The sequence below is a fragment of the Pseudomonas sp. 58 R 3 genome, from assembly GCF_900006605.1.
Classification (GTDB): domain Bacteria; phylum Pseudomonadota; class Gammaproteobacteria; order Pseudomonadales; family Pseudomonadaceae; genus Aquipseudomonas; species Aquipseudomonas salomonii.
The window spans coordinates 1-230,686 of the sequence record NZ_CVTT01000081.1 but is presented as its reverse complement, the minus strand read 5'-3'; the positions used below and the strand labels follow the sequence as shown (position 1 = coordinate 230,686).

The 230,686-nt window shown below is 60.5% G+C and carries 200 protein-coding genes, 8 tRNA genes and 2 pseudogenes; 102 read left to right on the top strand and 108 right to left on the bottom strand.

The genetic code is table 11. The annotated features are described in order from the left end of the window. Positions 1-352 precede the first annotated feature (352 nt). The 4 genes from rhtA to BFP92_RS26300 all read left to right on the top strand — a co-directional run bounded on the left by rhtA (position 353) and on the right by BFP92_RS26300 (position 3,155). Positions 353-1,240 carry a threonine/homoserine exporter RhtA gene (rhtA, locus tag BFP92_RS26315; RefSeq protein ID WP_065931753.1) on the top strand — a complete coding sequence of 296 codons (888 nt, stop codon included), beginning with the start codon at positions 353-355 and terminating at the stop codon, positions 1,238-1,240. 164 nt (positions 1,241-1,404) lie between these two features. Further along, on the top strand, positions 1,405-1,686 hold the full coding sequence (locus tag BFP92_RS26310; RefSeq protein WP_056859698.1) for a hypothetical protein: 282 nt from the start codon (positions 1,405-1,407) through the stop codon (positions 1,684-1,686). Between the two features lie 99 nt (positions 1,687-1,785). Further along, a complete protein-coding gene (locus tag BFP92_RS26305; protein ID WP_065931752.1) occupies positions 1,786-2,517 on the top strand; it encodes an SDR family oxidoreductase in 732 nt (243 codons plus the stop codon). Positions 2,518-2,564: 47 nt separating this feature from the next. Next, entirely contained in the window at positions 2,565-3,155 is a 591-nt protein-coding gene (locus tag BFP92_RS26300; protein ID WP_065931751.1) for a 2-hydroxychromene-2-carboxylate isomerase, read from the top strand. A 208-nt stretch (positions 3,156-3,363) separates the two neighbouring features. On the opposite strand, the gene BFP92_RS26295 is transcribed toward BFP92_RS26300, so the two are convergent. The 3 genes from BFP92_RS26295 to BFP92_RS26285 form a co-directional block, all read right to left on the bottom strand. Continuing rightward, the gene (locus tag BFP92_RS26295) at positions 3,364-5,172 is read right to left on the bottom strand and encodes an aminopeptidase P family protein (protein ID WP_065931750.1); all 1,809 of its coding nucleotides are present in this window, start codon (positions 5,170-5,172) and stop codon (positions 3,364-3,366) included. Between the two features lie 49 nt (positions 5,173-5,221). Further along, positions 5,222-6,382, bottom strand: a complete 1,161-nt coding sequence (locus BFP92_RS26290) for a cysteine desulfurase family protein (protein ID WP_065931749.1) — start codon at positions 6,380-6,382, stop codon at positions 5,222-5,224. Between the two features lie 234 nt (positions 6,383-6,616). After that, positions 6,617-6,886 (bottom strand): hypothetical protein, encoded by a 270-nt coding sequence (locus BFP92_RS26285; protein ID WP_056859693.1) that lies wholly within the window; start codon positions 6,884-6,886, stop codon positions 6,617-6,619. A gap of 400 nt (positions 6,887-7,286) precedes the next feature. On the opposite strand from BFP92_RS26285, the gene msuE reads away from it, so the two are divergent. From msuE to BFP92_RS26265, 4 genes are all read left to right on the top strand, one after another. After that, on the top strand, positions 7,287-7,850 hold the full coding sequence (msuE, locus tag BFP92_RS26280) for an FMN reductase (RefSeq protein ID WP_065931748.1): 564 nt from the start codon (positions 7,287-7,289) through the stop codon (positions 7,848-7,850). A gap of 9 nt (positions 7,851-7,859) precedes the next feature. Further along, positions 7,860-9,002: an FMNH2-dependent alkanesulfonate monooxygenase gene (gene ssuD, locus BFP92_RS26275; protein WP_056859691.1), complete on the top strand. Its 1,143-nt coding sequence runs from the start codon at positions 7,860-7,862 to the stop codon at positions 9,000-9,002. Between the two features lie 164 nt (positions 9,003-9,166). Beyond that, on the top strand, positions 9,167-10,354 hold the full coding sequence (locus BFP92_RS26270) for an acyl-CoA dehydrogenase family protein (RefSeq protein WP_056859690.1): 1,188 nt from the start codon (positions 9,167-9,169) through the stop codon (positions 10,352-10,354). An 11-nt stretch (positions 10,355-10,365) separates the two neighbouring features. Continuing rightward, a complete protein-coding gene (locus BFP92_RS26265; RefSeq protein ID WP_058426928.1) occupies positions 10,366-11,469 on the top strand; it encodes a sigma-54 interaction domain-containing protein in 1,104 nt (367 codons plus the stop codon). Here BFP92_RS26265 and BFP92_RS26260 read toward each other — a convergent pair. Beyond that, positions 11,458-11,823 carry an antibiotic biosynthesis monooxygenase gene (locus BFP92_RS26260; protein ID WP_056859702.1) on the bottom strand — a complete coding sequence of 122 codons (366 nt, stop codon included), beginning with the start codon at positions 11,821-11,823 and terminating at the stop codon, positions 11,458-11,460. The two genes, BFP92_RS26265 and BFP92_RS26260, sit on opposite strands and share 12 nt — an antisense overlap. A 99-nt stretch (positions 11,824-11,922) precedes the next feature. On the opposite strand from BFP92_RS26260, the gene soxR reads away from it, so the two are divergent. The 5 genes from soxR (at position 11,923) to BFP92_RS26235 (ending at position 16,668) form a co-directional block, all read left to right on the top strand. Next, positions 11,923-12,372, top strand: a complete 450-nt coding sequence (gene soxR / locus BFP92_RS26255) for a redox-sensitive transcriptional activator SoxR (RefSeq protein ID WP_065931747.1) — start codon at positions 11,923-11,925, stop codon at positions 12,370-12,372. Positions 12,373-12,496: 124 nt separating this feature from the next. Then, positions 12,497-12,955: a VOC family protein gene (locus BFP92_RS26250; RefSeq protein ID WP_065931746.1), complete on the top strand. Its 459-nt coding sequence runs from the start codon at positions 12,497-12,499 to the stop codon at positions 12,953-12,955. A 443-nt stretch (positions 12,956-13,398) separates the two neighbouring features. Then, complete coding sequence (locus tag BFP92_RS26245) at positions 13,399-14,274, top strand: alpha/beta fold hydrolase (protein WP_065931745.1); 876 nt, start codon at positions 13,399-13,401, stop codon at positions 14,272-14,274. 96 nt (positions 14,275-14,370) lie between these two features. Further along, the gene (locus BFP92_RS26240; RefSeq protein ID WP_065931744.1) at positions 14,371-15,675 is read left to right on the top strand and encodes a dicarboxylate/amino acid:cation symporter; all 1,305 of its coding nucleotides are present in this window, start codon (positions 14,371-14,373) and stop codon (positions 15,673-15,675) included. Positions 15,676-15,753: 78 nt separating this feature from the next. Further along, positions 15,754-16,668 (top strand): LysR substrate-binding domain-containing protein, encoded by a 915-nt coding sequence (locus tag BFP92_RS26235; protein ID WP_167365900.1) that lies wholly within the window; start codon positions 15,754-15,756, stop codon positions 16,666-16,668. On the opposite strand, the gene BFP92_RS26230 is transcribed toward BFP92_RS26235, so the two are convergent. From BFP92_RS26230 to leuC, 6 genes are all read right to left on the bottom strand, one after another. Next, a complete protein-coding gene (locus BFP92_RS26230) occupies positions 16,649-17,881 on the bottom strand; it encodes an MFS transporter (RefSeq protein ID WP_065931743.1) in 1,233 nt (410 codons plus the stop codon). The genes BFP92_RS26235 and BFP92_RS26230 overlap by 20 nt on opposite strands. After that, a complete protein-coding gene (locus tag BFP92_RS26225) occupies positions 17,878-18,615 on the bottom strand; it encodes a 2OG-Fe dioxygenase family protein (RefSeq protein WP_065931742.1) in 738 nt (245 codons plus the stop codon). Before BFP92_RS26225 ends, BFP92_RS26230 begins: the two co-directional genes overlap by 4 nt. Positions 18,616-18,619: 4 nt before the next feature. Continuing rightward, positions 18,620-19,981, bottom strand: a complete 1,362-nt coding sequence (locus BFP92_RS26220; protein ID WP_065931741.1) for an ATP-grasp domain-containing protein — start codon at positions 19,979-19,981, stop codon at positions 18,620-18,622. Positions 19,982-20,010: 29 nt separating this feature from the next. Next, positions 20,011-21,165 (bottom strand): KamA family radical SAM protein, encoded by a 1,155-nt coding sequence (locus tag BFP92_RS26215; RefSeq protein WP_065931740.1) that lies wholly within the window; start codon positions 21,163-21,165, stop codon positions 20,011-20,013. Between the two features lie 444 nt (positions 21,166-21,609). Continuing rightward, positions 21,610-22,224, bottom strand: a complete 615-nt coding sequence (gene leuD, locus BFP92_RS26210; protein ID WP_065931739.1) for a 3-isopropylmalate dehydratase small subunit — start codon at positions 22,222-22,224, stop codon at positions 21,610-21,612. Then, the gene (gene leuC, locus BFP92_RS26205) at positions 22,221-23,639 is read right to left on the bottom strand and encodes a 3-isopropylmalate dehydratase large subunit (RefSeq protein ID WP_065931738.1); all 1,419 of its coding nucleotides are present in this window, start codon (positions 23,637-23,639) and stop codon (positions 22,221-22,223) included. Before leuC ends, leuD begins: the two co-directional genes overlap by 4 nt. Positions 23,640-23,907: 268 nt before the next feature. Here leuC and BFP92_RS26200 point away from each other — a divergent pair, with 268 nt between their 5' ends. Genes BFP92_RS26200 through BFP92_RS26165 form a run of 8 tightly spaced genes read left to right on the top strand, consistent with a single transcriptional unit; the run spans position 23,908 to position 30,016 of the window. Continuing rightward, complete coding sequence (locus BFP92_RS26200) at positions 23,908-25,107, top strand: PepSY-associated TM helix domain-containing protein (protein WP_065931737.1); 1,200 nt, start codon at positions 23,908-23,910, stop codon at positions 25,105-25,107. Beyond that, complete coding sequence (locus BFP92_RS26195) at positions 25,107-25,646, top strand: thiamine pyrophosphate-binding protein (RefSeq protein ID WP_065931736.1); 540 nt, start codon at positions 25,107-25,109, stop codon at positions 25,644-25,646. The genes BFP92_RS26200 and BFP92_RS26195 overlap by 1 nt, the downstream gene beginning before the upstream one ends. Next, the gene (locus tag BFP92_RS26190) at positions 25,643-25,966 is read left to right on the top strand and encodes a hypothetical protein (protein ID WP_065931735.1); all 324 of its coding nucleotides are present in this window, start codon (positions 25,643-25,645) and stop codon (positions 25,964-25,966) included. The genes BFP92_RS26195 and BFP92_RS26190 overlap by 4 nt, the downstream gene beginning before the upstream one ends. Beyond that, positions 25,963-26,523, top strand: a complete 561-nt coding sequence (locus BFP92_RS26185; RefSeq protein ID WP_065931734.1) for a DUF6162 family protein — start codon at positions 25,963-25,965, stop codon at positions 26,521-26,523. The genes BFP92_RS26190 and BFP92_RS26185 overlap by 4 nt, the downstream gene beginning before the upstream one ends. A gap of 19 nt (positions 26,524-26,542) precedes the next feature. Continuing rightward, positions 26,543-27,463, top strand: a complete 921-nt coding sequence (locus BFP92_RS26180) for a metal ABC transporter substrate-binding protein (protein ID WP_065931733.1) — start codon at positions 26,543-26,545, stop codon at positions 27,461-27,463. After that, entirely contained in the window at positions 27,460-28,203 is a 744-nt protein-coding gene (locus BFP92_RS26175; protein ID WP_065931732.1) for a metal ABC transporter ATP-binding protein, read from the top strand. Before BFP92_RS26180 ends, BFP92_RS26175 begins: the two co-directional genes overlap by 4 nt. After that, positions 28,203-29,102 carry a metal ABC transporter permease gene (locus BFP92_RS26170; protein WP_056859671.1) on the top strand — a complete coding sequence of 300 codons (900 nt, stop codon included), beginning with the start codon at positions 28,203-28,205 and terminating at the stop codon, positions 29,100-29,102. Before BFP92_RS26175 ends, BFP92_RS26170 begins: the two co-directional genes overlap by 1 nt. Then, a complete protein-coding gene (locus tag BFP92_RS26165) occupies positions 29,102-30,016 on the top strand; it encodes a metal ABC transporter substrate-binding protein (protein ID WP_065931731.1) in 915 nt (304 codons plus the stop codon). Before BFP92_RS26170 ends, BFP92_RS26165 begins: the two co-directional genes overlap by 1 nt. Positions 30,017-30,080: 64 nt before the next feature. Here BFP92_RS26165 and BFP92_RS26160 read toward each other — a convergent pair whose 3' ends face one another. Then, positions 30,081-30,794: a UTRA domain-containing protein gene (locus tag BFP92_RS26160; RefSeq protein WP_065931730.1), complete on the bottom strand. Its 714-nt coding sequence runs from the start codon at positions 30,792-30,794 to the stop codon at positions 30,081-30,083. A gap of 351 nt (positions 30,795-31,145) precedes the next feature. Between BFP92_RS26160 and BFP92_RS26155 the strand changes: the two genes are divergently transcribed. The 6 genes from BFP92_RS26155 to BFP92_RS26130 all read left to right on the top strand — a co-directional run bounded on the left by BFP92_RS26155 (position 31,146) and on the right by BFP92_RS26130 (position 36,506). Then, complete coding sequence (locus tag BFP92_RS26155) at positions 31,146-32,213, top strand: ABC transporter substrate-binding protein (protein ID WP_056859668.1); 1,068 nt, start codon at positions 31,146-31,148, stop codon at positions 32,211-32,213. A 187-nt stretch (positions 32,214-32,400) separates the two neighbouring features. Then, positions 32,401-33,207 (top strand): alkaline phosphatase family protein, encoded by an 807-nt coding sequence (locus BFP92_RS26150; RefSeq protein ID WP_065931729.1) that lies wholly within the window; start codon positions 32,401-32,403, stop codon positions 33,205-33,207. Continuing rightward, the gene (locus tag BFP92_RS26145) at positions 33,204-34,049 is read left to right on the top strand and encodes an ABC transporter permease (protein WP_058420134.1); all 846 of its coding nucleotides are present in this window, start codon (positions 33,204-33,206) and stop codon (positions 34,047-34,049) included. Before BFP92_RS26150 ends, BFP92_RS26145 begins: the two co-directional genes overlap by 4 nt. After that, positions 34,036-34,836: an ABC transporter permease gene (locus BFP92_RS26140; protein WP_056859665.1), complete on the top strand. Its 801-nt coding sequence runs from the start codon at positions 34,036-34,038 to the stop codon at positions 34,834-34,836. The genes BFP92_RS26145 and BFP92_RS26140 overlap by 14 nt, the downstream gene beginning before the upstream one ends. Continuing rightward, on the top strand, positions 34,833-35,822 hold the full coding sequence (locus tag BFP92_RS26135; RefSeq protein WP_056859664.1) for an ABC transporter ATP-binding protein: 990 nt from the start codon (positions 34,833-34,835) through the stop codon (positions 35,820-35,822). The genes BFP92_RS26140 and BFP92_RS26135 overlap by 4 nt, the downstream gene beginning before the upstream one ends. A gap of 30 nt (positions 35,823-35,852) precedes the next feature. Beyond that, complete coding sequence (locus tag BFP92_RS26130; protein WP_065931728.1) at positions 35,853-36,506, top strand: HAD family hydrolase; 654 nt, start codon at positions 35,853-35,855, stop codon at positions 36,504-36,506. 137 nt (positions 36,507-36,643) lie between these two features. On the opposite strand, the gene BFP92_RS26125 is transcribed toward BFP92_RS26130, so the two are convergent. Next, positions 36,644-37,606: a zinc-binding dehydrogenase gene (locus BFP92_RS26125; protein ID WP_065931727.1), complete on the bottom strand. Its 963-nt coding sequence runs from the start codon at positions 37,604-37,606 to the stop codon at positions 36,644-36,646. A gap of 105 nt (positions 37,607-37,711) precedes the next feature. On the opposite strand from BFP92_RS26125, the gene BFP92_RS26120 reads away from it, so the two are divergent. Then, entirely contained in the window at positions 37,712-39,826 is a 2,115-nt protein-coding gene (locus BFP92_RS26120; protein WP_065931726.1) for a carboxy terminal-processing peptidase, read from the top strand. Between the two features lie 119 nt (positions 39,827-39,945). Beyond that, complete coding sequence (locus BFP92_RS26115; protein WP_065931725.1) at positions 39,946-41,709, top strand: bifunctional diguanylate cyclase/phosphodiesterase; 1,764 nt, start codon at positions 39,946-39,948, stop codon at positions 41,707-41,709. Here the strand turns inward: BFP92_RS26115 and BFP92_RS26110 are convergent. The 4 genes from BFP92_RS26110 to BFP92_RS26095 form a co-directional block, all read right to left on the bottom strand. Continuing rightward, complete coding sequence (locus tag BFP92_RS26110; protein ID WP_005786715.1) at positions 41,706-42,077, bottom strand: hypothetical protein; 372 nt, start codon at positions 42,075-42,077, stop codon at positions 41,706-41,708. The genes BFP92_RS26115 and BFP92_RS26110 overlap by 4 nt on opposite strands. Continuing rightward, positions 42,074-42,412 (bottom strand): helix-turn-helix domain-containing protein, encoded by a 339-nt coding sequence (locus BFP92_RS26105; RefSeq protein WP_065931760.1) that lies wholly within the window; start codon positions 42,410-42,412, stop codon positions 42,074-42,076. The genes BFP92_RS26110 and BFP92_RS26105 overlap by 4 nt, the downstream gene beginning before the upstream one ends. 96 nt (positions 42,413-42,508) lie before the next feature. Next, a complete protein-coding gene (locus BFP92_RS26100) occupies positions 42,509-42,964 on the bottom strand; it encodes a YkvA family protein (RefSeq protein ID WP_065931724.1) in 456 nt (151 codons plus the stop codon). 312 nt (positions 42,965-43,276) lie between these two features. Further along, the gene (locus BFP92_RS26095) at positions 43,277-44,017 is read right to left on the bottom strand and encodes a BamJ family beta-barrel-assembly machinery protein (RefSeq protein ID WP_064451669.1); all 741 of its coding nucleotides are present in this window, start codon (positions 44,015-44,017) and stop codon (positions 43,277-43,279) included. A gap of 258 nt (positions 44,018-44,275) precedes the next feature. On the opposite strand from BFP92_RS26095, the gene BFP92_RS26090 reads away from it, so the two are divergent. The 4 genes and pseudogenes from BFP92_RS26090 to BFP92_RS26080 all read left to right on the top strand — a co-directional run bounded on the left by BFP92_RS26090 (position 44,276) and on the right by BFP92_RS26080 (position 49,392). Further along, positions 44,276-46,087 (top strand): di-heme-cytochrome C peroxidase, encoded by a 1,812-nt coding sequence (locus tag BFP92_RS26090; RefSeq protein ID WP_065931723.1) that lies wholly within the window; start codon positions 44,276-44,278, stop codon positions 46,085-46,087. After that, positions 46,084-47,247: a catalase family protein gene (locus BFP92_RS26085; protein WP_065931722.1), complete on the top strand. Its 1,164-nt coding sequence runs from the start codon at positions 46,084-46,086 to the stop codon at positions 47,245-47,247. Before BFP92_RS26090 ends, BFP92_RS26085 begins: the two co-directional genes overlap by 4 nt. A 383-nt stretch (positions 47,248-47,630) precedes the next feature. Then, positions 47,631-47,786 (top strand): annotated as a pseudogene (locus BFP92_RS32370) (winged helix-turn-helix domain-containing protein); the annotation flags it as partial. A gap of 274 nt (positions 47,787-48,060) precedes the next feature. Beyond that, the gene (locus BFP92_RS26080) at positions 48,061-49,392 is read left to right on the top strand and encodes a M10 family metallopeptidase C-terminal domain-containing protein (RefSeq protein WP_065931721.1); all 1,332 of its coding nucleotides are present in this window, start codon (positions 48,061-48,063) and stop codon (positions 49,390-49,392) included. 151 nt (positions 49,393-49,543) lie between these two features. Here the strand turns inward: BFP92_RS26080 and BFP92_RS26075 are convergent. Further along, positions 49,544-49,620, bottom strand: a tRNA-Asp gene (locus BFP92_RS26075). A gap of 19 nt (positions 49,621-49,639) precedes the next feature. Next, positions 49,640-49,715: transfer RNA gene (locus BFP92_RS26070), tRNA-Val, on the bottom strand. A 200-nt stretch (positions 49,716-49,915) separates the two neighbouring features. On the opposite strand from BFP92_RS26070, the gene BFP92_RS26065 reads away from it, so the two are divergent. The 3 genes from BFP92_RS26065 to BFP92_RS26055 all read left to right on the top strand — a co-directional run bounded on the left by BFP92_RS26065 (position 49,916) and on the right by BFP92_RS26055 (position 53,936). Then, complete coding sequence (locus BFP92_RS26065) at positions 49,916-50,434, top strand: sigma-70 family RNA polymerase sigma factor (RefSeq protein ID WP_065931720.1); 519 nt, start codon at positions 49,916-49,918, stop codon at positions 50,432-50,434. A 7-nt stretch (positions 50,435-50,441) separates the two neighbouring features. Further along, positions 50,442-51,425: a FecR family protein gene (locus BFP92_RS26060; RefSeq protein ID WP_065931719.1), complete on the top strand. Its 984-nt coding sequence runs from the start codon at positions 50,442-50,444 to the stop codon at positions 51,423-51,425. Positions 51,426-51,503: 78 nt separating this feature from the next. Next, entirely contained in the window at positions 51,504-53,936 is a 2,433-nt protein-coding gene (locus BFP92_RS26055; protein WP_065931718.1) for a TonB-dependent siderophore receptor, read from the top strand. Between the two features lie 142 nt (positions 53,937-54,078). Here BFP92_RS26055 and BFP92_RS26050 read toward each other — a convergent pair. Further along, positions 54,079-54,155, bottom strand: a tRNA-Asp gene (locus tag BFP92_RS26050). A 19-nt stretch (positions 54,156-54,174) separates the two neighbouring features. Next, positions 54,175-54,250 (bottom strand) — tRNA-Val (locus tag BFP92_RS26045). 159 nt (positions 54,251-54,409) lie between these two features. Here BFP92_RS26045 and rdgC point away from each other — a divergent pair. The 3 genes from rdgC (at position 54,410) to sugE (ending at position 56,890) form a co-directional block, all read left to right on the top strand. Then, complete coding sequence (gene rdgC, locus BFP92_RS26040; RefSeq protein ID WP_065931717.1) at positions 54,410-55,330, top strand: recombination-associated protein RdgC; 921 nt, start codon at positions 54,410-54,412, stop codon at positions 55,328-55,330. 173 nt (positions 55,331-55,503) lie between these two features. Beyond that, the gene (locus tag BFP92_RS26035) at positions 55,504-56,469 is read left to right on the top strand and encodes a bile acid:sodium symporter family protein (RefSeq protein ID WP_065931716.1); all 966 of its coding nucleotides are present in this window, start codon (positions 55,504-55,506) and stop codon (positions 56,467-56,469) included. A 106-nt stretch (positions 56,470-56,575) separates the two neighbouring features. Continuing rightward, a complete protein-coding gene (gene sugE / locus BFP92_RS26030) occupies positions 56,576-56,890 on the top strand; it encodes a quaternary ammonium compound efflux SMR transporter SugE (protein WP_016970241.1) in 315 nt (104 codons plus the stop codon). A gap of 107 nt (positions 56,891-56,997) precedes the next feature. Here the strand turns inward: sugE and BFP92_RS26025 are convergent, their stop codons facing one another. From BFP92_RS26025 to BFP92_RS26015, 3 genes are all read right to left on the bottom strand, one after another. Then, complete coding sequence (locus tag BFP92_RS26025; protein WP_065931715.1) at positions 56,998-58,872, bottom strand: MFS transporter; 1,875 nt, start codon at positions 58,870-58,872, stop codon at positions 56,998-57,000. Between the two features lie 65 nt (positions 58,873-58,937). After that, positions 58,938-60,101 (bottom strand): TDT family transporter, encoded by a 1,164-nt coding sequence (locus tag BFP92_RS26020; protein WP_065931759.1) that lies wholly within the window; start codon positions 60,099-60,101, stop codon positions 58,938-58,940. Between the two features lie 109 nt (positions 60,102-60,210). Next, the gene (locus tag BFP92_RS26015; RefSeq protein ID WP_065931714.1) at positions 60,211-61,401 is read right to left on the bottom strand and encodes an MFS transporter; all 1,191 of its coding nucleotides are present in this window, start codon (positions 61,399-61,401) and stop codon (positions 60,211-60,213) included. A 91-nt stretch (positions 61,402-61,492) separates the two neighbouring features. On the opposite strand from BFP92_RS26015, the gene BFP92_RS26010 reads away from it, so the two are divergent. Continuing rightward, positions 61,493-62,032: a TetR/AcrR family transcriptional regulator gene (locus BFP92_RS26010; protein ID WP_065931713.1), complete on the top strand. Its 540-nt coding sequence runs from the start codon at positions 61,493-61,495 to the stop codon at positions 62,030-62,032. Positions 62,033-62,164: 132 nt separating this feature from the next. On the opposite strand, the gene BFP92_RS26005 is transcribed toward BFP92_RS26010, so the two are convergent. From BFP92_RS26005 to BFP92_RS25990, 4 genes are all read right to left on the bottom strand, one after another. Then, positions 62,165-62,944, bottom strand: coding sequence for an ABC transporter permease (locus tag BFP92_RS26005; RefSeq protein WP_058420148.1), 780 nt, complete (start codon positions 62,942-62,944; stop codon positions 62,165-62,167). After that, positions 62,941-63,873 (bottom strand): ABC transporter ATP-binding protein, encoded by a 933-nt coding sequence (locus BFP92_RS26000; protein ID WP_056859647.1) that lies wholly within the window; start codon positions 63,871-63,873, stop codon positions 62,941-62,943. The genes BFP92_RS26005 and BFP92_RS26000 overlap by 4 nt, the downstream gene beginning before the upstream one ends. A 134-nt stretch (positions 63,874-64,007) precedes the next feature. Continuing rightward, positions 64,008-64,625: a glutathione S-transferase family protein gene (locus BFP92_RS25995; RefSeq protein WP_065931712.1), complete on the bottom strand. Its 618-nt coding sequence runs from the start codon at positions 64,623-64,625 to the stop codon at positions 64,008-64,010. A 56-nt stretch (positions 64,626-64,681) separates the two neighbouring features. After that, on the bottom strand, positions 64,682-65,353 hold the full coding sequence (locus BFP92_RS25990) for a transglutaminase-like domain-containing protein (RefSeq protein ID WP_065931711.1): 672 nt from the start codon (positions 65,351-65,353) through the stop codon (positions 64,682-64,684). 178 nt (positions 65,354-65,531) lie between these two features. Here BFP92_RS25990 and BFP92_RS25985 point away from each other — a divergent pair, with 178 nt between their 5' ends. Beyond that, on the top strand, positions 65,532-67,979 hold the full coding sequence (locus BFP92_RS25985; protein ID WP_065931710.1) for an acyl-CoA dehydrogenase: 2,448 nt from the start codon (positions 65,532-65,534) through the stop codon (positions 67,977-67,979). Positions 67,980-68,054: 75 nt separating this feature from the next. Next, positions 68,055-68,462, top strand: coding sequence for a PA2817 family protein (locus tag BFP92_RS25980; protein WP_065931709.1), 408 nt, complete (start codon positions 68,055-68,057; stop codon positions 68,460-68,462). A 57-nt stretch (positions 68,463-68,519) separates the two neighbouring features. Here the strand turns inward: BFP92_RS25980 and BFP92_RS25975 are convergent, their stop codons facing one another. Next, entirely contained in the window at positions 68,520-69,452 is a 933-nt protein-coding gene (locus tag BFP92_RS25975) for a LysR family transcriptional regulator (protein ID WP_065931708.1), read from the bottom strand. 89 nt (positions 69,453-69,541) lie between these two features. Between BFP92_RS25975 and BFP92_RS25970 the strand changes: the two genes are divergently transcribed. Continuing rightward, the gene (locus tag BFP92_RS25970) at positions 69,542-70,168 is read left to right on the top strand and encodes an alanyl-tRNA editing protein (RefSeq protein ID WP_065931758.1); all 627 of its coding nucleotides are present in this window, start codon (positions 69,542-69,544) and stop codon (positions 70,166-70,168) included. Here the strand turns inward: BFP92_RS25970 and BFP92_RS25965 are convergent. Both BFP92_RS25965 and BFP92_RS25960 read right to left on the bottom strand, forming a co-directional pair. Further along, positions 70,165-71,739, bottom strand: coding sequence for an alkaline phosphatase D family protein (locus tag BFP92_RS25965; RefSeq protein WP_065931707.1), 1,575 nt, complete (start codon positions 71,737-71,739; stop codon positions 70,165-70,167). The two genes, BFP92_RS25970 and BFP92_RS25965, sit on opposite strands and share 4 nt — an antisense overlap. Further along, positions 71,736-72,290: a GNAT family N-acetyltransferase gene (locus BFP92_RS25960; protein ID WP_065931757.1), complete on the bottom strand. Its 555-nt coding sequence runs from the start codon at positions 72,288-72,290 to the stop codon at positions 71,736-71,738. Before BFP92_RS25960 ends, BFP92_RS25965 begins: the two co-directional genes overlap by 4 nt. A 190-nt stretch (positions 72,291-72,480) precedes the next feature. Between BFP92_RS25960 and BFP92_RS25955 the strand changes: the two genes are divergently transcribed. The 6 genes from BFP92_RS25955 to BFP92_RS25930 all read left to right on the top strand — a co-directional run bounded on the left by BFP92_RS25955 (position 72,481) and on the right by BFP92_RS25930 (position 79,796). After that, a complete protein-coding gene (locus tag BFP92_RS25955; RefSeq protein WP_056859640.1) occupies positions 72,481-72,888 on the top strand; it encodes an ExbD/TolR family protein in 408 nt (135 codons plus the stop codon). Between the two features lie 2 nt (positions 72,889-72,890). After that, positions 72,891-73,619 (top strand): energy transducer TonB family protein, encoded by a 729-nt coding sequence (locus tag BFP92_RS25950; protein ID WP_065931706.1) that lies wholly within the window; start codon positions 72,891-72,893, stop codon positions 73,617-73,619. 23 nt (positions 73,620-73,642) lie between these two features. Next, positions 73,643-75,928, top strand: a complete 2,286-nt coding sequence (locus BFP92_RS25945) for a TonB-dependent receptor (protein WP_065931705.1) — start codon at positions 73,643-73,645, stop codon at positions 75,926-75,928. Between the two features lie 25 nt (positions 75,929-75,953). Further along, on the top strand, positions 75,954-76,601 hold the full coding sequence (locus BFP92_RS25940) for a MotA/TolQ/ExbB proton channel family protein (protein WP_065931704.1): 648 nt from the start codon (positions 75,954-75,956) through the stop codon (positions 76,599-76,601). 55 nt (positions 76,602-76,656) lie between these two features. Beyond that, positions 76,657-77,874: a phospholipase D-like domain-containing protein gene (locus BFP92_RS25935; protein ID WP_065931703.1), complete on the top strand. Its 1,218-nt coding sequence runs from the start codon at positions 76,657-76,659 to the stop codon at positions 77,872-77,874. A 182-nt stretch (positions 77,875-78,056) separates the two neighbouring features. Further along, entirely contained in the window at positions 78,057-79,796 is a 1,740-nt protein-coding gene (locus BFP92_RS25930) for a dipeptidase (RefSeq protein WP_065931702.1), read from the top strand. 72 nt (positions 79,797-79,868) lie between these two features. Here the strand turns inward: BFP92_RS25930 and BFP92_RS25925 are convergent, their stop codons facing one another. From BFP92_RS25925 to BFP92_RS25915, 3 genes are all read right to left on the bottom strand, one after another. Beyond that, on the bottom strand, positions 79,869-80,417 hold the full coding sequence (locus tag BFP92_RS25925) for a hypothetical protein (RefSeq protein WP_065931701.1): 549 nt from the start codon (positions 80,415-80,417) through the stop codon (positions 79,869-79,871). A 20-nt stretch (positions 80,418-80,437) separates the two neighbouring features. Next, positions 80,438-80,692: a hypothetical protein gene (locus BFP92_RS25920; RefSeq protein WP_065931700.1), complete on the bottom strand. Its 255-nt coding sequence runs from the start codon at positions 80,690-80,692 to the stop codon at positions 80,438-80,440. A 126-nt stretch (positions 80,693-80,818) separates the two neighbouring features. After that, positions 80,819-82,480 carry an NAD(P)H dependent flavin oxidoreductase family protein gene (locus BFP92_RS25915; RefSeq protein WP_065931699.1) on the bottom strand — a complete coding sequence of 554 codons (1,662 nt, stop codon included), beginning with the start codon at positions 82,478-82,480 and terminating at the stop codon, positions 80,819-80,821. Between the two features lie 77 nt (positions 82,481-82,557). Between BFP92_RS25915 and BFP92_RS25910 the strand changes: the two genes are divergently transcribed. Further along, positions 82,558-84,039 (top strand): MocR-like pyridoxine biosynthesis transcription factor PdxR, encoded by a 1,482-nt coding sequence (locus BFP92_RS25910; RefSeq protein ID WP_065931698.1) that lies wholly within the window; start codon positions 82,558-82,560, stop codon positions 84,037-84,039. 69 nt (positions 84,040-84,108) lie between these two features. Here BFP92_RS25910 and BFP92_RS25905 read toward each other — a convergent pair whose 3' ends face one another. Continuing rightward, positions 84,109-84,333: a hypothetical protein gene (locus tag BFP92_RS25905; protein ID WP_065931697.1), complete on the bottom strand. Its 225-nt coding sequence runs from the start codon at positions 84,331-84,333 to the stop codon at positions 84,109-84,111. 215 nt (positions 84,334-84,548) lie between these two features. Further along, positions 84,549-85,760, bottom strand: coding sequence for a sodium/glutamate symporter (gene gltS, locus BFP92_RS25900; RefSeq protein ID WP_065931696.1), 1,212 nt, complete (start codon positions 85,758-85,760; stop codon positions 84,549-84,551). A 126-nt stretch (positions 85,761-85,886) separates the two neighbouring features. Between gltS and BFP92_RS32365 the strand changes: the two genes are divergently transcribed. Then, a complete protein-coding gene (locus BFP92_RS32365) occupies positions 85,887-86,246 on the top strand; it encodes a hypothetical protein (protein WP_139114124.1) in 360 nt (119 codons plus the stop codon). A 19-nt stretch (positions 86,247-86,265) separates the two neighbouring features. On the opposite strand, the gene BFP92_RS25890 is transcribed toward BFP92_RS32365, so the two are convergent. From BFP92_RS25890 to BFP92_RS25875, 4 genes are all read right to left on the bottom strand, one after another. Then, a tRNA-Gly gene (locus BFP92_RS25890) sits at positions 86,266-86,341 on the bottom strand. A gap of 4 nt (positions 86,342-86,345) precedes the next feature. Further along, positions 86,346-86,421: transfer RNA gene (locus tag BFP92_RS25885), tRNA-Glu, on the bottom strand. Positions 86,422-86,526: 105 nt separating this feature from the next. Further along, a tRNA-Gly gene (locus BFP92_RS25880) sits at positions 86,527-86,602 on the bottom strand. Positions 86,603-86,605: 3 nt separating this feature from the next. After that, positions 86,606-86,681: transfer RNA gene (locus BFP92_RS25875), tRNA-Glu, on the bottom strand. Positions 86,682-87,052: 371 nt separating this feature from the next. On the opposite strand from BFP92_RS25875, the gene BFP92_RS25870 reads away from it, so the two are divergent. The 3 genes from BFP92_RS25870 (at position 87,053) to BFP92_RS31535 (ending at position 88,614) form a co-directional block, all read left to right on the top strand. Beyond that, on the top strand, positions 87,053-87,823 hold the full coding sequence (locus BFP92_RS25870; RefSeq protein WP_065931694.1) for a hypothetical protein: 771 nt from the start codon (positions 87,053-87,055) through the stop codon (positions 87,821-87,823). 183 nt (positions 87,824-88,006) lie between these two features. Continuing rightward, a complete protein-coding gene (locus tag BFP92_RS30790) occupies positions 88,007-88,300 on the top strand; it encodes a transposase (RefSeq protein WP_064452164.1) in 294 nt (97 codons plus the stop codon). 56 nt (positions 88,301-88,356) lie between these two features. Further along, on the top strand, positions 88,357-88,614 hold the full coding sequence (locus tag BFP92_RS31535) for a hypothetical protein (RefSeq protein WP_139114123.1): 258 nt from the start codon (positions 88,357-88,359) through the stop codon (positions 88,612-88,614). A gap of 237 nt (positions 88,615-88,851) precedes the next feature. Here BFP92_RS31535 and BFP92_RS25860 read toward each other — a convergent pair whose 3' ends face one another. The 5 genes from BFP92_RS25860 to BFP92_RS25840 form a co-directional block, all read right to left on the bottom strand. Next, positions 88,852-89,826 carry a 2-hydroxyacid dehydrogenase gene (locus BFP92_RS25860; protein WP_065931692.1) on the bottom strand — a complete coding sequence of 325 codons (975 nt, stop codon included), beginning with the start codon at positions 89,824-89,826 and terminating at the stop codon, positions 88,852-88,854. Then, positions 89,823-91,115 carry an MFS transporter gene (locus tag BFP92_RS25855; RefSeq protein ID WP_065931691.1) on the bottom strand — a complete coding sequence of 431 codons (1,293 nt, stop codon included), beginning with the start codon at positions 91,113-91,115 and terminating at the stop codon, positions 89,823-89,825. Before BFP92_RS25855 ends, BFP92_RS25860 begins: the two co-directional genes overlap by 4 nt. Positions 91,116-91,160: 45 nt before the next feature. After that, positions 91,161-92,102 carry a sugar kinase gene (locus BFP92_RS25850; protein ID WP_065931690.1) on the bottom strand — a complete coding sequence of 314 codons (942 nt, stop codon included), beginning with the start codon at positions 92,100-92,102 and terminating at the stop codon, positions 91,161-91,163. Next, positions 92,095-92,877, bottom strand: a complete 783-nt coding sequence (locus BFP92_RS25845; protein WP_065931689.1) for a sugar phosphate isomerase/epimerase family protein — start codon at positions 92,875-92,877, stop codon at positions 92,095-92,097. The genes BFP92_RS25850 and BFP92_RS25845 overlap by 8 nt, the downstream gene beginning before the upstream one ends. Before the next feature lie 85 nt (positions 92,878-92,962). Further along, the gene (locus BFP92_RS25840; protein WP_065931688.1) at positions 92,963-94,021 is read right to left on the bottom strand and encodes a LacI family DNA-binding transcriptional regulator; all 1,059 of its coding nucleotides are present in this window, start codon (positions 94,019-94,021) and stop codon (positions 92,963-92,965) included. A gap of 248 nt (positions 94,022-94,269) precedes the next feature. On the opposite strand from BFP92_RS25840, the gene BFP92_RS25835 reads away from it, so the two are divergent. From BFP92_RS25835 to BFP92_RS25825, 3 genes are all read left to right on the top strand, one after another. Continuing rightward, entirely contained in the window at positions 94,270-96,234 is a 1,965-nt protein-coding gene (locus tag BFP92_RS25835; RefSeq protein WP_065931687.1) for a hypothetical protein, read from the top strand. A 142-nt stretch (positions 96,235-96,376) separates the two neighbouring features. Further along, positions 96,377-98,425, top strand: a complete 2,049-nt coding sequence (locus BFP92_RS25830; RefSeq protein WP_065931686.1) for a hypothetical protein — start codon at positions 96,377-96,379, stop codon at positions 98,423-98,425. A 240-nt stretch (positions 98,426-98,665) separates the two neighbouring features. After that, the gene (locus BFP92_RS25825; protein WP_065931685.1) at positions 98,666-100,921 is read left to right on the top strand and encodes an autotransporter outer membrane beta-barrel domain-containing protein; all 2,256 of its coding nucleotides are present in this window, start codon (positions 98,666-98,668) and stop codon (positions 100,919-100,921) included. A gap of 118 nt (positions 100,922-101,039) precedes the next feature. On the opposite strand, the gene BFP92_RS25820 is transcribed toward BFP92_RS25825, so the two are convergent. From BFP92_RS25820 to BFP92_RS25810, 3 genes are all read right to left on the bottom strand, one after another. Next, positions 101,040-101,681, bottom strand: a complete 642-nt coding sequence (locus BFP92_RS25820; protein ID WP_065931684.1) for a DUF1345 domain-containing protein — start codon at positions 101,679-101,681, stop codon at positions 101,040-101,042. A 189-nt stretch (positions 101,682-101,870) separates the two neighbouring features. After that, on the bottom strand, positions 101,871-104,969 hold the full coding sequence (locus tag BFP92_RS25815; RefSeq protein ID WP_065931683.1) for an efflux RND transporter permease subunit: 3,099 nt from the start codon (positions 104,967-104,969) through the stop codon (positions 101,871-101,873). A gap of 6 nt (positions 104,970-104,975) precedes the next feature. Further along, positions 104,976-106,130, bottom strand: coding sequence for an efflux RND transporter periplasmic adaptor subunit (locus BFP92_RS25810; protein WP_065931756.1), 1,155 nt, complete (start codon positions 106,128-106,130; stop codon positions 104,976-104,978). A gap of 171 nt (positions 106,131-106,301) precedes the next feature. Between BFP92_RS25810 and BFP92_RS25805 the strand changes: the two genes are divergently transcribed. Next, complete coding sequence (locus BFP92_RS25805; RefSeq protein WP_017135033.1) at positions 106,302-107,003, top strand: response regulator; 702 nt, start codon at positions 106,302-106,304, stop codon at positions 107,001-107,003. Between the two features lie 3 nt (positions 107,004-107,006). Next, positions 107,007-108,308 carry an ATP-binding protein gene (locus BFP92_RS25800; RefSeq protein WP_065931682.1) on the top strand — a complete coding sequence of 434 codons (1,302 nt, stop codon included), beginning with the start codon at positions 107,007-107,009 and terminating at the stop codon, positions 108,306-108,308. Here BFP92_RS25800 and BFP92_RS25795 read toward each other — a convergent pair whose 3' ends face one another. The 3 genes from BFP92_RS25795 to BFP92_RS25785 form a co-directional block, all read right to left on the bottom strand. Further along, positions 108,309-108,983 (bottom strand): anti-sigma factor, encoded by a 675-nt coding sequence (locus BFP92_RS25795; RefSeq protein ID WP_065931681.1) that lies wholly within the window; start codon positions 108,981-108,983, stop codon positions 108,309-108,311. Beyond that, positions 108,980-109,507 (bottom strand): sigma-70 family RNA polymerase sigma factor, encoded by a 528-nt coding sequence (locus BFP92_RS25790; protein WP_065931680.1) that lies wholly within the window; start codon positions 109,505-109,507, stop codon positions 108,980-108,982. Before BFP92_RS25790 ends, BFP92_RS25795 begins: the two co-directional genes overlap by 4 nt. Before the next feature lie 61 nt (positions 109,508-109,568). After that, positions 109,569-110,090, bottom strand: coding sequence for a DUF3455 domain-containing protein (locus BFP92_RS25785; RefSeq protein WP_065931679.1), 522 nt, complete (start codon positions 110,088-110,090; stop codon positions 109,569-109,571). A 135-nt stretch (positions 110,091-110,225) separates the two neighbouring features. Between BFP92_RS25785 and BFP92_RS25780 the strand changes: the two genes are divergently transcribed. After that, a complete protein-coding gene (locus BFP92_RS25780) occupies positions 110,226-111,005 on the top strand; it encodes a class I SAM-dependent methyltransferase (protein WP_065931678.1) in 780 nt (259 codons plus the stop codon). Between the two features lie 82 nt (positions 111,006-111,087). After that, complete coding sequence (locus BFP92_RS25775; protein ID WP_065931677.1) at positions 111,088-111,873, top strand: sulfite exporter TauE/SafE family protein; 786 nt, start codon at positions 111,088-111,090, stop codon at positions 111,871-111,873. A gap of 127 nt (positions 111,874-112,000) precedes the next feature. Here the strand turns inward: BFP92_RS25775 and BFP92_RS25770 are convergent, their stop codons facing one another. Beyond that, positions 112,001-113,239, bottom strand: coding sequence for an acyl-CoA dehydrogenase family protein (locus BFP92_RS25770; RefSeq protein WP_065931676.1), 1,239 nt, complete (start codon positions 113,237-113,239; stop codon positions 112,001-112,003). 266 nt (positions 113,240-113,505) lie between these two features. Here BFP92_RS25770 and sfnG point away from each other — a divergent pair, with 266 nt between their 5' ends. Beyond that, positions 113,506-114,591 (top strand): dimethylsulfone monooxygenase SfnG, encoded by a 1,086-nt coding sequence (sfnG, locus tag BFP92_RS25765; protein WP_065931675.1) that lies wholly within the window; start codon positions 113,506-113,508, stop codon positions 114,589-114,591. Here the strand turns inward: sfnG and BFP92_RS25760 are convergent. Continuing rightward, positions 114,575-115,675 carry a GNAT family N-acetyltransferase/peptidase C39 family protein gene (locus BFP92_RS25760; RefSeq protein ID WP_065931674.1) on the bottom strand — a complete coding sequence of 367 codons (1,101 nt, stop codon included), beginning with the start codon at positions 115,673-115,675 and terminating at the stop codon, positions 114,575-114,577. The genes sfnG and BFP92_RS25760 overlap by 17 nt on opposite strands. A 94-nt stretch (positions 115,676-115,769) precedes the next feature. Here BFP92_RS25760 and BFP92_RS25755 point away from each other — a divergent pair, with 94 nt between their 5' ends. Continuing rightward, positions 115,770-117,356: a RimK family protein gene (locus BFP92_RS25755; protein WP_065931673.1), complete on the top strand. Its 1,587-nt coding sequence runs from the start codon at positions 115,770-115,772 to the stop codon at positions 117,354-117,356. Positions 117,357-117,444: 88 nt separating this feature from the next. On the opposite strand, the gene map is transcribed toward BFP92_RS25755, so the two are convergent. After that, the gene (gene map / locus BFP92_RS25750; protein WP_065931672.1) at positions 117,445-118,206 is read right to left on the bottom strand and encodes a type I methionyl aminopeptidase; all 762 of its coding nucleotides are present in this window, start codon (positions 118,204-118,206) and stop codon (positions 117,445-117,447) included. Then, complete coding sequence (locus BFP92_RS25745; RefSeq protein WP_017135045.1) at positions 118,206-118,406, bottom strand: ParD-like family protein; 201 nt, start codon at positions 118,404-118,406, stop codon at positions 118,206-118,208. The genes map and BFP92_RS25745 overlap by 1 nt, the downstream gene beginning before the upstream one ends. 275 nt (positions 118,407-118,681) lie before the next feature. Between BFP92_RS25745 and ilvA the strand changes: the two genes are divergently transcribed. Beyond that, positions 118,682-119,704 (top strand): threonine ammonia-lyase, biosynthetic, encoded by a 1,023-nt coding sequence (ilvA, locus tag BFP92_RS25740; protein WP_083221807.1) that lies wholly within the window; start codon positions 118,682-118,684, stop codon positions 119,702-119,704. A 224-nt stretch (positions 119,705-119,928) separates the two neighbouring features. Then, complete coding sequence (locus tag BFP92_RS25735; protein ID WP_065931671.1) at positions 119,929-120,195, top strand: DUF1652 domain-containing protein; 267 nt, start codon at positions 119,929-119,931, stop codon at positions 120,193-120,195. Between the two features lie 87 nt (positions 120,196-120,282). Here the strand turns inward: BFP92_RS25735 and BFP92_RS25730 are convergent, their stop codons facing one another. The 12 genes from BFP92_RS25730 to BFP92_RS25675 all read right to left on the bottom strand — a co-directional run bounded on the left by BFP92_RS25730 (position 120,283) and on the right by BFP92_RS25675 (position 137,886). Further along, positions 120,283-120,543 (bottom strand): DUF2790 domain-containing protein, encoded by a 261-nt coding sequence (locus tag BFP92_RS25730; RefSeq protein WP_065931670.1) that lies wholly within the window; start codon positions 120,541-120,543, stop codon positions 120,283-120,285. Positions 120,544-120,643: 100 nt separating this feature from the next. After that, positions 120,644-121,582, bottom strand: coding sequence for a carbohydrate kinase family protein (locus tag BFP92_RS25725; protein ID WP_065931669.1), 939 nt, complete (start codon positions 121,580-121,582; stop codon positions 120,644-120,646). 12 nt (positions 121,583-121,594) lie between these two features. Continuing rightward, positions 121,595-123,076: a xylulokinase gene (xylB, locus tag BFP92_RS25720; protein WP_065931668.1), complete on the bottom strand. Its 1,482-nt coding sequence runs from the start codon at positions 123,074-123,076 to the stop codon at positions 121,595-121,597. Between the two features lie 148 nt (positions 123,077-123,224). Then, positions 123,225-124,706 carry a mannitol dehydrogenase family protein gene (locus BFP92_RS25715; RefSeq protein ID WP_065931755.1) on the bottom strand — a complete coding sequence of 494 codons (1,482 nt, stop codon included), beginning with the start codon at positions 124,704-124,706 and terminating at the stop codon, positions 123,225-123,227. Positions 124,707-124,722: 16 nt separating this feature from the next. Continuing rightward, positions 124,723-125,826, bottom strand: coding sequence for an ABC transporter ATP-binding protein (ugpC, locus tag BFP92_RS25710; RefSeq protein ID WP_065931667.1), 1,104 nt, complete (start codon positions 125,824-125,826; stop codon positions 124,723-124,725). 22 nt (positions 125,827-125,848) lie between these two features. Beyond that, a complete protein-coding gene (locus BFP92_RS25705; RefSeq protein WP_056859282.1) occupies positions 125,849-126,679 on the bottom strand; it encodes a carbohydrate ABC transporter permease in 831 nt (276 codons plus the stop codon). Between the two features lie 10 nt (positions 126,680-126,689). Then, positions 126,690-127,580 carry a carbohydrate ABC transporter permease gene (locus tag BFP92_RS25700; protein ID WP_056859283.1) on the bottom strand — a complete coding sequence of 297 codons (891 nt, stop codon included), beginning with the start codon at positions 127,578-127,580 and terminating at the stop codon, positions 126,690-126,692. 162 nt (positions 127,581-127,742) lie between these two features. Beyond that, positions 127,743-129,065: an ABC transporter substrate-binding protein gene (locus BFP92_RS25695; RefSeq protein ID WP_065931666.1), complete on the bottom strand. Its 1,323-nt coding sequence runs from the start codon at positions 129,063-129,065 to the stop codon at positions 127,743-127,745. Positions 129,066-129,324: 259 nt separating this feature from the next. Next, positions 129,325-132,885 (bottom strand): hypothetical protein, encoded by a 3,561-nt coding sequence (locus tag BFP92_RS25690; RefSeq protein WP_065931665.1) that lies wholly within the window; start codon positions 132,883-132,885, stop codon positions 129,325-129,327. Next, entirely contained in the window at positions 132,885-135,275 is a 2,391-nt protein-coding gene (locus BFP92_RS25685) for a hypothetical protein (RefSeq protein ID WP_139114122.1), read from the bottom strand. Before BFP92_RS25685 ends, BFP92_RS25690 begins: the two co-directional genes overlap by 1 nt. Positions 135,276-135,595: 320 nt before the next feature. After that, complete coding sequence (locus BFP92_RS25680) at positions 135,596-136,525, bottom strand: AraC family transcriptional regulator (protein WP_065931663.1); 930 nt, start codon at positions 136,523-136,525, stop codon at positions 135,596-135,598. 71 nt (positions 136,526-136,596) lie between these two features. Further along, positions 136,597-137,886 carry a glycosyltransferase gene (locus BFP92_RS25675; RefSeq protein WP_065931662.1) on the bottom strand — a complete coding sequence of 430 codons (1,290 nt, stop codon included), beginning with the start codon at positions 137,884-137,886 and terminating at the stop codon, positions 136,597-136,599. A gap of 158 nt (positions 137,887-138,044) precedes the next feature. On the opposite strand from BFP92_RS25675, the gene tpx reads away from it, so the two are divergent. The 7 genes from tpx (at position 138,045) to BFP92_RS25640 (ending at position 150,912) form a co-directional block, all read left to right on the top strand. Then, on the top strand, positions 138,045-138,545 hold the full coding sequence (gene tpx / locus BFP92_RS25670; protein WP_065931661.1) for a thiol peroxidase: 501 nt from the start codon (positions 138,045-138,047) through the stop codon (positions 138,543-138,545). 230 nt (positions 138,546-138,775) lie between these two features. Beyond that, complete coding sequence (locus tag BFP92_RS25665; protein WP_065931660.1) at positions 138,776-140,080, top strand: MdtA/MuxA family multidrug efflux RND transporter periplasmic adaptor subunit; 1,305 nt, start codon at positions 138,776-138,778, stop codon at positions 140,078-140,080. Then, on the top strand, positions 140,077-143,178 hold the full coding sequence (locus BFP92_RS25660) for an MdtB/MuxB family multidrug efflux RND transporter permease subunit (protein WP_065931659.1): 3,102 nt from the start codon (positions 140,077-140,079) through the stop codon (positions 143,176-143,178). The genes BFP92_RS25665 and BFP92_RS25660 overlap by 4 nt, the downstream gene beginning before the upstream one ends. Next, positions 143,175-146,282: an efflux RND transporter permease subunit gene (locus tag BFP92_RS25655; protein WP_065931658.1), complete on the top strand. Its 3,108-nt coding sequence runs from the start codon at positions 143,175-143,177 to the stop codon at positions 146,280-146,282. The genes BFP92_RS25660 and BFP92_RS25655 overlap by 4 nt, the downstream gene beginning before the upstream one ends. After that, positions 146,279-147,754: an efflux transporter outer membrane subunit gene (locus BFP92_RS25650; protein WP_065931657.1), complete on the top strand. Its 1,476-nt coding sequence runs from the start codon at positions 146,279-146,281 to the stop codon at positions 147,752-147,754. The genes BFP92_RS25655 and BFP92_RS25650 overlap by 4 nt, the downstream gene beginning before the upstream one ends. A gap of 260 nt (positions 147,755-148,014) precedes the next feature. Beyond that, positions 148,015-150,111 (top strand): putative bifunctional diguanylate cyclase/phosphodiesterase, encoded by a 2,097-nt coding sequence (locus BFP92_RS25645; protein WP_065931656.1) that lies wholly within the window; start codon positions 148,015-148,017, stop codon positions 150,109-150,111. A gap of 54 nt (positions 150,112-150,165) precedes the next feature. After that, positions 150,166-150,912: an SDR family oxidoreductase gene (locus BFP92_RS25640; protein WP_065931655.1), complete on the top strand. Its 747-nt coding sequence runs from the start codon at positions 150,166-150,168 to the stop codon at positions 150,910-150,912. Positions 150,913-150,982: 70 nt separating this feature from the next. Here the strand turns inward: BFP92_RS25640 and mapR are convergent, their stop codons facing one another. The 3 genes from mapR to BFP92_RS25625 all read right to left on the bottom strand — a co-directional run bounded on the left by mapR (position 150,983) and on the right by BFP92_RS25625 (position 154,284). Continuing rightward, the gene (mapR, locus tag BFP92_RS25635) at positions 150,983-152,392 is read right to left on the bottom strand and encodes a GntR family transcriptional regulator MpaR (protein WP_065931654.1); all 1,410 of its coding nucleotides are present in this window, start codon (positions 152,390-152,392) and stop codon (positions 150,983-150,985) included. A gap of 58 nt (positions 152,393-152,450) precedes the next feature. Continuing rightward, on the bottom strand, positions 152,451-153,860 hold the full coding sequence (gene ccoG / locus BFP92_RS25630; RefSeq protein ID WP_065931653.1) for a cytochrome c oxidase accessory protein CcoG: 1,410 nt from the start codon (positions 153,858-153,860) through the stop codon (positions 152,451-152,453). Between the two features lie 184 nt (positions 153,861-154,044). Then, positions 154,045-154,284 carry a DUF3203 family protein gene (locus BFP92_RS25625; RefSeq protein WP_065931652.1) on the bottom strand — a complete coding sequence of 80 codons (240 nt, stop codon included), beginning with the start codon at positions 154,282-154,284 and terminating at the stop codon, positions 154,045-154,047. Positions 154,285-154,404: 120 nt separating this feature from the next. Between BFP92_RS25625 and BFP92_RS25620 the strand changes: the two genes are divergently transcribed. Beyond that, positions 154,405-154,902: an MgtC/SapB family protein gene (locus tag BFP92_RS25620; protein ID WP_065931651.1), complete on the top strand. Its 498-nt coding sequence runs from the start codon at positions 154,405-154,407 to the stop codon at positions 154,900-154,902. 8 nt (positions 154,903-154,910) lie between these two features. On the opposite strand, the gene BFP92_RS25615 is transcribed toward BFP92_RS25620, so the two are convergent. Beyond that, positions 154,911-155,459 carry a hypothetical protein gene (locus tag BFP92_RS25615; RefSeq protein WP_065931650.1) on the bottom strand — a complete coding sequence of 183 codons (549 nt, stop codon included), beginning with the start codon at positions 155,457-155,459 and terminating at the stop codon, positions 154,911-154,913. A gap of 178 nt (positions 155,460-155,637) precedes the next feature. After that, on the bottom strand, positions 155,638-155,805 hold the full coding sequence (locus BFP92_RS31855; protein WP_017139127.1) for a hypothetical protein: 168 nt from the start codon (positions 155,803-155,805) through the stop codon (positions 155,638-155,640). Between the two features lie 203 nt (positions 155,806-156,008). Between BFP92_RS31855 and BFP92_RS25610 the strand changes: the two genes are divergently transcribed. From BFP92_RS25610 to BFP92_RS25595, 4 genes are all read left to right on the top strand, one after another. Continuing rightward, positions 156,009-157,997, top strand: a complete 1,989-nt coding sequence (locus tag BFP92_RS25610) for an alpha-1,4-glucan--maltose-1-phosphate maltosyltransferase (RefSeq protein ID WP_065931649.1) — start codon at positions 156,009-156,011, stop codon at positions 157,995-157,997. Between the two features lie 153 nt (positions 157,998-158,150). Then, on the top strand, positions 158,151-161,498 hold the full coding sequence (gene treS / locus BFP92_RS25605; protein ID WP_065931648.1) for a maltose alpha-D-glucosyltransferase: 3,348 nt from the start codon (positions 158,151-158,153) through the stop codon (positions 161,496-161,498). Next, complete coding sequence (gene glgB, locus BFP92_RS25600; protein WP_065931647.1) at positions 161,495-163,732, top strand: 1,4-alpha-glucan branching protein GlgB; 2,238 nt, start codon at positions 161,495-161,497, stop codon at positions 163,730-163,732. Before treS ends, glgB begins: the two co-directional genes overlap by 4 nt. A 51-nt stretch (positions 163,733-163,783) precedes the next feature. Beyond that, a complete protein-coding gene (locus BFP92_RS25595) occupies positions 163,784-164,950 on the top strand; it encodes a GGDEF domain-containing protein (RefSeq protein ID WP_065931646.1) in 1,167 nt (388 codons plus the stop codon). 4 nt (positions 164,951-164,954) lie between these two features. Here the strand turns inward: BFP92_RS25595 and BFP92_RS25590 are convergent, their stop codons facing one another. From BFP92_RS25590 to BFP92_RS25580, 3 genes are all read right to left on the bottom strand, one after another. Further along, positions 164,955-167,141, bottom strand: coding sequence for a GAF domain-containing protein (locus BFP92_RS25590; RefSeq protein ID WP_065931645.1), 2,187 nt, complete (start codon positions 167,139-167,141; stop codon positions 164,955-164,957). A gap of 162 nt (positions 167,142-167,303) precedes the next feature. Next, positions 167,304-168,155, bottom strand: a complete 852-nt coding sequence (locus tag BFP92_RS25585; RefSeq protein WP_065931644.1) for a CAP domain-containing protein — start codon at positions 168,153-168,155, stop codon at positions 167,304-167,306. 81 nt (positions 168,156-168,236) lie between these two features. After that, on the bottom strand, positions 168,237-169,451 hold the full coding sequence (locus tag BFP92_RS25580) for an MFS transporter (protein ID WP_065931643.1): 1,215 nt from the start codon (positions 169,449-169,451) through the stop codon (positions 168,237-168,239). Positions 169,452-169,564: 113 nt separating this feature from the next. Here BFP92_RS25580 and BFP92_RS25575 point away from each other — a divergent pair, with 113 nt between their 5' ends. Beyond that, positions 169,565-170,470, top strand: coding sequence for a LysR family transcriptional regulator (locus BFP92_RS25575; protein WP_065931642.1), 906 nt, complete (start codon positions 169,565-169,567; stop codon positions 170,468-170,470). A gap of 20 nt (positions 170,471-170,490) precedes the next feature. Next, a complete protein-coding gene (locus BFP92_RS25570; protein ID WP_065931641.1) occupies positions 170,491-171,162 on the top strand; it encodes a GNAT family N-acetyltransferase in 672 nt (223 codons plus the stop codon). Between the two features lie 58 nt (positions 171,163-171,220). Here the strand turns inward: BFP92_RS25570 and BFP92_RS25565 are convergent, their stop codons facing one another. Both BFP92_RS25565 and BFP92_RS25560 read right to left on the bottom strand, forming a co-directional pair. Further along, positions 171,221-172,438 (bottom strand): MFS transporter, encoded by a 1,218-nt coding sequence (locus BFP92_RS25565; RefSeq protein WP_065931640.1) that lies wholly within the window; start codon positions 172,436-172,438, stop codon positions 171,221-171,223. A 164-nt stretch (positions 172,439-172,602) separates the two neighbouring features. Then, positions 172,603-173,208, bottom strand: coding sequence for a TetR/AcrR family transcriptional regulator (locus tag BFP92_RS25560; protein ID WP_065931639.1), 606 nt, complete (start codon positions 173,206-173,208; stop codon positions 172,603-172,605). 84 nt (positions 173,209-173,292) lie between these two features. On the opposite strand from BFP92_RS25560, the gene BFP92_RS25555 reads away from it, so the two are divergent. After that, the gene (locus tag BFP92_RS25555; RefSeq protein ID WP_065931638.1) at positions 173,293-173,892 is read left to right on the top strand and encodes an NAD(P)H-dependent oxidoreductase; all 600 of its coding nucleotides are present in this window, start codon (positions 173,293-173,295) and stop codon (positions 173,890-173,892) included. Here the strand turns inward: BFP92_RS25555 and BFP92_RS25550 are convergent, their stop codons facing one another. Then, positions 173,893-174,282 (bottom strand): hypothetical protein, encoded by a 390-nt coding sequence (locus BFP92_RS25550; RefSeq protein ID WP_065931637.1) that lies wholly within the window; start codon positions 174,280-174,282, stop codon positions 173,893-173,895. A 31-nt stretch (positions 174,283-174,313) separates the two neighbouring features. Next, on the bottom strand, positions 174,314-175,570 hold the full coding sequence (aroA, locus tag BFP92_RS25545) for a 3-phosphoshikimate 1-carboxyvinyltransferase (protein WP_065931636.1): 1,257 nt from the start codon (positions 175,568-175,570) through the stop codon (positions 174,314-174,316). A 341-nt stretch (positions 175,571-175,911) separates the two neighbouring features. Here aroA and BFP92_RS25540 point away from each other — a divergent pair, with 341 nt between their 5' ends. Further along, positions 175,912-176,541: a lytic polysaccharide monooxygenase auxiliary activity family 9 protein gene (locus BFP92_RS25540; protein ID WP_065931635.1), complete on the top strand. Its 630-nt coding sequence runs from the start codon at positions 175,912-175,914 to the stop codon at positions 176,539-176,541. A 6-nt stretch (positions 176,542-176,547) separates the two neighbouring features. Here BFP92_RS25540 and BFP92_RS25535 read toward each other — a convergent pair whose 3' ends face one another. Together BFP92_RS25535 and BFP92_RS25530 are read right to left on the bottom strand one after the other, a co-directional pair. After that, positions 176,548-177,102, bottom strand: a complete 555-nt coding sequence (locus BFP92_RS25535) for a UPF0149 family protein (RefSeq protein ID WP_056860397.1) — start codon at positions 177,100-177,102, stop codon at positions 176,548-176,550. 41 nt (positions 177,103-177,143) lie between these two features. Continuing rightward, a complete protein-coding gene (locus tag BFP92_RS25530; protein ID WP_065931634.1) occupies positions 177,144-178,433 on the bottom strand; it encodes a chloride channel protein in 1,290 nt (429 codons plus the stop codon). Between the two features lie 192 nt (positions 178,434-178,625). Here BFP92_RS25530 and BFP92_RS25525 point away from each other — a divergent pair, with 192 nt between their 5' ends. Next, positions 178,626-179,438 (top strand): crotonase/enoyl-CoA hydratase family protein, encoded by an 813-nt coding sequence (locus BFP92_RS25525; RefSeq protein WP_065931633.1) that lies wholly within the window; start codon positions 178,626-178,628, stop codon positions 179,436-179,438. Positions 179,439-179,443: 5 nt separating this feature from the next. Continuing rightward, a complete protein-coding gene (gene nudC / locus BFP92_RS25520; RefSeq protein ID WP_065931632.1) occupies positions 179,444-180,277 on the top strand; it encodes an NAD(+) diphosphatase in 834 nt (277 codons plus the stop codon). On the opposite strand, the gene BFP92_RS25515 is transcribed toward nudC, so the two are convergent. From BFP92_RS25515 to BFP92_RS25495, 5 genes are all read right to left on the bottom strand, one after another. Further along, positions 180,245-181,024, bottom strand: coding sequence for a TSUP family transporter (locus tag BFP92_RS25515; protein ID WP_017139107.1), 780 nt, complete (start codon positions 181,022-181,024; stop codon positions 180,245-180,247). The genes nudC and BFP92_RS25515 overlap by 33 nt on opposite strands. Positions 181,025-181,282: 258 nt before the next feature. Then, positions 181,283-182,002, bottom strand: coding sequence for a phosphatidylcholine synthase (pcsA, locus tag BFP92_RS25510; protein WP_065931631.1), 720 nt, complete (start codon positions 182,000-182,002; stop codon positions 181,283-181,285). 149 nt (positions 182,003-182,151) lie between these two features. Continuing rightward, complete coding sequence (locus BFP92_RS25505) at positions 182,152-183,066, bottom strand: class I SAM-dependent methyltransferase (RefSeq protein WP_065931630.1); 915 nt, start codon at positions 183,064-183,066, stop codon at positions 182,152-182,154. A gap of 152 nt (positions 183,067-183,218) precedes the next feature. Then, positions 183,219-183,707, bottom strand: a complete 489-nt coding sequence (locus BFP92_RS25500; protein WP_065931754.1) for a DUF1289 domain-containing protein — start codon at positions 183,705-183,707, stop codon at positions 183,219-183,221. Positions 183,708-183,859: 152 nt separating this feature from the next. Continuing rightward, positions 183,860-185,110: a ribonucleotide-diphosphate reductase subunit beta gene (locus BFP92_RS25495; protein WP_005788524.1), complete on the bottom strand. Its 1,251-nt coding sequence runs from the start codon at positions 185,108-185,110 to the stop codon at positions 183,860-183,862. A 248-nt stretch (positions 185,111-185,358) separates the two neighbouring features. On the opposite strand from BFP92_RS25495, the gene BFP92_RS25490 reads away from it, so the two are divergent. Both BFP92_RS25490 and BFP92_RS25485 read left to right on the top strand, forming a co-directional pair. Beyond that, complete coding sequence (locus BFP92_RS25490) at positions 185,359-185,826, top strand: GNAT family N-acetyltransferase (protein WP_065911723.1); 468 nt, start codon at positions 185,359-185,361, stop codon at positions 185,824-185,826. A 139-nt stretch (positions 185,827-185,965) separates the two neighbouring features. Next, entirely contained in the window at positions 185,966-186,592 is a 627-nt protein-coding gene (locus BFP92_RS25485; protein WP_065911721.1) for a helix-turn-helix transcriptional regulator, read from the top strand. Here the strand turns inward: BFP92_RS25485 and BFP92_RS25480 are convergent. Both BFP92_RS25480 and BFP92_RS25475 read right to left on the bottom strand, forming a co-directional pair. Further along, on the bottom strand, positions 186,580-186,960 hold the full coding sequence (locus BFP92_RS25480) for a RidA family protein (RefSeq protein WP_065911719.1): 381 nt from the start codon (positions 186,958-186,960) through the stop codon (positions 186,580-186,582). The two genes, BFP92_RS25485 and BFP92_RS25480, sit on opposite strands and share 13 nt — an antisense overlap. After that, positions 186,957-187,922, bottom strand: a complete 966-nt coding sequence (locus tag BFP92_RS25475; protein WP_065911717.1) for a threo-3-hydroxy-L-aspartate ammonia-lyase — start codon at positions 187,920-187,922, stop codon at positions 186,957-186,959. The genes BFP92_RS25480 and BFP92_RS25475 overlap by 4 nt, the downstream gene beginning before the upstream one ends. Before the next feature lie 173 nt (positions 187,923-188,095). On the opposite strand from BFP92_RS25475, the gene BFP92_RS25470 reads away from it, so the two are divergent. Together BFP92_RS25470 and BFP92_RS25465 are read left to right on the top strand one after the other, a co-directional pair. Then, positions 188,096-188,614, top strand: coding sequence for a sigma-70 family RNA polymerase sigma factor (locus BFP92_RS25470; RefSeq protein ID WP_065911716.1), 519 nt, complete (start codon positions 188,096-188,098; stop codon positions 188,612-188,614). Then, positions 188,611-189,531, top strand: a complete 921-nt coding sequence (locus BFP92_RS25465; protein WP_065911714.1) for a FecR domain-containing protein — start codon at positions 188,611-188,613, stop codon at positions 189,529-189,531. Before BFP92_RS25470 ends, BFP92_RS25465 begins: the two co-directional genes overlap by 4 nt. Here BFP92_RS25465 and BFP92_RS30780 read toward each other — a convergent pair. Next, positions 189,528-189,822: pseudogene (locus BFP92_RS30780) on the bottom strand (ABC transporter ATP-binding protein); the annotation flags it as partial. The gene BFP92_RS25465 and the pseudogene BFP92_RS30780 sit on opposite strands and share 4 nt — an antisense overlap. Positions 189,823-189,973: 151 nt before the next feature. On the opposite strand from BFP92_RS30780, the gene BFP92_RS25455 reads away from it, so the two are divergent. After that, on the top strand, positions 189,974-190,189 hold the full coding sequence (locus BFP92_RS25455; RefSeq protein ID WP_003173733.1) for a TOBE domain-containing protein: 216 nt from the start codon (positions 189,974-189,976) through the stop codon (positions 190,187-190,189). 102 nt (positions 190,190-190,291) lie between these two features. Here BFP92_RS25455 and BFP92_RS25450 read toward each other — a convergent pair whose 3' ends face one another. After that, on the bottom strand, positions 190,292-191,437 hold the full coding sequence (locus BFP92_RS25450) for a MalY/PatB family protein (protein WP_065911710.1): 1,146 nt from the start codon (positions 191,435-191,437) through the stop codon (positions 190,292-190,294). Between the two features lie 429 nt (positions 191,438-191,866). Between BFP92_RS25450 and BFP92_RS25445 the strand changes: the two genes are divergently transcribed. Beyond that, on the top strand, positions 191,867-196,093 hold the full coding sequence (locus tag BFP92_RS25445) for a hypothetical protein (protein WP_239694234.1): 4,227 nt from the start codon (positions 191,867-191,869) through the stop codon (positions 196,091-196,093). Between the two features lie 60 nt (positions 196,094-196,153). On the opposite strand, the gene BFP92_RS25440 is transcribed toward BFP92_RS25445, so the two are convergent. From BFP92_RS25440 to BFP92_RS25430, 3 genes are read right to left on the bottom strand one after another with little or no spacing between them, the layout of a single operon-like run. Beyond that, the gene (locus BFP92_RS25440) at positions 196,154-196,744 is read right to left on the bottom strand and encodes an FMN-dependent NADH-azoreductase (protein WP_065911709.1); all 591 of its coding nucleotides are present in this window, start codon (positions 196,742-196,744) and stop codon (positions 196,154-196,156) included. Next, positions 196,741-197,184 carry a GNAT family N-acetyltransferase gene (locus tag BFP92_RS25435; RefSeq protein ID WP_065911707.1) on the bottom strand — a complete coding sequence of 148 codons (444 nt, stop codon included), beginning with the start codon at positions 197,182-197,184 and terminating at the stop codon, positions 196,741-196,743. The genes BFP92_RS25440 and BFP92_RS25435 overlap by 4 nt, the downstream gene beginning before the upstream one ends. Next, complete coding sequence (locus BFP92_RS25430; RefSeq protein WP_065911705.1) at positions 197,174-197,650, bottom strand: carboxymuconolactone decarboxylase family protein; 477 nt, start codon at positions 197,648-197,650, stop codon at positions 197,174-197,176. The genes BFP92_RS25435 and BFP92_RS25430 overlap by 11 nt, the downstream gene beginning before the upstream one ends. 133 nt (positions 197,651-197,783) lie before the next feature. Between BFP92_RS25430 and BFP92_RS25425 the strand changes: the two genes are divergently transcribed. Then, positions 197,784-199,151: a MocR-like pyridoxine biosynthesis transcription factor PdxR gene (locus tag BFP92_RS25425; RefSeq protein WP_065911725.1), complete on the top strand. Its 1,368-nt coding sequence runs from the start codon at positions 197,784-197,786 to the stop codon at positions 199,149-199,151. Between the two features lie 187 nt (positions 199,152-199,338). On the opposite strand, the gene BFP92_RS25420 is transcribed toward BFP92_RS25425, so the two are convergent. The 5 genes from BFP92_RS25420 to BFP92_RS25400 all read right to left on the bottom strand — a co-directional run bounded on the left by BFP92_RS25420 (position 199,339) and on the right by BFP92_RS25400 (position 204,279). Beyond that, complete coding sequence (locus BFP92_RS25420; protein WP_065911703.1) at positions 199,339-200,649, bottom strand: MFS transporter; 1,311 nt, start codon at positions 200,647-200,649, stop codon at positions 199,339-199,341. Between the two features lie 294 nt (positions 200,650-200,943). Continuing rightward, positions 200,944-201,573, bottom strand: a complete 630-nt coding sequence (locus tag BFP92_RS25415) for an N-carbamoylsarcosine amidohydrolase (RefSeq protein ID WP_065911701.1) — start codon at positions 201,571-201,573, stop codon at positions 200,944-200,946. Between the two features lie 11 nt (positions 201,574-201,584). After that, positions 201,585-202,337 (bottom strand): maleate cis-trans isomerase family protein, encoded by a 753-nt coding sequence (locus tag BFP92_RS25410; RefSeq protein ID WP_058419668.1) that lies wholly within the window; start codon positions 202,335-202,337, stop codon positions 201,585-201,587. 11 nt (positions 202,338-202,348) lie between these two features. Beyond that, a complete protein-coding gene (locus BFP92_RS25405; protein ID WP_065911700.1) occupies positions 202,349-203,149 on the bottom strand; it encodes an alpha/beta fold hydrolase in 801 nt (266 codons plus the stop codon). Next, positions 203,146-204,279, bottom strand: a complete 1,134-nt coding sequence (locus tag BFP92_RS25400) for an FAD-dependent monooxygenase (RefSeq protein ID WP_065911699.1) — start codon at positions 204,277-204,279, stop codon at positions 203,146-203,148. Before BFP92_RS25400 ends, BFP92_RS25405 begins: the two co-directional genes overlap by 4 nt. A gap of 306 nt (positions 204,280-204,585) precedes the next feature. Between BFP92_RS25400 and BFP92_RS25395 the strand changes: the two genes are divergently transcribed. From BFP92_RS25395 to BFP92_RS25380, 4 genes are all read left to right on the top strand, one after another. Further along, positions 204,586-205,638 (top strand): 2,5-dihydroxypyridine 5,6-dioxygenase, encoded by a 1,053-nt coding sequence (locus BFP92_RS25395; protein ID WP_065911698.1) that lies wholly within the window; start codon positions 204,586-204,588, stop codon positions 205,636-205,638. A 190-nt stretch (positions 205,639-205,828) separates the two neighbouring features. Beyond that, positions 205,829-206,263: a MarR family winged helix-turn-helix transcriptional regulator gene (locus BFP92_RS25390; protein ID WP_083221688.1), complete on the top strand. Its 435-nt coding sequence runs from the start codon at positions 205,829-205,831 to the stop codon at positions 206,261-206,263. 143 nt (positions 206,264-206,406) lie between these two features. Continuing rightward, positions 206,407-206,898 carry a (2Fe-2S)-binding protein gene (locus BFP92_RS25385; protein ID WP_065911696.1) on the top strand — a complete coding sequence of 164 codons (492 nt, stop codon included), beginning with the start codon at positions 206,407-206,409 and terminating at the stop codon, positions 206,896-206,898. Then, positions 206,895-210,413 carry a molybdopterin cofactor-binding domain-containing protein gene (locus BFP92_RS25380; RefSeq protein ID WP_065911694.1) on the top strand — a complete coding sequence of 1,173 codons (3,519 nt, stop codon included), beginning with the start codon at positions 206,895-206,897 and terminating at the stop codon, positions 210,411-210,413. The genes BFP92_RS25385 and BFP92_RS25380 overlap by 4 nt, the downstream gene beginning before the upstream one ends. Before the next feature lie 120 nt (positions 210,414-210,533). Here the strand turns inward: BFP92_RS25380 and BFP92_RS25375 are convergent, their stop codons facing one another. Next, a complete protein-coding gene (locus BFP92_RS25375; protein ID WP_065911692.1) occupies positions 210,534-211,181 on the bottom strand; it encodes a TetR/AcrR family transcriptional regulator in 648 nt (215 codons plus the stop codon). Positions 211,182-211,340: 159 nt separating this feature from the next. On the opposite strand from BFP92_RS25375, the gene ggt reads away from it, so the two are divergent. Further along, entirely contained in the window at positions 211,341-213,065 is a 1,725-nt protein-coding gene (ggt, locus tag BFP92_RS25370) for a gamma-glutamyltransferase (RefSeq protein WP_065911690.1), read from the top strand. Here ggt and BFP92_RS25365 read toward each other — a convergent pair. From BFP92_RS25365 to BFP92_RS25355, 3 genes are all read right to left on the bottom strand, one after another. After that, on the bottom strand, positions 213,059-213,613 hold the full coding sequence (locus tag BFP92_RS25365; RefSeq protein WP_065911688.1) for an AAA family ATPase: 555 nt from the start codon (positions 213,611-213,613) through the stop codon (positions 213,059-213,061). The two genes, ggt and BFP92_RS25365, sit on opposite strands and share 7 nt — an antisense overlap. Further along, positions 213,610-214,173: a nicotinamide riboside transporter PnuC gene (gene pnuC, locus BFP92_RS25360; protein WP_056859884.1), complete on the bottom strand. Its 564-nt coding sequence runs from the start codon at positions 214,171-214,173 to the stop codon at positions 213,610-213,612. Before pnuC ends, BFP92_RS25365 begins: the two co-directional genes overlap by 4 nt. A gap of 175 nt (positions 214,174-214,348) precedes the next feature. Continuing rightward, on the bottom strand, positions 214,349-215,983 hold the full coding sequence (locus tag BFP92_RS25355; RefSeq protein WP_065911686.1) for a methyl-accepting chemotaxis protein: 1,635 nt from the start codon (positions 215,981-215,983) through the stop codon (positions 214,349-214,351). Positions 215,984-216,207: 224 nt separating this feature from the next. Here BFP92_RS25355 and BFP92_RS25350 point away from each other — a divergent pair, with 224 nt between their 5' ends. Continuing rightward, positions 216,208-217,038 carry an undecaprenyl-diphosphate phosphatase gene (locus tag BFP92_RS25350; RefSeq protein ID WP_058419678.1) on the top strand — a complete coding sequence of 277 codons (831 nt, stop codon included), beginning with the start codon at positions 216,208-216,210 and terminating at the stop codon, positions 217,036-217,038. Beyond that, positions 217,035-217,418 carry a DUF1294 domain-containing protein gene (locus tag BFP92_RS25345; RefSeq protein WP_065911685.1) on the top strand — a complete coding sequence of 128 codons (384 nt, stop codon included), beginning with the start codon at positions 217,035-217,037 and terminating at the stop codon, positions 217,416-217,418. The genes BFP92_RS25350 and BFP92_RS25345 overlap by 4 nt, the downstream gene beginning before the upstream one ends. Here BFP92_RS25345 and BFP92_RS25340 read toward each other — a convergent pair. From BFP92_RS25340 to BFP92_RS25330, 3 genes are all read right to left on the bottom strand, one after another. Beyond that, positions 217,407-217,763, bottom strand: a complete 357-nt coding sequence (locus BFP92_RS25340; protein ID WP_065911681.1) for an MmcQ/YjbR family DNA-binding protein — start codon at positions 217,761-217,763, stop codon at positions 217,407-217,409. The two genes, BFP92_RS25345 and BFP92_RS25340, sit on opposite strands and share 12 nt — an antisense overlap. Beyond that, positions 217,760-218,668: a LysR substrate-binding domain-containing protein gene (locus BFP92_RS25335; RefSeq protein WP_065911679.1), complete on the bottom strand. Its 909-nt coding sequence runs from the start codon at positions 218,666-218,668 to the stop codon at positions 217,760-217,762. Before BFP92_RS25335 ends, BFP92_RS25340 begins: the two co-directional genes overlap by 4 nt. Before the next feature lie 112 nt (positions 218,669-218,780). Then, complete coding sequence (locus tag BFP92_RS25330) at positions 218,781-220,160, bottom strand: NAD-dependent succinate-semialdehyde dehydrogenase (RefSeq protein ID WP_065911677.1); 1,380 nt, start codon at positions 220,158-220,160, stop codon at positions 218,781-218,783. Between the two features lie 157 nt (positions 220,161-220,317). Here BFP92_RS25330 and BFP92_RS25325 point away from each other — a divergent pair, with 157 nt between their 5' ends. The 3 genes from BFP92_RS25325 (at position 220,318) to BFP92_RS25315 (ending at position 223,264) form a co-directional block, all read left to right on the top strand. Then, on the top strand, positions 220,318-221,244 hold the full coding sequence (locus BFP92_RS25325; RefSeq protein WP_065911676.1) for an AraC family transcriptional regulator: 927 nt from the start codon (positions 220,318-220,320) through the stop codon (positions 221,242-221,244). A 129-nt stretch (positions 221,245-221,373) separates the two neighbouring features. Beyond that, positions 221,374-221,985, top strand: a complete 612-nt coding sequence (locus tag BFP92_RS25320; protein ID WP_065911675.1) for an FMN-dependent NADH-azoreductase — start codon at positions 221,374-221,376, stop codon at positions 221,983-221,985. Between the two features lie 241 nt (positions 221,986-222,226). After that, positions 222,227-223,264 (top strand): alpha/beta hydrolase family protein, encoded by a 1,038-nt coding sequence (locus BFP92_RS25315; RefSeq protein ID WP_065911674.1) that lies wholly within the window; start codon positions 222,227-222,229, stop codon positions 223,262-223,264. Here BFP92_RS25315 and BFP92_RS25310 read toward each other — a convergent pair. The 3 genes from BFP92_RS25310 to BFP92_RS25300 all read right to left on the bottom strand — a co-directional run bounded on the left by BFP92_RS25310 (position 223,258) and on the right by BFP92_RS25300 (position 227,689). Further along, entirely contained in the window at positions 223,258-224,433 is a 1,176-nt protein-coding gene (locus BFP92_RS25310; protein WP_065911673.1) for an MFS transporter, read from the bottom strand. The two genes, BFP92_RS25315 and BFP92_RS25310, sit on opposite strands and share 7 nt — an antisense overlap. Before the next feature lie 288 nt (positions 224,434-224,721). Further along, entirely contained in the window at positions 224,722-226,308 is a 1,587-nt protein-coding gene (locus tag BFP92_RS25305; RefSeq protein WP_074854431.1) for an ABC-F family ATPase, read from the bottom strand. 142 nt (positions 226,309-226,450) lie between these two features. Next, positions 226,451-227,689, bottom strand: a complete 1,239-nt coding sequence (locus BFP92_RS25300) for an MFS transporter (RefSeq protein ID WP_065911671.1) — start codon at positions 227,687-227,689, stop codon at positions 226,451-226,453. A 154-nt stretch (positions 227,690-227,843) separates the two neighbouring features. Between BFP92_RS25300 and BFP92_RS25295 the strand changes: the two genes are divergently transcribed. Then, positions 227,844-228,656, top strand: coding sequence for a class I SAM-dependent methyltransferase (locus tag BFP92_RS25295; RefSeq protein ID WP_065911669.1), 813 nt, complete (start codon positions 227,844-227,846; stop codon positions 228,654-228,656). A 138-nt stretch (positions 228,657-228,794) separates the two neighbouring features. Here BFP92_RS25295 and BFP92_RS25290 read toward each other — a convergent pair whose 3' ends face one another. Then, a complete protein-coding gene (locus BFP92_RS25290) occupies positions 228,795-229,181 on the bottom strand; it encodes a TIGR03067 domain-containing protein (RefSeq protein ID WP_065911668.1) in 387 nt (128 codons plus the stop codon). A gap of 364 nt (positions 229,182-229,545) precedes the next feature. On the opposite strand from BFP92_RS25290, the gene lpxO reads away from it, so the two are divergent. Beyond that, positions 229,546-230,445: a lipid A hydroxylase LpxO gene (gene lpxO, locus BFP92_RS25285; RefSeq protein WP_065911666.1), complete on the top strand. Its 900-nt coding sequence runs from the start codon at positions 229,546-229,548 to the stop codon at positions 230,443-230,445. Positions 230,446-230,686 lie beyond the last annotated feature (241 nt).

The following is a 230,686-nucleotide window of genomic DNA, read 5'->3' as shown; positions in this document are numbered from 1 at the left end:
TCTCTCGTTAGCGGGAGGCGAATTCTACAGCGTTACACGCTGCTGTCAACACCTCTTTTTCAACTCCCTTTTGGCTCCGATGAACTGAAGCAACCTGCTGCCGAAAACCTCATAACTCTTTGTTTACCAAGGAGTTTTCAGTTTCGACTGCGCTGGAAGTGGGGCGAATTATAGACAGATATAAAACACCGTCAACACTTAATTTAGGTTTTCTATCAAACAGCCCAAAATGCCCATCTCCTTCTATATAAAGAGCACAGCAAGCCGAACTGAGCAATATATTGCTCAAAGCCAGACAGTTAAGCATCATAGGCGCTCTGCTTCTTTACCATGACTTCGGACACCCGCCCCAATGACCACACCACCTCGCAGCCTGGCCTCGGCATTGTTCCCGGTCGGCCTGCTGTTGATCGCCATGGCCTCCATCCAGTCCGGCGCCTCGCTGGCCAAGAGCATGTTCCCCATCGTCGGCGCCCAGGGCACTACTACTCTGCGGCTGATTTTCGCCAGTGTGATCATGCTGCTGCTTTTACGCCCATGGCGCGCCAAACTCACGGCCAAGTCCCTGCGCACGGTCATCGTCTACGGCATGGCGTTGGGCGGCATGAACTTTCTCTTCTATATGTCTTTGCGCACAGTGCCCCTGGGCATCGCAGTAGCGCTGGAATTCACCGGCCCGCTCGCCGTGGCTATCTATGCCTCGCGCCGGGCGGTTGACTTTGTATGGATCGGCCTCGCGATCGCGGGCCTGCTGTTATTGATCCCCACCGGCGAAACCAGCAGTGGTATCGACTTGATTGGCGCCACTTATGCACTGGGTGCCGGCGTTTGCTGGGCGCTCTATATCCTGTTTGGCCAAAAAGCCGGCAACGACAACGGCGTGCAAACTGCCGCCCTGGGCGTGATGATCGCCGCTTTGTTCGTGGCGCCGATCGGCATCGTCCATGCCGGCGCCGCCCTGCTGACGCCCTCGCTGATTCCCGTTGCCATAGGTGTGGCCATCCTCTCCACCGCCTTGCCTTATACCCTGGAAATGGTCGCGCTCACTCGCCTGCCCGCTCGCACCTTCGGCACCTTGATGAGCATTGAGCCGGCATTCGGTGCGCTCTCCGGCCTGTTCTTCCTGCAGGAGCACTTGTCCCTCGCGCAATGGCTGGCAATCACCTGCATTATCTTCGCCTCCGTCGGAGCCACACTGACGATGCGCAATGAATCCAAACCATTGGTGCCCGCTGATTGACGCTCATCGCAGGTAGCTCTGGTATTTGCCGCTCATTTAGGCCATGTTTAGGCCGTAAACGAATGTCTTTCATGGAGAATTTCGACAGGGACTGCTGAACGCTACAATCGAGAGCGAGTGAAGCCTGCATCGAGCCCTTTTGCGACGCGGCTATAAGGATAGTAATGAAACGAATTTTGATACTGTTACTGGTCGTGGGTATTGCTGGCTGTGCTGCGACCACCAAGACAGAAGTAAAACGGGGCAAAAAAGGCATGCACATCAATTGTTCCGGCCTGTCCTCCTCCTGGGACCAGTGCTACACCAGCGCAGCCAACTCCTGCGGCGCCAAGGGCTACCGGGTTGTCGCCAAATCCGGTGACAACTCCGAAGAGCCAGGGGACTATCCTTTCGGTATCAACCCTGCCGGCTATACCAGCCGCAGCATGATCGTCATCTGTAAATGACCGCCCGAGCAGTCCTCTTCCGGCTGCTCCCTCCTCTTTACATGCCCTACGCCCTGCTGCGGCTACACTCCTGCTCGACATTCGAGCAACGGAGTTCCCATGACACCCAACAAGAAAATCGTATTGGTGGTTGGTGCCGGTGATGCAACCGGTGGCGCCATTGCCCGGCGCTTTGCCCGCGAAGGCTATGTAGCCTGCGTCACCCGTCGCAGTGCCGATAAGCTGCAGCCCCTGGTCGACAGCATCCAGGCCGCCGGCGGCGAAGCCCACGGTTTTGCCTGTGATGCGCGTAAAGAAGACGACGTGATCGCGCTGGTTGAACAGATAGAAACCCAACTGGGGCCCATCGAAGCTTTCGTTTTCAATATCGGCGCCAACGTGCCGTGCAGCATCCTCGAAGAAACCGCGCGCAAATATTTCAAAATTTGGGAGATGGCCTGCTTCTCCGGATTCCTGAACGCCCGCGAAGTCGCCAAGCGCATGGTCACGCGCGAACGCGGCACTATCCTGTTCACCGGTGCCACTGCCGGGCTGCGTGGCGGTGCAGGGTTTGCTGCGTTCGCCGGCGCCAAACACGGCATCCGTGCGCTCGCGCAAAGCATGGCGCGGGAGTTGGGCCCGCGGAACATCCATGTGGCCCACGTGGTGGTCGATGGCGCCATCGACACCGACTTTATTCGCGACAATTTCCCGCACAAATATGCGCAAAAAGACCAGGACGGTATCCTCAACCCAGAACACATCGCCGACAACTATTGGTACCTGCATACCCAACCACGCGACGCCTGGACCTTCGAACTGGACCTGCGCCCCTGGAATGAACCCTGGTAAACGCACCGCCCCTGATCAAGAACAACAATAACTAGCGAGAATCGACCATGAGTAAAACCCTGGAATTTTTTTTCGACCTCGGCAGCCCCGCCACTTACCTGGCCTTTACGCAATTGCCTGCGCTATGTGCCGAGACCGGCGCGCAACTGGTGTATCAGCCCATGCTACTGGGTGGCGTGTTCAAAGCTACCGGCAACGCCTCCCCCATCACTGTGCCCGCCAAAGGGCGTTACATGTTTAATGACCTGGCGCGATACGCCAAGCGCTACAACGTGGCGCTCAAGTTCAACCCGCACTTCCCGATCAATACCCTGGTGCTGATGCGTGCCGTCATGGGTATCCAGATGCGCCAGCCCGAGCGCTTCCAGGCCTTCGTCGATTGCCTGTTTCGCGCCCTTTGGGTCGAAGGTCGCCACCTGGGCGACCCCGCCGTCGTGGCCGCTGTGTTGAGTGAGGCGGGTTTCGACCCAGAGGAAGTCCTGAACCTGGCCAACGATGAAAAGGTCAAGGCCGCCCTCAAGGACAAAACCGAACAGGCTGTTCAGCGCGGGGTATTTGGTGCACCCAGTATGTTTGTAGGCAATGACCTGTTCTTCGGTCAGGACCGTCTGGAGTTTGTGCGCGAAGCGCTCCGCTAAAACTGGATCGCCAAGCGCCCTTGAGCGCCGCTTACGAGCAAATCGTAAGCGGCGCTTACCGTTGCCGGTCGAAACGGTGTGGGTCCATGTCACGTTGCGTATCGGCGAATTACGCGGTGTCGACACCCAATCGACGCCAGTCAGCCAGGGGCAAGGCGTTCGACAACTGTCTCGCCGACGCCCTGGCCAAGGCCTGAGCTGCGACCGATCAGATCGCGGCGGTACGCACCTGCAGCCATTCCAGGGCTGCTCCGCTAAGCAGCGGGCTCAGGCGTTCACGCACCTCGGCGTGGTAAGCGTTAAACCACTCGCGTTCATCCGCCGTCAGCAACGACGGCTCCAGGCAACGGGTGTCGATCGGGCAAAGGGTCAAGGTTTCAAACTTGAGGAACTCACCAAACTCGGTCTTGCCCGCTTCGCGGTTCAACACCAGGTTCTCGATGCGTACGCCCCAGCGACCCGGACGATAAGTGCCCGGCTCAATCGAAGTAATCATCCCCGGCTGCATTGCCGTCTGCGGTGCCGCGACGGCCTGGTAGGCGATTACCTGCGGGCCTTCATGCACATTCAGGAAATAGCCTACGCCATGACCTGTACCGTGGCCGTAGTCCACGCCTTCGGCCCAGATCGGCGCACGGGCGATGGCATCCAGCAATGGCGAGAGAATGCCCTTGGGGAAGTGCGCACGCGACAAGGCAATCACGCCCTTGAGCACGCGCGTGCAGTCGCGCTTCTGCTCATCACTCGGCGTGCCGATCGGCACCATCCGCGTAATGTCCGTGGTGCCGCCCAGGTACTGGCCGCCGGAGTCGATCAGCAACAGGCCATCGCCTTCGATCAACGCATGCTCTTCTTCGGTGGCGTGGTAATGGGGCATCGCACCGTTGGCGTTGAACGCCGCGATGGTGTTGAAGCTCAGCGACACATAATCGGGGCGACGGGTACGCGCGGCGGTCAAGTGCTCGTCGATCGTCAGTTCGGTGATGCGCTCACGGCCCAACGCGCTGTCCAGCCAGGCGAAGAATTCGCACAGCGCTGCGCCGTCCTGCTCCATGGCTTGTCGGATATGTTCGGCGTCCGCCAGGCTTTTGCGCGACTTGGCCAGCGTGGTCGGGTTCAAGCCCTCGACCAGCTTGACACCGGCATCGAGGTTTTCCAGCAAACCGGTGGTCACGCGTGCCGGATCAACTTGCAGGCTGACACCCGCCGGAACTGCACGCAGCGCATCTGCCACTTCGCTGTAGTCGCGCAGGGTCACGCCGTCCCGCTCCAGTACCGCGCGCAGCTCGGCATCGACCTTGCTCAGCGCCACAAACAACGTGGCCTGCTGTTGATTGATCAAGGCAAAGGACACAAACACCGGGTTGAACGACACATCACCGCCGCGCAGGTTGAACAGCCAGGCGATGTCATCCAGGGTCGCGATGAAGTGCCAATCGGCGCCCTTCTCTTTCAAGCTGGCACGCAGGGCCGCGAGTTTGTCGCCACGGCTGACGGTCGCCTGCGGCGGCAGGTGTGGGTAGATCGGCTGGTTCGGCAAGGCCGGACGGTCTTGCCAGACTTCATTCAACAGGTCGATATCGGTACGCAGGCGAGCGCCGCGCTCGGCCAGCTTGGCGCCCAAGGTACGTGCCGAGGCCACGGCCATTACTGCGCCGTCCACTGCGACCACGCCACCCTCCGGGGTTTGCTCGGCCAGCCATTCCAGCGGGCCGGGTTGGCCAGGTTGCAGCTTCACCAATTCGATGCCGCTGCCCTTGAGTTCCTTGGTGGCCTGCTCCCAGTAACGGCTGTCGGCCCACACACCGGCAAAATCCGCGGTGACAATCAACGTGCCTACCGAGCCATAAAAACCCGACAGCCATTGCCGCCCCTGCCAGTAACCCGGCAAGTACTCGGACAAATGCGGGTCGGCCGACGGCACCAGCAGGGCATGGATCCCCTCGCGGCGCATCAGTTCGCGGGTATGCGCCAGGCGCTCGGGAACCGTTCCATGGGTCAAAGGCTGCGTACTCATCATGTCTCCTGCTAAGCACTCATAATTGTTATGTGTTGTGACTGAAAAATCAGACCGCCCAGAACGCCGGCGCACTGGCCAACGCGGCTTTGATCAACTGCACGGCGGCATCGATATCCTGCTCGGTGGTAAACCGGCCCAGGCTCAAGCGAATGGTCCTGCCGGCGCTGCGTGCGTCATGGCCCAAAGCCAGAAGCACGTGGGACGGCGCATTACTCGCCGAATTGCACGCCGAGGTGGCCGAAAACGCGATACCTGCGCTCAGGGCCTGGGAATTAAATTCACCCTCGGAGAACGTGAGGCTCAGTGTATGGGGAATGCGCTGGGTGGCGCTGCCATTGAGGCGCACGCCGGCAATCGTTTCCAGCTGATCGAGCAGGCGCTGACGCAACGCGACGATAGCGGCTTTTTCTTCAGCAAAGGACTGCGCCGCCAGGGCGAATGCAGTGCCCATGCCGGCAATCTGATGAGTCGCCAGGGTACCGGAGCGCAACCCGCCTTCGTGGCCGCCGCCGTGAATCTGCGCCAGCACCTTCTGCTGCGCACGCGGGCCGACATACAGCGCGCCAATGCCTTTGGGGCCGTACAGCTTGTGCGCCGAAAACGACATCAGGTCCACCGGCCATTCAGCCAGGTTGATCGCGACCTTGCCCGCGCCCTGCGCCGCATCCACATGCAGCAGCGCGCCGTGCTCACGTACGCGTGCACCAATGGCAGGAATGTCATTGAGGGTGCCCAACTCGTTGTTCACCAGCATCAGCGACACCAGGAAGGTGTCGTCGCGCAGGGCTTCACTGACTGCCTCGGGGCTGATCAAGCCTTCAGCGTCCGGCACCAGGTAAGTGACGGCCACGCCGGCTTCCTGCAACTGCCGCGCCGTGTCCAGCGTAGCCTTGTGTTCGATCTGGCTGGTGATGATATGCCCACCTGCCACACCTCGCGCCTGGGCCACGCCTTTGATGGCCAGGTTGTTGGATTCTGTGGCACCGGAGGTCCAGACGATTTGCTCAGGCTGGGCACCGACCAGCTCGGCCACTTGGCGCCGCGCCTGCTCGACCGTGTGCCGGGCCGCCTGGCCGAACGCATGGGAACTGGACGCAGGGTTGCCGAAGTTGGCATTGAAGCCCAGACACTCGACCATCACTTGAATGACCCGCTCATCCACCGGCGTGGTGGCGGCGTAGTCGAAATACAACGGACGTTTATTCATGACGTTAAGACTCGCAGAGCGTATTCCCCAGGACAGCGCCCAGGGAGGGCATCGACCGGAACAGAGGTCGTCAGGTTTAACCCGTCGGATGCCATAAAAGAAGGACCACTTTATGTAAATGTGCGTAGGAACGCTCCTGAAATTCAGCTTAACAGGCTGAAGTATCCCAATGGCAAACAAAAAGCCCGAGTTTCCTTAAGGGAATCCTCGGGCTTTTTGCCGCCTGGCGCCGGCTCAACTGGGGCGACCGTGCATCACCACGCTGCGCTCGGCGTTCATTTCGCCCTGGTGGTCGAAACCGAACGGCTTGTGTGGCTGACCGGTCAACGCGGCGCGCTGCTGTTGATATTCATCAAACGACAGGCCGCGACGGCTCAAGGCTTCAAGGGCCAACTGCCTGGTTTCTTCGGCGGTGTAAGGACGCGATTCAGGCGATGGATGGGTCGCACATCCGGCAAGGACAGCGCTGACAACTATTAAGGAAACAGCCAGGAAGTGGTTCATGGTTAAGGCCCTGCGAAGGAGGTTTTTAGTCAATGAACACAGGCTACTCCCGCCCTTGCGCAGTGAAAAATCATCCGCCGTGATAGTCGCTATCAACCGTTCCGGCATGCTTGATAGGGGGCCGCTCATATTCATTTACGATCTATAAATATGGAAATACGTTCGTTTACGGAATAAACGTAACCTTCTATAAATGGCTCTGCGCGCAATCAACACTGTTCGCCACGCAACTGTTGCCCAGGCAACAGCCATTCAACAAAACCGCTGACAGGCAACAGCTTCTTTTTTCAGCAGGACGCCTGCAGCCCTCGTCAATCAAGGCTCGCAGCCATTGGTACAGCTCTTGCTCAACACGTTCCATCTCACCTGCTACCCACCCCTGTTGAAAAAGGAACTGTCCATGTCCCGTCCTCTGAATGTCGTTGCCCTCTCCGGCGGAACCTGGCGCCCGTCGCGCACCTTGGTGCTGACCCAAGCCGTGCTGGCCGAACTGGCGACGTTGCTGCCGATCCAGACCACCCTGATCGAGTTGGGTGACATTGCCCGGCCCTTGGGCGGCGCACTCTCACGTGATGAACTGCCGGCCGAGGTCGAAGCGCAACTGTTGGCCATCGAACAGGCCGACCTGCTGATCGTCGCCGCGCCGGTGTATCGCGGCTCTTATCCTGGCCTGCTCAAGCACCTGTTTGACCTGGTTGGCCTCAACGCCTTGATCGACACTCCGGTATTGCTCGCGGCCACCGGCGGCAGCGAGCGCCATGCGCTGGTGCTCGATCACCAATTGCGCCCGCTGTTCAGCTTCTTCCAGGCCTTGACCCTGCCGATCGGCGTGTACGCCACCGAAGCTGACTTCACCGACTACCAAATAACCAGCGAGTTATTAAAAGCCCGCATTCAACTGGCCGCAGAACGCGCAGCGCCGTTGTTTGCCGCGCACTCCCCTTCTCTGCTGAAAATCGCTTAAGGATTTGTCATGGATGTTTTCTGGTTTCTGCCCACACATGGCGACGGCCATTTCCTCGGCACCACCCAAGGTGCGCGCCCGGTCACCCTCAATTATCTGAAGCAGGTGGCGCAAGCGGCTGACAGCCTCGGTTATTTCGGCGTGCTGATTCCTACCGGGCGCTCGTGTGAAGATTCCTGGGTAATCGCCTCAGCACTGGTGCCACTGACCGAACGCCTGCGTTACCTGGTAGCGATTCGCCCGGGGATTATTTCGCCCACGGTGTCGGCGCGCATGGCCGCGACTCTGGACCGCCTGTCCAACGGCCGATTGCTGATCAACGTGGTCACCGGTGGCGACCCCGACGAAAACCGTGGCGACGGCAGTTTCCTCGACCACAGTGAGCGCTACGAAGTCTCCGACGAATTCCTGCAGATCTGGCGCCGAGTGTTGCAGGGCGAGTCGGTGGACTTTGAAGGCAAGCACCTGCGTGTGCAGAACGCCAAAGCGCTTTACCCACCGGTGCAGAAGCCGTATCCGCCGCTGTACTTCGGCGGTTCGTCGGAGGCTGCCCACGACCTGGCCGCCGAGCAGGTCGACGTGTACCTGACCTGGGGCGAGCCGCCCGCCGCCGTTGCGCAAAAACTTGCCGACGTGCGTGAACGCGCAGCGCGCCATGGGCGCACCGTCAAGTTCGGCATTCGCCTGCATGTCATCGTGCGCGAAACCGAAGAAGACGCCTGGAAAGCCGCCGACAAACTGATCGAGCACATCAGCGATGAAACCATCGCTGCCGCGCAAAAATCCTTCTCGCGCTTTGATTCCGAAGGCCAGCGGCGCATGGCGGCGTTGCACGACGGGCGCCGCGACAACCTGCAAATCGCCCCCAACCTGTGGGCCGGTGTCGGCCTGGTACGCGGCGGTGCCGGCACCGCGTTGGTGGGCAACCCGCAGCAAGTGGCCGAGCGCATCAAGGAATACGCCGACCTCGGCATCGAGAGCTTCATCTTCTCCGGCTACCCGCACCTGGAAGAAGCCTATCGCTTTGCCGAGCTGGTGTTCCCGCTGTTGCCGGAACCTTACGCCAGCCTCGCCGGGCGCGGCATCACCAACCTCACGGGGCCGTTTGGCGAAATGATTGCCAATGATGTGCTGCCGAACACTAAAGCCTGAGCGCACTGAAACCCACTTCGTGTGGGCACTGCTTTCCTGTGGGAGCCGGGCTTGCCCGCGATGCAAACGACACGGTGTTTCAGTTGCACCACAGTGATGCTATCGCCGGCAAGCCAGCTCCCCCGTTTGAACGTGATTGCCAGACCGACATTGAGGAACCCCGTGTGACAGCCAAACCCCACAGCGTCCTGCCTTCACCTTTGCAGACCGCCAAACTGCTGGCCGCCGAGTTCGCCCTCACCGCCGTTGAACGCGATGAGCGCGGCGGCACGCCCAAGGCCGAACGGGACGCGCTGCGCCAAAGCGGCCTGCTGGCTCTGAGTATCCCCACGCAATACGGCGGCCTCGGCGCGCGGTGGAGTGAAACCCTGGGCATCGTGCGCGAGTTCGCCAAGGTCGACAGCTCCATCGCCCATGTCTTCGGCTTTCACCACCTGATGCTCGCCACCGTGCGCCTGTTTGCGCGCCCGGACCAATGGCAGCCGTGGTTCGAACAGACCGCGCGCAAAAACTGGTTCTGGGGCAATGCCCTCAACCCGCTGGACACGCGCACGCTGGTCAAGGATTTCGGCGGCTGGCGCGAATTTTCCGGCAAGAAAAGCTTCTGCTCCGGCGCCAGCGATTCGGAAATGCTCATCGCCTCGGCCGTGGACGAAAGCGCCGGCGGCAAGCTGCTGATCGCTGCGATTCCCAGCGGGCGCAGCGGCATTACCTTGCACAACGACTGGAACAACATCGGCCAGCGCCAGACCGACAGCGGCAGCGCCAGCTTTGAACGGGTGCGTGTCGAAGAGTCGGAATTGCTGCTGGATCCCGGCCCGTTGAGTACGCCCTTCGCCTGCCTGCGCCCGCTGATCGCGCAGTTAACGTTCACGTATATGTTTCTCGGGATTGCCGAAGGCGCCTTTGAAGAAGCGCGCAATTACACCCTCACCGAAACCCGTGCGTGGCACAAATCTTCGGCTGGCGATGTGCGCCAAGACCCTTACGTGCTGCACCACTACGGCGAATTCTGGGTGGCCCTGCAAGGCGTGCGCCTGCTGGTCGAACGCGCTGGCGAATTGCTCGACCAGGCCTGGGCCAAAGGTGCCAGCTTGAGCGAACAGCAACGGGGCGAACTGGCCATTGCCATCGCCACCGCCAAAGTCGCCGCCACGCGCCAGGGCCTGGACCTGTGCAGCCGCCTGTTTGAAGTCACCGGCGCGCGCTCGACCCATGCCTCGCTGCGCCTGGACCGCCATTGGCGCAACTTGCGCACGCAAACCCTGCACGACCCGGTGGATTACAAACTCCACGAACTGGGGGACTGGGCGTTGAACCAGTCCCTGCCGATCCCGACGTTCTACTCCTGAGAGAGGTGCCCATGCAGCTATTAACCCTACCGCCCTCGCCCGCCCTCGCGACCTCGATTCGCGCCACGGCCCAGGTCTTCGAAGACCCCAAATCCCAGGCGTTGCTCGACCATATCCAGCAAGTGGCGCCCAGCGAAGCCAGTGTGCTGATCATCGGCGAGACCGGCACCGGCAAAGAGCTGGTGGCGCGCCATATTCATAACCTCAGTGCGCGGCGCAACCGGCCCTTTGTGGCGGTGAACTGCGGCGCGTTTTCCGAATCCCTGGTGGAAGCCGAGTTGTTCGGGCACGAAAAAGGTGCGTTTACCGGCGCCCTCAGCGCCAAGGCCGGCTGGTTCGAAGAGGCCGACGGCGGCACCTTGTTCCTCGATGAGATCGGCGATTTGCCGATGGCGATCCAGGTCAAGTTGCTACGTGTTCTACAGGAACGTGAAGTGGTGCGCCTGGGTTCGCGCAAGAGCATTCCGATTGATGTGCGTGTACTGGCCGCCACCAATGTGCAACTGGAAAAAGCCATCAACGCGGGGCATTTTCGCGAAGACCTCTACTACCGCCTGGATGTGGTCAGCCTGGAACTCAGCCCACTGCGCGAGCGCCCCGGCGATATCCTGCCGCTGACCCGGCATTTTATCGAAGCCTACAGCCAGCGCCTGGGCTACGGCCCGATCACCATCAGCCGCGAGGCCGAGCACAAGCTCAAAAGCTATAGCTGGCCGGGCAATATCCGCGAGCTGGAAAACGTGATTCACCACACGTTGCTGATCTGCCGTAATGGCGTGATCGAACGTGATGATCTGCGCCTGTCGAACATGCGCATCGAGCGCCAGGACGACAGCCAGCACGGCACCGACAACAGCGCCGACGCCTTGCTGGCCCGCGCCTTTCAAAAGCTCTTCGAAGAACAGGCCGGCGCCCTGCATGAAAAGGTCGAAGACGCGCTGTTGCGCGCCGCCTACCGTTTCAGCCATTACAACCAGGTGCACACCGCCAACCTGCTGGGCCTGAGCCGCAACGTCACGCGCACGCGCTTGATCAAAATCGGCGAGTTGGCGGTGAACAAACGCCGCCCCGGCGAAAACGTGCAGGGCGAACGCATGCTGCACTTATCCATTTAGGCGGCAGTGCAACGCGTTGTCATGGCTGCGCTCGAAACTGCGCAGCACCTGGAATGAACCGAAGGTCACCGCCGTGGCCTGGTGGGCGCGAATCAGCGTCCAGAAGTCTTCTTCGCCGTGCTCAAAACACTTGAACGCCGCCTCGCCGTCCTCACGCGAGCGCCATTGCAGGTAATTGAGCACCCGCCGCCCGTCGTCGCTGACTTGCACACTGGCATTGATAAAGCCGCCATGGCCCTGGGCCAGGCGTTCGCTCTGGGTGGACAAGGCCGCCACCAGGGCAAATTGCTGCTGAGGTTCGATCTGAAACTCGATCAACTGAGTGAAGCTGCGATTTTTCTCTGATACCTGCATGAACACTCCCCTCTCTCTGTAGGCAGAATCTTGCGATTCGATGCCACGCAGGGTAAAACCTCTAGTTAAGTCAAGGTCAAGCGCTTATCCGGAGTTTTTATGCTTACCAAGGAACTCACCGTCGGCCAACTCGCCGCTCGCAGTGGCGTAGCGGTTACGGCGCTGCACTTTTATGAGTCCAAGGGGTTGATCAAGAGCAACCGCAACGCCGGCAACCAGCGGCGCTACCCACGGGATGTGTTGCGGCGCGTGGTGGTGATCAAGATCGCACAACGCCTGGGGATTCCACTGGCGACGATTGGCGAAGCGTTACAGACCTTGCCGAACGGGCGCACGCCCACTGCACAGGACTGGGAACGCTTGTCGGCACTGTGGCGTGAGGATCTGGATCAGCGCATCAACAAGCTGATGCTGCTGCGCGACAAACTCAGTGGTTGTATTGGTTGCGGGTGTTTATCGCTGGAGGCGTGTCCGTTGCGTAATCAGGATGATCAGTTAGGTGAGCATGGCCCAGGCGCCCAGTTACTGGAGCCCACCGCATCCTCCTGAATTGGCCATGCGATCAATGTGGGAGCTGGCTTGCCAACACCTCGTCGGTTACCTGCAGGCTACGGCGGGCGTGGCCTATAGTGAAAATACCGGACCTCCACAACCAGCACCTAAGGAGAACGATATGAGCGTTAAGCCAATCCCCGAGGGTTATCACAGCGTCACGCCGTATATGGGCATCGATAACGCCGCCGAGGCCATCGAGTTCTACAAGAAAGCCTTTGGCGCTACCCAGGTCATGCGCCTGGACATGCCCGATGGCAAGGTCGGCCACGCCGAGCTGCGCATCGGTGACTCGGCGATCATGCTCGGCTCGCCCTGTGCCGACATGGCCCTGCGCAATCCGGATGAGCACACCAGCGTCGGTTTGCACCTGTATGTGAACGATGTGGATGCGCAGTACAAACAGGCCATTGTGGCGGGCGCTACTTCGGTGTCCGAGCCCAAAGACCAGTTTTACGGCGACCGCTCGGCGAGCGTGAAGGACCCCTTCGGTCACCTGTGGTTTTTGGCTACGCGCAAAGAGGATCTGACTGAAGCGCAGATCCGCGAGCGGGCCATGGAAATGTTCAAGCAAGGCTGAAGTTTCAATAACCCTGCACATCCAATGTGGGACCGAATTGCTTCAGGTAGAGAGGCTTTTGACTTGCACTTGATCTGGCTTTTGATTCAACCACTCAGGTCGGCTTTCAGGCCGCCGTGCTCTGCTTTTGATCTTGATCTGCTTTTGATCTGAGGCGCCCCGTCAACCACGATGGCCGAACGCAGGCGAGGCACCGAGTGGTGGGGCGAAGACCTTTTGGTTACTTTTGGCTGGGCCGGCATTCCGGGCGTTTGCCAAAAGTGACCCGCCGTAAGGGCGGAACCCTAAGTAGCCGTTACCGCAGCAACGGATATGCACACCGAAAAACCGCCACAGCAACCCACCCCGCAACACACTTCATGAACAACCCCTCCACGCTTTCCCCCTTGCCCCAAACCCCGCGTGATTCCACGATGCAAGCACTTACAAAGAGGAGTCATTCCATGTTCGCCGGATTCCAAAAAGACCAGTGCCACGTCAACGGCGTGGACATCAGCTACCGCAAAGGCGGTACAGGTCCCGGTCTGCTCCTGTTGCACGGGCACCCGCAAACCCATGTCATCTGGCACAAAGTCGCCGAACAGTTGGCCGAACACTTCACCGTGATTGCCGCCGACCTGCGCGGTTATGGCGACAGCAGCAAGCCACCGGCCAACGACCAGCACACCCATTATTCCAAACGCGAAATGGCCCGCGACGCCGTCGAGCTGATGCAAGCCCTGGGCTTCGACAATTTCTCGGTACTGGCCCACGACCGTGGCGCCCGCGTCGCCCATCGCCTGGCCCTGGACCACCCCGCCGCCGTGCAGCGCATGGTGCTGCTGGACATCGCGCCCACCTTGTCGATGTACGCCCAGACCGACGAAGCCTTCGCCCGCGCCTACTGGCACTGGTTCTTCCTGATCCGCCCGGCGCCGTTGCCCGAAGCGCTGATCGAGAGCAACCCCGAGTTGTACCTGCGCAGCGTCATGGGCAGCCGCAGTGCCGGGCTCAAACCGTTCACCGATGAAGCCTTCGCCGAATACCTGCGCTGCCTGCAACTGCCCGGCACCGCTCGCGGCATCTGCGAGGACTACCGCGCTGCCGCCGGCATCGATCTTGAGCACGACCAGGCTGACATCGACGCCGGCAATCATCTGAACCAGCCGTTGCTGGTGCTGTGGGGCGCCGAAGGTACGGTCGGGCGCTGCTTCGAGCCGCTCAAGGAATGGCAGAAAGTCGCCACAGACGTGCGTGGCAAAGCCCTTCCGGCCGGGCACTACATTGCCGAAGAGGCGCCTGAGTTGTTGCTGGGCGAAGTCCTGGCCTTCCTGCGCTGAATGCACTGACACCCTGATCTGAAACACCCGCCTCGCAGGCTGCCAATGGCCTGCGACGGGGTCGCTTTGCCCAAAAAACATCCCGAGATAATAACAATGACAATCCGAAAACTGCTGGGAACCCTGTATGTCCAGGTGCTCATCGCCATCGCGCTGGGTGTGTTGATCGGCCATGTCCGGCCGCAAATCGGTATCGACCTCAAGCCCCTGGGCGACGGGTTTATCAAGCTGATCAAGATGATCATCGGCCCGATCATCTTCTGCACCGTGGTCTCCGGCATCACCAGCATGCACGATGTGAAACAGGTGGGCCGCGTCGGCGGCAAGGCGCTGCTGTACTTCGAGATCGTCTCCACCATCGCCCTGCTGATCGGCCTCGTCGCCGCGCACCTGCTGCAACCGGGCGTGGGTTTCAACATTGATGTGAAGAGCCTCGACAGCTCGGCCATCGCCGGTTTTGTCGGCCAGGCCGAACACGGCGAAGGCATCACCGGGTTCCTGCTGCACGTGATCCCCACCACGTTTTTTGATGCCTTCTCCAAAGGTGAAATCCTGCCGGTACTGTTTGTCTCGGTGCTGTTCGGCGTCGGCCTGGTGATGGTCGGGGAAAAAGGCCGGCCATTGGTGGGCGTGGTCAACCAGGCCAGCGAAGTGTTCTTTCGCATCGTCGGCATCATCAGCCGCGTGGCGCCCATTGGCGCGTTTGGGGCGATTGCCTTCACCATCGGCAAATACGGCGTGGGCTCGTTGCTGCCGTTGCTCAAGCTGGTGGGTACGTTCTACCTCACCGCGTTTTTCTTTGTCGCCGTGGTGCTGGGCAGCATCGCGCGCTACGCCGACTTCAGCATTTTCAAGTTGATGGGCTATATCAAGTCGGAGCTGTTGATTGTGCTGGGCACCAGCTCGTCGGAGTCGGCGCTGCCGCAACTGATCCAGAAACTCGAAAGCCTTGGCGCGTCCAAAGGCGTGGTGGGCATCGTGGTGCCGACCGGCTACACCTTCAACCTCGACGGCACCAACATCTACATGACCCTGGCGGTGTTGTTCCTGGCGCAAGCCACCAATATTCACCTGCCGCTGGAGCAACAATTGACCTTGCTGGCGGTGGCCATGCTCACCTCCAAGGGCGCCGGTGCGGTGGTTGGTGCAGGTTTTGTGGCGCTGGCCGCGAGCCTGGCGGTGGTGCCCACCGTACCGGTGGCGGCGATGGTGCTGATCCTGGGTGTCGACCGCTTCATGGCCGAATGCCGCTCGCTGACCAATATCATCGGCAATGCCGTCGCGGCATTGGTGGTAGCCGCCTGGGAGGGTGAGCTGGACCGCGAAAAAATGGCCCCTATCGCCCTCAAGCATGGCCGCCATGCGCGGGCTGCCGCGCAGGCGAAGGTCGCCGCCGAGTAAGCAGTAACGGATCGGCAGGCCGGAAGGCATGCCGATCCGGTGCTATTCTGGCGGCTCATGCCGCCACGTCTGTTTCTGATGACTCATAAGAAAGATACCGTGCCCCTACCCGAAGACCTGCGGGTGTTCCTCACCGTGATCCGCAAGGCCGGCTTCGCTGCCGCCGCTGATGAACTGGGGCTGTCGCCTGCGTATGTGAGCAAGCGCATTCAGATCCTCGAAACCACCCTGGCCACGCGCCTGCTGCACCGCACCAGCCGCCGCATCGCCCTGACCGAAGACGGCGAGCGGGTGCAACGCTGGGCCGTGCGCATCCTCGAAGATTTCCAGCAACTGTCCGATGAACTCAGCGATGCCCACGACAGCCCGCGCGGGCATCTGCACCTGTGCAGCAGCTTCGGCTTCGGCCGCAATCATGTGGCGCCGGCCCTGTCGCTGCTGGCCGAGCAGTACCCGGACCTGGAAATCCGCCTGGACCTGTTCGACCGCGTGGTGGATATCGTCAGTGAAGGGTTCGACCTGGAAATTCGCGTCGGCGATGACATCCCTGGTCAGCACATCGGCAGGCGGCTGGTGAGCAATCGCCGGGTGCTGTGCGCAGCACCGGCGTACCTGCAACGCAAAGGCACGCCGCAACAGTTGAGCGACCTGGAGCAGCACGACTGCCTGGTGCTCAAGGAGCGTGACAACGCCTTCGGTATCTGGAACCTGGAGCGTGACGGCGCGCCCGAAAGCGTGCGTGTACGCGGGCCGCTCTCATCGAACAACGGCGAGATCGTGTTGCAGTGGGCTTTGGACGGGCGCGGCGTGTTACTGCGCTCGATGTGGGACGTAAAACCGCTGCTGGAACAGGGCAGGCTGGTGCAGGTGCTGCACACCTACACCCAAAGCGCCAACGTGTGGGCGGTGTACCCGACACGTTTGGCCTACTCCGGCAAATTGCGCGCCTGCGTGGAGTTTTTACAGGAACACTTCAAGGGGTTGTCGATCTGACGCCCCGCGTGGCGTTGACACCCAGCCATACCGTCATGATCACCAGGGCCGTCAACGGCAGCCCGTGGAACAGCACGATCACCTGGGCCGGCGTCCACGTCAGGTAGAACGGCCCCACCACCAGCATGCCCACGCCAAAGCCGGCCATCTGGATCAGCGTCAACAGGCTGAACAGCGGCAGGCGCAAGCTATCGGGTTCACTTTGCGCGCGGGAAACCAGCGCCACTTCGGAGATACCATCGCCCAGCCCGGCCCACACCACCAGCAACAGCGCCAGCCACAGTTCGGTTTGCTGGAAGGTCAGGATAAAGCCGCTGGACATCAGCGCCACACCCGCCATGAACCAGCGCTCCATGCCTTGGGTACCACGGCTCTTGAGTAGCGCACTGGCCACGCGCGCGCCGATAAACTTGCCGCAGGCCCACACCGCCAGCAGGTAGCCCATGACGGTTTTCGCGGTGTCCGGCGAAATGTATTGCGACAACACCGGCCAGCCGACGTTATGTGCAGCACTGCCGAGGGTGTCGAGCATGCTGATCAACAACATCGCCGCCAACACCGGCGCACCGCGCAGGCCTTTGGTCAGCTCATGCCATTCGGCGGCAAGCCCGCGATGCGCGGCCACGACGACTGAATACAGGGCGCGCAACGGCAGGATCAGGCAGGCCGCCGCCACGTAAGTGCCGATGTTGACGGCAAACACCGCCTCGAATCCGCCCGTGGCGATCAGCAAGCCGGAGAGCAAGCTGCCAAATACCGCACCGGTAGCCGCCGCCGAGGTGATCCAGGCATTGGTGCTCACACGCTGCTCGAGCGCCACCCAGGTCGGCAACTGGCTATTGAGGCCAATGGCAAACAGCGAGTTGCACAGGCCGATGCCGAACGCGATAAACGGCAGCACGTTGAGTTGATGCGCCGGTATCAACACCAGCAGCGGCACCAGTAACAACGCGCGGGCCAGGTCCAGCCCGGCCAGGGTACTGCGCCCCGGGAAGCGCCGGAAAAACGGGATGCCGAACAGGCTGGCGACAATCCCGCCCGTGACCCGGCACGCCAGGAACACACTGACAAACACCACGCTTTGGCTGAGCCAGTAAACATAGGTCGAGAGCGCCACCATGTTGAGGAATGCGCCGAAGTCCGACACGCCCCGCGCAAAGATGATCAAGCGGGCGTTGCGGGTCGACAAGCCCAATGGCTGAACGTCGCTCATGCAGGTTGCACCTCGTCTTCCAGCTGAACATCAGCAGCCACGCCGCGCAGGCTGACCAGCAGCACATCACGCCAGGCCGGTGCCGAATCGGCCTGCGGCCGGACAGCGCCGGCGCGGTGATACAGCCCACGGTCGTTGATCACAATGGTTTCCAGAAACTGCTCCATCGCCAGGTTCAGCACGCGGCTGTGCTCGGCCTCAGCGGTAAATACCTCGGACACCACCGGCACGGTATTGCTCTGGCCAATGAAGTGCATGAACACCCAATCCAGGCCGTCCTGGTGAATCCCCGAGGTGGTCGGGCTGGCCGATGGCCCCTCAGCACGCACGCGGAACTGGTGGATATCAATGGTGTAGGCATGCGGGCCCAGGTGCGGTTCGATCACCGCCAGGTCGGTGGCGAGCAATTTCTGCATCAGTGGGTGCTCGATAAAGCCCTCCTCGCTGTAGCTCAAGTGGTTCACGCCCTGGCGATAGTTGACCGCATAGGTGACCGGCGACTTGAACGCGGTCGTGCGGTCGATCTGCAACTGCCGCGACGGGGATAAACGATAGCGCAGGATCCGCCGTTCGCGATGGGTGTATGCCTTGAACGCCTCGTCGCGCACCAGGTTCGCCCAGTAGGCGCGAAAGCTTTGCTCCTCGCCGGGCTCAACCTTGAGCAACTGGCCAAAGTCCCGACGGTGACAATAGTGGTGCTCGCGCAAATGCGCGCCAATCTGTGGGATGTCCATATCGCTAAACCTTACTGTCGATGATCACGCGCAGGTTGTGCCGGATTGCATCATGCACGGCATGGGCGTCGGCAGCATCGTCGACCTTGGCCCAGCACTTGAGCAAATAGTGCTCCTCGATATCTGCATCGATGCAGTTGCCGGGTTCCTGCTGGAAATACTCCAGCACCGCTGGGTGCTCATCGAGGAACTGCGTCCCCTCAATGCCCTTGAACCGACCACTGTGCTCCGGGTAGAGCGCCAGCATCGAGTAATGCTGGGAGGCGCTCGCGATGTTATGCGCACAGGCTTGCAACCGGGCATTCAGGTCCGGCTCGCCCAACAGCAGGGACAGATAAAGGTCGTACGGGTCAATACCGGCCAGGTCACGGAACGCCGCATTGACGTAAAGCCCGCCGACGCGCGGGTTGATCTCAATCACCACCGGCCCCGCCTCCGTCATACGAAATTCGAAATGCACCAGCGCGTTGGTCAGCCCCACAGCACGCAGGCAATCCCCGGCGTACTGACGAATTTGCTCGCACTGGGTGTCGGTAAAAGACGTGGGCGGGGAAATCAGCAGGTTCTCCAGCACCGTGCCACTGCGCTCGGTCAACATCAGTTTTTCGTTGATCAACAGCGCATGAACCTGACCACCGACGATTACACACTCCACGCTGCCTTCAACGCCTTGGATAAACCCCTCCAACAATAGGCTGTGCCCTGGAATGTAACGGCGTTGCTGCCCTTCTTCGTCAGCCAGGATGTGCTCACAACCGTAGAAATCGGCGTAGGCCGCATTGGCGTGACCACTGCGAAATTGCGCATAGTGCCGGCTTAACTCTGGCCAATTGAAGCACTTCTTGATAAACGCCGAGGCGCCACCAAACGGCGGTTTGGCAATCAGCGGATAGCCCATGCGCTCGGCGCTTTGCTGCAGTTGTTGTTCGTCATTGCACAGCGCGAAGGGCACGGAGCGCACGCCATGCCGGCTGAGCGCCCGGCGCATGAGGAACTTGTTGTTACACGCGGCAATGGCCTGCGGGCAGCTGTACACCAGGCCCAGGCGCTGACTGGCCTGCGCTACGATGCAACCGACTTGCCCCAGCGCAGACGAATGGCCGGCCTGGCAGAAAATCGCGCGGATCTGATAGCGCCTATCCAGCTCGCCCACCAAGTCGAGAATGGCCGGTTCGCTGAGTGTATCGAGCAGGAACACTTCATCACTGTCGTCCTGCAGCCGTTGCAGGTGCCTGCGCCCCACCAGACCCGCAGTCAAACACACCAGGCCTTTGGCCCGGGCCGCAACAAAGTGCGGCTCTCGGTAGCTATAGCGAATGGAAGCACTGTCATCGACATCAATAAAAAGAATGGCATCTTGTTTCATTATTCATACCGCCTCATGCGTCAATAACTTCAGGCATCCTGCCAACTGCACCACTGCCCTTCCCAATTACGGAAACGGTAATGACGTTGCCCATCGCGCACTTCAAAGTGCGGCAAGTCTTGTGGTTTTTCAAAGTCCAGCAGCGGCACGGTAAATTTGCCCTGTGCGTGGGGCAGTACATATTCCGGCATGGCTATATTGGACACGCGCCGCTTGAGGCGATCCATAATAGCGATGGCGTGGCTTATCGATGCTTTATATTCCGACGCCCCCGGTGAAAACGGCATGAAGTGATACAGGTAATACGGCTTTACGCCCAACCGATACAGATCAATAAACAGTTTATGCAAGGTGGCCTCATTGTCGTTCACGCCCCGTAACAGCGGCATGTTGGAGAACACAATCGGCACCACACTTTGGATACGTTTAACCGCCACGGCAAAGTCTTCACTCAGTTCCAGCGGGTGGCACACATGCACGCCAAACGCATTAACCTTGTACTTCTCCAGCATCGCCAGTAACTCATCGGTCACGCGAAACGGGTTAAAGCTCAAGGCCCGTGTGTGCAGGCGAATCAGCAAGTCATCGCGGATGCCACGCAGGGCGGCGAGGTTCTCTTCGAGCTTGCGGTCGGCGAGCATCAACGGGTCACCGCCGCTGAGAATCACCTCTTCGATGGCCGGGTTGTTGCGGATGTACTCAAGCGAGTCCTTGAACGAGTCGGCGCTGGCATTGGCCTTCTCGGTGCCGACTTGCAAGGTGCGCAGCGCTTCGAAGCAGAACTGGCAATAGGCGTTGCAGGTGTTGGTCATGCGCAGGATCACGCGGTTGTCGTACTTGTGCTGGCAGATCGGCGTTTTCATCTCGTGGCCGAGTTCCCAGTTCTCCGAGGTGCCGTCGTAATCGCCAGCGACCTGCTCGCTCCAGTAGGGCACCACTTGGCGCCACAGCGGATGGTCCATCACCTGGCCCTCGGTGAGGGAGCGCTTGATCAGGTCAATGTAATAAGGCGTTATCTGCAACTTGCGGTCTCGCAAGTTGTGCTCGATATGCGCGCTGGTTTCCTCATTCCAGCCACCGCAGGCGGCACGCAGTGCCGGTTCGTCGCGGATGGCATTCTTCTGCTGCCAACGCCAATCCTGCCACTGTACCGAACGATGGATCGCTTGATCAAAAATCGACATGAGTTTGAACTCTCTGTGTTCTGAACGGATGTTAAGGCATAGGCTTACGCGTCTTTTCACAGTGGAAAAAACAGTGGCAACCGCAACAATGACAACTGATTGACAGGTGGCAGAACTCGATCAAGTTACAAACTTGATTACCGCCACCAGAGAGGTATGAACGCTAACTGATTCATCGGTCATGGCTTCAACTTCCTTTTCTTATAATGTGCGACTTTCCAAGTCAGCACTCACTTAAGCCGATGGCCTACAAGGTGTCAACAACCTGCCCATGTATTTTTTCAGAGTTTAACCTGGCACCTCAACGACGCCTTTGAAATCACTGAGGTTATGCGGTGTAACGCGCGTTATTTGAAAAGTAAATAGTCCAAGAAAAACGCCCTCCAGTAACGCGAGGGCGTTGTTCTCTACTTATATGACTACGTAGTTAAACCATTGAGGCGTTTAACCCAGCCAGGGATTGGCCGCCAGATGCCGGCGCTCGAACGTTTTGATCTGCTCACTGCGTTGCAACGTGCTGCCAATTGCATCCAGGCCGAGTAACAACGCGGTCTTGCGCAACGTATCGATCTGGAACGGGATCACCTGGCCATCGGCCAAGCGAATCTGCTGCGCCTCAAGGTCCACGCTGATCTGCGCCTGCGCAGGCTGGCTGACCGTCTGCCCGAGTGCGTGCAAAACCGCCTCGTCCAAGGTAATCAACAACACCCCGTTGCGCTGGCAGTTGTCATAGAAAATCCCGGCAAAGCTGCTGCCGATCAGCGCGCGAATGCCCATCTGCTTCAAGCCCCACACCGCGTGTTCACGGCTCGAGCCACAGCCGAAGTTGGGCCCCACCACCATAAAACTCGCGCCCTGCCAGGCCGGCTGGTTCAGCACGAACTCGGGGTTGGGCGCGCCATTGGGCAAAAAGCGCAGGTCGAAGAACAGCCCACGGTCGAGGCCGGCACGGTCGATGCCTTTAAGAAATTGCTTGGGCATGATCACGTCAGTGTCGATATTTGCCGCCAGCATCGGCGCGGCCTGGCCGGTGACCTGGGTGAACGGTTGCAGGCTCATGGGCGGTCTCCAAAATGACGAATATCGGTGAGACGGCCGGTGATGGCCGCAGCGGCGACCATCGCCGGGCTCATCAAGTGGGTGCGCGCCCCGGCGCCCTGGCGACCTTCGAAGTTGCGGTTGGTGCTGGACGCGCAGCGGTCGCCGGGGGCCAGCACGTCATCGTTCATCGCCAGGCACATCGAGCAGCCGGACTGGCGCCATTCGAAGCCGGCGTCGATAAAAATCGCCGCCAGCCCTTCGGCTTCGGCCTGGTCGCGCACTTCGGTGGAGCCCGGCACGATCATCGCCCGCACATGCTCGGCCACGTGCTTGCCGCGCACCACACTGGCGGCGTCGCGCAGGTCTTCGATGCGCGCGTTGGTGCACGAGCCGATAAACGCGTGGCTGATCACGATTTCACTGAGCGGCATGCCGGCTTCCAGGCCCATGTAGTTGAGGGCGCGGCGCATGTCCTGGCGCAGGATCAGGTCGCTGACGTCTTGCGGGTTCGGCACGCGGGCGCCGATGGGCGCGGCCTGGTCGGGGCTGGTGCCCCAGGTGACCATGGGTTCCAGGCTGCTGGCGTCCAGTTGCACTTCCTGGTCGAACACCGCATCGGCGTCGGTGTGCAACGTGCGCCATTGCACCAGGGCTTGTTCCCACAGCTCGCCCTTGGGCGCACGCGGCTTGCCTTTGAGGTAGGCGAAGACTTTTTCGTCGGGCGCCATAAACGCGCCACGTGCGCCGGCTTCCACCGCCATGTTGCAGATGGTCATGCGCGCTTCGACGCTCAGCGCATCGATGGTGGCGCCGCAAAACTCGATGGCGTAACCGGTGGCGCCGGACGCGCCGATCTTGCCGATCAGCGCCATGATCACGTCCTTGGAAGTCAGGCCGTTGCCCAAGGTGCCGTCTACCGTCACGCGCATGCTTTTCAGACGCTTGTACACCAGGGTCTGCGAGGCCAGCAGGTGCTCGATTTCCGAGGTGCCGATGCCAAAGCCGAAGGCGCCGAGGGCACCGTAGGTGGTGGTGTGGCTATCGCCGGCGGCGATCACCATGCCCGGCAGGATAAAGCCCTGCTCCGGGGCAATCACATGTTCGATGCCTTGGCGTTTGTCGAGGATGTCCAGCAGCTCAATGCCGAAATCCTGGCAATTTTCTGCCAGGTACGAGACTTGCCGCGCGCCGCCTGCGTCGGGCATTGCGGCAGTGCGCGTGGGCGTGGTGGGGTTTACGTGGTCGACCACCGCCAGCGCGGTGCCGGGGCGCCATACGCCACGCTTGGCCTCGCGCAGACCGCTGAACGCCTGGGGGCTGGTGTATTCGTTGATCACCTGGCGGTCTATATAAAGCAGCACATGGCCCTGGTCATCCAGGGCGCACACCGTGTGGGAGTCGATGTGTTTGTCGTAGAGGGTTCTGGCAGTCATTTTTGTGGACTCACTGTTATAAGCGCTCGCTCAACGGTATGCCCCCATCCTACGCAGCCCCCCGGCCCCATCAATGGCACCTGGGTGATGGCTTGGAACATGTTTCGTGTTCAATCCGGCAACGCTGAAACATTTTCTTTCATATCCCGCTTAGGGATTTCTCATTCTCATCCGTCTTAACTTAGATACAGCCCGTCGCGTCAGCAAAAGCTACGACCGGCCTTTTCCGGGCCTCCTTCGCCCTCCTCCGATCAAGACCCGCATCCACATGTCGAAGAAGTCACGCTCAAAACTCTGGTTTCTGGTTCATAGCTGGCTGGCGTTGCCCATCTGGTTTTTCGTACTGATCGTCTGCGTCACCGGCACCCTGGCGGTGGTCAGCCAGGAAATCGTCTGGCTGGCCAACCCGGACATCCGCGCCAGCAAGCCGTCGGACGATGCCGAACGGCTGAGTTACGACCAGGTCATCGGCGCCATCAAGCGCAACGAGCCCCAGGCGATCGTGCAGTCGATCACCCGCCCGGACGAGTCGCACTTCGCGCTGAGTGTCGACCTCAGTTACCCCGACGGGCGCTCGGTGGAGGTCTACGTCAACCCGTATACCGGTGTGATCCAGGGCATCAGCCCGGCGTTCAACTTTCAGCAATTTACCCGTGCGTTGCACGGCTGGTGGCTGGTGCCGTTCACCAATGGCTACAGCTGGGGCTGGTACCTGGTGTCGGCACTTGGCATACCGCTGCTGGCATCACTGGTGACCGGGCTGGTGGTGTACAAGCGGTTCTGGAAGGGGTTTCTGCGCCCGACCCTGCGCATCCGCCATGGCGCGCGGATCTTCTGGGGCGACTTCCACCGTTTGAGCGGTATCTGGTCGATCTGGTTTATCGCGGTGATTTCCATCACCGGCATCTGGTTCCTGATCCGGGCCATTCTGGGCGACAACCAGATTTCCATCTCCAGTGAACCCATCGTGCCGGTGATTGCCCGGGAGAAAGTGCCTGTGTCGGCACCGGGCGTACCGGCACCGATGATCCCGATCGATCGGGCCATCGAAATCGCCACGCAGCGCATCCCAGGGCTGGAGGCCAGTTTTGTGTTCCTGCCCAGCAACGCCTACAGCTACCTGCAGATCGGCGGGCGCGGCTGGTACCCGTTGATGTTCCAGACGGCGCAGCTCAACCCGTACGACGGTGAAATTGCCGTGTCGCACCTGCTGTCCGACCGCTCGACACTGGAGTTCGTCACCGAATCCATGCGCCCGCTGCACACCGGCGACTTTGGCGGCCTGTGGGTCAAGCTGATCTGGGCGTTCTTCGGCCTGATCATGAGCATGATGGTGTTGAGCGGTTTGCTGATCTGGACCAAACGCACCGCGCTGGCCACGCTCAACGCCTTCAAGCGCGAGGCCAAGACCCAACGCGCACCGGCCGTCGCCACGGCCAGGCAGGCTGAAACCTCGGAGGCCAACTGATGAACAAACGTGCGACCACCACACCGCCTTCGCCGCTGCGGGCCTTTTGGCTCAAGTGGCGCTTCCACATCAATGTCCTGCTGTTGCTGGTGCCCCTGGGGTTCATGCCCAAGTACTTTGCCGACGCCGCACTGTTTCGCGGTGACAGCGGCATTGGCGAGCGGGTGGCCGGCGAAGTGCAGGTGGGGCCGTGGAGCCTGACCCTGGCAGAGTTTCGCAACGAAGGCCCGCGCCCGGACCCGGCCGGCCCGATGAAATTTTTTAACGCCGCCCTGTGCGACACCTGCGCCGAGCAGGTCAAGGCCACTTACCTGCGTATCGGCAAACCGCGCAGCCTGCGCGCGGCCGGGGTGATTTTCTTCGGCACGCCGTACCGCATGGGTGCGGTGCTGCCGGTACCGGAACGCACCCCCGTCGATGCCGAAGTGTGGGTGACCATGGAAGGCTGGGACGGCTCCATGCACCAGGGTTCCATCCCACTGAGCCAGGCCTCGCCTGCCACCATTGCCTGGCTGAACAAGCAAGGAGTTAAACCATGACGTTAATGCGCCTGACTCGCGCCGCTGTATTGCTCTGCGCCGGCTTCAGTGGCGTAGCCCTGGCCCATAACCCGATGTGCGAATGCAAGGAAATCCCCGGCGAGCAGATCCAGTGCACCGGTGGTTTTTCCGACGGCAGCGGCGCGCCGGGCGTGACTCTGGACGTGATCGGTTACGACGAAACCATCCTGCTGCCGGGCAAGCTTGGCCAGGACTCGACCCTGACGTTCAAAAAGCCCTCGGCCGAGTTCTACGTGCTGTTTGATGCAGGCCCCGGCCACGTGGTGGAAATCGACCAAGCGGATATCCAGCCCCAATGAGCACCACACAGGTTGTACGCCCCGCCGGAGCCGGCCATGAAACCCTCTACGTGTTGCTGCTGTGCCTGATTATCCTCGCGGTGGCTGGCACCGTGGTGGCGCTGCACGGTGAAACCGAGGAGGTCGCCGCCGTGCCCAGCCACCAGTTGGATGCGCGCCGCGACCTGAGCGCTGCCGAGCAAGGCATCTACGCCGACCTGCGCGTAACCCTGGATGAAATCCAGCTGTTGCAGCAGGAGCAAAGCGCCCTGCCGACACCCGAGCAACTGGCCGAAGAAGGCTTCGCGCCGTTTGCCCAGGACGCCAGTTCGGTGAGCCGTGGCGACCATCGCTGGCAGCTGCTGGAGCCTGCGGCCTACCTGGGTTTGAGCCAGGCGCCGAGCACCAGCGGCTCGGTGCTGATGCGCGTGCAAGGCGCCGAGCCGGATGTGTGGCTCAACCGCCAGGCCGACCTCGCCGCCCCGACCGACCTCACCGACGCAGCGCTGATCGCCGCCGGCTGGCGCCAGGTGGTCACGCAATTCGATGCCGGCGTGACCCGCCAGCACCGTCACTGAACCAGAAGACCGAGTGCCCATGTCTATTTCATCGCCCCTGTTACGCCTGTTGCTGGTTGGCCTGTTCAGCCTGATGCTCACCCCACTCGCAAATGCCGAGGCGGCCAAGCGCCTGCGCATCGGCATCACCCTGCACCCGTATTACAGCTACGTGGCCAATATCGTCGGCGACAAGGCCGAGGTGGTGCCGCTGATTCCGGCCGGTTTCAACCCCCACGCCTACGAACCGCGCGCCGAAGACATCAAGCGCATCGGCACCCTGGACGTCATCGTGCTCAACGGCGTCGGCCATGATGATTTTGCCGACCGCATGATCGCCACCAGCGAGCGCCCGGACATCCCGGTGATCGAAGCCAACGCCAACGTGCCGCTGCTGGCCGCCACCGGTAACGCCGCGCGCGGTGCGGGCAAGGTGGTCAACCCGCACACCTTCCTGTCGATCAGTGCGTCGATTGCCCAGGTCAACAACATTGCCCGCGAACTGGGCAAGCTCGACCCGGACAATGCCAAGACCTACACCCAAAACGCCCGCGCCTACGGCAAGCGCCTGCGCCAGATGCGCGCCGATGCCCTCGCCAAGCTGACCAGCGCGCCGAACCCGGACCTGCGCGTCGCTACCGTACACGCGGCCTACGACTACCTGCTGCGCGAATTCGGCCTGGAAGTCACCGCCGTGGTCGAGCCCGCCCATGGCATCGAGCCCAGCCCCAGCCAGTTGAAAAAGACCATCGACGAACTGCGGGCACTGGATGTGAAGGTGATCTTCTCGGAGATGGATTTCCCGTCCACCTACGTCGAGACCATCCAGCGTGAATCCGGGGTCAAGCTGTACCCGCTGTCGCATATTTCCTACGGCGAATACACGCCCGACAAATACGAAGTGGAAATGACCGGCAACCTCAACACCGTGGTACGGGCGATTCAGGAGTCGGGGGCATGACGGCAGCGCAGCCATTGAAGGTGGCCAGCATTGGCCCGACCCTTGAGTTCGACAAGGTCTCGCTGACGCTGGGCCGCACGGTGATTCTCGACGCAGTGAGCTTCCAGGTCGAACCGGGCAGCATCCACGCCTTGGTCGGCCCGAACGGCGGCGGCAAAAGCTCGCTGATCAAGACCTTGCTGGGGCAGACCCCGCACCAGGGCCAATTGCGCCTGCACTGGCCGACTACGCCAGGCACGGTCGGCTATGTGCCCCAGGCGCTGGAATTCGATCGGGGCCTGCCGATGACCGTCGACGATTTCATGGCCGCCATGTGCCAGCGGCGCCCGGCATTTCTGGGCCTGTCCCGGCATTACGCCGCCGCGATTGGCGAAGCGCTGGAACGGGTCGGTATGCAGGACAAACGCAAGCGCCGCATGGGCGCGTTGTCCGGCGGTGAGCGTCAGCGCGTGCTGTTGGCCCAAGGCCTGATCCCGGCGCCACAACTGCTGGTGCTGGATGAACCGATGTCGGCACTCGATGAAGCCGGTATCCAGGTGTTCGAGCGGCTGCTTAATGACTGGCGCCTGGCCGGGATCACCGTGCTGTGGATCGAGCATGACCTGGAAGCCGTGGGCCGTCTGGCCGATCGCGTTACCGGCCTGAACCGCCGCGTGCTGTTCGACGCCACGCCGAAAGAAGCGCTGACCCCGGACCGCCTGCTGAGCCTGTTTTCCACCCACCCTCGGAGCCCGGCGTGATGAGTTATGAAGCCTTTCGTTTGATGGTCCAGGGCTGGGCTTCATCCGGCTACCTGCCGGAAGCGCTGGCCTATGGGTTTGTGGTCAACGCCTTGCTCGCCGGCTTGCTGATCGGCCCGGTGCTGGGCGGCCTGGGCACGCTGGTGGTGGTCAAGCGCTTTGCGTTCTTCTCTGAAGCCGTCGGGCATGCCGCGTTGACCGGCGTGGCCGTGGGCATCCTGCTCGGCGAACCCTATACCGGGCCTTACGGCAGCCTCTTCGGTTACTGCCTGTTGTTCGGCATCCTGCTCAATTACCTGCGTAACCGCACCGGTTTGGCGCCGGACACCCTGATCGGCGTGTTCCTCTCGGTGTCGCTGGCGTTGGGCGCGAGCCTGCTGTTGATTCTGGCGGGCAAGATCAACGTGCACATTCTGGAAAACGTGTTGTTCGGCTCGGTGCTGACGGTGAACGGCAATGACCTGCTGGTGTTGGCGGTCGTCGGCTCACTGGTGATGGCCCTGGCGCTGCCGCTGTACAACCGCATCATGCTGGCCAGCTTCAACCCGCAATTGGCCGCTGTGCGTGGCGTGGCCGTCAAAACCCTGGATTACCTGTTCGTGATCCTGGTGACCTTGATCACCGTGGCGGCGGTCAAGGTGATCGGCGCTATTTTGGTCGGCGCCCTGCTGGTGATTCCGGCGGCGGCAGCGCGCCTGTTGAGCCAGTCGCTCAAGGGGTTTTTCTGGGTCTCGGTGGTGATCGCCACGCTCAGCACGCTGTGCGGCATTCTGCTGCCGATCATCTTTGACCTGCCCATCCCGTCCGGTGCCGCGATCATTCTGGTGGCCGGTATCGCCTTCGCCTTTGCCGCCATCGCGCGCGGCACCGTGCCCAGCCTCAAAGGGAATCTTGGATAATGCGCCCTGTTTTTCATCCGCTGGCTTTGGCCATTGCCTGTTTATTCACTGCGCCGTTGATGGCCGCTCAAGCTGCAAAACCGCCGGTGCACGCCGCCAAACCGGTGAAAGTGCTGGCCTCGCTGCCCATCACCTACGGCCTGGCCGAGGTGCTGCTCAAAGGCACCGATGTACAGCTTGAGCGCGCAGCACCGGCCAACCTGCCCGGTTCGCGGCAGGTGTCCTACTTCACCGGCCGGGGTGCGCCGGCCCTGGGCAGTTTGGCCCAGGACGCCGACGCGGCTATCGGCCTGCGCTCGCTGTGGGCGGATGACCCGCTCTACCCGGTGGCGCGGCGCAGCAATATCCGAATCGTCGAAGTGGACGCCGCGCGCCCGGTGGACGGCGGCTTGCCGGGTATCGCCGTGCAACCGGGCAGCGCCGACGGCCTGAACAGCCAGCCATGGCAGTCGAGCAACAACATGGGGCGCATGGCCGATGTGATGGCGGCCGACCTGAGCCGCCTGGCGCCCACGGCCAAACCCAAAATCGACGCCAACCTCGCGGCGCTCAAACAACGCCTGCTCAAACTCAGCGCCGACAGCGAAGCAAGACTGGCCAAGGCGGACAACCTGAGTGTGCTCAGCTTGAGTGATCACTTTGCGTATCTGGTCAGCAGCCTGAACCTGGAAGTGCTCAGCACCGATGCCCGGCCGGATGCGCAGTGGACGCCTGAGGCCTTGCACACACTCACTGCCGACTTGAAGAGCAACGACGTGGCCGTGGTGCTGCATCACCGCCAACCGAGTGAGGCCGTTAAAGCGGCGGTGACGGCAGGCGGTGCGCAACTGTTGGTGTTGAATGTCGACGGGCCGGACCCGGTGGCGGAGCTGGAAGGCAATGTGGATCAGGTGATCAAGGCGCTGGTGCCGTAAGTGTGGGAGCTGGCTTGCCAGCTCCCTCATTTAGCTCGTGGTACATCCGTTGAATGTCGGTCGCTCAAACCACATCCACACCCACATGAATCGCATCATGACGCCAGAACTCCAGGTCGCAGTCGATCAGGCGCTCATGCTGGTCATAGTTGACCCGGGCAATCCGCAAGCCGGGGCTGCCCACCGACACACGCAATGCGGCGGCGGCCTCCACCGGCAGTGAAGTCGGCACAATCTCGAAACGCACGCGGCCGTAATGCAGGTCGTACTTGCGGGCATACAACTCGGTCATCGACTGGTTCAGGTCGCACGCCAGAATGCCCGGGAAATACTGCGGGTTCAGGTAATGCTCCACATACAGCACCAAGCGCCCATCGATCCGCCGGCCCCGGCAGATCTGGATCACGCTCGACAACGCCGGCAACTGCAACCACGCACATACCGCCGCCGACGCCGGTTGCAGCCGCGCCGAAATCACTTCGGTCGACGCTACGCGCCCTTGTTCAGTGACCATCGCGTGAAAGTGGCTGCGCTGCATCAGGTTATAAGCCAGGCGCGGCGGCGAGACGAACCAGCCACGTCGCTCCTCGCGATAGATCTGGCCCTGGGCCTCCAGTTGTAACAAGGCTTCCCGCACCGTAATGCGGGTGGTACCAAACAACTCGCTGAGTTTGCGCTCGGCAGGCAATTTACTCGCAGGCGGCAACAGCCCGTGGACGATCTGCTCTTGCAGTGCCAGGCCGATGGATGTCACCGCCTTGATTGCCTCATCACGCATCAACGTTACCTATCTGGACTAGACCAGCACCGTTCAGGTGCATAAACCGGGCTGTATTCGGGCGTCTGCCGTTACCCGCCAGCCTAGGCATTACAGATGACCGACAGATGACAGTCCGTGCTGCCGCTTTACTCCACACCCTGCAATACATCGGCCAAGTCCAGGGGCTGCGGGCACTTGGGCATGGTCTACGCTGAGTCTGAAGTCAGCGACATAAACGCTTTAAAAACGACATCGACATGAAACTGTCATCCACCGAGCCTAAATTGGCTCAGGTATTGCTGACCTAGACCAACACCATCGCAATCGTTCGTAAAAACGCAGCGTTGAAAACGCCCAAAGGAGCTTCGGATGAAACAGCTTTTCCTGGCATCACTGTTAGGCTCGACCATTGCCATGTGCACCGCCGCCATGGCTGCTGATACCGATTTAAAAACGCTCGAAGCCGCCGCGAAATCGGAAGGCGCCGTCAACAGCGTCGGCATGCCCGATGACTGGGCCAACTGGAAAGGCACCTGGGACGACCTGGCCAAGACCTATGGCCTCAAGCACATCGACACCGACATGAGCTCGGCCCAGGAAATCGCCAAGTTCGCCGCCGAAAAAGACAACGCCAGCGCCGATATCGGTGACGTCGGCGCCGCCTTCGGCCCGATTGCGGTGAAACAGGGCGTGGCACAGCCGTACAAACCGACCACTTGGGCACAAGTGCCGGATTGGGCCAAAGATAAAGACGGCAACTGGGCCCTGGCCTACACCGGCACCATCGCCTTTATCGTCAACAAAAAACTGCTGCACGGCTCTGAAGCCCCAAAAAGCTGGGCTGACCTGAAAACCGGTAAATACAAAGTCTCTATTGGTGATGTGAGCACCGCCGCCCAAGCCGCCAATGGTGTGCTGGCTGCCGCCCTGGCCAACGGTGGCGACGAGAAAAACATCCAGCCTGCGCTGCTGATGTTTGCCGAGATCGCCAAGCAAGGTCGCCTGTCGCTGGCGAATCCGACCATCGCCACCATGGAAAAGGGCGAAGTCGAAGTGGGCGTGGTCTGGGACTTCAACGGCCTGAGCTACAAAGCCAAGATGGCTAACCCGGATGACTACGTGGTGCTGATCCCGTCGGACGGCTCGGTGATTTCCGGCTACACCACCATCATCAACAAGTACGCCAAGCACCCGAACGCCGCCAAGCTGACCCGCGAATACATCTTCAGCGACGCCGGCCAGACCAACCTGGCACGGGGCAATGCACGTCCGATCCGTGCCGAGCACCTGACCTTGCCGGCCGATGTACAGGCCAAGCTGCTGCCGAACGAGCAGTACAAGAAAGTCACGCCGATCAAAGATGCCGACGCGTGGGAGAAAACCTCCAAGGCACTGCCGCAGAAGTGGCAGGAAGAAGTCATCATCAATATGCAGTAAGGCTATAGACACATTGGATGTCCACTGGAGATCCAATGTGGGAGCGGGCTTGCTCGCGAAAGCGGTGGATCAGTGAAATAAGTATTGCCTGACACACCGCTTTCGCGAGCAAGCCCGCTCCCACAGTTTTGACCCCGTTCCTCAAGTGCAATTGAGTCAAGCCTATCGTCGCGGAGCGTCTCCCCCTATGAAGCACAACGTCATCCTTGTGGTGCTCGACGGCCTGAACTACGAGGTTGCCCGACATGCCATGGGGCATCTCCAGGCCTACATCGGCGCAGGACGCGCAGCGCTTTACAAACTGGAATGTGAACTGCCGGCCCTGTCCCGGCCGTTGTATGAATGCATCCTCACCGGCGTGCCGCCGATCGACAGCGGCATTGTCCACAACCATGTCTCACGCTTGTCCAACCAGCGCAGCGTTTTCCATTACGCCACCGATGCGGGTCTCACCACCGCGGCGGCGGCTTACCACTGGGTCAGCGAGTTGTATAACCGCACGCCTTTTGAAGCCGCCCGTGATCGTCACACCGACGACAAAGCGCTGGCGATTCAGCACGGGCATTTCTACTGGAATGACCACTACCCCGATTCCCACCTGTTCGCCGACGCCGAAAGCCTGCGGCTCAAGCACGCGCCGAACTTGCTGGTGGTGCACCCGATGAACATCGACGACGCCGGCCACAAGCACGGTCTGGACACCGCGCAATACCGCAACAGCGCGCGCTCGGCCGACATCATCCTCGCCGACTACCTGCAAGGCTGGCTCAACGCCGGCTACCAGGTGCTGGTGACCGCCGACCACGGCATGAACAACGACCGTTCCCATAACGGTGTGCTGCCGGAAGAACGCGAAGTACCGTTGTTCGTACTGGGCTCGGCCTTCACCTTCGACCCTGGCGCCATCCCGAAGCAAACCGACCTGTGCGGCACCGTCTGCGAACTGCTCGGCGTGCCCCACGACAAACCTGTATGCCGGGAGCTGCTGAAGTGAACGCCATCACCCGTGGCAAATGGCTGGCGATCCTGTGCCTGGTGCCGTTTGCGCTGTTCTTTATCGTGTTTGAAATCGCCCCGCTGGTGTGGGTGATGATCAACAGCCTGCAGTCGGAGGAATTCGGCTGGGGCCTGGCCAACTTCACCAAAATCTTCAGTTCGAAGTTCTACCTGCAAGCCATCCAGTACAGCCTGGAGATCAGTTTCTACTCCAGCGTGTTCGGGATCATCATCTCGGTGCTCGGCAGCTACTCGTTGCGCCGCGTGGATGGCCCACTGCGTAACTTCGTGACGGCCTTCGCCAACATGACCAGCAACTTTGCCGGCGTGCCCCTGGCCTTCGCCTTCATCATTTTGCTGGGCTTTAACGGCAGCATCACGATCATGCTCAAGCAGGCGGGGATCATTCAGGACTTCAACCTGTACTCCAAGACAGGCCTGATCATTCTGTACACCTACTTCCAGATTCCACTGGGCGTGCTGCTGCTCTACCCGGCCTTCGATGCCTTGCGCGAAGACTGGCGCGAATCGGCCTCGTTGCTCGGTGCCAGCAGTTGGCAGTTCTGGCGGCACATCGGCCTGCCGGTGCTCACTCCGGCCCTGCTGGGCACGTTCGTAATCCTGCTGGCCAACGCCCTCGGCGCCTATGCCACGGTGTATGCATTGACCACCGGCAATTTCAACGTGCTGCCCATTCGTATCGCGGCAATGGTTTCCGGCGACATCTCCCTGGACCCGAACATGGCCAGCGCCCTGGCCGTGGTGCTGGTGGCACTGATGACGGTGGTCACCGTCGTCCATCAACTGCTGCTCAAGAGGAGCTACCATGTCTCGCGCTGAAGCCGGCTCGGCCTCCGTCTACCATCGGGTAGTGGTGTACCTGTTATTTGCGATCCTGGTGTTGCCGCTGGTGGGCACCTTTGTCTACTCCATTGCCAGCAGTTGGTCGGCCACCATCCTGCCCGCCGGGTTTACCCTGAAGTGGTACGTGCAGTTGTGGAGTGACCCGCGCTTTCTGGCCGCCTTCGGTCAGTCGCTGTTGGTGTGCGTGGGTGCGCTGGTGTTGTCGGTGGTGCTGATTCTGCCGCTGCTGTTCGTGGTGCATTACCACTTTCCCAAGCTCGACGCGCTGATGAACATCCTGATCCTGCTGCCCTTCGCGGTGCCGCCGGTGGTGTCGTCGGTGGGCTTGTTGCAACTCTACGGCTCCGGGCCATTTGCGATGGTGGGCACGCCGTGGATCCTGATCGGCTGCTACTTCACCGTGGCCTTGCCGTTCATGTACCGCGCGATCACCAACAACCTGCAAGCGATCAACCTGCGCGACCTGATGGACGCCTCGCAGTTGCTGGGTGCCAGCACCTGGCAGGCGGCGATTTTTGTCGTGCTGCCAAACCTGCGCAAAGGCCTGATGGTGGCGCTGCTGCTGTCGTTCTCGTTCCTGTTCGGTGAGTTCGTGTTCGCCAACATCCTGGTGGGCACCCGCTACGAAACCCTGCAGGTGTACCTGAACAACATGCGCAACACGAGCGGCCACTTCACCAGTGCCATCGTCATCTCCTATTTCTTCTTTGTGCTGGTGCTGACCTGGGCCGCCAATATCTTGAACAAGGACAAAAGCCAATGAGCTTCGTCAGCGTCCAACACCTGCAAAAAGCCTACACCGGCACGCCGGTATTCAGTGATATCAACTGCGAAATCGCCAAGGGTGAATTCGTCACCCTGCTCGGCCCGTCCGGTTGCGGCAAGTCGACCCTGCTGCGTTGCATCGCCGGGTTGACCTCGGTGGACAGCGGCAAGATCCTGCTGGATGGCCAGGACATCGTGCCCTTGAGCCCGCAGAAACGGCACATCGGCATGGTGTTCCAGAGCTATGCGCTGTTCCCCAACATGACCGTGGAACAGAACGTCGCCTTCGGCCTGCGCATGCAGAAGGTCAACGCCGACGACAGCCACAAGCGCGTGCAGGAAGTGCTGCAACTGGTGGAACTCAAAGACCTCGCCGGCCGCTACCCGCACCAGATGTCCGGCGGCCAGTGCCAGCGTGTGGCACTCGCCCGCTCGTTGGTGACGCGCCCACGCCTGTTGCTGCTGGATGAACCGCTGTCGGCGCTGGATGCACGGATTCGCAAGCACCTGCGCGAGCAGATCCGCCAGATCCAGCGTGAGCTGGGCCTGACCACGATTTTCGTGACCCATGACCAGGAAGAAGCGCTGACCATGTCAGACCGCATTTTCCTTATGAACCAGGGCAAGATCGTACAAAGCGGTGATGCCGAGACCCTTTACACTGCGCCCGTGGATGTATTTGCCGCCGGTTTTATCGGCAACTACAACCTGCTCGACGCCGACAAGGCCAGCCAGTTGTTGCAACGGCCTATCAGCGGGCGCATCGCGATTCGCCCGGAAGCCATCGAGCTGAGCCGCAGCGGTGAGCTCGACGCGCTGGTACGCAGCCACAGTTTGTTGGGCAACGTGATCCGCTATCGCATCGAAGCGCGTGGCGTGGAATTGGTGGTGGACGTGCTCAACCGCTCGGCCGACGACCTGCACCCGGATGGCCAGCGCCTGGCACTTTCCATCGACCCCAGTGCCTTGTGTGAAGTAGCCTGACGCAACGATTGATTTGAGAGAGCGTGACCGATGGCATTGGTAATTTTTGATCTGGACGACACCTTGATCCACGGCGACTGCGCCACCTTGTGGAGCGAACAGATGGGCCGCCTGGGCTGGGTGGACCCCGCGTCGTTCATGCGCCGCAACGACGAACTGATGGCCGCCTACAGCCGCGGCGAGCTGGCCATGGAAGACTTCATGGACTTCAGCCTGGAGCCGATGATCGGGCGCACGCCGGAAGAGATCGAGCATCTGGTCGAACCGTGGGTGGAGGACATTATCGAGCCGCTGATCTACAGCGACGCCACCAAGACCATCGCCCGCCACCGCGCGAAGGGTGACCGGATCCTGGTGATCTCGGCCTCGGGCACGCACCTGGTCACGCCGATTGCGGCACGTATCGGGATTGATGAAGTGCTGGGCATTGACCTGGACGTCAGCCATGGCGTCTACAGCGGCAAGACCGTGGGCGTGCTGACTTACCGTGAAGGCAAGATCACACGGTTGCTGGCATGGCTCGAGCAGGAAGGTGAAAGCCTTGAAGACGCGTATTTTTACTCGGATTCGCGCAATGACTTGCCGTTGTTGCTGAAGGTCGATCATCCGCAGGTGGTGAACCCGGATCCGGTGTTGCGCGAGCATGCTGAAAAGGCTGGCTGGCCGATTCACCATTGGGTTTGACCGTTTGCATTGAAAACTCAATCCACTGTGGGAGCTGGCTTGCCTGCGATAGCGGTGCATCAGATGAAACATTCTTCATTGATACACCGCTATCGCAGGCAAGCCAGCTCCCACAGTGGTTGTATTTCTACTTGAGATCAGGCCAGGGTCTCGTCTATCACCAACACCAACTTGCCGGAAATCCGGTTGGTCGCAAGCTCGGCAAACGCCGCCTCGGCATCCTTGATCGGGAAGGTTTTGGCCAGTTGCGGGCTCAAGCGCCCCTCAACAAACAGCGGCCACACATGCTGGCTCAAGTCGCTGAACAGGTCTGCCTTGAACTGATCGCTGCGGCTGCGCAGGGTCGAACCCAGCAGCTGGATGCGCTTGCCCAGCACCTGTGCCAGGTCCAGTTGCGCATCACGGCCGCCCATCAAGCCGATCAATACCCAGCGCCCATCGAGGGCCAACAGCTTCAGATCCATCGCCGCATAATTGCCGCCGACCGGGTCGAGGATCACGTCGAACGGTCCGAAATCGCGCAGCCCTTCAATGCCGTCGGTACGCACCACGCCGCCCTGGGCACCGAGTGCTTCGCAGTAAGCCAGGCGTTCTGCCGAGCCGACGCTGACCCAGCACGGGCTGCCAAACGCCTTGCACAACTGGATCGCCGCCGAGCCCACGCCGCTGGCGCCGGCATGCAGCAAGACTTTTTCACCGGGCTTGAGGCCCGCCAACTGGAACAGATTCAGCCACGCAGTGCTGTACACCTCGGGCAACGCCGCCGCTTCGGTCAACGACAAACCTTCCGGCACCGGCAGCACATGACGGGCATCCACCACCACTTCTTCGGCCATGCCGCCCCCGGCCAGCAGCGCGCAAACGCGGTCGCCGACTTGCCAGGAAGAACCCGCGCCCACTTCGCTGATGACCCCGGAACACTCCAGGCCCAGCACTTGGCTGGCGCCAGGAGGTGGCGGATAGAGCCCCGCACGTTGTAATAAATCGGCGCGATTAAGGCCCGCAGCCGCCACACGAATACGGACTTGGCCTACATCGCAGGTAGGACTGGGTTCTTCCATCCACTCCACATGACCTTCAACGCCTTGCAATGCTTTCACAGTGCCTCCATAGTGAGTCTGGACTGAGCCCGTAGCTGTAGCGCCGGGCTTTTTGCATTATGCGACCGGATCATATGGAACCGGCTCCCTCAAAGACGGCCTAATATGCGTTATCAATTGCCCCCGCGTCGAATCAGCATGAAGCATTTGTTCCCCAGTACCGCCCTCGCTTTTTTCATTGGTCTCGGCTTTGCGTCGATGTCGACCAATACGTTCGCAGCCAACAGCTGGGACAAACTTCAGCCTGATCGCGATGAGGTGATTGCCAGCCTTAACGTCGTCGAGTTGCTCAAGCGCCATCACTACAGCAAGCCGCCGCTGGACGACGCGCGCTCGGTGATCATCTACGACAGCTACCTCAAGCTGCTGGACCCGTCGCGCAGCTACTTCCTGGCCAGCGATATCGCTGAGTTCGACAAGTGGAAGACCCAGTTCGACGACTTCCTCAAGAGCGGCGACCTGCAGCCTGCGTTCACCATCTACAAGCGCTACCTGGATCGCGTCAAAGCGCGTCTGGACTTCGCCTTGGGTGAGCTGAACAAAGGCGTCGACAAGCTCGACTTCACCCAGAAGGAAACGCTTCTGGTGGATCGCAAGGACGCGCCCTGGCTGACCAGCACCGCCGCCCTCGACGACCTGTGGCGCAAACGCGTCAAGGACGAAGTGCTGCGCCTGAAGATCGCCGGCAAAGAGCCCAAGGCCATTCAAGAGCTGTTGACCAAGCGCTACAAGAATCAGCTGGCACGTCTGGATCAGACCCGCGCCGAAGATATCTTCCAGGCCTACATCAACACCTTCGCGATGTCCTACGACCCGCACACCAATTATCTGTCGCCAGATAACGCCGAAAATTTTGATATCAACATGAGTCTGTCGCTGGAAGGCATCGGTGCCGTCCTGCAAAGCGACAATGACCAGGTCAAGATCGTGCGTCTGGTGCCGGCAGGTCCGGCCGACAAGACCAAGCAGGTTGCTCCGGCCGACAAGATCATCGGCGTCGCCCAGGGCGACAAAGAGATGGTCGACGTGGTCGGCTGGCGCCTGGACGAAGTGGTCAAGCTGATCCGCGGGCCGAAAGGCAGCGTGGTGCGCCTGGAAGTGATTCCGCACACCAATGCGCCGAACGACCAGACCAGCAAGATCGTGTCCATCACCCGTGAAGCGGTGAAGCTCGAAGACCAGGCCGTGCAGAAGCAAGTCCTCAACCTCAAGCAGGATGGCAAGGACTACAAACTGGGCGTCGTGGTGATTCCTGCGTTCTACCTGGACTTCAAAGCGTTCCGCGCCGGTGACCCGGACTACAAGTCCACCACCCGTGACGTGAAGAAAATCCTGACTGAGCTGCAGAAAGAGAAAGTCGACGGCGTGGTCATCGACCTGCGCAACAACGGCGGCGGTTCCCTGCAGGAAGCCACCGAGCTGACCAGCCTGTTTATCGACAAAGGCCCGACCGTGCTGGTTCGCAACGCGGACGGCCGTGTCGACGTGCTGGAAGACGAGAACCCGGGCGCGTTCTACAAAGGCCCGATGGCGTTGCTGGTCAACCGCCTCTCGGCTTCGGCTTCGGAGATTTTCGCCGGTGCCATGCAGGACTACCACCGCGCGTTGATCGTCGGCGGCCAGACCTTCGGTAAAGGCACCGTGCAGACCATTCAGCCGCTCAACCATGGCGAACTGAAGCTGACCATTGCCAAGTTTTACCGGGTTTCCGGGCAGAGCACCCAGCACCAGGGCGTATTGCCGGATGTGGATTTCCCGTCGATCATCGACACCAAGGAAATCGGCGAAAGCGCGCTGCCTGAGGCAATGCAGTGGGACACCATCCGCCCTGCGATCAAGCCGGCTTCGGACCCGTTCAAGCCGTACCTGACGCAGTTGAAGGCTGACCACGAGACCCGCTCCGCCAAGGATGCCGAGTTTGTGTTTATCCGCGACAAGCTGGCCCTGGCCAAGAAGCTGATGGAAGAAAAAACCGTCAGCCTCAACGAAGTCGATCGCCGTGCGCAGCACACCAGCATCGAAAATCAGCAGCTCGTGCTGGAAAACGCCCGCCGCAAGGCCAAAGGCGAAGACCCGCTCAAAGAGCTGAAGAAAGAAGATGAAGATGCGCTGCCGGCCGAGCCGGAAAAAACCAAGCCGGAAGACGACGCCTACCTGTCCGAGACTGGCCGGGTGTTGCTGGACTACCTGAAAATCAGCAAACAGGTGGCCAAGCAGTAAATGATGGCGATTTAATGTGAACGCTCCCCAGAGTGTCATCATATAGACATCATTCTGTCGTGAAATAAAGGGGCCGCAGGCGTTAAGCCTGCGGTCCTTTTTTTTCGATCGAGATCGCCATGACCATGACCGAACAGCTGAATGCATTGGGCTCAATCCTGGCTCAAGGCAGTTTACACAGCCTGTTCCAACCGATCATTTGCCTGTCCGAACGGCGTATCCTCGGCTACGAAGCGCTCAGCCGTGGCCCGTCAAACAGCCCCTTGCACTCCCCCGTCGCCCTTTTCAGCGTGGCCAGCCATGCCGGGCGCCTCAGCGAGCTGGAAATGGCCTGCCGCGAAAGCGCCTGCCGACGCTTCAGCGAGCAAAAGCTGCCGGGCAAGCTGTTCCTGAATATCTCGCCGGAGTCCTTGATGGAGACGGCGCATCAACCAGGCCGCACCTTACAGTTGTTGCGCGACTTCGGCATCCCGCCAAGCCAGGTGGTGATCGAACTCACCGAGCAAACACCCACCGACGATTTCGACCTGTTGCAAACCGCGTTGCACCATTACCGCGACATGGGGTTTGCCATCGCCCTGGATGACTTGGGCGCCGGGTATTCGAGCCTGCGCTTGTGGTCGGAACTGCGCCCGGACTACGTGAAAATCGACCGGCACTTTATCGACGGCATCCATCAGGATGCGCTCAAGCGCGAGTTTGTCGGCTCCATCCTGCAAATCGCCAAGGCATCCCGCGCCCAGGTGATTGCCGAAGGTATCGAGTTGCCGGAGGAGTTGGCGGTGCTGACCGAAATGGGTGTTGATCTGGTCCAGGGCTACCTGCTTTGTCGCCCCCAGGAACAACCGCCCCAGGAAGCGCGCCTGATGCTGCCCAAGCAGGACCACACCCATATCACCCTCAGCGAAGAAGGCAGCGACCTCAGCGCCTTGCTCAACGAACAACCGGCGGTGGATCAGGACACCGCCACCGCCCAGGTGCTCGAATCCTTCCGCCGTCAGGCCAACCTCAACTCCCTGGCCGTGCTGGATGGGCGCGGTCACCCGGTCGGCATCGTGCACCGGCATTCGCTGTCGGATGCGCTGCTCAAGCCGTTCGCCACCGACCTGTTCGCACGCAAACCCATCAGTCGCTTGATGAGCGATGACTTCCTGGCGGTGGAGTTGAGCCAATCCCTGCAACAGGTCAGCCGCCTGCTCACCAGCCGTGCGCGGCAACGCATCGAGGAAGACTTCATCATCACCCTCAACGGTGACTACCTGGGCCTGGGTCGGGTGATCGATGTGCTCAAGTTGATCACTGAGCTGAAGATCCAGCAGGCGCGTTATGCCAACCCGCTGACGCTGCTGCCGGGCAATGTGCCGATTCAGCAGTGCCTGACGCGGTTGCTGCAACAACAGCGCGAGTCGGTGATCTGCTACGTGGATATCGACAGCTTCAAGCCGTTCAACGATATCTACGGCTACGGGCGTGGGGATGAGGTGTTGTTGTGCCTGGCACAGTGCCTGAACGATCGGGTCGACCCCAGCCGCGACTTTGTCGGGCATATTGGCGGCGATGATTTTTTGCTGGTGCTGGGCCCGCAGGATTGGCGCAAGCGGCTCAACCAGTTACTGGATGACTTCCACACCCAATGCCGACGTTTCTACCGCGCCGAGCACCTGGACGCAGGTTGCTTCGTGGCGTTGAACCGCCAGGGCGCGCGCCAGGAATTCGCCTTGCTGTCGTTGTCGATCGGCGTGGTGCATTTATATCCACAGGCTTGTGCGCACCTGGATGCCAGCCAGCTGGCGGAGCTGGCCTCGCAAGCCAAGCACCAGGCAAAAGACATTGCCGGTTACAGCATCCATGTGATCGACAGCATGGACAGCCTGCACGCTTAGGCCTCGGCGGATTCCGGGTACTCGTACTCGAACACCCGCACCACTTCCGAAGCGTGCCAGGACGCAGCAGCCACACCGTCGGACGGCCCGCTGAAGCGCCCCAGGCGCTCCACACATTCAAAGAAACCGGTACGCGGCAAGCGGCTGGCGCCCTGGCTGATCACCAGCGAGCTGCGCAAAGGCTGCTCGGCCTTGGCGTCCAGCGCCGCCAGGTGCTCAAGGGCAGCGGCCAGGGTTTGCATGGCCGGCGTGGGAAATTGCAGGCGCTCCAGCAGCGCGCGGTAGGTGAGCAAATGGCGCTGCCGGCGTGCCTGGTCCAGTTCGTTGAGTAACCCATCCCAGTGTTGACGACTGATTCGAAGACTCAAGATTCATCCCTCCAACCTGCAACGCCCAATTCCCAGGCCAGGCTGCGGCGTATGGCGGCATCCGGCTGGCGTTCACCACTTTCAATCAATCCGAGGTACGAAGGGCTGATGCCCACGGTTCGGGCCAGGCTTTCAATGGCCAAACCCTTGGCCTCACGCAGGCCGCGCAGGTCCGCGAGCGGGCGCAAAGCCTGATCGGGCGCGACCTGAGTAGTAGAAGAAGGGGTGGCTACAGGCTGTTGCTGACCGGCAGCTTTTAGTAGCGCCTGGTACTGGTCCCATGGCAACACCGCATACTCGGGTGCGCCATCGCGTGAAATTATCTGAATATCCATGACTGCCCCGTAGGATAACAACACTTACTAAGTAAGTTCTTTCCTTAGAAGTGTAATCCTAACAGCCACAAAGGTCGCAGGGGGATATAAGCGTGTTCAGTTTTTTTGCGGGTTTTCCTCGGCCAGCAGCGCAGGCGTCGCAGGCAGCCGCTCAACCACGGCGAGTTTTTCCGGGCGCTGGGCGTCGCGCCAGGCGCGAAACGCGCTCAGTTCGCCGTCCAGGGTCTTCATGACCCATGCCAACACGGCAATGTCATCGAGCATGCCGAACATCGGGATAAAGTCCGGGATCGCGTCAATCGGGCTGAGAAAGTACATCAGCCCCGCCACTACCGAGATCAGCGCCTTGGGGCTGATGGCTCGGTACTCACCGCGCCAGTACGCCAGGCACAGGGCCTGGAGCAATTTGAGATCATCCTTGAGTTTACCCAGCCGGTTGCCCTGGCTTGAGCCTTTGGCGGCCACGGCAAACAGCAGGGTCGGCAAGCGCCCACGGCCGAGCAAGCGCGCGGCCATGGGCAGGAAGCGGGTGAAGTTGAAGGGTGGTTTCATCGGTCACTCCAGTTCCAGGCGACATAAAAGGTTATCCACACAAATTGTGGATAACCTTGTGAACAGAGCCTGTTTTATCGGCTGAAAGCCACGGGCTACAAGGCTTGCAGTCAGATCGGGCGTTTTTTGCGCACATGAAAAAAACCCAATAATTCATTGACTTGGCATGGATGTGCGGCTACCCGTGCTCGAGTGTTATATCAGACTGTTACAGGTTGGGGATGTTCGATTGGATTTGCAAAGGCGCAGATCAGCAAACGCCAGAAACAACAACGCCCCGTAAAAACGGGGCGTTGTGTGTTCAGGTGCCGATTACTTCTTGGCAGCTGGGGCCGCAGGTGCGTCAGGGGCTTCAGCCTTGGCTGGGTCCTTGATGGCCAGCAGCTCCAGGTCGAAAACCAGCACGGAGTTGGCTGGAATCGCCGGGCTCGGGCTCTGTGCGCCGTAGGCCAGGTCGGACGGGATGTACAACTCGACCTTCTCGCCCACGTGCATCAGTTGCAGGCCTTCGACCCAACCCGGGATCACGCCGCTGACCGGCAGGTCAATCGGGCTGCCGCGATCGACGGAGCTGTCAAAGGTGGTGCCGTTGGTGAGCTTGCCGGTGTAGTGAACAGTCACTACGTCGGTCGGCTTGGGCTGAGCGCCATCGGCCTTCTTCACGATCTTGTATTGCAGACCGGATGCGGTGGTGACTACGCCGTCTTTCTTGGCGTTTTCTTCGAGGAATTTCTTGCCGGCGGTTGCCGACTCTTCGCTCATTTTGGTCATGCGCTCTTCAGCACGCTTTTGCAGTGCGGCAAACGCTTCAACCAGCTCGTCGTCTTTGAGCTTCTGTTCTTTCTTGCCGACGGCATCTTCGATGCCTTGGGCTACCGCTTTGGAGTCCAGGTCATCCATGCCTTCTTGAGCAAGGCTTTTGCCCATGTTCAGGCCGATGCCGTAGGAAGCTTTCTGCGCCGGGGTTTTCAGCTCTACGCTGGTCTGCGAATCACAACCCGCAAGTACCAGGCTAACCAGGGCCACCGCCGCCGCCAACCGATGCTGTTTCATGCTATTTCCTTGTTCGTGCGCCAAAAGGGCATTCGAGTAAAGTCGCGAGCTTATCAGGCGGCCACGACCAATGGCTACCGGCATCTGAGCAGGAAACTTCTGATAAGTTCACGTGTTTAAAAGCATTTTCATTCATTATAGGGGCCCGCGAAGGATCGCGGGACCATTCGCAACCAGGCTGCTGGCCACTTGCCGCACCCGTGATGCAATGGCATAAGAACCCTACAACTCGACAAGGCCGAGACAAGGATAGCCATCTTGCGCATTTTTCCCCGTGTTTTACTCCTGATACTGCTCGCCCTGGGCCTGCTGCTGGCCGTGGTGCTCTATTACACCCTCAACCCCAAGCTGCCGGATTACGTGCCCGTGGAGCAGGTGCACTATCAGGAACAATGGAGCGAGGCCGATCGCCAGACCTACTACTTCACGCCCCAGGGCACCCAAGTAAAAGGCCTGCATTACGACTGGTTCACCGCCCTCGAACTGCCGTTTTCGGACCAGCGTTTTGCCACGCCCGACTACCTCGCACGCTTCGGTTTTCTGGTCGATCCCAAGCAAGTGCCCAGCGCACAAAACCCCGGCAACCTGCCCGTAGGCTTCGCCCGGCACCAGAACGCCGACAGCGAGGTGCAATACCTGGACATCACCTGCGCCGCCTGCCACACCGGCGAGCTGCACTTCAAAAACCAGGCGCTGCGCATCGACGGTGGCTCGGCCCAGCATGTGCTGCCGTCCAGCGTACCGACCTTGCGCGGTGGCAGTTTTGGCCAGGCCTTGGTGGCCAGCCTTGCCGCCACCTACTACTTGCCCTGGAAGTTCGATCGCTTCGCCCACAACGTGCTCGGCCACGACTATGACGACCACAGCAAGCAACAACTGCGTCAGGACTTCAAACAGTCGCTGAATCAGTTCCTCAAAATCGCCTGGAACGACACACACCGCGGCCTCTACCCTACCGAAGAAGGTCCGGGCCGCACGGACGCGTTTGGCCGTATCGCCAACGCCAGCTTTGGCGACGCCATCTCGCCGTCCAACTACCGGGTCGCCAATGCGCCGGTGGACTACCCGCACCTGTGGGATATCTGGACCTTCGACTGGGTGCAATGGAACGGCTCGGCCCAGCAGCCCATGGCACGTAACATCGGCGAGGCCTTGGGCGTGGGTGCGACCCTGGACTTTTTCGACGCAGCCGGCCAACCCCTTCAGGGCGATGCCCGCTACCCTTCCAGCGTGCGCGTGCGCGACCTCAACCGGATCGAAGAAACCCTGCAACGCCTCAAGCCGCCGACCTGGCCGCAAGACTTGTTCGGCGCCATCGACAAGCCCCTCGCCGCCCAAGGCCGTGCGCTGTTCGCCGAGAACTGCGCCGGCTGCCATGTGCCTGCCGTCACCCAGGAAAACGGCCGCCCGGTGCAGCAACTGAAAATGCTGCCCGTGGATTACATCGGCACCGACCCCGGCACCGCCAACAATATCGCCGAGCAACGCTATGACCTCAGCGCCCTGCAGTGGGACCCTGCCGAACTGGCCAGGCTCAATGTCGAGCTGCACCCAACGCCCACCGCACCGCTGGACCTGCACAACCTCTCCGTGGCCCAGGGCCTGGCCTACGTCACCGCCTTCGTCGAAGCACACGCCTACCGCGCCGCCGGTGTGACCCCGGCCGAGCGCCCCGGCCTGGACGGTTTCGGCCTGCCCATCGGCGTGCGTGAATTACGCGCCTACAAGGCCCGGCCGCTGGCCGGTGTGTGGGCAACGCCACCGTTCCTGCACAACGGCTCGGTGCCGACGATCTACCAATTGCTCTCGCCCCAGGACGAACGCAGCACCACCTTCTACAAAGGCACGTTCAATTACGACCCGCGTCATCTGGGCTTTGAAACGGCTGCGTTCAACAACGCATTTTTGTTCGATACAAAAATCACCGGCAACCACAACAGCGGTCACGAATTCCGTGATGGCAAGCGTGGCAACGGCGTGATCGGCCGTGGCCTGCTGCCGCAGGAACGCTGGGCGCTGCTGGAATACCTAAAAGTGCTGGGCGGCCCGCTGGAGCAAACACTGCCATGATTATCCGATCTCAATACAACCAACGTTCGCTGCTCGCACGCCTCTGGCTGCGCCTGGGCGCCTTCCTCGGTAAAACCCTGCTGTGGCTGCTGGGTTTGGGGCTGTTGGGCTGGCTGACCGCCACGGCCTGGTTCGCCTGGCAACACAACGGCCCGGTGTCGCCGGATGAACAGATCCCGCCCGATGAAGCAGCCATGACCCAAGGCATCATCCAGACTGCGGTGCGCATCGTCGATCAGCATCGCGAAGGCACGCGCTACCTGCGTGACGCGCATGCCAAGGCCCACGGCTGTGTCAAGGCCGAAGTCAGTGTGCTGGCGGACCTCGACCCGGCGCTGCGCCAAGGCGTGTTCGCCGAACCTGGCAAGACCTGGCAGGCGCAGATGCGCTTGTCCAACGGCAACGCCTACCCGCAGTTCGACAGCATCCGCGATGCGCGGGGCATGGCGATCAAACTGCTGGATGTGCCGGGCAAACAGTTGATGGCCGACCAACAAACGCGCACCGAACAAGACTTCGTGATGTTCAGCCACCCGAACTTTTTTGTCAGTGATGTGGCCGAATACGCGCAGAACATCGGCGCCCAGGCTGACGGCAAAAAGGTGCTGGCGTTCTTCCCCAAGGCCGACCCGCGCAGTTGGCAAGTGCGTCACCTGTTTATCGCCCTGGCCACCCTGGCGCCCGCACCCGCGAGCCCGACGCAAACGACGTATTTTTCAGTTTCACCCTACAAATTTGGCTCGGCAAATGCCAAGTTTCGTGTAGCGCCTGACCCACAGAGTTGCCCTGAGTATGTGCTGCCCAAGCAGAATCAGGACCTGCCGAACTTTCTGCGCAGTGCGCTGAACCAGCAGCTGTCCACCGACCGCGTGCCCGCGTGTTTCGTGTTGCAGATTCAGCGGCAGAACCCGCAGAAGTTCATGCCGATCGAAGACACCAGTATCGAATGGAAAGAAAGTGATGCGGCGTATGAGACCGTGGCCAAAGTACGGATTCCTGCGCAGGATTTTGATACGCCGGCGTTGAATCTTGCCTGTGATAATCAGTCGTTCAACCCGTGGTTCGGGCTTGAGGCGCATCGGCCGATTGGCGGGATTAACCGGTTGCGCAAGGCGGTGTATGAGGCGGTCAGCGATTATCGGCATAGCCGCAATTTGTGAGGTGATGATCGTTCTCACGCTCTGCGCGGGAACGATCGACTTCAAGCCGGCCATAAAAAATCCGTATAAATCCGAAGTTCCCCATAACGATTACGTCGCCTCTATTGAACAACTAAGCCCCAAACTCTACCGTCACTTCCTACCTCCAAAAACCGTAGGAAGTCATCGTGGAAAGTTCAACTTTGGGCATGGTCGTCCTGTCAATGATTGCGCTCTTCGGCACCGCCGCGTTTTGTTTCGAACACCTCGCCACCCGCAGCGAAAAGAAAAAAAAAGCCAAATAAGCTGAGCATCGAAATCAGCCGAACCCCAGACTTTCTGGGGATCTCCCGTCATTTGTGCCGGGGAGCTGTTCGCTTACTTGGGCTACGCCCTCATTCGCACAGCTATTGCTGGAGGTGTGGGGGCTGGATTACATCGACCGCCCGCATTATTTGCGCGTGCACATGGCGCACTTACGGCAAAAACTGGAGGCGGCCCCGGCGCAGCCGCAGCATTTTATTATCGAGTTGCAGGTGGGGTATCGGTTGATGGGAGTGAACGGATATTCAGCGCTGCCCCAATCCAAAGCATCACTAAAAGTCACTGACAAAAGTACACGCTCTATTTGACCGGCCAACTTAAACTCACGCGCGTTAGATATAGGAATTTTCCCAAATCAGCAAATCCACTTATAGAGCCTACTGCACTAACAGGCGCTACCGCAAAGAAATATCTCCTAATGGTTCGAATCTTCCAAAACGCTAAACCCTTTTCATAGACTGGCTGTGTTCAACCGAACCATTCTATACCGCTCGCTGCCAGGTGATTATTATGAACATTAACCCTCCTGTTCCAATGATGCCCCCGACCGTTACTCCGACGGAAAATCTACCAAGCCCGCACATTGACCCCGACACGCGCCCTGCCGCTGATACTTACTGGAGCGGTGTCGATAATTTGGCCACACGATCTTCACGCTGGATAGACAAGGACGGGAACGGAAAAATAGATATCGAAGTGGACTTTTCTGCAGGCCCGGGCAGCTACTTCAAAAAGCTGGGACTCACCGGCCACTCACAACTGAGCGCCGAGCAGAAACAGGAACTTATTGATCAAATGATCGATATCAGCCACGAAACAAATTTGGTATTCCATGACAAAGGCACACTGGAAAAACCTGACGGCACTATAAATTTTGGTAACTTCGCGCCGGTCCCATCGAACGGCAGAAACCTGGTTCAGGTCAACTTTCCGGAAAACACTTCCGCTCCACATAACCCAGATAAGCCGGACGAACCTGCTGAGGCCTATGTCAGGGGCGATGCGCGCAATTTAAAGGCCAACGGCCGTAATCGCGGCGGCCACGCGCTTGCTCACGCTCTGCTGCATGCACGGGGCTTGCCTCATCCGAATCCTGACGATAAGAGCAATAAACCTGCAAACCCTACAGACTCTCAAGGTTACAGCCTTCTCAGTTCTGTGCCGGAAACAGCAACAGGTCACGACTTTCAGGGCAATTACGTAACGCGAGCCCAACTGCATGATATGGCCGCACTACAACTAAGGTACGGCGCTAATAGTGAGAGCCGAGACAAATCACTGGAAACAGAATACGATGCAAACTTTATTACTCAAAGTGATACGGCCGTCACATTTACGATAGCCAGCGGGGACGGTCACGAAACGCTGCTGGCAGATAAAGATACACACGATCAACACATCAACTTGAATCACGGCACTTTCTCCAGCATTGGCGGGTTCACGAATAACGTCGCCATTACCCGCGGTACGCACATTGAAGACGTTGCAACAGGTTCGGGCACCAACAAGATTATTGCGAGCACCGTCACCAATTCAATTATTTTAGGCAGTGGCCAAAATACGGTTGTTTTTAACAACTCATGGGACTCTACGCCCCGAGATACCGATATCCTCCATCACTTTAAAAGCGGTACGGACAAAATAGATATCAGTGAATTTTCCCAAAAACTTTACAATGGAACATTTACTGGCGGAACCCCCCACTTAGATATTCAAAAGGCAGCGGATGGAGCATCCTATGTAAGGTACTGGAGCGTCTACAATCCCGCAGATCCTTCAGAACCTGATTTCAAAGTGCGTGCGGATGGCGTTCAAATGAGCGATATCATTACAAAGAAATAACAATCGGTAGAACACCTGCAGATAATGCTGTGTCACTAGCGTAGCCATCAGGAAGGCTGGAGAGCTAACTTAATTTTTGGCAAAAAAAAGCCCGCTCAATGAGCGGGCTTCTTGCGGTGACCTGGCGTTCAGTGTTCCAGGTGACCAAATATGGCGCAGCGGACGGGACTCGAACCCGCGACCCCCGGCGTGACAGGCCGGTATTCTAACCGACTGAACTACCGCTGCGCGTAACACTTGAAACGAATGGTGGGTGATGACGGGATCGAACCGCCGACATTCTGCTTGTAAGGCAGACGCTCTCCCAGCTGAGCTAATCACCCTTCGCTTCGGTGTGGGCGGCATAATACACCAAAAATCTGCAATGTCTTGATTTAAATGCAATTTATTTAAAATAATTTCTCTGGTGCCCTCCGCGCCCCGAAAAACGGGGCCTCAAGCCCCCAAATGCGAGTCTATTGCGTTTATACGCTGCTTGGCGGCACAATTAAAAACCATTCTCAATAACACCTGAGCCGCGCCAATGTCTGTGGGTGAACCGCCATTCCAACGGGAAATAACCCTGCTCTACAGTGAGCATCACGGCTGGCTGCTCAGTTGGTTGCGGCGCAAACTCGGTTGCCGCCAAAACGCAGCCGATCTGGCGCAGGACACGTTTGCGCGAATCCTCAATACCCGCGAATCCGTGGCAAGCATTCGTGAACCGCGTGCTTATTTAAGTACAACGGCTCGACGCCTGCTGATCGATCAGGCGCGGCGTAAGCAGATTGAGCAGGCTTACCTGCAAGAGTTGGCGCTCACGGTAGACGCGTTGGAAGGGTTTCAGTCGCCGGAGCAAATCCACACTACCCTGGAAGCCCTTGAGCACATCGCGTTTATTCTGGAAGGCATGCACGACTACTCGCGCCAGGCATTTGTGCTGTATTACCTGGAAGAGCTGACCCAACAACAAATCGCCCGCCAGCTCAAGCTGTCGGAACGCACCGTACGCAAATACCTGATCCAGGCACTGGTGCATTGCAGCCATAGCATGGACACCTGACCCGCGCATGCCTGACACCCACCAACAGATCGAAGAACAAGCCGCTCAATGGCTGCTGCGCCTGCACGAAGGGGACTTGAGCGAAGCCCAGCGCATGGCGTTCGAGCGCTGGAAGCAACAAGGCCCGCAATACGCCGCAGCCGCTGCGCGTATGGAGGCCGTGATTACCCGAATGCAGGCGTTGCGTGCGGAGAAATCACCGGCGCGGGCGGCACTCAACGCAGCATTTGCTCAACCAAAACCGCGGCGCGGCAAAAACGCGGTACGCGCCCTGCTGCTCGCGTGCAGCCTGGCGATTCCTGCGGCGGCGCTGCTCGTCAGCCCTTATCCACAACGGTGGATGGCCGATGTGCGTAACGGCCCCGGGCAGTGGCAAACCCTGCAACTGGCGGACGGCTCGACACTCACCCTGAACGGCATCAGCGCGGCGAACCTGCATTTCGATCAACAGCAGCGCCGGATTGAACTGCTGCAAGGCGAGATCCTGGTGGAAGTGGCTCATGACAGCGCACGGCCCTTTATCGTGCAGACTCCGCAAGGCACGCTGCGTGCCCTAGGCACGCGGTTTGTGGTCAAGCGTGAGGGTGACGTGACCGTACTGAGCATGTTGCAGTCGCGCGTGGCGGCGCACAGCACGAATGCCCAGGAGACCGTGGAAGTGGACGCCGGCTCGCAGGCGCTGATGAGTTCGAACGCAGTGCGCCTGAGCGGCCGCATCGACCCGGCCAGCGTCAACGAAGCCTGGCGCCGTCATCAGTTGGTGGTGGAAAACCGGCCGTTGCCCGAAGTACTGGATGAAATCGCCCGCCATCGAGCCGGCTATCTGCAATTTGATCGCGCCAGCCTGCAAAACCTGCGGGTGTCGGCAGTCGTTCCGCTGGATGACAGCGATCAAGCCCTGCAATTGCTGGCGCAGACCCTGCCGATCAAGGTTCGCCACTACACCGCCTGGCTGATGGTCGTGAGCCCTGAACCAGCGCCCAATAAATAATTATTCGCATTTGCTTCCGGTTTTTTCGGGGTTGCCCGTCAAGCAAGGTAATTCGACACGTAAAGGATTGCCCTGACCATGCACACCCCTTCTGACCCACGCGGGCGTTTTGGCCTGCTGAAAAGCGCGCCGCTTTCCCTGGCGATATTTGCCGCGCCCACCCTGAGTACTCACCTGGCACAGGCGGACACCGTCAACGTCGCCGCCCAAGCCTACGACATTCCCGCCGGGCCGCTGGGCACTTCGCTCAACCGCTTTGCCCAGCAAACCTCCGTGGCGATTGTGTTCCAGCCCCAGGCACTCGAAGGCCTGCAAAGCCCCGGGTTGAAGGGCAACTTTGCCACCCAGGACGGCTTTGACCGATTGCTGCAAGGCAGTGGCTATCGTGCCGTTAAGGTTGCCCAAGGGTACGCGCTGCAGGCCATTGCGACGGCCAGCAGCGACACCATGGAGCTAGGCCCCACCGAGGTGACTGCCACCCAACTGGGTAACGTCACCGAAGGCACCGGTTCCTACACGCCCGGTACGATCGCCACCTCGACGCGGTTGATACTGACGCCCAAACAGACCCCGCAATCGGTGAGCGTGGTCACCCGCCAACACATGGATGACTTCGGCCTGAACAACGTCGACGACGTGATGCGCCATACTCCAGGCATCACCGTGTCGGCCTTCGACACCGAGCGCAGCAACTATTACGCGCGCGGCTTTTCCATCAATAACTTCCAGTACGACGGCATTCCTTCGACCGCGCGCAACGTCGCCTACTCGGCGGGCAACACCCTCAGCGACATGGCGATCTACGACCGCGTAGAAGTGCTCAAAGGCGCCACCGGCCTGCTCACCGGCGCCGGCTCACTGGGTGCGACGATCAACCTGGTGCGCAAAAAACCCACCGCCGATTTCCAGGGCCACGCCACCCTCGGTGCCGGCTCGTGGGACAACTACCGCAGCGAACTGGACGTGAGCGGCCCGATGACCGACAACGGCAATGTGCGCGGCCGAGCCGTCGCGGCCTATCAAGACAAGCGCTCGTTCATGGACCGCTACTCGCGCAAGAGCCCGACGTACTACGGCATCATGGAGTTCGACCTGTCACCCGACACCTTGCTGACCGTGGGCGGCGACTATCAGGACACGTTGCCGACCGCCTCGTCGTGGTCCGGCAGCTTTCCGCTGATCAACTCTCAGGGCGAACGCAACAGCGTCAAGCGCTCGTTCAACAACGCCGCCAACTGGAGCAGTTGGGAGCAATACACCCGCACCGTGTTCGCCATGCTTGAACACGACCTGGGTAATGGCTGGGTCGGCAAGCTGCAACTCGATCACAAGATCAACGGCTACCACGCGCTGATGGGCTCGATCCAGGGCGACCAGCCACAGCCCGACGGCACGGCCAACCTCACCTCCGGCAAATACACCGGTGACACCGTCAGCGACTCGGCCGACCTGTATGTGAGCGGCCCGTTCAGCCTCGGCGGGCGCGAGCATGAGTTGGTACTGGGCGGCTCCATCAGCGCATCGCAGTGGAAAGGCAAGGGTTACTGGAACCTGGCCACCAATACCGTCGACTTCAACCACTGGCGCGGCCACGCCACGATCCCGGATTGGGGCAGCGCGCAATCACTGATCGACGACACCGTGCGCCAGACCGGCGCCTATGTCACCACGCGCTTGAACCTCGCCGACGACCTCAAGCTGCTGCTGGGCGGGCGCGTGGTCAACTACCAGGTCACCGGCAATAACCCGAGCTACCGCGAGTCCGGGCGTTTCGTGCCGTATGTGGGCGCCATTTATGACTTGAACCACACCTACTCGGTCTACGCCAGCTACACCGATATTTTCATGCCCCAGGAAAACTACAACCGCGACCGCGAGAACAAGCTGCTTGAACCGGACGAGGGCCAGAACTGGGAATTTGGCCTCAAAGCCGACTTCCTCGACGGCCGCCTGAACGCCAGCGCCGCCTACTTTGAAATCCACGAATCCAACCGTGCGCTCTCCGACGACGAGTACAACAACCAGACGCCGATACCGTCCAACTACGCTTATAAAAGCAGCAAGGCGGTGACCAAGGGCTACGAAGTGGAAGTGTCCGGCGAGATTGCGCCAGGCTGGCAGTTGCAGGCAGGGTACACCCACAAGGTCGTGCGCGATGACAAGGACGTGAAGATCTCCACCTTCGAGCCCGAGGACCAGGTCAAGCTGTACACCACCTATAAACTCAAGGGCAACCTGGACAAGCTCACCGTCGGCGGCGGCGTGCGCTGGCAAAGCGTGGGCTGGCAGGATATCTACAACAACCCGCACAAGGGTTATGAAGAGTTCTCCCAGGACGCTTATTGGCTGGTGGACCTGATGACCCGCTACCAGGTCACCAAGAACCTGTCGGCGACGCTGAACCTCAACAATATCTTCGACAAGTCCTACTACACCAATATCGGTTTCTATAACTCCGCCGCGTATGGTGAGCCGCGCAACGTGATGGTGACAACGCGTTGGGATTTCTGATCGTCCCATAAAAAACGCCGCCGATCATCGGAAATGATCGGCGGCGTTTTTTCGGTTTTACAAACCCCGGACAGCAAAAAGCCCGCTCAATGAGCGGGCTTTCTGTGGTGACCTGGCGTTCAGTGTTCCAGGTGACCGAATATGGCGCAGCGGACGGGACTCGAACCCGCGACCCCCGGCGTGACAGGCCGGTATTCTAACCGACTGAACTACCGCTGCGCGTAACACTTGAAACGAATGGTGGGTGATGACGGGATCGAACCGCCGACATTCTGCTTGTAAGGCAGACGCTCTCCCAGCTGAGCTAATCACCCTTCGCTTCGGTGTGGCGCGCATTCTACGGAGCGACCCTAAGTCTGGCAAGCACTTTCTTAAATCTTTTTTTTCAGCCCTTCCAATGGCTTAGGCAGGGTTGGCCTCAGCCCGGATCAAGAGAATAATGCCCCCCTTTGTATAAAGGAGAGACTCACCCCATGTGGTTCAAGAACCTGCTTATCTATCGCCTGACCCAAGATCTGCCTGTTGATGCCGAGGCGTTGGAAGCGGCCATGGCCACCAAACTGGCGCGCCCGTGTGCAAGCCAGGAGTTGACCACTTACGGTTTCGTCGCGCCTTTTGGTAAAGGTGAAGACGCTCCCCTGGTGCATATCAGCGGTGACTTCCTGCTGATCGCTGCGCGCAAGGAAGAACGCATCCTGCCGGGCAGCGTGGTGCGTGACGCGCTGAAAGAGAAAGTCGAAGAGATCGAGGCCGAGCAAATGCGCAAGGTCTATAAGAAGGAACGCGACCAGATCAAGGATGAAATCATCCAGGCCTTCCTGCCGCGTGCCTTTATCCGTCGCTCGTCGACTTTCGCCGCCATTGCGCCGAAACAGGGCCTGATCCTGGTCAACTCGGCCAGCCCCAAGCGCGCCGAAGACCTGCTGTCGACCCTGCGTGAAGTGATCGCCACCCTGCCGGTACGCCCGCTGACGGTTAAAACCGCACCCACGGCGATCATGACCGACTGGGTCACCACGCAGAAGCCGGCCGATGACTTCTTCGTCCTCGACGAATGCGAACTGCGCGACACCCACGAAGACGGCGGCATCGTGCGCTGCAAGCGCCAGGACCTGACCGGCGAAGAGATCCAACTGCACCTGACCACCGGCAAAGTCGTGACGCAATTGTCCCTGGCCTGGCAGGACAAGTTGTCCTTCATGCTCGACGACAAAATGACCGTCAAGCGCCTGAAGTTCGAAGACCTGTTGCAAGACCAGGCTGAACAGGACGGCGGTGACGAGGCATTGGGCCAACTGGATGCCAGCTTTACCCTGATGATGCTGACGTTTGGCGAGTTCCTGCCGGCGTTGGTTGAAGCGCTCGGCGGCGAAGAGACTCCACAAGGCATCTAAGCCATGTGAAGATCAAAATGTGGGAGCGGGCTTGCTCGCGAATGCGGTGGATCAGTCACCCGATATATTGACTGACACACCGCATTCGCGAGCAAGCCCGCTCCCACATTTGATTGGGTTTCCAAGCAGACTTTAGCGCTACCGAACTTAACTAATAACAAGGACATCCCCCCATGCGTGCACTCGCCGCCTTGAGCCGCTTCGTCGGCAATACCTTCGCCTACTGGGTGTTGATTTTCGCGGTGCTCGCCTTCCTTGAGCCCGGCTGGTTCATTGGTCTCAAGGGCGCCATCGTGCCGCTGCTGGGCCTGGTGATGTTCGGCATGGGGCTGACCTTGAAACTGGAAGACTTCGCCGAAGTCGCCCGCCATCCCTGGCGCGTGGCCCTCGGCGTGGTTGCGCATTTTGTAATCATGCCGGGCGTGGCCTGGCTGCTGTGCCAGGCGTTCCACCTGCCGCCGGAAATCGCCGTCGGCGTGATCCTGGTCGGGTGCTGCCCAAGCGGCACTTCATCCAACGTCATGACCTGGCTGGCACGCGGTGACCTGGCGCTGTCGGTGGCCATCGCCGCCGTCACCACCCTCCTCGCCCCGCTGCTGACGCCGGCGTTGATCTGGCTGCTGGCCTCGGCCTGGCTGCCGGTGTCGTTCATGGAGTTGTTCTGGTCGATCCTGCAAGTGGTGTTGCTGCCGATCGTGCTGGGCGTGGTGGCGCAGCGCGTGCTGGGTGAGCGCGTCCGCCATGCGGTAGACGTGCTGCCGCTGGTGTCGGTGGTGAGCATCGTGATCATCGTCGCGGCGGTGGTTGCGGCGAGCCAGGCGAAGATCGCCGAATCCGGCCTGTTGATCATGGCCGTGGTGATGCTGCACAACAGCTTCGGTTATCTGCTCGGCTACTTCACCGGCCGCCTGTTCAAACTGCCGTTGGCGCAGCGTAAATCCCTGGCCCTGGAAGTGGGCATGCAGAACTCCGGGCTGGGCGCCGCACTGGCCAGTGCGCACTTTTCGCCGTTGGCGGCGGTGCCGAGCGCGCTGTTCAGCGTGTGGCACAATATTTCCGGGGCATTGCTGTCGACGTACTTTCGCCGTATGAGCGAAAAAGAGGACCGCCGCGCCCTGGAGAACACGCCACAAACTTGATCGCCCGATCAATTTTCGGCACTCTACCGAGCTTCGCGGGGACGACCTCGCGACGCTCTCAAGCGCTTAATCCGGGGACGACCCCAGCTATAAAGGGGAGATCAACATGTCCTGGATCATTCTGTTTTTTGCCGGGCTGTTCGAGGTCGGCTGGGCGGTGGGCCTGAAGTACACCGATGGCTTCAGCAAGCCGCTGCCGACTGCCCTGACGATTGCCGCCATGGCCATCAGCCTCGGCCTGTTGGGCCTGGCCATGAAGGAGCTGCCGCTGGGCACCGCCTATGCCATCTGGACCGGTGTGGGTGCAGTGGGCACGGTGATCGCCGGGATTATCCTGTTTGGCGAGTCCATGGCGTTGTTTCGGCTGGCGAGTGTGGCGTTGATTATTTGCGGGTTGGTTGGGCTCAAGATCAGCACTTAGGCCACTACCGTTATCGCAGGCAAGCCAGCTCCCACATTGGACTGTATTCACCGTTCAAAGGTGGGAGCCGGCTTGCCTGCGACGAGGCCCTTACGGCCAGCAACTAACTACCTGACACTCCCGCGCAACACCCCTACCCGCGCCTGCAACTGCTCAGGCGTCGCGGCCTCCAGTGCAACCGGCTCACCGGCCACCAACACCACCCGCGACCAGATCCGATGAAAGATCCCCTTGTTCGGATCACGACTGAAAAAGCTCCCCCACAACCCCTGCAACGCCATCGGAATCACCGGCACCGGCGTCTCCTCCAGAATCCGCGTCAGCCCGCCACGGAACTCATTCATCTCGCCATCGGCGGTCAGTTTGCCTTCAGGGAAGATGCACACCAACTCCCCGTCCTTCAGGTACTGGGCAATCCGTGTGAAGGCCTTTTCGTAGATCTGGATATCTTCATGGCGCCCGGCAATCGGAATCGCCCCGGCCGTGCGGAAGATAAAGTTCAGCACCGGCAAACGGTAGATCTTGTAGTACATCACAAAGCGAATTGGCCGACGTACCGCGCCGCCAATCAACAATGCATCGACAAACGACACATGGTTGCACACCAGCAGCGCCGCGCCTTCATCCGGAATCAGCTCAAGGTTGCGATGCTCCACGCGGTACATGGAATGGCTGAGCAGCCAGATCATGAAACGCATGGTGAACTCGGGGACGATTTTGAAGATGTAGGTGTTGACCGCAATATTGAGCAGCGACACCACCAGGAACAACTCGGGGATCGACAGCTTGGCCACGCTCAGCAGCAGGATCGAGACGATGGCCGAGACCACCATGAACAACGCGTTGAGAATATTGTTGGCCGCGATGACTCGCGCGCGCTCGTTTTCGGCCGTGCGCGACTGGATCAGCGCGTAGAGCGGCACGATATAGAAACCACCGAATACACCCAGGCCAAGGATATCGAACAACACCCACCACGCCTGACCGTAGCTGAGCACCGCCAGCCAGCTATGTTCCTGGGGTGACTGCGGGAAACCGCCGGAGTGCCACCACAGCAGCAGGCCGAACACCGTCAGGCCAAACGAGCCAAACGGCACCAGGCCGATCTCGACCTTACGGCCCGAGAGCTTTTCGCAGAGCATCGAACCGACGGCGATACCCACCGAAAACACCGTGAGGATCAGCGTCACCACGGTTTCATCGCCGTACAACCATTCCTTGGCGTAGGCCGGGATCTGCGTCAGGTAGATCGCGCCGACAAACCAGAACCACGAGTTGCCGACAATCGAGCGCGACACCGCCGGCGTCTGCCCCAGGCCCAGGCGCAAGGTTGCCCAGGATTCGCTGAAGATATTCCAGTTCAGGCGCAGCTCGGGCGTGGACGCCGCCGCCCGCGGAATGCTGCGACTGGCCAGGTAGCCGAGCACCGCCACGCCGACAATCGCCACCGCCACCAAGGGCGCGTAGTTGCTCGACGACATGATGATCCCGGCGCCGATGGTGCCGGCCAGGATCGCCAGGAACGTGCCCATTTCCACCAGCCCGTTGCCGCCCACCAGCTCATCGTCGTGCAGCGCCTGGGGCATGATCGAGTACTTCACCGGGCCGAACAGCGCCGAATGCGTGCCCATGGCAAACAGCGCCAGCAGCATCAGCTCCAGGTGGTTGAACAGAAAGCCCGTGGCGCCCACGGCCATGATCACGATCTCGCCGATCTTGATCGCGCGGATCAGCGCGTCCTTGTTGAATTTCTCGCCAAACTGCCCGGCCAGCGCCGAGAACAGGAAGAACGGCAGGATAAACAGCAAGGCGCACAGGTTGACCCAGATGGAGCGGTCGCCCTCAATGGTGAGCTTGTAGAGAATCGCCAGGATCAGCGATTGCTTGAAGATGTTGTCGTTGAACGCGCCCAGTAACTGGGTGATGAAAAACGGCAGAAAGCGCCGTGTGCGCAGCAAGGTGAATTGTGAGGGGTGGCTCATCGTCCGTGTTCCTGCGTGGCCTGAAGGCGTGTAGTTTCTCAGGCCACGACTTTACCTAATCGCGCTTACTTATTCGCTAGTCCTGCAATGCATGGCGAAACAAAAAGCTCACCTTTATAGGCGCCCTGCACGGTGCGCTTGGCCACGATCAGCCACATCAGCGTCAATGCCAGCACCAGCACGCTGCCAAAGACGCTGAAAAAGCTCAGGTGCAGCAGGTTCGCCAGCTTCAGGGTGGCCAACGCGTACACCCCCAGCGGGAAGGTAAACCCCCACCAGCCGAGGTTGAACGGGATGCCGGCGCGCAGGTAACGCAGGGTGATCAGCACCGCAATCAGCATCCACCACAAACCGAAGCCCCACAGGGTGATGCCGGCCACCACGCCCAGGCCATTGGCCATTTCGCCCACACCCGGCAACCCATTGGCGGCGAAGATCGCCGGTGCGTCACCGCCCAACAACAACATGCCCAGCGCACCGGTGCCGATGGGGCCAAGGGCCAGCCAGCTCGACGCGGCCATATTGGCAGGCGGCAGTTTATGCAGGGCCATGCGCAACATCAGGATGGTCAGGATGCTGAACGCCACCGGCAGGGAAAACGCCCACAGCACGTAGCTGGTCACCAGCATCACCAGTTGCGCATGGGCGTCGGCCAGGTGCGGCGCCAGCAAGCCACCGCTGGCGGCGGCGACTTCGGCGGCCACCACCGGCAACAGCCAGACGGCGGTCATCTGGTCGATGCTGTGTTCCTGGCGAGTGAACATCATGAACGGGATGAGCACGCCGCAGGCCAGGGCCATCGCCACGTCCAGCCACCATAAGGCTTCTGCCAGCGGGATCACTTCGCTGCCCCAGCGCGGCAGGCCAAACAGCAGCAAACCGTTGAGAATCGTCGCCAGCCCCATGGGAATGGTGCCGAAGAACATCGAGACGGTGGAATGCCCGAAGATGCGTCGCGCTTCGTGGAAAAACATCACCCAGCGTGCCGCGTACAACAGGCTGAACAGCACAAACAGGCCAATGGTGAACAGCCACAGCCCTTCGGCAATGACGTGCAAACCAGGCAGGCTGAATGGTAGTTGCGCCAAGGCCAGAGCCAGCACGCCGGTGCCCATGGTCGCGGCGAACCAGTTGGGAGTGAACTGGCGAATCACTTCCCGTGGGCGGGTCAGGTGGCTCAAGGGTTTGTAGCTTGGGGCTTTGCAGCTGGGAATAGTCGAGCAGGTCATGATGGTCATCCTCTTCCTCGCATGAGGTTGAAGCCATCATAGAACCTGATCGAATATCTATATAACGGGTAATATCTCTATCTGTTATCTACTTTGCCAATATACGGCGTCACTCTAGCGCCGCCTTGGCCCGCACCGAGTCCTGCACAACCAAACCGACCAAGGCACTCAGGGCCAGCACCATCAGCGCAGCACCATAGCCTTCAGTGGTGACGATAAGGCCATAAACCTGACACAGGTAACCCGCCAACAGCGCCGGCAAGCAGAACGCCAAGTAGCTCAAGACATAGAACGCCGACATCAAACCGGCCCGTTCGTGGGGCAACGCCAGCCCGACGATACTGCGCACACTGCCCATGAAGCCGCCGCCAAAACCCAAACCTGCAATCACACTGGCGACAAAGAACAGCCACAAAATACCCATGTGGACGGCCACCAGCAGCAGCGCGACGCCCACGGCCAACAGCCCTGCCGACAGCCGCATGATTTTATCGGCCGCACGCTCGCGCACGCTGTAGATCATCACCGCGCCACTCAAGGTCACGACGGCTACCAGGCCGCCGCCGATCAGGTGCGACGTGGAACCGGTGGCAGCCTTGACCAGCGACGGCGCCAGGGATGAGAAGAACCCGCCCAGCGCCCACACCGCCACATTCAGCGGCATCACCAGCCAGAGGGCGCGGCGCGCTTGCTGCGGCACATGCAGGGTCGGCGCCAGCGATTTCAAGGCGCCCGGAATACGGCTGACGGTTTCCGCCAGACGCCACACATACGCCGCCTGCAACACCATCAATCCCAGCAGCGTGAAGTAGATCAATTGGGTAGGACGCGGCGCGAACTCCACCAATAGACCACTGCCCAGCCCGCCACTGGCCATGCCCAACAGGGGCGCCAGGCTATTAAGCATCGGGCCGCGCACGCGGTCAGTGTCGAGCAAGGTCGCACTCAGCACTGCCGTGGCCATGCCGGTGGCGAACCCTTGCAGCGCACGGGCGGCAATCAGGTGCGCGGTGCTGTCGGCGTTGATAAACAGCAGCATCGCCACAATATTGAGCAGCAATGCGACGAAAATCACCGGCTTGCGCCCCAAGTGATCCGACAACGAACCCACGGTCAGCAACGCCGCCAGCAGGCTGACGGCGTACACGCCGAAAATCACCGTGAGCATTGTCGCGGAGAAATGCAGGTTTTCCTGATACACCTGATACAGCGGCGTCGGCGCGCTGGACGCGGCGAGGAAGGTCAGCACCGTGATCACCAGGAACGTGAGGCTGGACCGTTGAGAAATAACGCGAGACATGGGCACACTCCGCTAAAGCTAATACTTTGCTTTTGCGCAGTGTGCTACCGGCGAGCGCTTAAAGCAAATTCTTTGTGTTAAGGTTTTACGCATGGCGATAAAAGAAGGCCTTCGCCCGGGAGGCCGCAGTGCCCGGGTCCAGGAATCAGTGCATTCGGCGGTGCGTGAACTGCTCGAAGTGCATGAGCGCTCCAGCGTTACCGTGCCGATGATTGCAACGCGCGCGGGTGTCACGCCCTCGACCATCTACCGGCGCTGGGGCGACTTATCGGTGCTGTTGGCCGATGTGGCCCTGGCCCGCATGCGCCCCGACAGCGAGCCGGCGAATACCGGCAGCCTGCGCGGTGATCTGCTCGCTTGGGCCGAGCAATACCTGGATGAAATGAGTTCGGAGCCAGGGCGCAACATGATGCGTGACCTGCAGAGCATGATCACACCGGGTTATTGCGTGAGCATTCTGAGTGGGCAGTTTCAGACGATTATCGATCGTTACCCACAGAGTACGCCGCCGAGCGTGGACCATTTGATCAACCTGCTGGCGGCGCCGACGGTGTTTCGCATTTTGTTTTCGACCGAACCGCTGACGGTGCAAGAGCTGCATGGACTGATCGAGCTGGCACTTAAAGGTTAAAACCTCTGCAAAAACCAAATGTGGGAGCGGGCTTGCTCGCGAAGGCGGTGTGTCAGTCAACAAATCAGTCGACTGGCCTAGCGTATTCGCGAGCAAGCCCGCTCCCACATTTTGACCGCGTATGACTGCTGCTTAGGTACGCATCCCGCGCCCACTCACCAGCAACCGCGCGCATCCCACATACAGCACCACGGTCGCCACCAGCATGAAGGTGATCGCCACGCTGATTTTGATATCCGACACGCCCAGAATGCCGTAGCGGAAGGCGTTAACCATGTGCAACACCGGGTTGGCCAGCGACACGGTCTGCCAGAACGGCGGCAGCAAGGTGATGGAGTAGAACACCCCGCCCAGGTAAGTCAGCGGCGTCAGCACGAACGTCGGGATGATCGAAATATCATCGAAGTTGCGTGCAAATACGGCGTTTATAAACCCCAGCAACGAGAAGATCGTCGCCGTCAGTACCACCACCAGAATGGTGACCCCCAGGTGATGCACCTGCAGGTGGGTGAAGAACAGCGACAGCAAGGTCACGATCACACCCACCATCAAGCCGCGCAGCACGCCGCCCAGGGTGTAGCCGATCAGGATGGTGTGCGGCGACACCGGCGAGACCATCAGTTCTTCGATGGAGCGCTGGAACTTGCTGCCGAAAAAGCTCGAGACCACGTTGCCGTAGGAGTTGGTAATCACCGACATCATGATCAGGCCCGGCACAATGTACTCCATGTAGGTGAAGCCACCCATGTCGCCAATTTGGCGGCCGATCAGGTTACCGAAGATCACGAAGTACAAAACCATGGTGATCGCCGGCGGCAGCAGGGTCTGCGGCCAGATCCGGGTAAAGCGCTTCACTTCGCGGTAAACAATGGTCTGCAGCGCGACGAGGTTGGGTTGCAGTTCGGAACTCATACCGCCACCTTCGCCAGATTTTTCTCCACCAGGGACACGAACAACTCCTCAAGGCGATTGGTTTTGTTACGCAGGCTCAGCACTTCGATGCTCTGGGCCGCCAGCTGGGTGAACAACGCGGTGATGCCCATGGCCTTGTCCACCTGCACTTCCAGGGTGTGGCCATCGACCAGACGGCTTGGGTAGCCGAGCAGTTGCGGCGCCACCGACAGGTTGTTTTTCAGGTCCAGCAGGAAAGTTTCCACATGCAGCTGGCCCAGCAGGTTGCGCATGCTGGTGTTCTCGACAATGGTGCCGTGGTCGATGATGCCGATGTTGCGGCACAGCTGCTCAGCCTCTTCCAGGTAATGGGTGGTGAGGATGATGGTGATGCCCTTCTCGTTCAGCTCGGTGAGGAAGGTCCACATCGAACGGCGCAGCTCGATGTCCACACCGGCCGTTGGCTCATCGAGGATCAGCAGACGCGGTTCATGCACCAGCGCGCGGGCGATCATCAGGCGGCGCTTCATGCCGCCCGACAACGAACGCGACGGCACGTCACGCTTGTCCCACAGGCCCAACTGAGTCAGGTACTGCTCGGCACGCTCCTTGGCGATTTTCGCCGGGATGCCGTAGTAGCCCGCCTGGGTCACGACGATGTCGAAGGTCTTTTCAAACTGGTTGAAGTTGAATTCCTGGGGCACCACGCCGATGGAGCGCTTGAGCGCCGCAGGGGATTTGTCCAGGTCATGGCCAAAGATATTCACCGAGCCGCTGGTTTTGTTGACCAGGGTGGAGAGGATGCCGATGGTGGTGGATTTGCCGGCACCGTTGGGACCGAGCAAGGCGAAGAAGTCACCTTCGGCAACGTCCAGATCGATACCACTCAGGGCCTGGAAACCGTTGCCGTAGGTTTTGGTTAGCTGCCGGATGGACAGAGCGGAACTCATATCGGATTACGCACCAGAGAAGGGAATAGAAAGAGTAGATAAGCGCGCAGCGCACGTAGTTCAACGGCGGCGCATGACAAGCATGGTGCTTGCCCGCGCCGCACAAGTACAGTCACCTGTATTAATAGTCAGTATTAAGTCAACGCGGTCATCACGGCCTTGCGGTAGGCCGGGCGGTCTTTAAGGCGCTGGTACCAGGCCTCTAGATGGGGCATTGCCGGGCGCTCGATGGGCATCTCGAACCAGGCGTAGGCAAAGCAACCCAAGGGGATGTCGCCCATGCCGAAATGCTCGCCGGACAGGTAGGGTTGCTCGGCGAGTGCCTGGTCGACGGTGTTAAGCGCATCGATGCAGGCTTGGCGCCCGGCGTTGATGCTGTCCCAGTTCTGTTTTTCTGCCGGGGTGCGCAGGATGCCCCAAAACACCGCCTTGAACGGATCGGCGAGGGTGGACGTGGTCCAGTCCATCCACTTCTCGGCGCTGGCCCGGGCTTGCAGATCATCAGGGTAAAAATCCGACGCGCTCTTGGCGCACAGGTAACGCACGATGGTGTTGGATTCCCACAACACAAAGTCGCCGTCTTCGATCATCGGCACCCGGCCATTGGGGTTCAAGGCCCGGTATTGCGGGGTGTCGACCACACCAAAAGCTCCGCCCGCATCAATTGCCTCATAGTCCAGGCCGAGCTCCTCGGCGCACCACAGTGCCTTCCTGACGTTTGATGAATTTTTACGACCCCAGATTTTCAGCATGACCGCGCCTTATCGTTGATGAACATGGCTTGATGAACGCAGCAGCATACGCCGGTTCACGCGCGGCTTAAATCGCTCTGCATGTCGCTGTGCATGTCCTTCAGCGAGATCGGCATGTCGCCGACAAACAGGTGCGGGTAACACTGCTGAATATGCGCGAAGAAAAACGCTTCGGGCACATCGCTGAACTGGCCGTGGTCCAGCACGTATTCCATCGAGCGCCGCCCCTGGCGGTTGAAGGCGTGGAACACGCTGTCGTTAACCCCATCGAACGCCAGCGGCGGCACGTCGAACAACTCGCACAGTTGGCTGTTGAACGCCGGCGTGGCCTTGACCCAGCGACCGTGCAGGTACAACTCGGTATAGCCATGCATGGCGAACACATCACTTTTAAGCAGCGCGAGCAGGCGCGGTGTCGACAAATGATTGCGCACATCCGCCAGGCCGATGCGCGCCGGGATCCCGCAATGGCGAGCGCAGGCGGCCAATAAGGTGGCCTTGGGCACGCAGTAGCTCTCGCCGGTGGCCAGGGCAAAGCTGGCACTGAGGGTGTTCGGGTCACGGCTGAAGGTGTACGGGTTGTAGCGAATCGCCTCACGCACGGCGTAGTAAAGACTGACCGCCTGGTCACTTAAATCCGGGCGGGTTCCGCGATGTTTTTCGGCGAACTCCACCACCGCAAGGTGGTCACTATCGATGAAGCGGCTGGGACTCAGGTACGTATCCATGAGCTTTATCTCCAAGGGAAGCCTTGAGTCTAACGACAGGTCTGCCGTGGAGATAACGACGATTCGGCCAAATGTCGGCGTGCGCCAGCACAACTCGTTACACCCTCGCTACCGCGCTTTTTCGGATGCCGACTAAGCTCCATGGTGGTTTCGCCCTTGGTTTCACGGAGGATTGAATATGCTGTTGTTGTGGATACTGGTTCTGGTGGTCGGCATTGCCTACCTGGCACACCGCCGCACCGCGCCCCTGCCTGCGCTGGGCGTGGTTGCCGTCTACCTGCTGGCGATGGGGGCCTGGAGCCATGCACCGGGTTGGCTGCTGGTCATCCTCTGGGTGCTGATCGCCGCCGTGGCCGTGCCCCTGTTGCTGCCCGACCTGCGCCGCCAATACTTCACCAAGCCGCTGTTCAGCTGGTTCCAGAAAGTCCTGCCGCCGATGTCCGAGACCGAGCGCGACGCCATCGACGCCGGCACCGTGTGGTGGGACGGCGAACTGTTCAGCGGTCGCCCCGACTGGGACAAGTTGCTGGCCTACCCCAAGGTGCAACTGACCGAAGAAGAACAAGCGTTTATCGACGGCCCTGCCGAAGAGCTCTGCGCGATGGTCAGCGACTGGGAAATCGGCCAGGCCATGGATTTGCCGCCCGCTGCCTGGGAGCACATCAAGACCCACGGTTTCTTCGCCCTGATCATCCCCAAGGAGTATGGCGGCAAGGGGTTCTCGGCGTATGCCCACTCCCAGGTCGCGATGAAACTCGCCACCCGCAGCGGCGACCTCGCCTCCACCGTGATGGTCCCCAACTCCCTCGGCCCGGCCGAGTTGCTGCTGCATTACGGCACCGACGAACAACGCAACCACTACCTGCCGCGCCTGGCCCGTGGCGACGACATCCCCTGCTTCGCCCTCACCGGCCCGCTGGCCGGCTCCGACGCCGGCGCCATGCCCGACACCGGCGTGATCTGCAAAGGTGAATGGGAAGGCAAGGAAACCCTTGGCCTGCGCCTGAACTGGGAAAAACGCTACATCACCCTCGGCCCGGTCGCGACCCTGCTCGGCCTGGCCTTCAAGGCCCATGACCCGGACCATTTGCTGGGCGAAGAAGAAGACCTGGGCATCAGCCTGGCGCTGATCCCCACCGACACCCCCGGCGTCGAAATCGGCCGTCGCCACCTGCCGCTGGGCGCCGCGTTCATGAACGGCCCCAACTCCGGCAAGGACGTGTTCATCCCTCTGGAATTCCTTATCGGTGGCCAGGAAATGCTCGGCAAGGGCTGGATGATGCTGATGAACTGCCTGTCGGTCGGCCGTTCGATCTCCCTGCCTGCGGTCGGCACCGGCGCGGCCAAGTTCACCAGTTTGGTCACCGGCCAATACGCTCAAGTCCGTGAGCAGTTCAACGTGCCGCTGTCGGCCTTTGAAGGTATCCAGGAAGCCCTGGCGCGCATCGGCGGCAACGCCTGGCTGATGGACAGCGCACGCATGCTCACCGCCAATGCCGTCGACTTGGGCGAAAAACCCTCGGTGTTGTCGGCGATCCTCAAGTACCACCTCACCGAGCGCGGCCGCGAGTGCATCAGCCACGCCATGGATGTGCATGGCGGCAAAGGCATCATCATGGGCCCCAACAATTACCTGGGCCGCAACTGGCAAGGCGCGCCGATCTTCATTACGGTGGAAGGCGCGAATATCCTGTCGCGCAACCTGATGATCTTTGGCCAGGGCGCGATCCGCTGCCACCCGTTCGTGCTTAAGGAAATGGCCCTGGCCGGTCGTGAAGACCATGACCAGGCGCTCAAGGAATTTGATGGCCTGCTGATGCAACATATCGGCTTCGCCGTCAGTAACGCTGCCAGCACCTTGGTGCTGAACCTCGGCATCGGGCACTTCGAGAAAGCCCCGGGCAACCGTTTGAGCCAGGGTTATTTCCGTGCATTGAACCGCCAGGCCGCCGCATTCGCCCTGCTCGCTGACTTGAGCATGATGCTGCTGGGCGGCGAGCTGAAACGCCGCGAACGCCTGTCGGCGCGCCTGGGTGATGTGCTGAGCCATATGTATCTGGCCTCGGCGGCACTCAAGCGTTATCACGACCTGGACTCGCCGGATCACCTGGAGCCGCTGTTTGCCTGGGCCATGGAAGAAAGCCTCGGCGAATCGGAACGTGCCCTGGATGAACTGCTGAGCAACTTCCCGAACAAGGTCCTCGGTTGCCTGCTGCGGGTGATCGTGTTCCCGTTCGGCCGTCGCCACACCGGGCCGTCCGATGCGCTGGACGCCGAGGTGGCTGCGGTGATCGGCCGTGCCAAAGGCGACCCGACCCTGGAAGAATTGCTGGCGGGTTGCTATCGCCCGCAATCGGCAGAAGACCCGGTGGGCGCCCTGCAACATGCCTACGACCTGCTGAGTGCCAGCCACCCCTTGCAGAAAAAACTCCACACCGCGCTCAAGAGCGGCCAGGTCAAAACGGCCGCCGGCGAGCATGCCATCGACGCGGCGCTGCACGCGGGCGTATTGCAACCGGCAGAAGCGCAAACCCTGCGCGATGCCGAAGCCGCGCGCCGCAAGGTGATCGATGTGGATGATTTCAGCAAGGAAGAGCTGACCCAGGCTGAGGGTAAAATCCGCTGAGTCAGGCGGTCATATAAAAACGGGCGCGTGAGCTATATACTCTCGCGCCCGTTTTTGCTTTAGAGGACTTATCTCGTGTCCAACGTCGTTGCCGATCATCTCGTCTTGCTCGACCACTTGCGCAGCATCCTGGTTGCCGTCGGCGAAGCCGAACAGGTGCCCGAGGAAAGCCATACCCTGTTCCTGGAGCGCTTCGACGAATTGCGCGCCCTGCTGCCGATCGACCCGATCGAAAGCCAGTACCTGGGCCAGGACCTGATGAGCCAGGTGATCCTGCGTTACCCGCAGATCGCCCACCTGGTGCCCCGCGACCTGCTGTGGTTCTTCGGCGGTGACTGCCTGCACTTCATGCCCGATGAAGAACTGGACCTGTATCAGTCCCTGGAAGAACGTCGCTACGAAGCCGAACAGAACGACGAGCCGTTCGACTGGAACCAGGAAAAACAACTGCTGGCCATGCCGCAGGATCAGAGCAAGCACTGATTTTAAATGTGGGAGCTGGCTTGTGTGGGAGCCAGCGCCCACAGTTGGACCGCACTCCTACCTTCGGCGCAATGTCGGCTCCTTCGCCATACACTCCACCAGATAATCAATAAACACTCGCAACTTCGGTGGCAGATACCGCGTGGGCGAATGCAGCAACCACGCCTCGCCATGGTAGGACGCAATAAAATCCCACTCGGGCAACACCTGCACCAGGTTCCCCGCCTCCAGGGCGTGGCGCGCCGTGAAGTAAGGCAAGCTGCCGATCCCCACATGCTGCAACACCGCATCCAGGCGCACGCCGGTGTGGTTCGCGGCGTAGCGCCCGCGCACGCCCACGGTCACCGCCTTGGCGCCCTGACGAAACTTCCAGCGTGAATCCCCCGGCGTTTCCCCCAGGTAAATGCAGCTGTGTTTTAGCAAATCATGGGGATGTTCAGGCGTACCCTGCGCGGCCAGGTACTGCGGCGTGGCACACAGCAAATGCTCGATGGGCAACAGTTGGCGGCCGACCAAGCCCGGCGGCGGGCTGTCGGTGATGCGGATGCTGAGGTCGACATTGTCGTCGATCAAGTCCACATGCCGGTCTTCCAGAATCAACTGCACATCCACCTTGGGGTAGCGCCGCAAGAACTCCGGCATATGCGGGTGCACCACAAACCGGCCCACCGCCTTGGGCACGCTGACCCGTACCAGGCCTTCGGCTTCATGGGTGAACTGGCCACTGATTTCCATCACCGAACGCGCCGCATTGACCATCTCCTGGCAACGCTTGAACACTTCTTCACCGCCCTCGCTCAAGCGCAATTTACGCGTGGTGCGTTGCAGCAAGCGTGTGGCCAGCGCCTGTTCGAGGCGCGAGATACTGCGGCTCACCGCCGAGGGTGAAACGCTCAATTGGCGCGCCGCTTCGGAGAAACTGCCGGTCTCCACGACTTTGACGAACATCGCCATTTCACCCAGCAGCGGCAAAGGAAGATTGATGCTCATGACGCACAGGTCCATTGATAATTGAACGGATTATCACCCATCCACGCACTATTTATACTGCCCGTAGAACCCTGATGCGGATGTAAATGATGACCGAGCGCCTGTTTTTTACCCACGACCACCTGACTGCCGAGCTTGAAGTGCTGAGCTGCACGCCGCACGAAGGCCTGTTTGCCGTTACCTTGCAGTCGACTATTTTCCATCCCCAAGGCGGCGGGCAACCCTTTGATACCGGTTGGCTGGGCGACAGCCAGGTGCTGCGCGTCACCCAGGAAGCCGACCGAGTGGTGCATTATGTTGACCAGCCTCTGGAGCCTGGTCCGATTACGGCACGGGTCGACGCACAACGCCGCGCCCTGTACACGCGCCTGCATTCGGCCGGGCACCTGATCGGCAATGCGGGGGAAAGCTTCGGTTGGATGCCGATCAAAGCCCACCATTGGCCGGGCGAGTGCAAAATCACCTTTATCCGTGGCGAAATGGCCCAGGCCATCGACGCCGAGGCGATCCAGCAACAGGTCAACCAATGGATCGCCGGCGACTACCCGCGCCATATGACCCTGGAAGACGGCGCCCGCGAAGTGGGTTTCGGCGAACTGCCCGCCTACGCCTGCGGCGGCACCCATGTGCAAGCGTTGAGCGAACTGGGCCAGGTGACCATCCTGGCCCTGTCGGAGAAAAAAGGCGCGCTGTCGGTGCGCTACAGCCTCGACTAAACCGCAATCGCCCCCGCCCGCCCCGGCTCCACCACAAACGACTTGAGGGTCGACACCGTGGCGTTGGGATCGCGCGGGTCAGTTATCACCCGAAAGTTCGTCAGCATCTTCTGAGCCGCAAGCTCTACCGACACATACCCACGCTGGCGACTGTCGAAAAACTTCACATGCGGATTAAGCGGCAGGATCTTGCTGAACGCCTCAAAGGGCGGCCCGTCAGAGGTCACCGAACTGCCGACAAACTCAGTGGCGATCACTGGCGAATCCGGGTTGTTGGCGTCGGCATGCAGGTCGGTGGCCCAGAACGAGTGGATATCACCGCCCCAGAACACCGGGTTGCTGAGCTTGTGACGCTCGATGGACGCCAGCATCCGTGAACGGTTGGCCATGTAGCCGTCCCAGCCATCGGTCCAATGGCCGACCTTGTGGCTGGTCAGGTCGCGCTGGATCAAGGGCGCCACCAGCAAGTCCTGGGCGATCACATTCCACTGCGCCTGCGACTGGGCAAAGCCCTGGTCCAGCCAGGCCTCCTGCTGCCAGCCGAGCATGGTGCGACCGAGGTCGCGCAGGTCGCTGCAAGTGTTGGCGGCGATATGCCCCTGATGGCTGCCGTTGGCCTGGATGCAGGGTTGTTCGGAGCGATACTGGCGCCCATCCAGCACATGAAAACGCGCCAGGCGGCGGTAGTCCAGGCGCCGGTAAATACGCATGTCCGGCCCCTTCGGCACGCTGCTGGCGCGCAGCGGCATGTGCTCGTAATACGCCTGGTAGGCCGCCGCCCGCTGCTGGAGAAATTGCGCTACGGGAATCTTCGGGTCCTGGGACCAGCGGTTGGCGTAGTCATTCTGCACTTCGTGGTCATCCCAGGTCGCCACGCTGGGCGCGGCCGCGTGCAGGGCTTGCAGGTCCGGATCGGTTTTGTACAGCGCGTAGCGATTGCGGTAGTCGCTCAAGCTCTTGGCGTTGCCGCTGCCATGGCACCGAATGACTTTTCCCGAGTCGGCTGCGTAAGAGCTGTCGTAAATATAATCGCCGAGGAAAAACACCAGGTCGGGCTGCTCTGCAGCTAAATGACGATAGGCACTGAAGTATCCACGCTCCCAATGCGAGCAGGAAACAAATCCCAGCCGAGCCGAGGCCATCGCCTGCCAGGGTGGCGTGGTACGTGCCTGGCCCACCGGGCTCTGCGCGCCGAGGCCTTCGAACTGGTACCAATACGGTCGGCCCGCCGCAAGCCCGGCCACTTCAACATGCACCGAATGGGCGAACCGCTCAGTCGCCAAGACTTCGCCCTGCTTCACGATGCGCGTCATCGCCGCATCACTGGCCACCCGCCAGCGCACCGGCACCGCGCGCTTCAGCCCACCGCTGCCATCGGCTGCATTGAACAACGGCGCCAGGCGCGTCCAGATCACAAAACCATCCGGCAGCGGGTCGCCCGAGGCCACGCCGAGGGTGAACGGGTAATCCACCCCGGCACTGCACGCAAACGGGCTGAGGATTGAAAACGCGGTAGCGACCGCCAGCCCGGTCAGGACTCGCCGCCTGCCGTGGTCCACTGCGTCACTCACAACGCGCGCTCCCAGTCCTCACGCACGGTGGCAAAGCCCAGCAGGTCTTCGTACACCCCATTTTTGAGAAACGCCCGACGCAGGCAGCCTTCAAAGCGCAGGCCGATTTTCTGCATGACTCGCGCCGATTCCTGGTTGCGGCCAAAGCATTGGCTGCCTACCCGCTGCAGCCCAAGCTCGGTGAAGCCAAAGCCCATCATCGCGCTCGCCGCCTCAGCGGCATACCCCAGGTTACGCGCATGCGCCGCAACCCAGCCGCCCAAATGCCCTGCGTGATGACGCGCGTTAAGGCGCAGGCTGACCATGCCAACCAACTCACCGGTTTCACGCACATGCATCCCCAGGTTCAACAACTCGCCCGTCCGATATTTGTCGGCGGCCCCGGCAATAAAACCCTGCGCAGTTTCCAAGGTATAAGGCGACGGAATGTTGGCCGTGTTGTCAGCAATTTTCGGCCCGTTGGCGAGCATGAAAAGTACCTCGGCCTGGTCCATTTCCAGCGCCCGCAATAGGAGTCGCGGGGTCGACAATTGAGGCAATGTAGTGGGCATACGCGGCAGCTCTTCAGGTAAATTTTCCAAGAATGTACTGCCTTCGTGTCAATTGCATTACGTCATGAAAGGGCCCGGTAAAAACTCTGAAAGACCCGTCCTAGAGCCTTTAAAACGTCAATTAAAGTTAACCATTCGGTCATTTTTGGTTGTTAGCGTGTCGCCCCTAATTCAACGACGGGGTAACAGAATGAGAACCTGGGATGAACCCAAGAAACGCAAGGCACACATCGAGTTGATCCCCATGATCGACGTGATGATGTTCCTCCTGGTGTTTTTCGTACTGGTGAGTTTGAACGTGATTCCGGCACTCGGCATGAAGACCCAGTTGCCCAGCGCCAGCAGCTCGCAACAACTCAAGCCGCAGAATAAATTCATTCTGACCCTGGGCCTGCAAGGCCAGCTGCAACTCGACGGCAAGGACCTCACGGTCGACGCTCTGGTGCCGACGCTGAAGGCCGCAGAAAAGCCTGATACCAAGTCGACCATCATCGTCAACAGCGACAAAGGTGTGGAGGTTTCGCGCCTGGTGGAAGTCATGGACACCCTGCGCCTGGGTGGCTTTACCTCCGTGTCCATTGCCACGCGTAAGTCTTGATCATGTATGTACTGTTTCGTGCGCGTCAGCTGCTGGGCAGTGTCCCGGCCCTGATCGCCCTGGTGCTGATTGCACTGGGTATCCAGTCGCAACCGTTGAAAATCCAGCCGCAATACGACGAGTCGGCGGTCGAGCTGGCCCTGGTCGAGCCCGAGCCTGAAGTGGTGCCCGAGCCGGTTGTCGAGCAAGAGCCGCCACCGCCGGTGATCGAGGACGAAGAGGCCGAACCCGCCCCGCCACCGCCCAAGCCCTTGCCAAAACCTGAACCCAAGCCCAAGCCGGTGCCCAAACCCAAGCCCGTGGTGGCCGCCAAACCGACGCCCACGCCTGCGCCAGTCGCACCCGTCGCGGCCAAGCCGGTGCAGGCCGCTGTCGCGCCGACACCTGCGCCGCCCGCGCCACCGGCACCACCCAAAGTGGATGGCCAGGCACTGGAAGGCGGTTACCTCAAGGGGCTGCGCAACGAGCTGGACACGTACAAGCAATACCCCACCGGGCGCCAGGCGTCCCTCGAACGCCCCAGTGGCGAGGTGGTGGTGTGGTTGATGGTGGATCGACAAGGCCGTGTCCTCGATGCCGGGATCCAGACCCCGGCGCCGAGCATGCTGCTCAATCGGGCCGCCACCAATAGCCTGCGCCGCATCAAGCAAGTCAAGCCGTTCCCCGAACAAGCCTTCGGTGGACGTAACGAACAACGCTTCACCGCCACCTTCAACTACAGCGTGCAATAAGCACCGACACCAGGACGACAGTGATGAGGTTCACACGTATTCATCTGGCACTTGTTGCCGCGACGAGCATGACCCACGCAGTGGTCATGGCAGCTACCAGCGACAGTGACGTCGGCACCATCGGAGTTCAAGGCGGCAAGGCGACCGCGGGGGGCGGTTATATGGTCCAGGAAGAGAGCGCCAAGGGCCGCTCGACCATTACCAAGGAGGCGCTGGACAAGCAAACCGCCACCGGCAACGCCATCGACAAGCTCAAGTACACGCCGGGCCTGAACATCTCCAGTGAGGACAACACCGGTCTGTCGGGCTTTCGCTTCACCATGCGCGGCATGAACTCCGACCAGGTCGGTATGTCGGTGGATGGCATGCCGATCAACGACTCCGGCAACTACGCGCTGTATTCCAACTTATTGGGCGATCCGGAAAACATCGACCAGATCTTCGTCACCCAGGGCTCGTCGGAAGCCGACGGCCCGCACATCGGTTCCAGCGGCGGCAACATCGGTATCGTGACCATTCGCCCCACCAAGGAAACCGGTGCGTTCGTCAAACAAGTGGTGGGCAGCAACGCCACCCGCAAGACCTTCGCGCGCCTGAACACCGGTGAAGTCAACGGCCTCTCCAACTGGCTGTCGGCGTCCCACACCGAGGGCCAGATGTGGCGCGGCTCGGGCGCGGTGCGTGCGGACAAGGTGGAGTGGAACAGCTTTTTCGACGCCGGCAACGGCAACACCGCCAACCTGATCCTCAAGTACCACGAGCAGGACAACAACAGTTACAGCCAACTGACCAAGGCGCAGTTCCAGCAGTTCGGCCGCAAGTATGACCCCTACCCGGCCAAGCCGGCGCTGGGCTCCAACGGCAAGATCAGCAGCTATTACGACCTGGCACAAAACCCGTTCCAGACCTTCACCGCCGTGCTCAACACCCAGTACAAGCTGAGCGATAATCTGTCGCTCTCGGTGATCCCGTATTACTACTACGGCAACGGCAGTGGCGTGGGCTCCTCCGCCTATGCACTCAACAGCGGCTCCAACAAAGGCGGCGTATTCGACCTTGGCAACCTGCCGACGCAGGCCCAATACAACGCCGACGGCTCCGCGACGACGGGCATCTACTACCGCCCTTCGCGCACCCAGACCTGGCGCCCGGGTATCACCACCAAACTGAACTGGGACCTGGGCGACCACAGCCTGCAATTCGGCTACTGGTACGAACGCGCCCGCCAAAGCCAGACCCAACCGTTCATTGCCCTCAAAAACAGCGGCAAGCCCAGCGACACCTGGCCGGACGCCAGCTCCGTGGTCGACGCCAACGGCAACACCGTACAGGGTCGCGACCGCTACACCGTGACCCCGGCGCAAAAAGTCTGGGCCCAGGACACCTGGTACATCAACTCGGACTGGACCCTGATCGCCGGCCTTGCCTACATGAATGTCGAGCGTGAGGGCACCAACCACGGCAGCCTCACCGAGCAACCGGGCAAGGCCAACCAGACCTACAACAAGCTGCTGCCCAACGCCGGTCTGAAATACCAGCTCGACGAGCGTGACCAGTTGTTCTACAGCCTCTCGCGCAACATGCGTATCCCGCAGAACTACGTGCTGTACGACAAAGGCGTGGGCTCCCTGGACGCCAAGCCGGAACTGAGCTGGAACCAGGAATTGGGTTGGCGCTACACCGGCGAAGACATGACCCTCGCCGCGACCCTGTTCTACATGCAGTTCAAGAACCGCCAGCTCACGTCCCTGGACAGCAACGGCGATTCGGCCGACATCAACGCCGGCACCGTGATCAACAAAGGCCTGGAACTGGAGTGGAGCGGCAAGCTGCCGCACAACTTCAACTACTACACCTCCTACACCTACACCAGCTCCAAGCAGCAGGATGACCTGACCGTCTTCAGCGCCGGCAAACCGATCGTATTGCCCACCAGCGGCAAGCAGTTCGCCAACGTACCGGCCAACATGCTGGCAGCCAACATCGGCTACGACGACGGGCGTTTCTACGGCACCTTCGGCGGCAAGTTCACCAGCAAGCTCTACGGCGACCTGACCAACGACGAGGCCATCTCGGCACGCACCGTTTTCAACCTCGGCGCCGGTATCTACCTGCCCGTGGACAAAAAAGTGGTCAAGGACGCCACCCTGCGCCTGAACGTCGACAACCTGTTTGACAAGAAGTACCTGGACGGCGTGTACACCACCAAGACCAACGCGGCGAGCTACAGCGGTTTCCGCGATGGCGACCCGGCTTACATCGTCGGCCTGGACCGTACCGTCACGGTTTCCCTGGAAGCGAATTTCTGATTAATTACCTGAGAGGAACACACTCATGGACATGGACCTGCTGCACCAAATCACCTTCTATGTGATGTACGCCGCGATGGCGATCGCGATCTTCATCACCATCGAACGGGGCATCTACTTCGCCTACGTGCGCCGCCAGGCCCGCGCCTTGACCGACGTGCTGGGCGCCAACGTACACAGCGAGCGCGACCTGCCGCAAAGCCTCATCCGCCGCGACAGCCTGCCGCTGAACATGGTGCTGCCGATCCTGGCGCAGAAGGCCTCCAACGGCTCGCGCAAGGACCTGGACGATGAAATCGAAACCCAGTACCTCAAGACCCGCGCGCCGCTGTCGCGCAGCCTGTGGATCATCGAGACCATCACCACCGCCGCGCCATTGCTGGGCCTGCTGGGCACCATCCTCGGCATCATCGACACCTTCAAGGCGCTGGCCAGTGCCGGCGTGTCCGACCCGGGCCAGATCTCCGGTGGTATCGGCACGGCGTTGTTCGCCACCGGCCTGGGTATCGCCATTGCGCTGTTCTGCGTGGTGTTCCACAACTTTTTCCAGGACAGCCTGGAGCGCATCAACGACCAGCTGAAAATCCTGCTGATCCGCGCGGCGACTGGCGCCCGTGTTCAGGGTGAAGTGCCGCACCTGGTGCCGACGCCGTTGCACACCCGCACGGCATGACCTTCAGGGCGGGCGCGTGATGCGCCCGCCTTTCTTTTTGCCCGATGAGACGCTTATGTCCCTCTCGATGAAGTTGCGTATCGCCGGCCTGACCGGCCTTCTGTTGAGTCCGCTAGCCCAGGCGGACTTTTCAATTCCAGGGTTTGAACTGGTACACACCGTGCCGGTGGACACCGCGCTGGGCACTGCCGACCTGCGCCAGCCGGGGCCGGTGTGGATCGAGTTGTTTGATGGCGCCAAAAGCAGCATTGATATCGGCCAGTTCTACGCCGCCGACCATCCCGGTTCGGTGATGGACAAGGTGATCGAGCATCTGGAAGCTGCCGGCAAACGGGGTGTGAAGATTCGCTTTCTGCTGGAGGAGAAAGGCATTCGGCTGTCGCAGGCTTCTACGCTGGAACGCTTGCGGGCGATTCCCAACCTGACCTTTCGCGTGCTGGCCTATGGGCAGTTGAGCGGCGGGATCATCCACGCCAAATACATGGTGGTGGACGGCAAGCAGGCGTTTGTCGGCAGTCAGAATTTCGATTGGCGCTCGCTGGAGCATATCCACGAGACCGGCTTGCGCATCAGCGATGCCACGGTAGTCAGCCAGGTGCAGGCCATCTTCAACCAGGACTGGCAAGCCCAGGCCGCCTTGGCGGATAAGCAACCGGTGCCACTGCCCGCTGCGGGCCAGGCACCTGCGCGCACCGGTAACTATCTGGTGGCCAGCCCGCAACGCTACAACCCGCCCGGCGTGGGCGACTCACAACTGGAACTGCCGCGCCTGCTGAGCGAAGCCAAGAAAGAAGTGCGCGTGCAATTGCTCGACTATGCACCGCTGTCCTACGGGCCGGACAAAACCCGCCCCTACTACGCAGTGATCGACAACGCCGTGCGCGCTGCCGCTGCGCGTGGGGTGTCGGTCAAGCTGATGGTGTCCAACTGGAACACCGACAAGCTGGAACTGCCCTACCTCAAAAGCCTGGCCGTGCTGCCCAACGTCGAGGTCAAGATCGTCACCCTGCCTGCCGCCAAACAAGGGTTTATTCCCTATGCGCGGGTGATCCACAGCAAGACCCTGGAGATCGACGGGCAAGTGGCCTGGGTAGGCACCAGCAATTGGCTGGGCGGGTATCTGGATAACTCGCGCAATTTGGAGGTGGTGATGCATGACGCGGCGATGGCCAAGCGCATTGGCGAGCTGCACGAGCAGTTGTGGGATGGGCCGTATGCCAAGGCTTTGGACGTGATGGCAGCGTATCCGGAGCCGCATCCGGACAAGCCTTGAGCGCCCGTTACTTCACTGTAATCCCCTGTGTGTGGGAGCTTGGGCAACCCTGATACTTGAGTAGGATATTTCCCTGGCCGAGGCTCCCTACCCCGGCCTTGGTGATGGTAGTGTGTGGAAATGTTTCTGACAGATCGATCAGAAACCTCTTACTCACCGCCTGCAAAGGAATGCTTCTAACCATGCACTTTCCACTCAAGAAACGGCTGGCTGCCACCCTGTTCGCCGCCAGCTTCGTGGCCGTCGCCACGCCTGCGTCCGCCACTATCAGCGTCGAACAAAGCACAGCCATCATCAAGCACTTTGGCGAAACCCCGGCCGCCGATTTCCGTGGTTTCCTAGCCACACTGGCCAAGAGCGACCTGGCAAAAACCGACGACGTCGGCCCGGCCATTACAGCCTTCCTCGCCAACAACCCCCTGAGCGCCGACCAACAGAACGAAATCAACCGCCTGCTGGGGATTTACACCCGCGTGAAGTACGGCAAGGCCGCCCTGGAAACCCTGCGCGAGCTGGTCGAGATCCCAACTTTCAACATCGACGGCCTGCCGCAGTACAAGAACCCCGAATTCCTCAAGATCGCCGACAAGATCCAGGGCCTGGCCAAAGCCTTCAACCTGAACTTCCGTAACGTCGACAACCGCGTGTACGAAATCTCCCTGCAAGGCAGCGGCGATGAAGTCGTCGGCATTCACGCCCACGCCGACGTGGTGCCGGTGACCCCGGAAAACTGGGTACTCAAGGACGGCACCCGACTTGACCCGTTCAAAGTCACGCTGATCGGCGACCGCATGTACGGCCGTGGCACCGAGGATGACAAGAACGGCATCGTAGTAACGATGTATGCGATGAAGGTCATCAAGGAAGAAAAACTGCCACTGGCGCGCAACTTCAAGCTGCTGGTGGACACCACCGAGGAAACGTCCGGGGACGCCATCCCGTACTACTTCGAGCGTAACCCTACGCCGCAATACAACCTGGCGCTCGATGGCGGCTACCCGGTGGTGATTGCCGAGAAAGGCTACGGCACCGTCATGGCAAGCTTCCCGTTGCGCAAAGGTGACGGCAAAGGTGCACAAATCATCTCGATGACCGGCGGCGCGGCCACCAATCAGATTCCTTCCGTGTCAGTGGCTACTTTAGTCGGTGATAAACCCGCCGAGCTGGCGGCCAGCCTGCAACAAGCCGGTGATGAATATGCCAGGCAGCACGGTGGCGACTTCACAGTGGCGGCCAAGGTGGTGGGCACAGAGGTCAAGCTGACGGTCACCGGTGTATCCGCGCACTCGTCCAAGCCGGAAACCGGCGTCAACCCGGTGGCACGCATGCTGGAGCTGATCCACAGCGTCGACGGCAAGATCGCCCTCAGGCACAACCACATCACCGACGCTGCGCAGTACGCCGCCGACAACTGGGGCCTGGATTACCTGGGCGGCAAGCTGGGCGTGGGCTTCTCCGATGCGTTCATGGGGCCGCTGACCACTTCGCTGACCTTTGTCGGCCAAGACGATAAAGCCTTCAAACTGGCAGTGAACCTGCGCATTCCCAAGGGCAAGTCGCCGGAAAAACTCAAGGCAGAGATCGAAGAGAAAATCAGCGCCTGGGACAAGCGCACTCAGGTGGCCATGAGCGTCACCTACTCGGTAGCCGAGCCGATGTACCGCAACCCGGAAGGTGAGTGGGTCAAAGCGCTGTTGGCCGTGGCCAGCGAAAACCTCGGCATGGAGCACAAATTCGGCGCCTCAGCCGGTGCGACCTCCGTGCATGAGCTGCCCAATGGCGTGCAATTCGGCCTGGCGAAGCCGGGCGTGAAGTACACCGGGCACACCGACGGTGAATTCAAGACCGTCGAGCAGTTCCTGCTGGACCTGCAGATCGTCACGGAAATGATCGGCCGTGTGGGGCAACTGCCGAAGCTCTGACAGGCGAAGGGATAAACCACAACGCCGATCAATCGTGATCGGCGTTGTGGTTAACCAGGTCTTGCTTGCGGCCTAAAACATATCCATCGCATTGCACAGCTTGGCCTTCTGCACCGCCACATTCTCCGGTTTCCCCGTCGGGTTCAGGCGCTGCAAAGCAATCAGGCACTGGCCACCGTCCAGCAGGATCAGTTCGTAATCTTGCCCGGCCATGGGGGTGAAGTGAAAGCTTTGCCTGCAGCTATAGGAATTGCCGCCGGAAACATAGCCCTCACTCTGGAAGTTCATGGCAAAAGGCGTGTTCGCCGGCACCTTCAGTTCGCTACGCGCCGAGCCTTGCGCCTCCACCCGGCGGTTGCTCTCGGGCATGCCCAGGCTGCGACCATTATTCTGCCCCGCAAAGCCGGATTCGGACACCGCCATCACCCCGGCGCCAGGCACACGCCAGTCGATGCAGTCACGGCCCGGCACGCCGCGCGCCATACCATTGGTGATCACACGCAAGCGTGCGGTATCCCCTGAGGTGGGTTCAACATAGGCCGTATTGTAAGCACGGATATTGGAAATATTGCCGCAGCCACTCACGGCCAGGGCCAGGCCTGCTACCAGAAACACTCGCATGGAAATCCTTTTTTTGAGGCTTAACGGCAGTGATAAGGGCTTTCGCTGCGCAGTTCCTCGCCGGTCCGGGCATCGCGAATGATGACCGTCGCCCCCGGCGCATTGAGGCAGAACGCATTGCGTATGGGGTAAATGTTATGGCCCTCGGCGGTGAAGGTGCCAAGCTTGGTTAACGGTGCGCCGGAGGCGTCCTGAGCCGTTACGGTGTATTCACCCGACATGGTCAGGCAGCCGCTCAGTGAGAGCAGCAAGGTGGCGCAGATTGCATATTTCACAGGTGATGTCCCTATCGCATAGAAATAATTGCCTTGATTGGCAATGGCTGTATGAGCCGACTGCGCCCATATAGTTCAGGGAAACTCGGGAAACCTCCTGCATAACACCTGGAGTGCCTCAGCCCTTCACGCTTCAAGCATCAGGATATCTTCAAAGAACCCGCCCACCGGCTCGCTGGGGTGGCAGAGCTGGATCTCCAGCACCCACACCATTTCACTTGGCGTGATCTCAAGCGCGGCCAATTCCGTGTTGCCGAACAGTGCGTGGGGGAAATCCGCAATACGGTGGCCTGCCAGGTTACGGGACAGCTGCCAGCCCTTGGAGACGGCCCGCGCCTCGGCAAAGTCATACAGCTCACAGCCGGTCATGCCACGCTTCCAGGCCTCGCGGGTTTCATCGAAGACTTCATGCACAGCCTTGAAGCAATCGCGATGCAGCGGCGCCTCGCCAAAAATGAAAGTATCGCCGTAGTCGCCTTCGTAGCCGTCCCACACCGGGCCGAGGTCGACCACCACGATATCGCTGGCACGCAGCGTGCGCAGGGGGTCAATGCCTTCTCTCGGTGGGCGAACCGTGTCGTCGCCAAACCGGATGTACGTCGGGTGCCAGGTGTGGGAGGCGCCCATGGCCTGCAATTGCTCGGCGGCCATGTCGAGGGCTGCTCCGGTGGTCATGCCGACTTTAAGGTGGCTGGCAATCGCCGCCAGGGCGCGGATGGTTTTTTCACGGGCGGCGAGCATGCCGTCCAGCGAATACCTCGGGCCGACTTTTTCCCAGGTGTCATCCAGAGTCTTGAGCAGCGTGTCGGCGCTCGATCGGCCACTGGGCACAAAGGCTTCGGCGATAAAACGATGGCTGGGCAAACCCGCTTCCAGGCACTCGGCACGCGTCTGGCTGATCATGCCGCCGTTGCCGCAGGCATACACCTGCGCCGCTTCCCAGCGGTGCCCGTGGCTGAGCGCGACTTCCTGCACCTTGCCCTGGGAAGCCAATACCGGGTGCCAGTGAAAACGCGGGTGGTCGAGTACCGCCTGGTCGAGGAATGCACGGTCGTAAAAATCCGTTGCCTGCGCGCCGCCCCAGTAAAACGTCACGTCCACATCCCGCTTCAAGGCGGTCAGCAGGATCGGCTTGATACCCGCGTAGCCGGTGCCGGTGGCGAACAGCACGACCGGCGCCGCGTCATCGTCCTGCCAGGTGCAGGCACCAAAAGGCCCTTCCAGTTGCAACAGATCGCCGGCCTCCAGGCTGCCCAGCAGGGTCTCGGAAAACAGCCCACCGCTCACCCGGCGAATCTGAAACACCAGGCGCCCGTCGCCTTCGGCCGGCAGGTTGGCGATCGAGAAGCACCGCGAATCGCCATCGACCAGGCGGACCTTGAGGTACTGGCCCGCCCGCACGGCCAACGGCATATCCGGCATCAGCACCAACTCGATGATGTCGGCGCTCAATGCGCGCTTGCTCAGCACCGTGGCTTCGACGACCAGCGCGGGCGTGTCCAGCGACCAGCCGGGAATTTCCAGGCGCATGTCGGCGCAGGCATGGCTCTGGCACAGCAGCATTTCATTGGCCGCCAACGGGTAGCTGGGCGCGGGTGCGCCTGGGGCCAGTTGCCTGGCGCGGTATTCACCTTGGGTGACCACCACCTTGCACGACCCACAGGCACCGCGTCGGCACGAAAACGGCACCGACAAACCGCTGGCGAGCATGGCGTCCAGCAGCAGCTCGTCACCGGCTTCAAAGGTTTTCCCCGAGGGAGAGAGTTCGATTACATGGCGTGTGTTCATAAAGACCCCGGAGTGAGTGAGGCCTGATTGTTGCGCTAGACTAGGCCCATTAAAACCTCCAGTTTTGGATACTTCAGATGGTCCAGATGCGTAAATGGCGCCCCCTGCTCAAGCTTGATGACGGCACAAGCCAAGCCTCCTATCGCAAGATTGCCGAAGGCCTCGTCGCGGCCATCCTCGAAGGGCGGCTGCCCCCCGGCACATTGCTGCCGGGTACGCGGGAGATGGCGCAGTTGCTCGACGTCAACCGCAAGACCGTGATCCTGGCCTATGAAGAAGCCCTGACCAAAGGCTGGCTGATCAGCGAGCCGCGGCGCGGGACATTCGTCAATGCGCAGCTGGCACCCAAGCCCGCACCCCATCACACCAAGCCGTCCTTCGCCCCGGCACTAATGCCGCAGGCGGTCGTGCCCTACTTCAGCCAGAACGCCCAGGTGATTGCCCTGGAGCATCGCCATGACGCGCTGTTTTTCGATAACGGCGCGTGCGACCACCGCTTGTTGCCGCAAGCCGTGCTGCATCGCTACTACCGCAACGCCTTGCGCAGCAGCTTTACCACCAACACGGTGCGCTACGGCAGCGAAGGCACCGGCTATTACCTGCGCTGCGCGCTGGCCGACATGTTGCGCAACAATCGCGGGCTGATGATCAGTGCCGAGAACATCTGCCTGACGCCAGGCACCCAGGTGTCGCTGTACCTCACCGCCAGCCTGCTGATCCAACCCGGTGACGTGGTGTTGGTGGAGCGCCTGAGTTACCCGCCGGCGTGGGAAATTTTTCGCAAACTCGGCGCGCGCTTGATCACCGTCGACATGGACGATGAAGGCTGCCGCACCGACCATATCGAGCAACTCTGCCAAGCGCATAAGGTGCGCATGATCTACCTCACACCGCACCATCAATTCCCCACCACCGTAAGCCTGCATGCGGCACGTCGGCAACAGTTGCTGGCCTTGGCGGCGCTGCACGATTTTTGTGTGATCGAAGAAGACTACGACCACGAGTATCACTTCAACGGGCGGCCCTACTTGCCACTGGCCAGTGACAGCGCGCAACGCCATGTGATCTATATAGGCTCGTTATCCAAGGCATTGGGATCGACATTTCGCTGCAGCTATGTGGTGGCGCCGGCCAATGTGATTGAAGTGCTGCAACAGAGCGCCGCACTGGTGGTCGGCGACACCGACGCCGTCGCGCAAAAGATGTTGGCGGACCTGATCAACGAGGGTGAATTAAAGAAGCACTTGCGCCGTGTTTCGAAAGAATACGCCGCGCGCCGGGAGGTGTTGCAGAGCTGTCTGCACGAGGCGTTCGGCGAGCGTATCAACGTGCGCACGCCCGAGGGCGGGCTGGCGCTCTGGGTACGTTTCCAGGATGAGACCGATGTTGATCGGTTAGTGGAGAATGCCCTGGGCCAGGGCGTTGTGGTGCGCAGTGCGCGTCAGTTTTCGCCTGCGGGCTTGGCGGAGAACGCGTTGCGGCTGGGGTTTGCTTCGCTCAATCGTGATGAGATACGCCAAGGCACATTGCGCTTGGCGCGGGCCATGAAGAGCGGTTGAAAGCCGACCTGATCACTGAAGCTGCCCACAGAAAAGCAGGTGCCGATCCGGATCCAAACGCAGTGGCACTCAAAGAGGCAGCATCAAACGAGACCGCTCTTGCACCCGAGCCAACTCGGGAAACTCCAGCAGCAACGCGCGGTTGCCCCTGCCGATATGCTCCATGACCGCCCGTGTAACGTGTTCACGCACCCTCCCGGTCGAGACGTAATACATGGCCCAGGCTTGCTCCGGCGTACAGTGACCGATCTGTTCCTCAATCTCCTTGTACGCCTGGTAGTCGTCTGATTTCACGCCGCACGGGGCATCACCTCGGGCTCTCGAAGTCCTTCGGCGTTTCTGGTGCGATCAACCCGAACCAGTTGTACAGGTTAACCTGGGGTTCTGCCGCCGTTGCTGGCGTGCTGGCCACCACACAGACAAGCTCAACATCAAGTCCAGTCCGAGCTGTTTTCGCGTTTTTTTCATGCCTAAACAGGACGTTCACGCGCTCAACTGAGTTCGCCGCGCTACCCCGCAGTGCCCAGGAACGGCAGCGCCAGGTACAGCTTGATCACCACCGCATTGGTAATATCGATAAAAAACGCCCCCACCATCGGCACCACCAGAAACGCAATCGGCGAAGGCCCGAAACGCTGCGTGACCGCCTGCATATTGGCAATGGCGGTCGGCGTGGCACCCAAGCCAAAACCGCAGTGCCCCGCCGCCAGTACAGCCGCGTCGTAGTTGCGGCCCATGACCCGGAACGTCACGAAGATGGCGAACAGGGCCATCAGTAATGCCTGGGCCGACAACAGAATCACTATCGGCAAAGCCAGCGCCGCCAAGTCCCAGAGCTTGAGCGACATCAGCGCAATCGCCAGGAACAACGACAAGCTGACATTACCCAGCAGCGACACTTCACGCTCAAACACCTGATGCCAGCCCAGCGCCGACAAGCCGTTGCGCAACACCACGCCCACGAACAGCACGCAGACAAAGGTCGGTAATTCGAACGCCGTACCTTTAATAAAGCCAAACAGGAATGTGCCGACCTGCAAGCTGATCGCCAACAGCGCCAGGGTCTCGATAAATGAAAACGAGGTGATCATGCGTTCCTGGTTGGGCTGCTCAAAGCCTTTGGGCTGAGGTGGTAGCGCCAGCTCAACGCCAGGCACCTGCACACGTTTGATCAGCAAACGTGCGACCGGACCGCCAATCAGCCCACCCAATACCAAACCGAAGGTCGCCGAGGCAATCGCCAGTTCGGACGCCGAGGCCACACCATATTTTTCGCTGAACACCGCGCCCCAGGCTGCGCCAGTGCCGTGCCCGCCGGACAAGGTGACGGAACCGGCCAACAGCCCCATCAACGGATCGAGCCCAAGCGCCTTGGCCAAGGCGATGCCCATGGCATTTTGCACCACCAGCAGGGCCGTCACGATCAACAGGAAGATGCCGAGGATGCGCCCGCCTTTCTTCAAGCTGGCAAAGTCCGCATTCAGGCCGATGGTGGCAAAGAACGCCAGCATCAAAGGGGCTTGCAATGAAGCGTCGAATCGAACTCCGATGTCCGTCAATACGCGCAGCAATAGCAGCAATGCAGCCACCAATAAGCCGCCGACCACCGGTTCCGGAATACTGTAGGCGCGTAAAAAGCCAATGCGGGCGACCAGCCAGCGCCCCAACAGCAGCACCAGAGAGGCGGCGACCAGGGTTGAGTAAAAATCGAGTTGGAACATCTGGGCAGTTCTCCGACGTGAACAGACACACTGGGCCGGCCAGAGTAGAGACAGCAGCACCAGCACACACCCACCCGCGATTAACTACGGACTATTCCCATACACTTAACAACAAGACCTACACAGTTGAGATGTTCACTCGCTGCAAAACCTTTAGAAAAACTAAAAGTGATGGAAACGGGTGAGTTTTTGTCGCCGGCAGAGCCGCTCTTGACCGGCCTGCTGCTGGACAGCCTGGGCTGGAACTATGTGTTCATTTTCCCGGCCATTGGCTCTTTCACCAGCTTCGTGCTCTTGCTGACCGTTGCCGAGCCTATTCCCCACCCAGCACACGCCAGGCACTGTCACCAGGCGCCACGTAAAGCATTCACTGTGAGCAGCACTGTCGACTCAGAGCGTATATCGATCGGCAAAACGCTGTGGTTAGGCCTGTTTCTGACCCGGCGGATTAAATTCAGCGCAAACAAAAACGCCGATCATTGCTGATCGGCGTTTTTGTTGAATATGGAGCGGGAAACGAGACTCGAACTCGCGACCCCGACCTTGGCAAGGTCGTGCTCTACCAACTGAGCTATTCCCGCAAAATGGCGTCCCCTAGGGGACTCGAACCCCTGTTACCGCCGTGAAAGGGCGGTGTCCTAGGCCACTAGACGAAGGGGACACACAACTGAAACACATGGTGTGTGTTTCAGTGCCCAGAGGTTAAATCCGAAGATTATGCCCTGGTTTCACTCAATGCCGCCCGAGGGCCACATTGCTTGTAAATTGGAGCGGGAAACGAGACTCGAACTCGCGACCCCGACCTTGGCAAGGTCGTGCTCTACCAACTGAGCTATTCCCGCATATGGCGTCCCCTAGGGGACTCGAACCCCTGTTACCGCCGTGAAAGGGCGGTGTCCTAGGCCACTAGACGAAGGGGACACACGTACAACATTCACTCCCTACCGCGTTTCGCTGTGTGCTTTACGCTGTAAGTGGCGCGCATTCTATGGATGGATTGAAAGGTCGTCAACCCCCAAGGATAAATTTATTTAAATCAATGACTTCGCCCTGCTTTCCAGGCCTTTGCGGGCATTCTGCCCGTGGGGGCTTTGACGCCTATATTCTGGCGCCCGACAAGACGCTATAGTTCGCCCGAGTAAATGATGGCAATGTGCATCTATGCAGGGAGCCCGCTCTGTCACGCTTGCCTATATAGAAGAAACTACCTGGGCAACTGGTCGAACAGCCCTATCCGCCGGATGGCCCAGTCACTACACTCCACAGCAAACCCTATAAAAGAGGTCACACCGGTGACACCACTCATGATCACCCTGCTGGTAATAGCCGGGATCGTAATACTGATCGCCATTGGCTACATGAACCACGTGGTGGAAAACAACAAACTGGAAAAAAAACGTACCGAGATCGAGCTCAATGATCGGCTGCGTCGGTGCGGTGAAATCACCGAGACCTTTCCTGGCCAATTGATGACCCCGGCGCTCAAGCTGCTGCTCACCCGCCTTGAGCTCAACGTCAACCAGCGCCTGTTGCACCTCAACAAGTCCAGTGCAGCTCTCAAGGCGCGTATCACTGAGTTGAATGCGCTGATCGCCCAGGGCGAATCGATTCCGGTGACCAACCCACCGGCGCCGATCCAGACCGAAGCCAAGGCCAAGGACGTGCGCTTCCTCCTCGAAGCCCTGCATGGTCAAGTGACCCGTGCGGCTCAGGACGGTTTTCTGCCGACCAACGAGGCCAAGCACTGGATCAAGGAAATTCGCCATATCCTGGTGCTGCTGCACATCGAGTTCTTCAACAACCTCGGCCAGCACGCCCTGCAACAGAACCAACCCGGCCAGGCACGCCTGGCCTTCGAGCGCGGCGTGCAGTACCTGCGCAAACAGCCGGAGCCGGCGCTCTACAGCGCGCAGCTGCAATTGCTCGAAAGCCAACTGGCCCGCGCCAACTCCACGGTATTGACCAACAGCAAGCCGGCTGAAGATGAGGTCAATGAGTTGACTGAAGGGCTTAAAGTTGTGGATGCCGATGCGGAGTGGAAAAAGAAAGCTATTTACGATTGATCGTTTGGGGGGGCGCGCGGTGGCTGGGTGGGGTGGGTACATATCCGTTGCTGCGGTAACGGCGGCCTAGGGTTCCGCCCTTACGGCGGGTCACTTTTGCAAGGACGCAGAAGTAACCATGGACTTGTTCCCTCGCAGCGGACGCCAAGAAGCGATATTTTAATCGCAACCTTGGAGGCACCTATGTCACAGCAAACCCGCCGCAGTTACACCGATGATTTTAAAGCTCAGGCAGTGACACTCGCTGAAAGCATTGGTCGAGGAGAAGCAGCTCGACAGTTGGATATCTCGGTCAAAACCTTAGGTAATTGGCTGGACGCCGCACGCAACGGGCGTCCTCTCAGTTCTCCCGCCCGGCATCCGGTTTCTGACCTAGAAAGCGAGCTGGCCCGGCTTCGAGCTGAAAATGCCACGCTTAAAATGGAACGAGAAATCCTAAAAAAAGCGACGGCGTTCTTTGCCAGAGAGTCCAACTGAGATACGCCTTCGTCGCCCGTGAACGGACTCGCTTTCCAGTCAGGTTGTTATGTCGAGTGATGGAAGTCTCGGTGTCGGGCTTTCACGGCTATTTGAAACGCCGGGAACGTCCTGATCCAGACGCTGAGATTCGCCTGGAAATTCGTGCGATTCATCATGCCAGTCGCGGCTCTTACATCCTTTTCGATGACGAAGTCAGCGGTCTTTTGATCTGCGCTTTTGATCTTGATCTTGATCTGAAATCGCCCCGTCAAACACGATGGCCGGAATTCGACAGGGATTTGGGGGGTAAACCGGCAGGGATGCCGGTTTAGCCGCCCCGCGCCATGGATGGCGCGTGGCGGCGGCCCCCCAAATCACTGTCGGATTGCGGGCATGCCGAGCCACAGCGAGGCACCGAGTGTTGGGGCGAGGACTTTTTGCTTACTTTTTGGTCCTTCAAAAAGTGAGCCGCCGTAAGGGCGGAACCCTAAGTGGCCGTTACCGCAGCAACGGATATGTACACAGCAGCGACGCCAGTCACCGAACTCGCCAACGGACCCACCGCAAGCTCAAGCATACACACTCGGATTAACCAGATTGTCCGGCCGCTCCCCAGCCAGCGCCGACAGCAAATTTTCCACCGCGCAAGCGGCCATAGCCTCCCGCGTCTCGTGGGTCGCCGAACCGATATGCGGTGTGGCCACCACATTGTTCAAGCGCAACAACGGCGAGTCATGACTCAACGGCTCGCGCTCAAACACATCCAACCCCGCCGCCCGAATCGTGCGTTGTTGCAGCGCCTCAACCAGCGCCGCTTCATCCACCACCTTGCCGCGTGAAATGTTGATAAAAATGGTGTCCGGCCCCATCAACGCAAACTCTCGCGCGCCGATCAGCTTCTCGGTTTCAGCCGTGAGCGGCAAGGTCAGGCACACAAAGTCAGCCTGCTGCAACAAGTCCGGCAAGCTACGAAACTGCGCCCCGAAGCGCTCCTCTACCCGCGGCTTGGGCGAGTGACTGTGGTAGATCACCGGCATGCCAAAACCAAAATGCCCACGCTGAGCCAGGGCTTCGCCGATGCGGCCCATGCCGATAATGCCCAGGGTCTTGCCATGCACATCGGTGCCGAAATGCGCCGGGCCGATGTTTTTGTTCCACTGGCCGGCGCGCACCATTTCGGCCAGTTCGACCACCCGGCGGGCAGTGGCCAGGATCAACGCAAAGCCGGTATCCGCTGTGGTTTCGGTCAGCACGTCCGGGGTATTGCTGAGCAGGATGCCGCGTTGGGTCAGGTAGTCGATGTCGTAGTTGTCGACGCCCACCGACACACTGGCCACCGCTTCAAGCCTGGGCGCCAGGTCGAGCAGCTTGGCATCCAGGCGCAGGCTCGCACCCAGCAGGCCGTGGGCGTTGGGCAAGGCGTCACGCAGCCGGGCCAGGCCGGGTTCGTCGAGGGCGTCGATCAGGGTCACATTGACCTGTTCGTGCAGGCGAGCCATCAATGGCGCGGAGAGTTTTTTGTACAGGACCACAGACTTTTTCATGAGGTTTTTACCTTCAACTCCAGGGTTGGCACCGGCACGCGATCACTGGCGCCGGGCTTGAGGAAAATCGTCAGCACCACGGCTAACATCAGCGCGCCGCTCATCAGCAGGTAGGAGGCGCCGGGTGAGCCGGTGCTGCTATTGAGGTAACCGACCAGGTACGACCCGCCGAACGAACCGAGCGCGCCCATGCTGTTGATCAGCGCCATGGCGCCGCCGGCGACGTTGGCCGGGAGGATTTCCGGGACGATGGCGAAAAACGGACCGTAAGGCGCATACATGCACGCCCCGGCGATGACCAGCAGGGTGTAGGACCACCAGAAGTGCTCAGCACCCAGCACGTAGGACGCGTAGAACGCGATCGAGGCAATCAGCAGCGGCGGCCACACAAAACGTTTACGTTTTTGCAGCTTGTCCGAGCCCCACGACACCGCCAGCATGCCGATCACCGCCGCGAGGTACGGCAGCGCCGACAGCCAACCGGCTTCGACCATGTCCATCTGCAAGCCGGCCTTGAGGATCGACGGCAGCCACAATACAAAGCCATACACGCCGATGCTCCAGCAAAAAAACTGCAGCGCCAGGATGATCACCTTGGGCGAACGAAAGGCTTCGGCGTAGTTCTTCACCGCCTTGATCCCGACCTGTTCGGCGGCCAGGGCGCTTTGCAGGTCTTGTTTATGCCGCTCGCTCAGCCACTGGGCGTCGGCGGGTTTTTCATCCGCCAGCTTCCACCAGATAAACGCCCAGATCACCGCCGGCAGCCCTTCGATGATAAACATCCAGCGCCAGCTGAAGTGCTGCACCAGGTAGCCCGACACCACCGACATCCACATCATGGTCACCGGGTTGCCGAGGATCAGGAAGGTGTTGGCGCGTGAGCGTTCGGCACGGGTAAACCAGTGGCACAGGTACACCAGCATCGCCGGCATCACCGCCGCCTCGACCACGCCGAGCATGAAGCGAATGGCGATCAGCATATAGGCGTTGGACACCACGCCGGTCAGCGTGGCCAGGCTGCCCCACAGAATCAGGCTGACGAAAATCAGCTTTTTAACGCTGCGTTTTTGCGCGTAGATCGCGCCCGGCACCTGGAAGAAAAAGTAGCCGAGAAAAAACAGCGCGCCCAGTAATGACGACATGCCGGGGGTGATCATCAGGTCTTCGGCCATGCCGGAGGCCGCGGCGAAGCCGTAGTTGGCGCGATCCAGGTACGCCAGGCTGTAGGTGATGAACACGATAGGCATGATGTACCACCAGCGGCGGGTGGCGAGTTTCACAGTTTCCATGGGGTTGCTCCTGAGCTTGTTGTAGTTGTGGCAACAGGGAGTGGGTCATGCAACAGATCGGCTGGGTAATTCAGAGCGGTTGGGCAAACCCTCCATATCACCCCGGCTTTGCACGGCGCGGCTGCCGATCCAGTTGCCGCGCTGTACCGCCTCAGGGAAGCTCAGGTTTTCGAGCAGGGCGCTGATCATGCCGACGGCAAAACCATCACCGGCGCCCACGGTATCCACCACGGTTTCCACCGGGACGGCGGCAATAAAACCCTGGTCCATGTGGGTGCGGTAGTAGGCGCCGTCCGCGCCCAGCTTGATCGCCACGGCTTCGGCGCCCTGGTCGAGGTAGAACGCGGCGATGTCGGCCGGGTCGTCAAAGCCGGTGAGCAAGCGGCCTTCGCCCAGGCCCGGCAAGACCCAGTCGGCGAGGGCGGCGAGGGCGTTGATTTCGCGCACCATCTGCGCTTGGCTGGCCCACAACGACGGGCGCAGGTTCGGGTCGAACGACACGCTGCGCCCGGCCTTGCGCATCTGCGTCATCAGTTCCACGGACAACTCGCCGGTGGCCTCGGACAAGGCGGGCGGGATGCCGGTGGCGTGCAGGTGGCGCGCTTGCAGCACGGCAGGGCTGATCGCGGCAATCGACAAGTGGCTGGCTGCCGAGCCTTTACGGAAGTACTCCACCTGCGGGTCGGCGCCGGCTTCTTCGCGGGACTTGAATTGAAAGCCGGTCGGGTGCAGCGGGTCGATCGCCACATGCCGACAATCCAGGCCTTCTTTATTCAGCGTGTCGACCACAAAACGCCCCAGGGAATCGTCGCCGACACGGCTCAGCCACGTCACGTTGAAACCCAGGCGCGACAGGCCGATGGCAACATTGCTGTCGGCCCCGGCAATGCGCTTGTGAAACTGCGCCACCTGGGCCAGGTCGCCGGTCTGTTCGGCGACAAACATCGCCATGGTTTCACCAAACGAAAGGATATCGATCTCAGACATGGGCGTTCTCCGCACGGTGCTGGCCAAGGAGGGCGAGGGCGGTCACCTGCTGCGCGGTAACGGCAACCAGGTCGTCGCCTTGCAACGGGAATTCCACGGCCCGGGTAATGCCTTGAGTCATATGCTTGAGCAGTTGTTCCCACAAATGCAGGTCAGTGGCGCCGGGCGGCAAGGCCACCAGCTTGCCGTCCTGGCGCCGCGCCACGGCCTTGCAGTGCAGGTAGTCCACATGCCGGCCCAGCAGGCGTGCGGCAGTGAGCGCAGATTGGTCTTGCCACTGCCAGTTGCCGATGTCGAAGGTCATTTTCACCGGCAGGCCCAGGCGTTCCACCTCACTGAAGAAGCGCTGCATCGGCTCGATGCGCCCGCCGTGCAGGGTCTGGTCGTTCTCCACCAGCAGCTTGACCGGGTGGCGGTTGAGCAGGGCCTGCAGGCTTTGCAAGTCGTTGGTGTCGGTGAAATAACCGAGGGACACTTTAAGCCAGCGCGAGCCGAAGGCCTGGGCGCGGTCCAGGGTTGCACTCAGCTCGGCGTTGGGCTGGGCGCGCCCGGCCACCCACAGCTCCAGCGGTGAAGAGAACACCGATTCCAGGCCGTGTTCGGCAGCGGCTTGGGCGAGGGCGGCGGGTTGTTCGCTGGTCAACAGTTCTTCGCGCCACTCGATGCGCTGGGCGCCGGCGGCACTGAGCAGATCGACAAAACTCAATTGGCCAAGCGTACGTACCAGGTCGGCACCGTAGCTGGATAGGCTGATGGAAACGGGGTATTTATGCATTGTTATGTACCTCTGAAACCGGTTTCATTTTTACTCGCAAACAATGTGAAAGCTGGCTTGCCTGCGATGGCGGTGTGTCAGTCGGCTACGGCTTCGCCTGACAGACCGCCATCGCAGGCAAGCCAGCGCCCACAAGGGATTGGGTGGAGCCGCGAACGATCAGTTCGGGCAAAAAATCCAGGGTGCGCGGTGGCGCGTCATCGCCGCGCAAGCGTTTAAGCAGGCAGTCGAAGGCGCTGGCGCCAATCGCGTCGGTGGGTTGGGCGAGGGCGGTGATGCCGTTGCCCACCAGCGGGTACCAGTCGAGGTCATCCAGGGCAATCAGGCCGATGTCATCAAAGAGGTTGCAGCCCAGCGCTTTGAGCGCGTGGGTGCAGGCCAGCGCAGCCACGCCATTGGCGCAGAACAACGCCTTGGGGCCGGGCTTGGCCAGGAAGCTGTGCAGGTGGTTTGCCAGGCTGTCATCGAGTTCGAGCACTGCGCCGGTCAACGCCGGCCGGGCCGCAATTTCCGCCGTGAAACTCGCTTGGCGCTCCACGCGTGAACTGGTGCCATCGGCCTTTTCGCTCACCAGCAACAGGTCGCGATAACCCTGCTGTGCGAGGTGCTGCACAGCAACACGGACCGCCGCAGGGTTATCCAGGCCAACCATATCGCTGTGCAGCGGCTCGACCTTGCGGTCCACCAGCACCAGGGGCATTTCCCGCTGCAACTCCAGCAGCTGGTCAAGGTGGTGGCCGAGGGTGTTCACAATCAGCCCTTCGATGTTGTACGAGCGCAATGCCGCCAGGTGCTGGCGCTCTTGCTCGTCATCGCGGTCGGTGTTGCACACCACCAGGCTGTAGCCATGCTGGCGGCAGGCGGTTTCGACGCCGTGCATCACGGCAATGGAGTAGGGGTTGCGGATATCGGCCACCAGCATGCCGATCAGGCGCGTGCGGCCGCGCTTCAAACCGCGGGCCATCTGGTTGGGGCGGTAACCGAGCTCGCTGATCGCCTGCTCGATGCGCAAGGCAATTGCGTCGGAGAGCAGCGCGCGGTCGTCACCGATAAAGCGCGACACGCTGGCTTTGGACACGCCGGCGCGTTCGGCAACGTCGAGCATGGTCACGCGGCTGCGCTGGGCGGCGGAAAAAGGAGTCACGGTGGCAGGCCTTTCTTATTGGAGGTAGTGATGCTCTGAAACCGGTTTCAGGAGAACTCATTCACGGAACAACGTCAAGTGTCATTCAGCGCAAAACAACGGCTCACGCGGTCGCGCATCCGACGGACGGCGGTGCGACCTGTTAAATCTGACAGTTACGAGAAGTTGTCGGCAGGTATTCAATCGAGGCTAAAGCAATCAGACAATAAACCAGTGGCTGGCGCAATGTTGATGTTCTGGAGAGCGATATGAGCACCCCCCCAACCAATAACAATGGTCAAATCAATAGAGCCACAACGTTGCCCATCGATGCAATGACAGCTGCTTTCGGAACGCCGACGTTACCCGCACTCAGGGTGGAGGGCAGGTTACCGAGTGGTGTCATTCCTACTGCCTTTTTATATCAATCGCTGAAAATTTTTTTGGATACACCTTGGGTACTGCTGCCTCAGTTAGGGGAGAGTGATTTTTTTGTACTGGTTTGGGAGGTCGAGGGGAGTGTGCCTTTCCCTCTTCCTGCCAGAGAGTTGGTGGGGCCTATAACCGCCAAAGACTTTCCGTTGGAACTCTCTATTCCTGCGTCTTACCTGCTTAATAATGCCCGTGTGCGTATTTACTACCGTATACATAACCTGTACGAAGATGCTCAGGTGTTCGAGTTTTCGCACCCGGTGGACATTATTATTGATCGCAGGCCGCCAGCAGAAAATGAGGTGCTTAAAGCGCCCTGGTTTGTGGATGACGACATCACTGAGTCTGATGCGACTGATAATGCAACCTTCGATGTTGTCGTGCCGGGGGATTATTCAGGTCGTGCTGCGCTTGACAAGATATACCTGTATCTCATGGGCACTAATGCATTTCCGGTCGGCCTGCCAATTTTAATAGAGACATTTGCTGCCACCACCGATGCTATGGTTCTGAAAGTACCGGCTGCTGAAATTCGTAAGTATGCGGGTACCTCACCACTGTATGCCTGTTATAAAGTCATGGACGAGGCAGGCAATATAACCCCGCAGTTTTCCTTGTTCGGAAGTACCAAGCTCTCTCTGGAGGCGTTGCCAGCCGATTTGCCTGTGCCCACGGTGCCCGCGTTTGATTTTGATCGCCTTATCAATCGGGAAGACGCGCGTAATATCGTATCGTTCGGTATCAGCACCTACACCCATTATCGGCAGGGGGATCTGTGTATCCCTGTATTGGCCGGGGTTGAGTACCCGGCAATACCCGTAACGTCATTGCCGTTTACCGGGACGTTAAGTTGGCAGCAGTTGATTGCCAATGGCGCCAATCTGCAGCGCAAGGACAATGTACCGTTCCGCTACTTTATTCGACGTGCTTCCAACCCGGGGAGTGGTGGGACGCCTTCTCCTCTGAAATTGATCAATATGGATTTCACGGTGTTCGGCCGCGATCATAATCAGGCGCCCGCGCTGTTGAATCTCCTGCTGGACAAGGTCAACATCTTTGGCGCTGAGTCTAATACGGCTAATCAGCTGGACAGTCGCGACAATAACCAGCCTTGCAGGGCTGAAGTGCTGCTCTCCGGCGACCCTCAAGTGGGTAACATGCTGTCGCTCTATGTGCAAGGACAGACAAATGTAGTAACGACCTATACCGTCAAGAAAGGGGATGTCGCCGGTACCAATATAATCTTTGATAATTTGATCCCCTGGTCGGTAATACAGTCTGTCGGTAATAAAACTGCGCTGTTTTACTATCTGTCCACAAATGGGGTCAACCAGCAACAATCAGCTGATCAACCGGTGGCGGTAAATATTACGCCGCCCACTGTCTTATCCAAACCCACTTATCCGCACGCAGATGATAGAGGGTTTATTACGTGCAGAACGGATCCGCCGATTTGGGAGGGGCTGACTATTCGGGTGATTCCCGGTAGTAAAGTATTGCCGGGGGATATACTGACACTGGCCTTTGTTGGGTATTTAATCCCCCTCAATCAACAGCCAATAAAGTCCACGGAACATACAATGACTCATCGATGGGACGCCACGCAAACTTTCCACGATTTTGTGATCACGGACTATAAGAACTATCTTCAGCCGTTGAAGGCTTTTGCCAGCGCGGGTGCCAAGTACAGTGTTATTCGAAACAGCGTACTAATAGGGGTGTCTGAAACCGGCTACGTGAGGGTGGATCGTAAACATTCGACCGGGTTTTACTGTACGCCGACAGGTAAAGGCGTGGATTGATTCGCCGAGGATGGCAGGCGCATATTTGCAGTTGAAGGTAGGGTGGTCAAGCAATTAAAAGTGTTTCAATGCCAGGTAGTCAGTGGGTCGTGAGCGGTGGCTCTGCAGGTAAAGCATATCTGATGATAACGGAGAATATGAAATGACTATTAAAATCGTTCCAAGAATTCTTATAGGTCCTCCCAGCTCGAACTTAAGCGCGGCAGTGCTTGATCCATCAGTTGTCATAGATCCGGCACTGGGGCTTGTTTCAAAAGATGGAGCCAGTAAAAATTTAATCTTTACAATCACGTCGGGCCCGATTTCGTTTGATGGGGACTGGTGCAGGATTTATAAACAACCTGTTAATAGTCCAACCCCCACTCAATGGACGCTGGTGGAAGACTACTTCCAGTTCACCATTGCGAATCCAGGCGATACCTTTACTTATGAAATGAAAGTTCGACCGGATACGGGCCTGCAGGAACATGGTGCGTGGCTTTTCTGTTTTGATTTAACAGAAAATTATCCAGCGAGCAATCCAGGCGACGTAGACGTTCCTGCTAACACGTCAGAAACTTCGCCGCCTACCAGGTTTGAGATCGACTTGATTCCTGCCTATTCCAATGGCAACACTGCCATTCGGCCACCGCCACTGGTCTATACGGGTACGCTCCCGGCGGGTCAGGCCTTTACGTTGGCCCATCTGACCCAGTTCGGATTCCCATTCAGCATTCCTGCCAACACTTACGCTTTTAAAAGCGGGCAGTGGGACCCGAATGATAAAGTCCGGATGTATCTCACTAAAGGCGACATCGTCATTCCTGCGGAAGAGGTGGGGGGGATAATTCCACCGCGGCTCATGCTGCAAGCCGGCAATACCGGCGTACTGACCGAGAGTGACTTGAATAAAAGCGGTAGTGACTGGCGGCTTATCTATCAAATCGAGGACCGGGCAGGCAATCTCAGTGAGCCTTCATTGCCCTCCCTGCCTTTCACAATAGTGCTGGCGCCTGCGCCAGCGAATTTGCAGCCGATTATGATTGATCAGGCTCCAGACTTGGCTGACGACCTGATCAATCTTGCAGACCTCGCCGTAGGCCCAACCGGTAAAATCCCGGTTTTTGGGAACTACAACAGTGCGAGCAAGTACCGGTTTCGGGTGACATGGGGCGGTCAGCCTGTGAGCCAGTGGTTTGATGTTGTCGCGTTTCCGATAACCTTGGATCGGCTCTTCCTGAACCCGCTGTGTACGGCTGACTATGGTAATGCAAAGGGTCCCAAAACCACCGTGGTGGGCTATGAAATCGAACAAGACGGAGACATTGTACCCGGCCCGACCACCACGATCAGAGTGGATCTGAGTTACTCTGGACCGACTACCACAACGCCGGGTAGTGAAAATGGCCGATTGCTTGTTGCAAGTTTTATGGGTGAAGTCTCGAAGGAGTTGAATATACTCAGGGAGGTAGACGCTAACCAGGACGTGACCATTACCGTTGTGACATGGACCGGCCTTGAAACGCCGACCAGAGGTATGTGGTTGGTTCCTCAGCTGGCCGATGGAACGTTTCTGGCACCTGCTCAAGAATTGGATGACACTCAGGTAGCCGGAACTCCGGTCAGTTGGAAGCTCCCCTGGTCTTACTTCGCCACATTGGGGAACGGCCCGCATAAGATTAGATATGTTGTTTCGCCTACGCCAACGCCAACAGCGGCCACTAACCTGAACCCTGCACCCTACACCGACATTAATCTGATAGACGCCGTGGTTACTGCCTTGCCAGCACCTCAATTTGGGGGCGCTCGAGGCACGGGGGCGTCCCTTTCGGTTAACTGCGATGCGCTGACCAGGATGCCGGTGACGACGCCAAAAATCTTTGAGCTACGGGTTTTCGTAGCCGGGAATCCGAAAATGGTGGTGGGTGAACGGCTGACTTTGGACCTGCGGATTACGAGGCCCATCGCAGCACCTCTGGCTTATGACCAAACGCAGTCCCCTAGCGTCCCTATTACGGATGCGGTCAAGGCCAGTGGGCACACTTTCATATTCGATTTCGCTTTCGTTGGGAACGCACAGGCAGGGCGCGCTTATGCGCGTGCTTTTACCAAGCTAAACGACGGTACGCTGGGGGTCGGCACGGCGACGGCCATTATGCGTACTGGGCTGTCGGCCTCGCGGTGTGATCTCTCGCCACTCGTTAGCCCGTAACAGGCGTTAGTCAGGCGGTGACAGCATCCCCCTCTCTTTACCTGAGAGAGGGGGAACTCCCTCACACCACTCCATCCCATAGATCACCCATTACTCAGGTTTCTTACCAGGGTTCTACAGACTAATCCTACATAAGCGGGAGCGTTTAATTCTTACTCTACGCGCTGCACAGGTAAGGCCGCATTTTGTCTGCAGTAGGCCAAACCGCTTTTGTAAGTTTCATCATGAGAGTGATTGAGCATGTCGGCACTGAATACGTTTGACCTCAAGCCATTGAGTGTGAAGATGAAAGTTCCCACCCTTACATTCTGCTTCTTCGTAGCAGTACAGGGCCAAGCACAGGCGATTCAGCTGGATAACGGTGCCCAACGTACTATCGGCCCTAATACTGCCGCTACGGATTGGCAACTGTCGGACGGGTCCACGCTGACGATGAACAGCGCGACAGCCACCGGCATCGACCTGTCAGCTTCTACATTAAACATGAACAGAGGCAGCCAGTCGGGTGCAGTGCGTGCTTCTGGCCGTTCTACCGTCAATATCAATGATTCGCACGTGACGTCGAGCGACCCTGTTCTGGGCGCCGTGCGGCTTGAAAACAGTAAAGCTTTTATTACTAACAGTACGGTCACCAACTCCGCCGGCATGGGGTTGCAGGCGGTCAGCAACGCAGGTGCAGCCTCACTGGCACAAATCGCCAGCAGTTCTATCAGTGGGGCTTCTGGCGGTGCGCTAGCCACCAGTGGCAGTGAACTTCACTTCACCCAAAATTCAGTCGTGCAGGGTACGGGAGCCGCAGCCTTTGGCCTCGCTTTGGTCGGTGCAACGGCAACCGCCAACCAGAGTGCGATCATCGGCAACGGTCATGGTGTCTTGTTTACTCGCGGTCGCTCCGATACAACCGATGGCAAACTGGTGTTGGACCAGTCTGTGGTTGAGGGACGCACGGGTTCGGCCCTCTCGGTCAGGGGCACGCCAGGTCAGGTGCCAGTGGTGTCGATCGACGTACTCAACGGTTCCACGCTCAAAGGCGGCAATGGCAATCTGCTGTCGGTGTCGGGTGGTGCCACCGCGACAATGAATGTGGATAACAGCCGGAACCTGGTCGGTAATGTGGTCGGCGACGCCACCAGCACTGTGCATTTGAACCTGCAAAACAACGCAGAGTTGAAGGGCCAGCTGCAAGGTGTCGACACGGTAAAGGTGGGCAGCAACTCCAATTTGTTCATCACCGGCGACAGCCAGGCACGCTCACTGACGATGGACCGTGGTACGGTGACCCTCGGTGCACCGGGCGAGTTCTATCGGTTGAAATTGGACTCGCTGTCCGGCGAGGGCCGGTTTGTCGGGAGCGTCAATTTTGATGAGGGCAAGGCGAGTTTTATCGACGTCGCCAATCAGGCCTCGGGCAACCACACGCTGGCGCTCTCCGCCAGCGGCAGCGAACTGGTCAAAACCCAGGTTGTGCACACCGGCGGCGGTGACGCGGTGTTCTCCCTTGAGGGCGGCCCGGTCGACATGGGTGCCTATGCCTACAACCTGAAACAGGAAGGTAATGACTGGTTTCTGGACACGCAAACCCGTGTAGTCAGCCGCAGTGCCCGCGTGGTGACGGCATTGTTCAACACCCCGGTGACCATCATGACCGCCGAAGAGGGTTCGTTGCGTGCTCGTATGGGTGAGTTGCGCTACTCCCCGAACAGTACCGGTCTCTGGATCCGTGGTTTCGGCAGCAAATATGATGTGTCCCAGAGTTCGGGCACCGGCTACTCGCAGAGCCTGCAGGGTTTCTCCATCGGTGCTGACATGCCGCTGGCCGACACCCAATGGAAGGTGGGGGTATTCGGCGGCAACAGTAATTCTGACGTGAACCCGGCTCGCGGCGCTGCCGGTACCGTCAAGAGCTACTTCCTGGGTACTTATGCCACCTGGGTGGACGAAGAGAGCGGTTTCTATTTTGATGCCGTGGCCAAAGCCAACCGGTTCCAGAACCAGGCCAAGGCAACACTCAGTGATAACACGTCCACCAAGGGTGGCTACAACAACGTAGGCGGTGGTATATCGGCTGAGTTCGGCCGTCATATCAAGCTGGGTGACAGCTCCTTTATTGAACCTTACGGCCGACTGTCGACCATTGTGGTCCAAGGTGGCACGTACAGCCTCAAAAACGGCTTGCAAGTGGACGGTGAACGTACCCGCTCAAGGACCGCCGAGGCCGGCGCGACCGTTGGCCATGAGTTCCAACTCGATGATGGCACACTGATCAAGCCTTACCTGCGTGCGGCAATGGTCCACGAGTTTTCCGACAACAATAAGGTCACGGTCAACAACCAGACCTTCAACAATGATTTGTCGGGTTCGCGCGCCAAGTACGGTGCCGGTTTGGCCGTTTCGTTTACCCAGGACCTGCAGGCACATGTCGACGTGGAGACCAGCACCAGTGACAAAATCAAGCAAAAAGCCGCGGTTAACGTTGGCCTGCGTTATGCGTTCTAAATAAACAGGCAACGCTAAAAAGCCCTGATCGAAAGATCAGGGTTTTTTTTGATGAACGCAAAAGCGTTTTTCAATCGCCTTCCCGGTTAGATCAGGATTGGCGCCGCAGCATTTGGGTTCAACTGAACAGTCCGGCAGCAATATTGATCGAGAAACCCAGAATCGCCGTATTGAACAGAAATCCAATCAATGACTGGCCCAAAACGACTTTGCGCATTGCACGTGTTGCAACCCCTACATCCGCCGTTTGCACTGCTACGCCAATGGTGAACGAGAAATACAGGAAGTCCCAGTAATTGGGGTTACGCAACCCTTCGGCAAAACGCAATGCCGGCTCGTCGCCCTCCCAGGTGTAGAACAGACGGGCGTAATGCACACTGAAGATCACCCCGGTCAGCAACCATGAGCCAATCACCGTCATGCCGGTAAAGCCGTAGTGCAGCAGGCGCGCCGTGCTGTCCAGGTCTTTGCTGCCCACAAGGTTCACCGTGATGGTCGCAAGGCTGGCTATCGCGGCAATGCACACCATGAACAGTACCAGCCCGGCGTTTTCATCCTCGATCTCGGCGATGCGTTTTACGTCATCGGCGTGTGAACGGCTGGTGAGCCACAGCATGAGCGCCAGGTAGGTCCAGACCCCGGCGTTCCAGCCAATCAGGATTTTGCTGATCAGCGTATCGGCCGGCGCCAGAATGCCCACGGCAAGGCCAAGGACGGCGGCGGATGAGAGGCGAGGGTGGGTGCGGGCGAGGAAGGCCATAGGTGCTCACAACAGGAGGGAGGTTGTGAGCACCATAGCTTATTCAGGCGGACTTGATCATGAACAGCACGATGCCTCCTGTGGGAGCGGGCTTGCCCGCGATTGCGGTGTGCCAGTCAAAACATCTGATCTTGATACACTGCTATCGCGGGCAAGCCCGCTCCCACATTTTGATCGAGTTCGGCTGGGTTAATCCGTCTTGTGGCGCCTGCGCACCAGCTTCATCACCACCACAAAAAACACCGGCACAAACACCACCGCCAGCGTCGCAGTGATCATCCCGCCGATCACGCCTGTACCAATCGCCTGCTGGCTGGCCGAGCTGGCACCGGTGGCAATCGCCAAGGGCACCACGCCGAGAATAAACGCCAGCGAGGTCATGATGATCGGCCGCAACCTCAGCCGTGCGGCTTTCAGGGTGGCGTCGATCAAGTCTTCACCCTGGTCAACCAGGTCCTTGGCAAACTCGATAATCAGAATCGCGTTCTTCGCCGACAAACCGATGATGGTGATCAGGCCGACCTTGAAGAACACGTCATTGGGCATGCCACGCAAGCCCACCGCCAATACGGCGCCAAGCACACCCAGCGGCACCACCAGCAACACCGAGGTGGGTATCGACCAGCTTTCGTACAGTGCCGCCAGGCACAGGAACACGATCAGCAACGACAGGCCCAACAGCAACGGCGCCTGGGAGCCGGACAAGCGTTCCTGCAACGACAACCCGGTCCATTCCTGGCCCAGGCCGGCCGGCAGTTGGCTGACCAGGCGCTGGATTTCTTCCATGGCCTCACCGGTGCTGTGCCCCGGCGCCGCTTCGCCGCTGATGGAAATTGCCGGGTAGCCGTTATAACGCGTCAGCTGCGCCGGGCCTTGGGTCCAGCTGGCTTCAACGAATGATGACAAGGGCACCATCTTGCCGGCGTTATTGCGCACGTTGATCTTCATCAGGTCCGCCACCTGGCTGCGCTGGTCGCCTTCGGCCTGCACCACCACCCGCTGCATGCGGCCCTGGTTGGGGAAGTCGTTGACATAGGCCGAGCCGATGGCCGAGGACAGCACATTACCCACATCGGCAAACGAAACGCCCAGGGCGTTGGCTTGCTTGCGATCCACCTGCAACTGCACTTGCGGTGCTTCGGCCAGGGCACTTTCGCGCACGTTGGCCAGGATCGGGCTTTTTTCCGCGGCCGCCAATAACTCGGTGCGCGCCTGCATCAGCGCGGCATGGCCGACGCCGCCACGGTCCTGCAAGCGGAACTCGAAGCCGCTGGAAGTGCCCAGGCCGTCCACCGGCGGCGGCAGGATCGCGTAGGCAATCGCATCCTTAAACTCGCTGAACGCTTCGTTGGCACGTTCGGCAATTGCCGAGGCCGAATCTTCGCTGCTGCGCTGCGACCAATCCTTGAGCGTGGTAAAGGCCAGCGCCGCGTTCTGCCCGGAACCGGAGAAACTGAAGCCCATAATCATGGTGGTATCGCCCACCCCGGGTTCGCCGGCATTGTGCGCCTCAATCTGCTCGGCCACCTGCACCGTGCGGTTCTTGCTCGCGCCCGGTGGCAGCTGGATATCGGTAATGGTGTAACCCTGGTCTTCCACCGGCAGGAACGAGGAGGGCAGGCGACTGAACATCCACCCCAGGCCCACCAGCAGCACCAGATAGATCAGCAGGTAGCGGCCGCTGCGCTTGAGGGCATAAGCCACCCAGCCTTCATAGCGGTCGGTGAGGCGCTCAAAACGCGTGTTGAACCAGCCGAAAAAACCACCCTTGGCATGGTGCTCGCCCTTGGCAATCGGCCTGAGCAAGGTGGCGCACAGTGCCGGCGTCAAGGTCAGGGCCAGGAACGCCGAGAACAGGATCGAAGTGGCCATCGACAGCGAGAACTGCTGGTAGATCACACCCACCGACCCCGGCATGAACGCCATCGGCAGAAACACCGCCACCAGCACCAACGTGATACCGACGATGGCGCCGGTGATCTGGCCCATGGCTTTTTTCGTCGCGTCCTTGGGCGACAGGCCCTCGGTGGCCATGATGCGCTCGACGTTTTCGACCACCACAATCGCATCGTCCACCAGGATGCCGATCGCCAGCACCATGCCGAACATGGTCAGCACGTTGATCGAGAAACCCAGCAACAGCATGGTGGCGAAAGTGCCCATCAGTGCAATCGGCACCACCAGCGTGGGGATCAGGGTGTAGCGCACGTTCTGCAGGAACAGGAACATCACCGCAAACACCAGCGCCATCGCCTCCAGCAAGGTGTAGACCACCTTGGTGATCGAGACTTTGACGAACGGCGACGTGTCGTAAGGGATCTTGTACTCCACGTTGGCCGGGAAGTAGCGCGACAGCTCGTCCATTTTCGCCCGCACCAGGGTCGCGGTGTTCAGCGCGTTGGCGCCGGGCGACAGTTGCACACTGACGGCGGTCGACGGCTTGCCGTTCAGGCGCGTGGAGAACTGGTATTCCTGGCTGCCGACTTCCACCCGCGCCACATCGCCGATGCGCACGGTGGAGCCGTCGGGGTTGGCCTTGAGCACGATGTCGGCAAATTCCGCCGGGGTCGACAACTGGCCCTTGACCAGGATTGCGGCGGTGATTTCCTGGGTCTTGGTGCCCGGCAAATCCCCAATGCTGCCCGCCGAGACCTGGGCGTTCTGCGCGCTGATCGCGGCGTTCACGTCAGCCGGCGTCAGGTTGAAGCCGATCAGCTTCTGCGGGTCGATCCAGATGCGCATGGCGCGTTCGGCGCCGTACAGCTGGGCCTTGCCCACGCCGTCCAGGCGCTTGAGTTCGTTCATCACGTTGCGCGCCAGGTAATCGCTGAGCGCTACGTCGTCGAGCTTGCCGTCATTGGAGGTCAGGGTCACCAGCAGCAGGAAGCCGGCGGAGACTTTCTCCACCTGCAAACCTTGCTGGGTCACGGCTTGCGGCAAGCGCGGCTCCACCGCTTTCAGGCGGTTTTGCACATCCACCTGGGCCATTTCCGGGTTGGTGCCCGGCTGGAAGGTTGCGGTAATGGTGGCCGAACCCAGGCTGCTTTGGGATTCGAAGTACAGCAGGTGATCGGCGCCGTTAAGCTCCTGCTCGATCAGGCTGACCACGCTTTCATCCAGGGTCTGGGCCGACGCGCCTGGGTACACCGCGTAGATCTCCACCTTCGGCGGTGCGACGTTGGGGTACTGGGCCACCGGCAACTGCGGGATGGCGAGCGCGCCGGCCAGCAGGATAAACAGGGCCACCACCCAGGCGAAAATCGGGCGGTCAATAAAAAACTGCGGCATGGCGGGTTATTCCTTGACTGGCTGGCCGGAGGCGGGGCTGTCGTCCACCTCGACTTTTTCACCGGGGCGCGCGTGTTGCAGGCCTTCGACGACGATGCGGTCACCGGGCTTGAGGCCGCTGCTGACGATCCAGCGGTCCTCAATCACCGCACCCAGTTCCACCGGCTGCTGGCTGACGGTTTGCTCGGCGTCCAACAGCAGCACCATCGGGATGCCGGCGCTGTCACGGGTGATGGCGCGTTGCGGCACGCTGATACCTTGCTTGTCCACGGCCTGTTCAAGGCGCACACGCACAAAGCTGCCCGGTAACAGGTCGAGGTCCGGGTTGGGGAACTCGCTGCGCAGGATGATCTGCCCGGTGCCTGGGTCGACGCTGATTTCGGCAAACAACAGCTTGCCCGGCAACGGGTACAGGCTGCCGTCGTCCTGGATCAGCGTGGCCTTGGCCTGGTCCTGGCCGACCTGCTTCAAGCTGCCGGCGCGAAAGGCGCGGCGCAGGTCATTGAGTTCGCGGGTCGACTGGGTGAGGTCGGCGTGGATCGGGTCCAGTTGCTGGATGATCGCCAGCGGCGTGGCCTCGTTCTGACCGACCAGCGCACCTTCGGTCACCAGCGCACGCCCGATACGCCCGGAAATCGGCGCGGTGACGGTGGCGTAGCCCAGGTTCAACCGGGCACGTTCGACCGCGGCCTTGTTGGCAGCGACTTCGGCGTTGGTCTGGCGCAGGTTGGCGCGGGCATTGTCGTAGTCCTGGCCGCTGATGGCGTTGCCTTCGACCAACTGGCTGTAACGCTGCTCTTGCAGACGGGCCTGGAACGCGTTGGCCTCGGCCTTGCTCAGGTTGGCCTGGGCGCTGTCCAGGTCGGCCTTGAACGGCGCGGGGTCGATGCGAAACAGCACATCACCCTGTTTGACGTCGTGGCCTTCCTTGAACACCCGCTGCATGACCACGCCGGCGACCCGTGCGCGCACTTCGGCAATGCGCGGCGCGGCGATACGCCCGCTCAATTCGCTGGTGATCGACAGGGGCTTGGCTTGCAGGGTTTCGATGCGCACTTTGGCCAGTGGCGTCTCTGGCGCTTCATCGGCCGACTGGCCACAGCCGCTCAGGGCCAGCGTCAGGGCCAGCAGGCAAAACGGCGCAAACAGATTCTTCGACATGCTCATATCCCAATATTGACTGGCGCATCCTAAAGACACCTGCGCCGTGGTGCTGTGAAGCTGTGTAGGCCGTGTGTGAAGAAGTGTAAGGTGCGGCGCGCTGCGCGACGGGGGCGTATATCCTTGCACAATCCTGCAACACACCAACAAACAGTATTATTTGGAAACACCATGCCCAATATCCTCCTGGTGGAAGACGACGCCGCACTCTCCGAGCTGATTGCCAGCTACCTGGAACGCAATGGCTACCACGTCAACGTGCTCAGCCGTGGCGACCATGTGCGCGAACGGGCGCGGCTCAACCCACCGGACCTGGTGATCCTCGACCTGATGCTGCCCGGCCTCGACGGCTTGCAGGTGTGCCGCCTGCTGCGCGCCGACTCGGCGGGCCTGCCGATTCTGATGCTCACCGCCCGCGATGACAGCCACGATCAGGTGCTGGGCCTGGAGATGGGCGCCGACGACTACGTCACCAAGCCCTGCGAGCCACGCGTGCTGCTCGCCCGTGTACGCACCTTGCTGCGCCGCAGCAGTTTGTCCGAACCGCAGGTGGCCAATGACCAGATCGTCATGGGCAACCTGTGCATCGACCTGTCGGAACGCACCGTGACCTGGCGCGAGCAGGCGGTGGAGTTGTCCAGCGGTGAGTACAACCTGCTGGTGGTACTGGCTCGGCATGCCGGTGAAGTGCTCAGCCGCGACCAGATCCTGCAACGCCTGCGCGGTATCGAGTTCAACGGCACCGACCGCTCGGTGGACGTGGCCATTTCCAAGCTGCGGCGCAAGTTCGATGACCACGCAGGCGAGGCGCGCAAGATCAAGACCGTGTGGGGCAAGGGCTACCTGTTCAGCCGTTCCGAGTGGGAATGCTGATCCATGTTTCGTGTACTGCTGCGCCTCTACCTGGTCACCATCATTACCTTCAGTGCCGCGATCTTTCTGATACCCAAGTTGGTGATCCAGCTGTTTGAACACCGCTACATGGACTACAACATCGAGCAGACCCGTGGCCTGCAAAAGCTTATCGTCAAGCAGTATCTGCGCGCGCCGGTGGAGCGTTGGTCCCGTGTGACCGAGCAACTGAACCGGGATTTCGCACCGCTGCAAGTCAAGTTGCTGCTGCGCCAGGACGCCAGCTATACGCCCGAGGAAGAGCAACTGCTCGAGCACGGCAAGCCGGTGATCCGCCTGGGCGAGTGGGGCTGGATGGAAGACATCAGCTCGCCGATCAACCAGCAGTTTGCGGTGAAACTGAGCATCCCGCCGGACCCGCTGGACATGAACCTGTTGTATTGGTCGATGAACGTACTGATCGGCGCGGCCTTGCTCGCTTGCCTGCTGTTCTGGCTGCGCCCGCACTGGCGTGACCTGGAGCGCCTGAAAAGCACCGCCGCGCAATTGGGCCGGGGCAACCTCAGTGAGCGCACGCAGATTCCCGCCAGCTCCAACATCGGCAGCCTGGCGTCGGTGTTCGACACCATGGCCGACGATATCGAACGCCTGCTCAACCAGCAGCGCGACTTGCTCAACGCAGTGTCCCATGAACTGCGCACGCCGCTGACGCGCCTGGACTTCGGCCTGGCCCTGGCACTGTCCGAAGACTTGCCCCAGGCCAGCCGCGAGCGCCTGCAAAGCCTGGTGGCGCATATTCGCGAACTGGACGAGCTGGTGCTGGAATTGCTCTCCTACAGCCGCCTGCAAAACCCGGCGCAGTTGCCGGAGCGGGTCGACGTGGTGCTCGATGAGTTTATCGACAGCGTGCTGGGCAGCGTCGATGACGAACTGGAAAACCCCGAGATCGTCATCGATGTGGCGCTCGACTGCGCGGTGGAGCGTTTCAGCCTCGACCCGCGCCTCACGGCCCGGGCGTTGCAGAACCTGTTGCGCAATGCCACGCGCTATTGCGACAGGCGCATCCAGGTGGGGGTCAAGGTGTGTGCCGACGGCTGTGAAATCTGCGTGGACGATGACGGCATCGGCATTCCTGTGGAGCAGCGCGAGCGTATCTTCGAACCCTTTTATCGCCTCGACCGCAGCCGTGACCGCGGCACGGGCGGTTTCGGCCTTGGCCTGGCGATCAGCCGGCGCGCCATGGAAGCCCAGGGCGGCACCTTGACGGCCCTGGCCTCGCCTCTGGGCGGGGCGCAATTCAGGGTGTGGTTGCCCAGCTCCAGCTGATCAAAGCACTTTGACCGCGCGGCCGATGGCCTGGATCGGCCCGGTCGGCTTGCCGGTCGGTGAACCGCGAGGGTCTTCCAGGGTCAGCTCGAACAGTTGGTCAGGTGTGAGCGGCGGCAGTTTGTTCAGCGGCACCGACAAGGTTTGCCCAGGCTTGACCAGCCCCAACGAAACCGGAGCCTGCCAGCCATCGCCCTTGGTCCAGAATTGCAGGGCTTTGTCGCTCGGTACCTCCATCACCCCCAACGGAATCAGTTGGATCTGCTGATCATGGCTGGCCTGTATCACCCAGCCGGGTGCCTGGCTCTGTGGCGCGACCAGCACCACCACAAAGGTTGGTTCTGCCACGGGCGGGCGGCTCAGTAACAGCGCGGCCAACAGCAGTGTGGTCACCAGGCCTGCGCCGGCCAACCCACGCCAGAGCGCCAGCAGGTTCCACCACGGCACGCCGGCTGGCTGATCGGCCGTGCTGAGTTCGATGCGCCGCCACAGCTGCGCGGACGGCGGCACGGGTTCGGCCAAGGCGGTCAGCGGCAACAGGCGCTGCTCCCAGGCATCCACCGCCGCACGTAATTCGAGGTCATGTTTCAAGCGTTGTTCGACCTCGGCGCGTTGCTCGGCGGGCAGGGCGCCCAGCACGTATTCGCTGGCGAGTTCATCCAGTGGGTTGCTCATGCCATGCACTCGCGCAGCGCGACGAGGCTCCGTTTGATCCAGGCTTTGACGGTGCCCAGGGGCGTGTCCAGTTTCCGGGCGATTTCGCTGTGGGAAAAGCCGTCGACATAGGCGTGAAGAATGCACGCGCGACGGGTTGGGTCGAGTTGTTCCAGGCAGCGGTACACCTGACCTTCTCGGGCGCTGAATTCGAAGCTGTCATGGGCGGCGGCGAGCTGCTCGTGTTCTTCGCCCAAGGCCACCTCCCGGGCGTGATTGCGCACGGCATTGAGTGCCAGGTGCCGGGTGATGCTGAACACCCAGCCCCGCGCCGAGCCACGGCTTGGGTCGAAACTGCCGGCGCCGCGCCAGACCTTGATAAACGCGTCGTGCACGACATCTTCGGCCAGGGCTTTGTCGCGCACGATGCGCAACGCCACGCCGAGCAACCGGCTGCTGTCCTCGGCATAGAGTTGGCGCAAGGCGCGTGGGTCGCCACGGGCACATGCCGCCAGGCACGCTTGATAATCAAACAAACACGGCATCCTTAAAAAGGCTGGGTCCTGTGGCGAGCGCACTCGCCACAGGCAGCGTAGCCGAGTTTGCTCAGTTGGCCGCCCAGAAGATGTAGTCGGCCTGGTACTGCACCACGGCCTGCTGGCCTTTGTTCGCCGCCGTGCATTCGCTGCTTGGCGCCACGCCGCCTTTGAGCGCGACCCGCTGGATGTAACTGACACCACTCATGGCACCTTTACCTTCGGCCGGGTTGGCCTTGACCAGTTGATAGGGCAGGTTGCCTGCACTGGAAGGCGCTACCGCCAATTGAGTGCCGGTGATTTTCGAGCCGTCCTGGGCTTGCCAGGTGGCAGGCGGGCCGAAGTAGCTGCCCACTGGCTTGCCGCTGCGGTCATTCAACACGGCTTTGGGGCCGACAAAGAACCATTCGGTCTGGCCGACGGCGTTGGCCTTGTCACGGCATTCGTAGGTGATTTCGCCGACCCCGGTGGTTTCCATCGCAATCTTGTGCCCGTCCGGCACCTTGATGTTGTCCGGCAAACCGGTCTGGGCGAAAGCCGCGGGCGCGACGGTGAGTGCAGCCGCGAGGCAGAACAGTGTTTTAGCGTTCATGGGTAGTGCTCCATTTGAGTAAAACAGCGGGGTGACTGCAAGGACTACACGCCACACGCCCGATTGGATGCACGGGTTAGAAAATAAACCTCAGAGGGCGCACACTGTGCGCCCGCCCCCGAGGAGAACGTCGCAATGACTGGTGTTCACACGTCTGCTCAACAAGGTTTTTCGACCCAGGCCGCCACCTACGCCCAAGGTCGTCCGGATTATCCCCGCCAACTCACCGGCTGGTTGACCAACACGCTGCTGATCAATGCACAGTCGACCGTGATCGACCTGGGCGCCGGCACCGGCAAATTCACCCGTTTGCTCAGTACCCTGGCGCCCAGCCTGATTGCCGTCGAACCGGTCGAGGCCATGGGCGCGCAACTGAGCAAACTGTTGCCGGATGTGCGCCTGCTCAGCGGCACCGCTGAAGCCATACCGTTGCCGGATGCCAGCGCCGATGCGTTGGTGTGTGCGCAAGCCTTCCACTGGTTCGCAACCGAGGCCGCACTGGCCGAGATCCACCGCGTGCTCAAGCCCGACGGGCGCCTGGGGCTGGTGTGGAATGTGCGCGATGAGTCGGTAGATTGGGTTGCGGCCATCACCGAAATCATTACGCCCTATGAAGGTGACACCCCGCGTTTTCATACAGGGCGTTGGCGCGAAGCCTTCACGGGTGAGTATTTTTCCGCGCCGCAAATGAGCTGTTTTGCCTATCAGCATGTGGGCAGCCCTCAGGAAGTGATCATGGATCGCTTCCTGTCGGTAAGCTTCATCGCGGCGCTACCCGCCGCGCAAAAGGCCACGGTGACCGAGCAATTGCGCCAGCTGATCGACACGCACCCGGCACTGCGTGGGCGTGACACTGTGGCGTTCCCGTATCAGACCCAGGCGTATGTCTGCCATCGTCTGACAGAAAAAGCATAAAGTCAGATCATATTGGTATAAGTCGTTATAAGAAAAATCGCTATCCTGCGGCCAGAATTTTATAAGGCCGCGGGTAGTTGTAATGGATGTAGGCAATATTGGTTTTGTAGTCGCTGGCCTGATCGTTGGTTTTATCGTCGGCATGACCGGGGTCGGCGGGGGCTCTTTGATGACGCCGATCCTGTTGTGGTTCGGGATCAACCCGGCCACCGCCGTGGGCACTGACTTGCTGTATGCCGCCATCACCAAGTCCGGTGGCGTGCTGGTGCACAGCAAAAACCGGAACATCGACTGGACCATCACTGGCTGGCTGACGTTGGGCAGTGTGCCGGCGGTGTTGCTGACCCTGTGGTTCCTGGCCAGCCTGCACACTGATCCGAGCGCGATGAATGCGGTGATCAAGCAGGCGCTGGGTTTTGTGCTGCTGCTGACGGCACTGGCGATTCTGTTCAAGAAAAGCCTGTTGGCGTTTGCTCAGCGGCATGCCGGTGATGATTATCACATGAGCCCGCGTAACCTGAATGCGCTCACGGTGGTCACCGGGGCGGTCCTGGGCACCATGGTGGCGTTGACCTCTATCGGTGCCGGCGCCCTCGGGACTGTGGCATTGTTTATCTTGTATCCGTTCCTGGCCACGCGGCGGTTGGTCGGCACCGAGATCGCCCACGCCGTGCCGCTGACCCTGGTGGCGGGCCTGGGGCATGCCAGCATGGGCAATATGGACTGGCACCTGCTGGGCTTTTTGCTGATGGGGTCGTTGCCGGGGATTTACCTGGGCAGCCACATGACCGGCAAAGTCCCGGACGGCGTGTTGCGACCGTGTCTGGCGATTATGTTGATGACCATTGGGTATAAGCTCGCGTTCTAAGCGGCACACAGGATCGTTCCCACGCTCTGCGTGGGAATGCCACCCCGGACGCTCTGCGTCCCGCTGTTGAAGCCGTGACGCGGAGCGTCACAGGATGCATGCCCACGCAGAGCGTGGGAACGATCAATTACGCTTTGCCAGGCCCATTCCCGATCTGCCATACAAACGGCGGCTCGGTCCCATTGATCACCCAATCCCCCACAATCCGCGCCTTGTAGATCACCGGGTTATGCGACGACACAGTCCGCGCATTGCGCCAATGGCGATCCAGCGCTTTACCCTGGCGTACATCCGACGCCCCCAGCGCATTGAACAGCTCACTGGTAGCCCGCTGAATCAGCTCCGACACCACCACCTGCGCTGTCGCCGATTCAATCTCGGCAGCCACGTTCGCCGCACGCTCAGCCACCGCATCCCCGGCAAATCGTGCCAGGTAAGCCCGCTGCGCCGGCACTGCAGCTTTCAACGCACTGGCCTCGGCGGCATACACCAGGGCGGCCACTTCACCCACCACTTGCTGAATCTGTGCGTCCTGGCTGACATGCGCGGCATTGCCATGGCTGTAGATGCGTTTGCGGTTGCGCACCTGCTGCGCCACGTCGTTGAGCGCGGCACGGCCGATGCCGGCCAGGCTCGCCAGCAGTACCAATTGGTAAAACGCGGTCTGGTATTTGAAGCGCGTGGCAAAGTCGATCACGTTGTCGGCCTCAACCACCGCATCGGTAAACCGCGTGGTGCCGCTGCCCGTGGTGCGCTGGCCGAACCCGTCCCAGTCATCACGTTGCACCACGCCAGGCTGGCGCGTGCGGGTGGCGGCGATCACGTCGGCGCCGGTGTCGCTGCGCTGGGCGTACACGTCGATCCAATCGGAGAAAAGGCTGCCGGTGCTGTAGAACTTTTCGCCGTTGAGCTTCCAGTTGTCGCCATCCGGGCTGACTTGAGTGACCACATCGCCGATCGCCACGTTACCGATTTCGGTCCAGGCGCACCCGACGATATCGCCGTCGACAAAACGCTTGAACCACAGGTCGCGACCCGCGCCGGGTGGCGCGTTCAGGCGGTCCTCGGCAAAGGCGAAGTGCCCGCGCAACGCCTGGGGCACATTGGAGTCGGCCGCCGCCAGTTCGATCAGCAGCTCAAACAATTGCGGCAGGGACGCGCCGCCGCCGCCGTATTCCACCGGCACCCGCACCGCGCCGAACCCTGCGTGTTTGAGCCACTCAATCGGCTCGTAGGGCAGGGCGCGCGCCTGTTCACGCGCCACGGCACCTTCGGCGATGCGCTGGAAGATCGGCCGAAAGCGCGCGGCAAGTGTGGGGTAATCGACGCCGATGGACAGCGGGTTGATGACGTGTTGTTCGGTCATGGGGTACGGCTCCTGGGCAGTGATCAATGCTGAGTCGATTGCACACTCCGTGCCGGGCGGCGCAGCCCGTATTTGCTGGGGGTGGATCCAAACTGCTGTTGGCCCAGCAACAGTAAATCGACAAATCAAGGCCCTGCGCGACATTCGCCGGCTTGGCAAAAACCACTACGATATGCGCCACAACGCCCATGGGCCGGAGCTTTGATCATGTCTGGCACGCTTGCTGCTCAAGCTTGGTTACATCCTTTCGTGCGAGGTACTGCCAGATGAGTCAGCAAGCCGTGAAATTTGCCTATTGGGTGCCCAACGTCAGCGGTGGGCTGGTGGTCAGCAAGATCGAACAGCGCACTCACTGGGGCATCGACTACAACCGCAAGCTCGCGCAGTTGGCCGAGGCGGCCGGCTTCGACTATGGCCTGACGCAAATTCGCTTCACCGCCGGTTACGGCGCCGACAACCAGCATGAGTCCGTCGCGTTCAGCCATGCGTTGCTGGCGGCGACCACCACGCTCAAGGTGATCGCGGCGATCCTGCCTGGCCCTTGGCAGCCGGCGTTGGCAGCCAAGCAACTGGCGACCATCGACCAGCTCACCAACGGGCGCATTGCGGTGAATATCGTCAGTGGCTGGTTCAAGGGCGAATTCCAGGCCATCGGCGAACCCTGGCTGGAACACGACGAACGTTATCGTCGCTCCGAGGAGTTTATCCGCGCCCTCAAAGGCATCTGGAGCCAGGACGATTTCACTTTCAAGGGTGACTTCTACCGCTTCAACAATTACAGCCTCAAACCCAAGCCACTCGGCCAGCCGGAAGTGTTCCAGGGCGGCAGCTCACGGGCGGCGCGGGACATGGCGGCACGCGTGTCGGACTGGTACTTCACCAACGGCAACACGCCCGAAGGCATCAAGGCCCAGGTTGACGACATCCGCATTAAGGCCGCGGCCAATAATCATTCGGTGAAAGTCGGTGTAAACGCCTTTGTGATCGCCCGCGACACCGAAGAAGAAGCCCGCGCCGTGCTCGCCGAAATCATCGACAAGGCCGACCCCGAGGCGGTGAATGCGTTTGGCGACGCGGCCAAACAGGCGGGCAAGGCCTCACCGGAAGGCGAGGGCAACTGGGCCAAGTCCAGCTTTGAAGACCTGGTGCAATACAACGACGGCTTCAAGACCAACCTGATCGGCACGCCGCAGCAGATCGCCGAGCGCATTGTTGCGCTCAAGGCTGTGGGCGTGGACCTGATACTGGCCGGCTTCCTGCATTTTCAGGAAGAAGTCGAATACTTCGGCCAGCGCGTCCTGCCGCTGGTGCGCGAGCTGGAAGCCAAGGCCGGGGTCAAGCAGGTGGCTTGAACAGCACCACCGCCGCGCGCAATTGTTTGCTGCCAAAACGACACATGCGCTCGAACTCCCCATGGCTGACCGGCAGATGCTGGCAGTCCAGGGGCTGGCGATGCTGGCTGTGATCCACGTCGGGGTCGTGCAGGTAGACGAACTCTGCGTCGCAGTCGGTGACCATCACCCAGTGCGGCGATTTGGAACGGGTGAGGCGGTAGCTGCTGATCAGCACCAGCGGCTGCCCGCCGGCCTGCAACACCTGGGGTAAATCCAGGGCGCCGCCGAGTATCTGTTCGACGTCGCTGCCGGCCAATTCCTCTTCAAACGCTTCGTGCACCAAGCGCATCACGTCCTTTTTGTGCGGGTCGCGCACGCCATCGAGAAACAACGGCCCGCGCACATTCACCTGCATACGCACCCGAAACCCCCGGCGCCAGGCCGCCAACGCCAAGCCTTGCGGGCTGCAGCCGCCGTGGCCTGCGGTCATGAACACGGTGGTGGCTTCACGCCAGATCTGCAGTTCTTCGCGCCGCCCGGCCCCGCGCCCCGGCAGCAACGCGCCCATGGCCATCAGCAGGCACGCGGCGCCACAGGTGAAGTCGGTGGTCTGCTGGTAATACGGCACGCTCTGGGGGCGTGCGACCTGGTGCTGGAGAATGCGTTTTTCCAGGCGAATGGCGGCGGTGTGATCTTCGTAATAATCATTGATCAGCGCAAAGCGCCGATAGCCATTGCGCTCGTACAGCGCCAGGGCACCGGGGTTGTCGGTGCGCACTTCCAGGCGCAGGTAGGCGCAATCATGTTCCAGGGCGCAGGCCTCGATGCGCGTCAGCAACCGCTTGCCCAAACCCATGCCGCGTGCGTGCTCGGCGATGGCGATGGAGTACAGGCGCGCCAGCGAGGTGCCGCGGTGGAACAACACCAGTGCATAACCGAGCAATTGCGCGTCGTTTTCCGCCACCAGTAACTGGCCATGGGCACGGCTGATCATCCACTGGAAACTGCGCGATGAGAGCCGGTCGGTGGTGAAACAGTGCTGTTCCAGCGCGACCAATTCGGGCACGTCAGCGGGTATTGCAACGCGAAAGGAAAGAGCCATATGACCGCCGTAAAAGTTGCGTAACGAAACGGGACTTCTCTAAAAGATCGTGCTTAATAGAAAAGGTCGAGTTCTCTAAAGCGGATCAAATATTATGTCAGCGGTACAAGGTCATTGGCGTGAAGTATCCGAGCAAAACGTCGCGGCGACAATAACTTCCAGCGGTTATTTATCGGTCGCGAGCAAAGGGTCCAGTCAAGTGGTGATCATTGTCGAACGCAAGGAAGATTGGGCCTCCTACTTTCCCAGTGAAGACATCGTGACGGCCCAGGAATACCTTGAGCAAACCCGTGAAAGCGAGACGGGCAAGCGTGTGCAGGTCATCAACCTGTGCCGCAGCTACAAGTACCTTGGGCACGGCTACTACTGCTCGTTGCTGGCCGAAGCGCGTGGGCACAAGGTGATTCCGTCGGTGCGCACCATCAGTGAATTGACTAAAAAGTCGCTGTATGGCTTGGCACTGGACGACCTGGATAAAACCCTCGATAAAGCCCTGAGTCATCACCTTTACAGCAATACCGAAGGTTTTACCCTGACACTTTATTTTGGTCGAACCAATATAGAACCGCTGCAAGAGTTGGCCCGCCAGTTATTTGAAACCTTCCCGTGCCCGATCTTGTTAGTTGAGTTTCGCAGACACAACGGCTGGCATATCGACGGGGTCAAGTCCGGGGTATTGCACAAGTTGCGCGATGACCAGGAAGACCAGTTCGCCCACGCCCTCGACAACTTCAGCCGCAAGATCTGGCGCCAGCCGCGCTCACGCCGTTTGGCACGGTATGACCTGGCGATTCTTCACGACCCGCAGGAACAACTGCCGCCGTCCAATGCCCGCGCCCTGGACAACTTTGTGCGGGTCGGCAAGGGCCTGGGCATCGATGTGGAGCTGATCGAGCGCAAGGATTATTCACGCCTGGCCGAGTACGACGCCTTGCTGATCCGCGAGACCACCAGTGTCGACAACCACACTTACCGCTTCGCCAAAAAAGCCGAAAGCGAAGGTCTGGTGGTCATGGATGACCCGGCATCGATCCTGCGCTGTACCAACAAGGTCTACCTCACTGACCTGCTCAACAGCCATCAACTGGGCATGCCCGCCACCGAGATTCTCTACAAGGAGCGACCGGAAGACTTCGAACGGGTGGGCGAGCGCCTGGGCTTCCCGTTGGTGTTGAAGATCCCCGACGGTTGCTTCTCGCGCGGCGTGATCAAGGTGGAAAGCCAGGAGGCCCTGCTCAAGGCTACCGCCGAGTTGTTCGAACATTCGGTGCTGTTGCTGGCCCAGGAGTTTTTCTACACCGAGTACGACTGGCGCATTGGCGTGCTCAACCGCAAGCCGATCTTTGCCTGTCAGTACTTCATGTCCAAGGGCCATTGGCAGATTTATAACCACAAGGCCATCGGCCAGGACATCAACGGCGAATGCCGCACCCTGGCGGTCCACGAAGCACCCAAGGCGGTGGTGGAACTGGCGGTGAAGACCGCCAACCTGATCGGCGACGGCCTTTATGGCGTCGACCTCAAACAGTCCGGCGACAAAGTGGTGGTGATCGAGGTCAACGACAACCCGAACATGGACGCCGGTATCGAAGATGCCTACCTGCAAGACGACCTGTATGCGCTGGTGCTGGAGGAGTTCGTACGGCGCCTGGAGTTGAAACGCCAGGGCCAGGGCTGGTGATGCAAACAGCATGAACAACCTGTGGGAGCTGGCTTGCCTGCGATAGCAATCTTGAGGACGCCCTCGCAGGCAAGCCAGCGCCCACAGCTTATGCGTCGGTGTGCGGTTGCAGTGTCAGCACTTCAAAGCCGTCCGCCGTCACCGCCACGGTGTGTTCCCACTGCGCCGACAGGCTGTTGTCCCTGGTCACCACTGTCCAGCCATCCTTGAGGTCGCGCACCTTGGCGCTGCCCTGGTTGAGCATCGGCTCGATGGTAAACACCATGCCTTCGCGCAGTTCCAGGCCGGTGCCGGGGCGGCCGAAGTGCAGCACTTGGGGTTCCTCGTGCATCTGCCGGCCGATGCCGTGGCCGCAATACTCACGCACGACGCTGTAGCCGTTGGCTTGCGCATGGCTCTGGATCGCATGGCCGATATCGCCCAGGCGGGCGCCGGGGCGAACCTGGCGAATGCCGGCCCACATGGCTTCGAAGGTCTGTTCTACCAGGCGCCGGGCCTTGGGCGCCACGTTGCCGATCATGTACATCTTGCTGGAGTCAGCGATAAAGCCGCCTTGTTCCAGGGTGATGTCGATGTTGATGATGTCGCCGTCTTTCAACACCTCCTTGGCGCTGGGCATGCCATGGCACACCACTTCGTTGATCGAGGTGTTGATGCAAAAGGGGTAGTCGTATTGCCCAAGGCTCGCCGGGCGGGCGTTGAGGTCGTTGCGGATGAAGGCCTCGACGGCGCTGTCCAGCTCCAGAGTCGAGCGCCCGGCAGCGACAAAACCGTCGAGCATGCTGAATACCTTGGCCAGCAGGCGCCCGGATTCGCGCATCACCGCCAGTTGTGCGGGGGTCTTGATCATCAGCCGCGCCCTCGGATCAGGTCGGGTTTGTCCAGCAACAGCTTGTTGATCAGCTCGTTGTAGGGCAGGTGCGGGTTGAGTTCGGCCAGCAGGCCGATCTTGATCCAGAACTCGGCCTGGGCGTTGATGGAGCGGTCCATGGCCGCGCTGGCCAGGCGTAGCTGTTCGTGCAGTTGGTCGGTGATCTTGACGATGCCCATGGGGTTCACTGTGTTGGATTGATATACAAAGCGTATACGTTTCGTATATCGCGCGTAAACCCCAACCGGCTAAATGGCGACAGGCCATTGACTTGCCCAACCACCGGCGGTTAATTTCGTTGCATGACATTTCAAGCCTTGCGCCGCCAGCCGAGCATTATTATTACCGCCATTCCTCATTTGGCGGGATAGCACACGGCTGCACCCAAACCCGCCCTGGAGGCGGGTTTTGTTTTTCCGACTCCTGGGCAGCACACCAATTCCAGGAGACGCCCATGAGTACTCACCGCGCCGCGCAAACCGCCAATACCGGGCTGCTTGAGCACTACGTGAAAAAGATCCTCGCCGCCCCGGTCTACGACGTGGCAGTGCGCACGCCCTTGCAGCCGGCGCCTGCGCTATCGGCGCTTTTGGGCAACCAGGTGCTGCTCAAGCGGGAAGATTTGCAGCCGACGTTTTCTTTCAAAATCCGTGGCGCCTACAACAAGCTGATGCAACTGACGCCTGAGCAGAAAGCCCGAGGCGTGGTGACGGCATCGGCCGGTAATCATGCGCAGGGCGTGGCGTTGGCAGCGCGGGAATTGGGGATCAAGGCCCGAATCGTCATGCCGTGCAGCACGCCGGAGTTGAAGGTGCTGGGCGTGCGCTCCCGTGGCGCCGAAGCGGTGTTGCAGGGCGAAAGCTTCCCGTTTGCCCTGGCCCATGCGCTGCAATTGGCCCAGGCGTCGGGTTGCACCTTTGTTTCGCCGTTCGATGACCCCGATGTGATCGCCGGCCAAGGCACTGTGGCCATGGAAATACTGCGTCAACAGCAAGGCCCGCTGCACGCGATCTTCGTACCGGTGGGCGGCGGCGGCCTGATCGCCGGGATTGCCGCCTATGTCAAATACCTGCGGCCCGAGGTGCGCATCGTCGGGGTCGAACCCGAGGGCTCGAGTTGCCTGCTGGCGGCCTTGCGCGCCGGTGAGCGGGTGGTGCTGCCCAGTGTCGACGGGTTTGCCGATGGCACTGCCGTGGCGCAGATCGGCGCCTATGGCTTTGAGATCTGCCGCGATTGGGTCGATGAAGTGATCACCGTCAGCAATGACCAACTGTGCAGCGCCATCAAGCTGATCTACGACGATACGCGCTCCATCACCGAGCCTTCCGGCGCACTGGCGGTGGCGGGCATTCGCAAGTACGTCAGCCAAAACGGCACGCACGGGCAAACCTTGGTGGCGGTGAATTCCGGGGCCAATATCAACTTTGATAGTTTGCGACATGTTGCAGAGAGAGTCGCGGCGCAAAGTGCAATTTAGTGCATAAACGTTTAATCGGCGCGATTCGACGACGATGCCGGCTACACAAACCGGCTTATATAACGGGTCGTTGCGCTTATGAGGAAAAGTTACAACAAGAACGGATTTTGCCGAGTAGGCTTATTGACTGTAAGCGTCTGCCAAGGTCGGTAAGACGTGGCGGGCCTGCGCCTGCCGGACACACAAAAAATCTGTTGGCAGTCTCAAGAAAGGAGAGGTTGGCCATGCTTTCGGAACTGGAACTACGCAGCATTATTGAAGGAAGTTTCCTGCCCATGCGGTGTGAATGCACCAAAGCCGAAGACGCCTCGTTGACGATCAAGGTCTATGACGATCGCGACCGTGACCGGGTAGATTTGGAAGTCAAAGGTATCAACGCAGAAAAACTCGACAGCAGTCGAGCCATCTGCAACCTGATCAGCGGGTTGCGCGAAGACCTCAAGCACACCCAGGCGCCTGCTCAGCAAAGAGTGGCGGGGCGCGGCTACTAGTCAGCCAAGTGGTTGAGTGCAAGTGGTTGAGAGTCAGTCACCGATGACCTGTGGGCCTGGTAGTCGCCAGGCCCAATACGGTGTGCATCAGTTCTGGAAATCACAGGCTTCGGACATTTTTCGATAGCCCACGTCTTCGATTTTCCCGGCTTTGTCCACGAATTTGATATCGGCATTGATCACCTTGCACGCGTCGGTGTCTTCCTCGTGCATGGCGATCACTTTGTCGATGTTCAACGGCGTGCCGTATTGATAAGGCACGGGCTTGGCCGCGGTGTCGGCTTGGGCCATGCCCGATACCGCGGCAAGGGCCAAGGTGCCGGTGAATAACCATGTACGCAGTTTCATGAGGGTGCTCCGCAAGTGAGTTCAATTTCACTCTCGGCTTGCGGGATTAACCATCGATTAATTTTGCCTTGGCTGACAAAACCTTCATGAAACCCAGGCTTCAGCCCAACTGCTGACGATACGGCAGGTCCGGCCCGGTCTTGCTGCAGGTCAGCGCGGCGGCGCGGATGGCGAAGCCGAGCATGCTGTCGATCTGCGCGCGCGTCAGCTGTTGCAGGCCGTCAATCGAATCCAGCTGCTGCTCGGTCAGCCAGGCAATCAACGCGGCCTGGAAGGTGTCGCCGGCGCCTACCGTATCGGCCATCACTACCTTGACCGCAGGTTGCGACCAACTGCCGTGCTGGCGGCTGAAGACTGTCGCGCCATCGCCCCCACGGGTGAGGAATACCAACTGGCAACGGTGTTGCAACCAGCCTTGCAGCACGCTCTCGGGCGATTGGTCGGGGTAGAGCAGGTGCAGGTCTTCGTCGCTGACCTTGATCAGGTCGGCATGTTTGACCAGCTCGGCCACGCGCTCACGCCACAGCTGGATATCCGGCTGCGGGTTGAGCCGCACATTGGGGTCCAGGCTGATCAGGCGCTTGCCGCTTTCGCGCTTGACCAGGCTCAGCAGCGTGTCGCCAATCGGCTGCACCACCAGCGAAAACGAGCCGACATGCAGGCCACGAATCTCATCGCCCAACGTCGGCAGATGCTCAAGGGTCAATTGCCGATCTGCGCAGCCTTCGCCGCGAAAGCTGTACTGCGGTGAGCCGTTGGCGCCCACGGCAACCATTGCCAGGGTAGTCGGCGCGGCAAACTCAAGCAGAAACTGCCGGCTGACGCCTTCGTCCTTGAGCACTTGCAGCAAGCGCTGGCCAAGGAAGTCGTCGGACACGCCACCCAACAGCGCCGACTCAATGCCCAGGCGGCGCAAACCCACGGCCACGTTGAACGGTGAACCACCGGCAATGGCCTTGTAATTGACCCTGGAAGCCTGCCCGCTGGCCTCTTGCTCGCTGAAAAAATCAAACAGCGCTTCGCCACACACCAGATACATAGTCGTTCGCTCTTAAAGGGTTGCCACGAGCTGCTGGTAGCGCTCGTAAGCCTGTTGATAGGCACTCACATTGGTCGCCACCGGGAGCGTGCGGCTGCTCGGGTCGACACTGACGCATTTGTCGCACAGGCTGGCCAGGGGTTCGCCGGACTGGCTCCACACCGCCTGGATTGCCGCGCCCAGGGCGGCGGCTTCGCTTTGTTCGGTACACACCACTTCGGTGTTCATGATATCGGCAACCATCTGCCGCCACACCGGGCTTTTCGAGCCGCCGCCGATCAGGCGGATGCTGTGGCTTTGCAGGCCGGTCTGGCGCAGCAGGTCGAGGCCGTAGCGCAGGCCGAAGGTGGTGCCCTCGACCACCGCGCGACACAGGTTGGCGCGGGTCAGGTTGGTCATGGTCAGCCCGTGCACGCTGCCGGTGGCGTGGGGCAGGGCGGGCACGCGTTCGCCGTTGAGGAACGGCAGCATGCTCACGCCGTCGGCGCCAATCGGCGCTTGCTCAACCAGGCTGTTGAAGGTCGCCAGGTCAAGGTCGAACAGCTCGCGAATCACCCCGGTGGCGTTGGTCAGGTTCATGGTGCAGATCAACGGCAGCCAGCCACCGCTGGACGAACAGAAGGTCGCCACCGACGCTTGCGGGCTGACATTCGGCTGATCGGCAAAGGCATACACGGTGCCGGACGAACCCAGGCTCATGGTGATCACGCCGGGGGCGATATTGCCGGTGCCGATGGCGCCCATCATGTTGTCGCCGCCGCCGCTGGACACCTTGGCACTCGGGTTGATCCCCAGGCGTTCGGCGATGGCCGGCAGGAGGGTGCCGACAGTTTGATCGGCCGCGATCAATTGCGGCAGGGCTTTTTCCAGGCGCCCGCTCGGGTCGATGTGCGTAAGCAGCGCCACGTCCCACTCACGGCTGCGCACGTTGAAGTAGCCGGTGCCCGACGCATCGCCGTATTCCGCCACGGCGCGGCCGGTGAGCCAGTAGTTGAGGTAATCGTGGGGCAGCAGGATATGGGCGATGCGCGCGAACACGTCCGGGTGTTGTTCACGGGTCCACAGCAGTTTCGACACGGTATAGCCCGGCGCAATGGCCACGCCAAGACGTTCCAGCGAGCCGCTTTCGCCGCCCAGGTAGGCCAGCAGGCGCGCGTTCTCCGGCGCGGTTTCGGTGTCGCACCAGAGTTTGGCCGGGCGCAGCACTTCACCTTGCTCGTCCAGCAGCACCAGACCGTGCTGCTGGCCGGACACGCCGATGCCGAGGATGTCCTGGCCGTCTACACCGGCCTGTTGCAGGGCGCGGTGGGTGGCTTCGGTAAAGGCGTCCAGCCATTCCTGGGTGTGCTGTTCGCGGCGGCCATTGGCGCCGCTGATCAATGTATGCGCGGCGGCGCCCAGGCCCAGGACCTTGCCGCTGGACGCGTCGAGGACGATGGCTTTGGTGCCCTGGGTGCCGCAATCGATGCCGAGGTACAGGTTTTGCTGGGTCATGAGGATTTGCTCAGCATATTGTTGGCTTGGTAACCCGTTCAAGTGTGGGAGCGGGCTTGCTCGCGAATGCGGTGTGTCAGTTAGGGATGTATCGACTGAATCACCGCATTCGCGAGCAAGCCCGCTCCCACAGGTTGATTCGGTTTCGTCAGTTGATCTTGGCGAGCAGGCCTTCCAGAGTCTTTGTTACGCCATTATCTCGAAGTCTTTGATAGCAACGCTCAAACGCTGCCACAAACTCAGCCGAGTTGGGAATAGCCTTGCCAAAAATCTCTTCCACACCCAGCAGGCGCTGGCTGATCAGCGCGTCGTCACTCACCAGCCCCTGGCAGAACTCGGCGCGTGGGTCGGGGATCTTGTAAGTCACGCCGTTTTCATCAACGCCTTTGAGGTACAACGCCCAGGCGGCGACAACCAACGCCGCGCGCTCGGTTTCACGCCCATCGGCAATCAAGCGATTGATGGTTGGTACGGTGAACTTGGGAAACTTCGACGAGCCATCGGAGCACACACGCTCCAACTGGTCAGCAATCGCCTGGTTGGAAAAACGGTCCACCAGCGTCTGCTTGTAGTGGGTCAAATCAATGCCCGGTACCGGCGCCAGGTTTGGCGTCACGTCCAGGTCCATGTACGCGCGCATGTAGGCGACGAACACCGGGTCGTTCATGGTGTCGTGTACAAACCGGTAACCCTTGAGAAACCCCAGGTAGGTCAGGGCCAGGTGGCTGCCATTGAGCAGGCCGATCTTCATCTCTTCGTAAGGCGTGACGTCATCGGTGAACTGCACCCCGACGCTTTCCCAGGCCGGGCGGCCGTTAACGAATTTGTCTTCCAGCACCCATTGCACAAATGGCTCGCATACCACCGGCCAGGCGTCGTCGATGCCGTGTTCGTCGTGCAGTTGCAGGCGGTGGGCGCTGCTGGTCATCGGTGTGATGCGGTCGACCATGGCATTCGGGAAACTCACGTTGGCCTTGATCCAGTCGTGCAGTTCGGCGTTGTGCAGGGCGGCAAATGCCAGCAGGGCCTTGCGCGTGACGGCGCCGTTGTGCGGCAGGTTATCGCAGGACATCACGGTAAACGCCGGGGTGCCGGCGGCGCGACGCTGGGTCAGTGCGGCGCAGATAAACCCGAACACGGTTTTCGGGGCATTGGGATGCGCCAGGTCGTGCTGGATCTGCGGCAGGTGTGCCATGAACTCGCCGTTACTGTCATCGATGCAGTAGCCGCCTTCGGTGATGGTCAGCGAAACGATGCGAATCTGCGGGCTGGCCAGCTTGTCGATCAGCGCCTGGGCGCCGTCTTCGGCCAGCAGCATGTCGCTGATCGCGCCGATCACGCGCACGTCGGTGTCGTCGGTATCGCCCAGCTCATACAGGGTGAACAGGTAGTCCTGGCCGGCCAGGTCGTCGCGGGCCTTGCGGTCCTCGCTGCGCAGGCCGACGCCGCAGATGCTCCAGTCCAGGCCAACGCCGGTATTCATCAGCGCGTCGGTGTAATACGCCTGGTGCGCGCGGTGGAAACCGCCGACGCCGATATGCGCGATGCCCTGGGTGGTGCTGGCAATCGCATAGGCGGGAATTTTCACGTGCGGCGCCAATTGGGTGAGGTTCTGTTTATTCAGTTTCATCACAAGTCTCGCGAAATCAGGCGGCAGCGCGCAGTGGACGAGCCACGGCCACGCCATCGGTGTCGAACAGATGGCAGTGCGCCGGGTCCAGGTGCAACTGCAGGGTTTCGCCGTATTGGCTGGCCATGTCGCCACGGATGCGCAGGGTCAGTGGCTCGCCGCTGGCGGTGATGACGTGGCAGAAAGTGTCGCTGCCCAGGCGCTCGCCGACGTCGGCGGTGACGGTCAGCGTGGTTTGGCCAGGCGAGGCAATTTCCAGGTGTTCCGGGCGAATACCCAGGGTCACCGCGCTGCCCACGCTCAGGCTGGCGCCGCTCATTGGCAGGCTGATCAGCATGCCGGCGTCCAGTTGCACGTCGCAGCTTTGACCCTCGACACGGGTCACCTTGCCCTTGAGGAAACCCATTTTCGGCGTACCCAGAAAGCCCGCCACAAACAGGTTGGCCGGCTGGTGGTACAGCTCCAGCGGCGAGCCGACCTGCTCAACGCGGCCGCTGTTGAGGACCACCACCTTGTCGGCCAGGGTCATGGCCTCGACCTGGTCGTGGGTCACGTAAATCATGGTCGCTTGCAGTTCTTTATGCAGGCGCGAGAGTTCCAGGCGCATCTGCACACGCAGGGCGGCGTCGAGGTTGGACAGCGGTTCGTCGAACAGGAAAATCTTCGGGTTACGCACGATTGCACGGCCGATCGCCACGCGCTGACGCTGGCCACCGGACAGTTGCTTGGGCTTGCGCTCCAGCAACGGGCCAAGTTCGAGAATACGCGCCGCTTCGCTGACTTTGCTTTCCACCAGCTTCTTGTCGACACCCGCCAGGTCCAGGGCAAACGACATGTTTTTGCGCACGCTCATGTGCGGGTACAGCGCGTAAGTCTGGAACACCATGGCCAAATCGCGCTTGGCCGGGGTGACTTCGGTGATATCGCGGCCATCGAGTTCGATGGTGCCTTCGGTGACTTCCTCAAGGCCTGCGATCAAACGCAGCAGGGTGGATTTACCGCAGCCCGACGGGCCGACGAACACCACGAACTCCTTGTCGTTCACCTCAAGGTCAATGCCCTTGATGATCGAGAAACCTTCGAAGCCTTTTTGCAAATTCTTGATTTTCAGGTTGGCCATGATGGGCCTCCGCTTGGAATTATTATTTAACTGCGCCGAAGGACAGGCCACGCACCAGCTGTTTCTGGCTGATCCAGCCAAAGATCAGGATCGGCGCACAGGCGAGGGTCGAAACGGCGGACAATTTGGCCCAGAACAAGCCTTCGGGGCTGGAGTAAGAGGCGATCAGCGCGGTCAACGGCGCGGCGTTCGAGGAGGTCAGGTTCAGCGACCAGAACGCCTCGTTCCAGCACAGGATCAGCGACAGCAGCACAGTGGAGGCCAGGCCGCCCTTGGCGATCGGCAGCAGCACGCGGACCATTTCCTGCCACAGGGTGGCGCCGTCCAGGCGTGCGGCTTCGAGGATGTCCTTGGGGATGTCCTTGAAGTAGGTGTACACCATCCACACCACAATCGGCAGGTTGATCAGGGTGTAGATGATGATCAGCGCAATGCGCGTATCCAGCAGGCCAAGGCTCTTGGCCAGCAGGTAGATCGGCATCAATACGCCCACAGGCGGCAGCATCTTGGTCGACAGCATCCACAGCAAGGTGCCCTTGGTGCGTTTGGTTTCGTAGAACGCCATGGAGTAGGCGGCCGGCACCGAGATCAGTAGGCACAGGGCGGTGGCGCTGAACGAGATCACCACCGAGTTCCAGGCGTAGGCGAAGTAGTTGCTGCGCTCGTTGATGTGCAGGTAGTTCTCCAGCGTCGGCGTGAAGATGAACTGCGGCGGCGTGGCGAACGCGTCGATTTCGGTCTTGAAGCTGGTCAGCACCATCCAGAAGATCGGGAAGAAGATCAGGATCGCGATGGCCCAGGCCAACGTGCCGAGCAACAGGCTTTGCAGGCGGCGGGATTGTTGAAGCGTCATGGCGCGGCCCTCAAGGCTTGTCAGTCAGGTTTTTGCCGATCATCCGCACCAGGATGATCGCCGCGATATTGGCGATGACCACGGCAATCAAGCCGCCGGCCGAGGCCATGCCCACGTCGAACTGCACCAGCGCCTGGTTGTAGATCAGGTAGGCGAGGTTGGTCGAGGCGTAACCGGGGCCACCGTTGGTGGTGGTGAAGATTTCGGCGAACACCGAGAGCAAAAAGATCGTTTCGATCATCACCACCACGGCGATCGGGCGCGCCAGGTGCGGCAGGGTCAGGTGCCAGAAGATCGCGATGGCGCCGGCACCGTCCAGGCGTGCGGCTTCTTTTTGTTCCTGGTCGAGGGACTGCATGGCGGTCATCAGCAGCAGGATGGCAAAGGGCAGCCACTGCCACGACACAATGATGATGATCGACAGCAGCGGGTAGTGCGCCAGCCAGTCCACCGGCTCGGCCCCGAACAGCTTCCACACGGCGGCGAGAATCCCCGATACCGGGTGGAAAATCAGGTTCTTCCAGATCAGCGCACCGACGGTGGGCATGATGAAGAACGGCGAAATCAGCATCACCCGCACAATGCCGCGGCCAAAGAACTCACTGGCCTCCAGCAGCGCACTGATCAACACGCCGAACACCACGCTGATCAGCAGCACGCTGCCCACCAGTAACAGGGTATTGGTGGCGCCAGGCAGGAAGCCCGAGTCGGTGATGAAGTAGGTGAAGTTCTCCAGCCCCACGAATTGGTTTTCGCCAGGGTAGAGCAGGTTGTAGCGGATCAGCGAAAAGTACAGGGTCATGCCCAGCGGCACGATCATCCACAGCAGCAGCATGGCCACCGAGGGGCTGACAAGGAACCAGCCGGGGTTGGCCAGGCGGTTTTTGGGTGTTGTATTCATTAGGATCAAGACCAGTCGGGTGCATGCAAAACTAGAATCGGAGCGCGCTCAATGTGGGAGCTGGCTTGCCTGCGATGGCATCACATCGGTCTGGCTGACAGACCGAGTCGCCCGCATCGCAGGCAAGCTCCCACACAAAGCATTTATCGCGGTGATGCTGAGTTATTTGGGATAACCCGCCCGCTTCATCTCGCGCTCGGTGGTGGTCTGCGCGGCGGTCAAGGCTTGGTCCACCGTTTGCTGACCGGTCAGCGCGCCCGAGAAGAACTTGCCGACCTGGGTACCGATCGCCTGGAATTCAGGAATGGTCACCAACTGGATACCGATATACGGCACCGGCTTGAGGGTCGGTTTGGTCGGGTCGGCGACTTTCAGCGATTCGAGGGTCACCTTGGCGAACGGCGCGGCTTTGAGGTACTCGTCGCTGTAAGTCGATTTGCGCGTACCCGGCGGCACATTGGCGATGCCATCGGTCTTGGCAACCAGCTCGCCGTATTCCTTGGACGTTGCCCAGGTGGTGAACACCTTGGCGGCGTCCTTGGCTTTGGAACTGGTCGGGATCGCCAGGCTCCAGGAGTACAGCCACGAGGTGCCTTTGTCGGTCTTCTCGTGGGGCGCGAAGGTGAAGCCGACGCTGTCAGCGACCTTGCTCTGAGACTTGTCGGTGACGAACGAACCGGCCACGCTGGCGTCCACCCAGATCGCGCACTTGCCGCTGTTGAACAGCGCGAGGTTTTCGTTGAAACCGTTGCTGGAAGCACCCGGCGGGCCGGATTTCTTCATGTTGTCGACGTAGAAGTTCAACGCGTCCTTCCATTCCGGGCCGTTGAATTCAGGCTGCCATTTTTCATCGAACCAGCGTGCGCCGTAGCCGTTGGCCAGAGTGGTGATCAGCGCCATGTTCTCACCCCAACCGGCTTTGCCACGCAGGCACAGGCCGTACTGCTCTTTGCTCTTGTCGGTGAGTTTGGCGGCGAATTCGCCGATCTGGGTCCAGGTCGGGTGCTCGGGCATGCTCAGCCCGGCGCCCTTGAACAGGTCGGTGCGGTAGTAGGTGATCGAGCTTTCGGCGTAGAACGGCAGGGCATACAACGAGCCTTTGACCGACAAGCCGTCACGCACCGAAGGGAACACGTCGTCGAGGTCGTAGGACGCCGGCAGGTCTTTCATCGGCTCCAACCACCCCTTGGCGCCCCACAGTGCAGCTTCGTACATGCCGATGGTCAACACGTCGAACTGGCCGCCCTGGGTGGCGATGTCGGTGGTCAGGCGTTGGCGCAGCACGTTTTCTTCAAGCACCACCCAGTTCAGCTTGATGTCCGGGTGCTCGGTCTCGAAGGTTTTCGAGAGCTTTTGCATGCGGATCATGTCGCTGTTGTTGACGGTGGCAATGGTCAGGGTTTGCGCGCCAAAGCTGACGGCGCTGAGGGTCATGCAGGTAGTCATGCAGGTGGAGACAAGCAGTGCTTTTGCTGTGAACTTCATCGCGCACTCCATTTCCGCGCCCAAGGGGCTACAGAAGGACAGTTATTGTTGTTGTGTCTTCCGACAAGATGTCAGGAAGAGTGTGCGGTGATTACAGCCTTCAATTGGGGTTATGACAAATCCTTGGGCGCACTGGGGCTGATACTTTTTTGCACTGGTCGCTGAGGCGGCTCATACGGTTTCTCCAGGGTTGGGCAAACGCACGGCCGCACAGTTGCCGTGCGGCCTGCCCAGAAATCCCGTGGCTGGGATGTTTGAATCAATGAACTTTCATTTCCACTTGAATCGTGGCGGGAGGTTTGCTTTTGGTGTACAGGTGGTTTTTCGATAAGTGCGTCAACATTTTATTGGCTCGGGCGCTTGTCTTATTTAAAACGCTTTGCCACAAATCAACCGTGATGGATCCTTCTTTGAACTCACGCTCCCAGTTAATTTTCTCCCCGGCCCGGTAAACATTTTTTGACAGCAACACGAGCGTATGATTGCTGCCGGGGATTTGCACCATATAGGTTCGGTAGCCGCTCTCTTTGGCTGACGCCTTGATCGTATCTGCGGCATACGCCGCCATCTCGGCACACTGTCCGAATATTTTTCCGTTTGCGTCCCTTTCCGCGCCCACTCGTCGGGCCAATCGGGTTTGAAACGTCTCACTGCGCACTGCGCCATAATTATCCAGTCCCAGCTCCTTGCGCAGTTCGTCGCGTCTTCTCCTCACGGCCTGGTGGTTGCCATCATATTTGTATTGAGTGACCCCGTTTTCATTAGCGGTGGGGACGTCGGTAATAGCGATCTCTTCGAAGTGCGGTTGAAGTGCTTGTTGAACCTCGTCCATGACGACACGTGCCTTATCTCCCTTAGGCGCTTGCAGTGTGCGCCACAGGGACAAATCATTGAGGTTGGCCACCTTGCCCTCACTGACCAGCTGTGTGGGACGAAGTGTTTTAGGGCCAGGTTGTTGGCGCGCTCTGAGGGTGTCCCGGTACTCTTTGATCATCGGTTTTTCAGCGGACGTGCATTTTTTGAATACGATCTCGTTTGGCTGCGGAGTCTCCAGCCTTGTGTAATAGAACTCGGCGGTGTCGGCCTCGATTACCAAGTATTTAGCGGCGCTGCCCTGGGGGTCGTTGACGACAATGCCTCTGAGTTCCCGCGTGTCGTCACACAGATCACTGATGCGGTTGAGTTTGACGACACGCGATTCTGCTTCTAACAGGTTGTCCGGGTTCAAGTTATAAAAACCAAACCCAGCGTCGTTCTTGAGGCTGGCGCTTATCTCCTGTTTATAGATGATAGGTTTTTGATCGGTCACGGGCTCCAAGCGAAGCCCCGTGTCGTGTTCAACCCAACGGTAACGGCGTCGCTGGAAAACAGTGAATCTGTCCTTCTCCAGAAGTTCGGGTACTGAAGGGAACAGGCGCACGTGTTCAAGCGCTTGAAGTTCCTGAGCGGCCAGGTCGTCAACGTTGTTGAGCACTTTGGAAAAACAGGTCGTATCGACCACGCGTTTAGTCCTGCCCGCCGAGATAGAAGGGGCAGGGCAGATGCCTTCAAAGCCCTCCAAAGGTTTAAAGTGCTCGGCTGATTCCAGATCAGTCATTACCCCCGGGTTGCGAGTGTCGTAGCGGTACACGCGTTCGCCTTCGACCAGGTCAAAACCATGAGTGCGGGGCACTGTGTAAGCGTTGGCGGATACCGGTTTCTCCGTCACCAGTGCGTGGCTGCCGTCCGCCAGGGCTTCTTGATGCAAGACGTAAGAGGTATCGGGCACAAAGCTCACCAGAGGCGGGCCATAAGCCGCGTCGGTCGTAACGTCATACGCGTACCAATGACCGTCTTGGCGTACTGCGCTGATATTGGCTTGCTCAGTGCCGCCGTAACTTATTGTGCCATCAGCCCGGTTGGCCGCCGAAGCAAATGTGCCCGCATTGCGTTCGGCTGAAGGGGCAATTTGCGTGCGCCCGAACGAGCTTAACGACTCCGAGACGCTGGAGGCAGTCAGGTCGGTGAACGCGATATTTTCAACCTCTTTAACCCCGAACTTATCGATCAAACCGGCGGCGATCTTTGAACCTGCCCAGCCCGCACCTGTTTTTGCCAATGTCCATAGTTTGCCCAGGCCCTCGGTGGCGACGTACATCACAATATCAACGCCCAGGTCCCACACCGCCTGCGCATACTTGCCCTGGAAAACATCCAGCACACTGGAGCCTCCCGGGAGGGCGCGTAAAATGCCTTCGAAGGCGTCAATAGGTTCCACGGCGTTTTCAACTCTGTTCGCACGCCGGTTCAAATGCGTTGCGACAAAACTGGTTTTGTTCAAGTAGATCGAGTCCACCAGCAACTTAGACAAATACTGGGTTCTTTGACTGTCGTAGTTGGAGGTCTCATGGGTTGCGCTGAACGCAACCAAGAGCTGCCTGATACCGGTTGTTGGGTCGTCATTCGGGATAACGAAGTCGGTTTCGTCGATCCGGGTCAATACGACGTTGGATCGGGTTCCGGGCTTCGGCTCTGCGCCGTTATTGAACGCCGTTGCGTCGAGGGTTTGCAGGCCGGAAGTGCCGTCAGGGATCGTTGGGTCGATAGCGGGGATTTTTACTATTTTTCCAATGGCCGGGTAGATCGCAAAGGCTCTGTCAACGCCCTGGTAATTTGTCGTTAATACGATGCCATTGCCGGCGCCTTTGACTTGATAAACTTTCACCGATCCGTTGACGAGACTCTCGCGATCAGCAAGAGGCAGCTTGCTCAGCATCCCCTTGAACAGTGTGACGGTGTGTCGTCTGCGCAGCGTGTAGTCTTGTTCAATGGCTTGGTTGAACTGGGCATTAATATCAGGCAACTCGCTAGCGCCGGCGCGCAGTGCCTCGGTATCCAGTCCCGGACGCGATGACGTCCAGCGTTCTCCAAGGCGCCCGGCCTCGTAGGCTTCAACGATGCTTGCATTGACACCCGAAAACAGCCCGCCTCCCACCGATTCCCAAAGATCAGCGCGTTCGTAGTCGATATGGTTACCAAATTTTTCTCGCAACGCCTTTAGAGCCATGCTCCTTCTGGTGGGCGCCTCCGGCCCGCGCAGGAAGTTGATTGCCTCGGACGTCTCCTTGATCTGTTGGTCCAGTTTTTCCTGGCTCAATCTGTGCTGCTCAGGAGTGTAGGGAGCGGTGTCACTTTGGATTTCGTGATTGTTGGCAATTGCCCAGTCTCTGACTGGATTGACCTGGGCCAAGGCCTCCAGTCGGGCTTCAGTGGCTGAAATGGGCCTTATCTTGTGAAAGTTCATCGCTTGCTGGAAGGTCATATTTGCGCTGGCGCCGGGGGCTATCCATTCAACCCGGTTGACGGCAGTGGCAAAGGCGACCCACTCAGTGGAACTGAAGCAGGCCATTGATGGCATCTCTTTTGCCAGCAGGGCAGGGGCCGTCCCCGCCATCAATAATTGGGCAACTGCCGGCACAAGGTTGGGCGCAATGTTGCGCTCTGAAGCCAAGTGCTGGTTGAAGCGTTCACGAATCTCACCCGGCTCAAGCCCCCAGTTGGCCGATTGCATGAAATCAAAACCCGCAACGCTATTGCGCATCGTGCCGGCGGCCGGGTCGAGTTCCAGCACCAGCACGGTTAACAGCCATTGTTGAAGGCTGGTAGCGGTTGGCGCACCCTTCATCTGGGTTTGCAGGCTGGCCGCTAACGCCAGGGCTTTATCCGTGGAGAGCAGTTGTTGCAACGCGGTTGCCGGATCACTACTGAGGTTGGGGACCGCTGTGCCTAGATAGTCGAGCAGGCTTTTCTCGGCGCCAATGAGTGTTTTTACCTGCTCCACTACTGCGCTGCGCTGCGTTGCGCAGTGCTCAGCGACAGCGGCGTCGACAGAAACCCCCAGTGATTGCCCAGCGGTGGCGACCGTGGGACTGGCGTCTGCAACGCCGCCAGTAGATTGTCGTTATCGGCTTTCGACTGCGTGGTGTACCAGCCATTGTCCGCGATAAATTGCTGAACCGTCGTGACGCTTTTAGGCTGATGCGATGAGTCGGGAGAGACTACAAAGCGCGCGCTGTCGTCGACTTTGCCTTGCTTCAACAGATTGATTAACGCATACCGATCATTGCTGTTACCCAGCGCGGTACGCTGACTTCGCAGCCGCGCCACTGTGACTTGCGCAGGTTCCGATCGCTCCGGCAAGTGCTGGGTGCGGCCTATCAGTTCCAACTGCCGGGCAAATTTTTCGCTGCTGGGGTCGGTGCTGATACCGTAGAAATTGCAGAGCCATTCGAACGGTACGCTGCTGGCGGTGCCATATTTGAGTTCGACGGGCTTTGTGCCGGCAGCGAATGGCGCTGCGGCAGCGTTTACAGGGTTCATTACGTCGAAATGCTCAGGAAACTGTTTGGCAAAGTCGGTTTCTCTCGTCCGCAGATCGGCCGCATCTTTTGGCGCAACCCAAGTTGTGTCGGTACCGACGAGGTTGTTCTGCTGGCGCCAATCGCTATAACCCCGTGCGTTCAGGGCGTCGCCCAAGTAAGCCAGTGATTGACCGAACAGGCTGTTGGCCGGGATCGAGTCAATCATCGTTGCCGTGGCCTTGGCTGGGTCAGCCTTGATCTGCAGCATCACTCGATGCACGGCGATGGCCAGGTCGTGTTCGGCCTTGGCCAACACATCAGCGGGTGACTGTTGGCTTTCCTCCGTGGCGTTGTTTGTGTTGGCTCGCACGGCGGCGGCGAGGGTTTCAAGGGGCGAGGGGGGAATGGTTGTGCCGGCCAGTTGCTGTATTACCGCCTGCTGGCGCTGCTGTATGGCATTGGCTTGGTCGGTGTCGGCCAATGCTTTGAAGTTGTTGTTTTGGTTGATCTCGACCACCCGGCCGAGTGTGGCCGCAAGTTGGCGTTGCTCCCACCTCGGTTTACGACTGTCCTCTTGGTGAGGCGGCGCTTCGTTGTAGAACGCCATTACTTCAAACAGTGTCGCGCGGGTGCCGGTGGGGTAAGTCACGTCCGAGTCAGACCCGGCGGCCATCTGTTGAACGGCTGGCTTAATCTCGACCCAGGCATCGGCCCAGCCTGACACATCGTTGACGGTGAACGTGGTGGGGACACCCTTCACTTCACCTGTCAGTGCACCGCTGACAGGGTTGATGCGCACGCTGCCGGGGTCCAAATCGTTGTCTTTCGCAAAGGTTTTGAACGCATTGCCGTTGAGTGCATTCAAGAGATGTTTGCGCACTTGGCTGAAGGTTGAATACTCAGGAATATCTTCCAGAATGACTGAGGTTTCATATTGGGTCGTTTCCGGAACCAGTTTCATCAACCCCTGGCTGACGAGCTGCGCCAGCGCACGATCCGCTTGCTTAACCTGCTGTTGCGCGGTGAGCGGGGCGAACGGCTCAAGCGTCTGCCGTAGTGCGTGTGTCGGCAGATCCACGATCCGTTGGCTCGCCTCCCGCTGTCGCTGCTTGATGGGCGCATCCAGCGGGTCGGTGCTGCTTAACGCAGCGAACTTGCCGTCGCGCAACAGTTGCCCGGCCATCGACAGAGTGTCGTTACTGCCGATCGAGCCCAGTTGCATACCGTAGAAACCAGCGATGTCGCTGGCGGATGCCTGCGCTCGACCGTAGAACGCAATGTCTGAATAACGCATGCCTGCCAGTTTTTTTGCGGCGGCCAATACGGCGCCTGAGGCCGCAGACCATTCAGGGTCATTGGGGGAGAAGTAACTGACTAAGCCGCCATCAACCTTCTCGGTCAGGGCGCCGTCGACGCCAATGATCAGGTTCGAAGTCTCAATCAACTTGGCTTCGGCAAACGATTTGAACGGTTGCGATTCGAGCGCGTCAGCCAGCGCAGACCACGCCTGGCCGAAGGTTGAGTGCGGTGGGACGACAACCTTGTCCGGCTCCTCGCTTGAGCGACGTGTCTCTCTGGCGAGCCGTTGGCGGATAATGCTGTTGGCAACGCCGATGGCCAGTTGCTGGTCGCCTCGTTCAACCAACGCGTCGGCGAACTGGCGGGTTGACGCCAAGCGTGAAGGCGGTGTGGCGTTGGGGTTCTGCAAGTCTCGGCGTATGCGCGCGGCAACAGGGCGAGTGTTCGATGGGCCGGGTGGTGGGTTGTCGAGGGCCTCCTGAGCCGGCTGAGGGTGGCGGGTTAGCGGTTTGACTGGCTCGACGGGTAGTAGCGGGGCGCTTTGAGTGGGTGAAGGCTGAACGTTGATCATAGAGTTACCCTTTGTGCGTCAGAAAAGCACCAGCCAATGCCTAAAGTAGCGGCGATGCCTTCGCTGAGTGACAGTGGGTCCTACAAGGTTCCTGCTGCGCGTTGCAGTTTCACCGGTACTTTGTGTTCCGGGTGTTTCGCGCCCAACAGAATCAAGCCAGGTTCTGTTCCGTAAGGAGACAGTGCATCCAGCCAATGACGTGTAGCTTTTTGGTCGTACACAGGAGGGCGTTACGCCCCATTTATATTGCGGGATATGCTGGTGGCGGGCGTGAGAGCATTCATCGCTGATCGCCAGGGCACCTCAGGCTTGCGGTCTTTTTAACTGAAGTGCGAGGCGTCTACCGGCATCAGGTTCTGCTCCGTCAACCGCTGCATCGCCAACCGTCGATAGTGGGAAGGGGTCATGCCCTTGAGTTGCTGAAAGCGCCGGTTGAAGTTGGAGATATTGTTAAAGCCTGACTCAAAACACACATCGGTGACGGCCTTGTCACCGTCCGCGAGCAATTCGCAGGACTTGCTGATGCGCAGCCGGTTGACGAATTCGATAAAAGTGCGCCCGGTGGCCTGCTTGAACACCCGGGAAAAGTACGTCGGCTTCATCCCCAGGTGTTCCGCGACTTCCTCCAAAGGCAACTCCCGCGCGTAGTGGGCAAAGATATAGTCCACCGCGCGGTTGGTGCGGTCGATGCTGTGCTCGTCGGCCAGTTGCGGCGTGGTCACGCCGGAGAGCAACTGGTAGTCCTCGCAGGCGCTCAATACGTCCAGCAAGATGAAGAAATGCCCAAGGCGCGCCATGCCCCGGCTGTCTTCGATACGCTGCATCAGGTCCATGGCCTGGGCGATGGTTTTTTTGCAGCGAAACTCGACGCCGTACTGTGCCCGTTCAAGTAACGGCGTCAGGCTCTTGAGTTCGGCGAACAAGTGGTTGCCCTGCTCAAACAACTCATCGGTGAAGTTCACCAGCATGTCGCGCTTGGGGACCACCTCGTCCTCTTCCACCTGGCTGATCCAGTTGTGGGGCAGGTTGGGGCCGGTGAGGAACAGGCTTTCGGGATAGAAGTTGCCGATGTAGTCGCCGATAAACACCTTGCCGGCGCTGGCCACGATCAGGTGCAGCTCGTATTCCTTGTGGAAGTGCCAGCGCACCAGCGGGCAGGGGAAGCCGTGCTGGCGATAGATGATGGACAGACCGTTGTGATCGTCCATCAACTCGTAGGAAGGGTCGGTGATGCGCATTGCTCGGGTCATGCTGCCGTCGCTTTATTGTGGTTGCTGCACAGGATAATGCCCCCTTGTGCGCAACCTCGCCAGCGCCAACCTTATAGGCTGCGGTTTTTTGCCTCGATCCACTGCGACATGTACTGGGTGCTTTTATGCGCATGGTGGCGCAGCATGCTGCCGGTGAAGTTATCCCGGCGATGGGCAGCGAGTCGGCTGCGGCAGCGTTGCAGGCAGTCTACAAGTGCCGGGCCGTGGAAGGTCTGGTCGTAGCGTCGGGCGAGCAACCGGCGGCCCGCCTCCTGGGCCTGTGTCCAGCGTTCGTGGTCTTGATACAGCGCCACGGCCGCCGCCGCCAGTGCCGGCGCACTCTGTTCGATCATGCCCGGCCACGGCTGTTCGTCCCCCATGGCCTCGGCGCCTATCGGCGTGGTGATATTCGGCGTGCCGCAGAGCATGGCGTCCATCAGTTTGCCCTTGATCCCGGCGCCGAAGCGTATGGGCGCCAGGCAGATACGTGCGGCTGTCATCACTTGCAGGGCATCTTCGGCCCAGTTCATCACATGAAAACCCTGCGCAGGGTTGTGCAGGGCGGTGGCCTTGGGCGGCGTGTAGGCGCCGTAGACATGCAGCTGTGCGCCCGGCAGTTGCTGGCGGATCAACGGCCACACGCTGTTCTTCATCCACAGCACCGCATCCCAATTGGGCGCGTGACGGAAATTGCCGATGCTGAGAAAGTGCGCGCGGTCTTCGAACGGCGCAAAGGCTTCGGTCGGCGGCTCCAGCATTAACGGGCACCAGTGGAGCAGGGCGGCCGGCACCTTGAAGTGCTCGGTGAGCAGGCGGATTTCCACATCGGAAATCATCAGGCTGATATCACAGCGGTAAATGGCGGCGATCTCGCGCTTGGCGAGGTCGGTGTCGGCCATCCATTGGAACTCCTCCTGCAAGGCCGGCTTGAACAGTGCGCTGAAATCGTCGCTGTCGGGGTGGGCCTTGAGATGGGCCTTGAAACGCTGATGGCGCGCATCGCGCAGGCTTTGCAAATCGGAGCTTTCCAGCACGCGCAAGGCATCGGGGCAGCATTGCTCCACGCGCCAGCCGAACTGCTCTTCCATCATGAAACGGTCGAACAGCACGATGTCCGGGGCTAACGCGCGGATAAAATCGTCGAAACTGCTATTGTTGAGCTCGATGGCGCACTCGCTGATGCCCAAGGCAGGCAAGTCGGCCTTGTGTTCGCCAATGGTCGCCGGGCTGCTGAAAGTAATGTCCCAACCCTGGTCCAGAAAGCTTTGCAGAATCTGCATCATATGCCCGCCGGCGGCGGAGGAGCGGGGTTCCGGCCAGACATAACCAATGACCAGGACTTTGGTGGCGGGCTGATTCATCTAAAGCGGATCCTTGAAGGGCGGGCAAAAAACGCGCAATTAAACCACACCTGTGCGGCATGACAATTTGTGTCTGGAGGTAGGTAGCCACCTCAGTTTGTGGTTAACTTCGGCCTCTCGAATTCGTTAAACCAAAACCCAGCATAAGGATTCCGTTCATGGCCCAAGTCACCCTTCGTGGTAACCCTGTCCAGGTTGAAGGCGAATTGCCGAAAACCGGTGCCACCGCTCCAGCGTTCAGCCTTGTCGCTGTAGACCTGTCGGAAGCGACCCTGGAAACATTCGCCGGCAAGCGCAAAGTGCTGAACATCTTCCCAAGCGTCGACACCCCGACCTGCGCCACTTCGGTACGCAAGTTCAACGCCCAGGCCAACGATTTGAGCAACACCGTTGTACTGTGCATCTCCTCTGACCTGCCGTTTGCCCAGAAGCGCTTCTGCGGCACCGAAGGCCTGGACAACGTGCTGAGCCTGTCGGACTTTCGCAACGCCGACTTCGCCGTAGACTACGGCGTGTCCGTGGCCGACGGCCCGCTGCAAGGCCTGACCGCCCGTGCCGTGGTGGTACTGGACGAAAACAACAACGTGCTGCACAGCGAACTGGTGCCTGAAATCGGCCAGGAGCCAAACTACGAAGCAGCCCTGGCTGTTTTGAAGTAACTGTTTCGGCGCATTACTGTCATTTTGCAGTAGCACGCTTGCGGCAAGATTGCGGCCTGGCCTAGTCCAGGCCGTTTTTATTTGCGCTTCAGACGTTTAGCGAAATAGCCCGCGGACTAAGGTCAACCGTTAAAAGTTGTAATCCAAGGTAAATAGCCGGTAAAGGCGCTTTTCTTAATGCGCCCCAGTGCTTATCTTTCAGCCTCCCAAAGAAGAAGCTCTCGCGCCCAATGGTTGATCACTCCATGCAATCCTCCCCTCGCAATTCCCGCCGCTGGCTGTTCGGCCTGCTTGTGCTGTTGGTCATCGCCGGCCTGTGCTGGAAATTCTGGCCCGCCGGCCATAAAGATGACACCGCGCAGAAACCGGCCGGGCATACCGGCAAGACGGGGATGGCGCGGCCCGGTTTCGGGGGGTCCACCGGCCCGATTCCGGTGCGCGTGGCGCCGGCGGTGCTGGGCGAGTTCCCGGTGTACTACAAGGCCCTGGGCACGGTGACCGCACTTAACACCATCAATGTGCGCAGCCGGGTGGGCGGTGAGCTGGTCAAGATCGCCTTTGAAGAAGGCCAGATGGTCAAGGCGGGCGACCTGCTCGCGGAGATCGACCCGCGCAGCTACCAGAACGCCTTGCTCCAGGCCCAGGGCACGCTCCTGCAGAACCAGGCCCAACTGAAAAACGCTCAGGTTGATGTGCAGCGTTACCGTGACCTGTATGCCCAGGACAGCATCGCCAAACAGACCCTGGACACCGCCGAAGCCCTGGTCATGCAGTACCAGGGTACGGTCAAGACCAACCAGGGCGCGGTCGACGACGCCAAGCTCAACCTCGAGTTCACCAAGATCCGCGCGCCGATCAGCGGCCGCGTCGGCCTGCGTCAGGTCGACGTCGGTAACCTGGTGGCGGCCAACGACACCACCTTCCTGGCGGTGATCACCCAGACCCAGCCGATCAGCGTGGTCTTCACCCTGCCGGAAAACACCCTCGACACCGTGCTCACCCGCTACCACGCCGGTAACAAATTACCCGTGGAAGCCTGGGACCGTGGCGATGTGAAGCAGCAGGCGGTCGGCGTGTTGCAGAGCCTGGACAACCAGATCGACGTGACCACCGGCACCCTCAAATTCAAAGGCCGTTTCGATAACAAGGACCAGGCGCTGTTCCCTAATCAGTTCGTCAATGTGCACCTGCTGGCCGACACCTTGCACAATGTGGTACTGGCACCGTCCGCCGCAATCCAGTTCGGCAACAGCGGCACCTTCGTCTACAAGCTCGACGGCGACAAGAAGGTCAAGATGCAACCCTTGGTGGTCGGCGATACCGATGGCGACAACACCGTCATCAAGGAAGGCCTGGTGGCCGGCGACCGCGTGGTGCTGGAAGGCACCGACCGCCTCAAGGACGGCAGCGACATTGAAGTGGTCAACGACAGCAGCGAAGTGCCGACCACGCCGACCGAACACCTGCAAGGCAAGCCTGCGGCAAAAGGGGAGACCGGCGCTAACGCCGGCAAGGCGCAAAAGGTCGGTTCATGAACCTGTCGCGACTGTTTATCCTTCGCCCGGTTGCCACCACGCTGAGCATGCTGGCCATTGTCCTGGCCGGCATCATTTCTTACCGTTTGCTCCCGGTCTCGGCTTTGCCGCAGGTGGACTACCCGACGATCCGGGTGATGACCCTGTACCCAGGCGCCAGCCCGGACGTGATGACCAGCGCGGTCACTGCGCCGCTGGAGCGTCAGTTCGGGCAAATGCCAGGCCTCACACAAATGGCGTCCACCAGTTCGGGCGGCGCCTCGGTGCTGACCCTGCGCTTTAACCTCGACATCAATATGGATGTCGCCGAGCAACAGGTGCAGGCCGCGATCAACGCCGCGACCAACCTGTTGCCCAAGGATTTGCCGGCGCCGCCGGTGTACAACAAGGTCAACCCGGCAGACACCCCGGTGCTGACCCTGGCAATTACCTCCAAGACCATGCTGCTGCCCAAGCTCAACGACTTGGTTGACACGCGCATGGCGCAAAAAATTGCACAGATCAGCGGCGTCGGCATGGTCAGCATCGCCGGTGGCCAGCGCCAGGCCGTGCGCATCAAGGTCAACCCCGAGGCCCTGGCGGCCAACGGCTTGAACCTGTCGGACGTGCGCACCCTGATCGCCGCCTCCAACGTCAACCAGCCCAAGGGCAACTTTGACGGCCCTACGCGTGTCTCCATGCTCGATGCCAACGACCAGTTGGTTTCGCCTGCGCAATACGCCGAGTTGATCCTGGCCTACAACAATGGCGCGCCGCTGCGCCTTAAAGACGTGGCGCAGATCGTCGACGGCGCCGAAAACGAGCGCCTCGCTGCCTGGGCCAATGAAAACCAGGCGGTGCTGCTCAATATCCAGCGCCAGCCCGGCGCCAACGTGATCGAGGTGGTGGACCGTATCAAGGCGTTGCTGCCGAGCATCACCGATAACTTGCCGGCAGGCCTGGATGTGACGGTGCTTACCGATCGCACCCAGACCATCCGCGCCTCGGTGAAGGACGTACAGCATGAATTGCTGATCGCCATTGCCCTGGTGGTGATGGTCACGTTCCTGTTCCTGCGCCGGGTCAGCGCCACGATCATTCCGTCGATCGCCGTGCCGCTGTCGCTGGTGGGCACCTTTGGCGTGATGTATCTGGCGGGCTTCTCCATCAACAACCTGACGCTGATGGCACTGACCATCGCCACCGGGTTTGTGGTGGACGATGCCATCGTGATGCTGGAAAACATCTCGCGTTACATCGAGGAAGGCGAGACGCCCATGGCGGCTGCGCTCAAGGGCGCCAAGCAAATCGGTTTCACCCTGATTTCCCTGACCCTGTCGCTGATCGCGGTACTGATTCCGCTGCTGTTCATGGCCGATGTGGTCGGGCGGCTGTTCCGCGAATTTGCCATCACCCTGGCGGTGGCGATCCTGATTTCCCTGGTGGTGTCCCTGACCCTGACGCCGATGATGTGCGCGCGCCTGCTCAAGCGCGAACCCAAGGAAGAAGAACAAGGCCGTTTCTACAAGGCCAGCGGCGCATGGATCGATTGGTTGATCGAAGCCTACGGGCGCAAATTGCAGTGGGTGCTCAAGCACCAGCCGTTGACCCTGCTGGTGGCCATTGCCACCCTGGGCCTTACCGTGGTGCTGTACCTGGTGGTGCCCAAGGGCTTTTTTCCGGTGCAGGACACCGGGGTGATCCAGGGCATATCGGAAGCACCGCAGTCGATTTCGTTTGCCGCCATGAGCCAGCGCCAGCAGGAGTTGGCCAAGGTGATCCTGGCCGACCCATCGGTCGAAAGCCTGTCGTCCTACATCGGTGTGGATGGCGATAACGCCACCCTCAACAGCGGTCGCCTGCTGATCAACCTCAAGGCCCACGGCCAGCGCGACGTGAGTGCGGCCCAGGTGATTACGCGCCTGCAACCACAGATCGACAAGCTGGTGGGCATTCGCCTGTTCATGCAGCCGGTGCAGGACCTGACCATTGAAGACCGCGTGAGCCGTACCCAGTACCAGTTCAGCATGTCCTCGCCGGACGCCGATTTGCTGGCGCTGTGGAGCGACAAGCTGGTGCACGCCTTGCGCCAGTTGCCGGAACTCACCGATGTGGCCAGCGACCTGCAGGACAAGGGCCTGCAAGTGTTCCTGGTGATCGACCGTGATGCGGCCTCGCGCCTGGGCGTGAGTGTGTCGACCATCACCGATGCGCTTTACGACGCCTTCGGCCAGCGGCAGATTTCCACCATCTATACCCAGGCCAGCCAGTACCGCGTGGTATTGCAGGCGCAATCGGGTGAAACCCTGGGGCCGGCAGCGCTCAACCAGATTTATGTGAAAACCACTGACGGCGGCCAGGTGCGGCTGTCGAGCCTGGCGCATGTGGAGCAGCGTCAGGCACAACTGGCAATTGCACATATCGGCCAGTTCCCGGCGGTGATGATGTCGTTCAACCTGGCGCCTGGCGTCGCGCTGGGCAAAGGCGTGGAGCTGATCAACCAGACCCAGAAGGACATCGGCATGCCGGTGGGCGTGCAGACCCAGTTCCAGGGCGCGGCCCAGGCCTTCGAAGCCTCGCTGTCGAGCACCTTGCTGCTGATCCTGGCGGCGGTGGTGACCATGTACATCGTGCTCGGCGTGCTGTACGAGAGTTACATCCACCCGATCACGATTCTTTCCACGTTGCCGTCCGCCGCAGTCGGCGCCTTGCTGGCGTTGCTGCTCAGTGGCAATGACCTGGGCATGATCGCAATCATCGGCATCATCCTGCTGATTGGTATCGTCAAAAAGAACGCGATCATGATGATCGACTTCGCCCTCGACGCCGAACGCAACCAGGGCCTGGACCCGCAGACGGCGATTTATCAGGCCGCGCTGCTGCGCTTTCGGCCGATTTTGATGACCACCCTGGCGGCCTTGTTTGGTGCGGTGCCATTGATGCTGGCCACGGGTTCCGGCGCCGAGTTGCGCCAACCGCTGGGCCTGGTGATGGTCGGCGGCTTGCTGGTGAGCCAGGTGTTGACGCTGTTTACCACGCCGGTGATCTATTTGTATTTCGACCGCCTTGGCCGTCGCTGGCGCAAAGAGCCGCAAAGCCTGGAGCCGGTTGAGTCATGAACCTGTCCGGACCTTTCATTCGCCGGCCGGTAGCCACCATGCTGCTGAGCCTGGCGATCATGTTGCTCGGTGGCGTCAGCTTCAACTTGCTGCCGGTGTCGCCGTTGCCGCAGATCGACTTCCCGGTGATCGTGGTGTCGGCCAGTTTGCCCGGCGCCAGCCCGGAGGTGATGGCCTCGACGGTGGCGACGCCGCTGGAACGCTCATTCGGCGCGATTGCCGGCATCACCACCATGAGCAGTTCGTCGAGCCAGGGCTCCACGCGGGTGATCCTGGCATTCGACTCCGACCGTGATATCAACGGTGCGGCGCGGGAAGTGCAGGCGGCCATCAATGCCTCGCGCAACCTGCTGCCCAGTGGCATGCGCAGCATGCCGACCTACAAAAAGATTAACCCGTCCCAGGCACCGATCATGGTGCTCTCGCTGACCTCCGACGTGCTGCAAAAAGGCGAGTTGTACGATTTGGCCTCGACCATCCTCTCGCAGAGCCTGTCCCAGGTGCCGGGCGTGGGCGAGGTGCAGATCGGCGGCAGTTCCTTGCCGGCGGTGCGCATCGAGTTGGAACCCAAGGCCCTGGACCAATACGGCGTGGCCCTGGACGACGTGCGCAACACCATCGCCAATGCCAACCAGCGGCGGCCCAAGGGTTCCCTGGAAGACAGCGAGCGTAACTGGCAGATCCAGGCCAATGACCAGCTGGAAAAGGCCAAGGACTACGAGCCGCTGCTGATCCGCTACCAGAACGGCGCAGCCTTGCGCCTGGGCGACGTGGCGAAGATCAGCGACGGCGTGGAAGACCGCTACAACAGCGGCTTCTTCAACAATGATTCGGCGGTGCTGCTGGTGATCAACCGCCAGTCCGGCGCCAACATCATCGAGACCGTCCGGCAGATCAAGGCCCAGCTGCCCGCGTTGCAGGCGGTGCTGCCGTCCAGCGTCAAACTCAACCTGGCCATGGACCGCTCGCCGGTGATCACCGCGACCCTGCATGAAGCCGAGATGACCCTGCTGATTGCCGTGGCCCTGGTGGTGCTGGTGGTGTACCTGTTTCTGGGTAACTTCCGCGCCTCGTTGATCCCGACCCTGGCAGTGCCGGTGTCGCTGGTCGGCACCTTTGCGGTGATGTACCTGTTTGGGTTTTCGCTGAACAATTTTTCGCTGATGGCGTTGATCCTGGCCACCGGCCTGGTGGTGGACGACGCCATCGTGGTGCTGGAAAACATTTCCCGGCATATCGACGAGGGTGTGCCGCCGATGAAGGCGGCGTACCTGGGCGCCGAGGAAGTCGGCTTTACCTTGCTGTCGATGAACGTGTCGCTGGTGGCGGTGTTCCTGTCCATCCTGTTTATGGGCGGCATTGTCACCAATCTGTTCCGTGAGTTTTCCATCACCTTGTCGGCGGCGATCATTGTGTCGCTGATCGTCTCGCTGACCTTGACCCCGATGCTCTGCGCGCGCTGGCTCAAACCGCACATTAAGGGGCACATGACCGGTTTGCAGCGCTGGAGCCAGAAGGTCAATGACCGCATGGTTGCGGCCTACGCCACCAGCCTGGACTGGGTGCTGCGCCATCGCCGCCTGACCCTGCTGAGCCTGTTGATCACCGTGGGCGTGAACATCGCGCTGTACGTGGTGGTACCGAAAACCTTCATGCCGCAGCAGGACACCGGCCAGTTGATCGGCTTTGTGCGCGGCGATGACGGGCTGTCGTTCAATGTGATGCAGCCGAAGATGGAAACTTTCCGCAAGGCGGTGCTCAAGGACCCGGCAGTGCTCAGCGTGGCCGGCTTTATCGGCGGCAACAACGGCACCAACAACGCGGTGATGCTGGTGCGCCTCAAACCTATTGCCGAGCGCAAGCTCTCGGCCCAGGCGGTGATCGAGCGTCTGCGTAAGGAAGTGCCGCTGGTGCCGGGCGGACGGCTGTTCCTGATGGCCGACCAGGACCTGCAATTTGGCGGCAGCCGGGACCAGACCAGCGCCCAATACTCCTACATCCTGCAAAGCGGCGACCTGGCTGCGCTGCGTTTGTGGTACCCGAAAGTGGTCGCTGCCTTGCGCGAGCTGCCGGAGCTGACCGCCATCGACGCCCGCGAAGGACGCGGTGCGGCGCAGGTGACGCTGGTGGTCGACCGCGACCAGGCCAAGCGCCTGGGTATCGACATGAGCATGGTCACGGCGGTGTTGAACAACGCCTACAGCCAACGGCAGATTTCCACCATCTATGACAGCCTCAACCAGTACCAGGTGGTGATGGAGGTCAACCCGAAATACGCCCAGGACCCGATCACCCTGAACCAGATGCAGGTGATCACCTCCACGGGTGCGCGGGTGCCGTTGTCGACCATTGCCCATTACGAAAACAGCCTGGCCGACGACCGTGTCAGCCATGAAGGCCAGTTCGCCTCGGAAAACATCGCCTTCGACATGTCGCCCGGGGTGACGGTGGAGCAGGGCACGGCCGCCATTGAGCGGGCGATTGCCAAGGTCGGTTTGCCGGAAGACGTGATCGCCAAAATGGCCGGCACCGCCGATGCCTTTGCGGCGACGCAGAAGGGCCAGCCGTTCATGATTCTGGGCGCGCTGGTGGCGGTGTACCTGGTGTTGGGCATTCTGTATGAAAGTTATGTTCACCCGCTGACCATTCTGTCGACCTTGCCATCGGCCGGTGTCGGCGCGCTGCTGTCGATCTACCTGCTGGGCGGTGAATTCAGCCTGATATCCCTGCTGGGTCTGTTCCTGTTGATCGGCGTGGTGAAGAAGAATGCGATCCTGATGATTGACCTGGCGCTGCAACTGGAGCGCCATGACGGCATGAGCCCGCTGGAATCGATTCGTAGCGCCTGCCTGCTGCGCCTGCGGCCAATTTTGATGACCACGCTCGCGGCCATTCTGGGCGCCTTGCCGTTGCTGCTCGGTTCCGGCGATGGCGCCGAAATGCGCCAGCCCCTGGGCCTGACCATTATCGGCGGGCTGGTGTTCAGCCAGATCCTGACCCTTTACACCACCCCGGTGGTCTACCTCTATCTTGACCGCGCGCGCCACCGCTTCAACGCCTGGCGCGGCGTGCGTACCGATGCTGCCTTGGATACTGCGCTATGACCGATTCAACCTTGACTAAATTGGCCATGAGCATGCCCCGTGGTTCCCGTATCGCCAGCCTGCTGCTGTGCGGCGCATTGCTCAGCGCCTGCGCCATCGGCCCGGATTACAAACGCCCGGAGGTGGTCGAGCCCGCGCAGTTCAAGCAAGCCCAGGGCTGGCGCCAGGCCAACCCCAGTGATTCCCTGGCCCGTGGTGCCTGGTGGGAGTTGTACGGTGACCGTCAACTTAACGAGCTGGTCACGCGCCTCAATAACGCCAACCAGACCGTGGCCCAGGCCGAAGCGCGCTTCCGCCAGGCCCAGGCCCAGGTGCGCAGCGCACGCGGGGCGTTTTTCCCCACGGTGGACTTCAGTGCCGGTAAAACCCGTGCCAGTCAGGGCACCGGCAGCAGCAACGCCAGCCTCAGCAGTTCCAGCAGTGGTATCCGCGACACGCTCAATACGCAGTTGGGCGTGAGTTGGGAAGCGGATGTGTGGGGCAAGTTGCGCCGTGGTCTTGAAGCGAATGAAGCCACGGCTGAGGCCAGTTCGGCGGATCTGGCGGCGATGCGTTTGAGCCAGCAATCGGAGTTGGTGCAGGACTATCTGCAACTGCGCGTGATGGACGAGCAGACACGTTTGCTGCAGGCCACGCTGGAGACTTATCAGCGCTCCCTGAAGATGACTGAAAACCAGTACCGCGCGGGGGTTTCCGATAAAGCCGCGATTGCTCAGGCACAGACTCAACTGAAGACGACCCAGGCCAGCTTGATCGACTTGATCTGGCAGCGTGCGCAGTTGGAAAACGCCATTGCGGTGTTGATCGGCGAAGCGCCGGCCAACTTCAATCTGGCAGTGAGCAAGGACATTCCAGCCTTGCCGCAGATTCCGGTGAGTGTGCCATCGCAATTGCTTGAGCGGCGCCCGGATATCGCGTCGGCGGAGCGCTCGGTGATTGCAGCCAACGCGAATATCGGCGTGGCCAAGGCGGCGTATTACCCGGACCTGACCTTGAGCCTGGCGGGTGGGTATTCCAGCAGCACCTATGCGGACTGGATCAGTTTGCCGAACCGGTTCTGGTCGGTGGGGCCCAAGCTTGCGATGACCTTGTTTGACGGTGGGCAGCGTTCGGCTGAGGTCGATCGTAGTGTGGCGTCTTACGACGAGACGGTGGCCAAGTACCGCCAGACAGTGCTGGATGGTTTCCGCGAAGTGGAAAACTATATGGTCCAGTTGAAGGTGCTGGAAGATGAGGCGGTGGTCAGCAATGAAGCCCTGGAGGCCGCGCGCGAATCCCTGCGCTTGACGCAGAATCAGTACAAGGCCGGGCTGATCGCCTACCTCGATGTGGTGACGGTGCAGGCCACGGCGTTGAGTAATGAACGCACCGTGCTGACCTTGTTGCAGACGCGGTTGGTGGCAAGTGTGCAATTGATTGCGGCACTGGGTGGCGGCTGGGACGGGCAGACGTCCTTGGCTGAAAAGAAATGACTGAGCAGATTTCAACAAACGACTCAGTCGTCTCGCGGATTTTAAAGTGGCCGATCCTGTCGCACCGGGCCTGATATTCAAGCAGATGACTCGGCGCAGCGGCCTGAAGCAGGTGGCATTTCAAGGTCATTAGATTGGCGTCAAAATGCCACTAATGGCCCGTTGATAATTAATTAAACCGGCCATAATTATTCTCGCTACAATCGCCCGCTTTGCCACTTGGCACGGGCGTTCCAGGCCCGTCAGTCTTGAGAAGTCCCATGCTGATCGGTAGTTATTCCCCCTCTCTGGTCGTGATCTCCCTGTGCGTTGCGATCCTGGCGTCCTATACCGCGCTGGACCTGGCCGGCCGTATTGCGACCGCCAGGGGGCGCGTGGCGTACATATGGATGACCGGCGGGGCATTGGCCCTGGGCGTGGGCATCTGGTCCATGCACTTTATCGGTATGTTGGCGTTGCGCCTGCCCTTTGCTCTCGGGTTTGACCTGGGCATCACCGCGCTGTCGTTATTGATCGCAGTGTTATCCAGTGGCTTTGCGCTGTGGCTGGTCAGCCAGCCACGTCTGCCGGCCTGGCAGCTGGGGTTTGGCGCGCTGGTGATGGGCGCAGGGATTGCCTGCATGCACTACACCGGCATGGCCGCGATGCGCATGACCCCTGGCATCGATTACGACCCCGCGCTGTTTGGCGCCTCGTTGTTGATCGCCGTGGTGGCGTCCGGCGCGGCCTTGTGGATCGCGTTCAACCTGCGGCGCAACACGCCTTACGTACGCCTGGCGCGGGGCGGTGCCGCCGTGGTGATGGGCATTGCGATCGTGGGTATGCACTACACCGGCATGGCTGCCGCGCGTTTTGATGACAACAGTTTCTGCGGCGCCGCGCTGACGGGCCTGAGCGGCAAGGGCCTGGATAACCTGGTGCTGGTCACCTCGCTGGCGGTGTTGATCATCGCGCTATTGACCTCGTTGCTCGACGCCCGGCTTGAAGCCCGCACCGCGGTGCTCGCTGACTCACTGACCCTGGCCAACCAGGAGCTCACCCACCTGGCCCTGCATGACATGCTCACTGGCCTGCCCAATCGCACCTTGCTCGCCGACCGCATTCAACAAGCCATCCAGGCCGTCATGGAGCAGGGTGGTTGTTTTGCGTTGATGTTTATCGACCTGGACGGTTTCAAGCCGGTCAATGATGCATTTGGCCACCATATGGGTGACCAATTGCTGCGCGAAGTAGGTTTGCGTCTGCGCGAGGACCTGCGCAGCCAGGACACCCTGGCGCGCATCGGTGGCGATGAGTTTGTGCTGCTGGTGCAGTTGACCCAGCCGGACGACGCCATGGGCCTGGCCGAACGCCAGGTCGGCTTGATCAATCGTACGTTCAAGGTAGCCGAGCATGAACTGAAGATCTCCGCGAGCATCGGCATTGCCATGTTCCCCGGTAACGGCGTGAACCCGCAGGAACTGCTGATGAACGCCGACGCCGCGATGTACCACGCCAAGGGCATGGGCAAGAACGGCTACAGCTTCTTTGATGCGTCGATGAACACCAATGCACGCAAACAGCTGCAGTTGTTGCAGGACCTGCGCAACGCCGTTGAGCACGAGCAGTTCCGCCTGTACTACCAGCCCAAGTTCGACGCGCTCAGCGGTATTGCGGTCGGCGCCGAAGCGTTGTTGCGCTGGGAGCACCCGCAACAGGGGCTGTTGTTGCCGGCGATGTTTATCGAGCTGGCGGAAAAAACCGGGCTGATTATTCCCATCGGCGAATGGGTGCTCAACGAGGCTTGCCGCCAGATGGCTGTCTGGTACGCGCAGGGTTATGAAGACTGGCGCATTGCGGTCAACCTCTCGGCGCTGCAGTTTTGCCATGCCGGGCTGGTCAGGAGTGTCGCGGCGGCGTTGGCGCGTCACCGCTTGCCGGCCAACAGCCTGACCCTGGAAATCACCGAAACCACCGCCATGAGCGATGCCGATGCGAGCATGACGGTGTTGCAACAACTCTCGGACATGGGCGTGGACCTGTCCATCGACGACTTCGGCACCGGTTATTCAAGCCTGATGTACCTCAAACGCCTGCCCGCCAACGAGCTGAAGATCGACCGTGGGTTTGTGCGGGACCTGGAACACGACAGCGACGACGCCGCCATCGTCTCGGCCATCGTTGCCCTTGGCCAGGCACTTGGGCTGCGCATTGTCGCCGAAGGGGTAGAGACCGATGTGCAGCAGAGTTTCCTTACCCGCTTGGGGTGCAACACCTTGCAAGGCTACTTGCTGGGTCATCCGTTGCCGGCCGAGGGTTTCATGGCCGACATCCAGCGCGCCGAAGACGCCCTGACGCCTGACAAAAGCCGTGGATGACGGGTATTCTTGGATCCAACCTTAAACCGTTGGTTTATTCAGGAGACCGCACCCATGGACAAAGTCGTCATCATCACCGGAGGCAGCCGTGGTATTGGCGCCGAGACGGCCTTGCTGGCTGCACGCCAGGGCTATCGCATCTGCATCAACTACCAGTCTGATGAGGCGGCGGCCCTGCGTGTGCTGGACCAGGTGCGCGCCCTGGGTGCACAAGCGATTGCGGTGCGGGCCGATGTCAGCATCGAAGATGAAGTCATCGCATTGTTCAATCGTGTTGACGCCGAGCTGGGGCGCGTGACGGCACTGGTCAACAACGCCGGCACCGTGGGGCACAAGTCACGGGTCGATGAAATGTCCGAGTTCCGCATCCTTAAAATCTTGAAGACCAATGTATTGGGGCCGATCCTGTGCGCCAAGCAGGCGGTGCTGCGCATGTCGCCCAAGCATGGCGGGCAGGGCGGCAGCATTGTCAATGTGTCGTCGGTCGCCGCACGCCTGGGTTCGCCGGGCGAATATGTCGACTATGCCGCGTCCAAGGGCGCGCTGGATACCTTCACCATCGGCCTGTCCAAAGAGGTGGCGGGTGAAGGGATCCGTGTCAACGCGGTGCGCCCTGGCTACATCTTTACCGACTTCCACGCCCTGAGCGGTGACCCGGACCGCGTCAGCAAGCTGGAGTCCGGCATTCCCATGGCCCGTGGCGGGCGCCCGGATGAAGTGGCGGAAGCGATTATCTGGTTGCTGTCGGACAAGGCCTCGTACACCACCGGCAGTTTTCTCGATTTGGGCGGCGGCCGTTGAGGCTTTAGCGCCAGTCAAGGCGCCATCGCGGGCAAGCCCGCGATGGCGTCAGATAAGGCAACAACCGAGCCTAGAACGATCGCACGATGCGCCCGAGTGTTTCCATGGCCTTTTCCGATGCCTCGGTCCACGGGCTGCCGTAGTTCAAGCGAATGCAATTTCTGAAGCGTTGGGTCGCCGAGAAAATCGGCCCCGGCGCAATGCTGATGCCCTGGGCCAGGGCCATCTGGAACAGCTTCAGCGAATCGGTTTGCTCCGGCAGTTCCAGCCACAGGAAGTAGCCGCCGGCCGGCTGGCTGACCCGCGTCTGTGCCGGGAAATACCGCGCGATCGCGGCCAGCATGGCGCTCTGCTGTTCTTCCAGGGCGTAGCGCAATTTGCGCAGGTGCCGGTCATAGCCGCCGTGTTGCAAGTAGTCGGCAATCGCCGCCTGGGCCGGCATCGAGGGGCACAGCGAAGTCATCAGCTTCAGGCGTTCAACCTTCTGCGCATAGCGCCCGGCAGCGACCCAGCCGACGCGATAGCCGGGCGCCAGGCTCTTGGCGAAGGAGCCGCAGTGCATCACCAGCCCTTCGGTGTCGAAGGCCTTGGCCGGTTTTGGCGCGTGCTGCCCGTAATACAGCTCGGCGTACACATCATCCTCGATCAGTGGCACTTGATGGCTGCGCAGCAGCTCCACCAGCGCCTGTTTCTTCGCTTCCGGCAGGGTGGCGCCCATGGGGTTCTGGAAGCTGGTCATGGTCCAGCAGGCCTTGATCGGGTAGCGCTCCAGGCTTTGCGCCAGGGCATTGAGGTCGATGCCATCGCGCGGGTGCACGGGAATCTCCACCGCCTTGAGCTTCAGGCGTTCGAGCACTTGCAGGCAGGCATAGAACGCCGGGGCTTCGATAGCGACCAGGTCGCCCGGCTCGGTCACCGCTTGCAGGCACAGGTTCAGCGCTTCGAGGGCGCCGTTGGTGATCAGCAGCTCTTCTATCGGCAGCATCAGGCCGCCCACCATATAGCGCAGGGCAATCTGGCGGCGCAGTTGCGGGTTGCCCGGCGACATGTCGGTGACCACAAGGCGCGGGTCCATCTCGCGGCCGGCACTGGCCAGCGAACGCGCCAGGCGTGGCAACGGGAACAGCATGGGGCTGGGGAACGCCGAGCCGAACGGCACGGTGTTGGGGTCCTTGATGGAGTCGAGCACTGAGAACACCAGCTCACTCACATCGACTTCGGTGGATTCGTGCACCTGTTCACTCACCACCGGCTCGGAAAACGGGCTGGGCGCATGCGTGTTGACGAAGTAGCCGGAGCGTGGCCGCGCACGAATCAGGCCACGGCGTTCCAGCAGGTAGTAAGCCTGGAACACCGTGGATGGGCTGACGCCGTAGGTCTGGCTGGCATAGCGCACCGACGGTACCCGTTGGCCGGGGCCGAGCACGCCGGAGCGGATCAGTTCTGCGATGTCGTCGGCGAATTTTTCGTAGCGTTTCATGGGGGCCTGATTAACTTTCTAAAAAAATTGAACGCCGACTCAATGTGTGTGCTGGAAATCAACGATTCAGCGGCGCCACAAAACGGCTGTCTGCTGCGCTGTAAATCCACGGCTTAGTCACATCCATAACCTTGAAGCGCAAGGTCTGCGAGCTGCTCGCCGGTTTATCGGCCAACAACGCCACCGACACCGGCACGTCACTGATTTCCCCCGGCGCCAGGCTGATCCGGGTCTTGCCTTGCAACTGGAAGCCCTCGGCGTCCACCAGTTCCAGGCGGTAGTCCTGACGCTGCTGGGTCTTGTTGATGACCTTCAAGCTGTAGATGTTTTCGATCAGACCCTGGCTGTTTTCACGGAACATGCCACGGTCTTTGGTCACGTCCAGCGACACCATTGGTCGCTCAATCAAGGCCACCACCAACGCCGCGATCATCACCAGCAGCACGGCACTGTAGCCGATCAGGCGTGGCCTGAGCAGGTGGGTTTTGCCACCTTGCAGTTGATGTTCGCTGGTATAGCTGACCAACCCGCGGGGGTAGCCCATCTTGACCATGATCGAATCGCAGGCGTCGATGCATGCGGCGCAGCCGATGCATTCCATTTGCAGGCCGTCACGAATGTCGATGCCGGTGGGGCACACCTGCACGCACAGTTGGCAGTCGATGCAATCCCCCAGGCCAACCTGCGCCGGGTTTGCCTCGCGTTTGCGCGGGCCACGGCTTTCGCCACGCGCCGCGTCGTAGGAAATGGTCAGGGTGTCTTTGTCGAACATCACGCTCTGAAAGCGCGCATACGGGCACATGTGCATGCACACCGCTTCACGCAGCCAGCCGGCATTGATGTAGGTGGCGGCGGTAAAAAACAGCACCCAGAACAGGCTCACGCCGCCCATCTGCCAGGTCAGCAACTCAGCGGCCAGCGGGCGGATTGGCGTGAAGTAGCCGACAAACGTGAGCCCGGTCAGCACGCTGATACCCAGCCACAGCGCGTGTTTGGCCGAACGCCGCGCCAGTTTGTTCAGGCTCCAGGGCGCCGCTTGCAGTTTGATGCGTTGGTTGCGTTCCCCTTCGGTGACCTTTTCACACCACATGAACAGCCAGGTGAACGAGCTTTGCGGGCAGGTGTAGCCGCACCATACGCGGCCGGCAAATACGGTAATGGCAAACAGGCCGAACGCGCAGATGATCAACAGTGCCGACAGTAGGATGAAATCCTGGGGCCAGAAGGTGGCACCGAAGATGTGGAATTTGCTTTCGGCCAAGTCCCACAGCACGGCTTGGCGCCCGGACCAGTTGAGCCACACGGTGCCAAAAAACGCCAGGAACAGTACAGCGGCGCCGCTCACGCGCAAGGTGCGGAACAGGCCGGTAAAACTGCGGGTATGGATCAGGTTGTCGCTGGATTTGGCCTTCACCTTCTTTGGGTGTATGGGCTCAAAGGTGTCCACGGTTGGGATTCTTTCGCTCATGGTCGTTCGCTCATCAGCCTCCATCAGGCCAATGAACTATGAGCTTCAAGCTGTTTGCATAACAGACTCAGGTGGGTCGATAAAAAGCGGATCAGACAGGCTTTTTATACGTCACTGCGACAATGTGCTGCACCCCGTAGCGCCTGGGGCGCAGCTGGCTTGTGCGCGGTTTGATACAGATCAATCAAATCACCGAATCACTGTCGGTCGCCTTCAAGTGTTTGCGACCGTCCTGGGCACCGGCGACGGTCAGTGCGTCGGCTTCGGCTTCAGTGATGTAGACCCGATCGCCTTTTAACTCTACAAAAGACATGGATTTGGCGCTGTCGGTACTCACCGTCACATCAGTGGCGGGCAGGGCGTATTCCTGGCCGTCGTCAGCGACCTTGAAAAAGCACGTTTGATTGTCGATACGTACAGGCATGGTGCTCTCCTTTTTATGGGCAGTTATGGGTTAGGGCGTCGCGCAGTGCCAGGTGTTCCAGGCAACTGACTGGCGGTCGGCGCTGTCCATCGTCTAACCACACTAAAACGGATAACGACCATGGACGCCTGGTGGCAAGAAGTGCTTCAAACCCTGCACGCAGAATTTGCTGACATCGCTGATGCAAAGCAGCTCACGCAGATAACCGTTCGCCTGCTTATCGCCGCGATCCTGGGCGGTATCCTGGGGTTTGAGCGTGAGCAAAAGGGCAAGGCGGCGGGGGTGCGCACCCACATGCTCGTGGCCTTGGGCGCTGCACTGTTTGTGCTGGTGCCGCAGACGTCAGGCAGCCAGTCGGACGCCATGAGCAGGGTATTGCAGGGGGTTATCGCCGGGATCGGCTTCCTGGGGGCCGGCACTATCCTCAAGGGCAAGGAGGATGAAGAGGGCCAGCACGTCAAAGGCCTGACCACCGCTGCCGGGTTGTGGATGACGGCCGCCATTGGCGTGGCGGCAGGGGTTGGGCGTGAATCAACGGCGGTCTTGAGTACACTGCTGGCGCTCGTCGTACTTGGCGTCATGCCCAAAATCGTCAAGCTTTGGGAGAAGGAACGTTGAGGCCGCGCTCAGAGCGTCTTCATCCTTGATTTAATATGTTTTGGGTTGAGCGCTTCGGTGATGGTGTTCATATCCATCACCGTTTGGGCTGTGTCCTTCACGCACCCATTCAGTTGCTCGAATGCGCCGGCCGTGCCTTTGAAAAAGTCATAGACATGGCGAAAGCCATAATCGTCCTTACCCGATATCAACTTTAACAGTAAGGCGATTTTCTGTTTGTCATAGGCTGCCTGATAGTCGTTGAAATACAGTTGGGTGGATAACTTTACGCATTCCTCGTCGCTGTTTTTTTGCAGAAACTTGCCGATGTCCGTCAGGAGGTGAGCAACTTCCTCTGCGTCTGGTTCTTTCAACATGGAGTCGACACTTTCCTGGCTGAAGTGCACGCGCATGTCATTGAGCACTTTTCGCGACTTCAGGTCGTTGGGGGCGCGCAAAACCTGGGCGATATCGTCCTCTGTGAGTCTGGCTTTAAACTCCTTGAGATAACGCCGGCTGATGGAAACCTCTGACTCTACGTGTTGGTGGCGGCCCTGCTTCACATTAATGTCCGACATGGTATTAACCTGCTCGCGTTCAAGAAGGGGAAAAATAAAAGGTGCTCAAGTAATCGCGAGTAGGACTGTAGCAATAGGCGCACAGGCGAGATGTAGGCCATTTCGCCTGTACGCGCAGGTTAATGCGTTTTTAAGGCAGGCATTCTGACGCGAGTACGTGTGTGAGTGATGGCGTTGATCAACAAGGTTGAACAATCACCGGCGGCATGGTTGTGGGCGGTTCCTCCACGGGTGGCGGCAGGTTTTCCGGTGGTTCCTTCTCCGGGATCGGTTCCGGTTCACTCGGCGGCAGCGTTGGATTGTCGATATTCGGGTCCGGGGTTTCAGCCGGGATCGGGATATTCATCGGTGTGGCCTCCTTTGTGCTTTGCTCTATCGGTGGACAACCGCCGGGCAGGTTTGATTCCCGCCCAATGGCGGTACATCCACCTGAACTTTTCATCGCAGCCCAGGTTCGGACCTATTACGGCCCTGCTCAGGGAGAGCGGTGCCGTCTCAGAATTCGGATCAAGCAAAGAGCGTCCACAGGGCGTAAGGGGAAGATGCTCGATGACTGCTGAAACACTGACTCCAGAAGACTCCATATTGCCGCTGTCCCAGGCGTTGCTGCTGCCCAGGATCGCGATTGAAAGCACCACACCCGTGATTGACGGCGGTGAATTTGCAGTGAAGGCCGTGGTCGGCCAGCGCGTCAACGTCACCAGCAAGGTATTTGCCGACGGCCATGACAAGCTGGCCGTGCTGATCCGCTGGCGCCCGCTGCAGGACGAAAGCTGGCACAGCGTAGTGATGACCGATGTGGGCAACAATGGCTGGGAAGGCGCGTTCACCGTGGCCCAGCAGGGTCCGCACGAATACTGTATTGAAGCCTGGATCGATACCTTCGCAAGTTTCTGCTACGAGTTGCGCAAAAAACATGAGGCTGGGGTGCCGGTCAGCCTTGAACTGCAGGAGGGCCGCAGCCTGGTGTTGCAGGCCGCCGAGCGCAGCGACAATGAGCTGCGCGACCGCCTTATGCTGCTGCACCATGAACTGTCGGGCCTGCTGGAAACCGAGCAGGTCGCGCAGTTCCTGCACGAAGACAGTGCACATTTGATGACTCAGGCCGACCACCGTGCCTACTTGAGCGTCAGCACGGTCTACCCGATCGACGTGGAGCGCGAGGCCGCGCAATTTGCCAGTTGGTACGAGCTGTTTCCACGCTCGATCACCGACGATCCGGCCCGCCATGGCACCTTCAATGACGTGCATGCGCGGCTGTCGATGATCCATGACATGGGCTTTGACGTGCTGTACTTTCCGCCGATCCATCCGATCGGCCGCAGCCATCGCAAGGGCAAGAATAACTCGCTGACCGCAGGCGCCGATGATCCCGGCAGCCCTTATGCGATTGGCAGCGAGGAGGGCGGCCATGAAGCCATCCACCCGCAGCTGGGCAGCCGCGACGACTTCCGCCGGCTGGTCAAAGCCGCCGCCGAACATGGCCTGGAAATCGCCCTGGACTTTGCCATCCAGTGCTCCCAGGACCACCCGTGGCTCAAGCAGCACCCAGGCTGGTTCAACTGGCGCCCGGACGGTACGATCAAATACGCCGAAAACCCGCCGAAGAAATACCAGGACATCGTTAACGTCGACTTCTACGCCGCCGACTCGATCCCGAGCCTGTGGACCGAGTTGCGCGACATCGTTGTGGGTTGGGTCAAAGAGGGCGTGAAAACCTTTCGTGTGGATAACCCGCACACCAAGCCGCTGCCGTTTTGGCAATGGCTGATCAGTGACGTGCGCTCCAGGCATCCGGAGGTGATCTTCCTGGCCGAAGCCTTTACCACGCCGGCGATGATGGCGCGCTTGGGCAAGGTCGGTTATTCCCAGAGCTACACCTACTTCACCTGGCGTAACACCAAGGCCGAGTTGAGCGAGTACCTCACGCAGCTGAACGAATCGCCATGGCGCGAGTGCTACCGGCCGAATTTCTTTGTGAATACTCCGGACATCAACCCAGGGTTTCTGCACGAATCCGGGCGTCCGGGCTTTCTGATCCGCGCCGCGCTGGCCACCATGGGCTCGGGCCTGTGGGGTATGTATTCGGGGTTTGAACTGTGCGAAGCGGCGCCGGTGCCGGGCAAAGAGGAATACCTGGATTCGGAGAAATACGAGATCCGCCCTCGGGACTTCACGGCGCCCGGCAACATCATTGCCGAGATCGCCCAGCTCAACCGCATTCGTCGGCAGAACCCGGCGTTGCACACCCATCTGGGCTTGAAGCTCTACAACGCCTGGAACGACAACATCCTGTACTTCGGCAAACGCAGTGACGATGGCAGCAACTTTATCCTGGTGGCGGTCAACCTTGACCCGTTTAACGCCCAAGAGGCCCATTTCGAATTGCCACTGTGGGAGCTGGGCCTGCCGGACGACGCCCAGACACAAGGTGAAGATCTGATGAATGGCCATCGCTGGACCTGGTACGGCAAGAACCAATGGATGCGCATCGAGCCGCAGATGCCATTCGGGATCTGGCGTATCACCGTCTCCTGATCGGACGAAGATCAAAATGTGGGAGCGGGCTTGCTCGCGAAAGCGGAGTATCAGGCAATACATCTGTAACTGATCCACCGTATTCGCGAGCAAGCCCGCTCCCACACTGACGGCGTCCAGACCCTAGATTTTTCAGTGTTCCAGGAGTTTCCAATGGCGAAGAAACCCACCCCAGCCACTTTTATCAAAGACCCGCTCTGGTACAAGGACGCGGTGATCTATCAAGTTCACGTTAAATCCTATTTCGACTCCAATAACGACGGTATCGGCGACTTTCCCGGCCTGATCGCCAAACTCGATTACATCGCCGATCTGGGCGTCAACACCATCTGGCTGCTGCCGTTCTACCCGTCGCCACGTCGCGACGATGGCTATGACATCGCCGAATACCGGGGTGTGCACAGCGACTACGGGACCATGGCCGACGCCAGGCGCTTTATCAGCGAGGCACACAAGCGTGGCTTGCGGGTGATCACTGAACTGGTGATCAACCACACTTCCGACCAGCATCCCTGGTTCCAGCGGGCGCGCAAGGCCAAGCCGGGCTCGGCGGCGCGGGACTTCTACGTGTGGTCCGATGACGACCAGAAGTACGATGGCACCCGCATCATTTTCCTCGACACCGAAAAGTCCAACTGGACCTGGGACCCGGTCGCCGGCCAGTACTTCTGGCACCGGTTCTACTCGCACCAGCCGGACCTCAACTTCGATAACCCGCAAGTGATGAAAGCCGTGCTGTCGGTGATGCGCTACTGGCTGGACATGGGCATCGATGGCCTGCGTCTGGACGCCATTCCCTACCTGATCGAACGCGATGGCACCAATAACGAGAACCTGCCGGAAACCCACGGCGTGCTCAAGCAGATCCGCGCCGAGATCGACGCGCATTACCCCGACCGCATGCTGCTGGCCGAAGCCAACCAGTGGCCGGAAGATACCCAGCTGTACTTCGGTGACAAAAAAGGCGACGACGGCGATGAATGCCATATGGCCTTCCACTTCCCGCTGATGCCGCGCATGTACATGGCGCTGGCCCAGGAAGATCGTTTCCCGATTACCGATATTTTGCGCCAGACCCCGGAGATCCCCGCTAACTGCCAATGGGCGATCTTCCTGCGCAACCATGATGAACTGACCCTGGAGATGGTCACCGACAAAGAGCGCGACTACCTGTGGAACTACTACGCCGCCGACCGCCGCGCGCGCATCAACCTGGGTATTCGTCGGCGCCTGGCACCGCTGATGGAGCGTGACCGTCGCCGCGTTGAATTGCTCAACAGCCTGTTGCTGTCGATGCCCGGCACGCCGACCTTGTACTACGGCGATGAAATCGGCATGGGCGACAACATCTACCTGGGCGACCGCGACGGCGTGCGCACGCCGATGCAATGGTCCATCGACCGTAACGGCGGCTTCTCGCGCGCCGACCCGGCCAGCCTGGTGCTGCCGCCGATCATGGACCCGCAATATGGCTACCTGTCGGTCAACGTCGAAACCCAGGCCCAGGACCCGCATTCGCTGCTGAACTGGACCCGGCGCATGTTGGCGGTGCGTAAGCAGTCCAAGGCTTTTGGGCGCGGCAGCCTGAAAATGCTCTCGCCGAGCAACCGCCGCATCCTGGCGTATACCCGTGAGTTCACTGGCGACGATGGCCGCACGGAAACCATCCTGTGCGTGGCCAACGTGTCGCGCAGCGCCCAGGCGGCCGAGTTGGACTTGTCCGCTTTCGCCGGCATGGTGCCAGTGGAGATGCTCGGCGGTAACGCGTTCCCGCCCATCGGCCAGCTGAATTTCCTGCTGACGTTGGCGCCGTACGGTTTCTATTGGTTTGTGCTGGCGGCCGAAAACCAGATGCCGAGCTGGCATGTGGAGCCGGTGCAGAGCATGCCGGACTTCACCACGCTGGTGCTTAAACAACGCATGGAAGAGTTACTCGACGAGCCGTGCCGCACCACCCTTGAACACACCTCGCTGCCGGCATGGTTGCCCAAGCGGCGCTGGTTTGCCGGTAAAGACACGGCCATCGATCAGGTGCGGATTGCCTACGGCGTGCGGTTTGGCGACCCACAGCACCCGGTGCTGCTCAGCGAGGTCGAGGTGACCAGCGGCGGTCAGGTCAGTCGTTATCAATTGCCGTTCGGCTTTTTAGCCGAAGACCAGTTCACCAGTGCCTTGCCCCAGCAATTGGCGCTGGCCCGCGTACGCCGGGGGCGTCAGGTCGGTTTGGTGACCGACGCTTTCAGCCTGGAACACTTTATCCGCGCGGTGATCCAGGGCCTGCAGGCTGGCACGGTGTTGAACACCCACGAAGGTGATTTGCGTTTTGAAGCCACACCGCACTTGGCCGCATTGCAACTGACCGATGAGGCGCAGGTGCGCTACCTGTCGGCCGAGCAATCCAACAGTTCGGTGGTGGTGGGCGAGAGCCTGGTGCTCAAGCTGATCCGCAAAGTCAGCGCCGGGGTGCACCCGGAGCTGGAAATGAGCGCTTACCTCACGGCCGCCGAATACCCGAATATTTCGCCGTTGCTGGGCTCGATGATTCGCCGCGATGGCGACGGCCAGGACAACCTGCTGATGATTGCCCAAGGCTACCTGAGCAACCAGGGCGACGCCTGGAGCTGGACTCAGAACAACCTGGAGCGCGCGATTCGCGACGAGCTGGCCCAGGCGATTTCCGAGCAGGAACAGCATTACAACGCCCTGGGCGAGTTGCAGGATTTTGCCGGTTTACTCGGCCAACGCCTGGGTGAAATGCACGCGGTACTGGCAGCGAAAACCACCAACAAGGACTTCAAGCCCGAGACCACCACGGCCAAGGACACCCAGGCTTGGGCCAAGGACGTCGGCGCGCAGATCGACCGCGCGCTGCAGTTGTTAACACTTCATCAAAACCAGTTGAACCCCGCCGATCAGGCGCTGGTCAGTGAAATGCTGGGGCAGAAAAAAGCCCTTGCCAGCCGTGTCCAGGCCCTGGCGAAGGCCACGGCGGGCGGTTTGCGCATTCGCGTCCACGGTGACTTGCACCTGGGGCAGGTCCTGGTGGTCAAGGGCGATGCGTACTTGATCGACTTTGAAGGCGAGCCGGCGCGCCCGCTGCATGAACGGCGCGGCAAGCACAGCCCGTATAAAGATGTAAGTGGCGTGTTGCGCTCGTTTGATTACGCCGCCGCCATGGCCCTGAATGTGCAAGGCGTGGATCACTCGCCGCAAGCGGATACCGCCCGCAAGCGTGTGACTGACCGTTACCTGAGTGAGGCGCGCAGCGCATTTATCCAGGCTTATCATCAGGCTACGTCTACACTGGCGCATGACTGGCAGGATGCCAACGGCCAGGACGCAGCGCTGACGTTGTTCAGTCTGGAGAAGGCCGCGTACGAAGTGGCTTACGAAGCAGAAAATCGCCCGACCTGGTTGCCGGTGCCCCTGCAAGGGCTGCACGGTTTACTCAGCGGGCTGGTATCTCAAGCGAATAATGCACGCGGTGGGGAGACGTCATGAATTTTACACAGAGAGAACCGCTGCAAGCGAAGTTGACCGCCATGCCGGCGCCAAAAGATGTAGAGGCGCTGGTGCGCGCGGAACACCCGGACCCTTTTTCCATCCTGGGGCCGCACGATGACGAGCAGGGCGGGCAATTTATCCGCGCGTTCCTGCCCGAAGCCTTGAGTGTCCACGTGTTGGCCCGCGATAGCGGTGAGACCATCGGCAGCCTGGATGCGACCCAGGTGCCGGGTTTGTTTGTCGGGCATTTTTCCACGCGTCAGGGCTACCTGCTGAAGATCCAGTGGGCCGGCGGCGAACAGATCACCGAAGACCCTTACAGCTTCAGCCAATTGCTGCTGGGTGAAATGGACTTGTACCTGTTCGCCGAAGGCAATCACCGTGACCTCGGCAATTGCCTGGGCGCGCAGGTCACCAGCGTCGACGGCGTGCAGGGCGTGCGTTTTGCGGTGTGGGCGCCGAATGCGCGGCGCGTGTCGGTGGTGGGCGACTTCAATATCTGGGATGGGCGCCGTCATCCGATGCGCCTGCGGCATCCGTCTGGCGTGTGGGAAATTTTTATCCCGCGCCTGCAAGCGGGTGCAGCCTACAAGTACGAGATTCTCGGCGCCCATGGGATTCTGCCGCTCAAGGCCGATCCGATGGCACTTGCGACTCAATTGCCGCCCGACACTGCCTCGAAAGTCGCCGCGCCGTTGCAGGTGGACTGGCAAGACCATGAATGGATGCAGGCGCGTGCCGACAAGCAGAAAGCCTCGGCACCCTTGTCGATCTATGAGCTGCACGTGGGTTCCTGGCAGTGCGAACTGGATGAGGCCGGCGAAGTGTCGCGCCAATATGGCTGGCGCGAACTGGCCGAGCGCTTGATTCCCTATGTTCAGCAACTGGGCTTTACCCATATCGAGCTGATGCCGATTATGGAACATCCTTTCGGCGGCTCCTGGGGTTACCAGGCGCTGTCGCAGTTTGCGCCGAGCGCACGCTTTGGCTCACCGGAAGACTTCGGGTTTTTCGTCAATGCCCTGCACCAGGCCGACATCGGTGTAATTCTGGATTGGGTGCCGGCGCATTTTCCCACCGATACCCACGGCCTGGCCCAGTTCGACGGCACGGCTTTGTACGAATACGCCAACCCGCTGGAAGGTTTCCACCAGGACTGGGACACGCTGATCTACAACCTGGGCCGCACCGAAGTGCACGGCTTTATGCTGGCTTCGGCGTTGCATTGGCTCAAACACTTCCACATCGACGGTTTGCGTGTGGATGCGGTGGCCTCGATGCTGTATCGCGACTATTCGCGCAAAGCCGGGGAGTGGGTGCCCAACCGCCATGGCGGTCGCGAGAACCTGGAGGCCATCGACTTCCTGCGCCATCTCAATGATGTGGTCGCGCTGGAAGCGCCGGGCGCACTGGTGATCGCCGAAGAGTCCACGGCCTGGCCGGGCGTCAGCCAGAGCACGCAGCAGGGCGGCCTGGGCTTCAACTACAAGTGGAACATGGGCTGGATGCACGATTCGCTGCATTACATCCAGCAAGACCCGGTGTACCGCGCTCATCATCACAATGAGCTGAGTTTCGGCCTGGTGTATGCGTGGTCCGAGCGGTTTATCCTGCCGATCTCCCACGACGAAGTGGTGCACGGCAAGCATTCACTGATCGACAAGATGCCGGGCGATCGTTGGCAAAAATTCGCCAACCTGCGCGCTTACCTGAGCTTCATGTGGATGCACCCCGGCAAGAAGCTGTTGTTTATGGGCTGCGAATTCGGCCAATGGCGCGAGTGGAACCACGACCAGCAGTTGGACTGGTACTTGCTGCAATACCCTGAACACCGCGGCGTGCAGAAACTGGTCGGCGACCTGAACCGCCTGTACCGCGAGGAGCCGGCGCTGCACGAGCAGGACGATGCGCCCCAAGGTTTCCAATGGTTGATTGGCGACGACGCAATCAACAGCGTTTATGCCTGGCTACGCTGGAGCAAGGACGGCAAGCCGGTGCTGGTGGTGGTCAACTTCACCCCCGTGCCGCGTGAGGGCTATGCGGTCGGTGTGCCGTTTGCCGGGCGCTGGAGCGAGGTGATCAACAGCGATGCCGATACCTATGCCGGCTCCAATTATGGCAATGGCGGCGAAGTGTTCACCCAGGAGGAGCCGCGCCATGGGCAACCGGTGTCGCTGTCGCTGAACCTGCCGCCTTTGGGCGTGTTGATTCTGCGGCCGGAAGCGCTTTAAAGGCTCTAGCGTGGTGGATTCTGTTGTCCGCGCTACTGGCAGGGTGCCACAATGGCGCCTTTGTCGTGGCAGTCGAAGCGGGCGTATTTCATGAACGGCCTTGGGCGTGGGCAAGACCCGGATGAACTTATCGAACAGCAGGTGCGAACCGACCGGTTGCACCAGCTGTTTCGCCAATCGTTCTCGGCCATTTTCGGCAGCTACCTGGGCGCCGTCATGCTCTGCTGGCTGTGCTGGAGCCGGTTTGACCACGAGGTCATGCTGGTCTGGCTGGGGGTGCTGGCGGTGACCTCGCTGGTGCGGGTCAAGCTCTTCACCGACTGGTTTCGCTGCCCCGACAGCGAGCGCACGCCCGCGCGCTGGGAGCGCCGTTATTGGGTCACGCTGATGCTGTCAGCCGGCACCTGGGGCCTCGGCGCCCTGGCGGTGATGCCCCCGGATGATCGCGTCTCCCAGGTGCTGGTCATGCTGTTTACCGTGGGCATGTCGGTCAGCGCCGTGTCGTGTTATTCGGCTTATCGCTATATGACCCTGGGTTCCATGGCGCTGGTGCTGTTGCCGTGCACCCTGTGGTTGCTGTTCCAGCCGGCGCCGATGCAAGTCGGCGTGGCGATTGCGGTACTGGTGTTTTCGACCTTTGTGGCCAGTGCCACACGCAAGCTCTCGGATGCGCTGGAAAAAGCCTTTCGCCTGACCCGGCAGATGGAGCGGGCCCACCATATCTCCACGCGCGCCGCCCAGACCGACGAGCTCACCGGGCTGATGAACCGTCGCGCGTTTTTCGAGCAGGCCCACCTGCTGTACGCGCAATGCCGGCACAACCAGCAGCCGCTGAGCGCGCTGATGCTGGACATGGACCACTTCAAGGACATCAACGACACCTACGGCCACCAGGCCGGTGACCAGGTGTTGCGCCAGATTGGCGGGGTAATCAGCGCCTCGTTTCGCCAGGCCGACGTTTATGGTCGACTCGGCGGTGAAGAATTCGCGGTGTTGCTGCCCAACACCTCGCTGGAAACCGCACAGGGCATCGCCGAGCAACTGGTCCAGGCGATTTCGGGGCTGAGTTCCGAGCCGGTAAAAGGCTTGACCGCCAGCCTCGGTGTGGCCACCACCCGCAGCCTCGATCAGGACTTGCACAGCCTGATGAACAACGCCGACAAAGCGCTGTACCGCGCCAAAGCCATGGGCCGTAATCAGGTGGCCGTCGCGCAGTAGCGCGTCATTCCTTGAGCATCGACCTGGCCAATGCCCGCGCCACCTGGTCGGCGGAGTAGGGCTTGGGGAGGAATTCGAAGCCTTCATAGCCGCTGTCGGCCAGTTCTTCGCTGTAGCCTGACGTGAGCACCACCGGCAAGTCGGGGCGGCGCTCGCGCAGCCGTTTGCTCATGGCCACGCCGGTCATGCCGGGCATCACCACATCCGAGAAAATCGCGTCAAACGCCATGCCGTCCGGGCCGGCCAGCGCCAGTGCCTGCTCGGCATCGGTGGCCCAGGTGGTTCGGTAGCCCAGGTCCTGCAGGATCTGGTTGGCGAAGCGGCCAACTTCAAGGTTGTCTTCGACTATCAGGATGTGACGCGCCGTAGTGTCGGGCACCGGGCCTTGGTCTTCCTGAACCGGGCAGGCCTGCACCGCCACAGGCTCGGCCTCGGGTAGATACAGGGTAAACACGCTGCCCTGGCCGAGGTTGCTGGTGACGTCGACGTTGCCACCGGATTGTTTGGCAAACCCGAACACTTGGGACAAGCCAAGCCCGGTACCTTTGCCCACCGCCTTGGTGGTAAAGAAGGGTTCGAAAATGCGCTCGACGGTCTCAACGGCAATGCCGCTGCCGGTGTCGGCCAGGGCAATGCTCACACAGGGCTGGTTTGATTCGGCATCGCCACGGATGCGCGGCAGTTTTGCCAGGGGAGCGACGCGCAAGGTCAGGGTGCCTTGGCCCTCCATGGCATCGCGGGCATTGAGCGCGATGTTGATCAGGGCGGTTTCAAATTGGCTGGAGTCGACGCGCACATGGCACGGCCGCTGTGGCAGTTCCAGCTGCACGCGGATACGCGCTCCGGTGAGGCTTTCGAGCATCTCGCCGATGTTCTTGACCCGCAGGCTCACATCGAAAACTTCCGGGTTCAACGGCTGGCGGCGGGCAAACGCGAGCAATTGGCTGGTGAGCTTGCTGGCCCGCTCGACGGTGTCGGACACCGCGCTCATGTAGCGTTGGCGGCGCTCTTCGGATAACCCCGGCTGGCGCAGAAAATCCACCGAGGAGCGGATGATGGTCAGCAAGTTGTTGAAGTCGTGGGCCACGCCGCCGGTCAACTGGCCGATGGCCTCAAGCTTCTGCGACTGGCGCAATGCGGCTTCGGCCTGGGCCAGTGCCAGGGTGCGTTCTTCGACGCGTTGCTCCAGGGTGGTGTTGAGTTCGGCAAAGGCTGCCAGGCCTTCACGCACAGAGGCATCGGCGCGCACGCGCTCGATATGCGCCCAGGAGCGCTCGGTGACTTCGCGCAGCAACGCCAGGTCGTAGCTCGACCACAACCGTGGGCGTTTATCGTGTACCGCCATCAAGGCCGTCAGCCGGCCATTCTTGATCAAGGGCATGCAGATCGTCGCGCTGACCCCCAGTGCCTGAAAGGACGCCGATTCCTCTGGCGGCAGCTCGCGCAGGTTGTCATGGATCACCAGTGGCTCACCCGCGCGCAGGCACTTGACCGCCGTCTCGCCAAACGCCGCCAGGCTGTAGTGGCCGATGATACTGGGCGAACCGGGTGCTACCCAATTGTCGCGGATGGTGAAGCCGTCCTCATCGGCGTCCATATCGGCGTAGGCGCAGTTACTCACCTGCAGATGTTCGGCCACCAGTTGGGTGGTGCTGGTCAGAATGGTTTCGGCATCGGCCGCATTGGCCACCGTGTGGCTGATGGCATCCAGCACCGCCAGGCGTCGGGTGAGGAATACCGTGCTGGTGGTTTCCGACACGGTGTCAAGAATGCCGACCACCTTGCCCTCGGGGTCGCGAATCGGGCTGTAGCAAAAGGTGAAGTACGCCTGGTCCGGCGTCGGGCCGCGTTCAATCACCAGAGGGAAATTTTCGATGTAGGTGGCATGGCCCTGGAAGGCGGCATCGGCGATGGGGCTGATATCCGCCCACACCTCATGCCACACCTCGTTGAACGGGCGTCCCAAAGGATCGGGTTTTGAGCCCAGGATCGGAATGAATGCATCGTTATAGAGCGTGATCAACTGCGGGCCCCAGACAATCGCCTGGGGAAAGCTCGATGCGAAGCACAGCGCTACGGTGGTCTTGAGCACGTCGGGCCACTGCTCCAGCGGGCCCAATGGCGTGTTGGCCCAGTCATGCTGGCGAACCCGCTCAGCCATGTCGCTGCTGCTTTGCAGCCAATTCATCATTGCGAGAACACCTTGTTTACCACGGTCTGTCGAGGGCCTGAAGCGGTCAGGCTAACAAGCTACAGACCGGAATGAATGCCGCCAGTTCAGCACGATTACACAGGTGATGGCAATTTGACGTTCTATCCAAATGAATAGACGGGCAGACGGGTCTCACGCCTTCTATTGCGCGCCGAGAACCCCCGTCCAATAAATGCCGGCATCACTCTTGGGATCCATGGCGTAGGCCGCGCCCAATTCACGAAATTGCGGGTTCATCAGGTTGGCGCAATGCCCGGGGCTGGCGAGCCAGCCGTCCACTACTTTGCGCGGGGTGTCGAGGCCGGCGGCGATATTTTCACCGATGTTTTTTGCGATATACCCCGCCAGTTCCGCGCGGTCGCCCGGTGTGCGGCCGTCATGGTCCAGGTGGTCGAAGAAATTGCCGTTAGCCATGTTGCGCGAATGCCCATTGGCGGCGCTGGCCAGGTCATCATTCCACGACAGCGGCGTGGTCGCGGTGAACGCCTGGGTGCCGCATTGACGCGGTTGCTGACGCGCAGCGTTGACCAGCTCGAGCAGTTTTTTGCCCTCGGTCTGCCAGTCACCAAGGCCGCTGGAGAGCAGCGGGCGTGCCAGCACAATGCGCCAATCCTGGCCGCTGTTGCTCACGCCGATATCGACAAATTGTGGGTCCAGCACCACGCGACAGAAGCTTTCGCGCACGGCCTTCATCGCCGCTTCGGCGTTTTTGGGGCCGGAGAGGCTGATGGCCTGCACGTTCACCATCGGGTAGGCGGCCCGTGCCAGCGCCTGCTGCAAGTCGCCGACATTGGTGGCCGGCAACACCAGCCGCGTATCACCGGTCAGCGGTGGCAGTTCCTGGGAACCCTGGTTGCCGCAGCGTTGCACCTGGCTGCGGTATTCGTTGATCTGTTGCACCAACTGACTTTCTTCATTCGCCATCGCGCTGGCGCAGAACACCAAACTGGCGGCCAGCGTCGTCAGACCCATCATCAATGACAGCACGCGCATGGACGTTACCCTTGAGCTTGAAAGTGCCCATGATGCGCGAAGTAACCCGGTTTGGGGCAACGCCTTTTTTGTTTTTTTGCCTCAACGGGTGTTCTGCGGGCAGATCGTGGCGCGGTTGCGGCCCCAGGCAAAAGTGCTGGCGGTGACGATCAGGGCCAACGCGGCGGCGAAGGTCACGTGCAAGCCGGAGGCAACACTGGTCGGCGCTGCGTGAGTCACATCGGGGCTGGCCCAGGCAAACACCGCGCCCAGGGCCGAAGCGCCGAAAATCAGGCCCAGGTTGCGCGACAGGTTCAGCAGCCCGGACACGGTGCCTCGGCGCGTCGGCGCGACATCGCTCATCACCGCGGTGTTATTGGCGGCTTGAAACAGGCTGTAGCCTGTCGTCAGCAGGACCAGGGCGCCGAGGTAAGCGGGCAGTCCCGCCGTCAACGAAAGCGACAGCGCGCCCAGCGCCATCACTCCCAAGCCCGCGAGGGTCATGCGGTGGCTGCCCAGACGATCGGTGAGGCGGCCCGCCGGTACGCCGGTCAGCGCCGCAACACAGGGGCCGAGGGCCATGGCCAGGCCCATCCGGGCCGGATCCAGCCCGAGCCCACGGGACAGGTAGAACGGCCCGACCACGAACGTGGCCATGATCACTGCCGCCACCAGTGCGCTCATCGCCAACCCGGCCCGCAGCGTCGGGTCTTGCAACGGCTGCCAGAAAGCACCAGCCGATATGCTGGCGCTGGCCTGTCGGTCCGCCGGTAAGCAATAAAAGGCGAGGGCGGCGGCCAACAGTCCCAGCGGCACACCGAACGCAAACAACGCGCGCCAGCCCCACAGGCTCAGCAGCACCCCGCCGACACTGGGGCCCATGGCGGTGCCGACTGCCGACATCGTGCCGAGCAAACCCATCACTTGGCCGGTACGCGCTTTGGTCACCGTGTCGCCCACCAGGCCGAGGGTCATCGCCATCATGCCGGCTGCGCCCAACCCTTGCAGGGCGCGCGCTGCAATCAGCCATTTAAGCGATGGGGCTGCCGCGCACAGTGCACACGCCACGGCGAACAGCAGCAAGCCGGCGAGCAAGACGCGCTTGCGCCCGAAGCGATCGCCCAGGCGGCCGGCGCCGACAATCACCGCCGTAATCGCCAACAGGTAGGCGAGCACTACCCATTGCACGGCATGAAACGACACATCAAACGCCTGTGCCAGGCTGGGCAGGCCGACATTGGCAATGCTGGTGCCCAAAGAGGCCAGCAACATGGCGAGCGACAGACTGACGAGCGCACCAGATGAAGAGTTGTGCATGGACGATTCCTTGAGTGAAGGCAACTGACACAACTCTACGGCGTGGCCTACTATGGCGGAAGACGCATGGGTTGCAGCTAATACCTGCATCAAACGCCTGATAAGGAGCGCGTATGCCCGATCTGAATTTGCTTATTACCCTGGATACGTTGCTCAGCGAAGGCAGTGTGGCCGCTGCCGCCAGGCGCCTGCGCCTGAGCCCTTCGGCCATGAGCCGAGCGCTGGCCCGCCTGCGCGAAACCACCGGCGACCCCTTGCTGGTGCGTGCCGGACGCGGCCTGGTGCCGACACCGCGGGCGGTCGAATTGCGTGAACAGGTCAGCCGTTTGGTGCAGGAGGCCCAAGCGGTGTTGCGCCCGGCGCAAGCGTTGGATATGGGCCAAGTGGTACGCACCTTCACGCTGCGCTCCAGCGAGGAGTTTGTGGAAAACTTCGGCCCGGCGTTGCTCGCGCGTATCGCCCAGCAAGCGCCGGGCGTGCGCCTGCGTTTTGTCAACAAGAGCGACAAAGACTCGGCGCTGCTGCGCGACGGCAGTATTGACCTGTCCATTGGCGTGGTCGGCGCCAGCGCCAGCCCCGAACTGCTGACCCAGGCGCTGTTCCGTGACCGGCTGATCGGTGTGGTGCGCAGCGGCCATGCGCTGAGCCAGGGTGACGTCAGCGCCGAGCGTTTTGCCCAGGGCCAGCATGTCTATGTGTCGCGCCGTGGGCTCGACCGTGGCCAGGTCGACGACGCGCTGCACGCGCTGGGCCTGACGCGGAACATCAGCACCATCGTCGCCGGCTTTGCCACCGCCATCGCCCTGGCCCGCGATACCGACCTGATCGCCAGCGTGCCTGAACGCTACACCGCCCATCAGCGCGACGGGCTGCACAGCTTTGCGCTGCCGGTAGTCGTGCCGTCGTTCACCGTGGCCATGCTCTGGCACCCGCGCCTGGATGCCGACGTGGCCCACCGCTGGTTGCGCGGCTGTTTGCGCGAGGTGTGCGGGCAGCAGGTACAATCACCGCTGCCTTGATGCTAAACCCAGGAATTTGCATGTTCAGCCTTACCCGCTACACCACAGCCAGCCCCGAGCCGATCAACAGCCAGATCCTGCAGATGGTGATCGACAACCTCACCGACATCAGCAGCGTGGCATTGCCGCCGAGCAACCTGCTCTACAACATCTATCAGTATGCCGTCGGCTTTGAGGTGCACCTGTACCTTGAAGCGCTGAATGGCGCCAAGGGCATCGCGGTTGAACTGGTGGTGGCACTGCAGGACGAACAGGTGGTCGGTTTTTGCCTGTACCTGCCCGTCAAGGATGATCCGCACGCCTGTGGCATCGCCTTTATGGCCGTGCAAGCCGGGCATCGGCGCCAGGGCGTGGCCCGCGCCATGCTTGGCGAGGTGCTGGCGCATTACCCCCACGCAGAGCTGGCCTGCTCAGTGGAAAAAGTGCCGGCGTTTAAAGCGATGGGCTTTCAGGTGCGTGGTGCGCGGGGCACCCAGGTGTTGATGAACACGCGCGATTATGGGACCGATGGTTTGATGGGCGTGCTGGACGTGGCTGCAATCTACAGCTCGCTGGAGGTGCGGCAGATTCATACGTACTTGCTGCAAAAACACGGCAAGCGCGCAATGGTTGATGCCGAGAAGCAGCGGGATCGGCATCTTGATCAGCTGACGCGCAAGGTGCAGTCGTTTGTAAGTGAGCATCGGGACTAAATGCAAAAAACTCCCTTGGGAGGTTTTCTATTGCGCGCGACAAATCGGCTTAATCGTACTAACTGACGGGAGTATGTGCTTGTTTTCTGCACACATATAAATAGACGGCAATTGACACTGAAGCAGTTAAAAATGCTATGCAGGCTGACACAATAAAAGGTGCTGGGCGACCACCTGCGACTATTATTAGTGTTCCTAAAGAAGGTCCGATTATAACGCATAAAATTTGGACGCTTCTGAAAGACATGGAGACCCTTCCGATAGTGTCAGGAGGGCATAATTGTTGAAGGATTATATTGGAAGAAATTATTAGAGCCTCATAACCGAAGCCATTCAAAAACCAAACCAGCGGATAAATATAGGCTCTCCCAGGTATTTGGAAAAAAATCATGGTCGCGGTCAGGATCAATGCGGCGGAAAAAATAACCAGTGCATGCATCCGAAGTAGCAGCTCATCAAAATGGCTAAACTTGAACTTTATCAGCAGTGCGGCGCCTATCGCGCCAGCCGCTGTAGCGGAGACGATCACCGAGAAATTAACTGAAGGCAAGCCTTCGAAGGCTAAGAAGGATGCCAAGTGCGGGTCGTAGACTCCTAAAGCAAGTGAAGTGAGTAGCGAGTAAATGAAGCCGATCCGTAGTTGAAAGGGCAAGGCTTTAAATATAGCAAGTCCTCTTATTATGTCACGATAGAGTGGCAGGGTTTTTGTCGAGGCGTCATTAATTTGCGGCTTGAATGCTAGGCAGATAGACCTCAGAAATGGGAAGGTTAAAAGGACTGCAGCAGCCGACAAAAAGAACAGGTCTTTGGGTGGTAATATTATCGTCAATATGCCCGCTAGTAACGGAGCAAGCATTTTGGTTGACTGGTCAAATACGCTGACGCAGCTGAAAAAAGATTTGCGTTCTTCAGCAAGTATCAGTTGCCGAACCATAATGGTTATTGAGGGGAAGTAGAATAAATTTGACACGCCTTTCAAGATCACAAAAAGCAAAAAAATCTCAAGGTTTGAAGACATGGCAAGGGCTAAGGTAGACAGTGTGCGGAGTAAAGCACCGACTGCCAACGTTTTCCGTGCGTCATGTCGATCTATCAGCGTTCCGACAATAGGGCCTAGAAACAACATGGGGGCACCGAGGCAAAAAGCCAGGAGCGCTATCGACGAAGGCGAGGCATGCCACAAATAGACGGGGACCGTGAATATCAAAAAAATATCAAGCCATAGTGAGAGGCTGGAAAGCGCTTGCACACAAATAAGCTTACTTGACGTTTTCATGGTGTCGATCTGAGTTAAGAAAAAGAGTGGTTAGATCAAAAGCGAAAAGCGGACCTGCCTATACCGAAGATCTGCTTTTCTGTGGGAGCTGGCTTGCCTGCGATGCAGGCACCTCGGTATCGCAGCGGTACGATAATTCGACAAGCCTGCTTCCACATGATGAATCAGTTCACCGTGCCTCGATTGACCATCGCCAGAATCGTCTCCAGCAGCTCCTGCTGCGCCTCCTCACGGCTGATCTCACCACTGGCGGCCGCCTGGGACAAGGCCTCGGCGGCGCCCAGCATGGCGCGCAAGCCCGCTTGGGAAACAGTGCCGTTGGGCGCGAACGGCGCCAGTGCGTCGCGGCACTTTTGCAGAAAGATCGCCTCGTATTTGCGCTTCAGCGTTTCCAGTTCCGGCGAGCTGCTCAAGGCGGCAATCACCCCCGGAATTTCCCGCCCTTGCAACAACACGCAATCGACGTAACACGACGCGATGACCCAGGCTTGCTCTTGCAGGTTGGCGGCGCTGGCGTCCAGCGCATCGGCAAACACCTGGTTCTGACGGCTATCGAAGTCTTCATAGAGTGCGGCCAGCAAGCCGGCACGGGTGACGAAATGGTCGTAGACCACCGGTTTGGTAACGCCTGCCAGCTCGGCCAGGCGGCCCAGGGTCAGGGCTTCGGTGCCTTCCTCGCGCACCAGTTGCCAGGCCATGTCGAGCAATTGGCGCAGGCGATCCTCGCGGGACAGGCGGCGGCGTGGGGCAGGGGTTTCAGTGCTTGACATGCTTATATACCAAAAGTAACTTAAAGTGCGTAACCTACTAAAGGTAGCTAGCGCCCAGCCTAGCCCGAAATGGAGTGAAATGTCATGCACGCACTGATCGTAGTAGCCCATCACGACCCGCAATCCCTCACCCATAGCGTGGCCGCACAGGTGGCGGCCGGGCTCACGGCGGCCGGCCACACTTATGAGGTTGCCGACCTCGCCGCCGAAGGCTTCGACCCACGCTATTGCGCCGCCGACCACCTCGTACACCGCACTCGCGCTGAGCCGCCCGCCGATGTGCTCGCCGAGCAGGCGCGTATCGACCGTGCCGATGGGCTGGTGCTGGCGTTTCCTATTTATTGGTGGTCGCTGCCGGGCCTGCTCAAAGGTTGGATCGACCGCGTGTTCGTCAACGGCTGGGCGATCGATTACGGCCCGGATACGCCGGTGGTGAAAAAACTGCGGCACGTGCAGGTGCACCTGCTGGCGCTGGGTGCGGCAGATGAAAGCGCGTTCGATCGGCACGGTTATGCCAAGGCCATGCGCACGCAGATCGACTACGGGATTTTTGATTACTGTGGGGCGCAGGTGGTGACGTCAACGCTGCTGCTGGAAACGGAAAGCGGCGCTGCGCAGGCGCATTTGCACACTGCAAAAGCCATCGGGCAGCGCTTGTTTGAAGTCGAAACGGTGGCTGGGTAGTCAGCCTTCGCGAAACAGATCGTGGGCATCCAGCAGGCGGTAGGCAATTTCCGGGCGCTTCTCCAGGCCACGGCGAATCGCCGCCGGAATCGCCTGGCGGGTTTTGCGGCACAGGCCGGGCTGCTCGTCGATGTTGATCTGAATGCCGCGCATGCTCTTGACCTCGGTGTGCCCTGGCGCCACCTGCACGCGGATACCCAATTGCTCGAACATCCGCTGTTGCATGTGTTCCAGGTCTTGCAGGCTCTGGAGGTTTTCCAGGCGCTCGACCAGCTTCTTCTCTTCCTGACGCGTCAGGCTGAGGATACGCAGGTCGGCGCCAGGCGCTTGCAACAGCTGTTCACGGTCGCAAGCGCAGACGCCGGGTGGGCAGGGTTGGCGAATTGACATGGGCATTCCCTCCCTACGCCGACGTGCTGGCTCAGTAGCTGAGCGCAACCCCAAGGCTGCCCAGGGCCTTCCAGTATTCAGGGTAGGTCTTGGCCACGCAGTCCGGGTCCTGAATGCGGATTCCCGCCACCTTCAGCCCGGCCAGGGCAAAGCACATGGCGATGCGGTGGTCGGCGTGGGTGTCGATCAGCGCATTGCATGAAGTGCCGGCCAGTGCCGGGTCGCTGGCCACCAGCAGGTCGTCGCCCTCGATGGTCGCCAAACCTGGGCGAATTTCGTTGAGGCCGTCGTGCAGCGCCTGCACACGGTCACATTCCTTGACGCGCAGGTTGGCCAGTTCGGTGAAGCGCACCGGGGTGTTGTTGAACGCGGCCAGCACTGCCAGAGTCGGGATCGCGTCCTGCATCTGCGAGCCGATCACGGTGCCTTGCATGTTCGGGAACTGCGCAATCACGGCCTGGGCCTTGGCGTCCGGCTGGGTGAAGTCTTGCGCGGCCACGCCGATGTCGATGCGCCCGCCGGTCAACACTTCGGCAGCCCACAGGTAAGTGGCGGCGGAGGCGTCGGGTTCGATCAGGTAGTCATGGGCGCTGTAGCCGGTGGGAGCTACGCGCCAGGTGGTGTCGTCGACCACCTCGACCTGCGCACCGAACGCACGCATGCAGTCCAGGGTCAGGTCCACATAACCACGGGCGCCGATGTCCTTGCCGGTCAACGCCACTTCAATCGGCGCCTGGCCACAGGCCGCGAGCATCAGCAGCGCCGACACGTACTGGCTGGACAAACCGCCATCAATCTCGAAACGCTTGGCCTGCACCTTGCCCACGCCGTGCACGGTCACCGGCGGGCAGCCGGTCGGGCTGTCGACGCGGATGCCGTTCTGGCCAAGGGTAGCCAGCAGCGGGCCGATCGGGCGTTTTTGCATGTAGTCGTCGCCGTCGAGCACCACGGTGCCTTCGACGGTCGCCACGGCGGCGGTGAGAAAGCGCATCGCGGTGCCGGCATTGCCGAGGAACAGCGGCTGCGAGGGCAATTGCAGTTTGCCTGTGCCTGTGACCACGAAGGTGGTGTCGTCCGGCTCATCGATACTCACGCCCATCTGGCGCAAGGCCACCGACATGTGGCGGGTGTCATCGCTTTTCAGCGCGCCGCTCAGGCGGCTGGTGCCCTTGGCCAGGGCGGCCAGCAACAGGGCGCGGTTGGTAATGGATTTGGAGCCGGGGGGCGCGACCTTGCCGTTCAGGGCGAAATTGGGCGGTGTAACGGTCACGGTTTTCTGCGAACTCAAGGGACAAGGCTCCTGATCAAGGCAAGGCGGTGTGGAGTGGCCGACGGGCGGACCCGAATAATCAGCCAAACACGCCACCCTTGTCGAGCGGGGATCGTGGCAGGGTGCGTATTTCGAGGCGGTCGCCGACTTGTCCGGGGAACGGACTGCTCCTGTAGTCGAACTACTTCTGTGGGCGTAGGACAAGCAGCAAATCCGATGCAGGACAACGCCCTTTACTCAGCGAAACGCGGGCAGTGTGCGATTTTTCCCAGGCGAGCCGCAGTTGGACAATAGCGCCCGCCAAGGTAAGTTCGAGGTGTGCCCGATGACGGGGCGCATTCAATCAAGGAGTGAATGAAATGAACAAACCCCAGACCCAACTTCGTCACGGTCGCGTCGTGACCCCGCCCAGCCGTGGTTCGGTGGCGGTAGAGCGCGGGCTGCTCGGCAACTGGCAGGTGAACGAGATGGAAGGCGGTAAAAACTTTCCGGCGCTCACTGCCGGGCCGTTCCCGGCACCCTATCAAACCGATGATCAAAGCGTCACACCGCCGGCCGACGGGCATATCCTGAGCGGCGGCAAGACCGACGACCGCGATTGCCTGAACTTCACCGACGAGGAGATGAGCAAAAAGCTCAACACGCCGTTTACCTGGCCATTGCTGAATGTCGAGGCTGGCCAGGTGTTCAAGGTGCAATGGGCCTACACCGCCGCCCACGTCACCCGTGGTTATCGCTGGCTGATCACCAAGGATGGCTGGGACCCCAAGCAACGCATCAGCCGTGCGCAACTTGAGGCCCAGCCGTTTTTCGAAGACTTCTACACCCAGGTGCCGTACTACCAGCACGCCGATGCAATGAAAGCCAAGGTCGAACACCAGGTCACGCTGCCCAAGGGCAAGAAAGGCCGGCATGTGGTGGTGTTGATGTGGATCGTGGCCAACACCGGCAACGCGTTCTATCAGGCGTTTGACCTGGACTTCAAATAAGCGCTGTTAACGCTGGGCCAACCAGTAATCATGCAGCGCCCGCGCAGCGGGTTCGATCGCTCGAGCCCGCTGTTGGTGGGCGTTTACATCCAGGTCTGCCGGCAGTTCAAAGTTGTCTTGCTCGGCACACCAGGAAATCTTCTCCAGCAGCGCCGCTTGTTCGGCAGGCAGTTCTGGCCAGTTGCCAATCGCCGCACCCCGGATATAGCCAAAGCACCATTCCTCGGCGAGCGTGACGGTTTGGCCTTGGTGTTCGGTGTCATCAAAGCGGGCCTTGAAGCTTTGCGCGTCGGTGGCCAATTGCGCCGCCAGCGTATTCATATGGCGCACGCACAACTCAAGGAAGCGCTGGGCCTCTTCCACGTTTTCCCAGGCCGGGTTCTGCCCACCCCAGATCGCCGGGAACCACTCACCGACGTCCACTTGTGCGGGGCTTGAGACCAGCGCGGTGAAGTAGCCGTCGAGTTCAGCCAGGTTCAGCACCGAATGATCGTCGCCGTATTTCAACAGCGTTTCGTCGATGAAGTCGAAATCGGCAGGGGTGAGGGGTTGGGCGAGCATGGGCATATCCTTTAAACGTCGAGCGCCGCGAAGTGGGCGGCTTAAAGCGCAGAGGATGGCGCTTGGGCGGGCTTTTTTCCACTTATTTCCCGGCGCTGACACAGCTTGCTCACGCACATCGAACCCACCACCGCCAGAATGATCGGCACCAGAAAGTCATGCTCGATACGCGTAAATTCGGCCACCAGCACAATCGCGGTCAGCGGCATGCTCATGCTGGAAGCCAAAAACGCCGCCGCGCCGATGATCGCAAACGCGCCCAGCGGCACCCCGGGCCACACCAGGCTCCAGGCAGCGCCGAGCAGAATCGCGAGCAACGCGCCATTGGCCAGGCCCGGCGTCAGCAGGCCGCCTTCGGCGCCGGCGCGCAGGCTGCCGGCGGTGATCAACACTTTGACCAGCAGCAGGATGGCGGCCAGGCCGATCGTCAGCTCATTGTCGAAGCCCAGTTGCGCCGGACCTTTGCCATTGCCGAGGATCTGCGGCAGCAGCATCGCCAGCCCGCCGATAATCGTAAAGTTGATCAGCGACATGACGGGCAGGCGCCAACCGCGTGCGGCGTTGGCCCTGGCGGCACCGGTAAAGCGGCTGAACCCATAAGCGGCCACGCCAAACACTGGCCCGCACACCACGGCCCAGGCGATCAGCGCCGGGCTCAACACAAAATGCGGCACTGCATATTGCGATTCCGCACCCAGCCCGATCCAGGCCACCGACGCACCAATCGCCGAGGTCGCCAGCGCAATCACCGCCGCCGGCCAACTGAAGGCGCCTACCAGCACTTCCAGCACAAACACCGCGCCGCCCAAGGGCACGTTGTACACCGCCGCCAGCCCTGCGCCGGCGCCGCAGGCCACGAGCAAACGGTGCATGTGCGGTTCCAGGTGCGCCCGTTGTGACAGCCAGGTCGCGGCCAGCGCGCCGACTTCACGCGGCGCCACTTCACGGCCCAAGGGCGAACCGAGGGCGACGGTGATGATCTGCAGCACGGCGTGGGCGAGGGTGGTTTTGGGTGGCATGATCGGCATCTTTTCAGACACGGCCTGCTTGATGCTCACCAGCGGTCGGCCATAGCGATAAATCATCCACCAGCCCAGCCCGGCGACCAGGCCGCACACCACCAGCACCAGCAGACGCCGCTCCGGCGCGGCAGCGGTGACGCCCCACAAAAAGGTTTCGTGGCTGACCAGGCTGTCGAGGCTGTAACCGTAGGCCAGGTGCTGGATGCCGTGCAGCAGTAACGCCAGCAGCATCCCGCCCAGCCCGGCGCCAATGCCGGTCAGCACGACCACCAGGGCCAGAATCGATGATGAACGAAAGGTGGACGGCATAGCGGGCTCCAGGCAGTGGCCCTGAGTGTATAGCTGATAAAGCGAGGCGCCTGGGTGAAATGTATCGGCAGGCCATAAACCCGGCGGCCACAACATTTCATTACGTTTGCCAGTCCCGTTTTTGGCCGATGCGCCGTCATGCTCCCTTGTTATAGTTCGAGCCTTATTACTCGCCAGTCAGGGATCACTGCCATGTCCGAATACCACGCTTTCATCGTCGAACTCACTGGCAACGTTGCCCATGTGCAGATCAACCGCCCGGAAAAAATCAACGCGATGAACGCGGCGTTCTGGACCGAAATCATCGACATCTTCCAGTGGGTCGAAGACACCGATGCCGTGCGCGCCGTGGTGCTCAGCGGTGCCGGCAAGCATTTCTCGTCCGGCATCGACTTGATGATGATGGCCTCGGTGGCCAATAGCTTTGGCAAGGACGTGGGCCGCAACGCACGCCTGCTGCGGCGCAAGATCCTCGAGCTGCAAGCCTCGTTCAATGCCGTCGACACCTGCCGCAAGCCGGTGCTGGCGGCGATCCAGGGCTACTGCATCGGCGGCGCCATCGACCTGATCAGCGCCTGTGACATGCGCTACGCCGCCGAAGGCGCGCAGTTCTCGATCAAGGAAATCGATATCGGCATGGCCGCCGACGTCGGCACCCTGCAACGGCTGCCGCGCATTATCGGCGACGGCATGTTGCGTGAACTGGCCTACACCGGTCGCCCGTTCGGCGCCGAAGAAGCGCGCAGCATCGGCCTGGTCAATCGTGTGTACCCCGACCAGGACAGCCTGCTGGCCGGGGTCATGGAAATCGCCCATGAAATCGCGAGCAAATCACCGATTGCCGTGGCCGGCACCAAGGCCATGATCAGCTACATGCGTGACCATACGGTCAATGATGGTCTGGAATACGTTGCCACCTGGAACTCGGCTATGTTGCAATCCAACGACCTGCGCGTGGCCATCGCGGCCCATATGAGTAAGCAGAAACCCGAATTCGTGGATTGACTGACATGACACCAGGCTGGATTACCACAACGCTGCTGGACAACGACGCCCCTGGCGGCTGGGCCGTCGCCCGCAGCCGCGAGGGCTTTTTGCATGACACCAATGGCCCGCTATTCCCGCGTGAATGGCTCAAGCGCCAGGACCTGTCGGTGTTTGCTGAGCATGGCATTGGTCACCTTGACGGTGAGCCGGTGTACTTGCTGGAGCTGAACGCGGCGGCCGAGGTGCCGGGTTGCAGTTGGCAGGGCCTGCGCGGCTTTATGTTGCAGGGCGACCACACCCTGTACAAAGTGCTGGGCTACGCCGCGCAGATCGGCACCTGGGCGCGGGAGCATCGGTTCTGTGGCAGTTGCGGCCAGGCGATGGTCCAGGTGCCGCGCGAGCGGGCGATGTATTGCGAGGCCTGCGACCTGCGCAGTTACCCACGGATTTCGCCGAGCATGATTGTGCTGGTGACCCGTGGCGACGAGATCCTGCTGGCGCGTTCGCCGCGTTTTGTCACGGGCGTGTACAGCACGCTCGCGGGATTCGCCGAGCCGGGTGAGTCGGCCGAAGATTGCCTGATCCGTGAAGTGCGCGAAGAAGTGCAGGTGGAGGTCAAGAACATCCAGTACATGGGCAGCCAGTGCTGGCCGTTCCCGCACTCGATGATGCTGGGCTTCCATGCCGAATACGCCGGGGGAGACATCGTGCCCCAGGCCGATGAGATCGAAGACGCGCAGTGGTTCAATATCCACGACTTGCCGCCGTTGCCGGCGTCACGTTCGATTGCGCGTTACCTGATCGATCTCTACCTGGCGCGCCGTTTAGGCCACGCTGAACCAGTGTTGCCAGGCTAGGCGCACCGTCAGGCCGAGGACCACGGTGATAAACACCGGGCGAATGAATTTGGCGCCGCCGCTGATTGCGCTGCGTGCGCCAAAGAACGCGCCACACATTACCGAGAAGCCCATCGCCAGGCCGACGATCCAGTCCACCGAGCCATTGAAGATAAATACCGACAGCGCCGCCGCGTTGCTGACGAAGTTCATGCTGCGCGCCACGCCGCTGGCTTTGACCAGGTCGATGGGGTGCAGCAGCATCGTGCTCACCGTCCAGAACGCGCCGGTGCCGGGGCCGGCCACGCCGTCGTAGAAGCCCAGGCCGAAGCCTTGGGTGGACTGCCATTTCTTCTTGATCGGTGCATCGGCATCCAGCGGCGCCTTGGGCGTGCCACCGAACAGCAAATACACCCCACAGGCGAACACGATCACCGGGAGCATTTTGTTCAGGGTTTCGGCGGGCAGGTAGTGGGCGACCACGGCACCTGCCAATGCGCCGACCAGCGTGCCGACGATGGCGTGTACCCATTGGCGCGGGTGGAACAGCTTGCGCCGGTAGAAGGTAAAACTGGCGGTGGCGGAGCCGAAGGTCGAGCTGAGCTTGTTGGTGCCCAGCACCAGGTGCGGTGGCATGCCGGCGGTGAGCAGGGCCGGCGTGGTGAGCAGGCCGCCGCCGCCGGCGATGGCGTCGATAAAGCCGGCAATAAAGGCCACGCAGGCAAGAATGGCGAGGGTGGTCAGGTCAACGCTGAGTTCGAAGGGCATGGGCAGGGCTTATTATTGGCAGGGCGCAGAAAGGGGCTGCGCCAAAGATCGCCATCTTACCTGCCGGATGGACCCAGATCCAAATGTGGGAGCTGGCTTGTCTGCGATAGCGGTAGGGCAGGCCCACCTGCTGTAACTGACCCGACGCCATCGCAGGCAAGCCAGCTCCCACCTTTAAACCGTGCCCGCCTGGCGATGATCGTTCCCACGCTCTGCGTGGGAATGCCGCTTGGGACGCTCTGCGTCTGCTCTGGATCTTCAGCTGTGACGTTTGTCCAGCCACTCCAACGCCGTGCGCCACACACAAATCCCCAAAAAGTACGCCGACATCACCGACCACAACCCAAACGTCCACGGGTTGGTATTGGGGTAGTCCACCACCATCAAAAAGCTGCACAGCAACCAGAGGGTGGTCACGGCGATGTTGATCGGCATAAAGCGCTTGACCCGGAACGGGTGCAGAAACTTCATCGGTGTCACGGTCAGCAGCGCCAGGCCGATCACCGTGGCCAGGGTCACCCAGGCGTCCGGCTGGATGATGTAAACGCACAAGGCCACCACATTCCACGCCGCAGGAAAGCCGACGAAATAGTTGTCCTTGCTCTTCATGTTCACATTGCAGAAACAGAACAGCGACGACACCAGGATCACCGACACGGTAAACAGGTGGGTGAAGTCCGGCAGGTCGATATAGCGGTAGATAAACAGCGCCGGGATAAACACATACGTCAGGTAGTCAATCACCAGGTCCAGCACCGAGCCATCAAAGCTGGGCAGTACCGTGCTGACATTGACCCGTCGCGCCAGCGAGCCATCGACCCCATCGACCACCAGCGCCAGGCCCAGCCACAGCAGGCAGGCCTTGGGTGAGTTTTCCAGCAAGGCCAGGGTGGCCAGGAACGCCAGCACCACGCCGGTGGCGGTAAAGCCGTGGGCGCCCCAGGCTTTGAGTCTGGCTACATGCAGGGTCGATATCACGGGCGGCTCTCCAAAAGATGAAACAGGGCAGCCGACGACGTAACGCCGTCGAGTCTGGCCGGGGAATGCAGGTATCGACCGGGAAGGGAGGTATAAGGTTCACCGCCCCGGCGTATCACTTAGCGTAGCAAGGGTCAGACGTTTCGGCATCAACCCTGACGGAACACCAATGCCTTCAAACCGCTCTGCGGGTCGACATCGGGAAATTCCGGCGGGTTTTCCAGCCGCTGTACAAAGCGCAGGCCCGGTGCCTCGCGGGTTACGCCGTCAATCAGGAAGTCCTCACCGAAGGCCGGGTCGTTCATGCAGGCCAATACGGTGCCTTGGGCCGTGAGCAAATCCGGCAGGCGGCGCAGCACGCGTTGGTAGTCTTTGGTCAGCAGGAAGCTGCCCTTCTGGAAGGACGGTGGGTCGATGATCACCAGATCGTAAGGGCCGCTGTTGGTCACCTTGGCCCACGACTTGAACAGGTCGTGGCCCAGGAAGCTGACGCGGCTCAGGTCATGACCATTGAGGCGATGGTTATCGCGCCCGCGACTCAAGGCGCCACGGGCCATGTCCAGGTTCACCACATGGTCGGCACCGCCTTCGATGGCCGCCACCGAGAAACCACAGGTGTAGGCGAACAGGTTGAGCACACGCTGGCCCTTGGCCTGTTCGCGCACCCAGTTGCGGCCGTAGCGCATGTCGAGGAACAGCCCGCTGTTCTGTTTTTTACCCAGGTCGATCAGGTAACGCAGGCCGCCTTCGGTAATGGTCAACTCGTCTACAGCTTCGCCCGAAAGCCATTCGGTGGTGCTTTGCGGCAGGTAGCGGTGTTGCAGGGCAACTGTGTAAGCATTGAACTGTGTTTGCAGCAGCTGCTTAAGGGCTTCGAGCTGCGCAGGCTCGGGTTCCTTGAACAATGAGACCAGCAGCACGCCCTGCAACCAGTCCACCGTCAGTTGCTCCAGGCCCGGCCAGCAGCGGCCACGGCCGTGGAACAGGCGCCGGGTTTCACTCGGCGGGTTGGCCAGGGCGGTGAGCAAATGGGCGTGCAGGGTAGCGAGTGCGTCTGGGTTCATCGTTGAGCGTCAATCGTTGAGCGGGCGGCATTTTAAACACAGTCACTGACATAAACTGGAAAAAAAGCCCGGAGGTGATCAGTTACAGATGTGCTAACTGACACTTCGCTTTCGCGAGCAGGCCCGCTCCCACATTGGTTTTGTGCTGCCGCTCAGATACTTGCGATCAATGGCGCGCCAAAAGACTCACGCAAAAAGCCCGGTGCGATATAGCGCTCGTAATGCGCCTCGGACAGCAGGAAAAACTCGCGGTCAATCGCATCACGCAAATCCGCCAGGTGACGCTCGCGAAACTCCGGCAGCAGCGCCAGCCCATACGCATCCAGTTTGGAAATCACCCGCGCGCCCCGGGCAATCAGCTGGTACGCCCAGCAGTACGGCGACTGGTGTGGCACGAAGCGAATTTTGCGGGTTTCAAGTTGCAGGCGCAAAAGCTGCGGGTCAAACACCTCAAGCTTGCTGGCCATCACCTGCACCAGCAACTGTTCCAGGCGCAGCCACACCGCCTGTTTTTCCTCGGCGTTGTAGCCATTCCATTGAATGACTTCATGGTGATAACGCTTGCAGCCCCGGCAGACCAGGTCGCCGTAAACGGTGGAGCACAGGCCGACGCAGGGCGTTTTGATGGTTTGGTTGGGCATAAAAGGCATTTTGCAAAGTCTGTAGAACACCACGGACCTAATGTGGGAGCGGGCTTGCTCGCGAATACGGTGGATCAGTCGATGTATCTAGCGACTGACACGCCGCTTTCGCGAGCAAGCCCGCTCCCACAATTTTAGATCTGCTTCATAGATCAATCCCAGCTCAACGCGCCGCCGGTCTGGTACTCGATCACGCGGGTTTCGAAGAAATTCTTCTCTTTCTTCAAGTCCATGATTTCGCTCATCCACGGGAACGGGTTAGTCGTCCCTGGGTATTCTTCTTTCAAACCAATCTGCGACAGACGACGGTTCGCGATGAACTTCAGATAATCCTCCATCATCGCCGCATTCATCCCCAACACCCCACGCGGCATGGTATCGCGCGCATATTCAATCTCCAGCTGCGTCCCCTGCAGAATCATCTGGGTCGCTTCTTCCTTCATCTCGGCATCCCACAAGTGCGGGTTTTCGATTTTGATCTGGTTGATCACATCGATACCGAAGTTCAGGTGCATCGACTCGTCACGCAGGATGTACTGGAACTGTTCGGCCACGCCGGTCATTTTGTTGCGGCGGCCCATGGACAGGATCTGGGTGAAGCCGCAGTAGAAGAAGATGCCTTCCAGGACGCAGTAGTAGGCGACCAGGTTGCGCAGCAGTTCTTTGTCGGTTTCGACGGTGCCGGTTTCGAACTTCGGATCGGAGATCGAACGGGTGTATTTGAGGCCCCAGGCGGCTTTTTTAGCCACCGATGGAATCTCGTGGTACATGTTGAAGATCTCGCCTTCATCCATGGCCAACGATTCGATGCAGTACTGGTAGGCGTGGGTGTGGATCGCTTCTTCGAAGGCCTGGCGCAGGATGTACTGGCGGCACTCCGGGTTGGTGATCAGGCGGTACACGGCCAGTACCAGGTTGTTGGCGACCAGGGAGTCGGCGGTGGAGAAGAAGCCCAGGTTACGCATGACGATGCGGCGTTCGTCGTCGGTGAGGCCTTCAGGGTTTTTCCACAGGGCGATGTCGGCGGTCATGTTGACCTCTTGCGGCATCCAGTGGTTGGCGCAGCCGTCGAGGTACTTCTGCCAGGCCCAGTCGTACTTGAAGGGCACGAGTTGGTTGAGGTCGGCGCGGCAGTTGATCATGCGCTTTTCGTCGACGGCGACGCGGGCGGCGGAGCCTTCGAGTTCGGCGAGGCCTTCGGCGACGTCGAGTTTGTCTAGGGCGGCCTTGGCGCGGATGATCGCAGCCGAGTCGTTGGCGGTGACGTTGCGCGCTTCCAGGGCGGCGGCAGCACCGGCACCGTCGAGGCGGTCCATGTTGGCTTCGCTGGCGTGGCCGGCGTTGGCGCCTTTGATCACCGCTGCACCGGTGTCTTCGTTGTCGACTTCATCCCAACTCAACATTGAAATTCTCCTTCCTGGTACTCGAAAAATAGGTTTTTGCAGGCTTCAAGGCATTGAAATACTGCGCAGAGTGTGGTCGGTAAATACCGGTACTGCACACTATGTAGTGGTGGTTTGTGTTTGTGGGCACACTATATGGTGTGTAACAAAACAGGTCAACGCACAAGATGTGCGGTCTTGGGTCGCGGCGCAGCGCCGGTTGAGCTATAAAACCTGGGTTCATTGGCTGCCGGTGGAATTTCAAGGGAATGAAAAAAGTACTGATTCGATCCGCCCTGCTGGAAGACGCGCAAAGTGTCTTCGAGGTGCATAAGAACTCTGTCGAAAACCTCTGCACGGGCGACTATGGCCCCGAGCAGATCGCCATGTGGCTCAACGGCCGCTCACCCGCGACCTACCGCGAGGCCATCGCCGCCGGCAACCTGTGGCTGGCGTACACCGACAGGCTGCAGGGGTTTATCGAGATCGATGGCAATGAAATCAGCAAGCTGTTCGTGCGCGGCGCTGCCGCCGGGCAGGGCATTGGCGCACGCTTATTGAATGAAGCCTTGCAGCGCATCAAGAACGCCGGCCATGCCAAGGCCTGCCTGGAAGCGACCCTCAACGCCGAAATGTTCTATGCCGCATTCGGCTTTGAAAAGGTCGGCGAGGGCACTTTCAGTCGGGGCAACAGCCCGGTGTCCATCGAGATCATCAAGATGGAGCTCGCCCTGTAGCGGTGGGTCTACCAACCACGCAGTCGCTCCCGGACCTGCACGTCACCGTTGTGCAACACCGCGTTGTCACTGTGCTCGGCACGCTCAGGGGACAGCGGCCAAATTGACGGCCTGTCCAGAACTGGATATGTTGTCTTGCATGAAAAAGACCGCTCCTGAAGAAACCACCCTCATCAGCCAGCTCGAACAGATTGCCGAAGGCTTGAGCAAAACCTTCAGCCCGTTCTGCGAAGTGGTGCTGCACGATTTGCGCGACCCGCAGCAGGCGATCCTGGCGATCCATAACAACCTCTCCGGGCGCTCGCCGGGCGACCCGACCACCGAGTTGGGCCTGGCGCGGATTGCCGACCCCGACTACCCGCAGATCATTGCCAATTACCGCAATCAGTTCGCCGATGGGCGCCAGGTCAAAAGCACCTCGATCGGCATCAAGGACACCAGCGGCAAGTACGTCGCGGCCTTGTGCATGAACGTCGATCTCTCATTGTTCCGTGGCCTGCAGGGCATGCTCGAGCAATTTGGCTCGGTCACCGGCGACACCCTGATTGAATCCCTGGAGCCGTCCGGCGCCGATGTGATTCGCACCCGTATCGACCAGTTCGCCGCACGCCTGGCCACCACGCCGCGCGCGCTCAAGGCGGCGGATCGACGGCTGTTGCTGCAAGAGCTCAAAGACTCGGGCTGCATGGACATTCGCCGGGCCATGGAAACCGTGGCTGCGCACCTGGGCGTGTCACGGGCGGCGGTCTACACCTACGCCAGGTAGCGCGCCACAGCTTCAATCTCCACCCGGTAACCGTGGTGCAACTCGGGCACCGGCACCACCGCGCGGGCAGGGCGGTGCTCGCCCAGCGCGGCGGCGTAAATACGGTCGAATTGCGCCCAATGCTGCACCCCGGCCACATACACCGTGACTTTCACCAGATCCTGCGGCGTGCCACCGGCGGCTTTCAGGATGGCCAGCAGATTAGCCAGCGCAAGCCGGGCCTGTTCGGCAAACGATGCTTCAAGGTTGTGGCGCCCGTCAGGGCTGACCGGCAATTGCCCGGAGATATACAGCGTGTCGCCGTGGCTGACGGCCTGGGAGTAGTGCCCGGCAGGCGCCGAGGCGGTCTCGGTGTGGATGATGTTCATGGCGCCTCGCTGAGCAGCGCGGCGTAGCGCGCGATGTCGACGTTGCCGCCGGTGACGATAATGCCCACGCGCCGGCCCTTGAACCGCTCGCCCAGCTGGCGCAACGCGGCCAGGCCCAGGCAGCCGGTGGGTTCGACCACCATTTTCATGCGTTGCATAAAGAACTTCATCGCGGCCACCAACTGCGCGTCGGAGACGGTGAGGATGTCGCTGACCTTGTCGCGGATGATCGGGAAGGTGTAGTCGCCCAGGTGTTGGGTTTGCGCACCGTCGGCGATGGTCGCCGGGGTGTCGATGTGCACGATGCTGCCGGTCTGGAATGAACGCTGGCCGTCATTGCCTGCTTGGGGCTCAACACCCAACAGCTGGCAATCGGGGGCCAGCGCACGGGTCGACAACGCGGTGCCCGAGAGCATGCCGCCACCCCCCAGACCGACGAACAGGGCGTCGAGGGGGCCGCTGAATTCCAACAGTTCCTTGGCGGCCGTGCCTTGGCCGGCGAGGATGTGTGGGTGGTCGTAAGGCGGGATCAACGTCATGCCATGCTCAACCGCCAAGGTGCGACCGATTTGCTCACGGTCCTCGTTGAAGCGGTCATACAGCACCACGCTGGCGCCATATTCCCGGGTGGCGGCGACCTTGGCGGCGGGCGCGTCGGTGGGCATCACGATGGTCGCCGGCATGCCCAGCAATTGGGCGGCCAACGCAATGCCCTGGGCATGGTTGCCGGAGGAGAACGCCACCACCCCGGCCTTGCGCTGCTGCGCGTCGAACTGCGAAAGGGCGTTAAACGCACCGCGAAACTTGAACGAGCCGGTGCGTTGCAGGTTTTCACATTTGATAAACACCTGGGCGCCGGTTTCGGCGTCAAGGGTGCGTGAGGTGAACACCGGTGTTTGATGGGCGAAGCCTTCAAGGCGTTGGGCGGCGGCGACGACATCGGAATAGTCGGGCAATTGCATGGGCAGACCTCATGGGCGTATCTGGATAAAATATCCACATAAAGACAAATAGTAAAGACTGGTTTGTCACCCAGGGCATAAACACGATGTTGAAAAGAGCATGGTGCACCCGCGCGATATTAAATAGAATGAATCTCATTTGAGACTCACTCGCGCCGCGCAGGTTGCTTGCCATGACTGATGCTGTTGCCCCGTCCCACACTGGCGAACTGACCTTGTCGAGTTTGTACCGTGATCATCGCAGCTGGCTCGAAAGCTGGTTGCGACGGCGCCTGGGCAACGCCTGGGATGCAGCGGACCTGACCCAGGACACCTTCGTGCGGGTGCTGGCCAGTGCCCAGCCGATTGCACACATGCAGGAGCCACGGGCGTATCTGGTGACGGTCGGCAAGCGCTTGCTGGCCAACTTTCATCAGCGCCGCAGCCTTGAGCAAGCCTATCTGACGGCGCTGGCGAGTTTGCCCGAGACCTGCGTGCCGTCACCCGAGCAACGCTGGCTGGTACTGGAAACCCTGCACGCCCTGGATGAGTTGCTTGACGGTTTGCCGCAAGTGGTGCGCCGCGCCTTTCTGTGGAGCCAGTTGGAGGGCCTGGGCTATCGCGAGATTGCCGAGCGGCTCGACGTTTCTGAGCGCACGGTCAAGCGCTATATGGCCCAGGCTTATGAACATTGCTTGCTGGTGGACATGTGAGCCGCGAGGTTGCGCGCGCCGCCGCCCACTGGTTGGCGCTGCTGGAATCCGGCGCGGCCACCGAGCGTGACCATGCCAATTTGCAGGCTTGGCGCGACAGCCATCCTCAGCACGAACAGACCTGGCAGAAGGCCCAATCACTGCGCCGGCGCTTTAGTGACTTGCCCCAGGCCGTGGCAATGGCCAGCCTCGACCGCCCGCAACCGGGGCGGCGTGCGCTGCTCAAACGGGCCCTGGGCGTGGCGGCGCTGGTGCCGACCGCTTGGTTGATCAGCCGCCAGTTGCCCATCGAGGCGTGGCGGGCTGATTTGCACACCGCCACCGGCGAGCGCAAGCGCCTGCCATTGGCCGATGGCAGCAGCCTGCAACTCAATACGGCGACGGCGGTGGATGTCGACCTGGCACAGCGGCGCATCACGCTGGTGGACGGCGAACTCGCGCTGACGGTTCCGGGCGCAGCGGCGATCAGTGTGCACACGCGCTATGGCCAGGTAGCAGTGCGCCAGGCCGACGTGTGCGTGCGGCAATTGGCGTCCGGCTGCCGGGTGTCGGTGTTCAAGGGCGCAGTGCAGGTGCGTGATCTGACCGGGCAATTGACGACGTTGAACAGCGGTGAGCAAGCCTGGTTAAGGCCTCGCGGGCTGAGTGCCGGGGCGGTGTTTGATGTGCAGCAACTGGGCTGGCGTGACGGCGTATTGACCGCGCAGAACCAACCCTTTGGGGATTTCCTGCGCGAGCTGGAACGTTACCGCCCTGGTGTGTTGCGCTGGGACCCGAGCCTGGAAACGCTGCGGGTCACCGGCAGCTTTCGCCTGGATGACACCGATCGCATCCTCACGCTGCTGGCCCAGACCCTGGGGTTCGAAGTGCGAGCGCGCACGCGGTATTGGGTGACACTCAGTCGAACCCTGGCCTAGATCACATGCGCGCGCTGCAACTCGGTCAATGCCTGTGCCTTGAGCTGCGCCAGCGCCGGGTCACGCCGGCCCCGTGGGTGTGGCAGGTCGACTGCCAGTTCCTGGCGGATACTGCTCGGCCGGTTGTCCATCACCCGCACCCGCTCACTCAAGTACAGCACTTCGTCGACATCATGGGTCACCAGCAGCAAGGCAATCGAGCAATAACACCTGCGGGCGTGAATACAGCCCGCGTGCAATGGTCACGCGTTGCGCCATGCCGCCGGGCAAGGCCTTGGGCAGCGCCTGGGCGTTGAACGGCCGTTGGCAGGCGATCACCTTTTATATATCTATATCGTATAAATAAAGACTTATATATTCCTTTTAATATCGATGCCGATAACGCATTTTGAGGGCCTGCGCATTCGTGCGGATTGACCCAACAGCCAAAAGGAAAGCCGACATGACCATCAAAGCGATCAACGTGCGCAACCAGTTCAAGGGCGTGATCAAGGAAATTCTGCTGGGCGAAGTGGTGTCTGAAATCGACGTGCAAACCGCGTCCGGCATCGTCACCTCAGTGATCACCACCCGCTCGGTGCGTGACCTGGAATTGAAAGTGGGCAGTGAAGTGATTGCCTTTGTGAAGTCGACTGAAGTGTCGATCGCCAAGCTGTAAATGTGTTCGCAAGTGTGGGCACTGGCAAGCCAGCTCCCACATTGTGCGATGTCTCTTCAGATAGTTCGTGGGCCACCGCCGCCCGACTGATGCGTCTGCGTTTTAGCGCTGACGCAGTGCACGTTCCATGCGTTGCAAACCCTCTTCGAGCATCACCCGTGGGCAGCCGAAGTTCAGGCGCACGAACTGCTGGCTGTCATCACCGAATTCGATGCCTGCGCTCAGTCCGACCTTGGCCTGTTCCAGAAAGAACTGCTGCGGGTCGGCGAGGCCCAGGGCGCTGCAATCCAGCCAGGCCAGGTAGGTGCCCTGGGGCGCGTGCATCACCACGCCAGGCAAGCGGTTTTGCACGGCGTGCAGCAGATAATCACGGTTGGCTTGCAGGTACGGCACCAGTGCGTCCAGCCATTCGCTGCATTGGCTATAGGCGGCGCGGGTGGCTTCCAGGCCCAGCGGGCTGACGCTGTCGACCATGCCGCAGCGGGCATTGTTGAAGCGCTCGCGCACCTCGGCATTTTGCACCACGGCAAAGCAGGTCTTCAGGCCGGCGACGTTATAGGCCTTGCTCGCCGACATCAGGGTAATGGTGCGTTGGGCGATCTCGGGGCCGAGGCTGGCGGTGGGAATATGGCGACGGCCGTCAAAGCACAGCTCGGCATGGATTTCGTCACTGATGATCAGTGCACCGTTGTCCATGCAGGCATTGGCCACGGCCAGCAATTCTTCACGCGCAAAGACCTTGCCCACTGGGTTGTGCGGGTTGCTCAGCAGCAGCGCACCGGCGCCGTTCAGCGCCTGGCGCATGGCGGGCATGGGGGTGATGTACTCGCCATTGATCAATTCAAGCGGCACTTCGATACGCGGCAGGTTCCAGTGGCCCGGTGCCAGGCGGATCGGCCGGTAGTTCGGGGTTTGCAGCACCACGGGCTGGCCCGGTTGTACGAACGCGTGCAGGGCCATATTGAAACCAGGCTCGACACCGGGCAGGAACAGCAACTCTTCAGGCTGTACGCGCCAGGCGTACTTGGCCCACAGGTCCGCGATGATGGCTTCGCGCACATCCGGGCCAGCCACGCTGTAGCCCAGGACCTGCTGGTCGAGGCGTGCGTGCAGGGCTTGCAGAACGGCCGGTGGCGCGGCGATATCCATGTCGGCGATCCACATCGGCAGAACGTCTTGCGGGTATCGGTTCCACTTGGTGCTGCCGGTGCCTTGGCGGGGGTGGATCGTGTCGAAATCAAAGCTCATGGGGCGCTCGTATCAGGGAGGCAGGTGCAGGAATGGCGCTGATTCTAGCCCCAGCCCCGGTGATAAGGAACAAGTGTTTTTGGGTATAAGCGAGGACGAAAACACCTTGAGACGGGGGGCTGAAAAGCAACGCTTCTAACAGAAAGTTCGCAGATAAATCTGATAGTTACACACGGTGTGTGTTTGTAGGTTAGCCCTCTACGGCATGCCTGTTACACGGGTAGCGCTTCACTTTATTTATACTTGGAAGTCTTCATGTCGCACGTCTCCTCGGCTACGACTCAACGGTTCTCTGGCTATGTTCAACCTGCGCTTACCGACACATCGCCGCCTGTACAACCCGCTGAGCACAGCCGAACCCGCAGGGATACCTCTACGGTCGAGGTTCGGGGCCGGGTAACACCGCCTGCCTCCCTACCGGATAACAAAGTGCTTGAGCATTTTGTCAGCAAGATGAGCGACGCCGCTGTGGGGCCAGGGCATGCCGATTTTAAACAAGGCTATGACACTCCCTCGGCCGTCACGCTGCCGGGGTATTCAGCAAAAATGAGCGACTTGGCGCTGATGCGGTTGGCACTGAATCAGCCATTGAGCCCGCAGCAACTGGGAGCACTGCGATACAGGGTTGAGCAACGCCTGATCAGTGGCCCGCATGACGATGCGAGAATATTTACCAAGGTGATCACGGACAACGGGGTGAAGGTCACGCCCCTGCCACAGGGTTATTACCTGTCTTTAATCAATAAGTTATCGGACGGGCAATGTTCGGGGTTTTGCCATCTTTTGTCGTTGGCCGTGGCAGAGGGCAAGCAGGATACGTTTTTGAGCAATGTTTACCAGGCGCTGGCGCATCCGGATGATCCCGAATCCCAAGTGTTTTTTCGCAAGCTGGCCGAGGTGCATGGCAAGGTTGATGATCGTAGCGTTGCGCATGACCCGGCGACCAGAAAGGTTCAAGCCTATACACAGATTGCGCCGCGACTTTACACCGCGACTGAGACCACAACCCTGTTGATCAGCGCTGACGAGCATCGCCTGACGGCAGGGGTTATCGTCGACGCTACAGGCGCTCGAACCTACTATTACAATGACCCGAATATCGGGTTTACGACGTTTTCTTCTAAGGAAGCGTTTGAAAAAGGCTTGAAAAGGATATTTACCAGCTCCGAATTGAAACATTTACATCAGCCGTATAACAAAGACAGCGCTAAACCCGAATATCTGATCAGTGTGTTCAAACCTGACCATGTGCCTGAGGTTTCCAGCGACAATAACGCTATACGTTTCATGTTCGACGCGCCCTTGAACGGCCTTGATAACGTTAAGGTGATCGACGCCACGCGTGTGCCAACCAAAGAGGCATTCGGTAAACAGGCGCCGGCCCCGGCCGCACAGGGGGCGGCGGACTATGAGAAAATTACGCAAGGCTTGGGCAAGCTGCATGATTGCCAGGGGATGTCACAATTTGATCATGCGAAAGAGACATTAAAGTCCGTTCAGGACTATATCGGGAAATACCCGGACTCCCCACTGTTGTCGCCCATGAGGGAGCTCGAGCACAGTTTGATCAACGCCATCAAGGCGGCCGCTGCGCCTGTTGGATATCCCTATGCCTTCGAGCGTATAGAGCAACAGCGATCCTCTCTGGCCAACAAACAAATCGGCACGCCATTCAATTCGCGTACCGAGGTTGTTCGAGGGACGACGTTTGATATCGTCAGCCCAGCCGGCAGTGACCCCGTCAGGTCTGAGCAGGTAGCCAAGGCGGTGGACGCAGCGCTGCAACGCATTCAGTCCAAAACCCCGAAAAAAGCCTTGGCGGTGGCCGGTGACATCGACGTGGTTATTGCCAAACCGGGCGATCATCCGCAAACGAAGCTGCTGTTCAGCAATCCGCCCACGTTGATTATCGGCGACGACTTTTTCGCGCCTGCCGCTTCGGCGGACACTACCGTCGCCGATCGCGTTGGCTATCGGGCTGGGGTCGAAGGCCTTGACTCCGTCACCAAGAAGCAAGCCGCGTTGATCGCCGGCAAGCTCGGTATGCTTGGCTATTACAAAGCCGATGCCAAAGGGTTCCTGGAAGTGATCGCCAGCAAGGAACCATTTCGCGAGGCCGGCCCTCAAGACAGTCAGCGTGCAGGTAAAAGCCCACGGGATTTCTTGGAAGAGACTTATACGTCGCGTCTCTATGAAGGCAAGCTCAACCCACAGACCAAGGCAGCGCACGACAAACTGTTTCCTACAGTAACCAGCCCCTCGGCTCCGATCGCTACGCCACCGGGCCAGGCAGTGACGCCGCCCAAAACACCCGCGCAAGCATCGCCGACGGTCACTGCAGTCACACCGCCAAAGACGGTACCCGCGATTGACCCAGCGGTAATGGAACGCCTGAAAAAGCTTGATGCCAGCCAGCCGCCCATTAAGTTCGGTGAAATCGAGGTCAGCCGCGTCGAGCTTTACAAAATGGGCGTAAACCTCAATGGCGCGCCGATCGAGACGCAGATGCCCGATGATCCAGACGGCAGAAAGATGGTCGGCGCGATGGACATTGACTATCTGCGTCTGGAAGCATTTATCAAATCCGGGTCGGATGCTGTCAGCGAGCGTGCAAGTAATGTGCTTGCTGAGATCGCCTCCCTGCGTGAATCCACTGTACCGCTGCTGAGCAGGCGGGACGGCGGCACTATCCCGGAGGCGCTGCAACAATCCGTTAATGACATGTCGCGGCATGCTGCCGCCATCCGCGATATGCGGCGCAGCAATAAACCGCTTCCCGCGGACTTTTTTTCTGCGGGCACACCCGGTAAAACAGGCGCGACTGACTCGGGAGGCCTGGGTTTTCGGGCCTTCAGTACCTTTCAAGGGTTGCGCAGTTCCATTGAGAGCATTCAACGTGGTGACACCACGGCGGGCGCCATAGGGCTGGGCGCTGTAGGGGCTGACTACGTCGGAATTGGCGTGGAGACGGGGCTCAATAAAGTGGCGCAGAAGGTAGTCAACCGGGCCGCACCGACGATACTCAGTTTTCAATCGTCCTCCGTGGGCAAGATGATCGGTAAAGTGGCAGGAGGGGCCGGTTTAGTTATCAGTATGCCGTTTGATATTTACACGGCTGTCGATTCGTTTAAAAAAGCGGGGCGTAGCACCGATAAAGAAGCTCAGGATCACTATGTCAATGGTGCATTCGCCGTTGCCAATGCCGCTACGTCGATCGCCCTGGGGGCAGCGTTTCTCGCCGGAGCCAGCAGCGCCGGGCCGGCTGGGCTGGTGGTAGCAGCGGGCTTGATGGTTGCACAGTCAATTTATTCAGCCGTGCGTACTGTGCAAGACATTGATAAATACACACCGTTGACAGGCAACCAGAAGTTTACGCTTGGCTTGAAGTCATTCCTGGGCTTTGCACCGGGGTTTGATGTGATGAAGCCCTACTTGCAAGCGAAATACTCCCATGAACACGATGACAACATCCGGGCTCTCTACAAGGCGTTTCTGGAAGGGCCAGGCAAGGATCTTTATGAACGTGTTGTGTATGGCGACACCAAGGTCGAGGTCACACAGGTCCCGGGGAAGGTTCCGCTGACTCCCGCACTCTGGTGGAACATTCCGAGTTTGCTGCTGAACCTGATTAAAGTGGATGGCAAAGTCCCGGCCGCGCACTTGCGCGGCGGTAATGATCGCATTACCGCACCTGAAGACTCCTGGGATGGCATGTCGATCAAGCCTGTCGAAGGTGTACCGGGCGGTGGAAGAGGCACGTTCTGGGTGTTGGGTGACGGAGATGACGTGGTGGCGGGCTCAAGGAAAAAACACAATTATTTTTCTTTCGAGGGCGGCAAAAAGCTGATCACCGGCGGAGACGCCGACGATACCTTTAACTTCAATGCCGATGCACGCCAGACACTCGAGCAAATGCGGCAGGTGCAGGACACCGAGAAAAACGGGTTCAGCCCAAAGGCCTCAGAACTCTGGGGCGGCGAGGGCACCAATACGCTGAGCTTTTCGGGTGAGCTGCGTACCACTTACAGCGTCGATGGCGAGTCGAAAACAGCGGCCTATTTAGGGCACGTCATCGACTTTAAAACCGGTGCGGTTTCGGTCAACGCCCAGGACTCCAAAACCAATGGTGTCACGCCAATTGCGTATTTCCATGCTTTCTCCAATGCCGTCACGGTTGAAAATGGAGAAAGTTATATCCAGGGGAATGATCAAGACAATCACCTGACGTTGAACGGCAAAAAGGACGTGGTGCTGACGGGCAAAGGCGCCAACGTGATTGTTATCAATGGTGGCGCCGACATTGTCGGCCAGGGTGGGTTTAATACCTACGAAATCAACAAGGGTTATCAGGCTGTGACCATCAATGATCCGGTCGAAAGTGTTATCAAACTGGACTACAGCGCCTCGCAGGTTTTCGATTGGGGCGTTACGCGTGAGGGTGACCTGGTGGCCACGCTCAAGGGCGACGAGCCTGGGGAATACCGGACGTTGTTTATCAAGAATGCCTACCCCATGGGCGGGACGGAGGATAAGGCCAAGCCCACTTTCCTCACCAATGATGGCGTAATGATAACGATCAATGCCCCACGCAAGGCGGGTTCGGATGACCGGGTCGTGCAGGTAAACCGTTTGAAAGTCGATACCCCCAAGGCATGACGAACGCTGACTGGCCCATGGAGGGGCCAGTCGAGCTGCGCACTCAAGCGTGCCCCGCATTCAGCTGGGGCGGATCGCTTCGTACAGCTGCCGGTGTGCCTGTTCCACGGCGCGGGCCACCGCTTCTTCGCCGCGCACCATGGCGCCCAGGTAAACGAAGTCCACCGAATGGATACCCACCGTAGACAGGATGGTGGTCATATAGGGCGTGAGAAAGTCCGGCTCATGACCCTTGCGCGCATTGCCGCTGCTGACCAGCACAAAGGTGCGTCGATCCTCAAGCAGGCCGACCTTTTCAAACTGCGCATTGATGGTAAAGCTGCGATGGATGCGCACCACATGGTCGATCCAGACCTTAAGCGCCGCCGGCACGGTGAAGTTGTGCACCGGCGTGCAGATGATCAACAGGTCGCAGGCTTCCAGTTCGACGATCAACTGTTCCGACAACGCCGTGGCGCTGCCACTCAAACCGCCCGGGGTGGTGAGTGCGTTCGCGTATTCCCGGCTCAGCGGCGCCAGCGCCTGGCTGCCGTAGTCGCGCTCGATGACGTCGGCGCCAGGCACCAGGTCGTTGAGCAGGGCACGGGCCAGCTTGAAGGTCTGCGCGGCCTTGCCGTGGGGGCTGAAACTGAGGAGCAGGGCGCGGGTCATTGGCTCAGGTCCTGGGAAAAGTGCATGCCTCGCGGCAGCAGGCCTTGGCGAAAGTAGAAACGCTGGGCCAGGGCCATATGCAGGCCGGTGTCCAGCACCAGGTAACGATAACCGCGGGCGCGGGTTTCTGCGCGGACCCGGTCGAGCAACTGCTCGCCCAGGCGACGGCGCTGCAAGGTGGCGTCCACCACCAGGTCATCGACGTAGATAAACTCACCGTACAGGGTGTTTTCCGTCAGGCGATAGCCGGCCAGGCCAATGACCTTGCCGTGTTCACGCGCGGCCAGCAGGTGATAGCCGTGCTGGCGCTGGCGCTGAACCTGGGCGGCGAAACGGGCGGCGTCGGTCAGGTGCGGGCGCAGTTGCTGCATCACGGCAAAGCTTGCAACGCAGTCGGCCTCGGTTTCCATGAGGGCGAACTCGACGTGCTCATTGGTCATTGAGGTTCACCAGGTGGGCCTTGATCGCCTCCGGTGCCTTACGAAAACTGATGGCCACGCGGTTCAAGGCGTTCATCAAGGAAATGGCCAGGGTCAGGTCGGCGACTTCCTTGTCGTTGAACACCGTGGCCACGGCGGCGTAATCGGCGTCCGGCACGTGGGTTTGCGCCACCTGGGTGACCACTTCGGCCCAGGCCAGGGCGGCTTGTTCACGCACCGTGAACAACGGCAAGGCTTCATGCCAGGCGGCCAGCAGCATGATCTTTTCCAGGCTTACGCCTTGCTTGAGCAGGTCGCGGGAATGGGAGTCCAGGCAATAGGCGCAGCCATTGAGCTGCGAAACCCGCAGGTACACCAGTTCAATCAGTTCTTTCTCCAGGCCACAGCCATGCACATAGCTGTGCACGGCGCCCAGGGCCTTGTAACCAACAGGGGCGGCGTGGCCGTAATCGAGACGGTGTTTCATGGGTGATCCTCGGGTTGCGTTAAGAGATGCGCCATTTTCGGTGGTGGCCGGGTCGCTCGACAGGGGCATGATTGGACAAGTGGGTTGGGACATGATCAGACTCCACCTTGTCGTCCTGCCGAGCCTCCTTGTGATGTCGTCATTGCCCAAATATCAGGAAATCTACCGGCGCTTCCGCCTGGCCATCGACCAGGGCCAACTCGGCCCCGGTGATCGGGTGCCGTCGGTGCGCAGCCTGGCGCTGGAACTCAAGATCGCCCGTGGGACCGTGGAGGCGGCTTACCAATTGCTGGTCAGCGAGGGTTTTTTCGAGGCGCGTGGGCAGGCGGGCACTGTGATTGCGCGGACATTGCCGCAGGTGGCGATGAAGCCCCAGCCTGCCGCACCGCCGCCGACATCGGCGCCGCCAGCCTTGCAAATGGGCCAGCCGGCGCTGGATGCCTTCCCGCGCAAGCTCTGGGCGCGGCTGGTCACCCAGCAGGTACGCCGCACCGACGCCGACAGCCTGGCCATGGGCGACGTGCGCGGCGCCCAGGCGTTGCGCGTCGCGATTGCCAGTTATCTCGCGCTGTACCGGGGCGTGGAATGCACCCCCCAACAGGTATTTATCTGTTCGGGGTATGCCGGCTCCCTGACCCTGATGTGCGACGCGCTGCAGATGGCCGGGCAGCGCTGCTGGTACGAAGACCCGGGGTATGTGCATGCGCGGCAGTTGTTGCTCCATCAAGGGGTTGAGCTGGTGCCGGTACCGGTCGACCGTGATGGCCTGGATGTGGCGCAGGGCATTCAGCGTGAGCCGCAGGCGCGATTGGCGATTGTCACGCCGGCCCACCAGAGCCCGCTGGGTGTGGCGTTGAGCCTGGCGCGGCGCCAGGCGTTGCTGGCCTGGGCGCAAGCGCAGGGCAGTTGGGTGCTGGAGGATGATTACGACAGTGAGTTTCGCTACCAGGGCCAGCCATTGGCGGCGCTCAAGAGCCAGGACGTGCACGACCGGGTGATCCATGCCGGGAGCTTCAGCAAGATGCTGTTTCCGGGCTTGCGCTTGGGCTATCTGGTGGTGCCGGCGGCCTTGGTGGAGGTGTTCGGGCGCAGCGCCGAGGCCTTGCAGCAGCGCGGTGCGCAGTTGTTGCAGTTGACGGCGGCGGATTTTCTCGAGCAGGGCCACTTCACCCGGCACTTGAAAAAGATGCGTCAGTTGTATGCGTTGCGAAGGGGCTTTTTGGTGGTGGCGTTGCAACTGCATTGCGCGGATTTTTTACGCGTGGATGAACAGGCCGGGGGGATTAACCTGTTGGCGCGGTTGCGGGTGCCCGTGCCGGATCGTGTGGTTGCCAAGGCCGCCAATGAGGCGGGGTTGGCGGTTAACGCCTTGTCGTCTTGGACCCTTGAGCCGGGAGGTGCACAGGGTGTGTTGATGGGCTTTACCAATGTGGCGACGGCGGAACAGGCCACTGAGCTGGCGGTGAAGCTTCGGCAGATACTGCAGGCATGTCACCCGTAAAAGGTGGGAGCGGGCTTGCTCGCGAATCGTCGCACCGCCGCTCCCACATTTAGATCATGTTCTGCTTCAAACCGTCAGGGTTTTACGGGTGTTGGCAGCGTCACCAGGTTGACATAGCCATCCCGGAATTTCTGCTTCTGCTACTGCTTCGTAGGCAGGATGATTCATCCGCAAAACATTGTTGTTATTAACGGTTCACCAGTTTCGCCGGCAAGGCGATGACCAGGAAGCTGCTGAGAATCAGGCAGCCGGCGAAAAACCACAAGGCACCCGCACTGCTGCCGGTGACGTCGATCGCAACCCCCATCAACGAGTTGCTGACCAGGCCTGCGATATTCGCCAGCGAACAGGCCAGGGCAAAGCCGGTGGCCGCTGCGGTGCCTTTGAGGAAGGTTGCCGGCAGGCTGAAAAACACCGGCACGGCGCCGATGATGGCGGCTGACGCGATGGCGAACAGCAACACGGTGGCAACCACACTGTGGGTAAAGAACGTACTGGTGGCCATCGCCGCTGCGCCGATGAAGAACGGCACGATGATGTGCCAGCGGCGTTCGCGGTGTTTGTCGGAGCTGGCGCCGATCAGCAGCATGCCCAGCAGCGCCGCAACGCTGGGCAATGCAGTCAGCACGCCGATGTGGAAGGTGTCGGTCACCCCGGCGTTGCGGATGAAGGTCGGCATCCAGAACCCCATGGCGTAGGCGCTGAGCAGGATCGAAAAGTCGATGCCGCCGAGCATCCACACCTTGAGGTTGAAGAAACCGTCACGGAAGCTGTGCTTGCTGCCGGTGGCGTCGGCGTCGTCCTTGCGCAGTTCGCTTTCCAGCAAGGCTTTTTCTTCGTCCGACAGCCATTTGGCCTGCTGAAAGGAATTGGGCAATGCCCAGAAGGTCAGCACGCCGAGCAGGACGCTGGGCACCGCCTCGATCAGGAACAGCCACTGCCAGCCACGCAGGCCGCCCAGGTTGTCGAAGTGGCCCATGATCCAGCCTGACAGCGGGCCGCCGATGACGCTGGACAACGGCAGGCCGATCATGAACAGCGCGATGATGCGCCCGCGTCGGTGCGTCGGGAACCAGGTGGTCAGGTAATACAAAACGCCCGGCAAAAAGCCCGCTTCGGCGGCGCCGAGCAGAAAGCGCAGGATGTAGAACTGGGTGGTGGAAGTAACCAGCATGGTGCAGGCCGAGAGCAGGCCCCAGGTGATCATGATGCGTGCGATCCAGATCTTCGCGCCGACCCGTTCAAGTACCAGGTTGCTGGGCACTTCAAAGATGATATAGCCGACGAAAAACAAGCCGGCTCCCAGGCCGAACGCGGTTTCGCTGAAGTGCAGCTGGTCGAGCATCTGCAACTTGGCGAAGCCGATGTTGATACGGTCCAGGTAGGCGGCCAGGTAGCAGAAACACAGGAACGGAATCAGCTTCCAGGTGATCTTGTGGTAGAGCGTGGTAACGGGTTCGGCGACCGTAGTCGCGGGTGCTGCATTCGCAATGGGCATTGTGGGTGTCTCCTGGCGGTGACTTATGGTTTTTATACAGCCGCTTTTTTCCAGCACTTTGGAGTGCTGTAGAAGCGACGTCCAAAGGCAGTGACAGAAGATTGAGGTGTCCCTGTTGGAGGTGATCAAGTGTGGGAGCGGGCTTGCTCGCGAAAGCGGTGTATCAGGTGTCATCTCTATGACTGACACATTGCCTTCGCGAGAAAGCCCGCTCCCACATTCAATTGCATTCCAAGGTGGGGCGCTCAGTTTTTCCGGACCACGCTCTTTGTCGTGGTTCCTGTTGAATCCTTATTACTCCTTGAACTTGCTCATCGCCTCCTGCTTGCTCACCACATCGCCATACTTACTGTCGATGTCGAACAGATTGGCTGCATGGGGCGCCGGGTGTCGGTCGCCGACGCATTCGCGTACGACGATGGTGCGAAACCCATGCTGTACCGCATCCACGGCGGTGGCGCGGATGCAGCCGCTGGTGGAACAGCCGGCCAGCACCACGGTGTCGATGCCTTGGGCGTGCAGCATCGGGGCCAGGCTGCTGCCGAAGAAGGCGCTGGCGTACTGCTTGGTGATCACCACTTCATTTGCCTGGGGCAACACCTCGATACAGAACGCGGCGAGCGGGTTGCCCTCGACCATGTCTTTCATCACCGGGGCTTTCTTGACCCAGATACCGCCATCGGCGAAATGGCCGGGATGGTAGCGGATATTGGTGTGCACCACCGTAATCCCGTGCTGGCGAGCAGTGGCCAGCAGCTCGACGCTTTCAGCCACGGCCACCACCACTTCAGGGGCATACAACGGCGCGCCTTCGGTGGTGTAGCCCTGCATAAAGTCGATCATCAGCAGCGCGGATTTTTTGCCGAAGCCGATGCGATTGCCCCAGACGCCCTGGTAGTTGGCGTCGGCGGATTGTTCGCTCATCGTAAAACTCCTCAGTAAGCGCCGGACAGCAAGGCGCCGGCGCCGGGCACGACAGGCTCCAGGTCCAAGGCCTTGAGCATCGCGTAAGTGGTGGCGATGGCGGCGGTGAGCACCGGTTTGCCGGTTTGCGCTTCAACCTTGGCCACCACCGGCAGCGACTGCATCTGCACGCAGGCCGAAAGCACGATCACGTCCACGCCTTCCAGGTTCATGCCGGCGACGATCGCCGGCAAGTTGGCCGGGTCGTGGCGCGCCACTTCGAGGTTGTCGGGGATCTCCAGGGCGCGCCAGTCCACCACGTCAAAGCCTTCTTCGCGGATGTAGTTCACCACCAGCTCGGTCAGCGGCTTCATGTACGGCGCGACGATGGCGATGCGCTTGGCGCCCATCACTTTCAAGCCTTCGATCAAGGCGCCGGCGCTGGTGATCACCGGCGCGTTGGCATCGTTGTCTGCGGTGGCTTTACGCAAGCGCTGTTCGGAATTGCGGTGATAACCCAGACCCATGGCCATGATTGCCACCAGGCACGCATAACCCAGCACGTCGACCTTGGCGTCGGACAGCTCGATGGCACAACGGTCGGACTCGCCGTCCATGGCCGCCAGTTCTTCCTTGCGCACCTGCTTCATGCGCATGCGGCTGGAGTGAAAGGTAAAGCGTTCGGGGCGGATTGCCTGGCGCGCATTAAGCATCGCCGGGATCTCGGTTTCCATGGTGGTGTTGGAGCTCGGCACGATCTGGCCGATGCGGTAAGGCTTAAGCATGGGTGGCGTCCTTATTGTTGTGTGAGGAAGCCGTCGAGGGCGGCAAAAAAGCCCTCAAGGTCATCCCACGGAATCATGTGCCCGGCGTTCGGCACGTGGGCGACCTGGAGCGCGGGCTGCAGGTTCTGGATTTCGGCGATGTCTTCGTCGAGGATCACGCCGCCGCGCCCGGCCACCATCAACAGGGCAGGGGCCTTGAGCTTGGGCAGGTGCTGGTGGAAGTCGACCGTGTGGAAGTCGTTGAAGGCACGCACGATGGCCGGCTCATAACAGGTGTGCAGCCACTCGGCGCGCAGCTGCAGTTGCTCGACGGTCCAGGTGGCGCAGAAGGCGCGCATCGCATCAGCGTCCATGCCGACCAGCGATTGGCGGATCGAGTCGACGTACCATGGCAGCTTGCTGGGGTATTCACGCCGGCCGGGGCCGGACACAGGCGGGTCGATCAGCACCACGCGGTTGACGCCCTGGGGGTGCATGACCGCGCTGTGCGCGGCAAACCGCGCGCCCATGGAGTGGCCGACCAGGTCGTAGCTATCGAGCCCAAGCGCATCGGCAAACGCGCCGATGTCCTCGGCGCAGGTGTCTGCGCTGTAGTCCAATTGCGGCCCGGTGGACGACAAACCGCGCCCGCGCACATCCAGCACGTAAGTGTCGAACCGGGCGCCAAGGCGCTCAGCCACAAAACCCCAGGTAATCGCCGGGCTGGTGATGCCTGGGATCAAAATCAGCGCCGGGCCTTTGCCGCCGTAGCGCAGGTAGTGCTGGCGAATGCCATTGGCTTGCACATGGGCGCCGAATAGAAAGGTACTCACGCGGCCACCCCCGATTTCAGCTCCTGGGCGTACAGGTCATAACCGTAGACCCAGGCCGGGTCTTCCTGGGTGCGCAGCCAGGTGTTGGCGTTGGACACCGCTTGTACGCGGGACGCGCGTTCCTTGCGGTTGGCTTCGTAGAGCTGGAACGCCGTGCGGTAGTCGCTGATGCCGGTTTCCTGCAGGCAGCGGGTGAGCATGGCCGCGTCTTCGATGGCCATGCCGGCGCCCTGGGCCATGTGCGGTTTCATCGGGTGGCAGGCGTCGCCCAGCAACACCAGGCGGCCACGGCTCCACAGCGGCAACGGGTTACGGTTGCGCAGCGGCCATTTGGTCACGCTTTCGGTGGACTCGATCAGCGCCTGCACGGTGGGGTGGTAGCCCTTGAACGCGTCGAACATCTCTTCGCGGCTGCTGTCCACGAACGCGCCCTGGAAGTCCCATTCGGCATGGGGCACGCCGGTCACGTAGTAGTACTCGTCGCGCTTGCCGGTGGTGTAGTAGACCATCATGTGGCGGTCCTCGGTCCACCACTTGATGCAGTCTTCGAACTTCAAGTCGTACTTGGCCAACTGGTCGCCACGGATCAGCGCACGGTGCGCGACCCAGCCGCTGTACAACGGTTTTTCCACGCCGAGCAGCTCTTCGCGGATCCTGGAGTTGATGCCGTCGGCGCCGATCACGATGTCGGCGTAGGTCACTTCGCCGTCGGCGAAGGTCAGGCGCACTTGGGTATCGGTTTCTTCGAGGCTTTCCAGACGCTTGTTGAAGTGCAGGGTGCCGGGTTTGAGGGTCGACATTTGCAATGCGTGCAAGTCGCCACGGTGCACGGTGATGTAGGAGGCGCCATAGCCGGTGAGTGGGATGCGCGAGAGGTAGTCACCGCTTTCGCCGCAACGGCTGAACCAGTGCTCGGGGTGCGAGCCCATCAGGTCCAGCTGTTTTTCGATGCCCATGCGGCGGAAGATTTTCATGATGTTGGGCCCCATGTGGATGCCTGCACCCAAGCGGGAAAACTCCGGCGCCTGTTCGTAGATATCGACGTCGAAACCGGCTTGCTGCAGCAGGGTGGCCGCCGCCGCGCCGCCCAGGCCGGCACCGACGATGGCGATTTTCTGTGTGCTTCCCATGGGGCGTAAACCTCTCTCTTTTTGATTTTGGCGGCATCTGTCCGCAAGGTTTTTAAAGTGTATACGCTCATTTTTTGAAATGGGAAGCCTGCATTTAAAATTTTATTGTTTGACCGTATTTATCCTCTGTAACGGTTTTTGGCCTTTATCTGTAGGGTTTGTGTGGATTGGTAACGTTTTGGTGCACCACTTGCAGTTCGTCTTAAATTCGGGTCTTATCGTTTTTAATTGGTGTACACACTATAAAAATGCACCGGAGTGAAGCGTGATGCTTGAACTTGGTGCAGCCCCACAGGAGACAGGAAAATGCCGGTAAGCGATTGCGAACTCACCCAGATGTTTGAGCACGTGTTGAAACTGTCGAAGGTTGACCCGACCCAGAGCGTCGCCGTGCTCAAGAGCCATTACTCCGACCCGCGCACCGTGCGTGCTGCGATGGACGCGGCGCAGCGCCTGGGGGCCAAGGTGTATGCGGTGGAATTGCCGTCGTTCAACCATCCCAAGGCCATGGGCAACGACATGACCGCCTATTGCGGCGACACCGCGCTCACCGGCAATATCGCCGCCCAGCGCGCGTTGGAGGCCGCCGACCTGATCGTCGACACCATGATGCTGCTGCACTCGCCGGAGCAGGAGCAGATCCTCAAGACCGGCACGCGCATCCTGCTGGCCGTGGAACCGCCGGAAGTGCTGGCGCGCATGTTGCCCACCGAAGCCGACAAGGTGCGTGTGCTGGCGGCCGAGCAGTTGCTGAAAAAGGCCCGCTCGATCCACGTCAAATCCCGCGCCGGCAGTGATTTTCGCGCCGCACTGGGCCAATACCCGTCGGTCACCGAGTACGGGTTTGCCGATGAGCCTGGGCGCTGGGACCATTGGCCGAGTGGTTTCCTGTTTTCGTGGCCCAACGAAGAAACCGCCGAGGGCGTGCTGGTGCTGGATATCGGCGACATCCTGCTGCCGTTCAAGACCTACACCCGCGAGAAGATCACCCTGGAGATCGAGAAGGGATTTATCACTGAAATCCACGGTGGTTTCGAGGCCGAGTACCTGCGCGATTACATGAAGTATTTCAATGACCCGGAGGTGTACGGCATCTCCCATATCGGCTGGGGCTTGCAGCCCAAGGCGCAGTGGACGGCCATGGGCCTGCACGACAAAAACGACGGCATGTGCATGGATGCACGGGCGTTCTACGGCAACTTCCTGTTCTCCACCGGGCCGAATACCGAAGTGGGCGGCACGCGCAAGACGCCGTGCCATATGGATATTCCACTGCGAAATTGTGATGTGTACCTGGATGATGAGGCGGTGGTGATCGGCGGCGATGTCGTTGCACCATCAGCCTCCCTGGCACACTAAAGAGCCAAATGTGGGAGCGGGCTTGCTCGCGAATGCGGTGTGTCAGTCACCGAAGATGTTGACTGAATAGACGCATTCGCGAGCAAGCCCGCTCCCACAATGTGAATGTGTTTCTTCAGCTAGATCCTTGAGTGATTCGCACATCCCCGCCATCATGCCCACCATCGCCAATCACCCACCGAGCCACGCCGTGCCTGATTCCTACGTTTTCTCTGAACAAGTTGGCCATCTGCTGCGCAAGGCCTACCAGCGCCACTTGGCGATCTTTCAGCAGAATGTCGGCGACTCGCAGCTCACCGCCGTGCAGTTCGTCACCCTGTGTGCGCTGCGCGATCAGGGTGCAAGTTCCCTCACCGAGCTGGTCAAGGCCACGGCCGTCGACCAGGCGACCATTCGCGGTATCGTCGAGCGGCTCAAGAGCAAGGCGCTGATTACCCTGGAGCCGGATCCCCAGGACAAACGCAAAGTGGTGGTCGACCTGTCGCCAGCCGGCGCCGAACTGGTCACGCAAACCGCGCCGCGCGCCGCGCAGATCAGCGAGCTGACCATGAGCAACCTCAACCCCGCAGAGCGGGTGGCGGTGCTGTTCCTGCTGCGCAAGATGATCGACGACCCGCAGGAATAAAACGGCGCTGGCATCGTTTTTGCTCTGAGTTCATGTAGTAGTCACTTCACGTGTCAAGTGTGTCGCGAGGCCCCACATCCGCGACGCTTTTTTTTGACTGTTTCGTGTAGTGGTTGCTTCATCAACTGATACAGGCGAAGCGAATGATCAGTCCACCCATCACCGTTGGTCTCAAGGTCAACGGCCACACCCGCGAAGTCAGTGCCATGGCGGATACGCCGCTGCTGCTGGTGCTGCGCAATGACCTGCAACTCAACGGCCCCAAGTACGGCTGCGGCCTGGGCGAGTGCGGTGCCTGCACCGTGATCATTGATGGCGTGGCGGCGCGGTCGTGCGTGTTTCCACTGGCGGGTGCAACCGGGCGCGAGATTGTCACCCTCGAAGGCCTCGGCACTCGCCAGGCGCCGCACCCGGTGCAGCAAGCCTTTATCGATGAGCAGGCGGCGCAGTGCGGCTATTGCCTCAACGGCATGATCATGACCGCCAAGGCGTTGCTCGACCGCAACCCCAACCCCAGCGAAGCCCAGGTGCGCAATGAGCTGTCGGGGAACCTGTGCCGTTGCGGCACCCATATCGAAATCCTGCGCGCCGTGCTGCGTGCCGCGCGCCTTATTAGCGTGGAGGGCCGACCATGACGGTTATGTCCCGTGAGCAATGGCTGGCCAAGGCTGGCGTGTTATTGATTGTCGATGATGTGCTGCCACCTTCAGGCCCGGTGGCCAAGGGCGGCACACCCACCGTTAAACCGAAGGAACTGGGATTGTTCATAGCGGTAAACGATGACGGCCTGGTGTATGCCTTCAACGGCCATGTGGACCTGGGCACCGGCATTCGCACCTCGCTGGCGCAGATTGTGGCCGAGGAGTTGGACCTGAACCTGCAGCAGGTCAAGATGGTGCTGGGCGATACCGAGCGCGCGCCCAACCAGGGCGCCACCATCGCCAGTGCGACCTTGCAGATTTCGGCGGTCCCGCTGCGTAACGCGGCTGCCGAAGCACGGCGCTTTTTGCTCGCGCGCGCAGCGGGGCGCTGGGGCGTGAGCACCGGCAGCCTCAAGGTTGAAGCCGGGGTTGTGCATGCCGCCGACGGGCGCACCACCACCTACGGCGAGTTGGTCAGCGGCCAGCATGACCAGTTGCGCATCAGTGGTGACGCGCCGTTAAAACCTGTCGAAGATTACCGCCTGGTCGGCAAGGACGCCGCGCGCGTGGATATCCCCGGCAAGGCCACCGGCGAGCTGACCTATGTGCACGACATGCGTGTGCCGGACATGCTCCATGGCCGCGTGGTCCGCCCACCGTATGCCGGGCTCGACTGCGGCGATTTTGTCGGCAACAGCCTGCTGAGTGTGGATGAGGCGTCCATCGCGCATATCCCCGGCATTGTCGCGGTGGTGGTGATTCGCGATTTTGTCGGTGTGGTGGCGTTGCGCGAAGAACAGGCGATCAAGGCCGCCCACGCACTCCAGGTGCACTGGAAGCCTTGGCGCAACGCTTTGCCGGACATGAGCGATGTCGAGCAAGCCATCCGCGACAACCCACGGGTACGCCGCACGGTGCTCGACCAGGGCAATGTCGACGAAGCCCTGGCGGGCGCCAGCCAGCGCATGCCGCGCAGCTATTTGTGGCCGTACCAGATGCATGGCTCGATCGGGCCTTCGTGTGGCGTGGCGGACTATCAAGCAACCGGCAGCCGCGTGTGGTCGGGCAGCCAGAACCCGCACCTGCTGCGCGCCGACCTTGCGTGGTTGCTGGAATGCGACGAAGCGCTGATCGACGTGATCCGCATGGAAGCCGCCGGCTGTTACGGGCGTAACTGCGCGGACGATGTGTGCGCCGATGCGTTGCTGTTGTCGCGCGCCGTGGGCAAGCCGGTGCGGGTGCAACTGACCCGCGAACAGGAACACCTGTGGGAACCCAAGGGCACCGCGCAGTTGATGGACGTGGACGGCGGGCTCAACGCCGACGGCAGCATTGCCGCCTATGATTTTGAAACCAGCTACCCGTCCAACGGCGCGCCGACCCTGGCGCTGTTGCTCACTGGCCGCGTGGAGCCGGTGGCGGCGATGTTCGAGATGGGCGACCGCACCTCGATCCCGCCCTACGCCATCGACAATATGCGCGTGACCATCAACGACATGGCGCCCATCGTGCGCGCCTCGTGGATGCGCGGCGTATCGGCGTTGCCCAACACCTTTGCGCACGAATCCTATATCGATGAGTTGGCCTTCGCTGCGGGCGTCGACCCGGTGGAATACCGCCTGCGCTACCTCAAGGACGAGCGCGCCATCGACCTGGTCAAATCCACCGCCGAACGGGCCAATTGGGCGCCGCGCACGGCGCCGATGCAAACCGCCAGCGATGACCACCTGTTGCGCGGTCGCGGCTTTGCCTATGCGCGCTATATCCACAGCAAGTTCCCCGGCTTCGGCGCGGCGTGGGCGGCATGGGTGGCGGACGTGGCGATCGACAAACACACCGGCGATGTGTCGGTGACGCGGGTGGTGATCGGCCATGACTCGGGGATGATGATCAACCCGGCGGGCGTGCAGCATCAGATCCACGGCAATGTGATCCAGTCCACCAGCCGTGTGCTCAAGGAGCGGGTGACCTTTGAAGAGTCGACGGTGGCGAGCAAGGAGTGGGGCGGCTACCCGATCCTGACCTTCCCCGAAGTGCCGCAGATCGACGTGCTGATGATGCCGCGCCAGGACCAGCCGCCCATGGGCGCCGGTGAGTCGGCCTCGGTGCCGAGTGCGGCGGCGATTGCCAATGCGATCTATGACGCCACCGGTATTCGTTTTCGCGAGTTGCCGATAACGCCCGAGCGGGTGTTGGCGGCGCTGAACGCCGGCACCCTTGGTGAGCCTGCCAAGTCGCCGGAAAAACGCAGGAAGTGGTGGTTCGGTGCGTTGTTTGCCACCTTGGGGGCGCTGATGGCGACGGCCTGGCCGTTTCACAACGAAATCGCACCGATCGCGCCGCCCGGCGCGGGCACCTGGTCCAAGGCTACCCTCGAACGCGGGCGCTTGCTGGCGGCGGTGGGCGATTGCGCGGTGTGCCATACCGCGCCGGGTGGCGCCGCGAATGCCGGCGGCCTGGCCATGCAAACGCCGTTCGGCACGCTGTACAGCAGCAATATCACCCCAGACGTGAAAACCGGCATCGGCGCCTGGTCGTACCCGGCATTCGAGCGGGCGATGCGTGACGGCATTGGCCGCGATGGGCGCAACCTGTACCCGGCGTTTCCCTATACCGCGTTTCGCAATATCAATGAGGCGGACATGCAGGCGCTGTATGCCTACCTGATGTCCCAGGCGCCGGTGAGCCAGGCGCCGACGCCGAATGCCATGCGCTTTCCGTTCAATATCCGGCCGTTAATGGCGGGCTGGAATGCACTGAACCTGCGGCGGGGTGAAATCACCCCACAGCCTGAGCGCAGCGCGCAGTGGAATCGCGGCAATTACCTTGTCAATGGCCTGGGGCACTGCGCCGCGTGCCACTCGCCGCGCAACCTGATGGGGGCGCAGAAGGGCGGCAAATCCTTCCTTGCCGGGGGCGTGGTCGATGGCTGGGAGGCACCGGCGTTGACGGGCCTGTCCAAGGCACCGACGCCGTGGACCGAAGATCAATTATTTACTTACCTGAGCACTGGCTACTCCGATGCCCACGGCGTGGCGGCAGGCCCGATGGGGCCGGTGGTGAGTGAGTTGTCAAAGCTGCCCAAGGCCGATATTCGTGCGATGGCGGTGTACCTGGCGTCGCTCAAGGGCGAGGCAACTGCCGAGGCGCAGGTCCAGGTTGCGACTGTTGCGAACCCCAATGGCCGACGTGTATTCGAAGGTTCGTGCAAGGCCTGTCACGCCGATGGCCTGGGGCCGAAGCTGTTTGGGGTGAGCCCGTCATTGGCGAGCAATACCAACGTGTTCAGCGATCAGCCGGATAATTTGATCCAGGTGATTTTGCAAGGCATCAGTAACCCGGCGACCCAGGACCTGGGGTATATGCCGGGGTTCAAGGACAGCCTGTCGAATAACCAGGTAGCGGATCTGGTGGCCTACCTGCGCACGCGCTTTGCACCCAATGCGCCGCAGTGGAAGGGCCTGGAACAAAAGGTCGCGCACCTGCGCGCCAACCCTGGCACTCACTGACAGGACGCGGTTAAAACTGTGGGAGCTGGCTTGCTCGCGAATGCGGTGGGTCAGTCAATTTATCTGTCACTGGCCCACCGCATTCGCGAGCAAGCCCGCTCCCACAGGATGAACCGGTTTCTACCGGGAAATCGGCGTTACACCCCGCAGCACCAAGTCACTGATAAACCCCAGCCAATCCTGCTGCTGTCCCTTGTCCGCCAAATCTTCACCGAGGAATGAACTGAGGGTGTGGCGGTTGGAGTTATAGAAGTAGCACAGCGAGGCAATCATCAAATACACGTGTTTGAGGTCGATGTCCTGGCGAAACACACCCTGGGTCTGGCCGGCTTCGATGATCGGGCGTAACACGCCAACCGCTTCGCCCGACAGCCTGCGCATCTCACCCGACTGCCGGGCATGTTTGCCCTGGTGCAGGTTCTCGATGCTCAGGATCGCCACGAACTCGGGGTGCTTGACGTAGTAGCTCCAGATAAAGGCCACCAGTTCACGCAAGGCTTGCACGGGGTCGCCCAGGTCCAGCTTGAGCGTGCTTTCGGCTTTATTGAACTGTTCGTAGACCTGTTCCAGCACACAGACGAACAAGTGTTCCTTGCTGCCGAAATAGTAATAAAGCATGCGGTCGTTGGAGTCCGCGGCCTTGGAAATGGTGTCGACGCGCCCACCGGAATAGCCGTCGCGGGTGAACACCTTGACCGCCGCCTGCAAGATGCGCGCACGTGTCTGGTCGGCCTGTTGCGCCCGAATCCCGGTCTTTTTGATCGCCATCACAAAGCGCCTTGCCGCCAGTCTGGGCGCGAAATATAGCATGGGCTTTTTCGAGCCCGTTCTATGACCGACAAGTTCTGTAATAAAAACGCCATTGCGCTGGGGATTGGATTCGAGTCGGGCTATTTTGGTGCACCTCAATAAATAGAGTAGCCATGGATGAAATACCAACCCTTCAGCCGTACCCTGATTGCCACTGCGCTGGTGCTGACGGTCAGCGGTGTGCAAGCCGCGTCACAGGCCCCGGTGGCCGGTGAAAATGGCATGGTGGTGACCGCCCAGCATTTGGCCACTCATGTCGGCGTGGAGGTGCTCAAGGCCGGCGGCAACGCGGTGGATGCGGCGGTTGCCGTGGGCTATGCGCTGGCCGTGGTGTACCCGGCAGCGGGCAACCTCGGCGGCGGCGGCTTTATGACCGTGCAACTGGCAGATGGGCGCAAGACCTTCCTCGACTTCCGTGAAAAAGCCCCGTTGGCAGCCACCGCCGACATGTACCTGGACAAAGACGGCAAGGTCATCGACGGCCTCAGCGCCAAGGGCCACTTGGCCGTCGGCGTACCCGGCACCGTGTCCGGCATGGAAACCGCGCTGAACAAATACGGCACCCTCAAGCGCGCCCAGGTGATTGCCCCGGCGATCAAACTGGCCGAAAACGGCTTTGAACTGGAGCAGGGCGATATCGACCTGCTGCACACCGCCACCGGCGAGTTTGAAAAAGACAAGGACCTGCGCGGGATCTTCCTGCACAACGGCCAGCCGATGCAGGTCGGCCAGAAGCTGGTGCAGAAAGACCTGGCCAAGACCCTCAAGGAAATCTCCGCCAAGGGCACCGACGGCTTCTATAAAGGCTGGGTCGCCAAGGCGCTGGTGGACTCCAGCCAGGCCGGCAAGGGCATCATCACCCAGGCCGACCTCGACAAGTACAAGACCCGCGAGCTGGCGCCCATCGAGTGCGACTACCGTGGCTACCACGTGGTCTCGGCGCCACCGCCAAGCTCCGGCGGCGTGGTGATCTGCCAGATCATGAACATCCTCGAAGGCTACCCGATGGCCGACCTGGGTTATCACTCGGCCCAGGGCCTGCACTACCAGATCGAAGCCATGCGTCACGCCTACGTGGACCGCAACAGCTACCTGGGCGACCCGGATTTCGTCAAGAACCCCATCGCGCACCTGTTGGACAAGGACTACGCCGCCAAGCTGCGCGCCGCCATCGAACCGCAGAAAGCCGGGGATTCCCAGGCGATCAAGCCAGGTGTGTCGCCCCATGAAGGCAACAACACCACCCACTATTCCATCGTCGACAAGTGGGGCAACGCGGTGTCCGTGACCTACACGCTCAACGACTGGTTCGGTGCCGGCGTGATGGCGAGCAAAACCGGGGTGATCCTCAACGATGAAATGGACGACTTCACCGTCAAGGTCGGCGTGCCGAACATGTACGGGCTGGTGCAGGGCGAAGCCAACGCTATCGCACCGGGCAAGGCGCCGTTGTCATCAATGAGCCCGACCATCGTCACCAAGGATGGCAAGGCAGTGATGGTGGTCGGTACACCGGGCGGCAGCCGGATTATCACCGCGACGTTGCTGACCATCCTTAATGTCATCGACTACAAAATGAACATCCAGGAAGCCGTGGACGCGCCGCGTTTCCACCAGCAGTGGATGCCTGAGACCACCAACCTGGAAACCTTCGCGGTGAGCCCGGACACCCAGAAGATTCTGGAAAGCTGGGGCCATAAGTTTGCCGGTCCCCAGGATGCCAACCACTTGGCGGCGATCCTGGTGGGCGCGCCTTCGCTGGGCGGCAAGCCGGTGGGCAACAACCGTTTCTACGGGGCGAACGACCCGCGTCGTAACACCGGTTTGTCCTTGGGCTACTGAGGCGTTAGACATTGCCCTTGACGCGGCTGGGCAAGCAGTTGCTCGACCGCCTCAAGGGCTGTGGCGCGGCGTGCTTCCCAGTCGCCACGTATCACCAGGGCGGGTTGTTGGTGCTGTTCGATCCAGTCCAGGCTGCCTTGGAAAAACACCCGGCGATCGGCCAGTTCAGGCTGGCAGCGCTGGCCGTCGGCGCTCCATTCCACGTCCTCGGGGGACAGCAGCAGGTGCAGGTCGTAATGGCGGGCCAGCAGCTCGTCATCCAGCCACGCCGGGTAGTCACCGAACAGGGTCTGGCTCCAGAGCTTGTTGGTCAGCAGGTTCGTGTCGAGGATCAGCAGGTGAGGCTGCGCGGCGCGGGCGGCGTCTTCCCAGGCCAGTTGGCCACGGGCGATGGCCGGGATGTCCGCCAGGGTGGTGTCGCGCTGGTGATGGTCGATGAAATAGCGCACGTATTCACCCACCATCAGCCCACCGAAGCGGGCGTGCAGTTGCGTGGCCAGCCAGCTTTTGCCGCTGGATTCGGGGCCGGCCAGTACCACCACTTTCATGCGTGCAACGCCGGGTCGGCGCGCCATTCACGCCAGCCCTGCACGGCGATCACGGTGAACAGTGCATACAGCGCGGCGGTGAGGTACAGGCCTTTGTAGAGAAACAGGCCGACAAAGATCACGTCCACGGCGATCCACAGCGCCCAGCATTGCACGCGTTTTTGCGCCATCCACATTTGCGCCACCAGGCTGAAACCGGTGAGGGCGGCATCCAGCCAGGGTTGCGCGGCATCGGTCCAGTGGGCCATGGCGGCGCCGAGCAGCGCGCTGAACACGGCGCCGACGGCGAGGCTGACCATGATCGCGGGCCAGCCCAGGCTTGTGACCTGGCGGCCCTGCTTGACCTCACCTGCGCGGGTCCATTGCCACCAGCCATAGAGTTGCAGGCCGGCGTAGACCACTTGCAGGAGCATGTCGGAGTAGAGTTTTACGTCGAAGAACACCCAGGTGTAGAGCAGCACCATCACCAGGCCGATGGGCCAGCACCAAGGGTTTTGTTTGACCGTCAGCCAGACAGCGATCACCCCCAGGGCGGCGGCGAACAGTTCAAGCCCGGACATGGTGGTTCCTTGGGAGAGTGGGTGAGGGCGGTGATTGTAACCAAGATGGTGGGTCGTAGGAATGCTCGTTCCCACGCTCTGCGTGGGAATGCATCCCCTGACGCTCCGCGTCAGGCCTGGACGCAGAGCGTCCGTGGCGGCGTTGCCACGCGGAGCGTGGGAACGATCATGAGTACTAGATCTTGAACTGGCGCAACAACCCCTCAAGCTGCTCACTCAACCCGCGCAAATGCGCACTCGCCACGCTGGATTGCTCTGCCGCCAGGGCCGTGCTGTGGGACAAGCCTGCCGCCTGGGTGACGTTCTGGTTGATGTCCTCCACCACATGCGCCTGTTGCAAGGTCGCGCTGGCAATCGAGGCATTCAGCCCGTTGAGGTTGCGCAATGCCTGGCCGATGGCGGTGAGGCTCGCCCCTGCCTGTCCCGCTTGCTCAATGGTTAGTTGCGAGGCGCTGTGGCTGTCGCTGATCACTTTAACCGCCGCTTCCGAATGACCTTGCAGGCGCTCGATCATCACCTGGATTTCGGCCGTGGATTTTTGCGTGCGCTGGGCCAGCAGCCGCACTTCATCGGCGACCACGGCAAACCCACGACCCTGCTCACCGGCACGCGCCGCCTCGATGGCGGCGTTGAGCGCGAGCAAGTTGGTCTGGTCGGCAATTGAACGGATCACTTCCAGCACGCCACCAATCTGGGTGCTTTCACTGGAGAGCGTGCGGATCACCTCCACGGCCTGGCTGATGGTGCTGGAGAGCTGGTCGATCTGTTGCAGGCTGCCGTCGATATTCACCTGGCCCTGCTGCGCCTGGGCCTGGGCGTCGCGCATTTCGCTGGCGGCATGCTCGGCGTTTTTTGCCACGTCCTGCACGCCATAGGTCACTTCATTGATCGCCGTGGCCACCAGCTCCATCTGCTGGGACTGTTGCTGGCTGCGGTCGTGGGCCTGGCTGGCATTGGTGCCCAGCTCCGTGGACGACTGGCCCAGCGCGTTGGCACACGCCTGCAATTGGCCGACCACCTGGCGCAGCTTGGCGGTGAAGCTATTGAAGTGCAGCGACAGTTGAGTGACCTCGTCGCGCCCGTGGGTGTCGAGGGTGCGGGTCAGGTCGCTTTCGCCGCTGGCAATATTGCCCATGGCGTTCACTGCCGCCTGCAATGGGTGCACGATGCTGCGCGCGATCAGGATCACCAGCAGCGCCATCACCAGCGCAATGCCCAGGCCGATCAGCGAGGCTTTCCAAACCTGGCCGTTGAATTCAGCCTGCACATCATCCACATACACGCCGGAACCGATAATCCAGCCCCACGGCTCGAACAGTTGGATGTACGAGGTTTTCTCCACCGGCGCGTCGGCGCCCGGTTTGGGCCAGCGATAGTTGACGATCCCCGCGCCCTTGGCCTTGGCCAGGAGCACAAATTCATTGAACACCGCAAAACCGTCCGGGTCGCGGATGGCCGAGAGGTTCTGGCCGTCGAGCTTGGGGTTGGCCGCGTGCATGATCATCACGGGCGTCAGGTCGTTGATCCAGAAGTAATCATCGTGGTCGTAGCGCAGGCCGCGGACTGCGCTGAGGGCTTGCTGTTGCGCGGCCTCGCGGGTCAGTACGCCGGTTTTTTCAAGGTTTTGATAGTAAGCCAGCACGCCGCTGGCGGTTTGCACCACGTGCTGGGTCTGCTGGCGTTTTGCCTGGTAGAGGTCGCCATGGATCTGCTTGAGCATCAGCAACCCGAGGGTCAGCAGCATCAACACGGCGACTATCAGGATCAGCCAAAGACGGCGGCTGATCGACATGCTGCGCAAACTGTTCATCGTCCTGTCACTCCGTGCTTTTTATAATTGTGTGCTGCATCGACAATTCCATCTTGTCTGATAGGCTTTCGGCCTGTAACCGAAAAACCTGAGTACTCCCTGATTTTTCACGAAATTTTTGCGCTCGGCTGGTGAAAATCCGCAGCGCATCACGATTGCACGTGGTCAGTGAACATTAAAAAGACAGACAAGGCGTGCCGCAGCGCATGACCTTTGGGGGATACATGGATTTTTGGACCGCCATACAGGCATTGATTCTTGGCGTGGTGGAGGGGCTGACCGAGTTCCTGCCGATCTCCAGCACCGGGCACCAGATCATCGTCGCCGACCTGATCGGCTTCGGCGGCGAACGCTTTGAAGCGTTCAACATCATTATCCAACTGGGCGCGATCCTCGCGGTGGTCTGGGCGTTTCGGCGCAAGATCCTCGACGTGGTGATGGGCTTGCCGACCCAGCCCAAGGCCCAGCGCTTTACCGTCAACCTGATCATTGCGGTGCTGCCGGCGGTGGTGCTGGGGGTGATTTTTGCCGACCTGATCAAGCATTACCTGTTTAACCCGATCACGGTGGCCACCGCGTTGGTAGTGGGCGGGGTGATCATGCTGTGGGCCGAGCGTCGCCAACATGCGGTGCACGCTGAAACGGTGGATGAGATCACCTGGAAAGACGCGCTCAAGGTCGGCGTGGCCCAGTGCCTGGCCATGATTCCGGGCACTTCGCGCTCGGGCGCGACCATTATCGGCGGCCTGTTGTTCGGCCTGTCGCGTAAAACCGCCACCGAGTTCTCGTTCTTCCTGGCCATGCCGACCATGGTCGGCGCGGCGGTGTATTCGGGCTACAAATACCGTCACCTGTTCCAGCCCGATGACTTGCCGGTGTTTGCCATCGGCTTTGTCACCTCGTTCATCTTCGCGATGATTGCGGTCAAGGCGTTGCTCAAGTTCATCGCCAGCCACAGTTACGCGGCGTTTGCCTGGTATCGGATCGCGTTCGGCCTGGTGATCCTGGCCACCTGGCAATTCGGCTGGATCGACTGGACGGCGGTCAAGCCATGAGCATTCAATACCCGCGCCTGAAGGCGCTGATTTTTGTGTTGCTGTGCGCCGCGCCACTGATCGGCTCGGCGCTGCTGTGGTATCGCGGCGAAACGCTGATTCCGCTGGCCGCCTATGGCGTGGTCAGCGTGGTGGCGTTTTTCCTGTACTGGGGCGACAAACGCAAGGCCCAAACCGAAGGCCCGCGCGTGCGCGAAAATATCCTGCATGCCGTGGAACTGGCCGGTGGTTGGCCCGGGGCGTTGATTGCCCAACAGGTGTTTCGCCACAAGACGCGCAAGGTGCCGTATCAGGTGCTGTTCTGGGTGATTGTGGTGCTGCACGAGGTGTTCTGGCTCGACCAGTTGTTCCTCGGCGGCACGCTGCTGTCAGTCCTCTAGCAACAAGCCAACCTGCGTGCGCTTGGGCAGTTTGCTCACCACCAATTGGTGCGAGCGCTGCAACAGGCCACGCAGTTCCTCGGCGCCGAGCGGGTAGGGCGTGTTCATGATCACCCACTGCGCCCGCGCCAGGTAGGGCGCCGGGTGAATGCCGGGGCGGTCCACGTGGCCGAGGAACAGTTCCTTGTCGACCTTGAACGCCAGCGAGTCTGCGCGCAGGTTCTGCACGGCGAACATCTTGTTGCCGGCAATCGAGAACACGCGCACGCCGCCCCATTTGTAGTCTTCACGTGCGCCGGGCAGGCCCAGGCAGAACGCCGCGACTTGTGCTTCGCTCATCTTCATAGCAAACGGTCTCCGCAACCCTTGAAGGCTTCTTCCAGATAGTCGATCCAGGCCCGAATCGCCGGTAAAACACCACGGCGATGCGGGTAGACCGCCTGCAGCCAGCCGCCCGGCGAGGACCATTGGGGCAGCAACTGCACCAATTGGCCGCTGGCCAATTCTTCTTCGCAATACATCATCGGCAGCAGGGTAAAGCCCAGGCCCTGCAAGGCGCAGGCTTTGCGCACGATAAAGTCATCGATGCCCAGGCGCGCTTCCATGGATAAGTTTTCGGTATTGCCCTGCGGGTCGATCAACCGCAAGTGCACCAGGCGGTCAGCCTCAAGCGCAGCGAGTACCGGCAATTGCTTGAGATCGTCCGGGGTCTTGATTTGCTTGCCTTGCAGGAACTGTGGGCTGGCCACCAACACGGTCTGGGCCTGGCGCAGGCGCTTGGTCACCAGCAACGGGTCTTCATCGCCCAGTTCGCGCACGCGCAGGGCCACGTCGATGCCTTCAGCCACCAGGTCGACGCGTCGGTTGACCAACATCATCTCAAGCTGCACCAGTGGGTGAGCGGCGAGAAAGCCGGCAACCATCCCCGGCAACATGTGTTGGGCCATGCCCACCGGGCAACTCACCCGCAGGCGCCCGCGCGGTTCGCTGGACATGCTGGCCACGGCCTCGTCGGCCATTTCCGCCTCCAGCAGCATCGCCTGGCAATGGCGCAGGTAGCGCTCGCCGACGGCGGTGAGGGTCAATTGCCGCGTGGTGCGCTGCAACAGGCGCGCGCCGAGGCGTTCTTCCAGTTCGGCAATGCGTCGTGACAGCCGTGACTTGGGAATCCCCAGCAGCCGGCCGGCCGCCGCAAAGCCGCTGGCTTCGACGACTTTGGCGAAATAGTAGAGGTCGTTGAGGTCTTGCATGGTCAACCTATTGTCCTGTCAGTGGGACGAACTATCCGCGCCTGGCCTGCACAAATCCAGCCTGAAAAACAACCAGCACCTTGCAGGCACTGGCTTTTGGAGGGCAGAGGGCTTAGAACTGCGCCCCCGCCATCAACACATACTTCACATGCACGTACTCCTCGATCCCGTAATAGCTGCCTTCACGCCCATAGCCGGACTGCTTGATGCCACCAAACGGAACCGACGCCGTGCCCACTGAACCCGAGTTGAGGATCACCATGCCAGCCTCCAACTGACGTGACAGGCGCAACGACCGGCCGAGTGCGCTGGTGTAGGCGTAGGCCACCAGGCCGAACTCGGTCTGGTTGGCGCGGGCGATGACCTCTTCTTCATCCTTGAACGAATAGAGGGCGAACACCGGGCCGAAGATCTCTTCGGTGGCCAGTGGTGAATCGTCCTGCAAGCCGGTCAAAACGGTCGGTTCATAGAACAGCCCACCCTTGGCGTGGGGTTTGCCGCCCATCAGCACCTTGGCGCCCGCCGCCCTGGCCTCGTCGACCAGGCGCACGACTTTGTCGAAACCCCGTTGATTGACCAGCGGCCCGACCACAAAGCCTTCGCGCAGGCCCTGGTCTACTTCGATGTTGGCGACCGCAGCCTTCACGCGTTCCATAAAAGCTTCGAAAATGCTGTGCTGCACAAAGATCCGGTTCGGCGAGATGCACACCTGGCCCGAGTTGCGCAGTTTGGCGCTGACCAACCCTTGTACCGCCGCATCCAGGTTGGCGTCCGCAAATACAATAAACGGCGCATTGCCGCCCAGTTCCAGGGTCATCTTCTTGATGGTTGCCGCGCATTGCGATGCGAGCAATTTGCCCACGCCGGTGGAGCCGGTAAACGAGATCTTGCGGATGCGTGGGTCACCGGTAAGGATCAGGCCGATTTCCTGCGGGTCACCGACCACCACTTCGAGCACGCCGGCTTCGATACCGGCCCTGCGTGCGTAGTCCAGCAGCTTGAGGGCGGTGAGCGGCGTGTCTTCAGCGGGTTTGATCACCATGGTGCAGCCGGCGGCCAGGGCTGTGGCGACTTTGCGGGTGATCATCATGAACGGGAAGTTCCACGGCGTGATGGCTGCGACCGGGCCGATGGCTTCCTTGGTCACCACTACATTGGCATTGCGGTCGTGGGTGGGGATGGTGTCGCCGTAGACGCGTTTGGCCTCTTCGGCGTACCACTCGATAAAGCCCAGGCCGTAGTCGATTTCACCTCGGGCTTCGCTCAGGCACTTGCCGTTTTCACGGCAGAGCAGTTCGGCGAAGGCTTCCTTGTCGGCCTTAACGCTGTCGTGCCAGCGGCGCAGGATGTCGCTGCGCTCTTTGGCGAGTTTGCCGGACCAATCGGGAAAGGCTGCGCAGGTGCGGTCAACGGCAGCCTTGACCTGGGCTGAGGTGTGTTTGGCCACACGGCCGATTTCTTCACCGGTGGCGGGGTTGTAGACGATAAGCATGGGCAAACTCCGAAGGCTGAAAGTACAGGTTCAGGCTACGGAACACGGCGGCTTGAGCGAATATCCATTCCAATGTGCTGATTGCCTATTCCTATGAGTGCATAGCCATGGCGGTATTTGCGCAGTACCGTGCTGTTTTCGCCAGGAACCACGTGCCATGGGCCGCACCCAACGAATCATCGCGCTGATGGGCCGCTTGGCGCCTGTCGAAGGCTATAACCTGAGCGCTCTGGAGGACGTGCGCTTTCTTCGCTCAAATCAGCCGCTGCACCGCGTGCCGGTGTTGTATGACCCAGGCATTGTGATTGTCTGCCAGGGGCGCAAGCGCGGTTATCTGGGCGAAGAGGTTTACCTGTACGACGCCCAGCATTACCTGGTGGTGTCGGTGCCGGTGCCGTTCACCATGGAAACCGAGGCCAGCGAAGCAGAGCCGATGCTGGCGGTGTACGTGCGCCTGGATTTCACCCTTGCCGCCGAATTGATGTTGGCTTTGGATGGGTTTCCCGAGTTGCGCGAAGCCAAGCCGCGCGGCATGTATTCCTCGCCCATGGACGACAAACTCAGTGAGTCGCTGCTGCGGTTTCTCGAAGCCATGAGTGCGCCGATGGAGGCACAGGTCCTCGGCCCCGCGCTGATGCGCGAGCTCTACTACCGCATCCTCACGGGCGAGCAGGGCGGGTCGATGCGTGCCGCGCTTAACCGCCAGGGCCAGTTCGGCAAGGTGGCGCGGGCGATTCGCAAGATTCATGGGTTTTACCACCAGCACCTGGACGTGGAAGTGCTGGCGCGGGAGGCGATGATGAGCGTGCCGAGTTTTCATGCGCACTTTCGCACCGTCACCGACACCTCGCCGATGCAATACCTCAAGTCCACGCGCCTGCACCAGGCGCGCTTGTTGATGCTGCGCAACGACATCAGCGCCGCCACGGCGAGCGCTCAGGTGGGCTATGAAAGCGCTTCGCAGTTCAGCCGAGAGTTCAAGCGCTTGTTCGGGCGCACGCCCCAGCAAGAGATTCAGTGGATGAAGCGCACTTACGCGCTGCCGGCGCCCTCGTCGGCGTCTATTTATGTGTCGTCGCATTGAGAATTTAGATCGATTGTCCTGCTGGCGGGACAAACAATCACATTTGTGCCGTCTAATCGACTATTGGGTTCATGTGTAGGATTAACCTCATTCGATCGCCCAGCCGCGATCCTCACTTGGAGAACCCGCATGAAACTGTTGCATATCGATTCCAGCATCCTCGGCGACAACTCGGCTTCCCGTCAGCTCAGCGCTGGTGTGGTCAAGGCCTGGCAAGCGGCTCAGCCGGGTGTGGAAGTGACCTATCGTGACCTGGCTGGCGAAGGCATCAGCCACTTTTCCGGCCTGACCCTGGGCGCCCTGGGCACCGCTGCCGAATTGCGCGACGCCGTCCAAAAACACGAGGCTGAACTGAGCGCCACGTCCCTGGCTGAATTCATCGCCGCTGACGCTGTAGTGATCGGTGCGCCGATGTACAACTTTTCGGTGCCGTCCCAGCTCAAGGCCTGGATCGACCGTATTGCGGTCGCCGGTCAAACCTTCCGTTACACCGAAGCCGGCCCTGAAGGCCTGTGCGGCGGCAAGAAGCTGATCATTGTTTCCACCGCTGGCGGTCTGCACGCGGGCCAGGCAAGCAATGTGGGCCACGAGGACTACTTGAAACTGGTATTTGGCTTCCTGGGCATCACGGATATCGAATTTGTCCGCGCCCAGGGCCTGGCCTACGGTGAAGAAGTTCGCAGCAAAGCCTTGAGCGATGCCAACGTCGTAATCAACGAACAACTGTTCGCCGCCGCGTAAGGCTTGTGTAAAGTTCGCCTCTGTTCGGTTCCAATCTGAACCGGGGCGCCTAAACTCTGTATTCTGATCGCCTGAACGCGACCGGAGTACGGAGTTTTTTCGTTTGCCCGCTGTCATTACTTTGGCCCAGGTTATGCACACATGGGTTTATCACCCGCAGCGAGTGCCTTGGCCCATGGACTTTTCAAACCGACATGCCGCGGGTGTTGAACGTGGTCGCGCAGCAAAGGTGGACATCCCCATGATGCGTCTTTGTGCTGTTTTGGTTCTTTCCCTGTTCGGCGGCCTGATTTCAGTGCACGCCGCCCCGGCGCCGCACCCGCATTGGAGTGTGGGCTTTCATCGCATGAGTTTTCTCGACCCGCTGGATCAGCAGCCGATGAACGCCATCGCGTTCTACCCGTCCACCGACGATGAACATTCCACGCAGTTGGGCCCTTACCACGTGGCCGCCACCCAGGATTCCAAAGTCGCTATCGGGCGTTTCCCGATGCTGATGCTGTCCCATGGCAACACCGGTACACCGCTGGCGCTGCACGACCTGGCCACTTCACTGGCACGCAAGGGTTTTGTAGTGGTGGCCGTTTTGCATCCTGGTGACAACTACAAGGATCACAGCCGCCTGGGCACGGTGAGCAACCTGTACGGGCGGCCGATCCAGATTTCCGCAGCGATTACCGCCACGCTCGGGGATACGATGCTGTCGCCGTTCGTCAATATCGACCAGGTGGGGGTTATCGGGTACTCAGCCGGCGGTGAAACCGCGCTGATCCTGGCCGGGGCCAAGCCGGATTTCGACCGCCTGCGCCGTTATTGCCAGGAACGCCCGGAAGACCGCGATGCCTGCACCACCAAAGGAGAGCTGGTGGTCGACCGTGAAGACCTGCAGCCGCAAGCCGACCCACGTATTCATGCCTTGATGCTGATGGCGCCGCTGAGCCTGATGTTCGGCCGCCACACCCTGGCCGATGTGCACGTGCCGGTGCTGCTCTACAGCGGCGACGGCGACAAGCTGGTGGCCGTGGACAAGAACGCCGCCGCCCTGGCGCGTAAACTGCCGCAACCGCCGGATTTCAAACTATTGGCCGGGGCCGGGCACTTTGTGTTCATGGCACCGTGTGACAGCGACCAACTGCTGGCCATGCCGGCGATTTGCACGGATGCCGACGGTGTCGACCGCGAAGGCATTCACCGCGACCTGATCTCGGAAGCGGGGCGCTTTTTCGTGCACACTTTGGGTCAGTCGACCCGCGCCGGTTTGCAGACTGCTGATCAGTAAGCGCGGCGCTTGAGCTGCACGGTCAGGCACAGCGCCGTGACCGACAGCAGCGCAGCGCAGAAGAAAATCCAGCCATAGCCGAGGTTCAGCGCCACGGCGCCCATCAATGGCCCGGCAATCGCCAGGGCCAGGTCAAAAAACACCGCATACGCACTCAGCCCCGCGCCACGGCTGCTGTTGGGCACCTGCTTGATGGCTTCCACGCCCAGCGCCGGGTACACCAGCGACAAGCCGAAGCCGGTGAGCCCGGCGCCGATCAGCGCCACACCGGTGGACGGCGCCAGCCACAACAGGGTCAGGCCGACGGTTTCGATGGTCATGCAGGCAATCGCCGCGCTGAACCCGCCGAAGCGGCTGATGGCCGAGATAAACACCAGGCGCGACAAGATAAAACACACGCCGAACACCGTCAGGCAGTACGCCGCACCGGCCCAGCCACGGTTGAGGTAATACAGGGTGATAAAGGTGGTCAGCGTGCCGTAGCCGATCGACGCCAGGCACAGGCTGGCGCCAAACGGCGCAATGCGCCCGAACACCGCCCAGAACGGCAAGCGTTCGCCACGCACTACCGGTACTGAGGGTTTATTGCGGATCAACACCAGGCCCAAAGCGGCCAGCACCGACAGCGCGATACCGAGACTGTTGTAGCCATAATCGGCCACCATCACCACGCCCAGCGGCGCGCCTATGGCAATGGCGCCGTAGGACGCGATACCGTTCCAGGAGATCGAGCGCCCCGTGTGTTCGGCACCGACCGCGCCCATGCACCAACTGATGGTGCCAACGCCGATCAGGCCTTGGGCCACGCCGAGCAGCAGCCTGCCGACGATCAACACCCCAAGGCTCACGGCGGGCATGCTTTCAAGCAAGGTGGCAAAAAACGTCAGCACGCCGCTGACCAGGATGCCCGCCAAGCCCAGCACAATCGCGCGTTTGGTGCCCACATTGTCCGACATCCTCCCCGCCATCGGCCGGCTGAGCAGGGTGGCCAGGTATTGCGCGCCGATGGTGACCCCGGCGACTACGGCGCTGAAGCCCAGTTGTTCATGCACATAGCCGGGTATCACCGCGATCGGCAGGCCGATGCAGATAAAGGCAATAAAGGTGTAGAAAACAATGGAGACGATCTGCAGGGTGATCGACAGGGAACTGGGGGCGACGGCAGGCATGGTCACTCATTCGCGGGCGGGCGGTGAGGGCATGATGGCAAGGGCGTGGGGGAAAAGGAAGCTGGCTAACGGGTTTTGCTGAATGGGCCGCATGAGGCGAGGGCTTCATTGTGGCGAGCAGGCTTGCCCTGCGTTGGGCTGCGCAGCAGCCCCAATAAAAAACACCGCGTTCTGCCAGGCAAAACGCGGTGTTTGGTTTTAGGGCCGCTTCGCAGCCCAGCGCAGGGCAAGCCTGCTCGCCACGGGAAGCGGGTCTGCAACAGTAAGCCGGCCTGCCACAGCGGGTGCTTAGAACACCACGCCCTGGCTGCGCAGGTAGTCGTCATAGGTGCCGCTGAAGTCGATCACGCCGGTGGCGCTCAACTCGATAATGCGGGTGGCCAGGGACGATACGAACTCACGGTCGTGGCTGACGAAGATCAGCGTGCCCGGGTAGTTTTCCAGCGCCAGGTTCAGCGCTTCGATGGATTCCATGTCCAGGTGGTTGGTCGGTTCGTCCATGATCAGCACGTTCGGCTTTTGCAGGATCAGCTTGCCGAACAGCATGCGGCCTTGCTCACCACCGGAAATCACCTTCACCGACTTCTGGATCTCGTCGTTGGAGAACAGCATGCGGCCCAGGGTGCCACGGATCATCTGCTCGCCTTGGGTCCACTGGCCCATCCAGTCGAACAGGGTCACGTCGTCTTCGAAGTCATGGGCGTGGTCCTGGGCGTAGTAGCCCAGCTCTGCGGCGTCGGTCCACTTGATGCTGCCGGCGTCCGGGGTCAGTTCGTTGACCAGAGTGCGCAGTAGGGTGGTCTTGCCGATACCGTTCGGGCCAATGATCGCCACGCGCTCGCCGGCTTCAACCTGGAAGCTGAAGTCCTTGAACAACGGCTTGCCGTCGAAACCCTTGGCCATTTTTTCGACCATCACCGCCTGGCGGTGCAGCTTCTTGTTCTGCTCGAAACGGATGAACGGGCTCACACGGCTCGAAGGCTTGACCTCGGCCAGCTGGATCTTGTCGATCGCCTTGGCACGGGACGTGGCTTGCTTGGCTTTCGAGGCGTTGGCCGAGAAGCGGCTGACGAAGGACTGCAGTTCGGAGATCTGCGCCTTCTTCTTGGCGTTGTCCGACAGCAGTTGCTCGCGGGACTGGGTCGCCACGGTCATGTACTCGTCGTAGTTGCCCGGGAACAGGCGCAGCTCGCCGTAGTCCAGGTCAGCCATGTGGGTGCACACGCTGTTCAGGAAGTGACGGTCGTGAGAGATGATGATCATCAGGCTGGAGCGCTGGGTCAGGATGTTTTCCAGCCAGCGGATGGTGTTGATGTCCAAGTGGTTGGTCGGTTCGTCGAGCAATAGCACTTCAGGGTCGGAGAACAGCGCCTGGGCCAGCAATACCCGCAGTTTCCAGCCTGGGGAGACTTCGCTCATCGGGCCAAAGTGCTGCTCCAGCGGAATACCCAGGCCCAGCAGCAGTTCACCGGCGCGGGATTCGGCGGTGTAGCCGTCCATTTCGGCAAATTCGGTTTCCAGCTCGGCAACGGCCATGCCGTCTTCTTCGCTCATTTCCGGCAGCGAGTAGATGCGGTCACGCTCAGCCTTGACCCGCCACAGCTCTTCGTGGCCCATGATCACGGTGTCGAGTACGGTGAATTCTTCGTAGGCGAACTGGTCCTGGCGCAGTTTACCCAGGCGCACGTTCGGCTCCAGCATGACCTGGCCGCCGGACGGCTCGAGGTCGCCGCCGAGGATTTTCATGAAGGTCGACTTGCCGCAACCGTTGGCACCGATCAAACCATAACGGTTGCCGGCGCCGAATTTGACCGAGACGTTCTCGAAGAGCGGCTTGGCGCCGAACTGCATGGTGATGTTAGCTGTGGAGATCAATTACTTTACCTATCAATGAGTTGCGAGCGTGGCGGCAGGAGCCTTCAGGCATGCGTCAACAGCGACATCAAGGCGCGAAACCCGGTCGCTGAGCAGAATATTTTGGCTGTGTGTTGGAATTTGGCGCGCATTGTCGCATATGTCAGGCGACAGTTGTATGGCAGGCGAACGATGGTTTTTCCAAGGTCTCCGGCATCGCCAGCCATAACAGCGCCAAGGCTGCCGCAGCCACGCCGGCCAGGGTCAGGAATGCCGCGTTGTAGCCGGCTTGTTGTACGACGAAACCGGCCAGGCTGCTACTCAACGCCGCACCCAGGCCAAACACCGTGGACAACGCGCCGAGGCTCACATTAAAACGCCCGGTGCCCTGGGTCAGGTCCTTGACGATCACCGGGAACAGCGCGCCAAAGATCCCCGCGCCGATGCCGTCGAGCATCTGCACCGCCACCAGCCAGTACGGATCACTGGACAAGGTGTAGAGCACGCCGCGCAGCGGCAGAATCAGGAAACCTGCGAGCAGCAACGGTTTGCGCCCCCACAGATCGGCCTTGAGCCCCACCAGCCAGGCCATCGGCACCATCACCAGCTGCGCGGCGACGATGCACGCCGAAGTCAGCGGCGTGGCCATCTGCAGGTTGATCTGCGCAAGCTTCTGGCTGACCAGTGGCAGCATCGCTGCATTGGCCAGGTGGAAGAGGGCGCAGCAGATGGCGAATATCAGCAGCGGCCGGTTGGCCAGCAGCACTTTCACGCCGGACGGTTGTTCGTGATCGCTGTGGTGGGCCGGGTCAAAGCCTCTGGCGACTTCATGGTCAATCGCCTTGGCCGATACGCAGCTCACGGCCACGATACTGGCCAGCGCCATAAAGGCCATCAGGTAAAACACCACCACCGGGCCATACAGGTACGCCAGGCCGCCGGCCAGCAGCGCGGCCACGGCATTGCCGGCGTGGTTGAAGGTTTCATTGCGCCCCGTACGCCGGGTGAAGGCGCGTGGTCCGGTAATCCCGAGGGAAATGGCGGATATGGCCGGGGCAAACACCGAGGCGGCCACGGCGCTGGCGGCCTGGGTCAGGGCCACCCAACTGAAGGTGCTGACAAACGGCAGCAGCAGGCAACTGGCGGTCACCAGGATCGCAGCCACGGCGATCACGGCGCGCTTGCTGCGTGTGCGGTCGATCAGCGCACCCGCCGGGCCTTGGGTGACCAGTGCGGCGATGCCCGCCAGGGTCATGACCACGCCGATGCTGGCCGGGTCCCATTGGTGCACGGCCAGCAGGTAAATCGCCAGGTATGGCCCTAGGCCGTCGCGCACATCCGCCAGGAAAAAGTTGAGGCTGTCCAGGGACAAGGTATTACGCAGGTCAGAGTGATTGGCCACGGCGCTGTCTTCGCAAAGGGTGTTCAGGGGCTGGACACTCGTTGGGTTAGTGACGCATGGGCCTGAACAGAAGTTTCGCGGCTGCTGAGGGTTTTATCTTGCAGGTATTTGGATTATTTTCCGTAGCCCGCTGAAATGACTCTCTGGAGACGCAATGGACATGCCCTCAGCTCAACAGGCTATCGCCAGTAACAAGGCCGCCTGGGACGCTTCTGCCGCGCTGCACAAAGACACCGCGACCTGGAATACACTGCTGCAATCGGTCGCTGAACCGACCTTTTCGCGCCTCGATCCGACCATTACCGCGCTGTTGCAAACGGTCGGCGTGGCCGGCAAGGCGGTGGTGCAAATCGGCTGTAATAACGGGCGTGAAAGCCTGTCGCTGTTTGGCCTTGGCGCGCGTGAGGTGGTGGGCGTCGATCAATCGGCAGCTTTTCTGGCGCAAGCGCGGGAACTGGCTGAATGTTCACCGCATAACCCGCAGTTCATCGAAGCCGATATTCATCACCTGCCTGAGCACCTGCTTGGCCGGTTTGATATCGCCTTGGTGACCATTGGCGTACTGGGCTGGATGCCGGATGTGGCGCTGTTCATGCAGCACGTGGCCAGTACCCTCAAGCCCGGCGGCACCCTGGTGATCTATGAGACTCACCCTTTCCTGGAAGTCTTCGACCCTCAGGCCAGCAATCCGCTATTGCCCGCCAGTTCGTACTTTCAACGCGATCCGTTCGTGCTGCAATCGTCGATTGTGTATGAAGGACTGACACAGATTCCTGGGCCGACGTCCTATTGGTACGTGCATACCCTGGGCAGCGTGGTCAGCGGGGCGATTGCGGCGCACCTGCAGATCGAGCATCTGCAGGAGTACCCGCACTCCAACCGGGAAGAGCTGTATGACCAGTACGAACACCAGCCGGCTCAATTGCCATTGTGTTTTACCCTGACGGCCATCAAACGCTCGGTTTAAAGCGGTTTTGGCGCACAAAAAAAGGCCCGCGACAGTAGCGGCGGGCCAAGTGAATCACTGGAGTAGGTGGCCTCACGCTAAAGGCCTGAAGGTGAAGGCTGTGTGAAAACCCTGTCGGCGTTTCGGATGCCAGCGGTTTTACCGGCGACGCACAAAGGTGCGCATGGTTTGCCCTGGCCCGGTGCTGAAGACGGTCGGGCGGGGCATGCCTTCATCCGCCGCGATAAACACAAAATCGTCGCCTTCGAGGCGATAGCTGGCGGGTAAGGCTTTGTCGGCGTCATCGCCCATGGAGTCCACCCAGGTAATGCGTTTGGGCGTGGTGCTGCTGTCCAGTGTGAACCGGCCAGCCAGCAATATGTCGCCATTCACGGTTTGGACTTCGAACTGATCGCCACGAATAGTGGTAATGGCACCCGGCGCGCTGTGTGCGTCGGGCGGGTTGTGTACGCCGCTGTCTTCCAGGCAGATCTGCTCCCAGGCGCCCTGGAGCGCGGTGAAGTCGGGGTCTGGTTGAGGTGTCATGCAAGTTCCTTTTGCGGGAGGTTGATCGGCGCGATTGTAACTGAAAGGGGCCTGGAACCTGGTTGGACGGCGAGTTTTTTCTGCGTTGGCAGCGCCACCGCCTGCACTGTAAGTAGCCCCACTCCGGGCTTGCGTCCAGACAGGTGGTTGCGCGTCCTACACGCTGCGTAGACAGCTTTTCACAATTCTTAGTTAACCTTTGGTTACAAACTGTGGCTAAATAAAGGCCAATGGCCTGGTTCCGGAAGAGACTTGTCCGGCCAGCCGCCAATGTGTAATTGTGATTTCAGGTGCTGCTTATTAATCCTCGGCCGTTGTGTGCACGCAGGAGCAGCCTGTTCTCTTCTGACTTGTGACGAATCCCTTGAAACTCATCATTGTTGTTCTCTACGTTGCCTCCATTGCGTATGTTCACCTGCGTGGCAGAGTGCGACACAAGTTGGGTCGCCAGCTTAGCGATCACTCGACGTTCCTGGCGCCGATCAACTGCTTCCTCTACTTGTTTTCCAAGCAGCCAAGCCGTCCGTTTCTGTCGCCCAGCGACTTTCCGGACCTGAGCCCGCTGCAGGAGCACTGGGAGGAAATCCGCCAGGAAGGCCAGAACCTGATGCGTGCGGGTGAGATCAAGCGCTCGGACCAATACAATGACGTGGGTTTCAACTCGTTCTTCAAGTCGGGCTGGAAGCGCTTTTATCTTAAATGGTACGGCGACAGTCATCCGTCGGCGATGAAGTTGTGCCCGCGCACCACTGAACTGGTGCAAGGTATTGGCTCGATCAAGGCGGCGATGTTTGCCGAGTTGCCGCCGGGTTCCAAGCTGGTGCGTCACCGTGATCCTTATGCAGGCTCCTATCGTTACCACTTGGGGCTGGATACGCCGAACGATCCGGGTTGCTATATCAATGTGGATGGCGAGAGTTACTACTGGCGTGACGGTGAGCCGGTGATGTTTGACGAGACTTACATTCATTACGCTGAGAACACGACGCAGCAGAACCGCATCATCTTGTTCTGTGACATTGAGCGCCCGATGAAGTACCGCTGGGCGGCGGCGTTTAACCGGTGGTTCAGTCGTAATGTGATGGCGGCGGCGGGTTCGCCTAATGATGAGGGTGACAAGACGGGCGGGTTGAACCGTGCGTTTACGCGGTTGTACAAGATCCGTTTGCGTGGCAAGGAGCTGAAAAAGCGTAATCGGGCGCGGTATTACCTGGAGAAGTGGGCGATTTTTGCTGGGTTGGCGGTGATTTTTATTTTGATCTGACTTGCCTGGTTTGTGTTTTATTGCGGTTTTTTTGGTGTACAGATCCGTTGCTGCGGTAACGGCTACCTATGGTTCCGCTCTTCTTACAGCGGGTCACTTTTGGCAAACGCCCGGAATGCCGTCCTTGCAAAAGTGACCCGCTGTAAGAGCCATGCCTTTCAAGGTCTGCGTTTAAGAACTCATTTAAAGCAGTGTTTAAGTCTGTTTATCCGACTTGGCAGCCTTGAGCACCCGAGCTGTT

Excerpts from the sequence above, each read along its gene's own strand:
- BFP92_RS26300 (WP_065931751.1), top strand. The coding sequence starts at position 2,565 with ATGAGTAAAACCCTGGAATTTTTTTTCGACCTCGGCAGCCCCGCCACT.
- BFP92_RS25830 (WP_065931686.1), top strand. The coding sequence starts at position 96,377 with ATGACTATTAAAATCGTTCCAAGAATTCTTATAGGTCCTCCCAGCTCG.
- BFP92_RS26015 (WP_065931714.1), bottom strand. The coding sequence starts at position 61,401 with ATGTCTCGCGTTATTTCTCAACGGTCCAGCCTCACGTTCCTGGTGATC.
- BFP92_RS25550 (WP_065931637.1), bottom strand. The coding sequence starts at position 174,282 with ATGTCAATTCGCCAACCCTGCCCACCCGGCGTCTGCGCTTGCGACCGT.
- BFP92_RS25700 (WP_056859283.1), bottom strand. The coding sequence starts at position 127,580 with ATGAATACAACACCCAAAAACCGCCTGGCCAACCCCGGCTGGTTCCTT.
- sugE (WP_016970241.1), top strand. The coding sequence starts at position 56,576 with ATGTCCTGGATCATTCTGTTTTTTGCCGGGCTGTTCGAGGTCGGCTGG.
- ccoG (WP_065931653.1), bottom strand. The coding sequence starts at position 153,860 with ATGAGCGAAAGAATCCCAACCGTGGACACCTTTGAGCCCATACACCCA.
- BFP92_RS25970 (WP_065931758.1), top strand. The coding sequence starts at position 69,542 with ATGACCGAGCGCCTGTTTTTTACCCACGACCACCTGACTGCCGAGCTT.
- BFP92_RS26120 (WP_065931726.1), top strand. The coding sequence starts at position 37,712 with ATGCGTTATCAATTGCCCCCGCGTCGAATCAGCATGAAGCATTTGTTC.
- BFP92_RS25565 (WP_065931640.1), bottom strand. The coding sequence starts at position 172,438 with ATGAAAACGTCAAGTAAGCTTATTTGTGTGCAAGCGCTTTCCAGCCTC.
- BFP92_RS25855 (WP_065931691.1), bottom strand. The coding sequence starts at position 91,115 with ATGGAAACTGTGAAACTCGCCACCCGCCGCTGGTGGTACATCATGCCT.
- BFP92_RS25525 (WP_065931633.1), top strand. The coding sequence starts at position 178,626 with ATGTCCGAATACCACGCTTTCATCGTCGAACTCACTGGCAACGTTGCC.
- BFP92_RS25650 (WP_065931657.1), top strand. The coding sequence starts at position 146,279 with ATGACCGATTCAACCTTGACTAAATTGGCCATGAGCATGCCCCGTGGT.
- BFP92_RS26025 (WP_065931715.1), bottom strand. The coding sequence starts at position 58,872 with ATGAGCCACCCCTCACAATTCACCTTGCTGCGCACACGGCGCTTTCTG.
- BFP92_RS26225 (WP_065931742.1), bottom strand. The coding sequence starts at position 18,615 with ATGGACATCCCACAGATTGGCGCGCATTTGCGCGAGCACCACTATTGT.
- BFP92_RS25665 (WP_065931660.1), top strand. The coding sequence starts at position 138,776 with ATGGTTGATCACTCCATGCAATCCTCCCCTCGCAATTCCCGCCGCTGG.
- BFP92_RS25435 (WP_065911707.1), bottom strand. The coding sequence starts at position 197,184 with ATGACCAATGAGCACGTCGAGTTCGCCCTCATGGAAACCGAGGCCGAC.
- BFP92_RS26065 (WP_065931720.1), top strand. The coding sequence starts at position 49,916 with ATGTCTGTGGGTGAACCGCCATTCCAACGGGAAATAACCCTGCTCTAC.
- BFP92_RS25995 (WP_065931712.1), bottom strand. The coding sequence starts at position 64,625 with ATGCTGAAAATCTGGGGTCGTAAAAATTCATCAAACGTCAGGAAGGCA.
- BFP92_RS26285 (WP_056859693.1), bottom strand. The coding sequence starts at position 6,886 with ATGAACCACTTCCTGGCTGTTTCCTTAATAGTTGTCAGCGCTGTCCTT.
- BFP92_RS25480 (WP_065911719.1), bottom strand. The coding sequence starts at position 186,960 with ATGAACATCATCCACACCGAGACCGCCTCGGCGCCTGCCGGGCACTAC.
- BFP92_RS25590 (WP_065931645.1), bottom strand. The coding sequence starts at position 167,141 with ATGATGAATTGGCTGCAAAGCAGCAGCGACATGGCTGAGCGGGTTCGC.
- gltS (WP_065931696.1), bottom strand. The coding sequence starts at position 85,760 with ATGTTCCAACTCGATTTTTACTCAACCCTGGTCGCCGCCTCTCTGGTG.
- BFP92_RS25625 (WP_065931652.1), bottom strand. The coding sequence starts at position 154,284 with ATGCCTGTACGTATCGACAATCAAACGTGCTTTTTCAAGGTCGCTGAC.
- BFP92_RS25950 (WP_065931706.1), top strand. The coding sequence starts at position 72,891 with ATGTATGTACTGTTTCGTGCGCGTCAGCTGCTGGGCAGTGTCCCGGCC.
- BFP92_RS26155 (WP_056859668.1), top strand. The coding sequence starts at position 31,146 with ATGAAACAGCTTTTCCTGGCATCACTGTTAGGCTCGACCATTGCCATG.
- BFP92_RS25325 (WP_065911676.1), top strand. The coding sequence starts at position 220,318 with ATGGGCCGCACCCAACGAATCATCGCGCTGATGGGCCGCTTGGCGCCT.
- BFP92_RS26220 (WP_065931741.1), bottom strand. The coding sequence starts at position 19,981 with ATGAAACAAGATGCCATTCTTTTTATTGATGTCGATGACAGTGCTTCC.
- pnuC (WP_056859884.1), bottom strand. The coding sequence starts at position 214,173 with ATGTCCGGGCTTGAACTGTTCGCCGCCGCCCTGGGGGTGATCGCTGTC.
- BFP92_RS26215 (WP_065931740.1), bottom strand. The coding sequence starts at position 21,165 with ATGTCGATTTTTGATCAAGCGATCCATCGTTCGGTACAGTGGCAGGAT.
- BFP92_RS25470 (WP_065911716.1), top strand. The coding sequence starts at position 188,096 with ATGACTGATGCTGTTGCCCCGTCCCACACTGGCGAACTGACCTTGTCG.
- BFP92_RS25985 (WP_065931710.1), top strand. The coding sequence starts at position 65,532 with ATGCTGTTGTTGTGGATACTGGTTCTGGTGGTCGGCATTGCCTACCTG.
- BFP92_RS25535 (WP_056860397.1), bottom strand. The coding sequence starts at position 177,102 with ATGCTCGCCCAACCCCTCACCCCTGCCGATTTCGACTTCATCGACGAA.
- BFP92_RS25530 (WP_065931634.1), bottom strand. The coding sequence starts at position 178,433 with ATGCCGTCCACCTTTCGTTCATCATCGATTCTGGCCCTGGTGGTCGTG.
- ssuD (WP_056859691.1), top strand. The coding sequence starts at position 7,860 with ATGGATGTTTTCTGGTTTCTGCCCACACATGGCGACGGCCATTTCCTC.
- BFP92_RS25490 (WP_065911723.1), top strand. The coding sequence starts at position 185,359 with ATGAAAAAAGTACTGATTCGATCCGCCCTGCTGGAAGACGCGCAAAGT.
- BFP92_RS26230 (WP_065931743.1), bottom strand. The coding sequence starts at position 17,881 with ATGAGCGACGTTCAGCCATTGGGCTTGTCGACCCGCAACGCCCGCTTG.
- ugpC (WP_065931667.1), bottom strand. The coding sequence starts at position 125,826 with ATGGCCAACCTGAAAATCAAGAATTTGCAAAAAGGCTTCGAAGGTTTC.
- BFP92_RS25420 (WP_065911703.1), bottom strand. The coding sequence starts at position 200,649 with ATGCCCATTGCGAATGCAGCACCCGCGACTACGGTCGCCGAACCCGTT.
- BFP92_RS26295 (WP_065931750.1), bottom strand. The coding sequence starts at position 5,172 with ATGAGTACGCAGCCTTTGACCCATGGAACGGTTCCCGAGCGCCTGGCG.
- BFP92_RS26305 (WP_065931752.1), top strand. The coding sequence starts at position 1,786 with ATGACACCCAACAAGAAAATCGTATTGGTGGTTGGTGCCGGTGATGCA.
- BFP92_RS25745 (WP_017135045.1), bottom strand. The coding sequence starts at position 118,406 with ATGGGCATCGTCAAGATCACCGACCAACTGCACGAACAGCTACGCCTG.
- BFP92_RS25350 (WP_058419678.1), top strand. The coding sequence starts at position 216,208 with ATGGATTTTTGGACCGCCATACAGGCATTGATTCTTGGCGTGGTGGAG.
- BFP92_RS26105 (WP_065931760.1), bottom strand. The coding sequence starts at position 42,412 with ATGGATATTCAGATAATTTCACGCGATGGCGCACCCGAGTATGCGGTG.
- BFP92_RS25485 (WP_065911721.1), top strand. The coding sequence starts at position 185,966 with ATGAAAAAGACCGCTCCTGAAGAAACCACCCTCATCAGCCAGCTCGAA.
- BFP92_RS25295 (WP_065911669.1), top strand. The coding sequence starts at position 227,844 with ATGGACATGCCCTCAGCTCAACAGGCTATCGCCAGTAACAAGGCCGCC.
- BFP92_RS26140 (WP_056859665.1), top strand. The coding sequence starts at position 34,036 with ATGTCTCGCGCTGAAGCCGGCTCGGCCTCCGTCTACCATCGGGTAGTG.
- BFP92_RS25785 (WP_065931679.1), bottom strand. The coding sequence starts at position 110,090 with ATGAACGCTAAAACACTGTTCTGCCTCGCGGCTGCACTCACCGTCGCG.
- BFP92_RS25400 (WP_065911699.1), bottom strand. The coding sequence starts at position 204,279 with ATGGGAAGCACACAGAAAATCGCCATCGTCGGTGCCGGCCTGGGCGGC.
- BFP92_RS25330 (WP_065911677.1), bottom strand. The coding sequence starts at position 220,160 with ATGCTTATCGTCTACAACCCCGCCACCGGTGAAGAAATCGGCCGTGTG.
- leuD (WP_065931739.1), bottom strand. The coding sequence starts at position 22,224 with ATGAGCCTGCAACCGTTCACCCAGGTCACCGGCCAGGCCGCGCCGATG.
- BFP92_RS26190 (WP_065931735.1), top strand. The coding sequence starts at position 25,643 with ATGACGTTAATGCGCCTGACTCGCGCCGCTGTATTGCTCTGCGCCGGC.
- BFP92_RS25410 (WP_058419668.1), bottom strand. The coding sequence starts at position 202,337 with ATGCTTAAGCCTTACCGCATCGGCCAGATCGTGCCGAGCTCCAACACC.
- BFP92_RS25415 (WP_065911701.1), bottom strand. The coding sequence starts at position 201,573 with ATGAGCGAACAATCCGCCGACGCCAACTACCAGGGCGTCTGGGGCAAT.
- glgB (WP_065931647.1), top strand. The coding sequence starts at position 161,495 with ATGAATTTTACACAGAGAGAACCGCTGCAAGCGAAGTTGACCGCCATG.
- BFP92_RS26165 (WP_065931731.1), top strand. The coding sequence starts at position 29,102 with ATGCGCCCTGTTTTTCATCCGCTGGCTTTGGCCATTGCCTGTTTATTC.
- msuE (WP_065931748.1), top strand. The coding sequence starts at position 7,287 with ATGTCCCGTCCTCTGAATGTCGTTGCCCTCTCCGGCGGAACCTGGCGC.
- ggt (WP_065911690.1), top strand. The coding sequence starts at position 211,341 with ATGAAATACCAACCCTTCAGCCGTACCCTGATTGCCACTGCGCTGGTG.
- BFP92_RS25365 (WP_065911688.1), bottom strand. The coding sequence starts at position 213,613 with ATGAAAGTGGTGGTACTGGCCGGCCCCGAATCCAGCGGCAAAAGCTGG.
- BFP92_RS25570 (WP_065931641.1), top strand. The coding sequence starts at position 170,491 with ATGTTCAGCCTTACCCGCTACACCACAGCCAGCCCCGAGCCGATCAAC.
- BFP92_RS25375 (WP_065911692.1), bottom strand. The coding sequence starts at position 211,181 with ATGGCGATCAAAAAGACCGGGATTCGGGCGCAACAGGCCGACCAGACA.
- BFP92_RS25575 (WP_065931642.1), top strand. The coding sequence starts at position 169,565 with ATGCCCGATCTGAATTTGCTTATTACCCTGGATACGTTGCTCAGCGAA.
- BFP92_RS25780 (WP_065931678.1), top strand. The coding sequence starts at position 110,226 with ATGACTGGTGTTCACACGTCTGCTCAACAAGGTTTTTCGACCCAGGCC.
- BFP92_RS26170 (WP_056859671.1), top strand. The coding sequence starts at position 28,203 with ATGAGTTATGAAGCCTTTCGTTTGATGGTCCAGGGCTGGGCTTCATCC.
- BFP92_RS25975 (WP_065931708.1), bottom strand. The coding sequence starts at position 69,452 with ATGAGCATCAATCTTCCTTTGCCGCTGCTGGGTGAAATGGCGATGTTC.
- treS (WP_065931648.1), top strand. The coding sequence starts at position 158,151 with ATGGCGAAGAAACCCACCCCAGCCACTTTTATCAAAGACCCGCTCTGG.
- BFP92_RS25860 (WP_065931692.1), bottom strand. The coding sequence starts at position 89,826 with ATGAAAAAGTCTGTGGTCCTGTACAAAAAACTCTCCGCGCCATTGATG.
- BFP92_RS25755 (WP_065931673.1), top strand. The coding sequence starts at position 115,770 with ATGTCAGCGGTACAAGGTCATTGGCGTGAAGTATCCGAGCAAAACGTC.
- nudC (WP_065931632.1), top strand. The coding sequence starts at position 179,444 with ATGACACCAGGCTGGATTACCACAACGCTGCTGGACAACGACGCCCCT.
- BFP92_RS25380 (WP_065911694.1), top strand. The coding sequence starts at position 206,895 with ATGACGGTTATGTCCCGTGAGCAATGGCTGGCCAAGGCTGGCGTGTTA.
- BFP92_RS26250 (WP_065931746.1), top strand. The coding sequence starts at position 12,497 with ATGAGCGTTAAGCCAATCCCCGAGGGTTATCACAGCGTCACGCCGTAT.
- BFP92_RS25990 (WP_065931711.1), bottom strand. The coding sequence starts at position 65,353 with ATGGATACGTACCTGAGTCCCAGCCGCTTCATCGATAGTGACCACCTT.
- BFP92_RS25715 (WP_065931755.1), bottom strand. The coding sequence starts at position 124,706 with ATGAAACTGAATAAACAGAACCTCACCCAATTGGCGCCGCACGTGAAA.
- BFP92_RS26115 (WP_065931725.1), top strand. The coding sequence starts at position 39,946 with ATGACCATGACCGAACAGCTGAATGCATTGGGCTCAATCCTGGCTCAA.
- BFP92_RS25790 (WP_065931680.1), bottom strand. The coding sequence starts at position 109,507 with ATGCCGTGTTTGTTTGATTATCAAGCGTGCCTGGCGGCATGTGCCCGT.
- BFP92_RS26160 (WP_065931730.1), bottom strand. The coding sequence starts at position 30,794 with ATGCGTGATGAGGCAATCAAGGCGGTGACATCCATCGGCCTGGCACTG.
- BFP92_RS25825 (WP_065931685.1), top strand. The coding sequence starts at position 98,666 with ATGTCGGCACTGAATACGTTTGACCTCAAGCCATTGAGTGTGAAGATG.
- BFP92_RS26290 (WP_065931749.1), bottom strand. The coding sequence starts at position 6,382 with ATGAATAAACGTCCGTTGTATTTCGACTACGCCGCCACCACGCCGGTG.
- rdgC (WP_065931717.1), top strand. The coding sequence starts at position 54,410 with ATGTGGTTCAAGAACCTGCTTATCTATCGCCTGACCCAAGATCTGCCT.
- BFP92_RS26235 (WP_167365900.1), top strand. The coding sequence starts at position 15,754 with ATGACTCATAAGAAAGATACCGTGCCCCTACCCGAAGACCTGCGGGTG.
- BFP92_RS26020 (WP_065931759.1), bottom strand. The coding sequence starts at position 60,101 with ATGACCTGCTCGACTATTCCCAGCTGCAAAGCCCCAAGCTACAAACCC.
- BFP92_RS26245 (WP_065931745.1), top strand. The coding sequence starts at position 13,399 with ATGTTCGCCGGATTCCAAAAAGACCAGTGCCACGTCAACGGCGTGGAC.
- BFP92_RS26265 (WP_058426928.1), top strand. The coding sequence starts at position 10,366 with ATGCAGCTATTAACCCTACCGCCCTCGCCCGCCCTCGCGACCTCGATT.
- BFP92_RS25515 (WP_017139107.1), bottom strand. The coding sequence starts at position 181,024 with ATGCCCTTCGAACTCAGCGTTGACCTGACCACCCTCGCCATTCTTGCC.
- BFP92_RS25845 (WP_065931689.1), bottom strand. The coding sequence starts at position 92,877 with ATGCATAAATACCCCGTTTCCATCAGCCTATCCAGCTACGGTGCCGAC.
- BFP92_RS25935 (WP_065931703.1), top strand. The coding sequence starts at position 76,657 with ATGTCCCTCTCGATGAAGTTGCGTATCGCCGGCCTGACCGGCCTTCTG.
- BFP92_RS25595 (WP_065931646.1), top strand. The coding sequence starts at position 163,784 with ATGGCGCCTTTGTCGTGGCAGTCGAAGCGGGCGTATTTCATGAACGGC.
- BFP92_RS31855 (WP_017139127.1), bottom strand. The coding sequence starts at position 155,805 with ATGAATATCCCGATCCCGGCTGAAACCCCGGACCCGAATATCGACAAT.
- BFP92_RS25705 (WP_056859282.1), bottom strand. The coding sequence starts at position 126,679 with ATGACGCTTCAACAATCCCGCCGCCTGCAAAGCCTGTTGCTCGGCACG.
- BFP92_RS26180 (WP_065931733.1), top strand. The coding sequence starts at position 26,543 with ATGTCTATTTCATCGCCCCTGTTACGCCTGTTGCTGGTTGGCCTGTTC.
- BFP92_RS25385 (WP_065911696.1), top strand. The coding sequence starts at position 206,407 with ATGATCAGTCCACCCATCACCGTTGGTCTCAAGGTCAACGGCCACACC.
- BFP92_RS26240 (WP_065931744.1), top strand. The coding sequence starts at position 14,371 with ATGACAATCCGAAAACTGCTGGGAACCCTGTATGTCCAGGTGCTCATC.
- BFP92_RS25735 (WP_065931671.1), top strand. The coding sequence starts at position 119,929 with ATGCTTTCGGAACTGGAACTACGCAGCATTATTGAAGGAAGTTTCCTG.
- BFP92_RS26055 (WP_065931718.1), top strand. The coding sequence starts at position 51,504 with ATGCACACCCCTTCTGACCCACGCGGGCGTTTTGGCCTGCTGAAAAGC.
- BFP92_RS25945 (WP_065931705.1), top strand. The coding sequence starts at position 73,643 with ATGAGGTTCACACGTATTCATCTGGCACTTGTTGCCGCGACGAGCATG.
- BFP92_RS26060 (WP_065931719.1), top strand. The coding sequence starts at position 50,442 with ATGCCTGACACCCACCAACAGATCGAAGAACAAGCCGCTCAATGGCTG.
- BFP92_RS25560 (WP_065931639.1), bottom strand. The coding sequence starts at position 173,208 with ATGTCAAGCACTGAAACCCCTGCCCCACGCCGCCGCCTGTCCCGCGAG.
- BFP92_RS25775 (WP_065931677.1), top strand. The coding sequence starts at position 111,088 with ATGGATGTAGGCAATATTGGTTTTGTAGTCGCTGGCCTGATCGTTGGT.
- BFP92_RS25580 (WP_065931643.1), bottom strand. The coding sequence starts at position 169,451 with ATGCACAACTCTTCATCTGGTGCGCTCGTCAGTCTGTCGCTCGCCATG.
- BFP92_RS25340 (WP_065911681.1), bottom strand. The coding sequence starts at position 217,763 with ATGAAGATGAGCGAAGCACAAGTCGCGGCGTTCTGCCTGGGCCTGCCC.
- BFP92_RS26310 (WP_056859698.1), top strand. The coding sequence starts at position 1,405 with ATGAAACGAATTTTGATACTGTTACTGGTCGTGGGTATTGCTGGCTGT.
- BFP92_RS26005 (WP_058420148.1), bottom strand. The coding sequence starts at position 62,944 with ATGAGTTCCGAACTGCAACCCAACCTCGTCGCGCTGCAGACCATTGTT.
- mapR (WP_065931654.1), bottom strand. The coding sequence starts at position 152,392 with ATGAAACGCTACGAAAAATTCGCCGACGACATCGCAGAACTGATCCGC.
- BFP92_RS25680 (WP_065931663.1), bottom strand. The coding sequence starts at position 136,525 with ATGACCCGAGCAATGCGCATCACCGACCCTTCCTACGAGTTGATGGAC.
- BFP92_RS25835 (WP_065931687.1), top strand. The coding sequence starts at position 94,270 with ATGAGCACCCCCCCAACCAATAACAATGGTCAAATCAATAGAGCCACA.
- rhtA (WP_065931753.1), top strand. The coding sequence starts at position 353 with ATGACCACACCACCTCGCAGCCTGGCCTCGGCATTGTTCCCGGTCGGC.
- map (WP_065931672.1), bottom strand. The coding sequence starts at position 118,206 with ATGATCAAGACCCCCGCACAACTGGCGGTGATGCGCGAATCCGGGCGC.
- BFP92_RS25810 (WP_065931756.1), bottom strand. The coding sequence starts at position 106,130 with ATGTCGAAGAATCTGTTTGCGCCGTTTTGCCTGCTGGCCCTGACGCTG.
- BFP92_RS25915 (WP_065931699.1), bottom strand. The coding sequence starts at position 82,480 with ATGAACACACGCCATGTAATCGAACTCTCTCCCTCGGGGAAAACCTTT.
- BFP92_RS25930 (WP_065931702.1), top strand. The coding sequence starts at position 78,057 with ATGCACTTTCCACTCAAGAAACGGCTGGCTGCCACCCTGTTCGCCGCC.
- soxR (WP_065931747.1), top strand. The coding sequence starts at position 11,923 with ATGCTTACCAAGGAACTCACCGTCGGCCAACTCGCCGCTCGCAGTGGC.
- BFP92_RS25315 (WP_065911674.1), top strand. The coding sequence starts at position 222,227 with ATGATGCGTCTTTGTGCTGTTTTGGTTCTTTCCCTGTTCGGCGGCCTG.
- BFP92_RS26035 (WP_065931716.1), top strand. The coding sequence starts at position 55,504 with ATGCGTGCACTCGCCGCCTTGAGCCGCTTCGTCGGCAATACCTTCGCC.
- BFP92_RS25450 (WP_065911710.1), bottom strand. The coding sequence starts at position 191,437 with ATGAGCTTTGATTTCGACACGATCCACCCCCGCCAAGGCACCGGCAGC.
- BFP92_RS26100 (WP_065931724.1), bottom strand. The coding sequence starts at position 42,964 with ATGAAACCACCCTTCAACTTCACCCGCTTCCTGCCCATGGCCGCGCGC.
- BFP92_RS25610 (WP_065931649.1), top strand. The coding sequence starts at position 156,009 with ATGACTGCTGAAACACTGACTCCAGAAGACTCCATATTGCCGCTGTCC.
- tpx (WP_065931661.1), top strand. The coding sequence starts at position 138,045 with ATGGCCCAAGTCACCCTTCGTGGTAACCCTGTCCAGGTTGAAGGCGAA.
- BFP92_RS25585 (WP_065931644.1), bottom strand. The coding sequence starts at position 168,155 with ATGCGCGTGCTGTCATTGATGATGGGTCTGACGACGCTGGCCGCCAGT.
- BFP92_RS25310 (WP_065911673.1), bottom strand. The coding sequence starts at position 224,433 with ATGCCTGCCGTCGCCCCCAGTTCCCTGTCGATCACCCTGCAGATCGTC.
- BFP92_RS26000 (WP_056859647.1), bottom strand. The coding sequence starts at position 63,873 with ATGAGTTCCGCTCTGTCCATCCGGCAGCTAACCAAAACCTACGGCAAC.
- BFP92_RS25640 (WP_065931655.1), top strand. The coding sequence starts at position 150,166 with ATGGACAAAGTCGTCATCATCACCGGAGGCAGCCGTGGTATTGGCGCC.
- BFP92_RS25675 (WP_065931662.1), bottom strand. The coding sequence starts at position 137,886 with ATGAATCAGCCCGCCACCAAAGTCCTGGTCATTGGTTATGTCTGGCCG.
- BFP92_RS25645 (WP_065931656.1), top strand. The coding sequence starts at position 148,015 with ATGCTGATCGGTAGTTATTCCCCCTCTCTGGTCGTGATCTCCCTGTGC.
- BFP92_RS25730 (WP_065931670.1), bottom strand. The coding sequence starts at position 120,543 with ATGAAACTGCGTACATGGTTATTCACCGGCACCTTGGCCCTTGCCGCG.
- BFP92_RS26010 (WP_065931713.1), top strand. The coding sequence starts at position 61,493 with ATGGCGATAAAAGAAGGCCTTCGCCCGGGAGGCCGCAGTGCCCGGGTC.
- BFP92_RS26185 (WP_065931734.1), top strand. The coding sequence starts at position 25,963 with ATGAGCACCACACAGGTTGTACGCCCCGCCGGAGCCGGCCATGAAACC.
- BFP92_RS25685 (WP_139114122.1), bottom strand. The coding sequence starts at position 135,275 with ATGATCAACGTTCAGCCTTCACCCACTCAAAGCGCCCCGCTACTACCC.
- BFP92_RS25850 (WP_065931690.1), bottom strand. The coding sequence starts at position 92,102 with ATGTCTGAGATCGATATCCTTTCGTTTGGTGAAACCATGGCGATGTTT.
- BFP92_RS26200 (WP_065931737.1), top strand. The coding sequence starts at position 23,908 with ATGTCGAAGAAGTCACGCTCAAAACTCTGGTTTCTGGTTCATAGCTGG.
- BFP92_RS25455 (WP_003173733.1), top strand. The coding sequence starts at position 189,974 with ATGACCATCAAAGCGATCAACGTGCGCAACCAGTTCAAGGGCGTGATC.
- BFP92_RS25540 (WP_065931635.1), top strand. The coding sequence starts at position 175,912 with ATGAACAAACCCCAGACCCAACTTCGTCACGGTCGCGTCGTGACCCCG.
- BFP92_RS25815 (WP_065931683.1), bottom strand. The coding sequence starts at position 104,969 with ATGCCGCAGTTTTTTATTGACCGCCCGATTTTCGCCTGGGTGGTGGCC.
- BFP92_RS25320 (WP_065911675.1), top strand. The coding sequence starts at position 221,374 with ATGAAACTGTTGCATATCGATTCCAGCATCCTCGGCGACAACTCGGCT.
- BFP92_RS30790 (WP_064452164.1), top strand. The coding sequence starts at position 88,007 with ATGTCACAGCAAACCCGCCGCAGTTACACCGATGATTTTAAAGCTCAG.
- sfnG (WP_065931675.1), top strand. The coding sequence starts at position 113,506 with ATGAGTCAGCAAGCCGTGAAATTTGCCTATTGGGTGCCCAACGTCAGC.
- BFP92_RS25695 (WP_065931666.1), bottom strand. The coding sequence starts at position 129,065 with ATGAAGTTCACAGCAAAAGCACTGCTTGTCTCCACCTGCATGACTACC.
- BFP92_RS25495 (WP_005788524.1), bottom strand. The coding sequence starts at position 185,110 with ATGTTGAGTTGGGATGAAGTCGACAACGAAGACACCGGTGCAGCGGTG.
- BFP92_RS25655 (WP_065931658.1), top strand. The coding sequence starts at position 143,175 with ATGAACCTGTCCGGACCTTTCATTCGCCGGCCGGTAGCCACCATGCTG.
- BFP92_RS25335 (WP_065911679.1), bottom strand. The coding sequence starts at position 218,668 with ATGCAAGACCTCAACGACCTCTACTATTTCGCCAAAGTCGTCGAAGCC.
- BFP92_RS25805 (WP_017135033.1), top strand. The coding sequence starts at position 106,302 with ATGCCCAATATCCTCCTGGTGGAAGACGACGCCGCACTCTCCGAGCTG.
- BFP92_RS25940 (WP_065931704.1), top strand. The coding sequence starts at position 75,954 with ATGGACATGGACCTGCTGCACCAAATCACCTTCTATGTGATGTACGCC.
- BFP92_RS26135 (WP_056859664.1), top strand. The coding sequence starts at position 34,833 with ATGAGCTTCGTCAGCGTCCAACACCTGCAAAAAGCCTACACCGGCACG.
- BFP92_RS25925 (WP_065931701.1), bottom strand. The coding sequence starts at position 80,417 with ATGCGAGTGTTTCTGGTAGCAGGCCTGGCCCTGGCCGTGAGTGGCTGC.
- leuC (WP_065931738.1), bottom strand. The coding sequence starts at position 23,639 with ATGACTGCCAGAACCCTCTACGACAAACACATCGACTCCCACACGGTG.
- BFP92_RS25960 (WP_065931757.1), bottom strand. The coding sequence starts at position 72,290 with ATGCCCACTACATTGCCTCAATTGTCGACCCCGCGACTCCTATTGCGG.
- BFP92_RS25345 (WP_065911685.1), top strand. The coding sequence starts at position 217,035 with ATGAGCATTCAATACCCGCGCCTGAAGGCGCTGATTTTTGTGTTGCTG.
- BFP92_RS25955 (WP_056859640.1), top strand. The coding sequence starts at position 72,481 with ATGAGAACCTGGGATGAACCCAAGAAACGCAAGGCACACATCGAGTTG.
- BFP92_RS26150 (WP_065931729.1), top strand. The coding sequence starts at position 32,401 with ATGAAGCACAACGTCATCCTTGTGGTGCTCGACGGCCTGAACTACGAG.
- BFP92_RS25430 (WP_065911705.1), bottom strand. The coding sequence starts at position 197,650 with ATGAAACACCGTCTCGATTACGGCCACGCCGCCCCTGTTGGTTACAAG.
- BFP92_RS25505 (WP_065931630.1), bottom strand. The coding sequence starts at position 183,066 with ATGAACCCAGACGCACTCGCTACCCTGCACGCCCATTTGCTCACCGCC.
- BFP92_RS25795 (WP_065931681.1), bottom strand. The coding sequence starts at position 108,983 with ATGAGCAACCCACTGGATGAACTCGCCAGCGAATACGTGCTGGGCGCC.
- BFP92_RS25395 (WP_065911698.1), top strand. The coding sequence starts at position 204,586 with ATGCCGGTAAGCGATTGCGAACTCACCCAGATGTTTGAGCACGTGTTG.
- BFP92_RS26130 (WP_065931728.1), top strand. The coding sequence starts at position 35,853 with ATGGCATTGGTAATTTTTGATCTGGACGACACCTTGATCCACGGCGAC.
- BFP92_RS25770 (WP_065931676.1), bottom strand. The coding sequence starts at position 113,239 with ATGACCGAACAACACGTCATCAACCCGCTGTCCATCGGCGTCGATTAC.
- BFP92_RS25820 (WP_065931684.1), bottom strand. The coding sequence starts at position 101,681 with ATGGCCTTCCTCGCCCGCACCCACCCTCGCCTCTCATCCGCCGCCGTC.
- BFP92_RS25800 (WP_065931682.1), top strand. The coding sequence starts at position 107,007 with ATGTTTCGTGTACTGCTGCGCCTCTACCTGGTCACCATCATTACCTTC.
- BFP92_RS25440 (WP_065911709.1), bottom strand. The coding sequence starts at position 196,744 with ATGACCCGCGCCCTGCTCCTCAGTTTCAGCCCCCACGGCAAGGCCGCG.
- BFP92_RS25500 (WP_065931754.1), bottom strand. The coding sequence starts at position 183,707 with ATGCCCAACCAAACCATCAAAACGCCCTGCGTCGGCCTGTGCTCCACC.
- BFP92_RS25355 (WP_065911686.1), bottom strand. The coding sequence starts at position 215,983 with ATGAACAGTTTGCGCAGCATGTCGATCAGCCGCCGTCTTTGGCTGATC.
- BFP92_RS25620 (WP_065931651.1), top strand. The coding sequence starts at position 154,405 with ATGGACGCCTGGTGGCAAGAAGTGCTTCAAACCCTGCACGCAGAATTT.
- BFP92_RS25475 (WP_065911717.1), bottom strand. The coding sequence starts at position 187,922 with ATGCAATTGCCCGACTATTCCGATGTCGTCGCCGCCGCCCAACGCCTT.
- BFP92_RS26195 (WP_065931736.1), top strand. The coding sequence starts at position 25,107 with ATGAACAAACGTGCGACCACCACACCGCCTTCGCCGCTGCGGGCCTTT.
- BFP92_RS25760 (WP_065931674.1), bottom strand. The coding sequence starts at position 115,675 with ATGGCTCTTTCCTTTCGCGTTGCAATACCCGCTGACGTGCCCGAATTG.
- BFP92_RS25425 (WP_065911725.1), top strand. The coding sequence starts at position 197,784 with ATGTCGTCATTGCCCAAATATCAGGAAATCTACCGGCGCTTCCGCCTG.
- BFP92_RS26260 (WP_056859702.1), bottom strand. The coding sequence starts at position 11,823 with ATGCAGGTATCAGAGAAAAATCGCAGCTTCACTCAGTTGATCGAGTTT.
- BFP92_RS25615 (WP_065931650.1), bottom strand. The coding sequence starts at position 155,459 with ATGTCGGACATTAATGTGAAGCAGGGCCGCCACCAACACGTAGAGTCA.
- BFP92_RS26085 (WP_065931722.1), top strand. The coding sequence starts at position 46,084 with ATGATTATCCGATCTCAATACAACCAACGTTCGCTGCTCGCACGCCTC.
- BFP92_RS25910 (WP_065931698.1), top strand. The coding sequence starts at position 82,558 with ATGGTCCAGATGCGTAAATGGCGCCCCCTGCTCAAGCTTGATGACGGC.
- BFP92_RS25555 (WP_065931638.1), top strand. The coding sequence starts at position 173,293 with ATGCACGCACTGATCGTAGTAGCCCATCACGACCCGCAATCCCTCACC.
- BFP92_RS25725 (WP_065931669.1), bottom strand. The coding sequence starts at position 121,582 with ATGTATCTGGTGTGTGGCGAAGCGCTGTTTGATTTTTTCAGCGAGCAA.
- ilvA (WP_083221807.1), top strand. The coding sequence starts at position 118,682 with ATGAGTACTCACCGCGCCGCGCAAACCGCCAATACCGGGCTGCTTGAG.
- BFP92_RS26080 (WP_065931721.1), top strand. The coding sequence starts at position 48,061 with ATGAACATTAACCCTCCTGTTCCAATGATGCCCCCGACCGTTACTCCG.
- BFP92_RS25660 (WP_065931659.1), top strand. The coding sequence starts at position 140,077 with ATGAACCTGTCGCGACTGTTTATCCTTCGCCCGGTTGCCACCACGCTG.
- BFP92_RS26175 (WP_065931732.1), top strand. The coding sequence starts at position 27,460 with ATGACGGCAGCGCAGCCATTGAAGGTGGCCAGCATTGGCCCGACCCTT.
- BFP92_RS26095 (WP_064451669.1), bottom strand. The coding sequence starts at position 44,017 with ATGAAACAGCATCGGTTGGCGGCGGCGGTGGCCCTGGTTAGCCTGGTA.
- BFP92_RS25290 (WP_065911668.1), bottom strand. The coding sequence starts at position 229,181 with ATGACACCTCAACCAGACCCCGACTTCACCGCGCTCCAGGGCGCCTGG.
- xylB (WP_065931668.1), bottom strand. The coding sequence starts at position 123,076 with ATGACCCAGCAAAACCTGTACCTCGGCATCGATTGCGGCACCCAGGGC.